This is a genomic window from Parerythrobacter jejuensis (assembly GCF_039536765.1).
GTDB lineage: Bacteria > Pseudomonadota > Alphaproteobacteria > Sphingomonadales > Sphingomonadaceae > Parerythrobacter > Parerythrobacter jejuensis.
On the sequence record NZ_BAAAZF010000001.1, the window covers coordinates 399,861 to 625,708 of the forward strand.

Sequence of the window (225,848 nt, forward strand, 5' to 3'; positions counted from 1 at the left end):
GCGTTGCAGGGATCGCTCGACGATCTCGTCCAGCTCACCTTTGCCCTCCGCCAGGCCGTGAATGCTGGGGCCATAGGCGATGTTGTCATAGATCGATTTGGGGAAGGGGTTGGGCTTCTGGAACACCATCCCGACCCGGGCCCTGAGCTGAACGACATCCATCTTGCTGGAATAGATATCCTCTCCCTCCAGCTCGATCGTACCTTCCACTCGCGCGGTCGGAATCGTATCGTTCATGCGGTTGAGGGTGCGCAGAAAAGTGGATTTGCCACAACCCGACGGGCCGATGAAGGCGGTCACAAACTCAGCCGGGATGTCGATCGACACATCGTCGATGGCCATCTTGTCACCGTAGAAGACAGACACGCCTTGCGTCCGCATCTTCGGATTGGTGGGGGTTTCCATTTCGTGGATGACTGTCACCAGCTTTTCTCGAATTTGTTGCGCAGGTAGATTGCGAGGCCGTTCATCAGCAGGAGGAACAGCAGTAGCACGATAATGGCGGCACTGGTCCGCTCTATAAAGCCGCGGTCGATCTCGTCGGACCACAGGAAGATTTGCACCGGCAGGACAGTCGCGGGGGATGTGAACCCGTCAGGCGGCGTCGCGACGAAAGCGCGCATCCCGATCATCAGCAATGGCGCTGTCTCGCCCAGAGCCCGGGCCATGCCGATAATTGTCCCAGTGAGAATGCCTGGCAAAGCCAATGGGAGAACGTGGTGAAACACGACCTGTACGGGGGATGCACCCACAGCGAGCGCACCGTCACGGATCGAGGGCGGAACCGCCTTGATCGCATTCCTGCCTGATATGACGATCACGGGCATTGTCATCAGGGCCAGCGTCATGCCGCCAATAATCGGTGCCGAGCGGAAATTGGGGAACATCCACAGGAACACTGCAAGGCCAAGCAAACCGAAAATGATCGAGGGAACCGCAGCCAAATTGTTGATCGAAACCTCGAGCACATCGGTCCAGCGGTTCTTGGGGGCGTATTCCTCAAGATACAGGGCCGCCAACACGCCGATCGGGAAAGCGAGGAGCAAGGTAACGATCATGGTCAGGATCGAGCCCTTGAGCGCGCCCCATATACCCACTTGTTGGGGGTCGGTGGCGTCAGAGCGGGTCAGGAACCCGAAGTCGAAATTGCTTTCGAGGTGGCCGTTGGCTTGCAACTGCTCGGCCAATTGCTGGATTTCGGGCGAACCCTCTCCGTTTACTCCTTGCGCAAGATCGCCGGACGCCGCGAGCCAGAAGGTCGTTTCTTCACTTAGGAGAGCGGGGTTCGCGATGACCCGGTCAGCGACTTCACGCCAGCCCTCGGCACTGATCTGTTGCGCCCCTTCCGCTCCCAAAGACTGCTCTGCCGCGAACGAGACAACGTCAGGCAGACCCTGAAGCTCCAGCGACTGGACGGCGTTGGGAAGGGCGAGGGTGTTGGAATCTCCGCTGATACCCGATTCAGCCAGGTTGACCGTAACGCGCAGCTCATCGCGCTGGAAACCCGCGACGCCATTGTAGAGCATGTTCCCGAGCAGGACGACGAGGACCATCACCGAGAAGGTGATTGCCGCGAGCCCCAGGAACTTGAACCGCTTCTCCGCAGAATAGCGTTCGGCCAGCCTTTTCTCGAAAGCCGCCTTGCGCTTTTCTGCATCGGGTGAGGGTGCAGTGTTATTCATAGGCTTCACGGAACCGCTTGACGACGCGCAGCGCGAAGAAATTCAGCGCGAGGGTCACCATGAAAAGGACAAGCCCGAGCGCGAAGGCACTTAGGGTGGCGGGGTGATCGAAACTGCCTTCGCCGGTCAGCTGGGCAACGATCTGGACGGTCACGGTTGTCATGGCCTCCAATGGATTGGCGGTCAGGTTTGCAGCGGTTGACGCTGCCATCACAACGATCATGGTTTCGCCAATCGCACGGCTGATGGCGAGCATGACGCCGGCAACAATTCCGGGCAGGGCGGCAGGAACCAGAACGCGCTTGATCGTCTCCGACTTGGTTGCGCCCATAGCCAGGCTGCCATCACGCATAGCCTGCGGTACGGCGGCAATACTGTCGTCAGCCATCGAAGAAACGAACGGAATGATCATTACGCCCATGACCAAACCTGCGGCCAGCGCGCTCTCGCTCGACGCGTTGGAAATCCCCAAAGATAGAGCAAGGTCACGAATGAAGGGGGCCACTGTCAGCGCGGCGAAATATCCATAGACGACCGTCGGGACACCGGCGAGAATTTCCAGGGCCGGTTTCAGCCACCGACGCCAGGTCGGGCTGGCATATTGGGTCAGGTAGATCGCGCTCATCAGGCCAAGCGGGATAGCCACGATCATCGCAATGATCGCACCGATGAAGATCGTGCCCCAAAACAGCGGGATCGCGCCATAGCGATCGCCTTGCGGTGCTTCGGGATTGGCCATCGGGTCCGGATTCCAGTGGGTTCCGAACAGAAAATCGATCGGCGAGACCATGCCGAAGAAGCGGATCGTTTCGAAGATCAGGCTGGCGAGGATGCCAAAAGTCGTCAGGATCGCGACAAGCGAAGCTAGCAGCAGGATCGCCATGACGGCCCGTTCCACCCTGACGCGCGCCGTAAATTGCGGATTGAGCCTTGTGTAAGACCAGATCCCCGTGATCAGCGACATCGCCAAAGCGAGGCCGCCGCCCATAATGTTGTAGCGCGTTATCGCATCGCGGAATGGCTCGACCAGTTCAGCCGCAGCCGGATTGAAGACGCTGGTGGCATTGCCCAGCGCGACCGCCTTGGCCTCGGCCAGAATAGCATCACGCTGGAAACCGAATTGCGGCAAGGCTTCGGCAGCACTGCTGGCGAGAACCGATTGGAGAATCAGAGCTGGCGAAAATGTCGCCCAGATGACCGCAAACAAAAGCAGGGGGATCCCCACCCACAAGGCAACATACCACGCGTGGTAAGTCGGGCGGGCCACAACGCGTTTCTCTTCCGAAGCACGCAGGAAGCTCCAAGCGCGTGCCCGGCCAGCCAGCCAGCCAGCCAGACCAAGGCCCAGCGCTAGCAGGATGAGGAAGACTGGCGACATGTCTTAGGTTCGATTCCGATTTGGCGTGTGTGCAGTCGGTGAAAGCCGGATCAGGCTTGCGGTTTTTTGCCCCGTAGCGTTGCTCTGGCGAGAGAACAAGGAACGGCACCGCGTTGCTGAAGATATATGGCAGATTGATGACATTGGCGGCCTATACCTCGCTCTCAATTTCAGGTGCCGAGCGAGGGTCGGTGCTGCGCGCCATATCGTCACGCCATTGCGGTATCCGGGCGGTCACAACTGTGCCGACTCCAGCCTTGCTCTCTATATCCAAGCGCCCGCGATGCCGCTGCACAATGTGTTTGACGATCGCCAGCCCCAACCCGGTGCCACCAGAGGCCCGGCTGCGCCCCGGATCGGTGCGGTAAAACCGCCGGGTCAGGTGGGGGATATGCTCGTCAGGAATGCCTTCACCCTGATCGGCGACTTCCAGTTTCGCGTCGCCATTGGCGGCTTCGCTCAGGCTGACTCGAACCGGCGTGTCGTGATGGCCGTATTTGAATGCGTTATCGACCAAGTTGCGGATCATTTGCTCAAGCTGCTGGACATCGCCCGCAATCTGGAAATCACGCGCAAGGTCGAACTCGAGGCGCCCTGCGCGATCCGGCGTCGAAGCCGCATCCTTGGCCGCCCTTTCCACAAGATTTCGCAGCTCGACCTTAACCGACGGGCTTTCATGCTTTTCGGCCTCAATGCGCGATAGCGACATCAAATCTCCGACCAGGCTCTGCAACCGACGCCCCTCACGGTGGATCGTGTCGAGAAACTTCGCAGCTATAGGTGTGTCGAGACTTGCCGGGTCCTCGCTCAGGGTCTCGACATAGCCGATAATTGATGCGAGCGGCGTGCGCAGCTCGTGACTAGCATTGGCGACAAAATCGGTGTGCGCGCGGCTGATATCCACCTCCGCAGTGCGGCTTACGAGCTCGATCACAGAGACATCGTCATTCATCCGGTACCGGCTCATCTTCCAGATGTCTTTCGGGCGCACCAGCCCGGTCACCGTCGCTTCGCCTGAGGCGGGTCGATCCATCAGGGCAATCGCCTCCGGATGACGCATCGCCACGCGCGAATCCTGCCCTATGATGTGCGCGCCGAGCAATTCGCGTGCGGCGCGATTGGCAATGATGATCCGTCCGCGCTCGCTAAGCATCAGGGGTATGCCCGAATGCTCGATCATATCGGCCATACCTTCGCGGGAAAAAGCGCTGGGAGCTTCTGCTTTTGCCAAGTCTGTCGGAGGAGGCTGGACCAGCCACAAAGAGCCGATCCAAACAATCAGCAGGAGCACAGCGTAAAAGAAACCGAGCCCCGCAATGGCAAGGATGACGGTTGTTCCGGCTGCCAGGATAATACCCGGCCAGGGAAATGTCTCGTCAGACGCCATGCGCGAGCGTGTAGAGCGTATCCGGAAGCGCTGCCAGCCCGATCCGGCAAGGATCGCGCAGAAATGCACAGCTCGCTGCATGACCGATCAATTGTAGTGAAGCGCCTCCGGGGTGGTGACCCCTACGGGAATCGAACCCGTGTTTCAGCCGTGAAAGGGCCGCGTCCTAACCGCTAGACGAAGGGGCCATAAATGGTCCATCCCGGAGGCGAGCCGCGCATCTAGTGGCGGTAATCGTGACGGTCAAGCCCAAGTTTGCAGATGGGCATGATCTTTCCGGGTCAATCGGCCCAGGCCGCATCTTCCAGGTGAAGCTCGGCAGCAGGGCGGGCTCCCCAGTCGTCGATCTTGGCCCGACCAGCGAGCCAGAGTTTCCTGCCGCGAGTAGAATGGAGCAGGGCCTGGCCCCACTCGGTCGACGCAGCGCGAAACGCAATTGCCTTTAGCGAGCCACCGTCGGGCGAACCGGCAATTAACCGCAGGTGATCGTTCCCGACTATATCGGCTTTGACAATATGGACCGGCCCCACAGCCACCCGCGGGCCAGGCCAGCCTACGCCATATGGACCTGCTCGCTCCAGCGACTCGACGAGAGCCGGGGTAAGACCGGAAGGCCCGACTGCGAGATCCAGCGTCAACATTTGTTCGGCCATTGCCCGGCTTACCGGACCCTCCAGGCGGGTATCGAGCCAGTCTCCGAATTTCTCCAGCATGTCGCCTTCGATAGTCAGTCCCGCTGCCATCGCGTGGCCGCCACCGGCGACGAGCAAGCCTTCTTCGCGCGCGGCAATAATCGCAGCGCCCAAGTCCACGCCAGCTATGGATCGCCCCGAGCCCTTGCCTTGGCCCGTTGCAGGATCGAGAGCGATAACGATAGTCGGCTTGCCGCTCTTCTCCTTGATCCTCCCCGCGACGATACCGATCACTCCCGGGTGCCAGCCTTCGCCGGCAATCAGGTGAATGGCGCGATTGTGCTGGGCGGCCAGTTGCTCTTCAGCAGCCTCTTGTACTGCTGCTTCGATGGCACGGCGTTCCTCGTTTAAGGCGGAAAGCTGTGCCGAGATGTCGCGCGCTTCGTCTGGATCGTGTGTCGTGAGCAAACGCACGCCCAAGGTCGATTCCCCCACTCTTCCTCCGGCATTGATCCGGGGGCCGAGCGCAAAGCCCAGATCACCGCAAGCCGGGGCACGCTTGAGCCGGCTCGCATCGATCAAAGCGCTCATGCCGGTATTGTCGCGCTTGGCCATCACCTTCAGGCCCTGCGCGACAAACGCCCGGTTGAGGCCATGAAGCGCCGCGACATCGGCCACCGTTCCCAACGCGACCAGATCGAGCAAGCCGCGAATATCGGGTTCGGGCCGATCGTTGAAATGTCCGCGCTCACGCAGTGTTCGCACGACGGCAATGGCTAGAAGGAAAGCGACCCCCACAGCCGCCAGATGGCCATGGGCGGCCGCTGCATCGCTCTCGTCGAGCCGGTTGGGATTTACCAATGCTACAGCGGGGGGCAGGTCAGGCGGGCATTTGTGGTGATCGACCACGATCACATCGACGCCCGCATCGCGTGCCATCGCTAGGGCTTCCTGTGCCATCGCGCCGCAGTCAACGGTGACGATCAGGCTCGAGCCCTGTTGTCCCAGTTTGACAAGCGCCTCTCCGCTCGGGCCGTAACCTTCCAGCAACCGGTCCGGAATGTAATAGTGCGCTTTGTGGCCGAGCATTTCCAGAAGGCGGATCAGCAGGGCAGCGCTGGTCGCCCCGTCAACATCGTAATCGCCATAAACCGTGACGGTCTCTTTCGTGAGAATGGCCTGGACGATCCGCTCCGCAGCATTGTCCATGTCCTGAAAGCTGGACGGATCAGGCAGGAAGCCACGCAAGGTCGGGTTACGGTGCCGGTCAAGATCGTCGCGCTCTACGCCGCGTGCCAGCAGAAGCTGGGTAACGATGTCATCTTCCAGCCCGATGGCGCCGCCCTGGATATCCATGTTGCCGCCACGCCATTTCCAGGCGCGACCGGATAGCGATTGCGAAACGCCATGAACGTAGCTGAGTGCCTGTGATGCCATGGCCTCATCATTAGGGCACAGTTACGCAGGAGCAAATGCCCCGGTGTTGACTTTCGACAGGGCTGGGCGAACGTATCAGTTCGATGAGTGAAGAAGCGCCTCTCTTGATTGCATGGCACAGCCGTACTGGAGCCAGCGAAGCCATGGCGGACGCTGTTGCCAGTGGCGCGCAAGGGGAAGGGTTCTTGTTGCGCGCAGACCAGGTAGAGCCGGATCATATCCTCGCCGCGTCGGGTTATGTCTTCGTTTGTCCGGAAAACCTCGCGACCATGAGCGGGTTGATGAAAGAGATGTTTGACCGCTGCTACTACCCGGTTCTGGGTCGCATCGAGGGACGTCCTTTTGCCACAGCTATTGCGGCAGGCTCTGATGGCGAGGGCGCACAGCGGCAGATCGACCGGATTGCGAAAGGCTGGCGATTGCGGCGTGTAGCCGATCCGATAATTGTGCCCACATTCGCCCAGACACCCGAAGAAATACTCGCGCCCAAAGCTCTGTCGCACGAAGAGTTGCGCAAGTGCCGAATGTTGGGTCAGGCGTTCGCGGAAGGACTGTCGATGGGTGTCTTTTGAACAATTACCTCCATTATTGAGGCAATTGACTGTCTCTGACTCGACTGTGAGAGTGTTTCACGCCAGATGTTCGAGCGAAAGGGTAGGGGGCTCGCAATCGCCGACATAAAATCACGGTCGCAAGATCGCAGTCCAGAACCGGAAATTCTGTTCCTCTTTCCGGAAGGCAAGGGGCCTGATGCGCGCGAGATAGCTGGCGCAATCGAGGCGGTCGAAGGTGCTTCGATCAGCCTGGATTCGCTTCCAGCCCAAGCCGGCTTTGAATCCTGGTTCGAGGTCCAGCGCAATGGCCTGACATATGAACTTGCCGGTCCGGAAACCGGTGCCGCATCGTACAATCTTCAACCTGACCGGTTGATTGGTCTGGACGCGACTGATGCGCATGCTCCGATGCATACTATCGAACTGGCGTTGGGGCCTCATATTGCCAGCGGTCGGGCGAGCCTGCCAATCGTCCAGGAGTATCTTAATCTTGGTCGGCATATTGCCGAAGGTCTGGACGGTTTGTCCGCCGTGTTCTGGAGGCCGTCGCGCGTAGCCATGGACGTTTCCAGTTTTCACACAACGATCGGGCAGTGGGTGGATGGTGGCCAACTGCCGCTGACCATTTTCATCACGTTCCGCGATGTGTTGGGCGAAGGTTTGCAGAGCCGGGGCCTGTCCCACTTCACCGGTCAGGAATTGCGGATGGAAGCGGGTTTGATGCCGGAGCCGGAACAGTCCGAACAATTGGGGCAACGGCTCGCCGCGCAGCTTATCCATCAGGGCACGATCAGCGAACCACAAGAGATTGCTGGCCCGGACGGGCGACCGCTGCGCCTTGAGCCTTCCCGCAATGGCCGCTTCGTCCGCGTCTGGATGGGATAGCGCGCTTTCTGCGGCAGACGGGTTCAGTCCCCGTAGCCGGCGATATCCTCCATCATGGCATTTTTGGCCGCGACATATTCCGCTTCGAAGCGAGCCACCATTTCGTCGACCGTTCCGACCGACTTGATCGCCCCCACGCCCTGTCCAGAGCCCCAGATGTCTTTCCAGGCTTTGGCTTTTGTGTTGCCACCGCTGCCGAAGTTCATCTTGCTCGGATCGCTAACCGGCAGGTTCTCGGGATCGAGGCCAGCGTTTTCGATGGAGCTGCGCAGGTAGTTGCCGTGAACCCCCGTGAACAGATTGGTGTAGACAATCCCTTCTGCGCTGCCTTCGACAATACCCTGCTTATAGCCCTGATCGGCATTGGCTTCCTCGGTCGCGATGAAGGCGCTGCCGATATAGGCGAAGTCTGCAGACAGAGCCTGTGCGGCCAGGATCGAGCGGCCATGGGCAATCGAACCGGACAGCGCGATCAGGCCATCGAACCATTCGCGGATTTCCTGCATCAATGCGAAAGGCGAAGTGGCGCCTGCATGTCCACCGGCACCTGCCGCCACCGGGATGAGGCCGGTCGCACCTTTCTCGATGGCCTTGTGGGCAAAGCGGTTATTGATCACATCGTGCATCGTGATGCCGCCCCAATTGTCGACCGCTTGGAAAATTTCCTCGCGGGCGCCGAGCGATGTTATCACCATCGGGACCTGCCATTTCTCGCAAGTCGCCATATCGGCCATCACACGGTCGTTCGATTTGTGCACGATCTGGTTGACGGCATAGGGGGCTGCCGGGCGGTCCGGATTTTCGCGATTATGCTTGGCGAGTTCCTCGGTGATCTGGTGCAGCCACTCGTCAAGCAAAGATTGCGGACGTGCATTGAGGGCAGGAAACGATCCGACGATTCCGGCCTTGCACTGGGCAATGACAAGTTCCGGACCTGATACGATGAACAGGGGTGACCCGATGACGGGCAGGCGCATTTTGTCGAACGGGGCGGGAAGAGGCATCCAGAAACTCCGGTTTTGTTTTGCTATTGATCGGGGCGCTTATGCGGAGAATTCGGCTGTGTCGAGTGGCCCGAAGTACTAGGTCGTCCAATCAGACCAGAACATCCTCGATCCCGTAGACCTTCGCAGCGGTGCCCGCGAAGAGCGCACGTTTCTCGTCGTCAGAATGGCCTTGGGCGAGCCGTTTGAAGGTGTTCCACAGCACGTCATAGCTCGCGCCCCAGCGATCGACGGGATAGTTGCTTTCGAACATACCGCGATCCGGCCCGAAGGCCTCGATGCAGGTTTCGATATACGGCCGCCACAGTGCGGCCAGATGCTCGGAGCCATAGCCGGCTGCGGGGCCATCCTCTGGCAAACCACAAAACGCCATCGCCAATCCGCCCAGTTTCACACTGACATTCTCGCATTCTGCCAGAGCATGGATGGAGGTCCGCCAGCGATCAAAATTCTCGTGCAGCTTGCCCTTGTAGGAAGCGATGCCGAGCGGCGTGCCACAATGGTCGAGCACGATGGGTTGGTTGGGGAAGGCCCTGGCCAGATCGAGCACATCGCCCAATTGCGGTTCGAGCAACCAGGCATCGAAGGTTAGGCCCAATTCGCCGACATGCTTGAACCCTTCACGGAACGTCGCATCGCGATAAAGGCCTTCAGGCGCATGGAAAGGAGGGCCGAGAACTTCCGGATCGGCATCCCATGCGGCGGCGTGGCGAATGCCCTTGAAACGCGGGCTCGCCGCCATCAGGGCTTCGAGCACCTCGCGGGCGCCATCGCCGTGGGTCAGGTCGGCATGGCCCAGGATCGCATGGCACGGGCGATATGCGCCGTAGAGCCCGCTAGCGCCCTGGGCTGCGACGCCATTGACCATCTCGACTTCGCCGACGACCTTCTTCGCCTCGCCATAGGCCGGATTGTAATAGGCGCCACATTCCATGAAGCAGGTTGCAACGATGTTGTGGCCACCCTCAAGCCCGCCCTTTGTATCGGCCTGCAAGGCATCAAACCCGTAATAGGCGGCACCAGCGATAGCGGCGATGAAATCGTGCTGTGGTTCGGGGAAAGCCGGCACCATCGGGCGCAAATCCCACAGATGGTGATGCGGATCGATGATCGGCAGATCGGGCTCGAGAATGGCTTCAGTCATTGTTGGGTTCCCCTCCGGCAAGTCCTACACGATGGAACACATGGAACAGTGTCCTGACAAGGGAAAAGGAGAGCGGCAGGAAGTCGGGCACTAGAGTTGATAGAGAAGTGGCCAGGGTTCATCACCCCGTCGCTAGCATTCGTGATTGAGGTAGGAAAACGCCGAGTCAGCCAGACGGGATAAGCGTAATCTCGGTTTGGCGTCCATCGAGGAATCGTACATTATCTCCGTCAAACAGTGCATCTTCCTCGGTCCTGAAATCGACTTGCTGACCATCCCATTCGGGCACGTCGTTGTACGTCGTCAATTCGATTGACCATGTGGTGTTCGCGCGAAGGCGATACTCACTGCGCGGATCACCATCCTGATTGTCCCAGAAGCCAATGGCCGTTCCTGCACCATGCCCATGAAAGCCAATGGGATGGCTGTAGATCGAAGGTCGATAGCCTGCCGCCAGCGCCTTCGCACGTGCGTCGGCAAGAATCTCGTTGCCCGCTAATCCGGCCTTGAAACTGGACCGGAGGATGTCTGTGACAGCATTTGTATTGCGAAGGCCCTGGGCCAGTCCGGCAGGCACCCTGGTCTCACTAGGCTTCAAAACGTAGGCGAGATGTTGGGTGTCGGTATTGAGGCGCAAATAGGTGATGCCGAAATCAGTCCAGAGCAGATCACCTGGTTCGATCACAGTGTCGCCGCGCAACATGCCGTCTGCGCCTTTGCGCTGAATGCCGATTGAGGGATGGAACCAGACTTTGAGGCCGAGTTCGGATACCTTCTCGCGCATCCACCACTGCACATCAGCCGCTGTCGTCTTGCCCGGTGTAATGACATCGGGGGAGAAGGCCTGAGCGATAATGGCGTGGGCAGTCCGCACAACTGATGGATAGATCTCGAGCTCTGCCGCAGACCGGCTCTCAAGCCAACGCAGCGCGAGGGTCTCCCCGGATACGATCCGGTCTTCATAGGCATCCGGAAGCGCAGCCATCATCAAGCGATACTGGCTCAATGTCATCCCGTCTCCGAACGCCTTGAGATCGGAATAGTTGATCGCAATTTTCGATGGATCTCGCTCCGCTATAATGTTGGCAACGGCTTTCCACTGGTCAGGCTCGACCGCCGGGTCCCATGCAGGCTCGAACAGTCCGGCAAGGCCATAGCGGCTGACGGTAAGGCGTTCGAACGGCTGACCGCCACCGGGATCGTGGAAGATCAAAATAGTGCGGCGTCGCGCGGCCATGCTCTTGCCATCAAGCATGGTCGCAATCACCGGATCCTCAAAATACTCCCGCGCCATGAGCAGCCACGTGGAAACACCTTGTTCGCGCATGATTACAGGAACGATGGTCTCGAGCCGGTGTTCGAGATTTCGATCAATCCACTCGGCCTGCTGGCGCAGGGAAAGCAGTTCCGGAACGGCCGGTCTGACTTCCTCCTGATCGCTCAACGGGATCGACAATTGCGCTGCCGCAGGGTGTGCGACAAAGCTGGTCAGCAACAAGGCCATCAACATGCGCATCGCGCGGGCGGTCAGCAGGTCTAGATGAATCATCGCGGCACGATAGACATGCCCCGCGAAAGCGCAATTTGTGCCTATGTATGCAGTGCCCCATTCGCTGCACTCAACACCGCCCTAACACTCGCCGTTGCGACGTCTTCATCGATTCCGCAGCCCCAGACGGTGCGCCCGTCCGGCGTGCGGCAATCGAGATAGGCAGCGGCATTGGCATCGGTGCCGGTGCCCAATGCGTGTTCGGTATAGTCGACCACTTCTAGCTCTACCCCGAACGCTTCGCGCAAGGTGGCCATCACGCTTGAGATAAGGCCGTTTCCGCGCCCGCTCACGCTCTGCTCTTTGCCCTCGACAGCTATAGTGCCGGCGAACAGGCGGGTGCCGTCTGCGGCGCGGCTTTCTTCGTAGCTAACAAGCTGGAAACGCTTGTTCGGCGTCTGCACGTGATAGGCCGTGCGGAAAGTTTGCCAGATATCCTCGGCATTAAGCTCGCGGCCAAGCTTGTCTGCCATATCCTGCACATAGGGCGAAAAATCGGCCTGCATCTTCTTGGGCAGTTTGAGGCCCTGATCCTGCTCCAGCACCCAGGCGAAGCCGCCTTTCCCGCTTTGCGAATTGACGCGGATGACCGCTTCATAATTGCGCCCGATGTCCGCCGGGTCAATCGGCAGATAGGGCACGCGCCAGCGCTCGTCATTCTGGCCTTCACGCGCGCCGAAGCCTTTCTTGATCGCGTCCTGGTGGCTGCCCGAAAAGGCGGTGTAGACCAGTTCGCCGCCATAGGGGTGGCGTTGGTGCACGGGCAGCTGGTTGCAGTATTCAACCGTCTCGATCACGCGATCGATGTCGGAGAAGTCGAGCCCCGGATGGACGCCCTGCGTGTACATGTTCAGCGCCATGGTCACGAGACAGCAATTGCCGGTCCGTTCGCCATTGCCGAACAGGCACCCCTCCACCCGGTCGGCCCCGGCCATTAGTCCCAGTTCCGCCGCAGCCACACCGGTGCCCCGGTCGTTATGGGTGTGCAGGCTGATCACCGCGCTTTCGCGATTGGGCAGATGGCGGCAGAAATACTCGATCTGGTCGGCATAGATATTCGGCGTCGCGGCCTCGACCGTGGCAGGCAGGTTGAGGATGATCGGCTTGTCCGGTGTGGGCTGGAGAACTTCCATCACCGCTGCGCAAACCTCGATGCTGAAATCGATTTCAGCGGTCGAGAAGGTTTCGGGCGAGTATTGAAAATGCCAGTCGGTGGCGGGACGTTTGCCAGCCTCGTCGCGCAACACTTTGGCGCCATCGACTGCCACCTGGATCACTTGCTGCGGAGTCATCCCGAACACAATCTCGCGCCAGGCCGGGCTGACGGCGTTGTAGAGATGGACGATGGCGGAATGTGCGCCGTCAAGGCTCTCGAAACTTGTCCGGATCAATTCTTCGCGGCTCTGGGTCAGCACCTGGACGGTAACATCCTCGGGAATCCGGCCAGACCGGACGAGGCCGTTGATGAAATCGAACTCGGTCGCGCCCGCACTGGGGAAGCCGATCTCGATTTCTTTCACACCCACTTCTACCAGCAGATCGAAGAAACGGTTCTTCTTCACACCATCCATCGGATCAATGATCGATTGGTTGCCGTCGCGCAAATCGGTCGACAGCCAGCGTGGCGGAGCGGTGATTGTCCGGCTCGGCCACTGGCGATCAGGCAGATCGATCTGCGGAAACGCCTGATACTTGGCGGAAGGGTCGCGCAGCATATTTCGCTGTTGGGTCATGGGCTGGATAGTCTCGGTAAGGGTAGAAAGGCTGGCGGCGGGTCCCTTGGGCGCTGAGGCGCGCCGGTCAGGCCACGCCAAACGTCACGCCCAAGGGCGCGTAAGTCGTAGGATCAGGGCCAGTTTCGTTACCATGCAGCCTGTATGCTGCTTCGCAGCAGGCTTGTAAAGGCAATGTATGGCGGGCATCGGGGGACATTATCTTTCGCAATGTCGAGGTTTTCCATGTCCGATCATACACCGCCCATCCACCCGCTATACGAAACGATGGGATTGGTCCGGATCGTCGATCTTGATCCGGCGGGCAAGGCGACCATCGAGTATGAGGCGAAGCCGGGCATGTGTCACTCTGGCGGCGTGGTGCAGGGCGGTTTCATCTCGGGCTGGATCGACGCGGCCATGGCCCATGCTGCGATTGCCAAGAACGGGGAGGGTATCACGCCGATGTCGCTGGAGCTGAAAGTCAGCTTCTTCGCCCCGGCGCGCCCCGGCCTGGTCATCGCGGAAGGCTGGGTAGAGCGGCATGGCAAGCGCACCAGCTTCTATGAAGGGCATCTCAAATCGCCGGACGGTACGATCTTGGCCAAGGCCACCAGCACGATTCTGCTGGCGGACCGAAGCCGGGTCGAGAAGTCAGCGAGGGATGCGCAGTCATGAGCGATATCCGCGATTTCCATCTTGCCGTTCCCGAACCGGATCTGGCCGATCTCCATCTTCGCCTTGATATCGCGCGCTGGCCCGAGAAAGAGCCGGTGGAGGACTGGTCGCAAGGGACCCCGCTGGCGGCGCTGCAGGAGCTGTGCCGATATTGGCGCGAGGAGTATGACTGGCGCGCTTGCGAGGCCAAGCTCAACGCTTTCGGCCAGCATGTGACCACCATCGACGGGCTCGACATCCACTTCCTGCATGTCCGGTCTTCGCACGCAGATGCCTTGCCGATGGTCCTGACGCACGGGTGGCCAGGCTCCGTGCGCGAATTCTTCGAAGTGATACCCTTGCTCACCGAACCCGAGGACGGCGCGCAGGCCTTCCATCTGGTCATTCCTTCGCTGCCTGGCTTTGGGTTCTCGGGCAAGCCGACGCAGACAGGATGGACGACCGGCAAGACCGGCGAGGCATGGGGCACACTGATGCAACGTCTCGGATATGATCGGTGGGTCGCACAGGGCGGCGACTGGGGTTCTGTGGTGACGACGGAGATCGGCAAGCAGGCACCGGAAGGGTGTGTGGGCATTCACGTCAATATGCCGTTGGGCCAACCGACCGAGGAAGATTTGGCCAATCCGAGCCAGGCCGAGCTCGAAGCGTTGGGCCGCCTGGCACATTATCGTGATTGGGACTCCGGCTATTCGAAGCAGCAAAGCACGCGGCCGCAAACGATCGGGTATTCCCTAGTCGATTCGCCAGTCGGCCTTGCAGGGTGGATCTATGAGAAGATGTATGCCTGGACCGACAATGACGGTTCGCCTCTCGATGCGCTATCGAAAGATGCGATCCTCGACAACATCATGATCTACTGGCTTACTGCGAGTGGAGCCTCGGCCGCACGGCTCTATTGGGAAAGCTTCAGCAGGCCATCGCCGGGCGTTGTCAGCTTGCCTGCCGGCGTCAGCGCCTTTCCCAAAGAGATCATTCCCGCCCCGCGCAAATGGGCCGAGCGAGTCCTGACCAATATCACGCACTGGAACGACCTTCCCAAGGGCGGTCACTTCGCTGCGTGGGAGCAGCCGGAAATCTTCGCGCAAGAGCTTCGAGCCTGCTTCGCTCCCCTCCGGTAGCTGGAGCTCGATCAGGAATTTTCACAAGCGGCCGTAACCAACTGTAGGGCCTGCACGAAACGACCATCAGGTAGCAAACTTGCCTTGCCGCCTGTTGTGAAAGGTCGTGACGATGCACCCCCTTACTCCTGCAAACCACGCACCTTCCGATCCCGTCCTTGTTGCTCTGGGAGGCAGCCTGGGACGCGTCGCGCATTTCCTTGCGCGTCATCACGATGATGCATTGCCGGGCGAAGCCCCCTTTCATTCGGCAGCATCGCTAGCCCGATCCACAACCTGAAAGGACCTCCCGATGTCAAAGACCAATACCCTGCGTGCCATGATGATTGTTGCCGGTGGCCTAGCCACTGCCACTACCGGTCCGGCTGCTCTCGCAACTGCTCCGTGCGGCCCCTCCAACTCTTCTTACTCCAGCCGAATTGACCGCAGCAGCGTGGAAGATCGCAAAGCCAAGCGTGCCGAGCGCAAGGCTGCCCGGGCAGCCAAGAAGGCGGCCAAGGCCAATCAGTGCGCAGCGGCACAAGCGGCACCATGTGGAGCGAATCCGTGTGGCGCAGCCCCGTGTGGCCCTGCGAAATGCGGCGCTGCCAAGTCCAAAGCTGAAAACTGCGGAGCTGCACCAGAATAGGGCGATGTAACGGGACAAATCTGGCCGGATCTAACCCGTCCGGCAGGGCGAGTGGGGCCTCCCCATCCATGCCCGCTCGTCAGGGGCAGTCGGTCCACCCACCGGCTGCCCCGAACCGTCTCCGATAGTGCTAGGTCAACGCCAGCGTAGGCAATCCGATGTCAGTTGATCAACCGAAGTGACCCCCATCAGGCGCATTCCCCGCTCGATTTCATCTTTCAGAATGCCGATCGCACGTTCGACACCGTCTTGGCCTGCGGCAGCAAGTGCATACAGGTAGAGCCTGCCTCCCGAGGCAGCGGTTGCTCCCGCGGACACCGATTTGAGCGCATGGGTGCCGCGGCGGACACCGCCATCGCAAATGATCTCTATTTCGCTGCCGACGGCATCGACAATCTCGCGCAATTGATCGAACGGTGCGCGGCTGCCATCCAGCTGGCGCCCGCCATGGTTGGAAATCATGATCGCATCCGCGCCGATCTCTACCGCACGACGTGCATCACCGGCGCTCATCACGCCCTTTAGGCAGAACGTGCCACCCCAGTCCTGGCGTATCTGCGCGGCCGTGTCCCAATCCATCGACGTGTCGAGCATCGTGTTGAAATATTCGGCGATGCTCACGGCCTCGCTCGATCCTTCGGCCACATGCGTATCGAGATTGGGAAGGCTGAATTTCTCGCGCAACAGATAGTCGAGCGTCCATTTTGGCCGGGTGGCGTAGCTCCACACAGCGCTTGGGGAGAAGCGGGGCGGAGTAGTGAAGCCGCTGCGCAGGCAGCGCTCCCGCTTGCCCGACACAATCGTGTCCACGGTCAGGGCAAGCGCGTCGAATTGCGATGCCTGGCACCGCTCGATCATGGACCGGTTCAGGCCCTTGTCCTTGTGGACATAGAGTTGGAACAATTTGGGCCCGCTGGTCAGCGCTGCGATGTCTTCAATACTGCGGGTCGCCAGGCTGGATATGCCGAACCACAATCCGAATTTCTCCGCCGCTTTGGCCACCGCAGTCTCACCCTGCCAGTGAAAAGCCCGCTGAACCGCCGTGGGGCTGAGCATCAAGGGAAGCGCGCTGGTGCGACCCATGATGGTGCAGGATGTATCGATTTCGGCAACGCCGGCCAACACATCAGGCACGAGATCAGCGTCGTCGAAGGCGCTAGTATTGCGGGCCTTGGTCAGCTCGTCATCGGCGGCGCCGTCAATGTAGTCGAACACGGGCCAGGGCAGGCGAGCTTTGGCGAGCCTGCGGAAGTCGTCGATGTTGTGGCAATCGGACAGGCGCACGGCTTAGGCTTGATCCAGCCGAGTGCGTTCTTCTGCGGTAACACGTCTGGCTTCGGTGATAGGTTTCCTGGTTTCCATATCGAACAGGGGAGAAAGCTTCCAATCACCGCTCCAGGTGTCGCGAAATATTCGACGCATAACCCGGCTTAACATCCTGAAGTTCGAGACCGGTTTGGCGGATTGCAAAGGCGGCATAGCCTCTTGCGCCGAGACGTCACCTCTCGATGGGCCGAGTACGGAGTCGCGGCGCTCGGCATCGCAACACTCGGTGATCACGCTCAGGAAGGGAGGTTTTGCCTTGTTGATGGTATTGAAAAAGGGCGTGTTGCAGCATGCGGCGTACCAACGTGTCGTAGGTTTTTGCGTCAGACGCACCGTCGCCAACTTGTCGATGCCAGTATTCAGCTCCAGCTTAGCCACCCGGGTCTGATAGACAGCGGTGCCGCCATGGGCGTCCAGAACGTCATCCTGGCGCCCCAGCAAGTGGATGAAATCCCGGCAATCGCTGCAATAGCACACATAGCGGTCACCCTTGTCGGGGCCGACATCGTGCAAGGTTCCGGTCACTTCCCCGCACTTGCATGAAATCGCCAGGCTATCGCTCATGCCAACAGCCTAGCTGATCTCACGCAACGGGGACAAGGTGCGGGCCTAGTTCTTCTCTTTGTCGACCAACTTGTTGGCGCTGATCCATGGCATCATCGCGCGCAATTCTGCGCCGGTCTTCTCGATGGGATGTGCTTCTGCAGCCTTGCGTGAGGCCTTCAATTCGGGCTGGCCAGCACGATTATCGAGCACGAAGTCCTTCACGAAACGACCGGCCTGGATGTCGGCCAATACGCGCTTCATTTCCGCCTTGGTTTCATCGGTAATGATCCGCGGGCCGGTCTTGATATCGCCATATTCCGCCGTGTTGCTGATCGAATAACGCATATTGGCGATGCCGCCTTCATACAGCAGGTCGACGATCAGCTTGGTTTCGTGGAGGCACTCGAAATAGGCCATTTCCGGAGCGTAACCGGCTTCGGTCAGTGTCTCGAAACCTGCCTGGATCAGGTGGGTGATACCACCGCACAGAACAGCCTGCTCGCCGAACAGGTCGGTTTCGCATTCTTCCTTGAAATTGGTCTCGATAATCCCGCTGCGACCGCCGCCGACGCCGCTGGCATAGGCGAGGGCAACGTCATGGGCATTCCCGCTGGCATCCTGGTGCACCGCGATCAGGCACGGCACGCCGCCGCCCTTCTGGTATTCGCTGCGCACGGTGTGGCCAGGGCCCTTGGGAGCGATCATGATCACGTCGATGTTGTCCGGTGCTTCGATCAGGCCGAAATGGATGTTGAGGCCATGGGCGAAGGCGAGGGCGCTACCCGGCTTCATGTGGCCGGCAAGGTCATTCTCCCAGATCGCCGCCTGATGCTCGTCCGGGGCCAGGATCATGACGATGTCGGCCCATTTCGCCGCCTCAGTGTTGGTCAGCACCTTGAAGCCCGCGCTTTCAGCCTTTTTGGCCGTGGCGGAGCCTTCGCGCAGGGCGATGGCGACATCCTTCACACCGCTGTCACGCAGGTTTTGTGCATGGGCGTGACCCTGGCTACCATAGCCCACAACAGCGATTTTCTTGTCGGTGACGAGGCCCAGATCGGCGTCGGCGTCGTAGTAAACTTTCATGGATATCCCTCTGTATCTAAACGGCTTCGGCGCCGCGCATCATGCCCACAATGCCGGTGCGACCGACTTCCACCAACCCCAGCTCGCGCATCAGGGCAATGAAACTGTCGACCTTGTCCGGTGGGCCGGTGATCTCGAAAATGAAGCTCTCGGTCGTGGTGTCGACCGGGCGAGCACGGAAAATATCGGCCAGGCGCAAGGCTTCGACCCGCTTCTCTCCGGTGCCGGAGACTTTGACCAGTGCCAGCTCGCGTTCGACATGCGGACCCTCTTCGGTCAAGTCGATCACACGGTGGACGGGCACAAGCCGTTCCAGCTGGGCCTGAATTTGGTCGATCACCTCGGGCGGACCATTGGTGACAATCGTAATCCGGCTGATCGCGTGATCTTCCGAGATGTCGGCCACGGTCAGACTGTCAATATTATATCCGCGTGCCGTGAAAAGACCGGTGATCTTGGCCAGGATACCCGGCTCATTGTCGACAGTGACAGCGAGCACATGACGCTCGGCGGCTTCTTGGGTGATTTTCATTGCGGGCGTCCCTTACACCAAAGCCTTCGCTTCGTCGTCCATCGTGCCTTCGACCTGGTCCCCATACAGCAGCATGTCGGTATGCGCCGCGCCGCTGGGGATCATCGGGAAACAGTTGGCTTCTTTGGACACCTGGCAATCGACGATGACCGGCCCATCGGCATCCAGCATAGCCTGGATCCCTGCATCCAGCCCGGCTTCGTCTTCAATCCGGATGCCGGTCCAGCCGTAGCTTTCGGCCAGCTTCACAAAATCGGGCAGACTGTCGGAATAGCTGTTCGAATAGCGGCTTTCATAGGTCAGTTCCTGCCACTGGCGGACCATCCCCATATATTCATTGTTGAGGATGAATATCTTGACCGGCAGGCGATACTGGCTCGCCGTACCCAGTTCCTGGATGTTCATCTGGATCGAGGCTTCTCCAGCAATATCGATCACGAGGCTCTCGGGATTGCCCAATTGCGCACCGATGGCGGCCGGCAGGCCATAGCCCATCGTGCCCAGACCGCCGCTGGTGAGCCATTTGTTCGGGCCGAAGAAATGGAAATACTGCGCAGCCCACATCTGGTGCTGGCCCACCTCGGTGGTGATGATGGGGTCATGGGCCTTGGTCAGCGCAAACAGTCGCTCGACTGCCTTTTGCGGCATGATCGCTTCGCCGCGATCGGGATAGGCCAGACATTCCCGCGCGCGCCACCCGGCGATCCGGGCTTTCCATTCGCCCATGTCATGGGGCTTGCGCGCGCCCCACGCGGCAACAAGCTGTTCCAGCACCGTGGCGCAATCGCCGACAATACCGAGGTCGACCGGAACGATCTTGTTGATGCTGGCCCGATCGATATCGATGTGGATTTTCTTGGCATTTGGCGCAAAGGCATCGAGTCGACCGGTCACGCGATCATCGAACCGCGCACCGATGGCCACGATCAAATCCGCCTTGTTCATCGCCATATTGGCCTCGAATGTGCCATGCATGCCCAGCATGCCCAGCCAATCAGGATGATCGGCGGGAAACGCACCAAGGCCCATCAAGGTCGATGTCAGCGGTGCACTGGTAAGCTCTTGCAGCGTGCGCAGATGCGCGCTGGCCTCCGGGCCGGAATTGATCACACCACCGCCGGTGTAGAAGACGGGCCGCTCTGCATTGGCGAGCATTGCGATGGCCTCGGCGATTTCCTCTGCCGGTGCGACCATGCGCGGCTGATAGCGTGACGAGGCGAGAGGTGCGCGATCGCCCGCACCATTCGATGCCATCGCGATCTGTACGTCTTTGGGGATATCGACCAGGACGGGGCCGGGCCTGCCAGTCGTGGCAATGCGGAATGCTTCGGTAAGGATGGGGCCGAGTTCTTCGGGGTCCTTCACCAGGTAATTGTGCTTGGTACAATGGCGGGTAATGCCAACGGTGTCAGCTTCCTGGAAGGCGTCGGTTCCGATCAGCGGGGTCGGGACCTGGCCGGTAATCACCACCAACGGGATCGAATCCATGTAAGCGTCGGCAATGCCGGTAACCGCGTTGGTTGCGCCCGGGCCGCTTGTCACGAGGACAACACCGGGCTTGCCGGTGCTGCGGGCATATCCTTCTGCCGCATGGGCTGCGCCAGCTTCATGGCGGACGAGGATATGACGGATACGCTCATTGTCGAACAACTCGTCATAGATCGGCAAGACAGCGCCGCCGGGATAACCGAAGACGAACTCCACGCCCTCGCGCACCAGACAGTCGACGAGGATCGCCGCTCCGCTGCGTTCGGTAGGGGTGGTCATTGTTGTTCTCCCGTCAAAAGCAGGGCCCGGCGCTCTGATGAGAACGTCGGGCCCAAGGGGTTTGTCCAAGGGCTGGTTACGAGTCTCAATATGTCTTGTCAAACGCTAAGATTGAAATAATCGTGCCCAAACATCATCCGAATTGTAATTCATATCATCCACCCGCCGCCATTCCTCGGGCGGCTGACGGCGGAACCAAGTATATTGCCGCTTGGCATAGTTGCGTGTCGACTGCTGGCCAGATGCGATCATTTGGTCACGGTCAATCTTGCCTTTCAACCACGCCGTGATCTCGGGCACCCCTATCGCGCGCATAACAGGCAGGTCTGGCGACAGGTCACGCGCCAATAGCGCTTCAACCTCGGCAATCGCGCCCTGTTTCAGCATTTGCTCGAAGCGCATGTCACAACGTGCATAAAGGCGCTGGCGTTCAGGCAGCAGGAGGAGAGGATGCAGGGAAACTTCGTCTCCAATGCCGCCAGCCTTGCTATTTTGCCACTGGCCCATTGTTACGCCAGTCGATCGCACCACCTCGAGGGCACGAGCAATGCGCTGGCTATCGCCAGCATCGAGTTTGGCATGCCGGTCGGGATCTTCGGTCGCGAGAGCGGCGTACGCCTCTTCGCGTGGTAGCGCCCGTACTGTCTCACGAATGGCCGGATCAATCGGGGGGATGTCTGCAATTCCTTCCAGCAAGGTCTTGATATACATGCCCGTTCCTCCGACCAGGATCGGTATCTCGCCCGCCGTATGGGCCCGTGCAATTTCCCGTTTCGCGTGCGCCGACCAGTCCGCAGCGGAGCAGGGCGTGGCTCCATCCCACGTGCCGAACAGGCAGTGAGGAATGCCTTGCATCTCGGTCTCAGTCGGGCGGGCGCTCAAGACCGATAGTTCAGCGTAAACTTGCGCGCTATCCGCATTGATGACGACGGCCGACTTGCCGGCTTTGCCAAGGGCAAGCGCCAGCTTTACTGCCACATCGCTCTTGCCGCTCGCGGTTGGCCCTGCAATGAGCGCCAACGGTGGCCGCGTGCCCAGATCTGTTGGAGAATCCCACATGCTCATCGCCCGCGTGATAGCAGACCCTGAGGGGTTGCAAACACGCATAGATGCCTTGCTGGCCGTGTTGGCGGAGACCGGCATGGTGCCCACCGCATCGCATGCGCTGGAGAGCAATACCGCAGTGTGGGAATTGCGCTTCGCCAAGGGTGACGCTGGTAAACTGCGCGAGCTGATCGATCAGCATCTCGGGCCGAGCGATGGCATGGTGACGGAGCGCGAGATCGCGCTGCCCAAACTGTTCATTTCCGACATGGATTCCACCATGATAGGTCAGGAATGTATCGACGAGCTGGCGGATTTCGCCGGACTGAAGGAGCGGATTTCAGACATCACCGAAAGAGCCATGCAGGGTGAGCTCGATTTCGAGGCAGCACTGCGCGAACGGGTCGGCTTGCTCGCAGGGCTTGAGGAAGGAGCAATCCAGCGTTGCCTCGATGAGCGCATCCGCCCCAATCCTGGCGCGCGCACCCTGGTTCAAACATTGAAGGCGCATGGCAGCGACACGGTGCTGGTCACCGGCGGGTTCCACCATTTCGCAGACCCGGTCGCCGAACAGATCGGATTTGTTGACGCGGTCGGCAACCGGCTCGAAGTCAATGATGGTGTGCTGACAGGAGGCCTTGCTGGCCCGGTCGTTGATAGCAGCGTCAAGAAAGCTGTCTTGAACGAGCGCATGGCGGGCCATGAAGCAGATGCTGCCAGTGTGGCGGCAGGAGACGGGGCGAACGATATTCCCATGCTCGAGTCAGCCACATTGGGAGTGGCCTATTTTGCCAAGCCCAAAGCACGCGCAGCGGCAAACTGCTGGATTGATCGCGGCGACCTGACATCTGTGCTAGCGTTGTTGGGCATTCCGGAAGGTGAATGGGTGAGGGATCGTCAGTGATGGCGTGTTCATCCTATGTTGACATAGGTGTCAGTAGTAACAGGGCTAACGTCCCTCTAACGATGTCGCCGAACCATGAACCAAGAAAGCTCCCGCACTGCGCAAATGCACCCGATTGAAGCGGGGCGCGACGGCACCATTTTCCGGCATCCGGATCGACCTGTTCCCAAACGCAATCTTGGCGCAGCGCTCAGGCACTTTCAGGAATTGCTGAAAGACAAGGAAGACACCACCCATGTCTTCAAGATCTTCGAAGCGCTTCCGTCCAGAAACTTCCTGCCCGATGCCAAGCGTTTCTCGCTGAGCGCGCAAGGTGAAAGTGTCCGCTCGACAGAGCCCTATTTGCCACCGATCCTGGATGATCATGACGCGCTGCGGGACATGCCTGCCGGGAGCGTGGCGCAGGCCTATTGCGATTTCATGGAAAGCGAAGGTCTCACCGCTGCCGGCCTCGTAGAAGAGGCTGACAGGACTTGGCCCGATCGCCCGAAATATGGCGACCTTGTAGAATGGTATGCCCACCGTCGGCGCGACACCCATGATCTGTTGCACGTACTGACCGGGTACGGCCGTGACGCACTGGGCGAACAATGCGTTTTGGCCTTTACCCACGGCCAGAATGGTGGGTTTGCGCACCTCTTCATCGCCTATCTTGGCGCGATCAATGTGAAGAAAGGGATCAAGAGCAGCGCCCCGGTATTGCGTGCCGTGCGTCAGGCACACCGCGCAGGTCAGGGTGCCCCGCGGATTTGCGAAATGCCGGTGCGTCACTTGCTCAAGATGCCGCTTAGCGAGGCGCGTGAACTTCTTCGCGTGGGTGAGCCGACACACTATGAGCGATGCCATCAAATCTGGCGTGCCCGCGGTGTTGACCCTTACGATCTTCTCGGAAACGCTGGCGAAGTTGCGTCTGCCTAGAACCTGCTGGCTTAGCCCCGCAATCTAGATCCAGCTGGCGATCTGCTCGATCGGTTTTTTACGAATGGCATGGGTGGGCACGGTCGCCCCTTCGGCCGGTTGGCCTACCACCACGATCATCAAGGGTTTTTCATGCTCGGGCCGGCCGCATAACTCGCGCAGGAAGCCCATCGGCGAGGGCGTGTGGGTCAAGGTTGCCAGGCCTGCCTCGTGCAGGGTGGCGATCATCATGCCGCAGGCGATGCCGACGCTTTCGTTGACATAGTAGTTTTGCGTCTTGCCGTCCTCCTCGATCCCGCCCTTGCGCTGGGCAAAGACCACGATCAGCCACGGTGCTGTTTCGAGGAAAGGCTTGTCCTGGTCTGTCCCGATGGGCGCGAGTGCATCCAGCCATTCTTCGCTCGCCTTCGGTTTGCCACCGTCGGCGCCATAGAACCGGCGTTCTTCTTCCTCGGCTGCTTCGCGAACTGCCCGCTTGTTCTCTGGCGAGCCGATAACGGTGAAATGCCAGGGTTGGTGGTTCGCACCATTGGGGGCGCTTCCGGCGGCCAATATGGCCTGCTCAATCACTTCACGCGGAACGGCCGCATCGGAGAAATAGCGACAGGTGCGGCGCTGCGAGAGCTTTTCGCGCATCGCAGTCGCGCGTTGAACACGTTCAGCGTCATCCATCGGGGGAAGCGAGTACGGTACGGAATCGTGATGTTTCATGGCGCGCCCTATCGGCGGTCTTGGCGCGAATGGAAAGCCCGCAGCGTTGTTGACATGCGTGTCAGTAGGGCGCAAATTACGCGCGGATAGAGGAACAGCGTCCATGGCATTGATTGATCGTCCCGTCGTGCACCCCGATCGCAAGGTGGTAGGATTTCGGCCCGTGAAGGCCTTGCGCCATTTCGGCAAGCTGGTGGCCGACAAAGAAGACACCGAGCAGGTATTCCACATCATCGACGCGCTCAAGGGCAAGAAGAGCCTGCGCCAGATGGAGGGTTTCGTAGCTACGTCCGAGGCGCAGACCTTGCTCGAACGGAACGAAGAATTGCCCGCGATTCTGGATGATCATGCCCGATGGACTGAGTGCGCGCCCAATTCGCTGGCCCGCAATTATGTGCGCTTTATGGAGCGCGAAGGCCTGACGGCTGCCGGGCTGGTCGAAGAAAGCCGGAAGTTCAAACCCGAGAGCGAGCTCTTTCACGACCTCTATGAATGGTATGTCGAACGGCTGCGAGATACGCATGATCTGTTCCACGTTTTGACCGGATACGGGCGGGACCCGCTGGGGGAAGTGTCCCTACTGGGGTTCAGTTACGAACAGAACCATTCACCGGGCGTGCTGTTCATCGCCTATATGGGCACGCGGCAGGTGAGGAAAGAAAGCGGGACCAATGCCCCCGTTTTCGAAGCTTTGCGCGAGGGCCGCAAACTCGGGCGCGAGGCCAAGAAACTGGCCCATCAGGATCTGATGGCATTGATGCCGCGCGACATTGACGAAGTGCGTGCCGAACTGAACCTTGGCGAGCCACGGATCTACAAGGAATGCCTGCGCCAGCTGGAGGCCGAAAACTACGAAGGTCTTGTGGTCGAAGGCGTAGGCGAAAAAGCCGCCGCCTGATCAGCGATCTTCCTTGGGGATCACGAATTTCAGGCCAGACCATATCTCGTCTACCGCGCATTTCTTGGTGTCGATGAACCCGCTGGCGATCCCGATACTCTGGACCTCGGCCTGGTCGAGCGCCGTTTCTTGGCCTGAACCCTTCTTGGGCCAGCTCACCCAGACTTGTCCGTCCTTCGCGATGTGCTGACGCAAGCTGGCAAGCTTATTCGCCAGATCATCGGCACCCGTGACGAAGATATGCGCGGCATCGATGCCTTCATCGGGCGTGCCTACAAAGATCAGCTCAAGCGCATATTCGTCGATCTCGTCCGCGATATTCTCCGGCATGGCATCGAACCAGACCCGCTGCTCATCACGCAGTGACAGCTTCTTGGCGAGCGGCGTATCGGAATAGCCAGCCGTCAAGCGCTAGGCCTCCATCCAGTCACGTAAGAAGCTTGCATGGGCTTCGCGCAGGTCATCGAGAGAAACTGCGAAGCCTTCACCAGAGAGGGCGCCTCCGCCTACCGTTCCGATGGCGGCAACAAATACGCCAGCGTCTTTGCAGGCATCGAGAACAGCCTTGGCGTTGTCGGTCGTGACGATATAGCGCCCCTGATCTTCGCCAAAGTAGATCGCAGCGGGGTTGGGGACATCCGGGAGTGTCAATTGCGCGCCCAGACCCGAAGCGAGGCTCATTTCGGTGATGGCGACCAGAGCGCCCCCGTCCGAGCAGTCATGTACGCTGGAGACATCGCGCCGTTTGACCAGTCCCTGGACAAGTTCTCCATGCCGGCGCTCGACCTCGAGATCGACTGGCGGTGGTGCCCCTGCTTCCTCGCCAGACTTCATCTTGTGCCACAGGCTTTGCCCAATATGACCTGAAGTGAAGCCGATCAGGAAGATTTGATCACCGTCTTTCGCTGCGCCGGGTGTGGCCATCGCCGTGTAGTCGTCAATAATCCCGACCCCGCCAATGGCAGGCGTCGGCAGAATGGCCGATCCGCCGCCGGTCGCCTTACTTTCGTTATAGAGACTGACATTGCCGCTCACGATCGGGAAATCCAGCGCGATGCAGGCTTCGCCCATGCCTTCAAGGCAACCGATGAACTGGGTCATGATTTCGGGCCGCTGCGGGTTACCGAAATTGAGGCAATTGGTGACAGCCAAGGGGCGGGCACCAACAGCACATAGATTGCGATAGGCCTCTGCGACGGCTTGCTTGCCGCCTTCATACGGGTCAGCATAGCAATAGCGCGGGGTGCAGTCGGTGCTGAGCGCAAGTGCCTTCTGCGTGCCATGCACACGCACGACGCCTGCATCTCCGCCGGTCTGGAGCGTATCAGCACCGACCTGGCTATCATATTGCTGCGCGATCCACGCGCGACTGGCCAGGGCAGGGCTCGCCATCAGGGTGAGCAGGTCTGCACCGATATCGCTGCTCTCCGGGACATCCCCGAGCGGCTTGACCTTGGCCCAGGCCTTGTACTGTTCCTTCGAGATCGTCGGGCGATCATAGAGCGGCGCACTGTCTGCCAGCGGGCCAAGCGGAATATCACACACTACTTCGCCACCGAATTCCAAGACCATGCGCTGGGTATCGGTGACCTCGCCAATGACCGCGAAATCAAGCTCCCACTTTTCGAAGATTTCGGCCGCCATGGCCTCCTTGCCGGGCTGGAGCACCATGAGCATCCGCTCCTGGCTTTCGCTCAGCATCATCTCGTAAGGCGTCATCCCGTCTTCGCGGCACGGCACCATGTCCATGTCGAGCCGGATGCCGGTCTTGCCATTGGTCGCCATCTCGACGCTGGACGAAGTCAGGCCCGCTGCGCCCATATCCTGAATGGCCACGATGGCATCGGTTGCCATCAATTCCAGACACGCTTCGATCAGCAGCTTTTCGGTGAAGGGATCACCCACTTGCACGGTGGGGCGCTTGGCATCGCTGTCCTCCTCGAAATCGGTCGAGGCCATGGTCGCGCCGTGAATTCCGTCACGCCCGGTCTTGGAGCCAACATAGACAATCGGATTGCCGATGCCGGTTGCCGCAGAATAGAAGATCTTGTCCTGATCGGCGACGCCGACCGTCATCGCGTTGACGAGGATATTTCCGTCATAGGCAGGGTGAAAATTGGTCTCGCCGCACACAGTCGGCACGCCAACGCAATTGCCATAGCCGCCAATGCCGGCGACCACGCCCTGGACCAGATGCTTCATCTTGGGGTGTTCCGGCCGTCCGAAACGCAAGGCATTGGCATTTGCTACCGGGCGGGCACCCATGGTGAAGACATCGCGCAAAATCCCGCCAACGCCCGTGGCAGCGCCCTGATAGGGCTCGATGTAAGACGGGTGGTTGTGGCTCTCCATCTTGAAGATCGCTGCCTGACCATCGCCAATGTCGATCACACCGGCATTCTCACCGGGACCGCAGATTACCCAAGGTGCTTCGGTTGGAAGCTTTTTCAGATGCAGGCGGGAACTCTTGTAGGAACAATGCTCGCTCCACATGACCGAAAAGATACCGAGCTCGACCAGGTTTGGCTCCCGGCCCAGCGCCTCGAGCAGGGTGCTATATTCTTCGGGCGACAAGCCGTGTGTTTCGACGACTTCTGGTGTGATCGGGCTGGGATTCTCTGACATGGCCAGCGCCTTTAACGGTGTGCGCTGGGGACTGCTAGCCCGACCTCCCGTTTATGCCAACGTGTTGATGCCACCCACGCTGCGAGCAGGGCGGCCAGCAGGAAGGAAACCAACGCAGTGACATACATTTCCAGCCCCGCTTCGGTGGGTTGCGGACCAAACCAGTTTATCGCCTGGATCAGCAACAGGAATCCAAGCAGGATGTAGGGCGGGGCAATCGGACCCTTGGTGCTGCGCATATATAGCGCAAAGGCGCCGACCAGCAGCAATAGCTCGAGCGGCATGGCAATCGCCGGGTTATTCCACAGCCCAAACCCGTAGGAAGGCGGCCGGCCATCGATGGTCAGATCGGGTCGATGGACCAAGAGGTCGATAAACCAGTGGGATATCACCACCACTCCGCCGATGGCGGCGGTCACCAGATCGCGCCGCCACAGGAAAAGGATGGCCGCAAAGGCCAAGGCCCACACCGCTCCGCCCAACAGGCTGTGGGTGTAGGGCATGTCATACAGGTCCATCGGGTTCATAACCGTGGCACCAGGCTCGATCCGCATGTTCTCGACGCCGACAATGGCAAAGGCGAAGAAGCCCCAATCCACCAGTTGCCCGGCGATAAACAACGTCCCCAGCTTGGGAGCGCGCGGAGTAGCGGCAGCAGCGAGGAAAGCCGGAGCCCAGTGGCCAATGAACATTAAGTGAGACGTCCTGTGATCCAGGTTGCAGCAGCGGCGGCCGATCCGGTTGCGAAGGCCCCCCAGGCGATATCGGTCATTGATAGATGAGTTGGCCAGACTTTCAACGTTGCCTGGTTGGTCAATGCCCATGTTCCGTAACACAGTGCACCCAGGATCGCGCCATTGAGCGCTGCGGTGCCTACGCCGCTCGACAGACCAGGCTTGATCGCGAAATAGACCATTCCGCCGACGTAGAAGATATAGAAAACGACCGCGGGCATGATGCGAAAATCGTCCGCCATCAATTCACCGATATTGGGACGGTAAAAATTGTTGCCCGCCCAACCCAGCCAGATGGCATCGAGGATGCCAAAGACAATGGCAGCGGCAACATATGCAATAATCCACGTCATAATCGGTCCTTCACTGTGTCTCGCTGCTTGACCATCGCTGGGGCCGTGGTCAAAGCTGCAACCTATGGATGAGGGACAAACCGCCGACGCGGCGAAAATATCCGAGATGAGTTTCGAAGAGGCCCTGCGCGGCTTGGAACAGGTAGTGCGCCAGCTGGAAAGCGGCGAAGTTGCACTGGACCAGTCGATCACGCTGTATGAGCGTGGCGAAGAGCTGCGCAAGCATTGCCAGGCGCGGCTCGATGCAGCGCAAGCGCGGATTGAAGCTATCGTGCAGGATGGCGATGGCAATGCCAGTGGCACCAAACCGTTTGACAGCGATGGGTGATATGCAGCTCGTCGGAAGTGACAGTGCCAAACTGGCATCGGCTCTGACCCGCATCGAACGCGATGTAGATGCCGTGTTCGATGCTCTGCTACCGGTTCCCGAAGATACGCGATCGTCCCTGGTCGAGGCGATGCGCTATTCCGCCATGGACGGCGGGAAGCGGGTACGCCCCTTGCTGCTGGTTGCAACAGCTGAGATGCTGGGTGTCAGCCGCGACCCTGCCTTGCGGGCGGCGTGTGCAGTGGAATCGATCCATGTCTATTCACTGATCCATGATGATTTGCCCTGTATGGACGATGACGACATGCGCCGGGGCAAGCCGACGCTGCACAAGAAATTCGATGAGGCGACAGCCGTGTTGGCGGGCGATTCCCTCCATGCACTGGCGTTCGAAATCCTGACCGATCCCGCCACCACCACCGATCCTTTCACGCAGGCCGAACTCGTCCGTACCCTGGCCATGGCCAGCGGGATGAACGGCATGGCGGGCGGGCAGGTGATGGATATGGCCGCCGAAAGCGCGGATTATGATCTGCACACTATTACGAGGCTGCAACAGCTCAAAACTGGGGCATTGTTGGCCGCATCGGTAGAAATGGGCGCGATCCTGGGCAAATTGCCGCCCGAGGGACGCAGTCATTTGCGGGCCTATTCCCGCGACATCGGCCTTGCCTTCCAGATCGCGGATGATCTGCTGGACGCAGAGGGCGACGAGGAGAAAGCGGGCAAGGCGCTGCGCAAGGATGATGCTCAGGGCAAGCAGACCTTTGTGAGCCTGATGGGAGCCGATGCCGCGCGAGCGCAGGCCCATGCCTTGGTCGATCAAGCCGCCGGACATCTGGTGCAATATGGTGAAGACGCAGCAATCTTGCGAGCGCTTGCCGGCTACATCGTCGAGAGGGACAGGTAATGGGCGAGCGTATCGGCGTTTATCCGGGGACTTTCGATCCCATCACCCGCGGCCATCGCGACATTATCCGGCGCGGAGCCAAGCTGGTCGACAAGCTTATTATCGGTGTCACCACCAACCCTTCCAAGAACCCTATGTTCACGCCGGACGAGCGAATGGAAATGGTCACCAAAGAGCTGGCCGAAATGGGCATCGACAACACCGAGGTCGTTGGCTTCGATGCTCTGCTGATGAAATTCGCCCGCAAGCAGAATGCCAATGTGATCGTTCGCGGCCTGCGCGCGGTGGCAGATTTCGAATACGAGTACCAGATGGCCGGCATGAACCAGCAACTGGATGCGGAAATCGAAACCGTATTCCTGATGGCAGATGTCTCACTGCAGCCGATTGCGTCCAAACTGGTCAAGGAAATCGCTCTTTATGGCGGAGATATCACGCCCTTTGTCAGCCCGGCTGTGCGTGAGCAGGTTAATGCAAGGGTGGAGGAAATCGGCCGCCGGGGTGACTACTAGGGCCGATCCGCTAGATTGCCGCTTATTCATTGAACCGACAGCGACGGACCGCTAACTGACCGGCCAACGCAGACATGCACAAATTCGGAAACACCATGACAAAACGTATTCTCGCCGCCGGAGCGCTTGCCGCGCTTGTTACCAGCCCGACCTATGCGCAGGACGAAGGCGATGTAGCTGTCGAAGACGCGATGGCAGCACCTGCCGAGCGGGCCCCACTGCAATATGCCAAGATCAATTATGATGTGCAGGAAGACCGCGACAATATCCTGCTGCTCGATCTTTCCAATGGTGAGCGGATTGCCATCCGGCTGATGCCGGACTGGGCGCCGGGTCATGTGGACCGGGTCAAGACGCTTACGCGCCAGGGCTTTTACGACGGTATCGTGTTTCACCGCGTAATCGAGGGTTTTATGGCGCAGACCGGTGATCCCACCGGCACCGGTCAGGGCGGATCGAGCCTTCCCGACCTGCAAGCCGAATTCAATCCTATGCCGCACGTGCGTGGCTCGGTTTCGATGGCCCGTTCCAATTCAGAAGACAGCGCCAACAGCCAGTTTTTCCTGGTCTTTTACCCGCGCTTCAATCTCGACAAGCGTTATACCAATTTTGGCCGAGTGATTTCGAACATGGCGGCGGTGGACGCGATCCAGCGTGGCGAGCCGCCCGCGAATCCGACACGGATCGTGCAGGCGTCCATCGCATCGGACAACAAGCCGCAGGCCATGCCGCAACCGGCCGCGCCGGAGCGTGAGATCACTCTGGATGACCTGACTGCCCCGATCGAGGGGTGACGAGGGCACATTGCCCCGCTAGGCGCGCCTTCCATGCGCGTTGACCTGTTCGATTTCGACCTTCCGCAAGACCTGATCGCTCTGCGACCGGCGAGCCCGCGGGACTCGTCGCGATTGCTCGTGGCTAAAGGCGGCACCGCGCTGGAAGATCACGTCACGCGTGACCTCCCCGAGTTTCTCGATGCAGGCGATATCCTGGTCTTCAACGACACCCGGGTCATTCCCGCGCAACTGACTGGCAAACGCGGCGAAGCTACCATCGGCGCAACCTTGCACAAACGGATCGATTTGCGCCGCTGGCAAGCTTTCATCCGCAATGCCAAGCGGCTGCGTCCCGGCGATTTCATCGAATTCGGCAACGGAGTGACTGCCATTGCGGAAGAGCGCCATGATGACGGTAGTTTCACCCTGATGTTCGAAGGGGACGAGCCAGTCGAAGTCCTGCTGGAACGCGCCGGTACGATGCCGCTCCCGCCCTATATCGCGGGCAAGCGCCCGACTGATGAGCGTGATCGTGAGGACTACCAAACGATTTTTGCCCGGGAAGACGGAGCAGTCGCCGCCCCCACCGCGGCACTCCACTTCACGCCAGAGCTGCTTGCGGCGCTGGTTCAGAAGGGAGTCGGACGCGAAACGCTCACCCTCCACGTTGGCGCAGGTACCTTTCTGCCCGTCAAAGCCTACGATACAGATGATCATCAGATGCATTCGGAGTGGGGCCGGATTGAACCCGATGTCGCAGAACGTCTGAATGCGGCGCGGGCCAGAGGCAATCGGGTCATTGCTGTCGGAACGACGAGCCTGCGCTTGCTCGAAAGCGCTGCGACGAGGGACGGGCAGGTCCGCGCCTTCGCGGGCGATACCGACATCTTCATCACCCCGGGATACCGCTTTCGCGTCGTCGATGGTTTGATGACCAATTTCCACCTCCCCAAATCGACCCTGATGATGCTCGTCAGCGCTCTGATGGGGCGCGAGCGGATGATGGAGGTCTACGACCACGCCATTGCTGCGAAGTATCGCTTCTACTCCTACGGCGATTCCTCGCTGTTGATTCCCTAGCAGCGTGGTAGGTCTGCAATCGCAACCAAACGGGCGGGGCGAATGAGCGACACGATTCTGGACATTTCCGGGCTGACGAAGGTCTATCCCGGCGGGCTCAAGGCGCTCGACGATGTATCCCTGCAGATTCGCCAGGGCGAGATTTTTGCCCTGCTGGGCCCCAATGGTGCTGGCAAGACGACGCTGATCGGCGCGGTCTGCGGATTGGTGCGCCCAACCGCCGGCAGCATTTCTGCCTTTGGCTTCGACATGGCAAAGGATTGGCGTCAGGGGCGCAGTCGCATCGGCCTGGTGCCGCAGGAACTTTCCACCGACATGTTCGAGCCTGTGATCCGGGCGGTCAGCTACTCGCGCGGGCTATTCGGCCTGGCACCCGACAAGGCCAGGATCGAGGAGATACTGCGAGCTCTCAGCCTGTGGGACAAGCGCAATGATCGGATCATGACGCTGTCGGGCGGGATGAAGCGCAGGGTGCTGATCGCGAAAGCGCTGGCCCACGATCCTGACCTGCTGTTCCTCGACGAGCCGACCGCCGGTGTGGATGTAGAGCTGCGCAAAGGCATGTGGCAGCTGATCGGCGATATGCGCGCACGCGGGGTGACGGTGATCCTGACGACGCATTACATCGAAGAGGCCGAGGAAATGGCTGACCGTGTGGGCATCATCAACCAGGGCAAGCTGCTTATGGTTGATGACAAGCACGCGATGATGAACCGGCTCGGCCGGACAGAGGCTCACATCACTTTGGCGCAGGCTCTGCCCGCCCTGCCGGAAAGCCTCGCCCACTTCCCGGTAGAGATCGAGGATGGTGGTCTCTCGCTTTGCTATCGCGGAGGAGACGGGACGGGCAAGGGCAAGGCCGAAGTCGCCGAACTGACCAAAGCGCTGATTGGTGCCGGCATTGACTTCACCGGGATCGATACGCGTGAGAGCAGCCTGGAGGATATTTTCGTTTCGCTCCTCGATGCCAAGGAGGATGCGGCATGATCAATCTGCGTTCGACCTGGGCGATCTACACCCGCGAGCTGATGCGCTTCCTGCGCACTGCCTTTCAATCGGTGCTGGCGCCGGTCCTCACCACCTCGCTCTATTTCATTGTGTTTGGCGCCGCGATTGGCAGTCGCATGCCCGATTTGGGCGGCGTGGAGTATGGTGCGTTTATCATCCCGGGCTTGCTGATGCTGACCCTGCTGGGGGAAACCACCAGCAATTCCAGTTTTGGCATCTACATGCCGCGCTTCACAGGCACGATCTACGAATTGCTAACGGCGCCCGTCGGTGTGGCGGAGACTCTGGTGGGGTTTGTCGGAGCGGCGGCGACCAAGAGCCTGATCCTTGCCGCCATCATCCTGCTGACCGCAGCACTGTTTGTCGATTACTCGATCGCACACCCGGTGTGGGCCTTCATCTATATCGTATTGGTCGCGTCCAGCTTCAGCCTGTTCGGCTTTATCCTCGGCATCTGGGCCGACAATTTCGAAAAGCTCGGGATTATCCCGTTGCTGTTTCTGACCCCGCTGACCTTTCTGGGCGGTACCTTTTATTCGATCGATATGCTGCCCAAGCCGTGGGACACGATCGCGCTTGCCAATCCGATCGTCTACCTGGTCAGTGGGCTTCGCTGGACCTTCTATGGCAGTGCGGATGTCGATTTCCGGATTTCTCTCGGCATCACGCTCGCTTTCCTTGCGGTTTGTGTCACGATCATCGCTTATATCTTCAAGACCGGTTGGCGCCTTAGGGACTAGTGCCATGGCGAGCGACGCGCTAGGCGCGGGCGCGATTATGACCAAGCGCTTCCAGTTCTCCATTCACGCGACCGACGGCAAGGCCCGGACGGGTACAATCGCGATGCAGCGCGGGGATATCCGCACGCCTGCCTTCATGCCGGTCGGCACTGCTGCGACGGTCAAGGCGATGAAACCGGAAAGCGTCCGCGAGACTGGCGCCGACATCATCCTGGGCAATACCTACCACCTGATGCTGCGCCCTGGCGCAGAGCGGATGGCGCGGCTTGGTGGCTTGCACCAGTTCATGAACTGGCAGCGCCCGATCCTGACAGACAGCGGCGGCTACCAGGTGATGAGCCTGTCCGAATTGCGCAAGCTGACCGAAGAAGGCGTGGAGTTCCGGAGCCATCTCGACGGCTCCAAACACATGTTGACCCCCGAACGATCGATGGAGATCCAGCGCTTGCTCGGCTCCGACATCGTGATGGCCTTTGACGAGTGCCCCCGCGCGGACCAGCCCCGCGATGTGATTGCGCAAAGCATGGAAATGTCGATGCGCTGGGCGCAGCGCAGCCGCGACGGCTTTGACAGCGGCGAAGAACATGCAGCACGCTCCGCGCTGTTCGGTATCCAACAGGGCGCCTTGGATGAGGAGCTGCGCAAGCGTTCTGCCGACGCTCTGATCGATATCGGTTTCGATGGCTATGCGATTGGCGGATTGGCCGTGGGGGAAGGGCAGGAGGCGATGTTCGCCACCCTCGAATTCGCTCCGGCGCAACTCCCTGAGGATCGCCCGCGCTACCTGATGGGGGTCGGCAAGCCCGATGATCTGGTCGGCGCGGTAGAACGCGGTGTCGATATGTTCGATTGCGTGCTCCCCAGTCGCTCGGGCCGGAATGGTCAGGCCTTCACCTGGAACGGCCCGATCAATATGCGCAATGCGCGCTTTGCAGAGGATCAGGGGCCGCTCGACGAGCGCTGCACCTGCCCGACATGCGCGACCTATAGCCGGGCCTATCTACATCACCTCGTCAAATCGCAGGAGATCCTCGGCGCAATGCTGATGACCGAACACAATATCGGGTTCTACCAGCAGCTGATGCAGGCCATGCGCGATGCAATTGGCGCGGGCCAATTCGCCGGTTTCGCAAAGCAGTTCCGGGCAGATTACTTGAACAAGTAACCGTTCCGCCTCGGCCCTTTTCAAACCTGCCTGTTGCGCTATTCTGATGGGCGTTACTTTGGGGAAATAGGGGTTTTTCAATGCGTTTGACGACGACGCTCACTGCGTTGGCTGCGGTACTCGCGGCGACACCAGCCATGGCTCAAACCTTGGCGGAGGATGCTGCGGTCTTTGGAGCGCGGCAGTCGGTCGAAGACGTTTCTATCTCCCCGTCCGGAGACCAGCTGCTCTACATCCAGCCCGGCGCGCAGGCGGATGAGACGATCTACGTTGTCAACTTGAAGACCGGCGGCGAGCCCACGCCAGTCATCACGATGAACGAAGCGAGGGCACGGCTCCAATGGTGCGCGTGGGCGACCGAGCAACGGATCGTGTGCAGCCTGTTTGGCATGCAGGACATTGGCGGCACTCTGCTTGGCTTCACCCGCATCCTGTCCATCGCTTCAGATGGTTCGGACACCGAAATGCTGACGTCCACCAGCAATCGTGCTCGCGGTACACTCCAGGACGGAGGCTCTTTGCTAGCACTGGATATTGCAGGGGAAGAAGACAAGGTCCTGATGACCAAGCGCTATATCAAGGAAGATGGCGCGAACACGCGGCTTTTCAACGATAAGGAGGGGCTTGGCGTCGACAAGGTTGATGTCGACAACGGTCGGGGCAGGCCGGTTGAAGATGCCAACAGGATGGCGGCAGACTACATCGCGGACGAGAATGGCAGAGTCCGCATCATGATGGCCCAGGATACCACCGCCAGCGGCTATGACGGCAGCGACTTCCGCTTTCTCTATCGCACGGCGGACTCCGACGAATGGCAGCCCTTGTCGGTGGTCGATTCTACCGGAAACCTCGATCGTGGCTTTGTTCCTGTTGCCGTCGATAGTTCCAAGAACGTCGCCTATGGCTTTGATATCGTGAATGGTTTCAAGGCGCTCTTCAGCGTCAAGCTCGACGGTAGCAACGCTCGCGAACTGGTGATGGCGCGGGATGATGTCGACGTGGATGGTTTGATCAGGATTGGTCGCAAACGCCGGGTGGTCGGTGCGAGCTACGCAACCGAGAAACGCTTTGTAGAATATTTCGATGCCGAACTGGATAAGCTGGCAGGCGCCTTGGCCAAGGCTTTGCCGGGCAAGCCACTCGTCTCGATTGTCGATGCAAGTGAGGATGAGAACGAGATTGTGCTGATCGCGTCGAGCGACACCGATCCCGGCACTGTCTATCTGTTCGAAAAGGATAGCCGATCCCTAAGCGAACTGCTGGCCCTGCGTACCCCGCTCGCCGGTCGCGCGATGGGTACCATGAAGCCGGTGACCTATCCGGCCTCGGATGGCACGCAGATCCCGGGCTATCTCACGCTTCCCCCCGGTAGCGACGGCAAGGATCTGCCCGCTGTTGTTTTGCCGCACGGAGGCCCGGGCGCGCGCGATGAATGGGGTTTTGACTGGTTGGTCCAGTTCTTCACCGCGCGAGGTTACGCCGTGATGCAACCCAATTTCCGCGGATCCGCAGGATATGGGTCGGCTTGGTTCGGGAAGAACGGCTTCCAGGCATGGGAGACAGCCGTTTCAGACGTGAATGATGCCGGGCGCTGGCTCATATCACAGGGAATTGCAAATCCGGCCAAACTGGCGGGGGTGGGCTGGTCCTACGGAGGCTACGCCACTTTGCAGTCGCAGGTCCTCGACCCTGACCTGTTCAAAGCGGTGGTGGCGATTGCGCCTGTCACAGATCTCGAATTGCTGCGTGAAGAGAACAGGCGTTACACAAACTTCCTCGCCTACGACAAATTCATCGGCAAGGGCCCGCATGTCGAGGCTGGCTCTCCAGCCCGGCATGCCGATCGATTCAGCGCCCCTGTCCTGCTGGTGCATGGCAGCATGGACCAGAACACCACGATTGCGCAGTCGAAACTGATGGAGGATCGCCTGGCAGGTGCCGGCAAATCGGTCGATTTGCTCGAGTTCGAAGGTCTGGATCACTATATCAAGCACAGCCAGGCACGCGGCATCATGCTCAACCGTATTGGTGAATTTCTGGAGGCCTCGCTCGGCAGCTAGGCGAGGCCAGTTATTGCCATACGAATCCATGGCATTTGGCAGGGCCACAAACGAAAAGGGCGGCCCCGCAGGACCGCCCTTGAACTTCGTAGAACCGATGGATCAGCGCGAATAGAATTCGACGACCAGGTTCGGTTCCATGGTGACCGGGTAGGGCACTTCGTCGAGCTTCGGCACGCGGGTGAAGCTCACCTTGTCGTTGCCGTCAGGCGCGACATAATCAGGGATTTCACGCTCGGGCAGGCTCTGCGCTTCAATGACGAGAGCCATTTCCTTGGCCTTGTCACCCAGCGAGATGACATCGCCAACGTCGCAGCGACGGCTTGCAATGTTGCACTTCACGCCGTTGACGCGGATGTGGCCGTGCGAGACGATTTGGCGCGCTGCAAAGATCGTCGGGGCGAACTTGGCGCGGTACACGATCATGTCGAGGCGACGCTCGAGCAGGCCGATCAGGTTCTGACCGGTATCGCCCTTCATCTTCGTGGCATCCTTGTAGGTGCTGCGGAACTGCTTTTCGGTCACGTCGCCGTAATAGCCCTTGAGCTTCTGCTTGGCGCGGAGCTGGAGGCCGAAATCCGACATCTTGCTCTTGCGACGCTGGCCGTGCTGGCCGGGGCCGTAGGAACGCTTGTTGACCGGGGAATTCGGACGGCCCCAGATATTCTCGCCCATACGACGGTCGAGCTTATGCTTGGCGCGGGTGCGCTTCGACATGGTATTTCCTTCAATTTGCTCGGGATCACCCATTGCGATCCCATCCAATCCGGTTTCGCACCGCCAGGCCGATTTTGCCTGACGCGGCCACCGCTTCACCGGAATGCGGGGCCAATCGGGCGCGCGACTTAATTACGCGCGTTGCCGAAGTGAAGCGCGCCAGATAGCGATCCGGCGCGCCAAGTCAAGGACAAGCGTCAGTAGCGCGAGGCGTTGCTGCCAATGCCGTATTTCTTGGCAGAACCAAAGCTGCTGTGACTGTGGTTGTAGATCTGGCTGGAGTTGCGCAACTTGGGTGCCGCCTCGGCCATTGTAACGGCTTTCTTCCATTCCGACCGGACAAGACAAATGCTCTTGTGACGCGTACCCGGCAGCATATCGAGGCACAAAACCTCGGCGTCGCTTTCGCCAGCCAGAGCCGTCTCTGCCTTGCCGGAAACGAAGGTCCGCTTTTCATCGAAGCGAGTGTCCGTAGCGTCCACCTGAACGAGCGGCAGGGCGCTGGCGAGTAGAAATGTCGTGAGCATCGAATTCTCCCCTTCTTTGGTCCTCTGGTGGAATAAGCGCCTCAAAACATGAGCAGTTCCTGAATATGCCGCTATGTGCCCTCGACAATTGGTGTCGGGCAGGCCACAGGGCGCGCCATGAGTGAAATCAAGCTGCCTGAAGCCTGCGACGATATGACCGATGTGCGTGCGGGCGTGGATGCCACCGATCGTGAACTGGTCGCTCTGCTGGACCGGCGTTTTGGCTATATGCGGGCTGCCGCACGCATCAAGCAAAGCCGTGACACAGTGCGCGACGAACGGCGCAAAAAAGCGGTAATCGATGCGGTCGCGGCTGATGCTGCTGCACGGGGATTGCCAGCGGAAGACCTGGCCAGGATCTGGGACAGCCTCGTGGAAGCGTCGATCGCCTATGAACTGGTGGAATGGGACGCGCGACGCAGCTGATAGCCGCCTAGCGTTTGGTCGTTTTGCGCGGTGGTTTGCTCAGGAATGACAGCACCCCGCGCAAAGTCCTCACCTCCAGATGGTTCCAGCCCGGTTTGGTCAGTACATTGCGCAGCGTCAGCCGCGTGGCTTCTGCGCGATCCTCGGGGAAGAAATAGCCCTTCGGCTCCAGCATGCCTTCAAGATGGCTGACGAGCCCTTCCAGTTCCTCCTGCGGGGCAGGGGGCAGCATGTCTTCCTTTGTAGGTTGCTTCAGGTCCGTACCCTTAGACCATTCATAGGCACACAGGATCACCGCCTGAGCGAGATTGAGGGAGCCAAACTCTGGATCGATCGGGACCGTCAAGATCGCCCGGGCCAGCGCCACATCCGCTGTCTCCAAGCCGGAACGCTCCGGTCCAAACAGGATCGCAGAGCGTCCGGCATCTGTCCGGATCGATTGTGCGGCCTGCTCCGGTGTCACCACCGGCTTGGTTACGCCGCGTTTGCGAACCGTGGTGGCATAGATATGCGCGCAGTCTGCTACCGCCTCAGCGGTGGTATCGTAGACCTCGGCCGCTTGCAGAACATCATCCGCCCCGGAGGCAGACGGGCCAGCATCGGGATTAGGCCAGCCATCGCGCGGGGCGACCAGACGCATCTCGGTCAGCCCGAAATTGCGCATCGCGCGCGCCGCCTTGCCGATATTCTCCCCTAGCTGCGGGCGCACCAGTACGACAATCGGACGTTGTGAGGGTGCCTCAGCCATCGGAAGTGGTCGTCGCCGCTTCCTGCACGGTGCTGGCGAATTCTTCGAAATCGCGGGCTTCGCTGAAATCGCGATACACGCTGGCGAACCGGATATAGGCCACGCTGTCGATCTGGCGTAGACCATCCATCACCAACTCGCCGATGCGGGTGGAGGCCACTTCGCTTTCGCCCGCAGTTTCGACTTGGCGCTGGATTCCGGACACCAACTGGTCAATCTGTTCCTGCGTTACACCGCGCTTACGACAAGCGAGGCTGACGGATTGTTCCAGTTTGGCCCGCTCAAACGGCTCCCGCTTGTCGCCTGACTTCACCACACTCACTTCACGCAGCTGCACGCGCTCAAAAGTCGTGAAGCGGGCGCCACAGCTTGAACACTGCCTGCGTCGCCGGATCGCAGCATTGTCTTCTGCCGGGCGACTGTCTTTCACCTGGCTGTCATCATGGGCGCAAAACGGGCACCGCATCGGCTACTTCTTGATCCTGTTGTGGAGGGCGTAGATCGCCCCCGCGGCCAGACCAACCGGCCAGGTGACGATCGGCAGCAAGCCACCGGCAAGTGCTCCGATGGCTGCACCGGCCAAAACCGGTTTGGTCGATGGATGGGCCATGCCCTCCTTGGCGATACCGGTCATTTCGTCCTTGGCATCGCCGATCCAGCTGCCGTCATCTTGGGGGTTGGGTTTGTCCATAATCCTACCTTCCGGGGTACACCGGGAAATCGGCGCACAGGGCCGCCACGCGGCCGCGCACGCTTTCCTCGATCTGGGCGTCACCTTCCGGACCATTCTTGGCCAGACCGTCGACAACCTCTGCGATCAGCACACCGATCTTGCGGAATTCCGCCGGGCCAAAGCCGCGGGTGGTCCCTGCCGGAGTACCGAGCCGCACGCCACTGGTCACGAACGGGCTGCGCGTGTCGTAAGGGATACCGTTCTTGTTGCAAGTGAGCCATGCGCGATCGAGGCCGGCCTCCGCCGATTTGCCGGTTACCTCCTTGGCGGTCAGGTCGACCAGCATGGAATGGTTGTCCGTGCCGCCAGACACAATTCGCAGGCCGTTTTCTTCCAGACTGGCAGCCAGCGCGCGGGCATTTTCAACGATGCTGGCAGCGTAGGCCTTGAATTCGGGCCGCAGCGCTTCGCGGAAGGCAACGGCTTTGGCGGCGACCACATGCATCAACGGCCCGCCCTGCAGGCCCGGGAAGACCGCCATGTTGAGCGGTTTGGTAAGCTCTTCATCATTCCACAGGATGATGCCGGAGCGTGGGCCGCGCAGGCTTTTATGGGTCGTGCTGGTAACGACATGGGCGTGGGGAAACGGGCTCGGGTGCGCACCGCCAGCCACCAGGCCGGAGATGTGGCTCATATCACACAAGAGATATGCGCCCACCTCATCTGCAATCTCGCGAAAGCGCGGGAAGTCCCATGTCCGGGAATAGGCCGTGCCCCCGCAGATGATCAGCTTCGGCTTGTGCTCGCGTGCAGTCGCAGCCACTTCGTCCATGTCGATCAGCTCGTCATCCTTGCGGACGCCATAGCTGACAGGATTGAACCACTTGCCGCTCATATTCACAGGCGATCCGTGGGTCAGGTGCCCGCCTGAATTGAGGTCGAGACCCATGAAAGTGTCGCCGGGCTGCAGCAGCGCCAGGAACACGGCCTGGTTCATCTGGCTACCCGAATTGGGTTGCACATTGGCAAAGTTGCAGCCGAACAACTCCTTGGCGCGGTCGATCGCGAGCGTTTCGACGACATCGGCATAGTCGCACCCGCCATAATAGCGCTTGCCGGGATAGCCCTCGGCATATTTGTTGGTGAACACGCTGCCGGTCGCTTCGAGTACCGCCGTCGAGGCAATGTTCTCGGAGGCGATCAGCTCGATCTTGTCTTGCTGGCGCTTCAGCTCGTGACCAACCGCAGCCGCGATCTCTGGGTCGGCGGTGGCAAGATCATCATGCCAAAAGCGGTGCATAATATCGGTTTCAGAAGCAGGTGCGGAGCTCATCGGAGGGTCTTTCAGCAGCTGGGATTGGATAGCTTGTCGACACGGCGCTGGTGGCGCCCGGTTCCATCAGGAAGAGAGTCGGCAAATTCGGTGGTGAGGAAGGCAGTTACGCAGGCTTTGGCCATTTCGATCCCCGTCAGGCGTGCGCCCATGGCCAGGCAATTGGCATCGTTGTGCTCCCGCGACAAGGTGGCGGAGAGAGGCTCTGATACCAGAGCGCAGCGCACAGCGGGATTGCGATTGACGCTCATCGAAATGCCGATGCCACTGCCACACAGGGCTATTCCCTTGTCAGCAGTGCCATCAGCGACGACAGCGGCCAGTTTGTACCCGTAGTCAGGATAGTCGACGCTATCACCGTCGTCAGGGCCCAGATCGGCAACTTCGTGACCTTCCTCGATCAACCACTCACGCAGCTCTGCTTTCAGATCGAGGGCGGCATGGTCGGAGGCTATGGCAATGCGCATCGGATTGTCCTGCTGTGAAGGAATCGCGGTTTGCGCTCCATACGGTGTCCCGGCGCGCCTTGCTACCACCACCTATTGTCCGTCCCCATGGAAATGCCACGTTTGACGCACGCCCGCCTGCCGTGCATTCCGGTCAGGAATACGAGGGGATCCGGGAATGAAGAAATACGGCGCACTGCTCGCTGCGATTGTTGGTGGCCTGCTGCTGGCCATCTGGGCCACGACGCCGCCTTCGGCACGCCCCGCCGATGCGCCGGAGACACTCTTTTCGGCGTCTCGCGCGATGGAAGATGTGCGCACGATTGCGGCCGAGCCTCACCCGACCGGCTCGGCTCAAAATGCAGAGGTACGGGCTTACATCATTGCCCGGCTCCAGTCACTGGGGATGGAAGTGACCACGACCACCGGGCTCGTGCCGGAACGCGGGCTCGACAAGTTCGGCCATTGGAGCGGAACGCGACCCGACTCGCTGACATTCACCAACATCATTGGCGTGTTGCCAGGCAAGGATCGCACCCTGCCGGCTGTCGCGATCATGTCGCATCATGACACTGTCTGGGCTTCACCGGGCGCGCCAGACGATACTGCGGGTGTTGCAGCAACAATGGAGACGATCCGCGCCATCAACGCCCAGGGCGGGGCAGAGCGCGATATCGTCGCCATTATCACCGATGCCGAAGAACTGGGCCTCAACGGCGCGCGACAATTCTTTGCCGAGAACCCGCTGCGCGAGCGGATCGGGGCCGTCATCAATCTCGAAGCGCGCGGTGGCGGGGGCCGGACCACGCTGTTTCAGACTTCGTCCGACAATGGCGAGGCCGTGGCCGCCTATGCCGCGGCCGTGGATCGCCCGGCAGGGTCATCCTTGTCGGCCTTCGTCTATGAAGTCCTGCCCAACGATACCGACCTGACCCCCGCACTGGAGGGGCCATATACGGCCTACAATCTGGCCTTTATCGGGCGCTCGGGCCTTTACCATTCACCCAAGGCGACACCGGACAATCTCGATCAGGGCGCTTTGCAGGATATGGGGGACCAGACACTGCAATTGACGCGAGCCTTGGCGAGTTCTGATGCCCATCCCGGCAAAACCCCCAATGCGACTTTCTTCGACGTTTTCGGGTTGTTTACGATGGCCTATGGCGCAATCGCGGGTTGGGTCTTGCTCATCGCCACCATGGCGCTGCACGCCGGGGCGTATCTACGCCGGGAGAAGGGCGACAATCCTCTCAAGGCACTCGGAGCTAGTTTGGGGGTCATCGTGGGGGGAGGTATTCTGCTGTACGTCTTCAACCTCGTTTCGGGGGCGGGCGGAGAAGCGAACTATTATGACCGTCTGGCTGCGATTCCCCGGCTTGAGGTTCAAGCCCTGTTGCTCAGCATTGCGGTATTGGCAGCGACATCACCCTGGTGGGCCGGGCGCAACTATAGCGTGGTTGGGCTGGTGCTCGCCTTGGCCGCTCATTTCTTCGCACCGACAACCTCATACCTGATTGTCTGGCCTCTGCTGATCGCCGGGCTGGCTGGGGTTGCTGTATCCCGGGTAAGTGATGCAGTGGCGACCCCGATCAAGATTGTCGCCGGAGCCGTAATCATAGGGTTCCTGCTGCAATACGGGCATCAGCTGATGCAGGGCGTGGGTCCGGACTATCCGTCGCTGGTCGCGTTGATCGCAGCGCTGGCGTTGCCGGTCCTTGGCCTGCTGGTGCCGGAGGCGAAGGCGAGGCCCGCCTTGGGCCTTGCCGGGATCTGTCTGCTTACCGCCTTTGTTATCGCACTGTGGGTCAGACTGGACCCGGTCGCCGATACCGTGGCGGCCTATGCTTCGCTGAAATAGAAAGGGCGGCGCCTTACTGCGAAGGGCCGCCCTTTCAAAAAGCAATCATTGCCTGGCTTACTGATCCAGGAAGCTGCGCATCTTGCGGCTGCGGCTTGGGTGCTTGAGCTTGCGCAGTGCCTTGGCCTCGATCTGCCGGATACGTTCGCGGGTAACACTGAACTGCTGCCCGACTTCTTCCAGCGTGTGATCGGTGTTCATGCCGATGCCGAAGCGCATACGCAGCACGCGCTCTTCGCGCGGAGTGAGGGATGCCAGTACGCGGGTGACGGTTTCCTTGAGGTTCGCCTGGATCGCGGCGTCCACGGGAATAATCGCGTTCTTGTCCTCGATGAAATCGCCCAAATGCGAATCTTCCTCGTCGCCGATCGGCGTTTCGAGGCTAATCGGTTCCTTGGCGATCTTCATCACCTTGCGTACCTTCTCCAGCGGCATGGAGAGACGCTCTGCCATCTCTTCCGGGGTCGGTTCGCGGCCCTGCTCGTGCAGGAATTGGCGGCTCGTGCGGACCAGCTTGTTGATCGTCTCGATCATGTGGACCGGAATACGGATGGTTCGGGCCTGGTCAGCAATCGAACGGGTGATTGCCTGACGGATCCACCACGTTGCATAGGTGCTGAACTTGTAGCCACGCCGGTATTCGAACTTGTCGACCGCCTTCATCAGGCCGATATTGCCTTCCTGAATGAGATCAAGGAATTGCAGGCCACGGTTGGTATATTTTTTGGCAATGGAAATCACCAGGCGCAGGTTCGCCTCGACCATTTCCTTCTTCGCGATCCGTGCTTCGCGCTCGCCCTTTTGCACCATGTTCACGATGCGGCGGAATTCGGGCAGGCTCATGCCGGTGGCGGCAGCAATATCGGCGATTTCGGACCGGATGCGATCAACGGCATCGCCTTCCTTGTCGGCGAAGGCAGCCCATTTTTTGTCCTTCTTCACGCGGTCCTGCATCCACGCATCGTCCAGCTCGTTGCCGATATAGGCATCGAGGAAGTCGCGGCGCTTGACCTTGTGCCGTTCGGCAAGGCGCAACATCTGGCCGCCCAGGGCGGTCAGGCGGCGGTTGAAGGCATAGAGATTGTCGACCAGGAATTCGATCTTGGTCGCGTGGAACTGCATGCTTTCCACTTCGGCGGTCAGTTCCTCGCCGAGCTTCTCGTATTTGTTTTCCTTGGCTTTGGGCAGAACTTCGCCGCGCGCCATGGTTTCGACACGCTCGTTCTGGAGCTTCTCGAACTTCTTGAACAGGCTTGTGATCCGGGCAAAGCGTTCGATGGCGTCCGGCTTCAGCGCGGCCTCCATCTGGGCGAGGGACATGGTGTTGTCCTCTTCCTCTTCTTCCTCGCGCTTGGAAGAACCCTCTTCGCCGTCTTCGCCTTCGGTATCCTCGTCGTCCTCGGAAACGTCGTCCTCATCATCGTCACGGATGCTCGGGCCGGCCGAATCTTCAGTGATTTCGCCGTCGTCATCATCCTCGGCGCCTTCGGCAAGCTTGTCCGCCGGTGGTTCTTTCGACAGCATTGCATCAAGATCGAGGATCTCGCGCAGCTGCATTTCTTCGTTGTTGAGCGCTTCGGACCACTGGATAATGGCGTGGAACGTGATCGGGCTTTGGCACAGGCCGATAATCATCGTGTCACGGCCGGATTCGATCCGCTTCGCAATCGCGATTTCGCCTTCACGGCTAAGCAGTTCCACCGCGCCCATTTCACGCAGATACATGCGCACCGGATCATCGGTGCGATCGCCCGTGGTGGTCTTTTTTGCGGCAGCAGCCGGTGCCTTCTTGGCGTCTTTCTTGGCATCGCCACCAACGGCGATTTCCTCGACTTCGGCTTCCTGCTGGGCTTCGGCCTCGGCCTCTTCGTCGTTCTCGACGATGTTGACGCCCATTTCGCTGATCGCGGACATCACATCCTCGATCTGCTCTGAATTCATCTGATCCTGCGGCAGAGCATCATTAAGCTCGTCCACCGTCAGGTAGCCCCGACGCTTGGCCTTGGTCATCAGCTTCTTGATCGACGCCTCGTTGAGGTCGATCAGGGGTGCATCTTCGGTTTGTTTGGTTTTAGCTTCGGACGCCATAGGTCTGATTTAGTCCGTTTCCTGTTCGCCCGCCGTTTCCGGTTCGGGCGTTGTCCCCAGTTCCGGCTGCGTTTCCGCAGCCCGTATACTCGCCATTTGGCCGAGTCGCGCGTCAAATTCCAGCTTTCGTTTCAACAGCCGCTGCTGTTCCGCGAAAGCGCCTTCCGGATCGGTCTCGAACCGCGCAGTTGCCGCAGCAAGCGCAGCCTTCAACGCAGGTCTTTCGACCAGCAACGATACGGCTTCGGCCAGATCTTTACGCGCGTCCTGCGGATCTATTCCTTCGCGGAGGAAGGCAAAATGACTCTTATCCGGGGGCACAAAGTGGCCAATGTCATCCGATATGGGCGAATTCTCGCCGTCTTCAAGCATTTCCGCCATGTCGAGCAAAGGATTTACCGCATTTGCGACTTTGGGGTCACGCTCTGCCGCCTCTGCCAACACATCGGCATGGCGATCGATTTGATCCGGAAACTTGAGGAAGCCGGAAACGACTGCAGCGGTCAGCCGGTCGAGCGAGCCGCCCTCGGCACTGGCTCGCAGCCGCCTTATCTCTGCCGGGTCAGAGCGCCGCGGAGCCGGCTTGCCCTGTTTGAAGCCGCCGGGTTGCCACGGTTTGCGCTCGCGCGGCGGGAAGGCAAAGGCCGAAAACCGCTCAAGCAGTTCCCGCTTGTACAAGGCCTTGATATCCTGATCGGCAATCGTGTCCACATGCGCCAGCAACCGTGCTTTCAATCCGGCCTTGTCTTCTGGCGAATTGAGCGGTTGGGCATCGCGTTCATATTGCCATAGCGTGTCGAGCAGGCTGTCTGCGCTGTCGAGCAATTGGTCGAGAGCGCCGCGCCCTTTTTGCTGCAACAGGTCATCGGGATCGAGCCCTGGCGGCATGCGTACGATCGCCAGGGAATGGGCGGGGCGGAGCAAGGGCAAAGCGCGCGACACCGCCCGCATGGCGGCCCGTTGGCCGGCCGCATCGCCATCGAAGCACAGCACCGGCCGTTCAACGATCCGCCACAGCATTTCGATCTGTTGCTCTGTCAGCGCCGTACCCAGAGGCGCCACCGCATCCGCGATCCCCGCATTGGCGAGGGCGATCACGTCCATATAGCCTTCGACAACCACGATGCGCCCGCTCTGGCGCGAGGCGGGGCTGGCACGGTGGAGGTTGTAGAGTGTGCGGCCCTTATCGAATAAAGGCGTGTCGGGCGAATTGAGATATTTCGCGACGCCATCGCGCTTGTCCAGAATGCGGCCGCCAAAGGCGATCACGCGCCCGCGTTGGTCCTGGATAGGCAGCATCAGCCGGTCGCGAAACCGGTCGTAAGGCGCCTTGTCCTCAACCGAAATCTGCATTCCGGATTCAACCAGCATCGGGGTTTCGAAACGGGAAAGCGCGTTGGCAAGAGCCTGCTTGCTATCGGGCGCATAGCCGAAGCCGAATTCGCGGATGACTTTGTCGGAGAAGCCACGCGTGGCCAGATATCGCTGCGCCTTGGTGCCATCATCGCTGTGCAGGACATCGACGAACCACTGCTGCGCGGCTTCGGTCACATCAACCAACTCCGCCCGTTTCTCGGCACGTTTGGCGGCCTGGGGATCGGGGGCAGGGACTTCCATCCCGGCCTGCGCAGCCAGTTCTTTCACCGCGTCCATGAATTGCAGGCCGCGCTGGTCAGTCATCCAGCGGATCACATCGCCATGCGCACCGCAGCCAAAGCAGTGGTAAAACCCCTTCTCGTCAGAGACGGTGAAGCTGGGCGACTTCTCGTTATGGAAAGGACAGCACGCCTTCCATTCCCGGCCTGCCTTCTGCAGCTTGGTCGTGCGCTGGATAACGCTCGAAAGCGTTACCCGTGCGCGCAGTTCATCAAGCCATTGCGGTGAAAGCATGGTGGCAGCGTATTAGGAAAGCGCAGCCTTCACCAGTCCGCTGGCCTTGCTCATGTCGAGTTCTGCCCCGTGGCGTGCCTTCAATTCACCCATAACGCGGCCCATATCCTTCATGCCCTCGGCATTCAGCTCGGCCTTGATCGCGTCAATCGCTGCACGCGTTTCATCCTCACCCATCTGCTGGGGCAGGAATTCCTCGATCACGGCCAGCTCTGCCTCTTCCTTGGCGGCCAGTTCCGTGCGGCCACCATCGGTATACATCTGGATCGATTCGCGGCGCTGCTTGCCCATTTTCTGGAGCACGTCGATCACCATGGCATCGTCCTCCACTTCTTTGCTGGAGGTGCGCATTTCGATGTCGCGATCCTTGATCTTGGCGCCGATCAGGCGGAGCGCGGCGGTACGATCCTTGTCTTTGGCCTTCATGGCGGTGACGGTGGCAGTCTTGATGGCGTCGCGCAGAGTGGTGTCTGACATGGTCGGTTCCTGTGGATGATTGCCGGGCTATCAACACCCAAAGCAAAATAGATGCGAATTACCCCCTAACTGGCGCGCCGAACCGCTTGACGCAAGGGGAGGGCATCCGTAGCCCGTGGGTCTTAGCGACATCGCCGGAAACCCTGACTCGGAGCAGCCCAAATGGCCACCGCCGACATTACCCCTGCGCAACCCAAAGGCGCGACAGGAGTCCTCTTGCTGGCCGACGGCACGGCCCTGTGGGGCTACGGCTTCGGCGCGGCGGGCTCTGCGGTTGGCGAAGTATGCTTCAACACCTCCATGACCGGCTATCAGGAGGTGATGACCGATCCCAGCTATGCGGCGCAGATCGTAACCTTCACCTTCCCCCATATCGGCAATGTCGGCGCGAATGCGGAGGATATCGAGGGCCAAGTGGAAAGCGCGGTGGGCTGCGTGGTGCGCGAGGAAGTGACCCCGCACAGCAATTTCCGCAGCCAGCAGCAATTTACCGACTGGATGGAGGCACACGGAAAGATCGGCCTGTCCGGAATCGATACACGCGCGCTGACCCGCTTCATCCGCCTCAGCGGCGCGCCCAATGCAGTGATCGCCCATGCGCCGGACGGCAATTTCGACTTGCCCGAACTGCTCGCCCGCGCGCAGGATTGGGCGGGCCTGGAAGGCATGGACCTCGCCCAGCGCGTAACGCGGGAGGCGCAGCAGGATTGGGAAGGCGGCGCGTGGACGCTGGAGAAGGGCTATGGCCGTGCTCCTCGTGATGCGCAGCCGCATGTCGTCGCAATAGATTACGGCGCGAAGGACAATATCTTCCGCAACCTGGTGAAGGCCGGAGCGCGAGTGACGGTGGTGCCGGCCAAGGCCAGCCTTGAGGAGGTGCTGGCGCACAAGCCCGATGGCGTGTTCCTTTCCAACGGGCCGGGCGACCCTGCGGCGACGGGCGAATATGCGGTGCCGGTGATCAAGGCGTTGCTGGAGCGGGACATCCCGCTGTTCGGCATCTGCCTCGGCCACCAGATGCTGGCGCTGGCAGCGGGCGCGAAAACCACCAAGATGCACCAGGGCCACCGTGGCGCGAACCACCCTGTGCAGCGTGTGGCGTTTGGTGAGGATGGGGGCTGGGGCGAGACCACCGGCCTCGTCGAGATCACCAGCATGAACCACGGCTTCGCCGTCGATGGCGAAACTTTGCCGGCGGGCGTCGAGCAGACCCATGTCAGCCTGTTCGACGGCAGCAATTGCGGCATCAGTATCACCGGCAAGAAGGCTTTCGGCGTGCAGTACCACCCGGAAGCCAGCCCCGGTCCGCAGGACAGCTTTTACCTGTTCGAGAAGTTTGTGGGGATGTTGGGATGAGATACTGCCTTATCCCATTGATAGGAACTGCTGCTCTTGCTTCCTGCAGCAATCAAGGGACGCTGGAAAAGGATGAGATACCGGCTACGCAGCTTGCCCTAGCCTCCCAATACAAAACCAGTATCGAAGAAGCAGCTCAGGGCTGCCTCGATGATCCTCGCTCAATCAACCTAAAACTGTTTCCATCGTCGGAAAGCCGTTGGCAGCACATAACCGGAGATCAATCTCGGTCTAGTTTTGTTTGGGATGCTTGGATCGACACTAAACGGCAACATTTCGAGATATTTACCGCAGTGGGCGATCTCAAAGGGACGTCGGCCGCCTCCCCGGAGGTGATCTACTGTATCGCCGAAAGTCTGGATCTGCCGGTGGAGCGCGAGGTTGTCAGTCGCGCATGGAACCCCGTCTCGTTGAGGATGGTTGTGCGTGACTTTCCCTCATCTGACGATCCGGCATCGGGTGTTTCATTCAAATTGACTATGAGCGGAGACGAGGCCGAATTCCAATCTCAACGCGACCTCGGCCGCGAGAGCTGATTGTACAATGAAAGAATTTCATGCCCAAACGCACTGACATCTCCTCGATCCTCGTTATCGGCGCCGGACCGATCATCATCGGCCAGGCGTGCGAGTTCGATTACTCCGGCACGCAGGCGATCAAGGCGCTGCGCGAGGAGGGGTATCGGGTCATTCTCGTCAACTCCAACCCGGCCACGATCATGACCGATCCGGAAATGGCGGACGCGACCTATATCGAGCCGATCACACCCGAGATCGTCGCCAAGATCATTGCCAAGGAGAAACCCGACGCTTTGTTGCCCACCATGGGCGGGCAGACCGCGCTCAATTGCGCACTGGCGCTGGACGAAATGGGCGTGCTGGCCGAACATGGCGTGGAGATGATCGGGGCCAAGGCTGATGCCATCGACAAGGCCGAAAACCGCCAGCGGTTCCGCGATGCGATGGATTCCATCGGGCTGGAAAGCGCCCGCAGCGGCGTCGCTAATACGGTCGAGGAGGCGCACAAGATCCTTGAGCGGACCGGCTTGCCCTCCATCATTCGCCCCAGCTTTACATTGGGCGGTACGGGCGGCGGGATCGCCTATAACAAAACCGAGTTCGAACGCATTGTGCGCGAAGGGCTGGATGCCAGCCCCACCACCGAAGTTTTGATCGAGGAATCGCTGCTCGGGTGGAAAGAGTTCGAGATGGAAGTCGTGCGCGATCGCGCCGACAATTGCATCATCATCTGCTCGATTGAAAATGTCGATCCGATGGGTGTGCACACCGGCGATTCCATCACCGTCGCCCCCGCGCTGACGCTGACCGACAAGGAATACCAGATCATGCGCAATGCCAGCATCGCTGTGCTGCGCGAAATTGGAGTCGAAACAGGCGGTTCGAACGTACAGTTCGCAGTCAATCCCGCCGATGGCCGGTTGATCGTGATCGAGATGAACCCGCGGGTTTCGCGCTCCTCCGCGCTTGCGTCCAAGGCCACCGGGTTCCCCATCGCCCGCGTCGCGGCGAAGCTGGCCGTTGGCTATACGCTGGACGAGATCGAGAACGAGATCACCGGCGCGACGCCGGCCAGTTTCGAGCCGACCATCGACTATGTCGTGACCAAAATCCCGCGCTTCGCCTTCGAGAAATTCAAGGGCACACAGCCCAATCTTGCCACTGCCATGAAATCGGTCGGCGAAGTGATGGCCATCGGGCGTAATTTCCAGGAATCGATGCAGAAGGCGCTGCGGGGCCTCGAAACCGGGCTCGACGGGTTCAACCGTGTGGTCGAGCTGGAGGGTGTGAGCCGCGAAGTGGTGACCGCCGCGATCAGCAAGCGCACGCCCGACCGGCTGCTCAAGGTCGCACAAGCCTTCCGCGAGGGCATGGATGTCGAGACGGTCAATTCGATCACCGGTTACGATCCTTGGTTCCTGCGCCAGATCGAGGCAATTATCGCGGCGGAAGCGGAGATCGGCGAGAACGGTCTGCCCAATGATGCAGCCGGCCTGCGCAAGCTGAAAAGCATGGGCTTCTCCGACAAACGCCTTGCCACGCTGGCGGTGCGCTCTGTCCATGTCGCCGGCGGATTGGGCGAGACTCAGGCGCGCGGTTCCGGCCTGCTACACGATGCGATGCAGGCGATGGCCGGTGCCACCAGCGAAGAAGAGGTTCGCCAGCTGCGTCAGAAGCTTGGCGTGCTGCCTGTGTTCAAACGGATCGACAGCTGTGCCGCCGAGTTCGAGGCGATCACGCCCTATATGTACTCGACCTATGAAGCGCCAAGCTTCGGCGAAGCCGAAAACGAGGCGATGCCGAGTGATCGGCGCAAGATCGTGATCCTGGGTGGTGGGCCCAACCGGATCGGGCAGGGCATCGAGTTCGACTATTGCTGCGTCCATGCCTGTTTCGCGCTCAGCGAAGCCGGTTTCGAGACCATCATGGTCAACTGCAACCCCGAAACCGTGTCGACCGATTATGACACGTCAGACCGGCTCTATTTCGAGCCATTGACCGCCGAAGACGTGCTGGAGATTCTCCGCGTCGAACAACAATCGGGCGAGTTGGTGGGCGTCATCGTCCAGTTTGGCGGGCAGACCCCGCTTAAGCTCGCACAGGCGCTGGAAGATGCCGGTACCCCGATTCTGGGTACATCGCCCGATGCCATCGACCTGGCCGAAGACCGCGAGCGTTTTGCCAAGCTGGTCCATCAGCTCAAGCTTAAGCAGCCAGAAAACGGCATTGCAAAGAGCCGCGACGAAGCCGCCGCCAGCGCCGCGCATATCGGCTATCCCGTGCTGCTGCGCCCAAGCTACGTATTGGGTGGCCGCGCGATGGAGATCGTCGATTCCGAGGCACAGCTGGACGATTACATTGCCACGGCGGTGAATGTCTCAGGTGACAGCCCGGTGCTGGTCGACCAATATCTGCGCGATGCCATCGAATGCGATGTCGACGTGATTTGCGACGGCGTCGAGGTCCGTATCGCCGGCGTCATGCAGCATATCGAGGAAGCCGGGGTCCATTCGGGCGACAGTGCCTGCACCTTGCCACCTTACAGCCTGCCAGACGACATCATCGCCGAGATGGAGCGCCAGGCGGAGGCGCTTGCGGTCGCGCTCAAGGTCAAAGGCCTGATGAACGTCCAGTTTGCGGTAAAAGATGGTGAGGTATACCTGATTGAGGTCAATCCGCGCGCGAGCCGGACGGTGCCTTTCGTGGCCAAAGCGATTGGCGAGCCCGTGGCCAAGATCGCAAGCCGAGTGATGGCAGGCGAACCGTTGTCCAGCTTCGCCCCATTCAACCTGCGGCCCGACCACATGGCGGTGAAAGAGGCTGTCTTCCCGTTCAGCCGCTTCCCCGGTGCCGACCCTGTCTTGTCGCCTGAAATGAAGTCGACCGGCGAAGTCATGGGCATCGATGCCCGATTCCCGGAGGCGTTCCTCAAATCGCAGATCGGGGCAGGGATGGCTTTGCCCGAAAGCGGTACCCTGTTCGTTTCGGTCAAGAATTCGGACAAGCCCGTCATCGTTCCGGCAATCAAGACCCTGATCGACAAGGGCTTCCGGGTGATCGCCACAGGCGGCACCCAGTCCTACCTCGCCGAGCAGGGCCTCCCTGTCGAACGCGTCAACAAGGTCGCCGAAGGGCAGCCGCATATCGTCGATGCGATTATCGATGGCGATGTCGATCTGATCTTCAACACCACTGAGGGGTGGCAAAGCCTTTTGGACAGCAAGAGCATCCGTGCTTCGGCACTGGAGGCCAAACTGCCATACTACACAACGGCCGCTGCCAGCCTGGCTGTGGCGGAGGCAATTGCCACCGTTGATGCAAGCGACCTTGAAGTGCGCTCTTTGCAAGACTATTATAGCTGAAACTTAGATTGCTTCTCCCCACAGTTCGATCAGGCTGATCCGCCCAATTCCGGCGCGGCAGAGGATTGAATTGACGGTTCGGCCAGGGGGCGAACGAAACAGAATTGTTAGATTGGGGGTTCCGATGGACAAGGTTCCAATGCTCGCAGAGGGTTATGAGCAGCTCACAAACGAGTTGAAGGCCCTGCGCGCGGAACGGCCGAAGATTGTCGACGCGATCGAAGAAGCGCGTGCCCATGGCGATCTTTCGGAGAATGCAGAATACCACGCTGCCAAGGAACGGCAGGGTCAGGTCGAAGCCCAGATCGCAGATCTGGAAGACAAGACAAGTCGCGCCCAAATCATTGATCCATCTACCCTTTCGGGTGACAAGATCGTGTTTGGCGCCACTGTGACCTTGCTCGATGAAAACGACAAACCGGTGAAATACCAGATTGTCGGGCAGACCGAGGCTGACGCGAACAATGGCCGGATCTCCTACAATTCCCCGATCGCACGTGCGCTGATCGGCAAGACTGTCGGGGAAGAGGTCGAGGTTACGGTGCCGTCGGGCGACAAGTTCTACCTCGTCGACAAGATCGATTTCATCTGAGCTAAAGCCGGGAAGTGACTCAATCGAGTCGCTTTTCCATCGCGTAATTGTGAATCGCGACCGATTGTCCGTAGTGTTCGATATCGAAATCGCGGCGATGCTGCACTGAATAGCCTGCGCGTTCGAATGCGGGGCGGGCCAGTTCGCTCGCCTCGGTATAAAGGCGCGCTATGCCCATACGGATTGCGTGATCCTCGGCCGCTTGCAACACTTGCCCGGCTAGCCCGCGCCTGGTGTGATCGGGGTGGTTGTAGAGATGGTCGAGATGACCGTCCGCCTCCAGCAAAGAATAGGCGACCGGCACATCGTCGCTACTGGCTGCAACAAAGATCAGGGCTCCGCCCTCGACACGCGCGCGATAGCGGTCTGCCGACGGGTGCCGTGCGGACCATGCCGCGACCTGCGCATCGCTATAGGCGTGCGGTCCAATCGCAGCGATCGCAGCCTGGCAAATCGCCGCCAAATGCTCTGCATCACCATCCCGATAAGGTCGAATGGCGTAGAACACCGCTATCAGGTATCTGGCGTCAGCAGCTTGTGCAGGTGGACGATAACATACTTCATTTCGGCATCATCAACCGTGCGCTGTGCCTGGCCGCGCCAAGCCTCTTCCGCCGATTCATAGTCACTGAATACGCCAACGACGTGCACGCTTTCCGGATCCTGAAACTCGATTGAACGCGGATCGGAAACACGGCCACCCATCACGAGGTGGAGTTTCTGCTTCGGAGTTGTTTCTTCCATGGTCTTTCTTCCTTGGGGAGGATTCTTGCCGCGCCCATAAACCAAGCGGCGCAGCAGGCAAACCCACTACGCCGCGTGATTGTGTCGGTTGTTGGTGATCAGTGGGCGATGCGGGACTTCGTATCACGGAATGTGCGGCCTGCCTTGCGCCCGGCGCGGCGGCCCAGATCATGGGCGGCATCGCGGGCGGTGGTCGCAAAATGAGATCCTTCGCGCTTCGCTTTGCGGGCCGTGCGATCCAGTGTGTCACTGATGTCCTCCAGCTTGTCGCCGCCAGCTTGCTTGACGTCGTCCGCGATGTCTCCCGCACTGTCGATCACGCCCATGGCGTAGGCGATCCCCGCTTCGGTCGCGTAGGATGCAAGGCCGGCTGCGCGGTTGCCCAAACGCCTGCCGGGTCGTGTCATCGCGCCGATCATGATGCCCAGGATGGCAACACCAGCCACGCTGGCCACCGGGTGGGCTTTCACAAATTCGGTGGCAACAGTGCCTGCCTCTTTGGCTGCGGCGACAAAGTCCCGCTCTGCCAGGCGGCGTTCGCCTTCTTCGATACGCGCGCGCAAGGCATCACGTTTCTCTTCAGTGGTCATTCTTCGTCTCCACTCGTTTCTGGATCGAGCGCGTCAGGGGAGGCGGGCTCTTCCGGTTGGTCAAAATCGGCCAGCTCTTCCTCGTCGAAGAACAGGGCCAGGATGGGATTGCGCGCGAACCAGAGAATGATGGCCCCAATCAGCAGGGCAAGAATGCCCTTGTTGCTGTCGGCGCTGCTGCTGGCTTTGTCGAATACCTCCGCCGCACCGTCCTTGGCTCGATCAAGCGCGCGTGCTCCTACGCCGCGATTGTCCAAATCGCTTTTCAAGCGAGCGATATCGGCCTTTACCAGGGCCCGGGCGGCGTTGCGCAAGGCCCGGTCTTCAATCAATTGTCGGTCAAGCCTGCTCATCGGTTTCACTCTTGAACGCTTCTGACACGGCTTTGAACCGGCTAACGGCGATGCCGCCAAAAATGGCGACACCGAGCAAAAGGACCCCTACCACTGTGGCGACTGCGCCAAAGGCGGTCAGATAGGGCTCCAGCGCAATGATAAGGCCGACAACCAGGCCGATCAGGGCAAGATGCAGGAAAGCAAATGCACCAAGAACGGCTATGACGCCGCCCTTGGTTTTCTTACCGGCAAATCCAGCCCGGGACTTCTGGAACGCGATTTCGGCATCGACATAGGTCTTGCCGTCTTCGATCAGCGCACTGACATCATCTGCCAGGGAGCCGAAAGGCGGATCGCTCGCAGCGTCTCGCGGCGTGCTCACCGGTTCCAGAGTATCAGGCTGCGCATCACGCGCGGCATCATCCAGCATTCGCGCAGCCCCTCACTCTTGGTTGCTTAACGACGGAACAGTCGCGCCAGGATGTAGCCGCCAATTGCCGCAAGGCCAATCGCCGTTCCGGGGCTTTTGCGCACGAATTCGCGAGCATCATCGCCGATTTCCTCGACGCTCTTGGCCTCCAGCTTCGCAGCGTTTTCTTGCAAGCTGCGCGAGGCATTCCGTGCATAGTCACCGTATTTCGGGCCGAACTGGTCGTCGATGGCTGCCGCATTGTCGGCCACCATCTTGCCCAAAGCGGAAAGGGCATCGCTTGCCTTGGCTTTGCCTTCTACAGCAAGCTCACCAGCGCGAACCTTGGTTTCTTCGGCCAGCTCGGAAGCGCGCACCTTGGCCTCTTCGCCGTAGGCCTTGGCATCTGCCGTCAGATCGGTGCTCTTGCCCTTGGCCTGTTCGCGATAGGTACCGACCACTTCGCCAGCTTCAGCCTTTAGCGCAGCGGCACCGGCCTTCGCTTCGTCAAGTGCCGCATTGAAACGGGACTTGGCTTCCTCGCGGTGGGCCTGTGCTTCCAGCACTTCCGGTTCTGCCTTCGCGGGCGATGCCTTGGCCTTGGTGGCGCGTTTGGTTTTCGGTTTTGCGGAGCTTCCGCTGGTCGGACTCTTGGCCATTGTTTGATCCCTCAAAATTCGTTTCGTTTCAGCGCAGTCGGGGGACTTTGCCTGCTCAATAGTACAACGCGTCTTGCGCCGAATTGTTCCGCCGCATAGAGCGCTGCCAACCCCGATATGGGGGTGTCTTAGAAATATACAACACCAAGCGCCCGGAGCCAAGCCTCATGACCGCGATCATTGATCTGCACGCCCGCGAAATCCTCGACAGTCGGGGCAATCCGACAGTAGAGGTCGACGTCTTGCTGGAAGATGGGAGTTTTGGCCGTGCAGCGGTTCCCTCAGGCGCCTCGACCGGAGCGCATGAGGCCGTCGAGCTGCGGGATAACGATAAGAGCCGTTATCTTGGCAAGGGCGTGACCAAGGCCGTTGCAGCAGTAAATGGCACGATATCCGACACCTTGCTGGGCCTGGATGCAGAAGATCAGCGCGATATCGATGGCGTTCTGATCGATCTGGACGGGACACCCAACAAGGCGACGTTGGGCGCCAATGCTATCCTGGGCACCAGCATGGCCGTGGCCAAGGCGGCCGCTGCTGCGCGTGGCCTGCCACTGTGGGCCTATGTCGGCGGGGTTTCCTCTCATGTGTTGCCAGTGCCGATGATGAATATCGTCAATGGCGGCGAACATGCCGACAATCCGATCGATATCCAGGAATTCATGGTCATGCCGCTGGGCGCCGATTCGCTCACCGAAAGCGTGCGTTGGGGCGCGGAGATATTCCATACCCTGAAGAAAGGCCTATCGGAGAAGGGCCTTTCCACCGCAGTGGGCGACGAGGGTGGCTTCGCTCCGGACCTTAGCAGCAGCCGGGCGGCGCTCGATTTCATCATGGAATCGATCGAGAAAGCCGGTTTCAAGCCCGGCGAAGAAGTCGCGCTTGCCCTCGATTGTGCGTCGACCGAGTTCTATGCCGATGGCCGCTATGATCTTGCCGGAGAGGAAATCTCGCTCTCCCCGCAGGAAATGGCCGATTACCTCGCCAAACTGTGTGCCGACTATCCGATCCGTTCCATCGAGGATGGCATGGCCGAGGATGACTTCGAAGGGTGGAAAGCCCTGACCGATGCCATCGGCAACAAAGTCCAGCTGGTCGGCGATGACTTGTTCGTAACCAATCCCGAGCGCCTGGGCATGGGGATCGAGCAAGGCCTAGCCAACTCACTGTTGGTGAAGGTCAACCAGATCGGGACCCTCAGCGAGACGCTGGAAGCTGTCGATATGGCGCACCGAGCCGGTTACACTTGCGTGATGAGCCATCGCTCCGGCGAAACTGAAGATGCGACCATCGCCGACCTCGCGGTGGCGACCAATTGCGGGCAGATCAAAACCGGCTCGCTCGCCCGTTCGGACCGGCTCGCGAAATACAACCAGCTGATCCGTATCGAAGAAGAGCTTGGTGCCAGCGCCCACTATGCAGGTGCCGCCTGTTTCGGACGCCTGGCCTAAGGTCAACCCAAGACGAGCGGTTCAGCTCCGCGCAGCGAAGCGAAGGCGGGCAATGGCGCTGTCGATATCGGCAGCCGCCAGATGCACCCCCATAGCATCGACCTCGGCCAGCTTCCGCTCCAACTCCGCTGCCATTTGCAGCAAAGCATCGCTTCGTTGTCCACCAGCGGGCGGTGCAGGTTGCATCATTGTCCTATCCGTGTCCCAAAGCCTTGCGATCGACCCATGCTCATGACTGGCGCATAAGTCCTTGCGGTGCCACCCGAACTTGATCGCATTCGGAGCAACCCGACTGATCGTGCTTGTATTGGCAAGTGCCCGGCCATGCCGCATAAGCCCTGCAAACGAGGGGAGGGAGAATGAGCGAATTTCCTACACATCCGGCACAGATTTCTGCCGGATGGCTGTCAGAAGTGCTGGGGCAGGACGTCTTGGCCGTCCGATGGGAAGCGATCGGCACCGGGCAGGTCGGTGACAGTGTTCGGCTTCATCTCGAATTGCCCGAAGGCAGCCCGCTTGCTCCCACGCTCGCCGCCAAACTCCCCGCAGCAGACCAGACGAGCAGGGCCACTGCGGGCACCTTCGGCCTTTATGCCAAGGAAGTGGGTTTCTACCGCGAGATAGCGCCGCATCTGGCGGTTCGCGTGCCGGAGGTCTATTTCAGTGCGATCGACGATACCGGCGTCGACTTCGTCCTCCTGTTCGAGGATCTGGGGCCGGCAAGGGGCGGTAACCAGATTGCCGGTTGCAGCCTGCCGGATGCCGAAGCTGCGATGCGCCAGGCTGCGGCCATCCATGCGCCCAGCTGGAGAAACGCCGAAGTGCTCGACACGGGATGGCTCCACTCGACAGCCCAGCTGCGCGAACAGATCCGCGCACTCTATCCGCAAGCCCAGTCGGTATGGCGCGAACGCTATGCCGATGCGCTTGAACCGGAATACATGGAGCTTTGCGAAGGTGTAGCTGCCGCGGGCGATGCGCTGTTCTCGCGTGAACCCGAGGTCGTTTCCCTCGTCCATGGTGACTTCCGCCTCGACAACATGCTGTTCGACATAAAGGGCGGCACAGAGCCGCTTGCGATCCTCGACTGGCAAACCGTGACCGTTGGTCATGCGATGACCGATATCGGCTATTTCATGGGCTGCGGCATCGGCGAATTACGCGCTGGAAACGAGGATCACCTTTTCGATCTCTATGTCGAAGAGATGGAAGCGAGAGGCGTGACCCTCCAGCGCGAGGATGTCTGGCGGGACTACCGCATCGGCGCGTTGCACGGCATAACTACGGCCGTTTTCAGCGCTGCCTTTGTCGAACGCACCGAACGTGGTGACGCCAATTTCCTGTCTATGGCCCGGGGGGCTTGCTCGCTCGCGCTGGAGCATGACAGCCTCGATGCCCTCAAAGGAGACGCGTGATGACACTGAGCAAGGGTGACGAGTATCCTATCCACCAGACTCCGGAGCCGGTGGCATATTCAGGCACGGACCGGAATTTCTACGATCGCTATTTCTTCAATGGTTACGGCCCCGACGGAGAGGACTTCTTCGCACTCGCTTTCGGGGTCTACCCCCACCTTGACGTCGCCGATGCACATTTCTGTGTGATCCGGGACGAAACGCAGCACTGCATCCATGCAAGCCGAGCCTTGGGCATGGAACGGATGGATATGGAAGCGGGCCCGATCAGGATCGAAGTGATCGAACCGCTGCAATCCTTGCGCCTGATCGTTGAAGAGCAAGACGGGATTTCGGCCGACATTACCTTCGTCGGTCGCGCCTTCCCAATTGAAGAACCACGCTTCATCCACCGGATCGGACCGCGCGCCTTTATGGACTATACGCGAATGACCCAGAACGGGAGCTATTCGGGCTGGATCGAAGTCGATGGCGAGCGGCGCGAACTGGTCGACGGCGTCCTCGGCACGCGCGATCGCAGCTGGGGCGTACGGCCGGTTGGTGCACGCGATCCACAGCCGATGCCCGGTGCCCCTGATATGCCGCAATTCTTCTGGCAATGGACCCCGATTAACCTGCCCGGCGGCTCGCTGTTCTTCCACATTAATGCAGACCAGCAAGGGGCAGCGTGGAACACACGCGCGGCTTGGGCCCCCAATGGCGCGAGTGCTGACGGGATAACGGAAGGGGGAGGGACCCTTGCCGCAGAGCTGGTCAAGGGGTCACGCTGGCCAGAAAAGGGGACCATCACACTCGATGTTCCCGGCGCGCCACAGCAACTGACCCTGTCTCCCGTCAAACGCTTCCAGATGCGCGGGCTGGGCTATACCCACCCTGAGTGGGGGCATGGCTTGTTCCATGGCCAGTCACGGGTGGCCCGCGAAGATATCGACCTCGCCACTACCGATCCGCTGGCGCTGGAAAACGTCCATGTCCAGATTGTCAGCAAGGTCGAAACCGACACCGGGGAAAGCGGCGTCGGTGTATTCGAACAGCTGATCATGGGGCCCTATGACCCACTTGGGCTGTCGGGCTTCCTCGACGCAGCGTCCTAGCGTTCGAAACGGTCGCGAAGCTCCAGCAGGGCCATTGCGGCCTTGGCAGCTTCACCACCCTTGTTCTTCTGCCCGGGATCGGCGCGGACCAGCGTCTGCGCTTCATTTTCTGTCGTCAGGATGCCATTGCCGATGGCGATGCCATCCATTGTCAGCGCCAGGATCCCGCGCGCACTTTCACCGGCCACGATTTCGAAGTGATAGGTTTCCCCGCGAATAACCACGCCAATCGCAACAAAGCCATCATAGCCACCGCTTTCGGCTGCCATCGCGATGGCGCCGGGAATCTCCAGCGCGCCTGGCACGGTCAAGACTTCGACCTCGTGCCCTGCCGCCTCAAGCGATTGCCTCGCGCCGGCGATGAGCATGTCATTATAGCTGTCGTAGAAACGGGCTTCGACAATCAGGAACTTGGCCATGGGTGTTACTCCGGAATGGGATGATGATCGACGATGTTGAGGCCATAGCCTTCGATCGCGACCACATTGGGCTGTGAATTGCTGAGCAGAATCATGTCGTTCACTTCCAGGTCGGCCAGAATCTGAGACCCGATCCCGACATTGCGAACCTCATCGTCTGCACTGTAGCTGCCGGTTGCCTGACGGCCCGTTATGATCACAATCACACCTGATCCATGATCGCCGATGGCCTGCATCGCGCGCTGCAAGGTGCGCTTGCGTTCCCCAGGTTGCCCCAGAACATCATCGAAAATAGAGATCGGGTGCACACGGGTGAGGGTGGCCTCACCGGCAACCACATGCCCCTTTTGCAAGACATAATGCTCTCTGCCGTCGATCGAATTGCGATAGATGGCCATCCGCCATTGGCCGCCATAGTCTGACTGGAACTCACGTTCCTCGACGCGCTCGACCAGATGATCGTGTCGCATACGGTATTCGATCAGATCACGGATCGTCCCGATCTTCAGGTCATGCTTGCGCGCAAAGGTCACCAGATCGTCAAGCCGGGCCATGGTCCCGTCTTCATTGAGGATCTCGCAGATTACTCCGGCCGGATTGAGCCCGGCAAGGCGCGAGATGTCGACAGCGGCTTCGGTGTGGCCGGCGCGGACCAACACGCCGCCATCACGAGCGGTCAGCGGGAACACATGACCAGGCGCCACGATATCATCCGGTCCCTTGGTGGCATCGATGGCAACGGCGACAGTCCGCGCACGATCTGCCGCAGAAATGCCGGTGGTGACCCCTTCTTTGGCCTCGATCGAGATCGTGAAGGCGGTCTGCATGCTCTCGCGATTGTTGCGGGTCATCGGCTCAAGCCCGAGCGCATCGACACGGGCGCGATCCAGCGCCAGGCAGATCAGGCCGCGCCCATGGGTCGCCATGAAGTTGATCGCGGTTGGGGTGGCCATCTGCCCCGGAATGATCAAGTCGCCTTCATTCTCGCGGTCCTCGTCATCGACCAGAATATACATCCGGCCGTTGCGGGCTTCCTCGATAATTTCCTCGATCGGAACCAGTACCGGTGTGTCATCCTGCGTATCGAGAAAGCGCTCAAGTTTAGCGAGCGTGTCGGCCGTCGGGTTCCAGCCCTCCTCGGCGCATTCCCTCAATGTGTTGGCATGAAGGCCCGCAGCACGGGCAAGGCCGGCGCGGGTCATGGCTCCGTCGGTGACGATAGTCCGGACTCGCTCGATGATAGTGTCTGTCATGCGGCCGTGTTAGCACATTATAATGTGATGTCCAGCCTGCAGCATCACATTATGGGTAGTCACGTGGGCCATTGCATATATCTCCGTTGGCGACGCCGCCGGTCGATAGCACTGGGTGGAGAAGGTGGTGGACGCACTAGGGTTCGAACCTAGGACCCGCTGATTAAGAGTCAGCTGCTCTACCAACTGAGCTATGCGTCCACACTTTCGGGCAACTGACCCGTGGGGTCAAAGCCTGCCGAATCAGGCGAGGCGCTGCATTTAGCGATTGTTGCCAGCGTGACAAGAGGAACCGCACGGGAAAGTTTATCCGGGAACTGGCGGCCCCTCCAACCACGGCTCGCGATGGGGCTTTAGACATATCGCTGGCGCCATGATGCGACCCGCGCTGCCTAGCGTTTAGCACTCAGCTGGTGCGGAGACCTCCGGGTCGCGATTCCCGTGTCCAGCGGTGCACCATCAGCAGGCTGCCGATACAGATCATGTTGGTCATCATCGACGATCCGCCATGGCTCATAAAGGGCAGGGGAATGCCCACAACCGGAGCAAAGCCCATCACCATCAGCAGGTTGATCGCGATATAGAAGAAGATGGTCGCCACCATCCCGGATGCCAGCAGTCGATCGAAACGGCTCTGCGCTTTGCGCGCAACGCGAATGCCCCATCCAAGGATCAGGCCAAACATCGCGAGTGTGAACATGCCCCCAAGCAGTCCCCATTCCTCTGCCATTGTCGAGAAGACGAAATCCGTGTGCGGTTCGGGCAGATAATTCAAATGACTCTGAGAGCCCTCATTGAAGCCCTTGCCGGTCCATCCCCCGGAGCCAATGGCAATCTTGGATTGGGTAATGTGATAGCCGCTACCAAGGGGATCACTTTCGGGATCGAGGAAAGTGGTGACGCGGCGTTGCTGGTAGGGCTTGAGGGCAAAGAAATAGGCGAGTGGTACTGCGGCAGTGCCCAACACACCTGCACCAACGAACCAGCGCATCGGCAATCCGGCCAGGAACATCACAACCCCGCCACCGAAGACAATGGCGAGGGAAGTACCGAGATCAGGCTGCATCAGGACCAGGCCCATGGGCATACCCATCAGCACGACCGCGGGAACCAGAGCTCGCCAAGTCCCGATCATGCCCACCGGAAGCCCGTCATAAAACTTGGCCAACGCCAGAACGAGGGCAGGTTTCATCAGCTCGGATGGCTGCAGTCGCATAAAGCCAAGGTCGAGCCAACGCTGACTGCCGCCGCCCATACCGCCAATGGCCTCCACCGCGACCAGCATGATCAGGATGATCACGTAGACAGGGAAAGCCGCGAACTTGGCCAGTTCACGGGGAAAGACGGCCAGAATGCTGGCCATGACGAGGAAAACGGAAAAGCGGACAAGGTGCGAAAAGGCGAAAGGCTGCATATTTCCGCCCCCCGCAGAATAGAGCACCACAGCGCCGAAAGCGACAAGCAGGAGCAGCGGGATCAGCATGCCCCATGGCTGACGCGCGATAGGGGCCGGAATGACGGAGTTCATGGTGGGCCTCCGCCAAGCACTTCGTCCGATCGGGTTTCCCTGCGACCTCCGCTGATATCTTGCGCCAGCGCTTCGGCTTGTTGGGCAGCCATTCTAGCTTCGGCATCAACCCGATCAAAAATCTCTTCATCGCGTCGCGGAACGGGTTCGACAAATTCGCCGGCCTCTGCGGCATAACGCGCATATTTCTGCGCCAAACGCTCTTGCGCAGTGCCGCCCCATTGCTGCTCGTAGCGGCGCAAGGCATCCATCCCTTTAACGGGATCGAACATAAAGGTCATGACATCGCGTGCAATGGGGTAAGCCGCACCCGAGCCTCCGCCATGCTCTATCACTACCGCACCCGCATAACGTGGCTTGTCGAAAGGAGCGAAGAAGACGAACAATCCATGATCGCGATATTTCCAAGGCCCTGAACGACCATCGGACACGCTGAGACTGACGACCTGGGCAGTCCCTGTCTTGCCCGCCATCTTGATTCCTTCGAGCGGCAGGCGGGCACGGCCAGCAGTACCAGGGCCGTTGACGACATCGCTCATCGCCTTGCGGACATAATCAATATGATCCTGAGAAAAGCCGAGACTGGCGGGCGCACCCAGCTGCGTATCCAGCCTGATCCGGGGCATGAGGTTCTTGCCCGTCGCAAGGCGCGCCGACATGACGGCGAGCTGAAGCGGGTTCGCGAGATAATAGCCCTGGCCGATACTGGCATTGACCGTGTCGAAGGCTCGCCACGGTTCCCCGAACTTTTCTTCTTTCCAAGCCGGATTGGGCACCGTGCCATAGAACTGACTGGTGACGGGCAGAGGGAATTCCTGCCCAAGGCCAAGCCGTTCAGCAAAAGCGGCAATCTTGGCAAAACCGATCTGCTGGGCGAAGTGATAGAAGTAGCTGTCGCAACTCTGATATATTGCTTTGGCCATGTCGACCCGGCCGTGATTGCTCCAGCAATTGAAGAACCGGTTGCCGATCCGGCGACCACCACCGCAAATGATGGTTTCGTTTGGATCGATGCCTTCCTGTAGGAACTCCATGCAGTGCATCGGCTTGATCGTGGAGCCGGGCGGGTAGAGCCCCTTCAGAACCTTGTTGCGCAATGGCACGCGCTCGTCCTCGCGCAGCATCGCATATTCAACGCTGCCGATACCGTCGGAAAAGCTGTTCGGATCGAAACTGGGCATGGATGACATGCACAGGATGTCACCAGAATCGCAGTCCATCACCACGACCGACCCACTTTCGAGCCCGATGCGGCGGGCGGCATAGTCTTGCAACGGGCCATCGATGGTCAATTGCACTGGCTTGCCCTGAGTATCGGGCCGCGTATCGAGATCACGAACAATCCGGCCGGTGGCGGTCACTTCGACCCGGCGCGCTCCGGGTTCGCCGCGCAGCGATTGCTCGAACTGCTTCTCCATCCCGTCTTTGCCAATTTTGTATCCGGGTGTGATCAACAGTGGATTGCGATCCTGCTCATACTCCTCGGCCGAAGCCGGGCCGACATAGCCGATCAGATGTCCGACCGAAGGTCCCGTGGGATAGAGACGAGAGAAGCCGCGTTGCGGCACCACGCCGGGCATTTCCGGCAAGCGCAGGGAAACGGCGGCAAACTGTTCGTATTCAAGCCCATTGGCCACTTCGATCGGCGCAAAGCCTCTGGAGTCCTCCACCCGCTTGCGAAGGTCGCGCATCCGGTTGTCATCAAGGGACAGCAACTCGCCCAGTCGGGCCAGCGTCTTTTCCTTGTCGGCTACACGCTCGGGAATGAGATCGACCCGGAAGTCCGCCCGGTTGGACGCCAGTGGCGCGCCATTGCGGTCCAATATCCAGCCCCGGCGTGGCGGGATCAGGGTCAGGTTGACACGATTGCTCTCGCTTTCGGTGCGGTATTTCTCGTTCTCGGCAATCGCCAGATAGGCCATCCTGCCGGCCAGCAGCATGCCAACGCCAGCGCCAACGCTACCAATCGCAAAGCTACGCCTGTCGAACCGGTTTTGCAGCGTGGTCGCGTTGACCGGAAGTCCTGATTTATCGAGTGCCATCAACCGACAACCCGGATTCTCACCAGTCGGAAGCGATCAAGGCCGGCTACCAGACGAGCGATGGGAGGGAAGGCCAAGATGGAAAGCAGGAGCTGCGGGCCAAGCGCAATTAGCGCAATAAAGGTCACTTCACCGCCCGAGAAAGCCATGCCCACCACCAAGAATACTGCGATCACCAATCCGGCCGTGATCCAGTTCTCACGGAAACTGCGCCACGGAAACCTCGCCTCGACAGCCTCGATCGCCAACAAGGCCACGGAGAACAGCAGGATAGAGCACCCGAATGGCTGACCGCTGAACAGGTCGTTCCAAAGGCCTAGCGGGAAGCCAGCCCAAACAGGCATCAGACCAGGTCGCACAAGACGCCACGCCAGCAGGAATAGCAGACCCAGAGGAGGGAGGATCGGGATGGCCGAGGTTAGAGGCAGGAAAGGGAGAAGGCAGGCCAGGAGGATGGAGCCCCACGGTACGATATACAACAACAATGGCGAATGATCGCGATTAATCCGGCTGCCATAGGCATCACTGCGCGAGCGTGGATTAAGCTGTTCCATCAGGGCGCGCCTTCACCGGCGTTATCCCCGTCGCCAAGACTTTCTTCAATCGGGGTAGCGGCGCTTTCGACGGCTTCTGGTTGGAAAATCGGCTCCACCGCGACGAAATCTGTCGCTGCCGGATCGCTGATAATCCGGGCAATTGCACCATCATCTGTAACTTCGCTGACGATGGCGACGGCGATGCCAGGGCGATAGAAGCCTCCGGCCCCGCTGGTCACGAAAACATCGCCTTGTTCCAGCGGATTAATACCCAGATTGATGAGCCGGATATCGATCCTGCCGTCACCACGACCTTCGGCAAAGGCCACGACCTCATCCTGGGCGCGGCGAACCGGCAAGACGCTTTCGCTGTCTGTCAGCAATAGAACTCGGGAGGTATTCGCCGCCACTTCCAGAACGCGGCCGACAACCCCGCGCGGGGACCGTACCGGCATGCCGGCTTGGACCCCGTCATTGCGCCCTGCGGCAAGATAGGCAAACCGGCGCGAACTTGCCGCGCTCGACCCCACAAGCCGCGCCACGGCGACCGGCTGCACCTCATCATCACGAATTTCGAGCAATGTCTTGAGCCGCGCATTCTCCTGCGCCAGCGCTTTTGCTTCTTCGAGCCTGATCCGTGCCAGCTCGACCTCTTCCTTCAGGGCAGCGTTCTGGCTGCCTGCCTGCAGATAGCCTTGGATGCTCTCGATCAGGCCCTGGCTTTCGCTGCGTGCGACGGCGCTAGCTTCTCCCGCCGGGCTGGCGACATCGGTTGCTGCGCCGCGAAGGCTTGAAAACGCATTCGGACTGAACAGCGAGATTCCCAGCAGGACAGCACCGATCAACGCGCCAATTGCCGCGATCACATACCCCGTGAATTGCCCATATTGCGCCCTGCGAGAATGCCCGGAGCGCCGTTTGGAAGGCGGCGCCATGTCCTGCCCCTCCTTGGCTTAGGCCGTCATCAAGACGCCGCGGTAAATCGGATCTTCCATTGCCCGGCCGGTGCCGACAGCAACGCAGGACAGCGGATCTTCAGCAATGCTGACCGGCAGACCGGTTTCTTCGCGCAGATGATCATCGAGCCCAGCGATCAAAGCACCACCACCGGTGAGCACGATGCCCTGGTCGACAATATCGGCCGCCAGTTCAGGCGCAGTATTTTCCAGAGCGATCCGCACACCTTCGACGATGGCGCCGATCGGCTCGTTCAATGCCTCGGCGAGATGCGCCTGGTTGATGGTGATTTCCTTGGGAACACCGTTGACCAGATCACGTCCCTTGAGCGTGATGGTTTCGCCAATACCGTCGGCAGGCGCAACAGCGACGCCATAGTCTTTCTTGATCCGCTCTGCGGTGGACTCGCCGATCAGCAAATTGTGATGGCGGCGGACATAAGAGACGATTGCCTCATCCATCTTGTCACCGCCGGTCCGCACCGAAGTCGTGTAGGCGAGGCCACGCAAGGATAGAACGGCAACTTCTGTTGTGCCGCCACCAATATCGACCACCATGGAACCGACGGGCTCTGTCACCGGCATGTCTGCGCCGATTGCTGCGGCCATCGGTTCCAGGATCAGGTAGACCTGGCTGGCACCCGCATTGCTGGCGGCGTCGCGGATTGCGCGGCGCTCTACCGAAGTCGAGCCGGACGGTACGCAAATCGTGATTTCCGGATAGCGCAGCAGGCTCTTTTTGCCATGCACCTTACGGATGAAGTGTTTGATCATTTCTTCCGCGATTTCGATATCGGCAATCACGCCGTCACGCAGCGGGCGGATCGCCTCGATGCTGTCCGGCGTTTTGCCCATCATCATCTTCGCATCATCACCCACGGCCTTGACGCGTTTGATCCCGTTGATCGTTTCGATGGCAACCACAGAAGGCTCATCAAGGATGATGCCCTGATCCTGCACATAGACCAGTGTGTTGGCGGTCCCCAGGTCGATGGCCATGTTCTGGGTGCCGAATTTGAGAAGTTTGGAAAGGAAACTCATTGCGATCGGAAATCCGTAGCGTTTAGTGGGGAATGCTCCGCAAACTTGCGAAAAAAGCAATCCCGTGGGTGTGGGAAAGGGTTCCCTTACCGAGTCGCGCGCAAAAAGGCCAAAAATTTATCCCCAAATATGGTGCAAAATTTGCGGGTCGGCTCGAATTTCCTGCCGCTCATCGCTAGGCTCGGAAAATGCCGACAATTCGCCGCCTGCCAGAAGCTCTTGTGAACCGCATTGCGGCGGGCGAAGTGGTGGAACGACCTTCGGCGGCGCTGAAGGAATTGGTCGAGAACGCAATTGATGCCGGAGCATCCAATATTGCGGTTTCGCTGATTGATGGCGGGCTGACGCGGATCGAAGTATCTGACGATGGCTGCGGCATGGCACCCGAGGCGATGGAGCTGGCGCTGGAACGTCATGCGACATCGAAACTGCCCGACACCCTGATCGGTGAAGCCCAGGCAATCGAGCGGGTCGCAACACTGGGCTTCCGGGGAGAGGCGCTCCCTTCCATTGCCAGCGTATCCCGATTCACTCTCGAAAGCAGACCACACGGGGCCGAGCAGGGGTGGCGGCGCGTGGTAGATCACGGAGCTTTGGTAGAGGAAGGACCCGCAGCCTTGCCACCCGGCACACGCGCGCGGATCGAGCAAGTATTTGCCAAGGTGCCTGCTCGCCGAAAATTCCTCCGCACGCCGCGTAGCGAATATGGTGCCTGTCTGGATGTGGTTCGGCGCTTGGCGATGGCGCGCCCCGATATTGGCTTCACCCTTGATCATGCCGAGCGCAGGGCGCTGGCTTTGCAGCCGGACGACAGTTTGCCGGACCGGGTGGCGCAGATCGTTGCGCGCGAGCTCAAGTCCAATGGTGTCCTGCTGGATATGCAGCGCGGCGACATGACGCTAACCGGTATTGCCGGCCTGCCGACTTACAACCGCGGTGTAGCAGATCACCAATATCTGTTCGTCAACGGGCGCCCGGTGAAAGATCGCCTGCTGGTTGGCGCGGTGAGGGGGGCATATTCAGACATGCTGGCCCGGGATCGTCATGCCGTGCTGGCTCTGTTCCTCGACTTGCCGAGCGAGGATGTGGACGTGAACGTGCATCCTGCCAAAACCGAAGTACGCTTTCGCGATGCCCAGGCGGTCCGCGGCTTCATCGTGTCGGGTCTGCGCCAAGCGCTGGCGACCGGTGATCGCAGGAGCGCGCAAACGCCCGATGCTGGTGCCATGGGCAAGTGGCAGCAAGAGCCGCTCGCCTCAAAGAGTGAAGCCTTAGGGCAGCAAAGACGCGACGAGCCATCTCCGGCCTTGCGTTCGATATTTGATGGGCGCGACTGGTCTGCCGCTTCTCCCAATGTGCGCGACAACAGCCAGTCTTGGCATCGCCAGGAAACTGACGTCATGGCGTTACCTCAGGGCAGGGCCGAAGAGGCCGAGCCGGTCTCAGCTGAACAGGATTTTCCCCTAGGCGTTGCCAGGGGACAGGTCGCCAACACCTATATTGTGGCCGAGGCCAATGATGGCTTGGTCCTGGTTGACCAGCATGCCGCGCATGAACGTCTGGTGCTGGAGCGGCTCAAGGCTGCAGGGGCTGGTGAAGCCGTGGCGCGCAGCCAGGCTCTGCTGATGCCCGATGTGGTCGAGTTGGACGAACCAGCGTGCGACCGTCTCGAGCAAGCGATCGACAAGCTGGACTCGCTGGGCCTGTCGATCGAACGATTTGGCCCCGGCGCCATGCTGGTCCGCTCGCTCCCCCATGCGCTGGCTGGCGGAGACCCGCACAAATTACTGCAAGACATCGCCGACGATCTGGCCAAACACGGCGAGGCACTGTGGCTGGAGGAGAAGCTTGATCTCGTCCTGGGCACCATGGCCTGCCACGGATCGGTCAGGGCAGGGCGGACTTTGCGCGTTGACGAGATGAATGCGCTGCTGCGTGAAATGGAGCGCACGCCGCGCTCAGGCCAATGTAACCACGGCCGCCCGACCTGGGTAAAGCTGAGCATGGATGATGTGGAGAAGCTGTTCGGGCGGCATTGAGGGAGGCTGTATTGGTTTGGATCAAAAGATTCGCGACCGGATTTGGCTGCTGACAGACGATATCTCCAACACGCGCCAAAGCTTGATCGGAAACAAGCCGAAGGGGGTGCTCTACAGTTACCTGATGGTTCCGGAGGACGAGGAAAGGCTCTCCCGGCTTCGTGTGTTGCTGACAGCCTTCGACACTGATCCCAACATTACCGCAATCGTCTCGCACGATGCCGAGGCGATTGCTTCAAGCGGGATGGAATTGTGGAATCCTGACGCTGTGGCGCGGCCAAACAACTGACTGCGAGCCTATCCAACCCGCTTCAACCTTGGCTCACACGTTGAACTTGAAGTTCAACACATCCCCGTCTTTGACGAGGTAGTCCTTGCCTTCCTGGCGCAGCTTGCCTGCATCGCGCGCGCCACTCTCGCCATTACAAGCAATGAAGTCATCGTAGGAAATGGTCTCAGCCTTGATGAAGCCGCGTTCGAAATCGGTGTGGATCTCTCCCGCAGCTTGCGGAGCCTTCGCGCCTTTGGGGAAGGTCCAGGCGCGTGATTCCTTGGGGCCTGCGGTGAAATAGGTTTGCAAGTCGAGCAATTCGTATCCGGCGCGGATCACCCGGGCGAGGCCGCTCTCTTCCAGGCCTAGTTCCGCAAGATACTCGGCGCGATCTTCTTCCGGCATCTCGACCAGTTCAGCCTCGATCGCCGCAGAAACCACGACCGATTGCGCCCCCTCCGCAGCTGCCTTGGCCGCCACCGCTTCTGACAAGGCGTTGCCCTTCGCCGCTTCTTCCTCTGCGACATTGCAGACATACAGCACAGGCTTGGCCGTAAGCAATTGCGCTTGCTCGAACACGCGCTCTTCTTCGACATCCTTCGGCTCGGTCAGCCGGGCAGGTTTGCCATCGCGCAGCAATTCCAGTGCCTGACCCAATACACTGGCCAACACCTTGGCGTCCTTATCGCCTGCCTTGGCCTTCTTCTCCGCATTAGGCACGCGCTTCTCCAGGCTTTCCAGGTCAGCCAGCATCAGCTCGGTCTCAACCACTTCGGCATCGGCCAATGGGTCAACCTTGTTGCTGACATGCTGGATGTCGTCATCCTCGAAGCAGCGCAGCACATGGACGACTGCGTCCACCTCCCGGATATTGCCAAGGAACTGGTTGCCCAGGCCTTCGCCCTGGCTCGCACCTTTGACCAAGCCAGCGATATCAACAAAAGCCAGCTGGGTCGGGATGATCTTGGCGGAGGATGCGATGGCTGCGATTTTGTCGAGCCGCTCGTCCGGCACCGAGACCTGGCCGACATTGGGCTCGATCGTGCAGAACGGATAGTTCGCAGCCTGCGCGGCCTGCGTCTCGGTCAATGCATTGAATAGGGTGGACTTGCCGACATTCGGCAGACCAACGATCCCGCAACGGAAACCCATGGAAAACTCCGGAAAAACTGATTGGCGCGCGCCTTAGCGGGGCGGGCACACAATGGCCAGCCTTGCCAATCAGCCCGATCACACGTTGTGAACGTCGTTCACCCATGGCCCGTAAGGGGAGTTCCCCAGCCAAGCGACCTGGGTCTTGGCAGTCACGTCGTTGATCGCGATCTGCGGCTTCGTGCCGGGATGAACCGGCTTACGCAGCGGGCGGGTGCCCGGCGGCATGGCGATGATCCGGGCAATGGCCTTGGGCACATCCATCGGATCGGTCGACCCGCCTCCGCCGGTGCGCTTGCCCAGGGGCTCGACCATGGCCGGATAGCCGGATGTGTGGGTGTCATCCTCACGCTCGAGCAATTCCAGCGCGAGCGTATTGGCATTCTTCCAGATCATCGTCGGATAGCCGCCCGGCTCGATTATCGTCACATCCACGCCGTGGGGCACCAGCTCGTATGCCATTTGCTCACTGAGGGCTTCCAACGCAAACTTGGTGCCGGAATACTGGCCAAAACCCGGGGCGATGACCCGACCCAGTTGCGACGTGACATTGAATATCTGGCCCGACTTCGCCGCGCGCATCTTAGGTAGCACGGCCCGCGCCATCCGATGCGGGCCAAAGACATTGGTATCAAACACCAATTGCGTGGCAGTCATGTCATGGATCTCGACGGGCCCGCCGATTGATACACCTGCATTGTTGACCAACACGTCCAGCGCGCCGCCGGCAATGCGCTCTGCCTCGGCCACGCCAGCAACAACCTGCGCGTCATCCAGCACGTCGATTTCCAGGACATGCAGATCAAGGTTGTCGGCGGCGGCCAGTGCGGTCAGCTCAGTGGCTTCGGTGCGGGGCAGGTTCCGCATCGAGGCAAAGACCTTTGCCCCCTTGCGCGCAAAGTCTTCTGCCATCAGTCGCCCAAAGCCTGTCGAACAGCCCGTTATCAGGATCGACTTGCCTGACAGGTCCGCAGCAGCTTCCACCTGGTCATCCTGGGCGAGGGCGGCAGTGGCCGCCATCGCGCCGGTCGCGGCAGCGCTGCCAAGAAGAGTGCGGCGTGTGAGTTGGGTCATGTCTCGTTCTCCAGTTTGCCAAGCCAACGCTCCAGCTCTGTAGGGTTTCCGAAGCGGAGTACTTTTGTCTCATGGCCTTGCAACAAGGCTTCTGTTCTGACGCGCGGCCCGGTGTTCCAATTGAAGATATAGCGGAAGAACTCGTAGTCAAAACGCTCAGGGCAACCCTCGGTCATATCGGGCCGCGAGCGCCCCCGATATTCGAATACGCGCCGGGCGGCACGCCACAGGCATAGCAGCGTGGGGTAGTCCAGATAAATCACCGCATCAGCCCGCGCGAGCCGCGCTTCCATCGTGCTGCCGTAATTGCCATCGATCAACCAGCGATCCGCGGCGAGAATAGGTGCAAGTGCCGCACGCAGCTCGTCCTGACTGCCTTCGATCCAACCGGCTTCCCAATGCAGGCGATCAAGATGGTGGAGCGGCAATTCCAGCAATTTTGCCAGACGCCGCGACACGGTGGATTTTCCGGCACCGCATGGACCGATGACCATCACGCGCTCCAAGGCGGATCAATCCTGCTGCCGCAATGCGATTTCACTCATGAAACGCGGATCATTGCCATCCGCTAGCCATTGCGCTTCTGCCCCAATGGCGCCCAGCATCTGGATCAGATCGTCTTGTTCGGCCTTGGTGTAATTGCCCAGCACATGCCCATGGACACGGTCCTTGTGGCCCGGGTGCCCGATACCAATTCGGACGCGGCGGAAATCGGGGCCAAGGTGGCTGTCAATCGAGCGCAGGCCATTGTGGCCGGCATGGCCGCCGCCCTGCTTTACCTTCACCTTGAACGGGGCGAGGTCCAGCTCGTCATGGAACACGGTCAACGCGGATAGATCGAGTTTGTAGAAGCGCATCGCTTCCCCCACGCTCCGTCCACTTTCGTTCATGAAGGTCGCAGGCTTCAGCAGAATTACCTTTTCGGTTCCGATGCGCCCTTCCTGGACCCAGCCCTGGAACTTCTTTTGCACCGGCCCGAAGCCATGCATCTCAGCAATCACATCACACGCCATGAAGCCGACATTGTGCCGGTGCATCACATAACGCGGTCCAGGATTTCCGAGGCCAGCCCAAATCTGCATCGCGGTTCCCTAGCGATCCCGTTGCCAAAAGCAAAACGCCGGCCCATTTCTGAGCCGGCGCCTTGGTGATAGGTTGAAAGTGAAGCGAGGACTTACTCGTCGCCGCCTTCTTCGCCTGCGTCGTCATCGCCGCTCTGAGCGGTGGCTTCGACTTCATCTGCTGCGACTTCTTCCTCGTCTTCGCCATCAGCGCCTTCGGCCTTCTTGAGGGCGGACGGAGCCACAACTGTTGCGATGGTGAAGTCACGATCGGTAATCGCGCTCTCGCTGCCTTCGGGCAGGGTGAGCTCGCTGATGTGGATCGAATCGCCAACTTCCTTGCCGGTGACGTCGATTTCGATCTCGCTCGGGATCTTGTCGTTTTCGCAGACCAGTTCCAGCTCGTGCCGGACCACGTTGAGAACGCCGCCCTTCTTGAGGCCGGGAGAATCTTCTTCGTTGGTGAAGACAACCGGTACGCTCACGTCGATCTTGCCACCCTTTGCCAGGCGCAGGAAATCGGCGTGGGTCGGGCGGTCAGTGACCGGGTGAAGAGCAACGTCTTTGGGAAGCGTCCGCACCTTTTTCCCGTCGATTTCAATCTCGACGATGGAGTTCATGAAGTGGCCGGTCATCAGCTGGCGCACCAGCTCCTTGGCCTCGACATGGATCGGGGTGGGTTCTTCTTTGCCGCCATAAATCACAGCGGGGACCCGGCCTTCGCGACGCAGTGCACGGGAGGCTCCCTTGCCTGCCCGTTCGCGCGTCTCGGCCGGTAGGGTCAGAGCGTCGCTCATGTCACGTACCTTTCAAAATGCTATATTGATCATATCGGATCCGCCACGCCTCCAGGGATGACCATGACGTCCGAAGGGCGCGCAACTAGAGGCAAAGCGCCCAGGTTGCAAGCGATTTACCGGAGGCGGGTGAGGGTATAGCCCTGCGCTTCCAGCAGGGTCACCAGCCCGTCCTGTCCCACAAGATGCGCGGCACCTACTGCCACCAATGGACGTGGGATGCTTTCGAACATGGGGATGATGCGGTCAATCCAGTCTGTGTTCCGGTCTACCAGCAAAGCGCTATAGATGTCCGGGTCCGCCAGAATACCCCGGCGCGTTTCGGCAGCAAGCTGCTCTTCATCACCGGCCAGCCACAGATCGACGGGCGTGATTTGCCCTGCAGACTGGTTTTCGACCTCCTCCAGTACGGAGGAAAGCATCGCCCGCTGATCTTGCTCGGCGAGGCCATCGAAGATCGCGAATTGCTTCGCAGCGCCCTCGAGCTCGACAATCTCGCGACCGGAGAAGTCACGGATTAAAGCCTTGTCGACGCCATTGGCACTGTCGGCATCCCCGCGCGAGACTTGCGCCAGGATCAGCGCGGCAGCCCAGCTTTCGATGCTGCGGAAATCACGCGCGCTGTAAGGCGTCTTTTCGACCAGTTCCGCCACTTCATCGCGCAGGCTGGGACGGACCCGTTCTGCCAAAGCGGGTAATCCAGGCGTCCGCGCCGCCGTAGCAAATTGACGCGAAATCGCCGCCCCGTCTTCCAGGGCGGCGACTTCTACGACCAGCAAGTCGGCATCGGCGATGGCTGTTTCGATCGGAGTGCTTCGCCAACGCACACCGCCAGGCAATGCGTGGATCGTACCGTAGAGCCATCCCTCCACTTCACCATCCGCCGACGCAACTTCCCACAACAGAGGCGGGGGTGCAGACGCTTCAGAGTCTTCAGGCGTATCCCCGCAGGCCGACAGCGCCAGCGCTGCCAGACCTGCAAAGAGAAACCGCCCGATCACTGGACCCGCGTGATCGTGAAGCCGCGTGCTTCGAGCAAGTCCTGCACGCTCTTTTCGCCAGCCAGATGGCCTGCACCGACAGCGATGAAGACCGTGCCAGGCTGGTCCATGCGATCATCGATCCACACGGCCCAGTTGGCATTGCGGTCATAGAGCAGGGCCTCCATCAAAGCGGGGCTCTCTTCCATGCCGGTGTTCATCATTTCAGCGAGGGCGTCGGCATCACCTTCAATCCACTCGGCGACCATCTTGTCGATCATCGGCTTGAGATCGTCGATCCCTTCGGCAGCTTCGATCAGATATTTGACCTGGGCTTCCTGCGGCAGGCTGTCGAACACGCCCATCTGGAATTCGATGGTTTCCAATGCGGCACGCTGCAGGCCTTCTTCGGCTTCTGCTTCCAGCACCTTTTCGACGCCCTCTTCAGGCGAATAGCCTTCTTTCATCAAAGGCAGGATCGAGAGGTTGATGGCACCGAACCACGGTTCGAAGCGATCAAACGCGCCGACTGGCATGCCAAGCTTGGTCATTGCGGTCTCATAGGTCGTTTTCTGCTCTTCCGACATCAGGCTGCGAACGGTTGTCCCGGCCGGCAACATGCCTTTCTCCATGATGATCTGCTGGGTTTTTGCACCCAGATCAGGTGTCATCAGGATTTCGGTGACGAGGACGTCCGAACTGTCGAGCGCCTTGTCGATGGTCGGGCTGAGCCAATTCGTGTCCTTGGGCAGAACGTGGATCGTGCCGAAGAGGTAGATTGTCGTATCTTCATCGGCCAGCTTCCAAAGCGCCGGACCGCCCATTTCGACATCGGCAGCAGGCGCCGTTGCAGAGGCGACCGGTGTCGGCGTGGACTGTTCCTGCGCATGCGCGCCGGTCGAGAAGAGCAGCGCGATGCCCGAGGCAGCGGCAGCAAGAGTGTTTTTGAAATGGGTCATGGGAGGTCCTTTCGGGGGTGGGGATTACAGTGTGATGAATAGATGGTGGATTGGCACGGATTAGCGCCAACCGAGTTTGCGGAAGCCATATGCAACGAAGGTACCCAGTATCATCGCCAGCATGACTGCGACGGCAGTGGGATAAGTGGTCAGGCCGAGTTCGCCGAGGAAATACCATCCCAGGAACACCGTGAGAGCAATGTACTGACCAATCAAATGTGCCCACAGATTGTCCATCAAATCGAGCTCGTCGATACGTTTGAAGAAGTCCCAGGTGAACCAGGCCAGCGCAATCAGTGTGATCAAGCCAACGCCGATGGGTACGAGCAAAGGAACGTCGCCTTTGCCAAATGCGGCGCCGAAATAGCCGCCGAAGAAGCCAAGAACAGCAAAGGCAGCAAAAGCTAAGGCGAGATATTTCCAGAATGCGCGCCTGCGTTCCTTCAATCGCGATTCGCCGGAATTGATCGTTTCAAACTCCGTCATCGAATATCTCCTCTATTGGCATTGAGAACAATCGCGCGATGCGAAAGGCCAGGGGCAAGGACGGGTCATGCTTGCCGGTCTCGATTGCATTCACGGCTTGCCGCGATACCTCGAGCCTCCCGGCAAGCTCCGCCTGGCTCCAGTCGCGTTCCGCGCGCAGAACTTTGAGGCGATTGTTCACGACCGGGTGTCCTGTCTGTCACGTAGCCATGCGAACCCAAAACCCAAGTGAAATGCCAGTGACAAAACAATTGTCGCGGTTACACTGCTCCCGAGAGCCAATGTAACAGATGACGCCTTGTTCTGGCTCTCTCCGCTTGCGAGCCAGAAGCCGAGGTTGTTGGCGACGTCGCCTGTCGCAAGCAAGAACAGGGCCATCAGATAAATCCCTAGCACTGCGCTCATCCAGCGAAATCCGACCAAAGTCAGACTGTAAAGGTATTCGTCAGCGTTCCGGCTGAAGGCTATGCTGAGGGGCCCGCCGGCCATGGCTCCGTAGGCCATTGCGATCAACATATTGTCCAATCCGAGAAACTGGTTCGCAGCGGAGATCAGGCTCCCGAAAAGACCGATCCACATCGCCTTGTAGTGAAAATGCCGGTCGCTTTCCGTGGGCATATTGGGTTCGTAGGGCATATCGTCTCCGTCAGGTCAGCGCGACAATGTGTCAGGTACACGCGACGTATTGTCGTGATTCGCTGACTATGTCAATACTACCTGACATTTTGTTGGGATAAGCTGACATTCGTCCTCAGTGGCGCAGGCGCTAGCGCTCTGCTAACCAGCCCCCAGAGGAGACCCTGCCATGACCACCATACACCACCGCACCTGCCACATTTGCGAAGCCAATTGCGGAGTGCTGGTGGAAATGGATGGCCGCGAGGTCGTATCGATCAAGGGTAATCCGGATCATGTGCTGAGCCGGGGCCATATCTGCCCCAAGGCAACGGCAATTGCCGACCTGCAGGATGATCCCGACCGGTTGCGGCGCCCGATGAAACGCACCGCTGAGGGCTGGCAGGAACTGGATTGGGACACGGCATTCCGCGAAATCGCGGCCAAGGTCGCAGAACTCGAAGGCCAGCAGGCCCGCTCTGCGTTTTATCGCGGGAACCCCGGCGCGCATGATTATGCATTGTCGACCCAGTCTGGATATCTACAGCGTGCAGTTGGCGCGCGTGGCACTTTCTCTGCATCCACGCTCGACCAGATCCCGCATCACTACGCGCAGTTCCAGATGTACGGCCATGTCAGCCTTGCAGCGGTACCGGATATAGACCGGTCACAACTGATCGTGATTGTTGGCGGCAACCCCGTTGCGTCCAATGGCAGCCTGTGGACCGTTCCCGATTTCCGCAAGCGCGTGAAGGAGATGCAGGCACGCGGAGGCAGGTTGGTCGTGGTCGATCCGCGCAAAACCGAAACTGCCAGGATTGCCGATGCCTGGCACCCCGTCCGCCCGGGCACCGATACGGCACTTTTTATCGGCATCCTGCAATGTGTGTTGGCACAAGGCGACACTTTGCGTCCCGGCCTTGCCGAACTGGTCGACGGGAGCTGGGCGAAGGTCAAGCCGATGGTCGATACATTCGATCTGGACGACCTGGCGCAGCATTGCGGAATGCCTGCCGATACCATCCGCGCTCTCGCCGCAGAATTGGCCAGTGGAAAGTCCTCAGCGATTTATGGTCGCATGGGTGTGTCTGTTTGTGAATTCGGCGCCGTCAACCAATGGCTGATCCAGCTGATCAATCTGGCAACTGGCAATCTGGACCGGGAAGGGGGCACCATGTTCCCTCAGCCACTGCTCGATCTGGTTGGCCAGGTCGGCCGCGGCAGCCTGCGAACGGTCGAGACGGCGCGCGGAACGCTGCCTTCGGTGATGAGCGAAATCCCTACCGTGGCATTCGCCGATGAGCTAACCCGCGATGACGAACAGCGCATCCGCACCCTGTTCGTGATTGCCGGTAATCCGGTGCTGTCGGCACCCGATGGCCGCCGGACGGAAGACGCGCTGGCGGGGCTCGATCTGATGGTCAGCATGGATATGCACATCACCGAGACGAGCCGTCATGCGCATTACATCCTGCCGCCGTGCGGACCGCTGGAGAAAGATCATTTCACTTTCTTCTTCGGCCCGCTCGCGGTGCGCGATTTTGGGGCCTATTCGCCAGCAACGCTGGAAATGGAGGAGGGCGCGAAAGCAGACTGGGAAATCGCCAGCGAGCTCGCCCAGGCTATCCTGTCTGCCAAAGGCAAGCAGGTGCCCAACCTGCCGACCCCGCGTGAACAGCTCGATGCCATGCTGCAGGCATCACCCGCTGGCATGACCCTGGCCGAGGTGGAGGCACAACCCAACGGAGTCGATCTTGGCCCGCTTAAGCCTTGCCTTGCCGAGCGCTTGCTGACCGAAGATAAGAAAATCCACGCCGCGCCGGATCCCCTGCTGGAGGATTGCGCGCGCTTTGCCGAAACACTGGATACAACGCCGGCTGGATCACTCAGTCTTATTGGCCGCCGCCATGTCCGCTCCAACAATAGCTGGCTGCACAATTCGAAACGGCTGGTGAAGGGTCCGGATCGCTGCACCCTGATGATCCATCCGATAGACGCGAAAGAACGCGGCTTGCAAGATGGCGATCTGGCGAGCGTGGTCAGCCGGATCGGCGCCGTGGAAATCGCGATCGAGATCACAGAGGACATTATGCCGGGCGTCGTCTCCATTCCGCACGGATGGGGCCACCATCGCGAAGGCGTCAGCTGGCAGACGGCCGCCGATCATGCAGGCGTGTCGCTCAACGATCTCACCGACCCGGAACGCTTTGATCGGCTGACGGGCAATGCCGTGCTCAACGGAACACCGGTAACGGTTGAACCGGCACAGGAAATTGTCGCTGCAGAGTGAATATGCTGCCCATAATGCTGCAACGCGGCATTGACGGGTTTTGCCCTGCGCGCCATGGCCCGATCCATGGACCGTAATCCAGCCAACTCTTTCCAGGACATGATCCTGGCGCTGCACGACTTCTGGAGCCAGCATGGCTGCCTGATCCTGCAACCTTATGACATGCGAATGGGGGCAGGGACCTTTCACACGGCCACCACTCTGCGCGCGCTAGGGCCAGAGCCGTGGAATGCTGCTTTCGTGCAGCCGTGCCGCCGCCCGACCGATGGCCGCTATGGCGAGAACCCCAACCGGCTGCAGCATTACTACCAGTATCAGGTGATCCTCAAGCCGAGCCCGCCGGACATCCAGGATATGTATCTGGAAAGCTTGCGCGTGATCGGGATCGATCCGCTCAAACACGATATCCGCTTTGTCGAGGATGACTGGGAAAGCCCGACCTTGGGCGCATGGGGCCTGGGCTGGGAGGTCTGGTGTGACGGGATGGAAGTGACCCAGTTCACCTATTTCCAGCAAATGGGCGGCTTTGACTGCAAGCCTGTTGCGGGTGAACTGACCTACGGGCTGGAGCGCCTCGCCATGTACATACAGGGCGTCGACAACGTCTATGATCTGGACTTCAACGGGCAGGGCGTGAGCTATGGCGAGGTGTTTCTCGAGAACGAGAAGCAGATGTCCAAATGGAACTTCGAAGTCGCCGACACCGAGGCACTCTTCGACCTGTTCAACAAGGCCGAGGCCGAGTGCAAGAATGCGCTTGCCAATGAAGTGCCGATTGCAGCCTATGAACAGGCCGTGGAGGCCAGCCATATCTTCAACCTCCTTCAGGCTCGCGGCGTGATCAGCGTGCAGGAGCGCGCCAGCTATATGGGCCGAGTACGCGATCTGGCGCGCGGTTCCTGCGAAGCGCATATGGCGAAGGAAAAGGCTGGCTGGGCGGAGAAGTATCCGGAGTGGTCGGCATGAGCGATTTCCTGCTCGAAATCCGCTCCGAAGAAATCCCCGCGCGGATGCAAAAGGGCGCGCGCGCCGAGCTCGAAAAACTCTTCCGCCGCGAAATGGACGCTGCGGGCGTTGCTGTGGGTGACCTTACCGTCTGGTCGACCCCTCGCCGGCTGGCCCTGATCGTGCGCGATATGCCGGAAGCGACAGAGGCTGTGCGTGAAGAGGCAAAGGGCCCGCCGGAAGGCGCTCCCGATCAGGCTGTCGACGGATTTTGTCGCAAGAACGGTGTGACCCGTGACCAACTGGAACTGCGCGAAGTCAAAGGCCGCAACACCTACTTCGCCGTGATCGAAAAGCCGGGGCAAGCCGTCAAACACCTGCTGGCCGGGGCAATTCCGGCTATCATCCGAGATTTCAGCTGGCCCAAGAGCCAGCGCTGGGGCGCAGCCTCCATCAGCACCGAATCCTTACGCTGGGTGCGCCCGCTGTCCGGCATTGTTGCGTTGCTGGGTGACGATCTGATCGAATGCGAAGTCCACGGCGTGACCAGCGGCACGGTCACACTCGGTCACCGCTTCCACCATTCTGGCGATATCACGATCGGCAACGCGGGTGACTACGCCATGAAGCTGCGCGCCGGTCATGTGATCGTGGACCATGAGGAACGGCAGGATCTGATCCGCTCTGGCGCTGCCAAGGCGGCCAGCGTTGCGGGCCTCACGCTGGTCGAAGACGAGGGGCTGGTGATCGAGAATGCCGGCCTCACCGAATGGCCGGTGCCTCTGCTTGGCCAGTTCGAGCCTGAATTCCTCGAGGTGCCGCCAGAAACCATCCAGCTCACCGCACGGGTGAACCAGAAATATTTCGTATGTGAGGACGCCGACGGCAACCTTGCCAACGCCTTCATCTGCACCGCGAATATCGATGCGGAGGATCCCGCCGTTGTGGTCGACGGCAACCGCAAAGTCCTCGCCGCGCGCCTATCGGATGCAAAGTTTTTCTGGGATGTGGACCGCAAGAAGACATTGGCGGAACACGCCCAGGGGCTGGAGCGGATTACCTTCCATGAGAAGCTGGGCACGGTGGCCGACAAGGTTAACCGGGTTGCGAAGCTGGCCCAGTGGCTCGCTTCCGAAGGAATTGTGCCAGATTGCGATCCGAAACTGGCTCGACAGGCTGCCGAGCTGTGTAAGGCCGACCTCGTCACCGAAATGGTCGGTGAATTCCCGGAATTACAGGGGCTTATGGGCGGCTACTACGCCCGCGCCGAAGGCTTGCCAGATGCCGTCGCAGACGCGATCCGCGACCATTACAAGCCGGTCGGGCAGGGCGACGATGTGCCCACTGCGCCGGTAACGGTAGCGGTAAGTCTCGCGGACAAGCTGGATACGCTGGTTGGCTTCTTCCAGGTCGATGAGAAGCCAACAGGGTCAAAAGACCCGTTTGCGTTGCGGCGCGCAGCGATCGGCATTCTCAGCCTGATCCTGACAAACCAGATCCGCGTCACGACACGAGCACTTATCACCGCTGCAGCGCATGAAGGTCGCTCGGCAGATGCAGGACGCGATATAGCCTCATTTCTGATCGAACGGCTCAAAGTGCAGCAGCGTGACGCCGGTGTGCGACACGACATGATAGATGCTGTGGTCGCGGTGGAGGTAGATGGCGACAATGTGCGCATGATCGACACGGTCACCGCCCTCCAATCCTTCGTCGAAACCGAGGACGGAACCAACCTTCTCGCCGGATACAAGCGCGCGGCGAATATCCTCAAGAAGGAAGAGTGGGATTCGAAACCGCTGTCCTACACGCCCGAACCATCCGAAAAGGCGCTGATCGGTGCCCTGGATGCAGCTGAACCACAGGCGGCTGCCGCAATCGAGGCGGAAGATTTTGCTGCGGCGATGTCTGCGTTGGCCTCGCTGCGTGCGCCGATCGACAGGTTCTTTGAAGATGTGATTGTGAACGCCGAAGATAAAGACGTCCGCGCGGCGCGGCTCGACCTGCTAGCGCGCTTCCGTGATGCGGTGCACCGCGTGGCAGATTTCAGCCGCATCGAAGGTTAGAATTTTGGCCTAGGACACTGTTCCATGTGTTCCATCGGTTCAGGCAAACAGGATTGAACATGAACGACACAGTCTACAACTTTGGCGGAAACGCAAAGTCGAGCGATCCGCGCGCCAAGGACAAGACTGTCGTCGGGGGCAAGGGCGCCAACCTCAATGAAATGGCCGAGATCGGTCTGCCAGTGCCTCCTGGCTTCACCATCACCACCGAGGAATGCCTCGCCTACCTCGAAAAAGGTGCCGATTTCAGCGAGAAGCTGCGTCATGACGTCACTTCTGCACTGGACCACATCGAAACAACGGTCGGTAAGCGTCTGGGAGACAAGGCCGATCCGCTTCTCGTCTCGGTAAGGTCAGGCGCGGCAATCTCCATGCCCGGCATGATGGACACCGTCCTCAATCTGGGATTGAACGACGAGACTGTGGAAGGCTTGACCAAGGTCAGCGGCGACGAACGCTTCGCTTGGGACAGCTATCGCCGGTTCATCCAGATGTATTCCGATGTGGTGTTGGGCCTTGATCACGGCCTGTTCGAAGAGGCCCTGGAAATCGCTAAGGAAGACAAGGGCTTCTACGCCGATACAGAGATGGCGGCTGAGGACTGGAAAGAGCTGGTCGCCGAATTCAAACAGATCGCAGAAGACGAACGTGGCGGGGAGCCGTTCCCGCAAGAGGTGACCGAACAGTTATGGGGTGCGATCCGCGCCGTGTTTGACAGCTGGGACAGCGAGCGGGCCAAAGTCTACCGCCGTCTCAATGACATACCGCACGATATGGGCACAGCGGTGAACGTCCAGGCAATGGTATTCGGCAATATGGGCGACACATCGGCCACTGGCGTCGCTTTCACCCGCGACCCGGCGACCGGTGAGAAAGCCTATTACGGTGAGTTCCTGATTAACGCCCAGGGTGAGGACGTGGTGGCGGGAATCCGCACGCCGCAATATCTCACCAAGGCGGCGCGCGAGAATGCAGGGGCGGATAAAGCGAGCATGGAAGAGGCCATGCCCGAAGCCTATGCCGAGCTGGCCGATGTGTTCGACCTGCTCGAAAAGCACTATCGCGACATGCAGGATATCGAGTTTACCGTGGAACGCGGCAAGCTGTGGATGCTGCAGACGCGCAGCGGGAAGCGCACTGCCAAGGCGGCATTGAAACTGGCCGTCGATATGGCAGGCGAGGGCTTGATCGAGGAGAAGGAAGCTATCCTGCGTGTCGATCCGATGGCGCTCGACCAATTGCTGCATCCGACCCTCGATCCCGAAGCCCCGCGCGACATCCTGACGACTGGTCTGCCCGCGTCCCCCGGGGCCGCAGCTGGGAAGATTGTGCTCGACGCCGACACTGCAGAGCTGTGGGCCAATCGCGGAGACAAGGTTATCCTTGTACGCGTCGAAACCAGCCCGGAAGACATCCATGGAATGCATGCTGCACAGGGTATTCTGACGGCGCGTGGCGGCATGACGTCACATGCGGCCGTCGTCGCCCGAGGGATGGGAAGGCCTTGTGTTTCAGGGGCTTCCGCTGTCGCGATTGATCGCGACGCGCGCACTTTGACGATTGGCACACGCGAATTGCGCGAAGGTGACGTCATCACGATCGACGGGGCCAAGGGTCAGGTGATGGCGGGCGAAGTACCCACCGTGAAGCCCGAATTGGCGGGCGATTTTGCCACCTTGATGGAGTGGGCCGACAAACATCGCCGGATGCGCGTGCGTACCAATGCCGAGACGCCCGACGATTGCCGCATGGCTCGCCAGTTCGGAGCCGAGGGGATCGGCCTGTGCCGGACCGAGCACATGTTCTTCGAAGCCGGTCGCATCAGCGCGGTGCGCGAGATGATCCTGGCCGAAGACGAAGCGGGCCGCCGTGCCGCATTGGCCAAACTGCTGCCGGAACAGCGCAGCGACTTCCAGTCGATCTTCGAAGTGATGGTGGGCCTGCCATGCACCATTCGCCTGCTCGACCCGCCCTTGCACGAATTCCTGCCTCACGGTGAGGCAGAGTTCGAAGAGTTGGCCAAGGCGACAGGCCATCCGGTGGAGCACTTGAAGCGTCGCGCGGACGAACTGCACGAATTCAACCCTATGCTGGGCCATCGTGGCTGCCGCTTGGGCATCACCTATCCCGAGATCTACGAAATGCAGGCGCGCGCGCTGTTCGAGGCGGCTTGCGATGTCGCGGCGCAGAGTGGCGAAGCACCCGTGCCCGAGGTCATGATCCCTCTGGTCGCAACCCGTCGCGAGCTTGAGCTGTTGCGTGCCCTGGTCGATCGCGTTGCCGAGGACGTGTTCGGCGAGAAGGGGACCCGCGTCGATTATCTGGTCGGCACCATGATCGAATTGCCGCGAGCCGCTTTGATGGCCGGTGAGATCGCGCAGGAAGCACGCTTTTTCTCGTTTGGTACCAACGACCTGACGCAGACGACTCTGGGCGTTTCGAGGGATGATTCAGCGCGTTTCCTGGCCCCCTATGTGGACAAGGGCATTTTTGCCCGCGACCCGTTTGTCAGCCTCGATGTCGATGGTGTGGGTCAATTGGTCGAACTGGCAGTCGAGCGCGGCCGCGTATCTCGACCCGATATTAAACTGGGCATTTGTGGCGAGCATGGCGGCGATCCGGCCAGTATCGCGTTCTGCGAACAGGCGGGGCTCGATTATGTCAGCGCCTCGCCTTACCGCGTGCCGATTGCGCGATTGGCCGCCGCGCAAGCGTCACTCCGCTAATCCCGCCAACCGGTTAGGACGAGTATCTCGAACGTCTCGGTCACCTTGCCCTGATCGTCTCGGAGGGCATCAAAGGCCTCCTCGGCCCGCAAAAGAGAGGCGCGGGTCAGGGGAGGAACAGTGCTCGTCAAAGACCGTGTCAGCCCCTGGTCGCGCAGATCGGATATCATCCGGGTGATCGAGGGATACCGGACCTTGATCGGGAAGCTGTCGACCACCTGGCGTGCAAATCCCGCCCTTTGCAAAAGTCCGGTCGCCGCCTGACTGTCAACGAGAGGATGCATCCTTGCCGCCGGCCTGTCGCCATCCGCCTCAAGCATGATGGCCCGCAGCGTCGCGAGGCTTCCAGCACCGGGAAAGGCGGCAACAAATAGGCCGCCTTTCGTCAGAGCATTGCGCGCATGCACCAACGCACCCGGCAAATCATTGACATGCCCCAGGCCTAGCAGATGCACGATCAGGTCGAACATTTCCCGCGGTCCGGGCTGCTCCTCCTCAAACTCACCCAGTAATCCAACATGGCCCGCACTTCCTTTTGACCGAAGCCAATCGGGTAGGGTGCCGCTTGAATCCCCCACAACGAGAGAGTTCTTCGGCTCAAACCTCATGAAGTCGAGCCGCTCGATTAGATCGCCAGCAATCGTCTCAACAATATAGTCGGCCGCATCCGGTTGCCGTTGCCGCGAGCGGGACCGGGCCCACTTGGCCGTCGCTTGATGACGCGAGAAAATATTGGGCGGGGCACGATCCATCGCATCGTCGTGCCTCGCTTGCACTGCCAGCGCAACCCGTGTCAGACATGCTGGGATGCGGCGCAATTCATATCTGGCTGAGGGCATCAGGCCGCTGGTGGACTTCGTATATCCGCCACGTTGCCCACTATGCGGAGACGCTATCGCGAGCCAGAGCGGGCTCTGCGCGAGTTGCTGGCCCCAGCTGACGATCCCCGGGGAACCATCCTGCGATGCCTGCAAACGCCCGTTCGGGGATAAGCCAGCTGGTGACGGAAGTCTTTGCGCGACATGTTTGAAGGAGCCTCCACGGCATGCGGGTATTCACGCCGCCACTCTCTATACTGCCGCATCGCGCCGCTTGGTGCTGACCTACAAACACGGGCGCAGATTGTCATTGGCTCGCATGATGGCCCGACTGATAGCAGCAAGGCTTCCGTCGGACCTGGAACAAGCTCTGCTTGTACCGGTACCACTCCATCGTTGGAGACTATGGAAGCGTGGCTTCAACCAGGCCGCACTTCTGGCCAAGGAGCTCAGCATGATCACAGGTCAGGAACTATGTGTCGATGCGCTGCAGCGGACAAGAGCTACGCCCTCGCTTGGCGGACTAGGCAAAGCCGAACGGGCCAAGGCAATGCAGGGAGCCATTCGGGTGAACAGAAAACGGGCTGACGTCATGCGCGGGAGGAACGTTGTCTTGGTCGATGACGTCTTGACGAGCGGCGCAACTAGCGACGCTTGCGTGAGCAGATTGGCCAGCGCAGGCGCGACTTGCGTTCACATAGCCTGCTTTGCGCGTGTGCTCGATGGAGACGTTCGCGGCCTGCCGAAAAACGAAACGCCCGAGATCGCGAAGATCCCGGGCGCCGCGTGACGAAATTTCTCGGACCCGGCGGCCGTCCCCCGATGGCCGCACGAGGGTCCAGTCCCTCATCGTCTCCGATCCAAACATCACCCCCATGATGCAGCAGGACCGGCTTACCCCCTTGAACCTGGCCGAAGCCAAGATATCTGGTGGGCGACGTCGCTACGCCGCGGGACGTTTTGTTCCATTCATCGCGCGGTCAGCATAGTGGGATTGCGCAGGTCGTCCGATTTTGGCACCGGTCTGTTGTCTGATTGCAACAATTCTGTCGCAATGATCCAACTGCCACGAGAAAGCACGCGCGAATGCCCACACCCCATGAGAACGACGCGCGCGAGCAGGGCACCCAGCTCATGCCGAAATTTGATAGCAACGGGCTTCTTACTGCGGTCGTTCAGCACGAGGATTCGCAAGATATCCTGATGGTTGCATTCATGGATCAGGCAGCTCTCGATCTTACTTTGTCGTCAGGGGTAGCCCACTTTTACTCGCGGTCGCGCGCTCGGCTTTGGAAGAAGGGCGAGACGTCAGGGAACACGTTGGCAGTGGCCGAAGTGTTGGTGGATTGCGATCAGGATGCGTTGGTGCTGAAAGTTACCCCGGGTGGCCCGACCTGTCATACCGGAGCTAGCAGCTGTTTCTATCGCGCGGTTTCGGGGGATACTCTCGTGCCCGTCAAGCCTTGACCTTTACGTAAAGGGCATCTAAGCAAGCCTGCATGGCTCAAGCAGTTCAAGAAAAGACCTCCGCACACGCTGGCGCCCACATTGACCGGCCCGACGCCCAGTCGCGGGAGCAGTTCAGCATCTCGGATCTCACCAGCGAATTCGACTGCACCGCGCGTGCACTCAGATTTTACGAGGACGAGGGGCTGATTCACCCTGCGCGGATAGGCCTCACACGCGTCTATTCAAAAGCGGATCGCGCCAGGCTGGCCTGGATCATGAGGGCCAAGAACGTCGGATTCAGTCTTTCCGAGATCAAGGAAATGATCGACCTATACGATCTTGGTGACGGCCGTTCCGAGCAGCGACGTGTCACGATCGAGAAGTGTCGCGCGCATATCGGGAAGCTCAAGAGCCAGCGCGACGATATCGACTCCTCGATCAACGAACTGACCGAATTTGTCGCTCATATCGAAACTCTCGATCTGGGCTGACCCCAACCCCCGTTCCATAATCCACTTTCGCCAAGGATACATCCATGCCCACCTATACCGCGCCAACCCGCGACACGCGTTTCATCATTAACGAGATGCTCGATCTTGCTAGCTACGGAAACCTTCCAGGCTTCGAAAGCGCCACGCCCGACATGATCGACACGGTTATCAATGAGGCCGGCAAGTTCTGTTCGGAAGTTCTCGCTCCGCTCAACCAGATTGGCGACGAGCAAGGCTGCACGCGCCACGACGACGGATCGGTGACTACGCCTGATGGCTTCAAGGAAGCGTTCGACCAGTATGTCGAAAGTGGCTGGGGGACGATTTCAGCACCGGAGGAATTTGGCGGGCAGGGCATGCCGCACACACTGGGCTTCGTTATTGAAGAATTCGTCGCGACATCGAACATGGCGTTCGGCATGTATCCCGGCCTTACCACCGGCGCGGTCGCAGCCCTGATCGCCGCGGGTTCGGATGAGCAGAAGGCAACCTATGTTCCGAACATGATTTCCGGCAAGTGGCTCGGCACCATGAACCTGACCGAGCCGCATTGTGGAACGGACCTGGGCATGATCCGGACCAAAGCAGAGCCGCAGGGCGATGGGTCCTACGACATTACCGGAACCAAGATTTTCATCTCGGCTGGCGAGCACGATCTGACCGAGAACATCATCCACCTTGTCTTGGCCAAGACGCCCGGCGCTCCGGACAGTTCGAAGGGTATCTCGCTGTTCGTGGTTCCGAAATTCCTGGTGAACGACGATGGCAGCCTGGGCGAGCGCAACGCCGTCTCTTGCGGGTCGATCGAACACAAGATGGGCATCAATGGCAACGCAACCTGCCTGCTCAATTATGACGGTGCCAAGGGCTGGATGGTCGGCGAAGAGAACAAGGGCCTGGCTGCAATGTTCGTCATGATGAACGCGGCACGCTTGGGTGTTGGTATCCAGGGCTTGGCGCAATCCGAAGTCGCCTACCAGAATGCGGTGACTTATGCCCTTGATCGCCGTCAGGGTCGTGCCCTGACAGGCCCGGCAGAGCCCGAGGCCAAGGCCGATCCGATCTTCGTACATCCCGACGTCCGCCGGATGTTGATGGATGCCAAGGCGTTCAACGAAGGCATGCGCGCAATGTGTCTGTGGGGTGCCTTGATGGTCGACCTGACGCACAATGCCGCCACGGAAGAGGAGCGCGCCGAAGCTGACGCTATGATCGGCCTGCTGACCCCGGTCATCAAAGGATATGGCACGGATAAGGGATTCGATTTCGCGACCAACATGCAGCAGGTCTATGGCGGCCACGGCTACGTCAAGGAATGGGGCATGGAGCAGTTCGTGCGTGATGCCCGCATCGCCATGATTTACGAAGGGACCAACGGCGTACAGGCCATGGACCTTTGCGGACGCAAGCTTGCAAGCAAGGGGGGAGCGGCGATCCAGGCATTCTTCAAGCTGGTGGGCGAGGAAATCGCTTCGGCAAAGCAGGATGATGGCTTGAAAGATATCGCAGAGCGGCTTGAAAAGGCTCTTGATGAGCAACAGGCGGCGACCATGTGGTTCATGAACAACGCGATGCAGAACCCGAACCATCTTGGCGCGGGCGCACATCACTACATGCACATCATGGGCATCGTGACGCTTGGATATATGTGGCTGCGGATGGCCAAAGTTGCGCAGGAGCGTCTTGCTGGTGAGCCTGAAGACAAGGCGTTCTACGAAGCGAAACTGACAACGGCGCGGTACTACGCCGAGCGCTTCCTTCCCGACGCAGGATCGCTGCGCCGCAAGCTGGAAGCCGGAAGCGAAAGCATGATGGAACTTGGCGAAGAAGCGTTTGCGACCGCTGCCTGATTCCAACTTTCATCAGGCAATAAAGAAAGGGCTCGCATCGACTGCGAGCCCTTTTTGCTTTGGCGCTGCCGAGCGAGACGCCAGTACGCTAACGCGACAGAAACGTCGTTCCCTATTCCGGAAGGAATTCGGGCACCGAAAGGTACCGTTCACCGGTATCGTAATTGAAGCCGAGGATGCGCGCACCGCTGTCCAATTCTGGAAGCTTCTTGGCGATCGCCGCTAGCGTGGCGCCGGAGGAGATTCCCACAAGCATGCCTTCTTCCGCAGCAGCCCGTCGCGCCATCTCCTTGGCATCTTCGGCATCCACCTGGATTGCACCATCAATTGATTGCGTGTGCAAATTTCCCGGAATGAAGCCTGCGCCAATGCCCTGGATCGGGTGAGGGCCAGGTTGGCCACCATTGATGACAGGGGAGAGGGCAGGCTCAACACCATAGGCTTTCATCCCGTTCCAATGCCGCTTCAGCTCTTCAGCGCAGCCGGTCAGGTGGCCACCTGTCCCGACACCGGTGATCATCACATCGATGGGCGCATCACGGAAGTCGGCGAGGATTTCCTGCGACGTCGTCCGGACATGGACCTGGAAATTGGATTCATTGTCGAATTGGCTGGGCATCCAGGCACCGTCGGTTTGCTCCACCAGTTCGGTCGCGCGCTCGATGGCACCCTTCATGCCTTTGGCCTTGTCGGTCAAATCGAAACTCGCTCCGTAGGCCAGCATCAAGCGCCGCCGCTCAAGGCTCATGCTTTCCGGCATCACCAGCACCAGTTTGTAGCCCTTGACCGCTGCCACCATGGCGAGGCCGATGCCGGTATTTCCGCTGGTCGGTTCAATGATTGTCCCGCCCGGCTTGAGCGCACCGGAGGCTTCAGCATCTTCGATCATGGCCAATGCAATTCGGTCTTTGATCGAGCCGCCGGGATTGGCCCGTTCGGATTTGATCCAGACCTCGTGATCGGGAAACAATTTGCTTACGCGGATATGGGGCGTGCCACCAATCGTGGCGAGAATGTTATCGGCTTTCATCGTGTCTCTCCCGGGGGGAATTGGATTCTATGACTCGCTCTTAGACAATTCTGGCGGCGGATCGAAGGTCTTCGTGGTCCTGAGAACAGGAAACAGGCGACTCCACATTGCGACAGTCACGATAGCGCCGATGCCACCGGCAACCACAGCACCAACCGGCCCGACAATGCTGGCAAGTGTACCTGAGAACGCATCACCCCCTTCGTTGGACGCCCCAATGGTCAGCAACGACACGCTAGAGACCCGCCCGCGCTTGTCATCAGGGGTGTGCAACTGGATCAGGGACTGGCGGATATAAACACTGAACATGTCCGCTGCCCCAACGATGAACAGCATCGCCAGGCTCAATGGCATGGAAGTCGAAAGCCCAAAGACAATCGTCGCGATGCCGAAAACGAAAACGGCCCACAGCATCTTTGGCCCGACATTCGTTTCGAGTGGGCGAAAGCTGAAGAACAGCGCCGTAAGAGCGGCGCCCACTGCCGGAGCCATTGCCAGCTGGCTAAGCCCCGTTGCACCGACCTCGAGAATATCGCGCGCATAGACCGGAAACAGCGCTGTGGCCCCGGCCAGAAACACGGCGAACAGATCGAGCGTGATCGCTCCGAGGACCATCTTGTTCTGGCCAACATAGCGCAGACCATCGACGATCTGCCCGATGGGTCGTTGATCCTTACGAACGGCAGGCTGCGCAACCGTGCCGATGAAGCCCAACGAGATAACCGAAAGGGCAAACAGTCCCGTCGCCACGCTGTACGGCAATGCGGGATCAATCACATAGAAATAGCCACCCAGCGCAGGTCCGACGATCATGCCGACCTGCCACGCGATACTCGAAAGGGCGATCGCATTGGGGAGGATCGCCTTGGGCACAAGATTGGGTGCAAGCGCAGAAAGCGCCGGGCCCGCGAAGGCACGCGCGATACCCAGAAAGACCGCCACAGAGAACAGCCACGGAAGCGAGATTGCATCTTGCATCGTCAGCCATGCCAGGATGGCCGCGCAAGCGAGCTGCATGGCCACGGTGACCCTGCCGATATTACGTCGGTCGAACCGGTCTGCGGCAAGCCCGACGAACGGAGTAAGAATGAAAAGGGGAAGAAACTGGAGCAGGCCGATCAGAGCCAGCTGGCCCGAGGATTCAGCAACACTCATGCCACTGTCGCGTGCGAGGTTGTACGTTTGCCAACCGATGATCAACAGCATCGCATATTGCGCCAGCGTCATCGCCAGGCGCGATATCCAGTAAGCCCTGAAATTGGCTACCTGAAAGGGATGGCCGGGTTGGCTGTTCTCGTCAGTCACCCGAAGCCCATGGCAGGGCGCAGTCGCTTATGAAAGAGAGTTGTGTTTGGAGCAGGCTTAGCGCGAGCGGCGCAGGCGCGGGTTGGGCTGCAGCGTATCGATCATCTGCATGAAGTCATCAAAGCGGATAATCCGTTCGAACTGGAACCCGGCGCGATTCTCGCGGCACCAGATCACATAGGCTTCAATGCGCCCGATCACTGGCAGGCGGATGATTACGCGTTCGCCGCGATCAAGACCCTCCGCGTCGTCGATCATGAAACCATGAGCGGAAATGTTGCTGATGTGCAGCTTCACATCGCCACGAGCGAAGTGTTCGGCGATAACCGGAAAATCTACCGGATGGCGCGCAGCACGACGCTGGTCCGTTACGGTGAGCGATGCTCCAACTGACATAGTTCCACGACCCTCCCATTTTTGGTGTGGGAAGAACCGTATGATCGAAATTGGCTGATATTAAGTTAAGCCCGGATGTCCCGATATGGCACAAAACCGCGCTTTTCTGAGGGTTTAGCGGCCTTAGTGCACAAGCAGGCCGTGTTTCTTCTTACCCAGACTCAGCTTCATCTCGGCGTCTGCGCCCAGTTCAATCACCCAAGTGGGATCCGTTACCGATTCGCCATCCAGTTTCACTGCACCCTCGGCAATCTTGCGTTTTGCTTCGCCATTGGATTTGGTGAAACCAATCGCAGTCAGCGCGGCGGGCACAGTCAAGCCTTCACTACCTACCGACAATGTCGGAAGGTCTTCACCAGCACCACCACCGGCAAAAGTTTCGCTGGCCGTCTTCTCGGACGAGCGCGCGGCGTTTTCACCTCGGACCAGTTTTGTTACTTCATTTGCCAGCACAGTCTTGGCCGCGTTGATCTCGCTACCCTCGAGAGCTTCCAGACGCGCGATTTCGTCCAACGGCACATCGGTAAACAAGCGCAGGAATCGGCCTACGTCGCGATCATCAGTGTTCCGCCAATATTGCCAGAAATCATAGGCGGGCAATTGCTCTTCGTTCAGCCAAACCGCACCGTCGACTGACTTGCCCATCTTGGCGCCATCAGCCCGCGTAATTAGGGGAGCCGTCAACCCATACAGCTCGCGCTGGTCGATCCGCCGTCCAAGTTCGATACCGTTGACGATATTGCCCCACTGGTCGCTTCCGCCCAGTTGCAGCCGACAATCATAGTCCCGCGAGAGCTTGAGGAAATCATAGGCCTGCAAGATCATGTAATTGAATTCGAGGAAGGTCAGCGGCTGCTCGCGATCGAGCCGCAGCTTCACCGAATCGAAGGTCAGCATCCGGTTGATTGTGAAATGCTTGCCGACGTCACGCAGCAATTCGATGTAGCCAAGTTCGCTCAGCCAATCGTCATTGTTGATCAAAACGGCGCCGGTCGGGCCGTCATCAAAGGTGAGTATGCGTTCGAAGCTACCTTTGATCGATGCGATATTGCTCGCCAGCTTTTCATCGGTGAGCATCTGGCGGGTATCATCGCGCCCTGACGGATCGCCGATCTTTGCCGTGCCGCCGCCCATAATCACAATCGGGCGATGGCCTGCCTGCTGGATGCGCCGCAGCAGCATGATCGAGGCGAGATTGCCGACATGGAGCGAAGGCGCGGTCGGATCGAAACCGACATAGGCTGTCACCACTCCCTTGCTCGCCAGGGAATCAAGTGCACCAGCATCGGTAATCTGGTGGATATGCCCGCGTTCATTCAGCAGGTTCAGCAAGTCGGATGTGTATTCGCTCATAGTCGGCGGCCCCTAGCATCGGTGGGCGAACTGCCCAAGTGGCTTGCAGCGCATTTTTCCCTGCGCGATAGGCGATGGCGATGCACGAACTTGTTCTCCACCCGTCATGCGAGCCCGGGCCGATCACTTCGGTCTCCGCTTCGATCCAGGCGACGCCGCATGGCTGCCGCGCCAAATTCCGTTTCTCGGGCGATGTCGGGAGGATCAAGGTCCCGATGCCTGCGCAGTCGGAGCGGATGGACAATCTCTGGAAAACGACCTGCTTCGAGATTTTCTGGCAACCGCAGGGCGGAACCTATTACCGTGAATTCAATCTCAGCCCTTCGTCACGCTGGGCCTGCTATGATTTCGACGATTTCCGCCTTAACAGCCGCGATGCGCCAGTGGATGCCATTGCCATTGCATGCTCACAGCACGATGCGAAACTGGAATTGGAAGCCAGTATCGCAAGTGCATTGCCACTACCCGCCCAAGTCGCTCTCAACGCTATCGTCGAGGATATGGAGGGTAACATCCAGTTCTGGGCCTTGGCTTTCGCAGACGGGAAACCGGAATTCCACAGTACGACCTGTCGCGCACTCACGCTGGAGCCCATCACATGAAGTTCGGAATTGATCGCCTGTTAGCCGAACCGGAATTGCGCAACCCGCTGGAAGGGAAACGCGTGGCACTCGTCGCCCATCCAGCCTCCGTAACGGAAGACCTGACGCATAGCTTGGATGCTCTGATCGCAGCCGGTGTGAACGTGACCAGTGCTTTCGGTCCGCAGCACGGCCTGAAAGGCGACAAGCAAGATAATATGGTCGAGACTGCGGACGAGACCGACCCCGTCTACGGCATTCCAATATTCTCGCTTTATGGCGAAGTGCGACGGCCGAGCGGACAGATGATGTCGAGCGCGGATGTGTTCCTGTTCGATCTACAGGACCTGGGCTGCCGGATTTATACGTTTGTCACGACGCTGCTCTATCTGCTCGAAGAAGCCGCAAAGACTGGCAAGAGCGTATGGGTTCTGGACCGTCCAAACCCCGCCGGACGCCCCGTCGAAGGGACCACGCTGATCGCGGGCCAGGAGAGCTTTGTTGGGGCAGGGCCGATGCCGATGCGCCACGGCCTTACCCTGGGCGAAATGGGTCTGTGGTTCGTCAAGCATTTCAATCTGGACGTCGATTATCGCGTGATCGACATGCATCACTGGTTGCCAGAGGCGGCACCCGGTTATGGCTGGCCCGATTCTCGCATCTGGATCAATCCGAGCCCCAATGCCGCCAGTATCAATATGGCGCGCGCCTATGCCGGTACCGTGATGATCGAGGGTGCGACAGTGAGCGAGGGCAGGGGGACCACACGCCCGCTGGAACTCTTGTTTGGCGCACCCGACGTAGATGCGAAGGCCGTCCATGCAGAAATGAACCGCTTGGCTCCTGACTGGCTTACCGGTTGCGCTCTACGCGAATGCTGGTTCGAACCGACTTTTCACAAGCATCAGGGACAGTTGTGCAATGGCCTGATGGTCCATGCAGAGGGTCGTTTCTACGACCATCAGGCGTTCCGCCCGTGGCGACTGCAAGCGCTTGCCTTCAAAGCGATCCGTCACCTGTATCCGGACTATGAACTCTGGCGGGATTTCCCTTACGAATACGAGCTCGACCGGTTGGCTATCGACGTGATCAATGGCGGGCCCGCGTTTCGCGAATGGGTTGATGATCACGCCTCCACCGCTGGTGATCTGGAAGCGCTTGCAACACGCGACGAGCAAGCGTGGCGGGACGAGATCGCTCCACTCCTTCTCTATTGAGGAAAGTGCAGCCCAGACATGGATGATATCGATGATCTGATCGCCAAAGCCGATGCATTGCTCGCCGCAATGGATCGTCGCGGTGCTCTGGCCTTCTACCAGGCAGCCTTGGGCGCCGGTGAAGAACATGCAGACTCAAAACGCGCGGCCCTGGATCATGCGCAGGCCATGATGATCGACATCCAGCGAGGTATGCCACACCATATTGTTGAAAGCCTCGACCACGCCGGTATGCCCGCAGATAGCTGGCATCCTCGATTTCGCGAATCCCTCGCCATCATGATGGGGCAGCGGCAGCGCAGCGGAGTGACCGAGGCCTATCCCCAGCTGCCGACCGCCTATTTCTATCCGGGCCTGCCGCATATCGAGTTTTTCGACCCGACCCAGTTCGATTGGCCCGAACATGTGCAAAATGCGACCGAGGCGATTCGGGAAGAAGCAACCCAACTGTCGTCTGAGAAGGATCTGGGCGCATATGTCAAAACTGCGGAAGACAGACCGCAGGGCGATGTACACGGCATGCTCGAAAACGACGACTGGAGCACGTTCGACCTGACCCGAAAAGGGCAACCTGATCCGGAGCGTGTGGGGCGGTACCCCGCGACCTATTCTGCCATCACCGATAATGCTCCGATATGTGACATTCCGGGAAAATCCCCATCGGTAATGTTTTCAAAACTGAAGGCCGGATCACGCATCCCCCCTCATACCGGGATGATAAACACCCGCTTTATCTGCCATCTGCCTCTGGTCGTGCCGGGCGAGGGTGCCTTGCGCGTTGGTACGCAAACGCGGCCATGGCTTGAGGGCGAGCTGTTCATATTCGACGACACGGTTGAGCATGAGGCCTGGAACAATGCAGGTAAAGACCGGCTCGTCTTGATCTTCGACATCTGGCGGCCCGAAATCTCGGCAGAGGAACGGGCCCAGATTCGCGGACTGTTCGCAGCAGTCGATAGCTACTGAGCTGCCCTTTCCAACTGGGCAACCCTGTCGCGCAGGCGCTTGTTCTCCTCAATCAGATATCCTGAGCGACTGCCGGATTGTGACAGAAGGAACACGTCACGCTGGCTTGGGATAATCAGCCCGGAATCGAGCAACCTGCGGCCGCCTTCACGGCCGACTATTCTGCTCTTCAAGCTGGGCGGGGCAGTTTCTGCCTGACCCATCCACGCCCCTAGCGCCCGGGCAAAACGACTATTCTTGAAACCGCGACGAAGGCCTTTGTTCAATCGGGCAAAGAGCACCGAGGGGTGGCCGGGATGATATAGTGCGATAGCTGTGGAGCCGGCCATCCCTGCGTACCGGTCCTTGTCATGCTTCACCTCCGGCACCGGCTCGGTTTCCCATGGCACGTCCGCGCGCCCGGTTCCGGCTTGAGTGTTCTCTGCAGCGTTAGACATCGGTTTCCCCTCCCAACTTGCAGATGGGAGGGAGACGAAGAATGCACCACACCGCAAGCTCGCGAAGCATCCGATATCGAGGCTTTACGAGGCCGCTAGTCGAGTTTTCTGACCGGATTGATAATCGCCACGAGGACAAAGCTGATCAGCATAAGCAAGTACCAGCTGCCATATTTTGCGAGGCTAACCATCTGCCAACCATCCTCCTGCCCGGGGTAATTCCAGGCATTGGCGAAGGTCGCGATATTCTCGGCGAACCAGATGAACAAGGCGACGAGTCCAAAGCCGAGCAGCAGTGGCATCCAGCGGTGCGTCTTCCAGTTTTTAAAATGTACTTTCGTTCGCCAGAACAACAGAGCTGTGATGGCGAACAGCACCCACCGGAAATCCCAGATCCAGTGATGGGCAAAGAAATTCACATAGATCGCTGCCGCCAGCAGCCACGTGGCCGAAGGGGATGGATAGTGAGTGAAGCGGAAATCGAAAATGCGCCACACACGGGCGATGTAGCTACCCACTGCTGCGTACATGAAGCCGGAGAACAGGGGCACTGCGCCGATATGCAGCACGCTCGCTTCGGGGTATGTCCACGATCCCGCGGACGTCTTGAATAACTCCATAATGGTGCCGACCACGTGGAATATCAGGATAACCCGGGCCTCGCTCCATGTTTCGAGGCGGAATGCAATGAGTGCGCCCTGTATCGAAATGGCGGCGAGTGTGAGAAAATCATAGCGATGGAGCCACTCCTCATCCGGATAGAAAAGGTGCGTGGCTAGAAGCAGGAAAAGCAACAACCCGCCGAAGAGGCAGGCCCACGCCTGTTTGAAACCGAACAGCAGGAATTCGTAAAGCCAGAGGCGCCAACCCGTCCCCGGGTCGTAGGCCTCGAGGCGCAGGCGAACCTTCTCGAAGCGTGAATGGCGCATGGGATTACTCGCCAATGCGACTCACGCTCCGTGCTTGCGGCTGAGCTCTCTCATCGCATCGTCAAGTCCGTCCAGCGTCAAGCCATACATCCGGTCGTTGACCAGTTCCTTGAGCATCTTGGTGCTTTGCGAATAGCCCCACTGCTTCTCGGGCACCGGGTTGAGCCAAACGGTTGCCGGGTAAGTATTGGTAACCCGCTGCATCCAGGTTGAGCCGGCTTCCTCGTTCATATGCTCGACACTGCCGCCAGCATGGGTGATCTCATAGGGGCTCATCGCTGCATCACCAACGAAGACCACCTTATAGTCATGACCATATTTGTGCAGGATGTCCCAGGTCTTGGTCCGCTCCTGCCAGCGCCGGCGATTGTCCTTCCACACGCCTTCATAAAGGCAGTTGTGGAAATAAAAGAACTCAAGATTCTTGAACTCGCTTGTCGCCGCGCTGAACAGCTCTTCACACAGCTTGATGAATGGGTCCATCGAACCACCAACATCGAGGAAAAGCAGCAGTTTGACTGCATTGCGCCGCTCGGCCCGCATATGGATGTCGAGCCAGCCCTGCTTGGCCGTGCCATCGATCGTTGCATCCAGATCAAGCTGGTCCTGCGCGCCTTCACGCGCAAACCGGCGCAGTCGCCGCAACGCCATCTTGATATTGCGAGTGCCAAGTTCCTTGGTGCTGTCGAGGTTTTTGAACTCGCGCTTTTCCCACACCTTGACCGCTTTGCCGTGCTTGCCCTTACCGCCGATCCGGACACCTTCGGGATTGTACCCCGAATTGCCGAAGGGGGATGTGCCGCCGGTGCCGATCCACTTGTTCCCGCCTTCGTGGCGCTTTTCCTGCTCCTCGATCCGCTCCTTGAGCGTTTCCATGATGTCTTCCCAGGAACCGAGTTTTTCGATCTCGGCCATTTCCTCTTCAGTCAGGAACTTCTCGGCGACGGCTTTCAACCAATCCTCGGGCACATCGACCGGATTCTGGCCATAGTCGGACATGATGCCCTTGAAGACCTTGTGGAAGACCTGGTCGAACCGGTCGAGCATGCCTTCATCCTTCACGAAGGTGGCACGCGAAAGGTAATAGAAGGCCTCCGGCGTCTGCTCGATCACATCCTTGTCGAGCGCTTCCAACAGAGTCAGATGCTCCTTAAACGATGCCCCAATTCCGGCTTCACGCAATTCGTCGACAAAATTGAAAAACATTTTTTAGCTCCCGGTCACGCCATGGGGCGCAACCTGCATACCCGGACTGTCGTCAGAGCCTGGAATAAAGTGCCGTTTCGCAAACATGCGAAAGGCAATGATATCGAGAAGGACCTGTCCGATCGTCCGTTTCACTTCAGGGTCATTTTCGGCCGCAAGCTTCGCTTGCAACGCGTCTTCCACCGCTTCGAAATTGCGGGTCACGGAGACCGAATGCGTGCCAAGTGCCTGCCGGACAGCCCGATCCATCTGCACCGCAGTACCAATCAGCTCCATGGCTTGCTCCTGCTCCATCCGACCTGACATGTAAGCCAAGACAAGCGCGCAATTAAACCCGCTGCAAACCCTCGGACGACCTTCACCATAAATCCGGCAGTGGGCACCTTCGAGATGGTGGCACCCCAATCGGAAGAAGGGCTTTCCGTCATGTTCAACAGTGTCGAACCCACTTTCCAGCCTTTCGTCATCATTACCCGGATCAATTTGGGCCATGGGGAAGAGCGAGCCACTGCAGCACAGGCCGCAGGCGAGGCACAAGGTGCTGGCATCGCGCTCCACCGGCTGCCCGGATCAGGTTTGACGACGGGCCATGAAGGCGAGGCGTTCAAACAGCATCACGTCCTGCTCGTTCTTCAGCAGTGCACCGTGCAATGGCGGGATCGCGCTGTTGGGATTGGCATCCTGCAGCACTTCGAGCGGCATATCTTCGTTCAGAAGAAGCTTGAGCCAGTCGAGCAATTCACTGGTGCTTGGTTTCTTCTTCAACCCGGGCACTTCGCGAATCTCGTAAAAGACATCCATGGCTTTGGTCACCAGGGTCTTCTGGATTTCGGGGAAGTGGACTTCGATGATATCGCGCATCGTGTCGCGATCCGGGAACTTGATATAGTGGAAGAAGCACCGGCGTAGGAAGGCGTCCGGCAATTCCTTCTCGTTGTTGGAAGTGATCACGACGATCGGACGCTCTTTTGCCGTGATCGTTTCGTGCGTTTCGTAAACGTCGAACGACATCCGATCGAGTTCCTGCAACAGATCGTTCGGGAATTCGATATCGGCCTTATCGATCTCGTCGATTAGAAGGACAGGTAGCTGGTCCGCGGTAAATGCTTCCCACAATTTGCCCTTCTTGATGTAGTTGGAAATGTCGTGGACGCGTTCGTCGCCCAGCTGGCCATCTCGCAGGCGGGCCACGGCGTCGTACTCGTAAAGACCCTGCTGCGCTTTCGTCGTCGACTTAACATTCCACTCGATCAGCGGAGCGCCAATCGCCTTGGCAATTTCGTGCGCCAGAACCGTCTTACCGGTGCCGGGCTCACCCTTGACCAAAAGCGGGCGGCGCAGCGTTACAGCGGCATCCACTGCGACCTTCAGATCGTCGGTCGCGATATAATCGTTGGTGCCTTCAAAGCGTTTTGTATCAGTCATAGGTTTCCCTGTGCAACTTGGTTGGGCGATGCGTTAGGGAACGCTCCGCAGCGGGGCAAGCATGAAACTATTAGGCGAAGCTACTCAGCCAATGCGACGATCCGCTGGGCCAGCAATTCGAAAGTCGAATTGTCCAGTCCGGCTTCGGAATTGCTCCAGCTCATGGTCAGGACATGGGCGGCATTGTTCTTGTCGAAGAGCAGCCAAGAGAGGTTCAGAACACCTGGCTCCGAACCGCCCTTGTAGCCAATATAGGCCCAACGCTCCCGAATGGCCTTCGGCATGGACGGGTTGATCGCCATCACATCGCGAACGGTCTGATCCTCGTACCTGGCTAATGTGTCCATCAGCTTCGCGATGTCTCCCGTATTGGCGAACCATTCGAGGGTATCGATCATTGTTGGCTCGACGAAAGTCGGCCCGGAGATGTTATCGGTCGTCCACCCGGTAAGTGCTCTCAACTCATCCAGTACCGCACGCTGTTCCGCCTCGTCACCTTCGGCAAATCGGGTCCCAAGATCTTTGTCAGCCTTGAGTGCAAAAAGTTCCAGAGTAGTGAGGAACGGCATCAAACCCGCTGGGTCAGAGTGCCCGATCTGTGCCGCCTCTGCCTCTATAGCCTCACGACCCAACACCCTAATCAACTGATCGGTCGCCGTATTGTCGCTGACCGAGATCATCAGCGAGGCAAGGGATTGGAGCGTCAGAGGTGAGCCTTCCGGCCAACTTTGCAACCGACCACTCGGGAAGGATTTCACATTCAGCTCGACAACATCATTCCAGTTTCGCTCTCCGTTTTCTATGGACCGGGCGAGGGCGGAGAGAACATAGAGCTTGAACGTCGAACCAAGTGCCAGCTGCGCGTCGGGATTGATCGACATGATCGGTTCTGCACCATCAGCCAGCGGGCCGAATAGAACGCTAACTTCACCCGGCAAGGCAGCCAGGTCAGCCGCGATCTTGTCCGCATTGTCATCGATCGGCTCAAAGCTCTGCAACAACAACCCACCAACCATATTCGGCTCATCTGGCAGCAGGGCAAGGTTGCCTGAGCCAATCGCTTTCTCGAAGCGCAGGTAGATAGTGCCTTGGTAGCGACTACTGGCTTCAACCCTCTCGACTCCCACAAAGGCACCGAATTGCGCCGCCAATTGCTCTCCGATCGCAGACAGCTGAGTTGCGGGCACTGCAGCGAGAAAGGCGGGAGCGAAAACAGCCTCGGCCTGCTTCTCACCTCGCAAAACCGCAGCGACATCTTCAGCGCGCTCTTTCAGGATATCGGAAGCGGCCTCGGTCGGTGGCTTTGCCTCCTGTGCGGTTACACAAACGGGCGCCAGCAGGAACGCAAGAGCAGCGGCAATCGGGCGAATCATACAAGTCTCTCCGGGGTCTACGTGCACCCTACAGTGCGAGGTGATGCGGGCAAATTCGGGCGCGTCTGAAACTTTCTGGTCGATTGCGCGAATAGAAACAGGCACGATGCACGCACAAGAAGGGGAGTTCCTGCGATGCCAACCGAAAATCTGAAGATTACCACCGAGGCAGGCCATGAGCTTTCGGGCTCTCTAGAATTACCGACCGGCCTGGTCCGGGGCGCCGCGCTGTTTGCGCACTGCTTTACTTGCACCAAGCAATCCAAGGCAGCCATCGAAGTGACGCGGGCTCTGGCGCGTGAGGGAATCGCCACATTGCGGTTTGATTTTACCGGCCTGGGTGGAAGCGAAGGTGAATTCGGACGTGCCGGCTTTGCCAGTGACGTAGACGATCTCGTGGCATCGGCGGGTGCTCTGTGTGCCCGGTTCGGAGATGGCATTTTGCTGGTCGGCCATAGTTTGGGTGGAGCCGCCGTGCTGGCCGCCGCCGACCAGTTGCCGAAAAGCAAGGTTGCGGCGATTGCGACCATCGGCGCACCATCTGATGTCCCGCACGTCCTTCACAATGTGAAAGGCGATATCGCCGCCATCGAACGTGATGGGGAAGGCGACGTAACCATAGGCGGGCGGGCGTTCAAATTGAGCAAGGACTTCCTCGACAAGACGCGCAGCATCGACCTGCTTGATCGCGTAAGGGCAATGCGTGTCCCGCTGATGGTCTGTCACTCACCCACAGATGAGATTGTCAGCGTCGACCATGCGTCCAATCTTTTTAAGGCGGCCAAGCACCCGAAAAACTTCATTAGCCTCGCCGGGGGAGATCACTTGCTCACCAACGCAGCTGATGCCAGCTTTGCCGCTACTGTGATTGCCAGCTGGGCCAGTCGCTATCTACCGATGAAGGATGATTGGCCTATGCCGGAAGAGGGCGTGATTGTGTGCACTGGTCACGGGAAATTCGGTACCGAGGTACATACTTCCAGCCATCGTTTCGTCGCCGATGAACCGCGCAGCTATGGCGGCGACGATACCGGCCCAACGCCGTATGACTTGCTCAATGCCGCGCTGGGAACTTGCACGGCTATGACAATGAAGATGTATGCTGATCGCAAGGAACTTCCGCTGGAGGGTGTGTCCATTCACGTGACGCATGAGCGGAACCACGAGGAGGATTGCGGCCATGTAGAGGCCATGGAGTCAGGCAGGCCAATTCAGGCCCTCAATCGCGCCATCACAATCCGCGGCGATGATCTGACCGAAGAGGACCGCGCGAGGCTGATCGAGATCGCTGACAAATGCCCGGTTCACAAAACGCTGGAAGGGCATTTGCATATCCATACGGATGACCAGTCATGATCATTATCACGGGATCGGCCTCGATCGCGGAAGAGAGCATGGCCGAAGCTCTACGCATCGGCTGCGAGCACTCGGCACGTTCCCGGTCAGAGCCCGGGTGCATCTCGCACAATTGCTACATCGACGCGGAGGATCGAAACGTGATCCGGTTCTACGAGCAATGGCAGGACATGGCTGCAGTTCAGGGGCACTTTGCGGTTCCTGAATCGCAGCAATTCGTCGGACAGATAAACGCGCTGGCCGATAGTCCGCCCAAGATCGAATTGTTCAGAGCCGAGGCTCTCGACGCGCCTTTCTAGGCGTCGATCATATCCCGGTCGACTTCACCGGCGCGGTTCTGGATGAAGTTGAAACGATGTTCGGGATTGCGGCCCATCAAACGGTCCACCAACTCTTTCACAGCCGCTCGATCTTCGAATTCCGGGGGTAGGGTGATCCGGATCAGGCTGCGGGTCGCCGGGTCCATGGTCGTTTCACGCAGCTGTTGGGGGTTCATCTCGCCCAGGCCCTTAAAGCGCCCCACTTCGACCTTTTTGCCCTTGAATATGGTTGCTTCCAACTCCGCACGATGCTCGTCGTCACGGGCATAGCGGCTCTCTTTGCCAGCTGTCAGCTTGTAGAGCGGCGGCTGGGCGAGGAACAAATGCCCACGCTTCACGATTTCCGTCATTTCCTGGAAGAAGAACGTCATCAATAGCGTAGCGATATGCGCGCCATCGACATCGGCGTCTGTCATGATGATGATACGATCGTAACGCAGATTTTCGGGATCGCAGTCCTGTCGTGTGCCACAGCCCATCGCGAGCGAAAGATCGGCGATTTCCTGGTTCGCGCGAATTTTGTCAGCAGTCGCCGATGCGACGTTCAGGATTTTCCCCCGGATTGGCAGAATCGCCTGCGTTTTGCGGTTACGAGCCTGTTTCGCACTGCCACCTGCTGAATCGCCTTCGACGATGAACAATTCGGTCTCGCCATCGCCTTCACCACTGCAATCCGTCAGTTTCCCGGGAAGGCGCAGCTTCTTGGCGCTCGTTGCCGTCTTGCGCTTGATCTCGCGTTCCTGCTTGCGGCGCAGGCGTTCATCCATCCGTTCCATCACCTGGCCGAGCAACGCCTTGCCGCGATCCATATTGTCGGAAAGGAAATGGTCAAAATGATCGCGGATTGCGTTCTCTACCAGGCGGGAGGCTTCTGGAGAGGTCAGGCGATCCTTGGTCTGGCTCTGGAACTGGGGATCCCGGATGAAGACGCTCAACATCACTTCGCCGCCCGTCATGACATCATCGGCGGTAAGGTCTTTCGCCTTCTTTGTGCCCGTCAGCTCGCCAAATGCGCGTAGGCCCTTGGTCAGCGCAGCACGAAGGCCCTGCTCATGAGTTCCACCGTCGGGGGTCGGAACAGTGTTACAATACCAGCTGGTCGTGCCATCGGAATAGAGCGGCCAGGCCATTGCCCATTCCACGCGGCCTTGCTCGTCGGGGAAGTCCTGACTTCCGGTGAAGGGCTCGGCAGTCACGCATTCGCGGCCGTCGATTTGCTCCTTCAAATGATCTGCCAGTCCGCCCGGAAATTTGAACACAGCTTCCGCCGGAACGTCTTCAGACGCGAGGCTCTCCGAGCATTTCCATCGAATTTCTACGCCCGCAAACAGATACGCCTTGGAACGTGCCAGCTTGTAAAGACGCCCGGGCTTGAACTGGCGATCGCCGAAGATTTCCGTGTCAGGCGTGAAGGTCACCGTGGTGCCACGTCGATTAGGAGCAGCCCCCAGTTCCTCAATCTTGCCGAGCGCCTGTCCTTTGGAAAACTCTTGGGCGAACAACGTCTTGTCGCGGGCCACTTCGACCCGGGTATGGCTGGACAACGCGTTGACCACGCTGACGCCGACGCCGTGCAGGCCACCCGATGTCGCGTAGGCTTTGCCCGAGAACTTGCCGCCCGAGTGAAGCGTGGAGAGGATCACCTCGAGCGTCGACTTGCCCGGAAACTTGGGATGCTCGTCTACCGGGATGCCACGGCCATTATCGGCGATCGAAACAGTATTGCCTTCTTCGATCCGGATTTCGATCCGGCTGGCGTGGCCGGCGACAGCCTCGTCCATCGCATTATCGAGGACTTCCGCGACGAGGTGATGCAGGGCGCGATCATCGGTCCCGCCGATATACATGCCCGGCCGACGGCGAACCGGCTCAAGACCCTCAAGGACCTCGATGGAAGAGCTATCATAATCGCCGCTGGAAGAAGGCGTGTTCTCAAACAGATCGTCAGACATGGGCAGGGCTATACAAGGCCGGTTCGCACCGTAACAAGCAGCCTCGCAGGGTTTTGCGCCGAACTGTTGGCCTCAAGGCCTAGTCGTCGAAACGGGCGGGGGCCGGATCAACAATGACAACCTGTCCATTGCGCACCTGGCGCACTTCCATTGCGCGATCGACTACGCCTTGACGGGTGAAACGGAAGGCCCCGTCGAGCCCGAGAAAGCCGCCAGAATCGTAGAGCTTGGCAGTCGGGAAGCTGCGGCCAACGCGCCAATCGCGCGACACCCGCAATGCCAGCAAGACGCTGTCATAACCAAGCGTTGCGATCCGGAAGGGCTGGCTGCCAAAGCGCGTGTTGTAACTGTCCGAAAACCGTTTGAAGCGCGAATCCGAGACAGATGCGAACCATGCACCGCGCAGCGCGCTCGCCCGCGTTACGGAGGATTCTCCGCTCCACAACTCCGTGCCAATCAGATTGGTGTTTCCCGCGCCGCGAGGTTTGAACACGCCAGCTGCCTGGATCGCAAGGCGGGCTCCATCGGCAATCAGGACGGTGTCATAGCCCCCGCGTGCCTTCAGTCGCTCGGCTGCACTGACAACCGATGTGTTTCCCCGCGCATAACGTTCAACGCCAACCAGTGTGCCTCCGCCACTTTGCAGGGCGATTGCCAGAGAATTCTCGGCCCGGCGGCCGTACTCGCCATCGGGTACAATGGCGCTGAAGCGTGTTGCCCCGCGGCTGCGGGCATAGTCGACCGAACGACGGATCGACTGGCCTGGCAAATGGCCCATGACGAATGAGTCAGGTCCGGCAACGCTTGCATCGTTGGAGTAGGAAATAAGTGGCACGCGGGCAGGGCGGGCCTCTGCCAGAACCTGGGCAACATTGGTCGACATGAGTGGACCAAGAATCAGCTTGTTGCCATCTGCGATCGCCTTGCGGGCCGCGGCACGCGCTCCGGCAGACGTATCATAGGTCGTAATGCGAAGGTTCTCCGCACCTGTATCGAGGATTGCCATTGTCGTCGCATTCGCAATCGACTGGCCGACGCGTGCATTATTGCCAGACATCGGCACCAGCAGAGCAACCCGGTGGCGGGTTTCATCGGTGGGCAATGCGGTCGCGCTAGGCTCGGGCGTTGGTCCGGTTTCAATCGGACCGGTCGACGTCGTTGGCCCCTTGGGAACCAGCTGACACCCGGCCAACAGAGCTGCCGTTCCCGCTACGACCAGCGCCTTGCGCGCCAGTTTGATGCCCATCATGCTTGCGACTCCCTTAAACTCTGTCCATGTCCGCAGGCGTGCAAACCGATCAACCCGCAGAGCCCCTGTCTCCAGGCCTCTATATAGTCGCCACGCCTATTGGCAATCTTGGCGATATCACGTTGCGGGCAATCGAAACCCTCTCGCGATGCGGCGCGGTAGCGTGCGAAGACACCCGCGTCACCGGCAAATTAATGAAGCATCTGGGCATCTCGAAACCGCTGCGGCGCTATGACGACCATGCCGACGAAAATGCGCGGGAGCGGATTCTGGCGACATTGGCAGATCAAGCCGTAGTCTTGGTCAGCGATGCGGGGACGCCCCTCATCTCCGACCCCGGTTATCGCCTTGTGCGCGAGGCCAAGGATCTAGGCTATCCCGTCACGGCCTTGCCCGGCCCTTGTGCCGCCATCGCCGGACTGGCGATGTCTGGCCTCCCCAGCGACAAGTTTCTGTTTGCCGGCTTCCTGCCGGTCAAAGACAAGGCCCGGCGTGACATGCTGGCTGAAGTGGCGAATACAAATGCTTGCCTGGTCTTTTACGAGACTGGTCCGCGCCTAACGAAAAGTCTGGCGGTCTTGCTCGACATGATGCCCGACCGCGAAGTGGCTGTGGCTCGAGAGATCACCAAGCTGCACGAGGAATGCAGGCGGGGTCTACCTGCGGGCCTTCTGGCATATTATGAAGCCCACCCGCCCAAAGGCGAGATCGTACTGATGATCGGCCCACCTGATGGCGAGGCGTTATCCACCGAAGACCCCGACACATTGCTGCGCGAGGCTTTGCTGACGATGAAGACCTCTCAAGCCGCTGCACAGGTTGCCAAGGCAACAGGGCTTGATCGTAAGGCGCTTTACGCCAGGGCAATGGAACTGAAAGAATGAAGCGCCAGCTGGCCGAGCAGCGAGGCCGTGATGGCGAGAGACGCGCTGCGTTATGGCTCCGCGCCAAGGGGTGGTCGATCCTTGCCCAGCGGGTTCGGACTCCGCGCGGAGAAATTGATCTGGTCGCCAAGCGAGGCCGTCTGATAGCCTTTGTCGAAGTCAAGTGGCGCAAGGCCAAGGCAGACCTTGATACAGCGATTGACGAGTATCGACTCCACCGGGTCGCCGCTGCAGTCGAATGCGTGGCGCATGAATATGCTACCGCCGGGGAGGATATCAGGATCGACGTAATGTTGCTTGCGCCCGGAAGCTTACCCCGCCACATCGCCAACGCATACCAGCCTTAAGGAGCAAACATGTCCCTGCGCGTCGCGGTCCAGATGGATCCCATGGAAAGCATCAATATTGACGGGGATTCGAGCTTTGCCCTGATGCTCTCTGCCCAGGCACGTGGTCACGAATTGTGGCACTACGACGTGGGAACGGTGGCCTATGAGCAAGGCCGGCTGACCGCGCATGCTGCGCCCGTTTCTGTGCAGGCCGTGAAGGGCAATCACTTCACCATGGGTAATCGCCGGATCGTCGATCTTGCCACAGATCTGGACGTGATCCTGATGCGGCAGGATCCGCCGTTTGATCTGGGCTACATCACGGCCGCCTTGCTGCTCGATCGACTGAAAGGCACTACGTTGGTTGCGAACGATCCGCGCGAAGTGGTCAACGCGCCGGAAAAGATGTTTGTTCTCGACTACGCCCAGTTCATGCCGCCGACCCTGATTGCGCGCGAAATGGACGATGTGCGCCGATTTCAGGAAAGACACGGTTCTGTGGTGGTAAAGCCGCTTCATGGGAATGGCGGCAAGGCGATCTTCAAGATTGATGAAAGCGGCACCAATCTCTCTGCCTTGATGGAAATCTTCAATCAGACCTGGCCCGAGCCACATATGGTTCAGCCCTTCCTGCCCGACGTGGCCAAGGGAGATAAGCGCATCGTGTTGGTCGATGGGGAATTCACCGGCGCAATTAATCGCAAACCGGGGGAAGGGGAGTTCCGCTCCAACCTGGCGCAAGGTGGCTATGCCGAAGCAGCAAGCCTGACTGCGCGTGAAGAGGAAATTTGTGCCGCCATGGGCCCCGAACTGAAACGGCGTGGGCTTGTCTTCGTCGGCATAGATGTGATCGGGGGGGAGTGGCTCACGGAAATCAACGTGACCAGCCCAACGGGCATCGTCGCGATCGACAAATTCAACGGCACCGATACGGCTGCAAAAATCTGGGATGCGCTCGAGGCGCGCCACGCCGCGATGTGATCAATCCCGTTCACGCGGATGAGCATCGCGGTACGTATCGAGCAACGTCGCGGCATCGACCTTCGTATAAATCTGGGTCGAACCGAGGCTGGCATGTCCCAGCAATTCCTGCAGACTCCTCAGATCAGCGCCTGCTCCCAAAAGGTGGGTTGCAAAACTGTGCCGCAGCGCATGCGGCGTCGCCGTCGCGGGTAGACCGAGGACTCTACGGGCTCGCGCTGTCGCTTTTTGCACCATGCCCTGTGACAACAATGCGCCCCTGGCACCCAGGAAAAGCGGCCCGTCCTGCTTGATCGGCCAGGGGCAGGCCTCGACATAGTCCGCCACGGTCGCGCGAATGATTGGCAGCAGCGGCACAATCCTCTCCTTGCCCCCTTTGCCGGTGACTTCGAGCCGTTCCCCAAGCGGAACATCGCTACCTTGGAGTGACAAGGCTTCAGCAATCCGCAGACCGGCTCCGTAGAGCAACAAAAGGACAGCGCGGTCTCGCTTTCCGATCCAGTCCTCGGCAGCACTACTCTCCACGACATCGGCGAGGTTTACCGCATCATCGGGTGTCACCGGTCGCGGGAGGCCTTTCTTGATCCGCGGACCACGCAGGCGAGGTGCGGACGCCTCGTCCAACCCTTCTTCGGAGCGGGCATAGGCAATGAAAGCCTTCAACGCTGACAATTCTCGCGCCGCAGACGCATTGGAAAGGCCGCTGGCTCTGCGCTGCGCCAGGTGCCTTCGCAGTTTGCCTGCATCGATGGCTGCGACGTCACGCCAGCTCGCCAGGGAGTGCCCCGAAACAAGCCGTTCTGCTGCCTTGTGATAAGCCCTGACAGTGTGCGGCGATCTGCGGCGTTCATCTGCCAAATGGGTGTGCCACTGGCCGAGGATGGATTGCGCGCTCATGCCAGTGCCAATTCGTCTGCAACCAATTCAGCCAGCAATGCATCGAGCAACGGCTTGCCTTTGTCCGTCACGCGAAGCCGCCCATTTTCCTGCTCCAGCATGCCGAGGCGCGTGTAGAATTCCACGCGGTCCGACCTCAGCATCGTGTCGGGTGCCAGAGCGAACCGGTTTCCTAGGGCCGATGGATCGATCCCTTCCGCAAGGCGCAGGCCCATCAAAAGCGCTTCCGACGCTTGCTCCTTTTCGCCAAGCTGGCGCTCGTCCCGAGTACCATGGGCGCATTGATCGACCGCACCCAGCCAGTTTTCCGGCTTGCGGTGGCGCGTTGTCGCCATGCCACCCCGGCGTCCGTGCGCGCCCGGGCCGATCCCGCAATAATCTTGGTATCGCCAGTACGTCAGGTTGTGGCGGCTTTCCTCGCCCGGACGGGCGTGATTGCTGGTCTCGTAAGCGGGCAATCCGGCGGCACCGGTCATATCTGCAGTTAAAGCGAACAGGTCTGCGGCAGGATCATCGTCGAGGGGGGCGAACCGGCCAAGTCGCACATCCGTTTCGAACCGCGTCCCAGGCTCGATTGTCAATTGATAGAGCGAGAGATGATCGGTTCCGTATGCCAGCGCCTGTTTCAATTCGGCTTGCCACTGCGCGAGCGATTGGCCCGGACGAGCATAGATCAAATCGAAGCTGACGCGCCGGAATTCCTTCTGCGCCACTGCCAAGGCCCGCAACGCCTCTTCCACCCCGTGAAGGCGGCCAAGGAACGTCAAGGTTTCGTCATCAAGCGCTTGAATACCGAGCGAAACACGGTTCACTCCAGCGACAGCCAAACCCGAAAAATTTGCCGCTTCAACGGAAGAAGGATTGGCTTCCAAGGTGATTTCGATGTCAGAATCGAAACCCCAGAGTTGCTCCGCCTCGGCGAGCAGGCGCCCGACTAGCGCAGGCGGCATCAGAGAAGGCGTGCCACCACCAAAGAAGATGGAGGTCAGCGTTTCGCCACCAGCCCGTTCCGCTTCCCAGCGCATATCGGCGAGCATACTGCGCTCCCACAACGCAAAATCCACGCCTTCGCGGACATGGCTGTTGAAGTCGCAATAGGGGCATTTCTTCGCGCAGAAAGGCCAGTGGATATAGAGCGCACGCGCCATGCCCCTATCCTAGCTGCCGAATTGCTCCGCGACCAGTTTTGCAAAGGCATCGGCGCGATGGCTTATCGCGTGCTTTTCCTCGGGCGCAATCTCGGCGAAGGTTTGCTCGTGGCCTGCGGGGACGAAAACGGGATCATACCCGAACCCCATTTCACCTCTGGGTGGCCATGTCAGCGAGCCGGGTGCAAGACCTTCATAGATGGCATGTTCGCCGTCGGGCCAGGCAATCGCGAGCACGCAGTGGAACGCGGCGCTGCGATCAATATCATCACCCAATTGGCGCAGCATCCCCTCAACCTTGCCCATCGCCATATACCAGTCACGGCCCGGCTCGCCTTCGAACCATTGCCGCTCGGCCCAGTCAGCGGTGTAAACACCGGGTCGACCGTCAAGCGCAGCAACGGACAGCCCGCTATCATCGGCCAGAGCAACAATACCCGATGCCTCCGCTGCCGCACGCGCCTTGATCAGCGCATTTTCAACGAAAGTTTTCCCGGTCTCGGCAGGCTCCGGTAGGCCTAGCGAACCGGCACTCAGGCATTTGAGGCCGTGTGGTTCGAGCAGCGCACCGATTTCCTTGAGCTTGCCTGCATTATGCGTGGCAATGACGAGGGAGCCGGAACCGAGACGACGGGTCATTAGTGCGAGGCCTCGTCCTGTGCCGTGAAGATCTGGTCGCAACCCATATTGGCAAGACGCAGAAGTCGCAGCAGGCCTTCCTCGTCGTATGTCGCGCCCTCAGCGGTCGCCTGAACCTCTGCAATCTGGCCGCCTTCGATCAGAACAAAGTTTGCATCCGCATCGGCATTGCTATCCTCCTCATAATCGAGATCCAGAACCGGTGTACCCTGGAATATGCCGCAACTGATGGCTGCGATCTTGCCAGTGATCGGATCATTCTTGATCAACCCCTGCTTCATCAAACCATTGACCGCGAGGCGCAATGCGATCCATGCGCCGGAAATAGAGGCTGTCCGCGTGCCCCCGTCGGCCTGGATCACGTCGCAATCGAGCGTAATCTGGCGCTCGCCCAGCTTTTCCATATCCACAACCGCCCGCAAGGAACGACCGATCAGGCGCTGGATTTCCTGGGTCCGCCCTGATTGCTTGCCCCGTGCTGCCTCGCGGCTTCCGCGCGTGTGGGTTGCGCGTGGCAACATCGAATATTCGCCTGTGACCCAACCCTGGCCCTTCCCACGCAGCCACGGGGGAAGACGTTCTTCAACACTGGCGGTGCACAACACCTTGGTATCGCCAAAACCGATCAGGCAGGAGCCTTCGGCATGCTTGGTGTAACCGGTCTCGATGGTGATAGCGCGCATCTCGTCGGGCGCACGGCCGGAAGGTCGCATAATAGTCCTTTCAGTGAGTCGTTGCGGCGTGCGTTAGGCGGTCCGCCCTTGAGGCTGCAAGACCAAGCGCTAGATAAGGGTGCATGGCTACACCTCCCGTCACCGAAATGAGCGAGCGCGCACGCGAGATTTTCCGTCTTGTCGTCGAAGGCTATCTCGAATCCGGACAGCCGGTCGGATCCAAGGCTCTGGCCCAGGATGATGCGGTCAATCTGTCGCCTGCATCAATACGCTCGGTTTTGGCCGACCTCGAAGCAACCGGCGTACTTGCCGCTCCCCATACCAGTGCAGGGCGCATGCCCACTGAAATCGGCCTGCGCCTGTTTGTAGACGGGATGATGCAGATGGCCGAGCCATCACAGGCGGAGCGCAACGCGATCGAACGCCGTCTGAATGAGCCGGGGCCAATCGAGCAGGCGTTGGAAGCGACCAGTGCCATGCTGTCCGACCTCTCGGGCGCTGCAGGCATGGTGATGGTGCCAAGCCGGGAGCCGCGTTTGGCACAAATCTCCCTCGTCCCGTTGGGCCAGGGGCGTGCACTTGCGGTGCTGGTCGGCGAGGATGGCGCGATTGAAAACCGCGTGCTCGAGGTCGGAAACACTCCGGCCAATATTCTCGAGCAGGTCAGCAATTACATTTCCGCGCGCCTGCCGGGGCGGACTTTGGCAGATGCGTCTGCACTGATGCGACAGGAGATTGCAGACGGAAAATCGGCTCTGGATTCGGCAAGCCAGGATCTCGTGGAGCGGGGCCTGGCCGTGTGGACCGAAGACGCTTCCAAGCGGCCAGTTTTGATTGTTCGTGGCCAAGCCAACTTGCTGGATGAAAGCGCAATCGGTGATCTCGACCGGGTTCGTTCACTGCTCGATGACCTGGAAAACAAGCAGTCCGTCGCCGATTTGCTGGAGAATGCGCGTGAAGCAGAGGCAACCCGCATCTTTATCGGGGCGGAGAACCGCCTGTTTGCCCTCAGCGGCTCTTCCGTTATCGCCAGTCCCTATCGAGATCGCGAAGGAAAAGTGGTGGGTGTGCTGGGCGTGATTGGCCCCACGCGGTTGAATTACGCCCGAGTCGTCCCCATGGTCGATTTCACAGCCCGTTCTCTGGGCAAACTCATCGGATAATTAGCAAAGATTCTCACATGATTGACGAACCAAAGAAGCAGGACACTGCCACCGACGCCGAAGTTGAAAAAGAACTGGAGGGCGTTCCTGAAGAGTTCCTCGACGATGGCGGGGAAGACGAAGAGAATGATCTGGGAGAGGCCATTGCCGCTCTGAAAGCTGATCTGGAAACTGCCAAGCAGGAAACTCTCTACGCCAAAGCAGAGACACAAAATGTCCGGCGGCGCATGGAGAAAGACGTGCAGGATGCCCGCGCTTATGCGGCAACCGGCTTTGCCCGGGACATTCTGTCGGTATCGGACAATCTCGCCCGCGCAATCGAGTCGATCCCGCAGGATTTGCGTGAAGACGAAAAATTCAAAGGGCTGGTCGCCGGTATTGAGGCGACACAGCGCGAAATTGACAAGGTCTTTGGCCAGCATGGCGTTAGCCGTATTGCGGCCATGGGTCTCCCGCTCGATCCGAACCAGCATCAGGCGATGATGGAAGTTCCGACGAACGAGGCAGAGCCGGGAACAATCGTGCAGGAAATGCAGGCCGGTTACATGATCCGGGATCGTCTGTTGCGGCCCGCCATGGTCGGCGTTGCGAAGAAACCCGACTGATTGACGAGGCAAGGGTGCAGCACACACGCTGCACCCTCGCTCTCCTAGACTGTTTGCGCCGCATTCTCGTCGCGGTGCTTCTTCAGATATTTCATGAACGGCGTCCCTCCCGTTCCGACATCGGGATCGTTCCCGGCGATCGATCCGGCCTGTTTGTTGATGTAACTGGCCGCATATTCCAGATGCCGGGTCCGGAACCGCGCAGATTGGTTCAGACAAGCATTAAACGCATCCTTCAGGCTCTCCGAGCCAGACGCCTCGACAAAGCCCCGCAGAGTGGACCGGGCCGCCAGATCCTCGATAAAGCGACGATGCTGGACAGGCCGATAGTGATGCAGCTCATCGAGAAAACTTCTCAGTGGATCATCGCTGTGACCGACCTGAAACAGGGCGTCCATTGCAGGAACGATGCTCGATTGTGATCCTGTCTGGCCGCGAAAGGCCTGCGGCTTGCCCGCGAACTTCTCGACGCCCTCATAGACCAGGCCGCCATCCAGCGCAGGATTGTTGGCCCATCCATGGATGTAGGGGCGGACCCGGTGGAAGTAGATATACGGGTCGCAGCGTTCCGGCATCCGGCCAAAATGCTCGTAAATACGTTCCCAGGCGGCATCCATTTCGACCAGCAGGCGCTCCGCTTCGGCCTCGTCTCCGTTGCGCGCAACAGCCACCAACTTGGCAGCGTTGTCGAGCAAGACGCCAGCCTCGGCTTCAATGGCAACATGAATCATCACGAACCAGTTCTCGTCATCTCCGCCAACAAAATTCTGGTGCATGTAGATGTTGTCGAGAGTGATAGGACCCGATTTGTCGAGACGCGCCCAATTGTCGAGCACATACCCCGAATATGGTAGAAGAGGTGCCTGACCCAGCTGGTCGGATATTGCGACCATCGGGCGAGCAATATTTGCCGGAAGGGAAGCGGGCGCTTCGTCCTCTCCCCAAACATAGGCCTGAACGAGGAAAGAGTAGCGGACCATGGCGGTTCGGACCTGCTCGTCTGGCGCAGATTCTATCCAATCCTCGATCCCAGGGTCCGGTAGCTGATCGAGCCAGTGCCTGACCCTGCCGGTTGAAAGCAGACCGGAGAGGTTACCGGCCGCATCGTCGATAGCCCCAAATTGCGGGGGGAGGGAGACGGTGTCTATTTCGTAATGCGAAAGGAAGCCGCGATCACGCGACATGCCGTAGTCTTTGAGCTCCATTGTTGTGACTCTTTCGCCGGGCGCGGGTTTGGCCGCCCGAACGGCAAAGTGGTATCAATTGAAACCGCTTCACTCAAGAGCGATACCGACTAAAGCAGGTATTAGCACGACACGCGCCCGATCAAGGTGCACGCTTGTGTTCCTGCTTGCGGAATTTAAACGGTGGCACCCGGAAACCGCACGAGGAGATCATACGCTGCCGGGTCGCCAATCCCGGCGATCGTCACGCCTGTCCGCAGCCAATAGGCGTGTTTCACAATCTCGGCCTGCTGCTCAATGCCATAGCGTTCCAGCGACCAACCCGGCTTCAGGCTGTAGTCGTATCGGCAGAAGGGATGTCGGTGCAGCGGCAGGTACCATTCCCCTCTTTGCTGGGTCTGCCAGACATGCGCCATTTCATGGATGAATAGGCCACGCGCCTTGAAATCACCTGCGGCAAAGTCCTCGCAATAGGCCGTACCGCGCGGATGAAAATGCAGATGCCCGCGCGGTGCCATCGTCACGTGACGCGGCTGGAACGGGAACCACTTTTTGCGGCGGATGGTCACCTTGCGGTAGTCTATGGCGTCGCCAAAAACTGTGCGAGCCACAGCGATTTCACCATCGGTCAAATGGCGTTCACCCCCTACCGGGCACGCTTGCAAGTCGTCGCTCTCGAGCGGGGAAACGTCCGTTTCGCCCAATCCTAGCGATCCTCACCCGCCGCGCGGACATCTGCCAGAAAACTGAATTCCTTACCTCCAGCAACAGTCAGCGTGACATTGACCTTGTCGCCGGGCGCCAGGTCTTCCTGCACATCCATCGCCATGACATGGCGGCTGTTCGGCTCGAACTTCACGGTGTCACCACTATTGATCACCAGCGGCAGCATTTCCATCATCTGCACCTTGAAATCATACTCGCCGAATTCGTGCATCATGGTCTCACCTGCCTGTTCGACATTCGCCTTACGCAGCGCGAGGGCTTTGTCGCCGGTATAGGTCAGGTCGAAATAGACGGCCGCGGGATTGCCGGCCACCGGCGCAAGGACCATCCGCGCGTTTTCGACGCTCATACCCGGTATGCCGGTATCCTCTGCAACAGTAGTGTCGGCTTCGCCGCCACAGGCGCTCAGCGAGAGGCCTCCAAGACCCAGAGCCACTGCAGCAATTACCTGTTTCACGACGAATTCTCCCTGTTTCGGTTCAATTGCGAGACTAGTCGAGCCAATCCCTTGTGCCAAGAAGAAGCGCACCTATATCCGCCACATAGAACGAGCTGCAAAAGAGGCCCGCCTTGGACTGGGGGCCACACACGCAGTGTCCAACACCTTGATAAGGATGGGGAAGTAATGAGTAAAGTTATCGGGATCGACCTCGGAACCACCAACAGCTGTGTTTCTGTCATGGATGGCGGCAAGCCGAAGGTCATCGAGAATTCCGAAGGCGCGCGCACGACGCCGTCGATTGTCGCCTTCACAAAGGAAAGCGAACGCCTGATCGGTCAGCCGGCAAAGCGCCAGGCTGTGACCAATCCGGACAATACGCTGTTCGCGATCAAGCGCCTGATCGGTCGCCGGTTCGACGATCCGCTGACCAAGAAAGACATGGACCTGGTTCCCTATGACATCGTCAAAGGCAAGAATGGCGATGCGTGGGTCGAAGCCGGTGGCGAGGAATATAGCCCGTCACAGATTTCTGCCTTCATTCTTCAGAAGATGAAGGAAACAGCCGAGAGCTATCTTGGTGAAACCGTAACGCAGGCCGTAATTACGGTCCCCGCTTACTTCAACGATGCCCAGCGCCAGGCGACCAAGGATGCCGGCCAGATTGCCGGCCTTGAAGTTTTGCGCATCATCAACGAGCCGACCGCTGCTGCGCTGGCATACGGAATGGACAAAGACGATGGTAAGACCATCGCTGTCTATGACCTTGGCGGCGGTACGTTCGACGTTTCCGTTCTCGAAATCGGTGACGGTGTGTTCGAAGTGAAGTCGACCAATGGCGATACCTTCCTGGGCGGCGAAGACTTCGACAACGCAATCGTCGAGTATCTTGCCGACGCCTTCAAGTCGAAGGAGAACATGGATCTCCGGACCGACAAGCTGGCTCTGCAGCGCCTCAAGGAAGCTGCCGAGAAGGCCAAGATCGAGCTTTCCAGCTCGCAGACCACCGAAGTGAACCTGCCGTTTATTACAGCGCGCATGGAGGGTGGTGCCTCGACTCCGCTTCACCTCGTCGAAACGATCAGCCGGTCGGACCTTGAGAAGATGGTTGGCGATCTGATCAAGCGTACGCTGGAGCCGTGCAAGAAGGCTCTGGCCGATGCCGGTATCGAAAAGAGCGGCATCGATGAAGTGATCCTGGTCGGCGGTATGACCCGCATGCCCAAGGTGCGCGAAACCGTAGAAGAGTTCTTCGGCAAGAAGCCGCACACCGGCGTCAACCCGGACGAAGTCGTCGCTATGGGCGCAGCGATCCAGGCAGGCGTGTTGCAGGGTGACGTGAAAGACGTGCTGCTGCTTGACGTGACGCCGCTTTCGCTCGGTATCGAAACACTCGGCGGGGTGTTCACCCGGATGATCGATCGCAACACGACCATCCCGAGCAAGAAAACGCAGACCTACTCGACTGCGGAAGACAACCAGAACGCTGTGACGATCCGCGTCTTCCAGGGCGAGCGCGAGATGGCGTCCGACAACAAACTGCTCGGCCAGTTCGATCTTGTCGGGATCCCGGCCGCTCCGCGCGGTGTACCGCAGATCGAAGTGACTTTCGACATCGACGCCAACGGGATCGTCAATGTCAGTGCCAAGGATAAGGGCACCGGCAAGGAACAGACGATCAAGATTCAGGCTTCGGGCGGTCTCAACGAGAGCGACATTGAACAGATGGTCCAGGATGCGGAGAAATTCGCCGAGGAAGACAAGAAGCGCAAGGAGCAGGCCGAGGCCCGCAACCAGGCCGACAGTCTCGTCCATGCGACCGAAAAGCAGCTGGAAGAGCATGGCGACAAGATTGACGCTTCGCTCAAGTCCGATGTGGAGGCCGCGCTGGCCGAAGCCAAGACTGCGCTGGAAGGCGACGATGTCGACGCCATCAATGCCAAGTCGCAGGCTCTGACCGAAGTGGCCATGAAGATGGGTCAGTCGATCTACGAGCAGGAGCAGGCCAATGCTTCCACCGAAGGCGGAAGCGATGGCGATGCCGGCGGTGATGAAAAGGCCGACGAGGAAGTCGTCGACGCGGAATTCTCCGAAGTCGACGAAGGTAACAGCGACAGCGCTGACGCCGACAACAAGAACTGATGTTCTGATGGAAACCTGGGCCGCCGCTGATGCAACAGCATCGGTGGCGGCCTAAGTTTGGGCGGATTGCGAAATGTCAGCTACCGAAACCGATCTTTACGAACTGCTGGGCGTAGACCGCGGGGCAGAGGCTGCCGCGATCAAGTCTGCCTATCGCAAGCTCGCGATGAAATATCACCCGGATCGCAATCCCGGCGATGCCGATGCAGAAGCGCACTTCAAGGCTGTGGGCGCGGCCTACGAGGTTCTGAAGGACCCTCAGAAGCGCGCCGCCTATGATCGCTTCGGCCACGCCGCATTCCAGAATGGCGGCCCGGGTGGAGGTCAAGGCGGAGCCGACTTCAGCGATATCGGCGATATATTCGAGACCATTTTCGGCAGCGCCTTTGGCGGCGGTGGCGGACGCCAACGCCAACAGCGCGGGGCGGACCTGCGCTATGACATGGAAATCACCCTCGACGAGGCGTTCCATGGCAAGGAAACCGAAATCGAAATCGAGGTCTCGCAGGCCTGCGATACGTGCAATGGATCAGGTGCAGAGCCCGGCACAGGAACGCGCGGATGCAATCTGTGTAAGGGCCACGGGAAAGTTCGCGCAAACCAGGGCTTCTTCGTGGTCGAACGGCCATGCCCGAATTGTCATGGCCGCGGCGAAGTCCTGGAAGAGGAATGCCATTCCTGCCGTGGCGAGGGCCGCGTCGACCAGGCCCAGGCCTTGGCGGTAGAGATCCCCCCTGGTGTCGACACAGGAACGCGTATTCGCTTGACGGGCAAGGGCGAAGCCGGACCTCGAGGCGCGCCTCCGGGCGACCTCTACATCTTCCTTCATGTGAAACGGCACAATGTCTTTGAACGTGACGGCACGTCGCTGGTGACCCGCGTTCCAATCAGCTTCACCACCGCTGCACTGGGTGGCTGCGTCGATATTCCCGATCTCGACGGGTCCACCAATTCGATCGATATCCCGGCTGGCATCCAGTCAGGCAAGCAGCTGCGAAAACGCGGTGCGGGTATGCCCGTGCTGCAGGGTCGGGGCCGAGGTGATCTTGTTGTAGAAATTGCGGTCGAAACGCCGACCAAGCTCAACAAGGAGCAGAAGGCGATTCTCGAACAATTCCGCGAGACGGAAACCGGCGATGAATGCCCGCAAAGCCGGGGCTTCTTCGACAAGCTCAAAGACGCCTTCGGCAGCTAAGCCCTTGATGTAACTTCGCGATGCGTCCATTCGAATGCATCGCGAACCCCTCCCGATACCGGAGCGGGACGAGAGGGGATTGTCATGAGTAGTTTCAAAACCGTGCTGGGCCTGTCGCTTCTGGCATTGGCCACATCTGCCAGCGCACAGCGCAATTTCGACAATGTCGAGGTCACTTCGCAAGAAGTCGCGCCGGGCATCGCTGTCTTGTTCGGGGCGGGTGGCAATATCGGTGTGAGCCATGGGCCCGATGGCACCATCCTGATTGACGACCAATTCGCGCCCCTGACCGAGAAGATCGAATCTGCAGTGGCAGACCTTGGTGCGACACCGGTCAAGTTCCTGATCAACACGCATTATCACGGCGACCATACCGGGGGTAACGAGAATTTCGGCAAGAAGGGCGCGCTGATCTTTGCCCACACCAACGTCCGCGTGCGACTGAAAGAGGGGCGGGGCGAGCCACGCCCGATCGCCCCTGCCGGCAAAGACGCCTTACCGGTCGTGACATTCGACCAGGGGCTAACGCTGAATGTGAACGGAGACACGGTCGACGTACTGTTCCTTGGCGGTGGCCACACCGATGGTGACAGCGTGATACGCTGGCGCGAGGACAATGTCGTCCATATGGGCGATCTCTATTTCAAGATTCCCGGATATCCCTTCATCGACACTCGCTCTGGCGGCAATGTCCTCAACGCGATGAATTCCATCGACGCGGTCATCCGCATGATCGACGACAAGACCAAGGTGATCCCGGGTCATGGCCCGATGTCGAACAAGGCGGAACTGGTGGCTTATCGCCAGATGATCGGCGAAGCGGTGGGTCTCGTCAAAGCCTTGAAGAACGAAGGCAAATCAGCCGAGGAAGTCGTGGCAGCGAAGCCCTTGGCCGACTTCAATCGCGGGGAAGGTTTCATCGGCCCGGACCAGTTTGTGCAGGCGATCTACACCAGCCTCGAAAGCCAGTGAGCGAGAGTGGCAAGCCGGGCTAGCCGAGCCTGTCTGCCACTTCCTGCCTTAGCTTTTCAATCAAGCCCCGCGCGCACCGACCTGCCTCCTGTTCTTCATCCAGGATGGCAATGAACGCATCGCGCTTGAACGATTGGCAGCGCGACTCGGCCAATGGTTCGTCAAGCGTAGAGCAAACCAGGTCAATCATTCGCTCGGCGCCGTGCAGACGCCCCCAGAGATAATCATTCTCACGATAGGCGCGGCTGAAGAACGCGCCGAAATTGAAGAATTCCGTGCCTCGCAAAGTATCCTGCGTACCGCCCTCGCGGATCGAGGTGGCATCATGGGGACTGATACGATCGACCTTCACCGGGTCGAATTCAGTCAGGCCCTCATGCCCCAGCAAGGGCAGGGTCGCGACGTCGTAGAAGGGAAATCCGAGATAGGTCAGCAGCATCCTGCGCCGCAGGTTCTTGGGCATCTTCTCCATCGCTGCAGCGAGCATCTCCTCTGCCTGCTCATCTACCGAAGGCAAAAGATAGCGATCGGCAAAGGCATCGATGACGGAGCCCGGATCTTCGAGCACCCTCGCTGCAATGGCTCCGAAATCGTCACCCAGATGCTCCAACCCCTCGCGGTCGAAATAGAGGGACAGAATCGCGTAGATCGATTCCCGCGCTTCATCCAACGCGACATCGTCCAGATCGGGATCGGCATCCCAATCGCGCGACAGCCTGCGTGCAAGAAGGCGCAGACGCCGCGTCCTGAAGCCCAGGTCATGGGCGCGGAAAAAGGCAATGGCTTCGTTACTAGCACCGGCCCCGCTTTCGGACGCCAGAGAGGTCAATCCGCGCCGCTCAAGCTCACCGCGCAGCACTTCGACAATCGTACGTGCATCGGGCTGCATCAGTTCTGGCGCCGCCTCCAGAACAAGCTCTCCCAACCGTTCGACAATGCCGTTGAACTTGGCCTGGGCATAGGCCTGGAACGCGTAGCCAGCCCGCTCGGCCGCAGCCTGTTGGGCCTTGTTGCGCCACGCCACCAGACGCTTTGGCGTCGGGCTGTCGAGGAAAAAGGTGCGACCGAAAAGGCGCTCGACAGCCGCTTCAATCTCCGGTCTCAGGCCCGTCACGATCCGGCGAAGCCGCTCTGCTTCGCGTGACTGGGCCTCCAACGCCTCAAGATTGTCCCGGATAGGCTGCTCGCGCGGGATGGTCGAAAGCGAACCAAAGATCGCCGCGAAGAACCCAACCGGCTGGGTGTCCTGCTCCTTGAGCGATCCGAACCGGTCGGGCCGTGGATCGACATAGACAAAGCGCCGGTCAACTTCGCGATGGGCAGGGCGACCGCGCAAACCTTCGATAGCGCCTTCGAAGGGGGCATTCACCAATACCGAGCCGTCAATCAGTGAAACGCTACTGGTCGAACCGTAAGTGACGTGGACAGGCATGACCCGCTGCAGGAAGTCCTCCCGATTGTCCCATATGCGGCCGTCATGCTCGGCCAGTTCATCAATCTCTTCCAGTTTCAGCGGCGGAAAAGCTCCGGGAAAACTTGCGGTTGCCCTTGCGGCCAAAGTCAGTTCGAGCGGATCTGCCAGTGGCACGCCCCCCTGCCGCTGCGCATGCCCGCGAAACGCGATCGGCATCCTGTGTTCGCTCTCCTCGACGACAGGCGGACTGTTAAGTCGCAGCATCTCCAGATAGCCGCGGAAATCGGTCGCCGTGACATAAAGATCGATCGGATGTCCGGGCGGCAACAACGGTCCTTCCGCCGGTTTGTCCCGCATCGCTGCGAAAGCATTGTAGAGCAATTTGGACATGCCAAGACCTGAGAATGGCGGCTGGAACCAGCGCCCGCGCACAAGCCGGGATACTTTTTGCCGTACTTCAGACCGTGTTTCCGGTGCGACACTCTCGCTAACGGCATTGCCCGGGCGCCGCAGGACCCATTCGGCAATTGGCTGGGCCCAAAACTTGGCATAGCGCCACATCGGCCGCGCATCCGGATCAACCAGGCGATCGATGTCGGCATTGTCGAGCCACAAGTCTGTCAGCGGTTCCAGCGAACAGCCGGAATGCAGAGCCTGTGCCAGGAACACCGCATTGATACCGCCAGCGCTGGCACCGCTAAGAATGTCTGGCAAAACCCGCAGGCGCAGGCCGCGGTCGGACTCTATCTGGCCCAACAGACTGTGATAGACGGCGGCACTGCCCAAGGGCGGGACATCACCCGTGTGATATGCCCGGCTTGCCCGTGCGAGATTCCAGATCTCCTTGGTGACCCCGTGCATATAAACCGCAAGGCTGACGCCGCCGTAGCAGACCAATGCAATCCGGAGTTCCTTTTGCCGCATATGGGGATAGTGCCCATTGCTCGACAGAAAGGCAATTGCGTTCCTGTAATGTTCTGTTTATCAAATCGTCATGGCAAAGACCAAACGCAAATATGTGTGCCAGGCGTGTGGCGCTGTGGCACATCGGTGGCAGGGACAATGCGCTGATTGCGCCGAATGGAACACTTTGGTGGAAGATGCTCCCGCAACGGTGTTCTCACAAAAGCACGATCTTTCGAGTGGCGGCAGGGCAATCGATTTCGTCGATCTGAACCAGCCCGGAGACGAGCTTGTACGCCGCGGCACCGGTCTAGCCGAATTTGACCGCGCGCTTGGAGGAGGACTGGTTCCTGGCTCGGCCATCCTGATGGGAGGCGATCCCGGCATCGGCAAGTCCACTCTTTTGCTCCAGGCAGCCGCGAGCATCGCCAAATCTGGCCAGCACGTCGTCTATGTCAGCGGCGAAGAGGCCTCCGGTCAGGTCCGGATGAGAGCGTCACGTTTGGGGGTCTCAGATGCTCCACTCAAGCTCGCATCTTCCACCTCCGTGCGCGACATCCTGACGACATTGGGCGGAATGGACCCGCCTGCATTGCTGGTCATCGATTCAATCCAGACCATGCATTCAGACACGATCGAAGGTGCCCCGGGCACGGTAAGCCAGGTGCGTGGCTGTGCCTTCGAACTGATCCGTTATGCCAAGGAAAGCGGCACAGCTCTGGTGTTGGTCGGGCACGTGACCAAGGACGGCAATATTGCCGGCCCGCGGGTGCTCGAACACATGGTTGATGTGGTGATGAGCTTCGAAGGTGAGCGCAGTCACCAATATCGTATTCTGCGCGCGCTAAAGAATCGGTTCGGGGCAGTCGACGAGATCGGCGTTTTCGCGATGGCGGGGAAGGGGCTGGAAGAGGTCTCCAATCCATCGATGCTGTTCCTGTCTGGCCGCGACCAACCCTTGGCGGGCAGCTCGGTCTTCCCGGCTTTGGAAGGGACGCGACCAGTGCTGATCGAAGTCCAGGCTCTCATCGTGCGCTTGCAATCGGGCGCCACGCCCCGCCGTGCCGTGTTGGGCTGGGACAATGGGCGATTGGCGATGCTTCTCGCGGTGCTGGAATCGCGTTGCGGGCTGAATTTCAGTTCGGCGGAAGTCTATTTGAATGTCGCTGGCGGCTATCGCCTGTCCGACCCTGCTGCAGACCTTGCCGTTGCTGCTGCGCTGGTTTCAGCCTTGTCGGACAAGCCATTGCCGGAACAATCGGTCTGGTTTGGCGAAGTCTCGCTTGCCGGCGAAGTGCGCCCGGTGGCGCATGCCGGATTGCGACTGCGCGAAGCGGCCAAGCTCGGTTTTACGACCGGGTGCGGCCCGCAAAACGGCGGCGATCCGATCAAGGGCATCAGGTTTTCGCCTGTCGATCAGTTAACGAAGCTCGTTGACCGGGTGATGGCCACGGCATAATCAGGCGCGGTAATGACGGGATTTGACATCATTGTTCTGATCATCGTCGGCGTTGCTGCCGTCGGTGGATTTATGCGCGGCTTCGTCCAAGAGGTCTTGTCCGTTGCGGCATGGGTATTGGCGATCTTCGCGATCCGTTATCTCCATACGCCGCTTTTCGAGGCGCTGGAGCCGCGTATCGGCACGCCAACAGCTGCTTCGATCCTGGCGTTCGCGATACTGCTGTTAATCCCGTACGCAGCAATGAAGCTGATTGCGGGCAGGGCAGGGGACGGTGCGCGCAATTCGATCCTGGGGCCGATCGACAGAGTGCTCGGCTTTGGCTTTGGCGCCATCAAAGGTGGGATCATTATTGTCCTTGCCTTTTCGCTGCTTGTGCTCGGCTATGACACCGTCTGGGGCTATCAGGGGCGTCCTGTCTGGATCACCACGGCGCGGACCTATCCTGTGGTGAATGCCAGCACCGAAGCACTCGTCCAGTATATCTCCGAGCGTCGCGCCACCCTGCGCGGCGAAGCCGGTCCTGAATGACCACGCGCAGCCCGGCGCAGCGCCTCTACACACCTGAAATTCTCGGCCTTGCGGTTGAACTGGCCGGTTTTCCACTCGATGAAGGGCTGGACCTGCGCGGCGAAGCCCGCTCCCAGAGCTGTGGAAGCACTCTGGCGCTCGGCTTTGAGCTTGGCCCCGACGGCCTGACAAAACGGCTTGGATTGCAAGTCACAGCATGTGCGATCGGGCAGGCCAGTGCGGCGATCTTCGCTCGCCATGCGAATGGGCTCGACGCGCAAGCGATCGACCATTCCCTAGAGGACGTGGATGCCTGGCTCGGTGGCGGGACAGCGCCAAACTGGCCGGACATAGAAGCAATCTCCAATGCACGAGATTATTCCGCCCGCCACGGAGCCATCCTGTTGCCGTGGAGAGCCGCGCAGCAGGCGCTTTCCAAGGCGGGTGCCGAACGCTAGGGGTTGCCGCCTGACTTCAGGGGAGAGAGCGTAGCATCATGAGCGACGCAGCAGCACTCAAGGACCGCGAACCGAGCGAGAACGAGATCAAACTCGTCATCGGGGCATCATCGGCCGGCACCGTTTTCGAATGGTATGATTTTTTCATCTACGGCACGCTTGCCTACATCCTGAAGGATGCTTTCTACAACGTCGACAACGAGACGCTGGGCCTGTTGCTGGTCTGGTCGACCTTCGCAGTCGGCTTCGCATTCCGCCCGATCGGGGCGATCCTATTTGGCTTCCTGGGCGACAAGCTGGGGCGTAAATATACCTTCTTGGTAACCGTCACCCTCATGGGAATCGCGACTGCAGGGGTCGGTTTGATTCCGACAATCGCGACAATCGGCGTTGCAGCACCCATCATCGTGATCCTGTTGCGCGTCATCCAAGGGTTGGCTTTGGGCGGCGAGTATGGCGGTGCGGCAATCTACGTTGCCGAGCATGCGCCACCTGAAAAGCGCGGTTTCTACACCAGTTTCATCCAGGCCAGTGTAGCCGGCGGCTTCGTCTTGTCGATCGCAGTTGTGCTTGCGTGCCGGTTCCTGATCCCGGAAGATGATTTCATCGCATGGGGCTGGCGGATCCCATTCCTGCTTTCGATTATACTGCTCGGCATTTCCTTGTGGATGCGCCTGAAGCTTTCCGAGAGCCCTGTGTTTCAGGCGATGAAAGCAGAGGGCAAAATCGCGGGGAATCCCTTTGTCGAGAGCTTTACCTATCCGGGCAACAAGAAGCGGATTTTCGTCGCCCTGTTCGGTGTGACCGGCATTCTGACAACGATCTGGTACACGGCGTTCTTCTCGGGAATGAGCTTCCTGCGCGGGCCGATGCATGTTGATGATCTGACCGTTGAATTGATCCTGTTCTTCTCCGGCCTGATCGCGATGACATTCTACATCATGATCGGCAAATGGTCGGACACAATCGGGCGCAAGAAACCGATCCTGATTGGTGCTGTGCTCACCCTGTTCCTGCTGTTCCCGGCATTTTGGGGGCTGGGTAGCCTGGCCAATCCAGGCCTTGAGAGGGCGGCAGAGGCTACGCCGATCCAAGTTAGCGGTCCGGAATGCGTAACCGATCCCTTCGCGGATCTATTTGATCGCGAACAGACCCAGTGCGGCAAAGTGCTAGAGACACTGACGGCTTCGGGCGTTCCCTACACACTGGTCGCGGGTGACAAACTGGCGGTCACTGCAGGCGGCGAAGCAGTCGCTATCGATCCCGCGTGGTTCGATGACGGTGCGGCACGACGTGAGGGCATTCATTCTGCCCTGGGCGCCTACGGTTTTGACTTTTCAAAGCAGCAGCCAGGTGCGGCAAATGTCCTCGGCATTGTTGCGATCTTGCTCGGGCTTGGGATGCTGTCGGCGCTGACCTATGGGTCAGTTGCGGCGCTTTTGTCAGAGATGTTTCCACCCCGTATCCGCTATAGTTCAATGTCGATCCCGTATCATATTGGTGCCGGGTATCTGGGGGGCTTCCTGCCGCTGATTGCCGGCGTGATCGTGGCCAGCACGGGCAATATCTATTCCGGCCTGTGGTATACGTGGGGCGTCGTAGCCTTCGGCGTCGTCGTCTTGTGGTGGGGTATCCCTGACGGCCCACCACGCGATTTCGAAGACGATACCTGACCAGATGCTCCCGACACCGCCCCCGCCGACATTGCGGCTTGATATTGATCGGGATGCGCTAGCGGCGAATTGGCGCACATTGAATGATCTATCGGGCACTGCGAGGGCCGGGGCGGCGGTCAAGGCCGACTGTTATGGCCTGGGGGTGGCCCGATGCGTACCGACGCTGCGCGATGCCGGAGCACGCGATTTCTTCGTTGCCCATTGGAGCGAAGTCGGCGCTATGCTCGACCATGTGCCGGCCAGTCAGGTGGCCGTGTTGCACGGTGCAAACTCGGCTGACGAAGTTTCCTACGCTCTCGCGACCGGCGCGCTACCCGTCATAAATTCGCTGCATCAGGCGCGCCTGTGGACGGCCGCGGGTGGCAAGGCGTGTCACGTCATGATCGATAGCGGTATCCATCGCCTCGGCATCGATCCGAGCGAGCTAGATGATCCGGCACTAGCCGGGCTCGACATACAGGTTTTGATGTCACATCTGGCCTGCGCGGATGAAAACAGTGCAATGAATGCCGCTCAGCTGACTGTGTTCAAGGACATGCAGAACGCTCTTGGCGCGCAATCGCTCAGCCTGGCCAACAGTGCAGGCATTGCCCTGGGGACAGACTACGCTTTCGATCTGACCAGGCCGGGCCTCGCTCTTTACGGCGGGATTCCTCGCGCGGAGCTGGCCGGGCGCATTCGTCAGGTTGCCTTCCCGCGCGCAGCCCTGATCCAAGTGCGGGACTTAAAGGAGGGCGACACAGTCGGCTACAATGGCGAATTCACAGCGTCCGGTCCGATGCGGGTCGGCACTGTCTCCCTCGGTTATGCAGATGGTTTCCTCCGTAGTTGGGGTGGGAAGGGTAACGCTCTCAATTCTGAGGGGAGGGCACTGCCCCTCTTGGGCAAGGTCTCCATGGATATGGTCGTTGTCGACCTTGCCAATGCGCCGGACTTGAAGACCGGAGACTGGGTCGATGTGCCCTATGACTTGCCCAAGGCCTCGAAACGCAGCGGCCTTTCGCAATACGAACTGCTGACCATATTGGGACAACGCTTCGCGCGTTGAGCGACTCACGTTGCACTGCACATATTGCAGGTGCTAACGCCTCGGACACGAATTTGGCTCGAACGATAGTGAGCACTATGGCTTCTAAGAAGACTGAGACTGGCGGCACCGTCGTCATCAAGAAATACGCCAACCGGCGGCTCTACAATACGCAAAGTTCCAGCTACATCACGCTGGATGATCTGGCCGCTATGACGCGCGAAGGGATCGATTTTCAGGTCGTCGACGCCAAGTCTGGCGATGACATTACCCATTCGATCCTGACCCAGATCATCATGGAGGAAGAAGCCAGCGGCAAGCAGATGCTGCCGGTCAGTTTCCTGCGCGACCTTATCTCGATGTACGGCAATTCGATGCAGGCCATGATGCCCAGCTATCTCGAAGCCAGCATGACCAATTTCCGCAACAACCGCGAGAAGCTCCAAGAGGCGTTGCGCGACAATATGTCCAACAATCCGATTGCCAAGATCGCGGAAACGAACATGGCCGTGATGAAAGCGATGGGGGAGGCCCTGATACCGGGTTCCAAGCCGTCGAAGCCGACCACTACGTCATCCAAGGACGATGAACTCGCCACGCTGAAGAAGCAGATGGCGGATATGCAGAAGAAGCTGGACGAACTGGGCAAGTAGGGCAAACGCGCCTCGCCCATTCCCTTAGACAAGACAGGATCCAAGCCCGTGTCGAACATCCGCCACGCCCTCAACATCAAGCGCGAGGACGATTTCGCGCAATGGTACCAGACTGTGATTTCCGAAGCTGAATTGGCCGAGGAATCCGGTGTCCGTGGTTGCATGGTGATCAAGCCATGGGGCTATGGCATCTGGGAGCGGATCCAGCGCCTGCTCGATGATCGAATCAAAGCAGCGGGTCACGAGAATGTCTATTTCCCGATCTTCATCCCGCTTTCGAACTTCGAACGCGAAGCAGACCATGTCGACGGTTTCGCCAAGGAAATGGCAGTCGTTACCCATCACCGGCTGATTGCCGATGGGGAGGGCGGCCTGAAGCCTGATCCTGAAGCCAAGCTGGAGGAGCCGCTGATTGTGCGGCCGACATCCGAAACGATCTTCGGCGACGCGATGGCACGCTGGATCCAGAGCTGGCGCGATCTGCCCTTGCTGACCAACCAGTGGGCAAATGTGGTGCGGTGGGAAATGCGCACACGGATGTTCCTTCGCACGAGCGAGTTCCTGTGGCAGGAAGGGCATACGGCCCACGCCACGGATGCCGAGGCCAAAGAGCACACGCTTACAATGCTAGAAGTGTATCGCGCTTGCGCCGAGGAAGACCTCGCTTTGCCAGTCATTGCGGGCGAAAAGCCGGAGAACGAACGCTTCCCGGGCGCCGTAGAAACATGGTCGATCGAAGCGATGATGCAGGATGGCAAGGCCTTGCAGGCCGGCACCAGCCATTATCTCGGCACCAATTTCTCCGAGGCGGCGGGGATCAAATTCCAGGATCGTGAAGGCGGTGAAAAGTTCTGCCACACGACGAGCTGGGGCGTTTCCACCCGTATGATCGGCGGTGTCATTATGACCCATGGCGATGATGACGGACTGCGCGTGCCGCCACGCATCGCCCCCTATCAGGTCGTAATCCTGCCGATGTTGCGCGACAAACCCGAAGACGACGCTTTGCTCGAGTATTGCGAGGTGCTGCGTGCGAAACTTGCCGGGCAGCAGACGCTGGGCGAACCGGTCCGGGTCTTGCTCGACAAGAAACCGGGCAAAGCAGCGGCCAAACGGTGGGACTGGGTCCGCAAAGGTGCGCCAATCATCATCGAAGTTGGCGGACGCGACATGGACAACGGCGTGGTCAGCCTGATCCGCCGTGACCAGCTGTGGAACATGGAAAGTGGCAAGGCCAACTTCCAGACGCCCTCGCGCGACGAAGCAGGCGAAACGATCCCGGCAATGCTCGGCGAAATTCAGCAGGCGATCTTCGACGAAGCAGCCGCGCGGCGCGATGCGAACATTGTGCGGGATATCGACACGATGGACGGGCTGCGTGCCTATTATGCCGAGGGGCAGAAGGCACCGGGCTGGGTCGAAGTCCAATGGTCAAAACCGACCGGGCCTGCGCTGGAGAAAGTCGTCGAACAGCTCAAGGAATTGAAGCTGACAGTGCGCAACGTCCCGATGGATCGCCCTGACGCTGACGGCACTTGTATCTTTACTGGCGAACCAGCGGTGGAACGGATTTACGTCGCCAAGGCGTATTGACGCTGCGCGTTCCAGCGGGTGAAAGGGGGCATGCGCAAACTTGTCCTCGTCGCCGCCCTCCTTGCCAGCCCGTTGGTTGCCCAGGATCACCCAGCAAGCAACGTGTCGGCCGAAAGGCTTGAAGCCGATGTCGAGAAGCTCGTTTCTTTCGGAACCCGGCATACGCTTTCGGAACAAGACAACCCGACCCGGGGCATTGGCGCAGCGGTAGACTGGGGTGCGGACGAATTTCGAAGAATTTCAAAAGATTGTAACGACTGTCTCGAAGTCATGCTGCCGGAAACAACGGTCCAAGGGCGTCGTATTCCTGTGCCGACACGGCTGCGAAATGCAGTTGCGATCCAGCGTGGCAGTGAACGACCGAATGAGGTCATCATCGTCCAGGGCCATATCGACAGCCGTGTCACCGATCCGCTTGATTGGAAGAGCGATGCGCCCGGTGCAAATGACGATGCTTCGGGCACCGCTCTGGTGATAGAGGCGGCCAGGGTTCTTTCGCGAAAACAGTATCCTACTACGATCATCTATGCCTTGCTCTCGGGCGAGGAACAGGGGCTGTATGGCGGGCGCCTGATGGCCGATTGGGTCACCGAGCAGGGCTTTACTGTCAAGGCGGTGCTCAACAATGATGTCGTCGGTAACAGCTGCGGTTCGGACGGGTATTGCGATGCAGACAATGTCCGCGTTTTCTCCGAAGGCCCACGAGCAGATTTGACCGACGTTATCCGTGCTGCTCAGCGTCGGTCGGGAGGCGAGAATGACAGCCCCGGGCGCAATTTGTCCCGCTGGCTGGACCTGCTGGCCGATGAAACAAGCGACGGCATCAATGTCCGCCAGATCTGGCGCGTCGACCGGATGGGGCGGGGCGGTGACCAGATCCCGTTCCTCGAAGCGGGTTATCCGGCAGTCCGCATCACCGTGGCGGTGGAAGACTACGAGCACCAGCATCAGGACCTGCGGGTTGAAGACGGCGTGACCTATGGCGACACCACCGACGAGATGGACTTCGCCTATCTGGCCCGTGTCACGCAATTGAACGTGCGCGCACTTGACCGGCTTGCCCGCACCCCGCTGCCACCAGCTCCGATTGCACGGGCTGCCGTGCGCACCTTTACCGAACTCGAATGGGCACCGGTCGCGGGAGCGGATTCCTACCACTTGTACCGCCGACGGACTGACGAACCCTATTGGTCGTCCAAGCCGATCGCCAGGATCGATGGTGATCTGCCGGCGGATGCAGCGGGCGAGGACCTGTTCAAAATGGAACTCGAGGGTATCCGCGGGGATGACTGGTTCTTCGGCGTCAGCGCCTGTGCAGCAGACACATGCAGCCCGGTAGCTAGTGCGGTCCCGGCGGGCGCATTTGAGCCGGTGGCCAAGGAAGGTGATGACACGAACTAGTCGGGTCCCCATATGAGGGACACATGACAGATAAACAGAACAAGAAACGCGGGAAGCCAAGGCCCCATGGGCTACCTTCCCGCGAGAAAATCCTAGAATTCATTCAATCCAGCGAAACACCTGCCGGCAAGCGTGAGATTGCCAAGGCCTTTGGGCTCAAAGGCCAGGAGAAGATCGCTCTCAAGAAACGCCTCAAGGATATGGCCGAAGAGGGGCTGATCGACGGCAAACGTGCGGCCTATCACCGGATGGGCGGTGTGCCGAAAGTGACAGTCCTGAAGGTGGTCGAAATTGACGATGGCGAGCCGATCGGCATTCCCGAGAATTGGTCGCCCGATGCGCCTGAGAAGCCGCCACGCCTGACCTTGATCGAAGGAAAGCGAGGGCGTGGGGGCAGCAGAGCCATGCCGGCTCTGAAACGCGGCGATCGCGTGCTGGCCCGTACAGAAGAAACCGAGCACGGCTGGCGTGCTCATCCGATGAAGAAATTGCCCGCGCGCAGTGAAGGCTTGATGGGCGTTGTCGAGTTCGATGGCGCAGGCAAACCATGGCTAGCGCCCGTCGACAAACGGATCCGCAATTCCACCCACATCACCGATCTGGGTAACGCCGAAGAAGGTCAGTTGGTGCTGGCCGAACCGGCTGGCAGATCTGCCCGTGCCGGCGCAAAGGTGGTCGAAGTGCTGGGCGATCCCCTGGCGCCAAAAAGTTTCAGCCTGATCGCGATTGCCAAGCATGGGATCCCGGATGTCTTTCCGGAGGAAACGCTTGCCGAGGCGGAGCTCGCCGCCAAGTTGCCGCTGAGTGCCGATAAGCGCGAAGACCTTCGCGACGTCCCGATCCTCGCAATCGACCCCGCCGATGCACGCGATCATGACGACGCTATCTGGGCTGAGCCCGATGGAAATGGCGGATTTCGCGCAATTGTCGCAATCGCCGATGTCAGCTTCTTCGTCCGGCCCGGTGGCGCGTTGGACCGCGAGGCGCGCAAACGCGGCAATTCGGTCTATTTTCCTGACCGTGTTGTTCCCATGCTACCCGAAGTCCTCAGCGCAAATGTCTGCTCGCTGAAGCAGGGCGAAGATCGCGCGGCGATGGCATGCCATTTGAACATTTCTGCCGAGGGGAAAGTGACGTCATGGCGTTTCACGCGCGCCATTGTACGCCTGACCCACAATATCGCCTATGAAGACGCCCAGGCCGCTATCGATGCTGGGTCCGCTTCAAAGGAACTGACTGACCTGTGGGCCTGCTGGAAAGTGTTGGCCGCAGCACGTGCTGGCCGCGATCCCTTGGAGCTTGAGCTGCCGGAGCGCCGCGTAGTTCTCGATGACCAGGGCAAGATCGCAGATATCGCCGTGCGCGAACGGCTCGATGCCCACCGCGTGGTCGAGGATTTCATGATCGCCGCCAATGTCGCAGCGGCCAAGGCGCTGGAATCAAAAGCCTCTCCGGTTGTTTACCGGATCCATGAGCCGCCGAGTCGGGAAAAGCTTATTGCCTTGCGGGACTATCTGGGCACGCAGGGCAAGAAGCTGGCTCTGGGGCAAGTTGTCACACCGACGCTTTTTAACAGGTTTCTCAAAGACGTATCCGATGAAGCTGAGCGCGCATTGTTGATGGAGGCGGTGCTGCGCAGCCAGATGCAAGCCTATTACGGGCCGAACAATGCTGGGCATTTCGGTCTGGCCTTGGGGTCCTATGCCCATTTTACATCGCCGATCCGGCGCTATGCGGACTTGCTGGTCCATCGGGCCCTGGTGGACAGTTTCAAGCTGGAACAGCCAAAGCCCAAACAGGATTTGCCCGAGTATTCAGGCCTTTCCGAGCGGGATCGGGACAATCTCCAGCAAATCACGGATGCTATCAGCACCACCGAGCGCCGTGCCATGGAGGCGGAGCGGGACACGATTGACCGCTATGTCGCCGCGTGGCTGTCAGAACATGTCGGCAAGACCTTCGAAACGCGCATCACCGGGGTTCAGAGCTTCGGCTTCTTCGCCACGATCCTCGAATTCGGCGGCGACGGGCTAGTGCCGGTCTCAACCCTTGGTCGGGAGCATTTCCGCTATGACGAGGCGGCACAGGCGCTTGTGGGTGAGGAAAGCGGTACCCGATACGAATCCGGGCAACGGCTTAAGCTGAAACTGGCGGAATCCAATGCGCTCACCGGCGCGCTCAAGTTCGAACCGCTGGACGCCGATGGCAACCCGATCGAACCACGCGGCAACCGGCAGCCGGATCGCAAGCGACCGGGAAAAGGCAAATTTCTCAAAGGAAAACGCGGCCGCCCGGGCAATATCCGCCATCAGGGAAAGCGCCGGAAATAGATTACGTCAGCCGGTCAATATCCTCGGTAGTAAAGGTGCCGGGGATGACATAGAGCGGGCAGGGCAGGTTGCCTGCATTGGCGCTGAAATGAGCGACTAGCGGCCCGGGATTGCTCTCGGCTGCGGCGAGCACCAGGGCAGCGACCTCTTTGTGGTCGGTGAGGTATGCCTTGATCACGGCCTGGCCTTCGCCAACGCGTACAGCGATGGTCGGCATCTTGCCGCTTTCGCTGAACAGATTTCCGGCTGCGCTGGTGGCGATCGCCTCTGCCCGGTCGTGCGCTTCCTGTTCGATCGTGGCCTGCACTCCGCCAAATGCGTTGAAGTTCTGCGGCTGCACCAGCGCCAGGATATGCACCGATCCCCCTGTCGCGGCGGCCCTGCGCGAGGCGAACCGCAACGCTTTGCGGGCCTCTTCCGTCTCGTCCATGATCACCAGATAGACGCGCATGCAGTTGTTTCCCGTTGCCCCCGATCACCTGTCCGATCGTATGTGCGGTATCCGCTGAAATCGTATGCATATCAAGTTCGCGGCAAGATTGGGCCAAGAACCTTGCCGCAAGCGCCCAAATTGGCCAAAGCGTAGCGGAAACAAGGCCTCCCCAGCGAAGGATGACAAGAGCAGCCCATGCCGACACAGATCAAGATGCCCGCACTTTCGCCCACGATGGAGGAAGGGACGCTTGCCAAATGGCTGGTCAAGGTCGGGGATACGGTCAATTCCGGCGACATCATGGCCGAGATCGAGACCGATAAGGCAACCATGGAATTCGAAGCTGTGGACGAGGGCACAGTGGCCCAGATCCTGATCGAAGAGGGCAGCGAGAATGTGAAGGTCGGCGAAGTGATCGCCGTGCTGGCGGAAGAGGGCGAAGACCTCGACGCCGCCAAGAACGCCAGCGCGGAGCCAGCGCAAGCACCGGTTCCGCAACCCGCGCCATCCTCTGCACCGGCACCGTCGCCCGATGGTATTGCTGCGACACCCTCGGCCAAGAAGCTGGCGGCCGAAACCGGCGTGGATCTGGCCAGCATTGCGGGCACTGGCCCCAATGGTCGGATCACTAAAGGCGATGTCGAAGAAGCGGCAGGCGGCGCCACCGCGTCGGCACCTGCTGCGTCGCCCGAACCTGCCCCGGCACCGTCACCCGCCGCAACGACATCAAGCGATCGAATCATTGCATCGCCTCTTGCAAAGCGGATTGCAGAACAAAAGGGCGTGGACCTGGCGACGGTTTCAGGCAGCGGCCCGAATGGACGGATCGTGAAAGCCGATGTCGAAAACGCGACGCCTGGCGCTGCCGCTCCAGCAAAGGCGGCGGCGACCGCAACGGCTCCATCCGCCCCTGCCACCGCGCCGGAATTCGGCGCGCCATACGAGGAAGAAAAACTCTCCAATGTGCGCAAAGTCATCGCGCGCCGCCTGACGGAGAGCAAGCAGACCGTCCCGCATTATTACCTGACGATGGACATCAATCTCGATCCGTTGCTGGCGCTGCGCAAGCAGCTGAACGCTTCGCTGGAGGCAGACGGGATCAAGCTTTCGGTGAACGATTTGCTGATCAAGGCACTGGCGCGTGCGCTCATCCGCGTGCCGCAATGCAATGTCAGCTTCCAGGGCGACACGCTGCACAAATACACCCGCGCCGATGTCTCCGTGGCCGTTGCCGCGCCGAGTGGCCTTATCACGCCCATCATCACCGAAGCGGATACCAAGGGCCTCGGCCAAATCAGTACCCAGATGAAGGAACTCGCCGGGAAGGCCCGCGACGGTAAGTTGCAGCCGCACGAATATCAGGGCGGCACGGCCAGCCTGTCCAATCTCGGCATGTTCGGGATCAAGCAGTTCGACGCGGTCATCAACCCGCCCCAGGGGATGATCTTGGCTGTCGGCGCAGGCGAGCAACGTCCGCATGTGGTGGATGGTGCGCTGCAAGTCGCCACCGTGATGAGCGCCAGCGGCAGCTTCGACCACCGCGCGATCGACGGCGCGGACGGCGCACAATTGATGGAAGCCTTCAAGCAGCTGTGTGAGAACCCGATGGGGCTGGTGGTTTAGGCTTGTGACCCGTGGCGAACTTACAATCCGCGCCACTGCCATGCCTGCCGACACAAACCCTTATGGCGGGGTCTTCGGAGGCTGGTTGATGGCGCAGATGGCACTCGGAGCGGGTTCGCTTGCGTCCCGCGTAGGTCAAGGGAAGGCAGTGGTAGTTTCGGCCACCGACTTTGCGTTTCCCGGTGCCATGGCAGTGGGTGACGAGCTTTCGGTCTATTGCGACATTGCGGCCACCGGCACCACGTCACTTACTATCAGTGCCGAGGCTATCGCCCGCGAGCGCAACGGCGAAGCGACCACCAAAGTCGCGCAGGGCACTTTCAAATTCGTCGTTCTTGACGACAACAACACGCCGCGCGCCGTCGCGGCCAAGCCTCTCCCCAAGGAAAATGACAATGGCTGACACCTCCTATGACGTGATCGTTCTCGGCTCCGGCCCTGGCGGATATGTCTCTGCCATCCGCTGTGCGCAGCTCGGTTTGACAACCGCCATTGTGGAGCGCGAGAATCTGGGCGGTATCTGCCTCAATTGGGGCTGCATCCCGACCAAGGCCCTGCTGCGTTCGGCCGAGATATTCCACTATATGCAAAACGCCGGCGATTACGGCCTGAAAGCGCAGAAGATCGAGGCTGATCTGGAAGCAGTGGTGAAGCGTAGCCGCGGCGTGGCCAAGCAGCTCAACCAGGGCGTCACCCACCTGATGAAGAAGAACAAGATCACGGTGCATATGGGGGAGGGCACGCTGACCGGCCCGACCTCGCTGACTGTGAAAGGCGACAAGGGCGAAGAAAAGCTCACCGCCAAGCATGTGATCGTGGCAACCGGTGCACGGGCCCGCGACCTGCCGTTTGCTCCTGCTGACGGCAAGCGCATCTGGACCTATCGCACGGCGATGACTCCACCGGAAATGCCCAAAAAGCTGCTCGTTATCGGCAGCGGCGCTATCGGGATCGAATTCGCCAGCTTCTACAATGATATGGGCGCCGATGTGACCGTAGTCGAAATGCTCGACCGCGTGGTGCCGGTGGAAGATGCGGAAGTCTCTGCTTTCCTTGAAAAATCGCTCACCAAACAAGGCATGACGATCATGACCGGGGCTGGGGTCGAGGATCTAAAAGTCGGCGCGAATGGCGTGAAGGCGAAGATCAAGGGCAAGGATGGCAAGGTCAGCGAAACCGAGTTCAGCCATGTGATCTCCGCCATCGGTATTGTGCCCAACACTGAGAATATCGGGATTGAGAAGCTGGCCGAGATGGATCGCGGCTTTATCCAGATCGATCCATATGGCCGCACCAAGTCCAAGGGCCTGTGGGCGATCGGTGATTGCACCCCGGGGCCATGGCTAGCGCACAAGGCGAGCCACGAGGGGGTCACCGCAGCCGAGGCGATTGCGCAGGAATTGGGCAACAAAGAAGTCCACCCCCATGCGCTCGATCGGAATAACATCCCGGGCTGCACCTATTGCCACCCGCAAATCGCCAGCGTCGGCATGACCGAGGCAAAAGCCAAGGAAGCCGGCTATGATCTCAAAGTCGGCAACTTCCCTTTCATCGGCAATGGCAAGGCGATTGCGCTGGGCGAGGCCGAGGGGTTCATCAAGACCATTTTTGATGCCAAGACCGGCGAATTGCTGGGGGCACACATGATTGGTGCAGAGGTGACCGAGCTGATCCAGGGCTATACCGTCGGCAAGCAGCTGGAGACGACCGAGGCCGAACTGATGCAGACCGTCTTCCCGCATCCCACGCTCTCCGAAATGATGCATGAAAGCGTGCTGGGCGCGTACGGGCGCACGCTACATATGTGATTGCCCGCCTTCCCAATTTTCCTGGAGTATCTGCCATGATGAAACGTGCTATTCTCGGCCTTGCGGCACTGACCGCTCCATTCGCGGCAGCACAGGCTGAAACGACTTATGTCGTGGCCGACCGGATGCTGGAGGTCGAGACAGGGCGCTATATCGCAGACCCGGTCATCGCGGTTGAAGATGGCAGGGTAACAGCCATCACGACGGGTACGGCGCCCGAAGGTGCCGCAGTGGTCGACTTATCGGGGCACACGATCCTTCCTGGCCTGATCGATATGCATGTCCATCTGGATGGTAGGCCTGAATATGGCGGCTATTCCGGTCTGCAGTTTACCGACCGGTTCTGGACCGTGATCGGCGTCGCCAACGCCAAGAAGATGCTCGATGCGGGTTTCACTACGGTCCGCAATGTCGGGGCCAGCGACTACAATGTGGTCGGCCTGGACCAGGCAATCGAAGAGGGGTGGGTACCGGGCCCGCGGATAGTCGGTGCCGGTAATTCGCTCGGCGCAACCGGAGGCCATTGCGACAGCACGTTTCTGCCGCCCAGTTTCAACCAGACGAGCCCCGCAGTCGGCGACAGCCCCGATGAGCTGCGCAAGCGCGTGCGCGAACAGCGCAAATATGGCGCTGAAGTGATCAAGGCGTGCGCCACAGGTGGTGTGTTCAGCCGCAATACGGCTCCGGGTATCCAGCAGCTTACCCTCGAAGAGCTGACAGCAATTGCCAATGAAGCACATTTCTGGGGCTTGAAGGCGGCCGCCCACGCCCATGGCGCAGCAGGCATCAAAGCGGCTATTCGCGCAGGCTTCGATACGATCGAGCATGCCAGTTTCATCGATGACGAAGGCATCCGGCTGGCAAAAGAACGCGGCACGTACCTGTCGATGGATATCTTCAACACCGATTATACGCTCAGCCAAGGCGAGGCGAATGGTGTGCTGGAGGAAAACCTTGCCAAGGAGCGGCTCGTTTCCAAGGCCCAGCGCGACAATTTCACCAAGGCCCACCGCGCCGGGGTAAAATTGGTATTTGGCAGCGATGCAGGCGTGATGCCTCATGAGACGGTCGGCGGCCAGTTTGCGGTGATGGTCCGGCTGGGCATGAGCCCGCTCGAAGCGATCCAGGCTGCGACGATCAATGCAGCGGAGGCCCTCGGGCAATCTGGTGAAGTCGGCACAATCAAGGTGGGTGCATGGGCCGATATTATCGCAGTCGATGGCGATCCCCTTGCCGATCCTGCCGAACTGGCCGATGTGGATGCGGTGGTGAAGGGCGGCAAACTGGTCGACTAGGTACGCCGCAAAAGGGGCAACGGGCCAATGGGTAATTTCCTACTTCTTGCGTTCATCCTGCTTGTCGCAGGGGTGGTGGCGGTGCCTCTGGCGATCCGTTTCGGCCTTGGCACAGTCTTGGGCTACTTGCTGGCGGGGATGGCGCTCAGCCCGCTGCTTGGCTTGCTGGGCGTAAATGTCGAGCAGCTGCAACAGTTCGCCGAATTCGGGGTGGTGATGATGCTGTTCATCATCGGTCTGGAACTGGAGCCAAAGCGACTGTGGGAAATGCGCAACCGCCTGATGGGGTTAGGCGGCGGCCAGGTTATCCTCACCACACTGATCATCGCAGGTATTTCCCTCGCTTCCGGGAGTGTCTGGCAAACTGCTCTCGCGACAGGCATGATCCTCGCGCTTTCCTCGACCGCGATCGTCTTGCAGACTTTGGAGGAGAAGAACCTTCTCAAGACCCAAGGCGGCGAGTCGGCGTTCTCGGTCCTGCTGGTGCAGGATGTCGCTGTCATCCCCATGCTGGCTCTGCTGCCTTTGCTTGCCCTTCCGGAGTTAGCCGGAGTTTCAGGAGGAGAAGAGGCCGGCGCCCACGGCCATGGCGGGATGAGTATTGTGGACGGCCTTCCGGCGTGGTTGGCAGGTCTGATCACGCTTGGCTCGGTCGGATTGGTAGTGCTGATCGGTACCTATCTGACGCGCCCTGTCTTTCGCTTCATCGCAGCCGCGAAGCTGCGCGAGATGTTTACCGCGACAGCCTTGCTGTTCGTCATCGGTATCGCCTTGCTGATGGTACTGGTCGGTCTTTCGCCGGCACTGGGTGCTTTCGTCGCCGGAGTCGTGCTGGCCAATAGCGAGTACCGTCATGAACTTGAGGCCGACATCAATCCCTTCAAAAGCCTGTTGCTCGGCCTGTTCTTCATCACTGTCGGTGCGGGCATCAACTTTGCGTTGGCCTTCGAACAATTCGGCAGTGTGATCTTCTGGACGGCTGTTCTGCTCGCCAGCAAGATGCTGGTGTTGTTCGGCATCGGTAAGGCATTCCATCTTAGCGGTCAGGATCGCTGGCTCTTCACCCTCAGCCTCGCGCAAGCGGGCGAATTCGGCTTCGTGCTGATCGCTTTTGCCTTGGGCAACGCCGTCTTGCCCCAGGCCCAGGCTGACTTGCTGCTGCTGGTCGTTGCCTTCTCCATGTTGGTCACGCCCCTGCTGTTCATTCTTTACGACAAGCTGATCGCACCGATGTTCACCAAGACGGAAGAGCGTGAGGCGGATGCCATCGAGGAATCGAACGACATTATCATCGCCGGACGTGGCCGGGTGGGCGGTATCGTCGATCGGATGCTCAACGGGGCGGGCTACTCCGCGACCGTCATCGACTACGATTCTCGCCATATCGCCAATATGGAGAAGTTCGGAACCAAGGCCTATTTCGGGGATGCAACACGGGCGGATTTGCTGATGAGCGCCGGCATAGCCAACGCCAAGCTGCTGGTTGTCGCGCTCGACGAGAAGGACCAGATCGACAAGCTGGTGGCCTATGTCATCCAGAATTATCCGCACGTACATGTCACCGCGCGCGCTATCGATCGTGACCATGTTTTCAAACTTTGGGCGCTCGGCTGCCGCGATATCATCCGCGAGACCTATGATGGCGCAGTCCGCATGGGGCGTTCTGCATTCGAGGCCCTCGGGCAAGACCGCCAGGCCGCTCAGGCGATGGCTGATGCGTTCGAAGAAATGGACCGGAGCTCGATGATCCAGGTCGCCGATGTCTACAAGATCGACGTCCCGGCTTGGGAGAACGAGGAACTCGTCGCCAAAGTCCGTGAAATGCGTACCGAGTGGGATCCCAAGCTGCGTGACATGATGGACGCAATCATCAAGCGCGGGAAATAGCGGCTTCGGCAAGGCTGGCGGACAGGGTGGGATTCGAACCCACGAAGGGCTTGCACCCTTGCTGGTTTTCAAGACCAGTGCATTCAACCGCTCTGCCACCTGTCCGCAGCGCAACGCTCGCTAGCTTGCAGCTTGGCTATTGTCACTAGCAATCATCGCCTTAGAAAGCCTCATGGCCCAAGGTACACATGATTTCGCGCCCGACCCGCGTAACGAAAACGTCCTCATCAATATCAATGGTGATCTTATCCCGCGTCCCGAAGCGACGATCTCGGTATTCGACAGTGGATTTATGCTGGGAGACGGGGTTTGGGAGGGTTTGCGGGTCCACAAGGGGCGCATCGCCTTTCTGAACGCACACCTCGACCGGCTGTTCGAGGGTGCCAAGGCGATCGCAATGGATGCCGGGCTTACCCGCGACGAGCTGACTGCGCGTCTGGATGCCACCATCGACGCGAATGGAATGCGTGATGCCGAAGGGGTCCATATCCGCCTGATGGTGACGCGAGGTATCCGCTCGACCCCGTATCAGGATCCGCGGGTGGTGATTTCCCCGGCCACCATCGTCATTATTCCGGAATACAAGGCGCCTTTGCCCGCGACCATCGAAACGGGCATTCGGCTATTCACCGTCCATGTCCGGCGCGGCGATCCTGCGGTGCAGGACCAGAAGCTTAATTCACATTCCAAACTGAATTGCATTACGGCCTGCATCCAGGCGACACAGGCCGGGGCCGACGAGGCACTGATGCTCGACCCGCATGGGTTTGTTGCGACTTGCAATTCGACCCATTTCTTCATCGTACGCAAGGGAGAGGTGTGGACCTCGAGCGGCGACTATTGCCTCGGTGGGATCACCCGCTCGAACGTGATCCAGGTGTGCAAGGAAGAAGGCATCCCGGTATTCGAAAAGAACTTCTCGCTCACCGATGTCTATGGTGCTGACGAGGCATTCGTGACCGGCACCTTTGCCGGAGTCGTCCCGGTGACAGAGGTAGATGGCCGGTTCCTGACCGAGGGCAGGGGGCCAATGGTCGAGCGCCTACAGGGCCTGTACAAGGCTCTGGTGGAGCGCGATGTTGCATGACGATCCGCATTGCCATGTGGAGCGGGCCGCGCAATCTGAGCACGGCCATGATGCGAAGCTTCTCGAGCCGATCCGACACATTCGTCAGCGATGAGCCATTCTACGGTGCCTATCTGAAGGAAACCGGTGATCCGCAGCCGATGGCGCAAGCCATTATCGATGACATGGATTGTGACTGGCACAGCGTCGCGCGAACACTGGGAGGCACAGCCCCTGAGGCCAGCCCTGTCTGGTACCAGAAGCATATGCCCCACCATATGGAAGGGCCGATCGACATTCTCGACCTGCCAGACATGCGCCACGCGTTTCTGATCCGCGATCCGGTGCGCGTCGCGGCCAGCTATGCGAACAAGCGAACAGCCATCAATGCAGACCACCTCGGCACAGTCCGTCAACGCCGCTATTTTGAACAGATTTGCGATCGCGACGGAGCCGCACCTCCGGTCGTCGACAGCGCCGCGATCCTCGCTGACCCCGCAACAATACTGGGGCGTCTGTGCGAAGCACTTGGAATTGCGTGGGATAGCGCGATGCTGGGCTGGGCCAAGGGGCCACATCCGCAAGACGGAATCTGGCAATCGCATTGGTACGATAAGGTGAACGCATCGACCGGCTTCGGCAGCCCGCCCGGGCCACTTCCTGTACTAAGCGAGCAATACCAGAAGGTCGCCGATGCATGCCGCGAAGACTACGAAGCGTTGCGCGTTCACGCCATCACGGCGTAGCGGCGACTCGTTCTGCCACGCGCAGCATTCTGTTCGTCGATAAACCTGCGCCGGTCATTGGCGTTTCATCTTCGCGGTGACAGAAAGCCGGGATGATCATGAAACGCTTCGCACTTGCAATTGCCGCGCTCGCACTTGCCACGCCCACCGCGCCTGCCATCGCGCAGGACATGCCCTTCGACGCCTATGTCCAACTGCTGATCGCCAAGGCAAGGGCCCAGGGCGTAAGCGAGGGTACAATCCGTCGAATGACCGAGGGGCTGACGCCGAACCAGCGCGTGATCAGTCTTGATCGCGGGCAACCCGGCCGGCCAACGCGAACCGGCTATCCTGCCATGCGCCCCTATCTCAATACCCATGTGAACCCGATCCGGATCCGGCGAGGGCAAGAGATGTATCGCGCCACTCGTGGGCTGCACGCCCGGATTTCGCGCGACTACGGCGTTCCGGCAGAGATCCTGATGGCGATCTGGGGGCATGAAACCAATTACGGCACAATCAAGGGCAATTTCGACCTGTCCCGCTCGCTTGCCACATTGGCTTGGGAAGGACGCAGGCGTGACCTGTTCGAAGGCGAATTCCTGGCCCTGCTCAAAGTGGCCGACAAAGGTTACTCGCGCTCGGAACTGGTGGGTAGCTGGGCCGGTGCCTTCGGCAATCCGCAATTTCTGCCGAGCGTCTATCTGAGGCTGGCGACGGATGGTGATGGCGATGGGCGTGCCGACATTTTCAACAATCGTGCCGACACGCTCGCCTCGATCGCGCGCTATTTCCAGGATTCGGGATGGCGTAGTGGCCAGCCATGGGGTGTTCGCGCCCGTATTCCCAGCGGATTCAACGTCGATGCCTACAAAACCAAGCTGAAGGCGCCCGTCTGCTCGCGCGTGCATGAGCGGCACAGCGAATGGAAAACCGTGCGCGAATGGCGCGAATTGGGCGTTCAACCCCAGCGTTTCCTGGCCGATGATGTGCTGGTTTCGCTGTTCCAACCGGACGGGCCGGGCACTTCTGCGTGGCTCTTAACCTCAAATTATCGAGTTATCCTCGAATATAACTGCTCGAATTACTACGCGATGAGTGTGGGGTTACTAGCAGATGAGATTGCCCAGTGATGTTCGCAAGGTTGGCCTTGCCCTTGGCCTGAGTGCCGTTCTTTCCGCCTGTGTGGGCGGTGGCGGCGGCGACGCGCGTGATCTGGCCAGCACCGATTCGATAGACCGGTTGACCGCGGTAAACGGCCCGGAAGCGGACTATCCGCAGATCCTTGGCGAACCTTTCTCCGTCGATGGCCAGCTGTTCACACCAGCAGACACGCTGAGCTACGATGCGGTTGGCTATGCCGCCGCTGACAGCGATGGCGGCACCAAAATCAGTGTGGCGCACAAGACTCTGCCAGTCCCGAGCTATGTCGAAATAACGTCACTTGATTCGGGCAAGACAGTCCTGGCCCGTGTTGAACGTCGCGGCCCGATGACAGCGTCGCGTCTGGTTTCTCTTTCGCCGGGCGCGCAAGCGCAGCTGGGCGTACGTGACGGAACCCCCGTTCGCGTCCGCCGGGTTAATCCCCCTGAGTTCGAACGCGCCGAACTGCGGGCAGGGCGCGCAGGGCCACAACGACTGGAAACGCCGTCGTCGCTCCTTGCTGTGCTGAAGAAGAAACTTCCAGCCATGGGTTCTGCGAGCCTGGCGGATCCCAAAGCGAGCCAGATCGCACGTACGGCGGCGCTTCCGTCAACCCGTGTCGCGCCTTCCACCGCTGCCCGGGCACCTGAACTTCCTGCTGTGGCGGCCAGAACGCCGGCATCGGTGGAGAAGAGCTTTGATCGCACCTTTCCTGCGGCTCGCAAGGTCAATGGGGCCTATCCGCTTCCGCCGATGAACACAGGTGCTCGCGCCGCCGCGCCTGTGCCGCCCGTATCGCGCCCCAAGCCACCGGTCAGCAAACCGCCAGTCGTTGTTGCCCGCGCTCCGGAAGCGACCAGCTATTCCATGCCTGGCGTACGCACCGCTGCTGCCAGGCCCGCAGCACCGGTGGCAAGGCCTGAGCCGGCCGTGGCTAGAGCGCCAGCTCGGCCTGCGCCAGTGCGCGCTACCGCAGACGGCAGATTTGTCGTCCAGGCAGCAGCCCTGTCGAACAAAGCCAGGGCGGAGAACCTCGCGAGCAAGATCGACGGTTTCGTGACCTCCTCGGGTCGCTATTACCGCGTCCGAACCGGCCCCTATGCAACCCGTGGACAGGCCGAAGCAGCGCTCGCCAAGGTGCGTGCTGCCGGTTATAGCGACGCACGCGTCTTTTCAGCAGGGTAGTCTTGCCGGTTCTCCTGCCGGCAGGCAGGAGCAAGGGTGAGAGTTTCGACAGCGATATTGGCCGCTTGTGCGGCGGTGGCACTGCTCGCAGCGCCTGTTGGCGCTCAGGGCCAGAACCTGCCGCAGCAAGGGCCGCCTGCACAAGACATCCCGATTGTGCTGCTGGTTGACATGTCGAGTGGGCAAACGCTGTTCGCCCGCGAGGAGAACCGCAGGTTCGTGCCTGCCTCGATCACCAAGGTGATGACGGCTTTTACCGCCTTTGAACTGATGGAAGAGGGCGTTCTTACACCCGATCAGGTCTTCACTTTCAACGAAGCTGCTGCGGAAGAATGGTATCGCACGGGCTCGACAATGTTTCTGGAGGCAGGGCAAGAAGTCAGTGTTTCAGATCTGCTGATGGCGATCACCACAGTGTCGGCGAATGACGGCTCGATTGTTCTGGCAGAAGGAGCCCTCGGGTCGGTGCCGGAATGGGTTGCACGCATGAACGCGAATGCGCGTAGTCTCAATCTGCAAAACTCCTTTTTCGGAACTCCCAATGGCTGGCCTGACGCCGGGCGGACATTTACCACTGCGCGCGATCTGGTGACGCTGGGCCAAGCCCTTGTATTGCGGCATCCGGATCGGTTTGCCCGGTATTTCGGGCATCGCGGGCTGCGCACAAATGGATATGCGCAAGACAATCACGATCCGATCTCGGGAATTGTCGAGGGTGCCGACGGTATCAAGACCGGCTTTACCAATCAGGCAGGTTTCGGCTTTCTCGGGACTGCCAAGAGGGGTGATCGCCGCCTGATGATGGTTCTGGCCGGGGCCGGAGAGGAACCGGAGCGCGATGCCGCCGCGCGCGCGCTTGTCGAATGGGGTTTCTCCGCTTTCGACAGCACCCAGCTCTTTGCCGGTGGTGCCCGCGTGGGGTCTGTGCGCGTCCAGGACGGTTCGTCGAGCACGGTGCCCGTGCTCGCTTCTGCGCCGATATTGTTCGCAGTTCCGAAGGGAGAGCAGGCCTCATTGTCGCTCGCCATTACCTATGACGGGCCCTTGCAAGCACCCATAGCCGCCGGAGAGACCGTGGCCCGGCTGGAAATCTCGGTCGAAGGCATGGCGTCCAGCTCTGTCCCCCTGGTCGCTGCGCAGGATGTTCCGCAGGCCGGATTTCTTGACCGCATCGGCAATGCCTTTGGGCGGTTGTTGCCATGAGCGCGGGACGCTTCATTGCGCTGGAGGGAGGAGAAGGGACGGGCAAGTCGACCCAGGCCAGACTGCTGGGCGAAGCTCTTCGCCAACGCGGCCTTGAAGCTGTTGTAACGCGCGAACCTGGCGGCACCGAAGGTGCGGAGGCCATTCGCCAGCTTTTGCTCCAACCTCCGGGGGAAGGGTGGGGCCCGCGTGCCGAAGCCCTGCTTTTCGCCGCTGCGCGCTCCGATCATGTTGAAAAACTCATTCGTCCCGCGCTCAAGCGTGGTGCCTGGGTGATCTGCGATCGCTTCGTGGATTCCAGTCGCGCGTATCAGGGCGGGGCGGGCGCGTTGGGTGATGACGCCATCGTTGCGCTCCATTCTGTTGGCAGCGAGGGGCTGCGTCCGGATCTGACTGTGCTGATCGAGGTAGTCCCCGAAACAGTGGCGTCGCGATTGACCGCACGCGACGGAGGCGAATCCGACGCGATTGGCGGACGCAGTGCAGACTATCACGCCTCGGTGGCACGATCATTCCGGCATTTGGCCGAGCGTGATCCGGCCGGTTTTGTGCAGATCGACGGCAACGGATCGGCAGAGCAAGTTCACCAGCGGATTCTGTCTGCCATCGACACTTTGACAGAGAAAGGCACAGACTGATGCTGCCGGGTCATGAGAATGCCTGGCGCGAATGGGATACGGCCCTGGCCGGACCACGTATGCATCACGGCTGGATCCTGGCCGGACGATCCGGGTTGGGAAAGCACGACTTAGCCTTGGCCGCTGCGCGTAAACTGGTTGCCGAAGACGGCGTCGACCAGCCAGAAGGCGATCACCCCGACATTATCGTTCTCTCGCGCGCACCCAAGGATGACAAAGAGGAACGCAAGCGGGCAGACGGTAAGCCGTTCGAGCGTAAGCGCAACATTTCGGTCGACCAAATCCGCGCGATGCAGCGCCGGCTGACAACTCGCCCGACATTGGGCAGCAAGCGCGCGATCATTATCGATCCGGCCGACGACCTGGAGAAAGGTGCGTCCAATGCGCTGCTCAAGAGCCTGGAAGAACCACCGGTCGGGACCTTCTTCCTGCTCGTCACCCATCGTCCGGCCAGATTGCTGCCGACCATCAGGTCGCGTTGCCGCATCGTCCGGTTTCCGACGCTCGACTCAGAGGAAATCAGCCGCTACCTCGCACAACACGCACCGGAATCCGCAAATGACAGCAGGCTTGCAGCAATCGCCGCTGCAGGAGGCTCTCCTGGCGCGGCATTGGCTTTCATCGAACAGGAACTGGCTCCCTTGGCCGCATTGATGCGGCAAATTCTGGGTGAGGGGGATGCCGATTTCGCGCTCAGAGGGCAGCTTGCCGGGGCTATTGGTGCCCGTCCGACACGCGAACGCATCCAGGCCATTTTCGACCTTGCGCGCGCGATCCTTGCCGAGCAGATGGAGACCACTCCGATCGCCCAAATCGACAAATTGGCCGATGCCCATGCCGACATGGCGGCGCTGGCTGGCCAGGCGCCGACCTACAATTTCGACCCTGGATTTCTCGCGATGGAAATAGGCAGCTTGCTAGCCTCGGCTGCGCCGCATAGGGAGCGCGCCAATGTCTGAACCATATTATATCACCACCGCGATCAGCTACCCCAATGGTCGCCCGCATATCGGCCACGCCTATGAAGCGATTGCGGCGGATGTAATCGCCCGCTTTCAGCGCCTTCAGGGGCGTGATGTTCGATTCCAGACCGGCACTGACGAACACGGGCTGAAGATGGCCCGCAAGGCCGAAGAGCAAGGCAAGACGCCGCGCGAACTGGCCGACGAGATGTCGGGATACTTTCAGGCAATGTGCGACGGGCTGGACGTGTCCTATGACCGTTTCATCCGGACGGTCGACGCCGATCACCATGTTGCGAGCCAGGCAATCTGGAAAGCGATGGAGGCCAAGGGTGATCTCTATCTCGATCGCTACGAAGGCTGGTACTCGGTTCGCGACGAAGCCTATTATGACGAGAGCGAACTGACCGCAGGTGAGGGCGAGGAAAAGCTCTCTCCCCAAGGCACGCCGGTTGAATGGACAGTTGAAGAAAGCTGGTTCTTTCGCTTGTCGAAATATCAGGAGCCCCTGCTTGAATTGCTCAAGTCGCCCGGTTTCCTGGAGCCAGAAAGCCGCCGCAATGAAATGATCGCCTTCGTCGAAAGCGGGCTGCGCGATCTCTCTGTCAGCCGCACCAGTTTCGACTGGGGCGTTAAGGTGCCGGATAGCGATGGGCATGTGATGTATGTCTGGGTCGACGCACTCACCAATTACATCACCGGCCTTGGCTATCCTGATGATACAGAGATGTGGCGCAAATTCTGGCCCGCGAGCCTGCATCTGATCGGTAAGGATATCGTCCGCTTTCATACGATTTACTGGCCAGCTTTTCTGATGAGCGCCGGCATCGCACTGCCCAAGCAAGTCTTTGGCCATGGCTTCCTGCTGAACCGGGGCCAGAAGGAATCAAAATCGCTCGGCAATGTGACTGACCCGATGGAGCTGGCGGAGAGCTTCGGGGTCGATACGCTGCGCTATTTCCTGATGCGCGAAGTCGCATTCGGGCAGGATGGCAGCTATTCGCCCGAGGCAATTGTGACCCGCACCAATGCGGAATTGGCCAATAGCTTCGGCAATCTGGCGCAGCGTACGCTCTCCATGATCCACAAGAACATGGACGGCAGATTAGAAGCGTTCGAAACCACTGAAGCTGACGAGGCGTTGCTCGCAACCGTGCGGTCGGCCTGTCACGAGGGGCTGCCACGCGAATTCGAGAAGCTCGCTTTCTCGATCGGCATCGATGAGTGGATGAAAGCTGTCTATGCCTGCAACCAATACGTCGATGACCAGGCACCTTGGGGCCTCAAGAAAACCGATCCTGAGCGTATGAAGGCCGTTCTCCAGACGCTTTACCTCGCAATTCGTGACCTCGCGCTGGCAATCCAGCCTGTCACACCGACCAAGGCAGCTGCGGTACTGGATATGCTCGGCATCCCCGCTGGCGAACGTCTGTATGCCGACTTGCCAGACAGGGGCTGGTTCGATGCGCTCGTGGCGAAGGGCCACGTCGTCGAGAAGCCAATGCCTGCCTTTCCGCGCTTGGAACTGCCGGAGGAAAGCAGCGACTGATGCTGATCGATAGCCATTGCCACTTGCAATATAAGGGCCTGGTCGAAGACCAGCAGGCCGTGCTGGAACGGGCGAGGGCCGCCGGCGTGCAGGGCTTCCTCAACATTTCCACCCGCGAAAGCGAATGGGGCGATGTGGTCGCCACGGCGCAGCGGGAACCGGACGTATGGGCAAGTGTGGGAATCCATCCCCACGAGGCTGATGCGCACGAAGATCTGGGCCGGGAAATCCTGCTGGAAGCTACCCGGCAGGACAAAGTCATCGCCATCGGCGAGACCGGGCTCGACTATTACTACGACAAGTCGGATCGCGAGGTGCAAAAGGCGCTCTTCCGCATGCATATCGGCGTTGCGCGCGAAACCGGCCTGCCGATCATCATTCACACCCGAGATGCCGAAGATGACACAGCGCAAATTCTTGCCGAAGAGATGGAGAAGGGTGCTTTCCCGGCATTGATCCACTGCTTTACGGCATCAGCCGAATTCGGGCGCAAGGTGCTCGATTTGGGACTGACCATATCGTTATCGGGCATTGTGACCTTCAAGAATGCCAAGGAATTGCAAGAGGTTGCCAAGACAGTCCCGGCAGACAAGCTGCTTGTCGAGACGGATAGTCCGTTCCTGGCACCCGTCCCGCATCGCGGAAAATCGTGCGAGCCCGCCTTTGTGCGCAACACCGCCGAATTTGTGGCCGATTTGCGCGGCGAGACCATCGAGCAGCTTGCTGCCAATACGACCCGCAATTTCCACGCATTGTTCACCCGGGCAAAAGCATGAAAGTCATCATGCTCGGAACGGGCACCTCTACAGGCGTTCCAAGGCTGAACGGGGATTGGGGCGATTGCGACCCGAATGAACCACGCAACCGCCGATCAAGGGTCTCGGTCGTTATAGAAAGCAAGGCAGGTCAACGGGTTCTCGTCGATACTTCGACAGATTTACGGGCGCAGTTCCTGGCTAACGGAATCACCAGCGTTGACGGTGTATTCTGGACGCACGACCACGCCGACCATTGCCATGGCATCGATGATTTACGCTCGCTGCGCTATGGACGTGGCGGCCCGATTGCCGGCTTTGCCAGCGACGAGACGGTGCGCAAATTGCGGCAACGATTCAGCTACGTTTTTGCCGGTGAGTACGGCTATCCCACGATTGTAGAGCTCAGCAATCTCGACCGCTTGAGAATGCATGCCGGCTTCGGCGTCGAGTGGCTACAGATGCCTCACGGACCCACCGAAAGCACGGCATTCGTCTTCGATTGTGACGGAAAAACAATCGGATATGCTACCGACTTCAGCGAAGTGACTGACGATATGCTGGAACTCTTCACCGGCCTCGACGTGCTCGTCTGCGACTGTTTGCGGCGCGAACCGCATCCGACACATGCACATCTGGGCATGGCGCTGGACCTGAAAAAGGATGCTCGCATCAAAACGATGGTGCTGAGTCATCTCGATAAGAGCATGGACTACCGGTCATTGTGCGACGAAGTTCCACAAGACGTCATCGTTGGCTATGATGGCTTGGAGGTAGCGGCATGAACGAATTCGACACAGTACAGCTTGTGGCTTTGGTCGGTTGGCTAATCCTGGCCGTCGGCGCGTTGGCATCATATCGCCTGAACTGGCAGAGCGGGATCAAGCTGGTTCTGATCTGGGCCTGTATCTTCACAGCAGTCGCACTGTTTATCTCTGTCGTTCAGTAGCGAGAGGGCCACGAGCGACCTGATCCGCTCTCCGCCATGATTTAACATAATATATATTATCATTCTAATAGCAGGAGGATTGGCTGCGGAAGCGGGCTTCCCCTCTCTCGCTTTGACGTCCAGAAAGGCGACATGCCCGCAGCGCTCCCATATCGTCCTATCCTCGATCAATTGATCGCATTCGACACAACATCACGCAACAGCAACCTGGAACTGATCGCGTGGGTCGGGAGCTTTCTCGCTGATCGCGGAGTTTCGGCACGGCGCGTTGCCAATGATGATGGCTCCAAAGCCAATCTTTATGCAACAATCGGGCCCGCAGTTTCGGGCGGCATCATCCTGTCAGGACATAGCGATGTTGTGCCAGTCGATGGCCAACCCTGGACAAGCGACCCATGGACGGTCGTTGAAACCGATCGCACGTTGGTCGGTCGCGGCGTGGCCGACATGAAAGGGTTCATCGCCCTCGCATTGGCACATGTTCCGCTGTTCAAGGGCTGCACCATGCCGGTCCATCTCGCGCTGAGTTATGACGAAGAGGTCGGATGCCTTGGCGCGCCGTCAATGATCGATGCGATGCGCGCCGAACTGCCTGAGCCACGCATGGCTATCATCGGTGAACCCACGAGCATGCGGCCCATTGTCGGGCACAAGGGAATCTCGGTCTATTCGGTAACAGTGACCGGTCATGAAGCGCATAGCTCGCTGGTTGATCACGGGGTATCGGCCAATGGTGTAGCAGTTCAGCTGATGGCGCAATTGCTGGAACTGGCCGAGCAACTGAAAGCGCGGGCCGATGCCAATAACGGCTTTGACCCGCCGCAAGCGACGCTCACCATTGGTGTAATGCAAGGCGGAACGGCGGCCAATATCCTTGCCCGCCACGCCCGATTCACTTTCGACTTGCGCTGCCCACCGGGAGAAGATCCCGACGCGATCATAGCTCCGTTCAGAGAAACATGCTCGCGAATAGATCAAGAGCTTGTTGCGCGTTTCCCAGAGTGTGGTGTGCAATTCGAGCAGCTCAGCAATGCCCCTCCCCTGACGCCTGACGGGAGCGAGGACGCCGTGCAGTTCATTCGCAAGCTGACCGGCGATAATGGACCCGAGGCGAAGGTGGCCTATGCGGCCGAGGCCGGCCAGTTCCAGCGCGCCGGCTTCACCTCCATCATCTGCGGGCCAGGCTCAATCGAGCAAGCGCATCAGCCTGATGAATGGATCGCGATCGAACAATTGGAACGCGGCGCGCGCTTTATGGCAAATCTCGCACGCGAACTGGCCTAAGGTGTGCCCGCGATACGGATGCACTGACCTGTCAGCCAGCCCGATGCAGGAGCGACTAGGAAGAGCGCCAACGCCCCGATATCTTCGGGAGTCCCTAAACGACCAGCTGGCAGGTTGAGCTGCTTCTCAAGCTCGGGAAAGTCCTCATCCTTCATATCCAGCGCGATCTTGACCGTCTCGGTCGGCACGAACCCTGGCAGAATAGCGTTTACCCGCGTCTTCGGCCCCATCTCGTGCGCCAGCGTCTTGGTCAGCATGTTCACACCGGCCTTGGCGGCGCTGTAATGGCCGCTGCCCGGGAACGGATCCTGGCCCGCAAGGGATGATGTGTTCACGATGGCGCTGCCCTCACCCATATGTTTGGCGGCGGCGCGCACACCATAGAAGATCGAGGTCAAGTTGACCGATAGCGTGCGGTGCCATTCTTCCTCGTCAAGGTCGACCAGCGGCGCGGAAACCGGAGAGCCGCCGGCATTGTTGATCCAGTAGTCAAGCCGCCCGAATTCATCGACGGCGCGCTGGGCCAAGGCCTCCATATCCGTCTCGCTCGTTACGTCGGTGCGCTGGGCAATCGCACGCCCGCCCGTGTTCGAAGCATTGATCAGCGATGCTGTTTCTTCGATTTCGTTCTCTCGGCGTGCGGCGCAAACCACATCGGCCCCGGCTTCTGCCAGTGTTTGCGCAATGCCACGCCCGATCCCGCGCCCTGCCCCCGTCACGACGGCAACCTTACCGGATAAATCGAACAACTCAGGCATCGTCATCTCCTCAACAATTTGGATGCGCCTGCGCTTGACCCGCACGGATGATGTGCGTCAGTCGGGAGGCATCGCAACATGACGGGCACCTATATGACCAATCAGCTTGACCGGCTCCTGACAATAATGGCGACGCTGCGCGATCCGGAACGCGGGTGTGAGTGGGATCTGGCGCAAGATTTCAGCACCATAGCCCCGTACACGATTGAAGAAGCCTACGAAGTCGCCGATGCAATCGAACGCGAAGCTATGGACGAGCTGCGTCAGGAACTGGGTGATCTGCTGCTTCAGGTCGTATTCCACGCGCGCATGGCAGAAGAACAAAATCTGTTTTCTTTTAATGATGTTGCACGCGCAATCTCTGACAAGATGGAATCCCGCCATCCGCATATTTTCGGCGACGGATCAGGCACAATGGATGAGCGTCGCTGGGAGGAACTTAAAGCGAAGGAGCGAGAGGCAAAGGGGGAGCAGAGTGCGATGGACGGCGTGGCGCGCGCCCTCCCTGCCCTGCTGCGTGCGGACAAGCTGCAAAAGCGCGCTGCGCGCACCGGCTTTGACTGGCCTGATACTAATGGTCCTGCTGAAAAGCTACGCGAAGAAATGCAGGAGTTGGCTGAAGCTGCCCAGGAAGAGCGCGAGGAAGAAGCTGGAGATCTGCTGTTCGCAGCAGTCAATCTGGTGCGGGCCTACGGCATCGCGCCCGAAAACGCTTTGAGAGCAGCCAACGACAAGTTTGAAAGACGTTTCAAAGGGATGGAGGCCAAAGCTGGCGAGAAATTTCGCTCGCTATCCTTGGCCGAGCAGGAACAATTGTGGCAGGATGTAAAGGCTGACGAGAAGTCTGCTTAGAGCGTTTCGAACTGCCCCAGCTCCTTGGGATTGAGCCGCACCAGTAAGCGGCGCAGAGGGCCGTCCGGTCCTTCACCTGCGTCCTCGTCTTCCAGCACCTCGCCATGAGCGTGGAGCCATGCGATCTTGCGCCCCTCTGCCGCTTTGACGAAAAACTCCTCTGTCTTGGCAAGCGCCGTCAGTTCGCGACCCAACTGCTGTTCGAGCGCGTCGACTCCGTTCCCAGACAGGGCCGACACCATCGCGACACTGTCATCATGTGCGGCAATTTCCTGCAATTCAGCTTGGCGCTCGGGGCCTAGCAGGTCCCCTTTGTTCCAGACCTCCAGAATCGGAATATTGCTTTCCCCGTTCTCGCCCTCGATCACGCCGAGGTCTCGGAGGACATCCAACACCTGCGATTTCTGCGCCGCTGTGGAGGGGTTCGCGATGTCGCGGACATGCAAGATCAAGTCTGCTCCGGTGACCTCCTCCAATGTAGCGCGGAAGGCGGCCACCAATTGCGTCGGCAGGTCAGAGATAAAGCCGACCGTATCGGACAGAATAGCCTTTTCGACCCCCGGCAAGGATATGGCGCGCATCGTCGGGTCCAGCGTTGCAAAAAGCAAGTCTTCCGCCATGACGTCAGATCCCGTCAAGCGGTTGAAAAGCGTTGATTTTCCGGCGTTGGTGTAGCCTACCAACGCGATCACAGGCCACGGTGCCCTGCCCCGCCTTTCACGGTGCAGTCCCCGTGTCTTGCGGACCTGCTCAAGCTCGCGACGCAAGCGCCCCATGCGTTGACGGATCATCCGTCTGTCCGCCTCGATTTGCGTCTCACCAGGGCCACCCAGGAAACCGAACCCGCCGCGTTGCCGCTCAAGGTGAGTCCAACTGCGCACAAGCCGGCTCTGCTGGTAATCGAGATGCGCCAGTTCCACCTGCAGGCGCCCCTCCGCCGTTGCCGCACGCTCGCCGAAAATCTCGAGGATCAGTCCGGTTCGATCAATCACCTTGCGTTTCAGCCGGTCTTCGAGGTTGCGTTGCTGGATCGGGCTCAGTGCCCCGTCGATGACGACCAGTTCCGCCTCATGCAGCTCGCAGTCTGCGGCCATGCGTTCCACCTGGCCCGCACCGAACAGCGTGTTCGGCTTCACATCGCGCACGGGCAGGACGTAACTTTCGGCAATGACAACGGAGATTGCGAGCGCCAGGCCGCATATCTCGTCAAGCCGGGCGTCCGGATCGAGATCGTAGGTCTGCCCGCGCAGATCCGGGCACACAACAAGGGCTCGCGCGCCGCGCGAGACCTCGCCCATCAAGTCATCATCGAAGCTCAGTCTTCGTCCTCTTCCCAGTCGGTCAGATCGACCGCTGTTGCGGGCTGGACGGTCGAGACCGCGTGTTTGTAAGCCAGCTGGACATATCCGTCGCGCTCCAACAGCACGCAGAACAGATCATAGGCCGCGATCCGGCCTTGCAGCATGACACCATTGATCAGGAACATTGTGACCTGGACGCCAGCATCACGCACCTTGCCAAGGAACACGTCTTGCAAGAGGCGCTGACGCTTGTTGCCATCCTGGCTGGTAAACTGGCTCGAATCCATCGGCTGACCCGGCATGATCGTGCTGATCGCGTGTTTGTAGACCAGCTGGGACTGACCATCGCGGCGCAACAGCATCGAGAAATTATCAAACCAGGTAACGATCCCCTGCAGCTTCACACCTTTGACAAGAAAGACCGTTACCGGCGTCTTGTTCCGGCGTAGCTGATTGAGGAAGGCATCCTGCAGATTGGCAGGCTTACCATTGCCCTGATCTGCACCCTGAGATTCAGAGCGCGGGCGCGTCGAGAGTGTTTTCCCGGCGGACATTTATGTCTCCTGTTTTTGGCGCACCCGAAGGCACACAATCTGGCAGGCGACATGCGGGGGACTCGCACCTACCGATGAACAGGTCTGAATATGTGGGCAATCGTCCGGAGTTTCAATCCGATACTTTGCGCATCATCAATTGAGCGGGCTTAATTCTCACCTTTACGCTCGGTCATACCCAAAATCTTCAGCTTCCGATGAAGGGCCGAGCGTTCCATTCCGATAAAGCTGGCAGTCTTTGAAATATTACCAGAAAACCGCCTGATCTGGATGCTCAGATACTCGCGCTCGAAGCTCTCCCGCGCTTCTCGTAGCGGCACACCCATCAGGGTAGAGATGCCGGTTCCACCACCGATTTTTCCGCTCGTGACCTCGCTTGGGAGCATATCGGGCTGGACTTCTTCCATCCGGTCCCGTGGCGAAAGGATGACAGTCCGTTCCACAACATTGCGCAATTGGCGGACATTGCCCGGCCAGTCATAGGCCTGCAAGGCAGCAAGCGCTTCTTCGCTGATCTCGGGTGGCTGGATGCCTTGTTCGGCGGAATACCGCGTGAAGAAATGTTCTGCCAGCGCGGGAATATCGTCACGCCGTTCGGCCAGCGAGGGGATCGAGACGGGCACGACGTTGAGACGGTAGAAAAGATCCTCCCGGAAGCTCTTCTCTTCAATTGCCTGCTGCAAGTCGCGCGCCGTCGACGAGACCACGCGCACATCCACGCCGATCTGCCGGTTTCCGCCCACCCGGACGAAGCTCTGGTCAGTCAGCACCCGCAAGATGCGGGCCTGTGTCGAAAGCGGCATGTCTGCAATTTCGTCGAGATAAAGCGTACCGCCATCGGCGACCTCAAGCAGGCCCGGACGCACAAGCTTGCCATCCGATTCCTCGCCGAACAGCTCCTGTTCGAAGCGTTCCGGCGTAATCCTGGCCGAATTGACGATCACGAAAGGATGGTTGCCACGCGGGCTCCAGCTGTGAAGCAACCGTGCTGCTACTTCCTTGCCGGCCCCGGCAGGGCCTGAAATCAGTACGCGGCTACCGGTATTGGCAACGCGTTTGAGCGTGGCGCGGACCTGATTGATCGCCGAGCTATTGCCCGTAAACTCTTCTCCGCCTGTAAAGCCCTGACGCAGCCGTACGTTCTCACGACGGAGACGCTCGGTCTCGGTTGCGCGCGCCACAAGGTGCAACAAGCGCTCTGCTTCGAACGGTTTCTCGATAAAGTCCATCGCACCACGGCTTACCGCCGAAACAGCGGTGTCGATGTTGCCGTGTCCTGAGAAGATGATGACCGGCAATTCCGGCTCGCGTTGCTTGATCGCATCGAGCACTTCGAGGCCGTCCATCGGGCTGCCATGCAGCCACACATCCAGCAGCACCAGGCTGGGACGGCGTTCGTCGATCATCTGCAACGCAGTCGTGCTGTCACCTGCTGCGCGGCATTCATAGCCCTCGTCATCCAGCACACCGGACACAAGATCGCGGATGTCACGTTCGTCATCGACTACCAGAATATCCAACGTCACGGGCGGCTCTCCCCAAATTGAAGGATCATCATTCGGCTGCCTCACTTTCGTGGATTACAGGGCTGCGCGCAAAGCGGAGAGTCACGCAGGTACCGCCGGGATCGGCGGCAGAGAAAGTCATGTCGCCGCCATGTTCTTCGACAATCTTGTTGACGATCGCGAGGCCCAGGCCAGTGCCCTTTTCGCGGGTGGTCATATATGGCTCCATAATCCGTTCGCGCTCGAGCGGCAGGCCAACGCCGTTATCCTCGACCCGGATGGTGACCATCTCGTCATCTGCCGCCATCGTTACGGCAATGCGGCCGCGGTAATCTATCTCCGCGTCTCGCGCCCGCCCCTCGACCGCTTCGACTGCATTCTTGAGCACATTGGTCAGGGCTTGGCCAAATTGGTGTCGGTCACACGCAATCGTCAGCGGCCCTTCTTGTTCGACCGACAATGCAAAGTCGACATCCTGATGTGCGACCTCTTGCAGGAACAGCGCCTGACGCAGGAGGTCGAGAGCGTCTTCCTGGCGAAATACCGGCTTGGGCAGTCGGGCGAAAGAGGAGAACTCATCGACCATGGTGCGCAAGGCACCGACCTGCCGGACGATGGTGGAAGTCAATTCGTCAAACAGGTCACCGTCGGTTTCGATCTGCTTGCGGTAGCGGCGCTTGAGACGCTCGGTCGCGAGCTGGATCGGGGTCAGCGGGTTCTTGATCTCATGAGCGATCCGGCGCGCCACGTCAGACCAGGCAGCTTGCCGTTGATCGAGCAATTGCCGGGTAATGTCCTCAAACGTGATCACAAAGCCTTGTGAGGCCGGTGCAAGTTTGACAGCCAAGGTCAGCAATTCCCCGCTCTTCGTGTAATTGACGACACCGCTTGAAAGGCCGGATTGGGCAAGTGCATCAATCTGAGGCGCGATTTCGTTCAGCGATAGGCCGCGATGGGTTTTGTCCGGCTGTTCCATCAGCAGCGACTTCGCGCTCGAATTCATCAGCAGGATCCGCCCGTCACCATCGGTCGAAATGATACCGGCGGTCATGGATTCCAGCACGGTTTCGATGAAGGCCCGGCGGTCATCAAGCTGCTGGTTTGCGGACACCAGCGCGTCCGTCTGGACCTCCAGCTGCGCCGTCATCCGGTTGAAAGCACGGTTTAGGAGCCCGATTTCGTCGCCGCCGGTCCGCCCGTCGACACGCAAGGCAAAATTGCCCGCCCCGACCTTGCGCGCGGCGGCGACAAGATCCGTCAGAGGCTCCACCTGTCGGTCCGCAAAGCGCAGGGCAAACCATACCGCCAGTCCGACCAGGGCCAGGCTGACAAAGAACAGGGCAAGATTGAAGCGTAGCTGCAGCGCCCGCGCCCGGGTGGTCAGTTCCTGGTAGGATGTGACGACCTGGCTGGCCTGTTCCCACTGGCTGAACGACAACGCCTCTGCATTGCGCGCGTTGTAGAGGAATATCCCGGCATCACGGTCAATAGGCGCAACCGCTTCGATCCGTGTGGCATCGGCAAAGACAGCGTCGGTCTCGCCGCGACGGAATTGCTGGATCGCTTCGGCACCGACGATTTCCGGTTGATTGCCCTCGACCAGTCCAATCGCAAGGGCTGTGTTGACGGTCCCGTTTGGAAAGGCCTGCAGAATAGCCGATTCATTTATCTGCCGACCCTGCATCTGGTAATTATAGTCTTCGAGAAATTCCTGATTGGTCAGGTCGGCCAGCTCCCTCCCCTGCAGCAGGAACAGCATGTCGCTGGCCATCGCGCGAGTTTCATTGGCAACTTCCAACTGGTTTTGCTCGTAATAGCCGCGCGCCAGATTGTTGGCGCTTTCCATCACGCCACGCGATTGGCCGGAGAACCAGAAATCGACACCGGACTGGAACAGGAACGCCGCGAACCCCGCTACCAGCAAGGTCGGCACGGCCGAAATCAGCGAGAACAGGAAAACAAGGCGGACATGAAGCCGTGCGGTGCTGCCAGCAGCCCGCCGTAGGGCCAGGCGGCGGCCCAGCAGAACGAGCAGGCCCATGGCGGGGATCAAGGTCCCGATCAGGAGGCCGGTCACCTGCCGGGTCGGCAAGAGCTGGCCGTCAGGCGGGGCGCTGGTGAACGCCACCCAAGTCGCCACGATCATGCCGATGAATGCTGCCAGGCACGCAATCTCTAGGTAGCGGAATACATTAGCGCGTCGCGACGCAATGACTGTCTGACGCCACCAGCGCGGACTTTGTCGCGAGATATTGCTGGATGTGCCCTGCATCGTTGCGCAATTACAACGATAGTGTTGCACACTTGCAAGCGCTTTCTGCGCGTCCTGCTCGCCTAGCCCCGAATGGAGAACGCTTCGGCGACGATGCCCAGTTCGGCGAGCCGCTTGCGCAGTGTGTTGCGATTGATGCCGAGCAATTCCGCGGCGCGAAGCTGGTTGCCCCCTGTCACGCGCAACGCATGCTCAAACAAGGGCTTTTCAAAGGCCGCCGATGCTGCGCGATATAAGGCGCCGGGCGCGGGGCTTTCCCGCTCAATCCAGTCCATCATCGCCTGCTCTACACTGCCCGATCCCGCTGCAACCGTTCCGTCGCGCTCGCGCCCGATTATCTCGCTGGCCAACGCCAGATCGATTACGTCATCACGTGCCATCAACGCCAAGCGGTAGATCAGATTGCGAAGCTCGCGCACATTGCCACGCCACGGCTGTTGTTCCAGCAATTTGATCGCGTCTTCGGCAATCCTGCGGCGCGGCAAACCGTCTTCCTCGGCTTGAGCCAGGAAATGGTTCGTCAGGGATCCAATATCATCCCGCCGTGCACGCAAGGGGGGCAACTCGATCGGCACAACATTGAGGCGATAGAACAGGTCTTCGCGGAACTGTCCGCTGGCAATCAGAGGAGACAGATCACGATTGGTCGCCGCAACGATGCGTACATCGACAGCTACATCCTGCCGCCCACCAATGCGCCGAATGCGCCCGGATTGCAGGGCGCGCAGCAGCCGGGTCTGAGCTTCGATGGGCATGTCCCCGATTTCGTCCAGGAACAACGTTCCGCCATTGGCTTGTTCGAACTTGCCGATGGCCTGACCGACCGCGCCGGTGAATGCACCTTTTTCGTGGCCGAACAATTCGCTTTCGATCAGGTCGCGCGGGATGGCGGCGGCGTTCACGGCCACGAACGGGCCCGTCTTGCGCGAACCGAGCTGGTGGATGGCCTCGGCGACCAATTCCTTGCCCGTCCCCGATTCGCCGAGAACCAAGACTGTCAGGTCATTCCGCAGGACCCGCGTGATCATCCGGAAAACGCCCTGCATGGCCTGGCTGCGCCCGACCAGGGGCAAGGTGCTGTCCGCCTCGCCCGCTCCGGTCTCGTCGCTCGGCGACGAGCCGGCCGCCTGGCGCACGGCGCGGATTAGATCATCCAGGTCAAATGGCTTGGGAAAGTACTCGAATGCCTCATTCTCACTCGCCCTGACGGCGGTATCGAGAGTATTTTGCGCGGAGAGCACAATGATCGGCATGTTCGGATGCGCTTCACGCACCCTGCCGAGCGAGGCGATGCCGTCGCCGTCCTCCAGGATGACATCGGTCAGCATCGCGGCATAGGTATTTGCTGCGAGAAGAGTGTCGCGCTCAGCAATCGCGGGGCAGCGGTCGACGCTATACCCTTCCCCTTCGAGCGCGGTCACGATCACTGTCGCGATTGCATCATCATCTTCAACCAGCAGAATCGGATCGTTCATCGGGCAGCCTTTGGTGCAGTCGCCAGGTTAATGCGAAAACGGGTTTGTTGCGCACGATCATCGCGCTCATGTGCAATCCTGCCCTCCATATCGCGCACAAGCTTACGAACGAGCGCGAGGCCAAGACCCTGCCCGCCTTTCTTGGAGGTGACGAAGGGCTCGAACACACGGTCCCGCAAGGCCGGATCGATGCCGGGCCCATTATCAATGATGGTCACTTCAATCGGCAGTCTGACCGAACGCCCAGGACGCAAGGCGTTCATCACCAGCCCGCTGACAAAGCGGGTCTGCACGATGACAGTCCCGCCACCATCAACATCATGGCAAGCATCCCGAGCATTCCCGAGAAGATTGATCAGCACCTGCTGCAAGGCATCCCGGCTGGCCCATACTCCGGGCAAGGAAGGATCGAATTCCTCTTCAAAGGTAACGCCTCGATCATCTGCCGACTGGATGACTGTCAAAGCAGAGCGGATGATCTCGTGAAGGTTGATCTCTTCCAGCGGATCGGTGTTCTTGCTGCCGAGCCGCTGCATCCGGTCAATCAATCGCGCAATCCGGTCGACCTCGCCCGCAATCAGACGGGCAAAGGGACGGTCAGCCTCGGGCAATTTCTTGACCAGCAATTGGCCTGCCCCGCGGATTGCCGCGAGCGGATTCTTGATTTCATGGGCCAAGACGGCAGGCGCGGCGAGCATCGCATCCTCTGGCGCTTCGTCCATGTCGGTTTGGCCAATGTCGGAAAGAGTCACGACGCGCCAACCTTCATGCCCTGCCACCGGCGACAAGGTCAGATTGACCTGCCGGGAGCCGCCCGGAACGCCGATCGGCAAGCCTCGTGCAGTTAGCCGCGCTTCGCCATCCGCGAACCGCTCAAACACGCGCGGGTCGGTGATCTCCACCTTGTCGAGGAACCTGTTTCCCAACAGCCTGCTGGCACTGCTTCCCAACAGATCTTCCGCCGCAGGATTTGTTTCTTCAATAATCCCGTCCGGATCGAGCAGGATCATCGCAAACACCAGTCCGGCGATCTGGCTTTGCGGGTCGGGCCTCACGGCCACATCGCTCACGCAGCGCGCCGCCGCAGGAACGGCTCGTAGAAACGCTCGATCTCCCCCAGCACCTGGTCCGGGTCATCGATGAAGTTCACATGGTTCCGGAATTCGGCGGAGCCGTGCATGCCCTTGGTGTACCAACCCAGATGCTTGCGTGCCACCTTGGTCCCGACATCGCGCCCATACAGATCGAGCATGCCGCGATAATGCTCCACGAGCGTGGTGTACTGCTCGTCAAAAGTCGGGCTCTCGAGCAGTTCGCCGGTGTGCCACCAATGCATAACCTGCCCGAGCAGCCATGGCTTGCCGTAAGCACCGCGTCCGATCATCACGCCATCTGCGCCCGACTGGTCGAGCGCCTTGGCCGCATCATCAACACCGCAAATATCGCCGTTCACAACCACCGGGATCGAGACTGCATCCTTCACCTTGCGGATGAAGGCCCAGTCAGCGCTGCCTTTGTACATCTGGTTTCGCGTACGCCCGTGGACTGTGATCATCTTGACGCCGATATCTTCGGCAATGCGCGCCAGTTCCGGGGCGTTGAGGCTTGCATGGTCCCATCCCATCCGCATCTTCACGGTAACGGGGACATCCACGGCCTTCACTGTCGCTTCCATCAGCTTTGTCGCCAGAGGCACTTCGCGCATAAGCGCGCTGCCGGCGAGGCCGTTGGTGACCTTGCGCACCGGGCAACCGAAATTGATGTCGATAATGTCGGCACCGCGATCCTGGTTCAGCTTCGCTGCCTCGCCCATGGACTCTGGATCGCACCCGACCAGCTGCATCGAAACCGGTTCTTCGATCGGATCCCAGGCGGCCTTCTGGATGCTCTGCCGGGTCTCACGAATGGCGGCTTGGCTCGCAATCATTTCCGTCACATTCAGGCCCGACCCATAGCGGCGGACCAGCGTCCGGAACGGCATGTCGGTAACGCCCGTCATCGGCGCGAGGACCACGGGCGTGTCAATCGTGACAGAGCCGATCTGGATCGGCTTAACCGGGGGAGGAGTGGGAAGCGATGTCATATTGCGGTGCGATATGCTTAAAATTTGAGCAGCACCTAGTGGATTGCAGGCGGCGGCGCAAGCGCGTAGCGGGCGCAGGCCATGACTGAGACAGGCCCCCTCCCCCCCTTCTGCGTGGTTATCGTCGCTGCCGGCAAAGGTATGCGTGCCGGGCAACCCGTGCCCAAGCAATTCGCCATGTGGCGCGGCAAGCCGGTCCTGCGTCATTCGGCAGAGGCTTTGCTGAATGCCGGAGCCTCCTCGATCGTTGTCGCTATCCCCGCCGGCGGAGATGCGGCAGCACAAGAGGCTCTCAGGGGCTTGGAAGAGTGCCAGCTCGTGACCGGCGGCGCTTCGCGGCAGCATTCGGTCAGACTTGCCCTTGAGGCGCTTGAGCAAGACAGCCCTGCCCGCGTGCTTATCCATGATGCGGCCCGCCCAATCCTGCCCCGCGAAGTCATCGCTCGGGTTCTGACGGCGCTGGATACTCATACCGGTGCAATTCCCGTGCTTCCTGTTGTCGACAGCCTGGCGCGCGAGACCGATGGCGTCATGAGCGGCGCAGCAGACCGCTCTGCACTCAGGCGGGTGCAAACCCCGCAGGGATTCCGCTTCAACGAGATACTCGCAGCCCACCGTGCTTGGGTGGGCGATGCCACGGCTGGAGACGACGCGCAGGTCCTCCAGTCCCATGCGGGAAGCATTGCCATGGTGCCGGGTGACGAAGCGCTCAAGAAGCTAACATATGCGGAGGACTTCATGGGCAATTTACCACCGATGCGAGTCGGGACCGGTTATGACGTCCACAAGCTCGCCATGGGTGAGGAATTGTGGCTCGGCGGTATCAGGATCGAACACGACAAGGGCCTGGCTGGCCATAGCGACGCAGATGTCGCCTTGCATGCCATCATCGATGCCTTGCTTGGTGCGATCGGCAATGGCGATATCGGCAGCCACTTTCCGCCAAGCGATGACCGCTGGAAGGGCGCTGCTTCTTCCGCATTCCTCGAACATGCGGTCTCACTGGTGGCATCAGCTGGCTACCGCGTCGGCAATATTGATCTCACCATCATCTGCGAGGCCCCGAAGATCGGCCCCCATCGCGAAGCAATGCGCGCGACCATTGCCGCGCTCTGCAGCTGCAATATCGATCAGATCAGCGTGAAGGCCACCACCACCGAACGGCTCGGCTTTACCGGCCGCGGCGAAGGCATTGCCGCACAAGCGGTTGCGACCGTGATGCGAGAGGCGTAACGCGGCGAAATGGCTGATATCCTGCTCCCCCCGGACATTGACGACCTTGCCAAACAGGTTGTCGAACTGAACACGTCCGCTGGTCGAACGGTGACCCTCGCCGAGAGTTGCACAGGCGGGCTGGTTGCCGGAGCGATTACCGAGATTCCCGGCTCATCCGCTGTGCTCGATCGCGGTTTCGTCACCTATTCCAACGAAGCGAAGATGGAGATGCTCGGTGTGCCGAGCGACATCATCGAAACCTTTGGCGCCGTTTCGATCGCCTGCGTCTGGGCCATGGCCAAAGGGGCGCTGGAGAACAGCAAGGCCGATGTTGCGGTCGCCATCAGCGGGGTTGCAGGGCCCGGCGGCGGAACCCCCACAAAACCCGTTGGCACAGTTGTCTTCGCGCGGGTCGTCCGCGGAGAGAACGGAGAGCCCGAGGGCGAATTGAAAAGCTTCGGAGATATCGGCCGCGCCGAAATCAGGCGTCAGGCAACGCTTTGCGCGCTGGATCTGCTGCTACCGTAAAGTGTGTTGGCGCGGGCCTCGAAAGCTTCCACCATGCGCCGGAACGCGCGATCGAAATACTGACCAGCAAGTGCTTCGAACACCCTGTTCTTGAACGTAAAGTCAACGCAGAAATCGACTTGGCACCCGCCATCGCCCCGCGGCTTGAACCACCATTGATTGTCCAGATCGCGCAACGGTCCATCGACGTAGTGAACCCGGATATGGCCCGGCCGTTCTTTCTCCACACGGGAGGTGAATCGTTCCCTCAGGGATTTGAAACCGACCACCATGTCGGCGACCATTTCGGTTTCGCTGTCGCTCCGCACCCGGGTTGCCACGACCCATGGCAGAAACTCGGCATATCGGCCCACATCGGCAACCAGATCGTACATCTGCTCGCAGCTATAGGGCAGCTCGCGCTGTTCCCGGATGCCCGGCATCAGGCGTGCTCCTTCGCGAGCTTCGCCTCCCGCGCAGCTTTCATCTCGGCGAAATCATCCCCGGCATGATAGCTGGAACGTGTCAGCGGTGAGGCGGCGACTTGCAGGAAACCCTTGGCACGGGCGATGGCGCCGTACGCATCAAATGCTTTCGGCGTCACGAAGTCCTCGACCTTAGCGTGTTTCGGCGTGGGCTGCAGATATTGGCCCATCGTAATGAAATCGATATCCGCGCTGCGCATGTCATCCATCACCTGGTGCACTTCCAAACGTTGCTCACCCAACCCCAGCATGATGCCCGACTTGGTGAAGATCATCGGATCATGGCTCTTCACTTCTTCCAACAGGCGGATCGAAGCGTAGTAGCGCGCGCCCGGACGGATGGTCGGGTAAAGGCGCGGAACCGTCTCTAGGTTATGATTGTAAACATCTGGCCCGGCTTCACAAATCGCCTCGACGGCCGGGCGCATCTTGCCGCGGAAATCCGGGGTAAGAATTTCGATCGTGGTGTCAGGTGTCTCGCGCCGCAGGGCCTTGATCACTTTGACGAACTGACCTGCGCCACCATCGGGCAGATCATCCCGGTCCACGCTGGTAATAACAATATGCTTGAGGCCCATCTGGCCCGCAGCAATCGCTACGTTTTCCGGTTCCATCGGATCGACCATGCGTGGCATGCCGGTTTTGACATTGCAGAACGCACAGGCACGCGTGCATACATCTCCCAAGATCATCACAGTGGCGTGTTTTTTGTCCCAACATTCGCCGATATTCGGGCACGCTGCTTCTTCGCAAACCGTGTTCAGGCTCAGATCGCGCATCAGCTTGCGCGTCTCGTGATACCCCTTGCTGACTGGCGCCTTTACGCGGATCCAGTCAGGCTTGCGCTGGCGAGCGGGGCGTCCATCATTGGCTGGCGGGGTCGAAGAGAGGTCGTTCATGGCGCTCATTTAGGCGCGCGAACCCGGTGAAGCAATGGCTGTGCGTGACATCTGCGGCGACCTTGCCCACCGCCGACCACGCCGCTAGCACGTCGCCATGGACACGAGCATGATCCAGACGTTCACGAGCCCTGTGGTGCTGTTCTTTGTGCTGGGCTTGCTGGCTGCATTTGCACGCTCTGATCTCGCCATACCCGAAGCCATCGCGAAGGGCATGTCGCTTTACCTGATGGCTGCCATCGGCCTGAAGGGCGGTGTTGCCGTGTCCAAGTCCGGCCTCGACGGGACAGTGGCGGCAGCGCTGGCGGCGGGCATCGCTTTCAGTTTCCTGGTTCCGTTCATCGCCAATTTTGTGCTGCGATCCTTCGGCAAGCTGGACCAGCTCAATGCAGGCGCGGTCGCTGCCCATTATGGTTCGGTCAGCGTCGTAACCTATGTTACCGCGACGGAAATCCTCGCCTTGCAAGGCACTCCTCCGGAAGGCTTCATGGTCGCCGTGATGGCCGCAATGGAAACGCCGGCCATCCTGACCGGCCTGTTGCTGGCTCACGGGATGGGCTCTTCAGGACCGGATAGTCGTCCGAAGGGAGAATTGCTGCACGAGGTCCTGCTGAATGCGTCGGTTGTTTTATTGCTGGGCGCCTTTGCCATCGGCATGATCGGCGGTGAAAGCGGCTTTGCCGATGTCAGCCCGTTTTTCGAAGCAGGCTTCAAGGGTGTCTTGTGTATCTTCTTGCTCGACATGGGCTTGATTGCAGCGCGTAGGATCATGGATGCGAAGGCCGTGACGTGGAGGCTGACCGTCATTGCAATCGCTCTACCTCTTCTCAACGGGGTCCTGGGCACATTCGCAGCCAGTTTCATTGGGATGGGAGTAGGCTCGGTCGCCGCCTTTGGCGTTCTTTGTGCCAGCGCAAGCTACATCGCGGTGCCCGCAGCCATGCGGCTCGCGGTGCCGCAGGCTGACCCCGGGATTTACCTGACGATGTCGCTCAGCATCACATTCCCCTTCAACATCCTGATCAATATCGGCCTTATCGCCGCATTGGCGAATATGCTGATGGGCACGGGAGGGATTGCTCCATGATCGAAATGGTTGTTCGCAAACGGATCGAGATCCTGGCCGATGCGGCGTTGGTGCGGCGGGTCACTGAGGCCATCGACAAGGTCGAAATTACCGGTTGGACCGTTTTGCCAGTCTCCTCAGGAAAGGGGCGCGACGGCCATTGGCGCGAGGAACGTGTGACCGGTGCCGACAAGGTCTTGGTTCTTACCGTCGCCTCGAAAGACAAGGCGGCCGCGCTGGCAGAGGAACTGGCACCAATCCTGACCAGCCACGGGCTGTTGCTGACGATGTGGGACGTTGAGGTCATTCGCGGGGAGCGTTTCTGAATGCCTGAGTTTGCCGAATTACTGGAAGGCTATCGCCGCTTTCGCAAGGACGGGTATCCGCGCCAGCGGGCCCGCTATGACCAATTGGTCAGCGAAGGCCAGCATCCCAAGCTGATGATCATTGGCTGTTCCGACAGCCGGGTAGATCCAGCGCAGATATTCGACGTCGATCCGGGCGAAATCTTCGTCGTCCGCAATGTCGCGGCGCTTGTCCCGCCGTTCGAGACCAGTCCGGGCCATCATGGTGTTTCCGCGGCGATAGAATTCGCGGTCCAGATGCTGGAAGTGAAGCAGATTGTGGTAATGGGGCACGGTATGTGCGGCGGTTGCCAAGCTGCACTGACCAAAGGCTTCCACGGAAATGCACCGGGCGCTGGCGGCTTTGTGGCGGACTGGATATCGCTGCTGGAGGAAACCCGCGACGAAGTTGCCGCGTCCCACGGCACCGAAGGGCGTGCGGCCGAACGGGAGATGGAGCTTGCCGCGGTCAGGCTCAGCCTGCGCAATCTGATGAGCTTCCCCTGGGTCCGCGAAAAAGTCGAGGGCGGGAGTTTGAAGCTGCGCGGCGCGTTCTTCGCGATTTCGGAAGGCGTCTTGTATCACCTCGACCAGGAACAGGATGAGTTTGCTCCGGTAGAGTGAAATGCGGTGCCTGATGCTGCCTGAATTGGAGTGAACATGTCGGAAATGGACGCCAAGAATATTGCCCTGCTGATCGATGCGGACAATGTGAATCCGGGCGGGATCGATTCCGTCCTCACCGTCCTTGCCGAGCTGGGCCAGGTCAATATCCGGCGGGCCTATGGCAACTGGGCCAAGGACGCGCTCAAGCGCTGGGGCGACATCACCAACCGTTATGGCATTCGTCCGCATCAGCAATTTGATCTGACCCGCGGCAAGAATGCGACCGACATGGCAATGTCTATCGATGCGGTCGATCTGCTTTATCAGGGCAAGGTCGACGGTTTCGGCATCATGAGCTCGGACAGCGACTTTACACCGCTGGTGACGCGCCTGCGGCAAGATGGACTGCCGGTCTATTGCTTTGGCGACAAGCGCACACCGATGGCTCTCAAGACAGCCTGCACCCGGTTCCTCGATGTCGACCGGCTGATGAAAGGCGAGAATCCGATCGCGAGCGATAACGGAGCCTCCACAGACGATGTGCCCGACACAGTCGATGAAGAGCTGATCACCTTGCTTGGCGATGCCTGGAAGGCCTCGAGTCGCGATGAAGACGGCTTCGCTCGCCTCCATGAAGTCGGGCAGATTGCCGGCAACCGATCCAGTTTTGATGTGCGCAATTACGGTTTCAAGCGCCTGTCCGAACTGGTCCGCTCGCTTGACCGGTTCGAGATCAAGCGCGGCACTGACGAACAGCTCTACGTCAAGCGGTTGCGCTAACTGGCTTCAAAAATAGAAAAAGGGGCGCAAACCAAAGTCCACACCCCCTTCCCTAAACGGAAATGTTACCAGTTAGCCGCCCGTGGCTTCTTCCGCTGCAGGGGCCGCTGCGGCTGCCGGTGCACCTTGCTGGCCGGCATAGAGCGCCCAAAGCCGGGCAATAGCCTGCCGTGCTCCTTGAACCTTTTCGAAGGTCGCAGCTGCTTCGGCCGTCTTGCCCTGATCCAGCTGGGCGATTCCCAAGCGGGTCATGATACGAGGAGTGTCGACGCCCGGAAGCGTAAGCGCCTTGGCATAAAATTCCTCGGCCTTGGCAGCTTGGCCGTAGCTGAGGAAAGCATCGCCAGCCGCCATGACGGTCGGAAGCGACGAGCCATTGCGGGCATCGCGTTCCAATGAAGGCAATTCAGCCTGGTCGGCCTGGATCCGGGAATTGGCGCCACTGCGCGCTTCGTTCACGAAGACATCGCTTGATTGCAGCAGGCCCTTCGCAAGACCGGCATCAGCCACAGCCTTCACTTCACCCGGCAAGCGGCGGAAGTCAGCAGCATCGATGTAATCGACATAGTCACGCTCGGTCCGCAGGGCCTCGGCGCGACGCGCAAGGCGCAGGATGTCGAGCGTTGCCTGCTGATCATAGTCGTAGAAGTTGCGCTGGATCGCGATCGCATCGCCCCAACTATCAGTCGACGGATACATGGACGCATACATGCCAGCGAAACCGATCGCCTGCTCAGCCAGATCATTCTGGTAGGCGACCGTGATGCCGCGACGCAGCCACGATTCGTCAACGGCCAGGCCAGCACCTGCCCGAGCGTCGATGATACCCTTGAGATAGGCCAGACCTTCAGCATTGCTGCCTTCGTTGAAATAGGTCTCCGCGACGATCGCTTGCGGGTCATTGTCCGTATAGCCAGCCGCAATCGCCTCTTGGACGCGCTTGCGGGCTTCGGCCCAATCCTGCTCCTGGTAGGCCAGCTGTCCCGCAAGGAAACTGTACTGGCCCAAATTCGCTTCGGGCGTTTTGCCACTATCCAGCATGCGGCCAACACCAGCGCGCTGCAGGCCGATATCCTGCGAATTGCGGCCAACGATGTAGGTCATGTTACCGAGGACAAAATTGTCGTCCGGTGTCTTCGCCAGCGCGGTCGCCTCGTCGAGCTTGACCTTGATCGCGGCGTAGTCCGGAGTTTCGGCCTTCACCAGCTCATCAGCGGCCTGATAGGCTTCAATAAAGTCCTTGGAGTAGTCAGGCTTGTCCGCCTTTTTCTTCTTGTCCTTCTTCTGCGCGTAGGCAGGCGCTTCAAAAGCGGTTGCACCGATGGCGGTGCCGCACATCAAGGCGATGGCAAGAGCGAGCGAGCGACCCGGACGGGCATTATGGCGAGCGTTAGAACGCATGGGTTGTTCTCCCCTAGGATGAAACATCAAAAACTGTCTGTTGGCAGCGGCTGCACGAGTTAAAACCGTCAGGCAAGCCCTTGGCACCGCCGAATGCTATCCCTTGTAGGATATCTGCGGTGAACGGCGATTGAATAGGTTTTTCAGCCTCCATGAAGCCAGCGATCACCTGCAAGATAGGGAAATGTGGAAAACAGCGCAACAAACACCCATCTGGGCGGTGTTCGAGTGGCTAGAATGCCCTCATTCCCCTAGTCTCCAGACTGTAATTTCCTCCCGCAGCTTAACAGCGGAACGAGAATCCTTTGAGCGACGATACAGACACCCTGACCCCACCTGTTCCGATGGACGAATACGAACGTATCGACATCGTGGACGAAATGAAGACGAGCTATCTCGATTACGCGATGAGCGTGATCGTCAGCCGCGCTCTTCCCGATGTTCGTGATGGCCTGAAACCGGTGCATCGCCGGATACTTTACGCCAGCCAGGAAGGCGGCTTTGTCGCAGGCCGGCCCTATCGCAAGAGCGCCAAGATCGTCGGCGACGTGATGGGCAATTACCACCCGCATGGTGACAGCGCGATTTATGATGCGCTGGCCCGGATGACGCAGGATTGGTCGCTCCGCGTCCCCTTGATCGATGGCCAGGGCAATTTCGGCTCGATGGATCCGGATCCACCGGCATCGATGCGTTACACCGAAGCGCGCCTGAACAAAGTCGCCAATGCCCTGCTCGACGATCTCGACAAGGATACGGTCGACTTTGCCGACAACTATGACGGCTCTCTCAAGGAGCCGACTGTCCTGCCGGCGCGGTTTCCCAATCTGCTGGTCAATGGCGCTGGCGGGATTGCCGTCGGCATGGCGACCAATGTGCCGCCGCACAATCTGGGCGAGGTCATCGATGGTTGCCTGGCCTTTATCGACAACCCTGCGATCACCAGCGAAGAGCTGATCGAATTCATCCCCGGCCCGGATTTCCCCACCGCGCCGCTCATCCTTGGCCAATCGGGCGCCCGTGCAGCCTATACCACAGGCCGCGGCTCGATCCTGATGCGCGCCCGGCATGAAGTAGAGACGAAGAAAGGTGACCGCGAGTCGATCGTGCTCACCAGCATTCCCTTCCAGGTCGGCAAATCAGGGCTGGTCGAGAAAATTGCCGAGGCCGCCAAGGACAAGCGGATCGAGGGTATTTCGGACATTCGTGATGAATCATCGCGCGAAGGCGTGCGGGTCGTTGTCGACCTCAAACGCGATGCCTCTGCCGATGTCGTGCTCAACCAGATCTGGCGCTACACCCCGGCCCAGTCGAGCTTCCCGGCCAATATGCTTGCCATTCGTGGCGGTCGCCCGGAAACGCTCGCGCTTCGTGATATCATCCAGTCTTTCATCACCTTCCGTGAAGAGGTCATTACCCGCCGCACCAAGTTCGAGCTGAACAAGGCCCGCGAACGCGCGCATATCTTGCTCGGCCTGGTCGTTGCCGTGTCCAATCTGGACGAAGTGGTGGCGATGATCCGTGGATCGTCCAATCCACAGATCGCCCGCGAGAAATTGCGCACCAAGGAATGGCCGATTGGCGATATCGCGCAATATATCCGCCTTGTCGAAGCCATCGAGCCTGATGCCGAGCAGGAAGGCGGGACCTATCGCCTGTCCGAACGGCAAGTGAAGGCGATCCTGGATCTGCGCCTGCACCGTTTGACTGCGCTCGGGCGGGACGAGATCGGTGACGAGCTCAAAGAGCTGTCCGAGGCTATTGCCGAATACCTTTCCATCTTGGCGGACCGCGTGAAGCTTTACGCTATTTTGCGCGATGAGTTGCTGGACATCCGCGAGCAATACGCCACTCCGCGCGTGTCCGAGATCGCTCCGGCCTGGGATGGTCTCGACGACGAGGATCTGATCGAGCGCGACGAAATGGTCGTGACGGTCACTCTCGACGGCTACATCAAGCGCACCCCGCTTTCGACGTTCCGTGCCCAGCATCGCGGCGGCAAGGGCCGTGCCGGCATGGCGACCAAGGATGCCGATGCGGTGAGCGAGATGTTCGTCACCAGCACTCACAATCCGGTGCTGTTCTTCTCCACCCATGGCAAGGTCTACCGCCTAAAGGTCTGGAAACTGCCCGAAGGCGGGCCCACGACACGAGGGCGGCCGATCATCAACATGCTGCCTTCGCTTGACGAAGGTGAGACGATTGCCGCGGTGCTGCCGTTGCCCGAAGACGAAGACAGTTGGGGAGCGCTGAGCGTCGTATTCTCGACGGCAAAGGGCAATGTACGCCGCAACAGCATGGATGCCTTCACCAACATCCCGTCCAACGGGAAGTTTGCGATGAAGTTCGAAGAAGGCAGCGAAGATCGCCTGATTGGCGTCGCGCTGCTGGAAGCGACGGACGACGTGTTGCTTGCCACCCGCATGGGCAAGGCAATCCGCTTTGCAGGCGAGGATGTGCGCGAATTCACCTCTCGCACCTCTACCGGTGTGCGCGGCATGAAATTCAAGGAGAAAGGCGACGAGGTTGTGTCGCTCTCGATCCTTACGGGCGGTTCCGCCACTCCCGACGAACGCGATGCCTATTTGAAAGCTGCGCCGTGGAAAGCAGACGAAGGTGCACCTGCGCTTTCCGAGGAACACGCTGCGATGGCTGAGGAAGAGCAGTTTATTCTGACCGTATGTGCCAATGGCTATGGCAAGATGTCGTCCGCCTATGAATATCGCCGCGCGGGCCGTGGCGGCATGGGCATTACCAATATCGACAATATCAAGCGCAACGGTCCTGTCGTGGCGAGCTTCACCGCGACGAAGGCCGACCAATTGATGCTTGTAACAGACCAGGCCAAGCTGATCCGCATCGGTCTCGACAGTATGCGTGTGATTGGCCGCGGTTCTGCCGGTGTCCGCTTGTTCGATGTGGCCAAGGGCGAAACCATCGTCAGTGCCGTACGTATTGACGAGCAGGAAGAGCCGGAGAACGAGGCCGAAGAAGCGATCGTCGAAGAAATGATCGGCCGCGATGCGGATGACACCACGCCGCAGACCACGATGGACCGGGATAGCAACGAGGGCGAAACGCCGGAGGACTAAATGCTGACAGTCGAGCCGAGTGGCCAAGCCTGCGGTGCCATGGCGACGGGCATCGATTTGTCCGCTCCGCTCGATGCCAGCGCGGTTCGCGAAATCCGGGCCGCGTGGCTAGAACATCGCGTGCTGGCTTTCCCCGGTCAGGCGATGGATGATGATGCGTTAGAACGGTTTACACTGGCCATGGGCGGCTTTGGTGAAGATCCGTTCTTCGACCCTATCCCGGGGCGCCAAAACATCGCGGCGATCCTGCGCGAGCCTGACGAAACCAGTCCCCTGTTTGCGGAGAACTGGCATAGCGACTGGAGCTTTCTGGAGGCACCGCCTGCGGGCACGTGTCTGCTTTCAATCGAGATTCCGCCTCAGGGCGGCGACACTCTGTTCGCAAACCAGATCGCCGCATTCGCCGCCCTCCCCGATACTCGCAAGGACGAGCTTCGGCAGCTGACCGCGATCCACAGTGCGCGCGGGGCCTATGCTCTCGATGGCGCTTATGGCGAGGACGACGAAGGGCGCAGCATGGCAATCCGGCCCAGCGACAAGGCCATGGAAACCTGCACTCATCCCCTCATCCAACGCCATCCCGAGACGGGTGAAGAGGCCATCTTCTCCGCACTCGGCTATATCATCGGGATCGAGGGTATGGAGCAAGACAAGGCAGTCTCGTTGTTGCGCGAGCTCTATGCATGGCAATCAGACGATCGCTTCGTCTACCGCCACCAATGGGAGCCCGGTATGCTGGTGTTGTGGGATAATCGCAGCGTGCTGCATCGCGCCACGGGTGGTTACGAAGGGTATCGCCGCGAACTGCACCGCACCACTATCGCTGCCAGGCCGTAGCCAGCCGCTCCGCACGCAAAGTCTGCACAACCCCGGTCGCGATCAGGAACTGGCCGAGGAAATAGATCGGCCAGACCAGCAGATCGGGGATCGCCTGCATATCCAGAGGCCCCATGCGGCTGAAAATCAGCAAGTCGGAAATCACGAACAATACCGCGCCGACACCGACCCGGTAACGCGGGAAGCGGCTCAGCCACGCTGCCGCTGCCATACCTCCAAGAGCAAGGGCATAGAGACCGACCTGCAAATCGCCCGACAGCAGCCAGCTGACCACCGGCGTGAGGAGTAGCAGTGCCACACCCGCTGCCTTCTGGCTTCCGGTCGGCGTGCCGCGGGGATTGCGCAGATAGAGGGCAATCGCTGCGACGTGAGAAAGGAAGAAAGCCGTTCCGCCATACAGAAATTCGATCTCGATCAGCATGTCACCACACGCGGACAGACCAAGAGCCAGGGCCAGCAAGTTCCCGTCCTTCCCTCCGGCCCGGCGCAAGGCATAGACCGCCAGCAGGGCAACGCCGGTACCCTTGAGCATCATCAACCAGATGCCCCCGATGGGATTGTCGCTGAGGAAGTAATATGCCCCTGCAGCGATGATCGCCGCCATCAGCCAAGGGCGATGTTCGATCAGTGCACGTTTTGGCATAGTTCCCCCGAAAATTCTTACATCGTTGCAGCGCTTGCATCATTCATGCTGCGAAATGCACACACATTCCTCTCGCCCGATGCTATTAAGAAAGCACAAATACAGGGGATTGCCCATGGCCCAAGTGCTTGATCCCGCCCGCCTGCGTCAGGCTGCCAGACAGCTCCGCTGGCGCGACCTGGCCTCTATGCGCCCACGCGACGGGTTGGTGGAGTGCCTGCACCCGCTTCCCTGGCTGTCTGCCTCGTTGGCCTTCTTCGCCCTCGACTTGTGGCCACTGGGTCTGTTGTGCGAATTCATGTTCTTCCTCACCGCGCTGCGGCTGAACCATGAAGCGATTCATCACAATCTCGGCTTCAGCCCGCAAGGCCACAGGATGGTCTTGCATGGTTTGAGCCTCATGATGCTCGGCAGCAATCATAGCGTCGCTTTTAATCACATGCGCCATCACGCCCATATCAACACCGAGCGCGATCTGGAGGGCAAGGCCGGCAAAATGAGCCTGATCCGGGTCCTCGCTTATGGGCCGCTCTTCCCAATCGAGTGCCACCTGGCTGCATTGCGAGAAGGCGGCCCGGTGTGGCGTCGCAAGGTGGGCATCGACTTGCTTCTCAACATGGTCTTGCCGGCGGTCGCGATAGTGTGGAGCGTGGACGCGATCGCGTGGCACTTCGGCACGATGCTGGTGGCGCAATGCTTTACCGCCCTGTTCGCGGTGTGGATCACCCATCGCGGCTGCCAAGACAGTGCTCTGGTTGCGCGGTCACAACGGAACCGGCTGGTCAATGCTGTCAGCTACAACATGTTTTTTCATCTGGAGCATCACCTGTTCCCGGCTGTGCCTGTCCGTCGCCTGCCGGAACTCGCACGTCGGCTGGACCGGGTCCTGCCGGAATTGAAGCAACATCTGAAGCCTGTGGTCGGTCGCTAGGCCCTCGGTCCATCATTGCGCTGGCCGTGCGCAGCACCTAGTTGCGGGGCCATGACACATCAGGTCCATATCATCGGCGGCGGTCTCGCCGGGAGCGAGGCTGCCTGGCAGCTCGCGAAGCGCGGAATCAAGGTCCGCCTGTCGGAAATGCGCGGCAGCGGCGAGATGACCCCGGCCCACCAGACCGACGGGCTGGCGGAATTGGTATGCTCCAATTCTTTCCGCTCCGACGATGACGACAAGAACGCTGTCGGCCTGCTCCACCACGAAATGCGTCGACTGGATTCGCTCGTCATGCGGGCTGGCGAGACGGCCCGTGTTCCTGCCGGTTCGGCGATGGCCGTGGATCGCGATGTCTTCTCCGCCGAAGTCCAGCGAACGCTCGAAGAACATCCCAATGTGGAGGTCGTGCGTGAACGTATCGACACTCTGCCTACCGATGGATTGACCATCGTTTCCACTGGCCCCCTCACCGCTCAATCTCTGGCCGAGAGTATTGTTACGGCCACGGGCCAGGAACGCTTGGCGTTCTTCGATGCGATCGCGCCCATCGTGCACCGCGACAGCATCGATATGGACATATGCTGGATCCAGTCGCGCTGGAACAAACGGACCGAAGCCTCCAACGAGGAAGGCGACTATATCAACTGCCCGATGACGCAGGAGCAGTATCTCGCCTTTCATCAGGGCCTGATGGACGGTGAGAAGACCGAGTTCCGCGAATGGGAAAAGGACACACCCTATTTCGACGGCTGCATGCCGATCGAGGTCATGGCAAGTCGCGGTATCGACACGCTCCGCTATGGCCCGATGAAGCCGGTTGGCCTCGACAATCCCCGCGATACCTCGCCCGAATTCCCGCAAGGTCGCTGGCCTTACGCCGTGGTGCAGCTGCGGCAGGACAACAAGCTGGGCACCTTGTGGAATATGGTCGGCTTCCAGACGAAGCTGAAATATGGTGCGCAAGTGGAGCTATTCCGGACCATCCCGGGATTGGAAAACGCCGAATTCGCGCGCTTGGGCGGGTTGCATCGCAACACCTTCCTCAATTCGCCAATGGTGCTGGATCGCCAGCTCCGGCTTAAGGGCGCGGAGCATATCCGTTTTGCAGGGCAGGTTACCGGATGCGAGGGCTATGTAGAAAGTTCCGCTGTGGGGCTGGTTGCGGGGATGATGGCTGCGGCCGAGCTGGCTGGCGAAACATGGCAGGGGCCACCGCGCACCACCGCCCTTGGCGCGTTGCTATCCCACATTACCGGCGATGCAGAGGCCGACACTTATCAGCCGATGAATATCAATTTTGGCCTGTTCCCGCCCCTGCACGAGGTCAAGAAGAAGCAGCGGAAGGAAGCCTATACCTCGCGCGGCAAGGAAGACATGGGCGCGTGGCTGGCGCAGCTGGAAGCGGTCCCCGCCTAGGCAGCGATCAGCAGCGGCAATTGTTGCGCCGCGGCCGGCGCTTGGGCGCGGTGGTGGCAAATTCGTCCGGACTCAATTCTCGGTCGCCATTGGCATCGGCTCCGTCAAATCGCTCGACAGTGCGCACTGCCCATTCCTCGAATGTCAGCAGATTGTTGCCGTCCTTGTCGAGCTTACGGAAGGCATCGGTCCGGCTGGAGAGCATCTCGTTGCGGGTGATGGTGAGATCGCGGTTCCGATCATAGCGGAAGAAACGGCGCTGCTCGCGGCTCAGCTCGGTCGCTTCGGGCGGTTCCGGTCCCTCTGCATCGGCGACATCGGCCACAGGGAGTTCCGGCTCGGCCGGCTGCGCTTCGGTCGGCTCGGCTATCGGAGGTGGCGCGCCTTCCTCCACCTGTGCCCTGCCCTGCCACCAGAACAGGCCCACTCCGGCCAATAACAATGCTCCAACAGCACCCAGTACCAGGCGGTCCATAGCGCTCCCCTTCTCTGCGACGAGGGCAGACTATCCTATCGTCCGAGAATGCCAACCCGCATTGCATTGAACAAAGCCCGGCCGCCATCCATCATCGGTCGTTCCCGTTTCAGCGATCGCCGGCCCATCGCAGCCAGAACCGCCATCGGGCGAAGGGCGCGGGGCATCACGACAGGATCGAGCGACAGGTCTCGTATTGACCGGATCGCTTCGGCTTTCTCGCTTGCGTCATGCAAATTGCCAGCCAGGTCCGCGACGGCCCATTGCCGCGCAGCCTGCTGGACTTTCGAGGACTCGGTCCCTGCCCCTATGGCCTCGCTTGCCAAAGCCCATACTTGGGCACGCCCTTCGACAAATTCGGTCACAACCGGCGCTGCAAGCGGATCTTCGGAAAGGAGCCCTTCCCATCCGTCGACCGTTCTGCCCAAGTGCGACACATCGGCATCCCAGGTGGCGAGGCTGGCCAGCAAGGGCTCGCCTACGGGCCATTGGCACCGATCCTCTGCAAACCTGTCGCGCCACCAGGCCAGTTTGAGCTGGGCGACAATCGGTTCGCTACCGCGCCCCACAACCTGCGCCAGCCGGGTGTCGAGTGCGAACAACGCCAGATGCACATTACGCGCTGTTCGCGGCGCGTAGGCCAGCGCCAATTGCATCGCAGGCGGCAATTCGGTGGGATCGAGATCGGTCACGGCGTTGCCTGTCGGATGAGTGGGTGCGACAAGTCAAGCGCCGCCGTCAAACCCGCAATATCTTAAGGGTATTCCGGCCCGCGATTGCCCGCATTGCGCCTCTCTGGTTGCAAAGCATTAACCACTTCCCTTCGCGATACGCTTACGGGCGGCTCGTAAGGCGATGGCGTGGAAATGCGCCATTACCCCTCTTCCCGCGCCATGCGGGGCTTTTTGACCAGGCTGGCCAAAGACAGTTCGGGCAACACGCTCGCGCTGATTGCAGCGGCCTTGCTGCCGCTGTTGGCGATGGCGGGCAGCGGCGTCGATATGAGCCGCGCCTATCTGGCGGAAAGCCGCCTGCAACAGGCCTGTGACGCCGGTACGCTTGCCGCGCGCAAGGCCTTGGGCACCAAGATTTCCACCCTTACCGATATTCCTGTCGACGCCGGCAAGCGCGGGCAGCAATTTTTCAACGTCAACTTCCAGAATGGTGCCTACGGAACGGAAAACCGGACCTTCAACATGGTGCTGGAAAGCGACTATTCGGTTTCCGGGACTGCCACGGTCAATGTCCCTACCTCGGTGATGACGGTTTTCGGCTTCCAGACCATCCCGGTGCAGGTCGAATGCCAGGCGCGGCTCAGCTTCTCCGATGTTGATGTGATGATGGTGCTCGATGTGACCGGTTCGATGCGGATAACAAACACGGGTGACACGCTGCCGCGGATCGACTCGCTGAAACAGGTGATCAAGAATTTCCACGGGCAAATGGCAGGTAACGCGGCGCCCGGCACACGCATCCGCTACGGCTTTGTGCCCTATTCGACCAACGTCAATGTCGGACACCTGCTGAAAGACGAATGGGTGGTCGACAATTGGGCCTACCAATCGCGTGAGGATGCCGGAAAAACCACCGTCGCCAAAGGCCGCACCTACACCCGCAATTGGGCCTATGTCTCCGGATCGCGCACCGACTGGATTGTAGACTCACGGTATGAGGCGACAGAGGTTCCCGGATCTGGTGACGAAGAAGAATACTCCTGCGACCAGGCCTTGCCCGCCTCGACCTATTCCTGGTCCTCGTCTGACGATGGCAAAGAGCGAACCGAAGTCCAAACAGAGCCGATCAAGGCTGTCCTGAAAATCCAGCCCAAGCGCTCGCTCGAAAACGGAACGGCCTATCGGGTCTATCTGGATGATGAAGAGTGCATCGTAGAACGGCGCGAGAATACCGATTATGTCCAGACCTTCGAAGAAGTGAACGAGGTTCCTTCGTTCAATACGGCCTGGAATTATCTGCCAATCTCCCGCGATGTCACCAACTGGCGGGCAGAAACCGCAGGATGCATCGAAGAACGCAAATCCACTGTCCTGACCGATTTTTCCAGCGTCGACCTCGCCACCAATATGGATCTCGACATCAACACGGTGCCGACCGCCGGCAACACGGACACCCAGTGGCGGCCGCGCTATCCTGATGCCATCTATGTCCGCTCCATGACTGGAGAGGGCGTCGGAAGCTTCTCCACCGCTCCGGTGCTGAAAAGCGACCAGGAATTTATCGCGACCGGAAACTGGTGGATGTCGGCCTGCCCGCCCCAGGCACGCAAGATGGCGCCGATTACCGATGCGGAACTGGACACCTACCTCGCCACCCTGACCCCCTATGGCGCGACCTATCACGATATCGGGATGATCTGGGGTGGCCGCCTGATGTCGCAGAAGGGGCTGTTCGCGGCTGAGAACCAGCCCGTCAGCGCTTCGCGCTCGCTGTCGCGCCATTTGATCTTCCTGACTGACGGCCAGACCGAACCGTATGACATCGCCTATGGTGCCTATGGTGTCGATCCGATCGACGAGCGGCGCTGGTCTACCAGCTCCAGCATGTCGCTGACCGAAACGATCGAACAGCGTTTCCTGTTCGCCTGTAACGAGGTGAAGAAGAACAGCACCACTGTGTGGGTGGTCGCCTTCGGCACAAGCGTGAACCAGAAGATGAAGGATTGCGCCGGCGAAGGGCGCTATTTCGAAGCGGCCAACTCGACCCAGCTCAACGATGCCTTCAACACCATCGCCAAATCGACCGGCGATTTGCGGATTTCACGATGATCCGGCGGCTTGTCTCGACACTCCGGCAGGATCGCAGCGGCGCGACCATTGTCGAATTCGGAATGATCTCTCCGGCGATCATTGTGATGATGCTCGGCGTGTTCGACATCACCTACAACATGTATTCCAGCAGCTTGTTGACTGGCGCCGTGCAGCAGGCCGCGCGTGCTTCAGCTTTGGAAGGCGCAAATGCGTCCACGCAGAACGCGGCTGTCGAGGCAGCAGTGCAACGGGTCGCCCCGCATGCGACATTCACGCACAAGCGGGTTGCGTACACCACCTTCACCGAAGTCGGCAGCGCGGAAAGCTATGACGATCTGAACGGCGATAGCGTGTGCAATGATGGCGAACCGTTCGAAGATGCCAATGGCAACGGATTCTGGGATGATGACCGGGGTGTCGTCGGCCTGGGCGGTGCGCGCGATGCTGTCGTCTACACCGTAAGCATCGATTATCCGCGCGTCGTGCCAATCGCCAGCTTCATCGGCGTTCCCAATCATTACAAGCACGACGTTCAGACCGTATTGCGGAACCAGCCCTGGGCCTTGCAGTCTGGGACAAGCAGTGCGGGGAATTGCCCGTGATCCGCAGACTGCGAAACCTGCTGAGCGACACAAGCGGTGTTGCCATGACAGAGCTGGCTCTCTCCACGCCGCTGGTCCTGATGGCCGGGCTGTGGGGAATGGAAACGGCCAATTATGCGATTGTGCAGATGAAGGTGAGCCAGACGGCATTGCACGTTGCAGACAATATGGCCCGGGTCGGGGAGTCCACCGTCCTGACCAACCGCAAGCTGTACGAAAACGATATCAACGATGTGCTGGCGGGCGCCTTTTTGCAGACCGGGCAAGACTTGGACGTCTTCAACCATGGCCGGATTATCGTCAGCAGCGTCGAAGTCTTCGACACCGATGTGCACTGCCTGAAGAGCGGGTGCCCGGTCACGTCAGCGACTGACGGAGATTACTTCGTGGCCTGGCAACGCTGCCGCGGCAGCAAGAACCACGTGTCGAGCTACGGGCTGGAAAACGGCAAGCTGGATGGCGGCATGGGACCGATGGGGGCGAAAGTCGTTTCGAACGATGACGATGCGACCATTTTCGTCGAGATTTCGTATACCTATCAACCTGTCTTCACAGACGAATTTCTCGCCACGAACGAGATTTCAGCCATTGCCAGCTACACCGTCAGGCACGAGCGAGACCGGACCGAGCTCTACACCCGAACCGACTTTGGCTCACCGACAAAATCTGACTGCAGCGTCTTCAATCCCTAGGTGCGCAATAGCGCACCGACGGACCTAGTCCACGTAGCAAACCTTCTTCGCCGCAGCGACAATCCGGTCCACATCGACGATTGCCAGTTTCTCCAGATTGGCCGCATAGGGCAGCGGCACGTCCTCGTTCGTCACCCGCAGCACCGGTGCGTCAAGATCGTCGAAGCCTTCTTCCATGCAGATCGTGGTGATCTCCGATGCGATGGAACAGGTCGGCCAACCTTCCTCAACCACGATCACGCGGTTTGTCTTGGCCAGGCTGGTCAGGACGGCATCCTTGTCGAGCGGACGCAGCGTGCGCAGGTCGATAACTTCGGCATCAATGCCCTCTTCCGCCAGCTTTTCGGCCGCCTCCAGCGACCAGCCAACCGCGATGGAATAGCTGACGATAGTAATGTCTGCGCCTTCGCGCATTACACGGGCCTTGCCGATGGGCAGGACGTGATCGTCCAGTTCCGGCAGTTCGAAGCTGCGACCATAGACAAGCTCGTTCTCGAGGAACACAACCGGGTCCTCACAGCGGATTGCCGCCTTCATAAGGCCCTTGGCGTCAGCTGAATAATAAGGGGCAATGACGATCAGACCGGGGACGCTGGCATACCACGGGCCATAGTTCTGGCTGTGCTGCGCGCCGACGCGGCTAGCCGCGCCGTTGGGCCCACGGAATACGACCGGACAGCGCATCTGGCCGCCAGACATGTAATTGGTCTTCGCCGCCGAGTTCACGATGTGGTCGATCGCCTGCATCGCGAAGTTAAAGGTCATGAATTCCACGATTGGTCGCAAGCCACCCATCGCCGCGCCCGTACCGATCCCGGCGAAACCGTATTCGGTAATCGGCGTATCGATCACACGTTTCGGCCCGAATTCGTCGAGCAGACCCTGGGTCACTTTGTAAGCGCCCTGATATTCCGCAACTTCCTCGCCCATTACGAACACACGTTCGTCACGGCGCATTTCTTCGGCCATCGCATCGCGCAAGGCCTCGCGGACGGAGACGGTGGCCATATTGGTCCCGGCGGGGATTTCCGGGTCCCGCTGCGGCTCACGCGCCGGCTTGTCGGGCGCGCTTACGCCGCCTGGCTCATCCTTGCCGACGTCCTTGCCCTCACCTGGCACATCCTCGACGGCAGCAGGCGTTGCATCGGACACATCCTCTCCATCTGCCGCCAGCATTGCGATCACGGTGCCAACCGCCACGTTCTCGCTGCCTTCGGCGACCAGGATTTTGCCCAGCGTGCCTTCGTCAACCGCTTCGAATTCCATCGTCGCCTTGTCGGTTTCGATCTCGGCAATGATGTCGCCGGAAACGATCTCGTCGCCTTCCTGCTTGAGCCATTTGGCAAGCGTGCCCTCTTCCATCGTGGGGCTAAGCGCCGGCATTTTGAGTTCAATCGCCATCGTTCAATACTCCCCCACCAGCACATCGGTGTAGAGTTCAGCCGGTGCAGGCTCTGGCGAATTCTCGGCGAAATCGGCGGACTCGGCGACCTGCGCACGGATACGCTTGTCGATCGCCTTCAGATCCTCTTCCTTCTGGCCGTTCTCGACCAAAATCTTCTTGAGACCTTCGATCGGGTCATGATGATCGCGCTGGTCCTGCACTTCCTCACGGGTCCGGTACTTGGCCGGATCCGACATCGAGTGCCCGCGGTAGCGATAGGTGTTGCATTCCATCAGTACCGGTCCGTTGCCTTCACGCACATGTTTGAAGGCAACTTCGGCGGCCTGGCGCACCTCGAGCACGTCCATCCCGTTTACTTCCATACCCGGAATGCGGAAGCCGGTGCCACGCCGATGAAAACGCGTTTCCGCGCTCGACCGCTTCGAGGCAGTGCCCATGGCATATTGATTGTCTTCCACCACGAAAACGATCGGTAGGTTCCAAAGGGCCGCCATGTTGAACGTCTCGTAGACCTGGCCCTGGTTGGCCGCGCCATCACCGAAATAGGCGAGACAGATGCCGCCATCTTCGTTGTATTTGTGGGCGAAGGCGAGCCCGCCGCCCAGCGCGACCTGCGCGCCGACGATGCCGTGGCCACCGTAAAACTTATGCTCGGTGCTGAACATGTGCATCGAGCCGCCCTTCCCCTTGGAAATGCCAGCCTCGCGCCCGGTCAGTTCCGCCATGATTACCTTGGGATCGATACCGTAGGCGAGCATGTGGCCATGATCGCGATAGCCGGTAATCACGCTGTCCTTGTCGCCGTCCAGCGCAGACTGCAGGCCAATCGCCACCGCTTCCTGCCCGATATAGAGATGGCAGAAGCCGCCAATCAGGCCGAGACCATACAGCTGGCCAGCACGTTCTTCGAACCGCCGGATGAGGAGCATCTGCTCGTAAAAGTCGAGCATCTCCTTTTCGCTCGCCTTGTAGCTGCGCTGCTTGTCATAGGCTTCCTGCAAGCTGTGCAGGATGAAATCCTCGTCCTGCACCTCAACAGCCTTCTTGGCTGGAGCTTTCTTCTTCGCAGGTGTCTTTCGCGTGCTGGCTTTGGCCAAGAGTGCAATCCTCCGGTTGTGCGGCCTTCCTGGGGAGGTGGAGACCGGCGCCGCCTATAGAGGCAAGCACAGGGGACGCGCAACGCCTGCGAAGCGCAGACGCTACGGAAATACCTATGCAGAATGGATTTTGGAGCGCTCAGCCTTCGGGGGCGATGGGCAGAACGACCTCGTCCGGGTGGACTACATTGAGGTTCTTGCGCAGCAATTCACCCACCATGTCAGGGTCCGCACGATCAGGATGCAGCGCCTCGACACCGTTGCGTAGCTCGTTGCGCTCTTCGGTCAGCATCGCAATCTGGGCCTGTCGCTGTTCGAGCAATTGCTCGTTCTCGCTCCACGCCAGAAGTCCGCTCGGGCCGAACAGGGCCAGCCCCGCCATCAGCAGCAACGCAACCAGCGCCATGCCATGGGTCAGCTGCTCTCTCGGCAGTGTGATCTTGTGCCCCTCTTTCGTCATGTAGACGACAGAATCATAGCTGATTCGCAGCATCAAGCTGTCTTCCACCTTTTGAGACGAAACGATTCTGGCATGAGTCGAACCGTGCATGACATCGCTGCGATTCGCCAGAAGTAGTTGCTGATCCACGAGATCAGTCGACAGATGCGTCGGGTGAAACGGATGGAAACCAAATTCGCAATCAGTCGCTTGACCCAAAGACGGCAAATCCGATATAGTTTCTGCTGAAACTAGTTTGACAGGAATGTGACATGGCTGACCTCTTTGAAAACCCCGCCGGCCTCGACGGTTTCGAGTTCGTGGAATTCTGTGCCCCGGAAAAGGGCCAACTCGAACCTGTGTTTGAAGCGATGGGCTTCACCCATGTTGCCACGCACCGTTCCAAGGATGTCCATTTGTGGCGCCAGGGCGGCATCAATCTGATCGCCAATTACGAGCCGCGTAGCGCGGCCTGGTACTTCGCCCGCGAACACGGCCCCAGCGCCTGCGGCATGGCCTTCCGTGTCCGCGATGCGCAGAAGGCATGGGACCATCTCATGGCCAACGGCGCAGAGCCGGTTGCGAATGAGCCTGGCCCGATGGAACTGCGTATCCCCGCGATCCGCGGTATCGGCGGGGCGATCCTCTATTTGGTCGATCGCTATGCCGATGAAAGCGGTGAAGGCTTGTCGGTCTACGATATCGATTTTGAATACCTGCCGGGCGTCGAGCAGCATCCCGAAGGGGCCGGATTCCAGCTGATCGATCACCTCACCCACAACGTTTACACCGGACGGATGAAATACTGGGCCGACTATTATGAGTCGCTTTTCAACTTCCGCGAAATCCGCTTCTTCGACATCAAGGGCGAGTATACTGGCCTGACGTCCAAGGCGCTGACGGCACCTGATGGCAAAATCCGCATCCCTCTCAATGAAGAGGGTGAAGGCGGCAAAGGCCAGATCGAAGAGTTCCTGCGCGAATTCAACGGCGAAGGGATCCAGCACATTGCGTTGATCTGTGATGATCTTGTCGCCTGCTGGGATCGCCTGAAGAAACTGGGCGTGCCTTTCATGACCGCCCCGCCCCAGACGTATTACGAGATGCTGGACGAGCGCCTGCCCGGCCATGGTGAAAACGCCAAGGAACTGCAGATGCGCGGCATCCTGCTTGATGGCACGACCGAGGGCGGCCAACCGCGCTTGCTGTTGCAGATCTTTGCCGAAGCGCAAGTTGGCCCCGTCTTCTTCGAATTCATCCAGCGCAAGGGTGATGAAGGCTTCGGTGAAGGGAATTTCAAAGCGCTGTTCGAAAGCATGGAGCGTGACCAGATCAATCGCGGCGCGCTGAAAGTCGAGGAACCGGCCGAATGAGCGCGCACCCGATCAAGCTCGGCGGAGTCCACCACGCAGCCTATCGCTGCAAGGACGCCAAAGAGACGGTTGAATGGTACGAGAAGGTGATGGGGATGGAATACACCTCTGCCTTTTCAGAAGACCATGTGCCCTCAACCGGTGAGTATGACCCCTACATGCACGTGTTCCTGGATGCCGGGAACAACAACATCCTGGCCTTCTTCGAACTGCCCAACCAAAAGGAAATGGGCCGCGACGAGAACACGCCAGCATGGGTGCAACACCTCGCTTTCCGGGTCGGTTCGGAAGAAGAATTGCTCGCCGCGAAAGACCATGTCGAGAGCCTCGGCATCGACGTCTTGGGCCCGACCCATCATGGCATTTTCAAGTCGATCTACTTCTTCGACCCGAACGGACACCGCGTTGAATTGGCGGCTGATATCGGCACCGATGACCAATATGCGGAGTTGAAGCGCGTCGCGATGCCGATGCTCGATGAATGGAGCGAAACAAAGAAGGCTCCACAGCATGCAGCCTGGCTGCACGAGATTGCCCGCCAGGAACACGGCGTCGACTAGCCCCAATCGACTACTCCTCACCACTCTGCCTCCCAGACTTGAGATTGAGGACGCAATGATGTTAACGTTCCCATGTTCTGGCTAGGAGGGGACAGTGGGGACTATATCGAGAATTGTGGAAGTGGGACTGCCCGTTTGGACTTTTTCATCGAGCAAGCGTGCAATTCTTGCGGCATTTGCCGTGATTGTATTTGGCACTCTGGTGCCAACCACCCAGCTTTCTGCACAAAGCCTTCCGGCAAACCTCAGGGCCCTGGACGAGGCGTTGCCAGGTGATTTGGTCAATGATCCCTCGCGGATCGATTGGGAAAGCTATGGGCGGGATTTCTCTTCAGAAGTTATCGTGGATGAAACGATCCCCGGAGGCGGTGCAGCGCGGCGCTTCAACGTGAACGCGCCGACAGAATTCATCTACACCGCAGGAACCAGCATTCCCCTGATCCGCAAGATCAAGCGCGGAGAGCAGATCACTATCGGCTTCTATGCCCGGACCATTTCAGCCCGCAGCGATAGCGGCAAAGGCATTCTACGCGTACGCTTCCAGCAAAATGCGGAGCCTTTTCCCGGTTTTGGGGAAGAGACGCTGGAAATCGGCACAAGCTGGAATTGGTACGAAGTGACTGCCGAAGCCGAGCGCGCGCTGCGCCGGAAAGATGGCATCGTTGCCATCCAGTTCGGGCGTACCAAACAGGTTTTGGAAATCGGACAGGTCATCGTTGTGAAAGGTGCATCATCCATCGCCGGCCCGGGCTCGACTAACTAGGCAGGCTACAGCTAACCTTGGAACCCATCGGCCCTGCAGCACGTTGGGTTGCCAAAGGGGAAATTATGCAATCCGATACCGTTACTGCTGCGGGCGAGAGTTTTGACCGCACCGTAAACACATTCTCTACCTTGCAAGACCAGCTGGTCGAAATGGCAGAGGGCATTATCCGTGCCCTTCCCAATCTGGCCATCGGGCTGGTCGTACTACTGATCACCTGGTTGGTAGCGAAATTTGCAGTCCGCATCGCCGATTCCATGACCGGCAAGACAGAGATGCGGCCCAGCCTGAAAACGCTGGTCGACACACTTGTTCGCCTCGCCATCTGGCTGGTTGGCCTGATGCTGGCTCTCGTGGTGGTGATGCCGGGCTTTACGCCGTCCAGCATCATTGCCGGTCTGGGAATCGGGGCGGTGGCGATCGGTTTTGCGTTCCAGGATATCTTCGAGAATTTCCTCGCCGGCGTGCTGATCATGCTGCGCGAGAAAATGCGGATAGGAGATGTGATCGAGTGCGACGGGATTACCGGCAAGGTGGAGCATATCACCTTGCGCGAAACATATGTTCGCAAGCTATCGGGCGAAGTAACGCTCGTGCCCAATTCGATACTGTTCAAGAACCCGGTCGAGATCCTGACCGACGAAGTCCAGCGCCGCCACGAGGTGACCGCAGGTGTCTCCTATGACACAGATCTCGATCAGGCATCCGAAGTTATCCGTAAGGCGGTCGAGTCTGTCGACGCAGTGAATACCGACAAGGGCATCGACGTGTTTGCGTGCGAGTTCAATTCCAGCTCGGTCGATTTCAAAGTGCGCTGGTGGGCCGGTTCAAAACCGCGCGATATGCACGAAAGCCGCGACGCCGTGATCCGATCAATCAAGCGTGCGCTGGATGATGCAGGGATCGAAATTCCGTTCCCGTACGTTACCCATACTTTCAAGGAGCCGGTTCCGCTTGGGGGACAGAGCGAAAGCTGATAGCCGCGACCAGTGGCAGATCAGGACCCGATGCAGAAACCAGCCGCCGGTTTGAGCCGTGCCGACCAGTTGGGGTTGGCAATGCTCACCGGCGTCACGGTGGCCAACGCCTATTACATCCACCCGATTATCGCGGATATCGGCCGTCATTTCGACGTGTCGCCTGCGCAGATCGGGTTGGTACCGGCATTCAACCAGATCGCGCTGGCGCTTGGCATTTTCCTTCTGCTGCCGCTTGGTGACCGGATCAGCAACCGCACGCTCTCGATCATCCTTGCAGCCTGCCAAACGCTAACGCTGGTAGTGATGGCACTCGCGGAAAACTTTGCGCTGTTCGTGGCGGCATCGACCCTACTCGGTTTCGTCACCATCGTGCCCTACTTGCTGCCCGCTTACGCCTCCAAACGTGTGCCGCAGGAGAATCTGGGCAAGGTGACAGCGCTTCTGACTGCGGGGATCATCGTTGCGATCCTGGTGGCGCGGGTTGGTGCCGGGCTAGTGGCAGAATGGGTTGATTGGCGGATCGTATACTGGATTGCGGCGGCCATGATGGGGGCCATCACCTGCGCTATCCCGTTCCTGATGGAAGGGCGAGCCAAGCGGGCGACACCCGAACCGGCGCAAAGCTATTTCGCTCTGGTCGGATCAACCATTTCGCTCCTGTTCCAGTACCCCCGCGTCGCGCTGTCAGGTGCGATCCAAGCACTTAACTTCGGTATTTTTCTGGTGATCTGGCTGGGATTGGCATTCCATCTTACCAGCCCTGAAATGGGCTATGGCACCGATACGGTCGGCTATCTCGCTGCGGTCGCCATTGTCAGCATTTACGCTACGCCGCGGTTGGGGGCCTGGGCGGACAAGGTCGGCCCCTACCGTGCTCGCTTGCTGCTCAGCCTCCTGCAAGCCGCCGGTGTCCTGCTGTTCTGGCCAACGGGATCCAGCCTGTGGTTGCTACTTGTCCCGCTGATCATCACCAACATCGTGGGGCCCACTATCGATGTGTCGGGACGCATGACGTTTCTCACCCTCGCCCCTGCCATCCGGACGCGGCTGATGACCGGCTACATCATCATGATGTTCACCGGCGCAGGAATCGCCAGCTGGGCTGCACCGGTCGCCTATGCCTATATCGGCTGGTCAGGCATCGCCATATTGTGCGGAGCAATGTCGCTCCTGATCGTGCTGTTGTCCTGGCTGGGCGCGCGTAATCAGCCCGCCTGAAGCGCAGCGAGGAAACCCTCGATCCGCTTCGCATTCTCACCCAGATCGCTGACCCCGACCCTACTGACAGAACGCATGTCGACACGCGTCTTGCCATCTTCGGTCGGGACAGCGCGCAGCACGACGATATCTTCAAACTTGATATAGGAGGCGTAGGATACGGCCTCGAACCGGCCAGTGGCTGCGTCACTTGCCGCCACGTCCCAGCCCTTGTCTTCGGCGATTTCTGCGGCCCGGGTGATGACCTGCTCAACTGTCTGATCGACAGTGATGCCGTCCAGATCAGGGTATCCTTCGCGGTGCTGGGCTTTCCAGTCCTCCACCCCGTCGACACCGCGCATATTGTCTGCCGGTATCGACAGCTCGGCGAATTCGGGCGGGGTGTCGAGATCGGTTGTGATGTCGTGGATGGCCGGAACTTCGGTGGCGGCACTCATCGCGACGGTGGCAGCCCCGAACGCGCCCGCACCAATAATCAGCCCGAGCACGGCCTTGCGCACCGCAGGCCAACCTGCCCGCCAGTTCATGATCAAGGCGACAACCGCGATCAGCGCTGCGATCCCGGCGATCGGTACCATGTAGAGGAACATGGAGAACCCTTGCAGCTTGCCGACAATGTCGAACCGGGCCAGCGTCATCCCTGCAAAGGCGACAAGCACGGCTGCAAGCGCCAGCCAGAATGCAAGGCCGCTGATGCGACGGGTCCAGGGGTGCTCGGTCATGCGGTATTCTCCCAGTGCTCTATCATGGTGCGCCCGACAGGATTCGAACCTGTGGCCCCCAGATTAGGAATCTGGTGCTCTATCCGACTGAGCTACGGGCGCTCCGGCTGCGGCAATAGTGTCGCTGCCTGACGGATGCAATCAGTTGAGTTCGTCGGGCGGCGCAACCGGGATCAGCAGTGGTGAAACAGTGATACCCTCTTCCAGCAGCTCCTTGGCCTCATCAGAGGTAGCTTTGCCGTGGATCAGTTTCTCGTCGCGATCACCGTAGTGCATTTCGCGTGACTGTTTGGCGAAGTCCTCGCCGACCCAAGTGCTGTCCTTGATCGTCTCGGCCTGGACTTTGGCCAGGGCCTTCATCGCTTCGACCAGTTTCGGGGGCAGGCTTTCCTCCCCTCCTCCGCTAACCGGATCAGTGTCTGCCACCGCAGTCTCTTCCGCAGCTGATGGCAGAGCAGCCGGCGTCTTCGCATTGGATTTTGCTGGCACCGCAGGCGCCATCGGGGCCTTGCCCACTTGGTCGCACCCACATTCCGGGCAGGTCAGCAAGCCGCGCTCACGCTGGCCTTCGTAGTCGTTGGTCGAGCCGAACCACCCCTCAAACCGGTGGGATTGCGAACAGGAAAGGTCGAAGACGATCATGACGCGCCGGATGTAGAGATCGGGCGGCGATTGGCAAGGCTGGGCACCTGGGAGCGAACCTCCGCGATCCGCGCCAGATCCATATCGGCGAATCCCAGCCCGGGCTGTTCGCCTTCCATATCGAGCAATACCTCCCCCCAAGGGTCAACTACCAGGCTGTGGCCGTAAGTTGTGCGGCCATCTTCGTGGTGCCCGACCTGGGCGGCAGCGACCACGAAGGCACTCGCCTCAATAGCGCGGGCGCGTTGCAGAACGTGCCAATGGGCTTTCCCGGTCGGTACGGTAAATGCTGCGGGGATCGCGATCGCATCGCATTGCGCCCGGCCCAATGCCTCGAACAGCGCGGGAAATCGCAAGTCGTAACACACCGTGAGCCCCAACCGGCCCAACGGTGTCTCGGCTGTGACCACCTGATCGCCCGCCGCATAGGCGTTGGATTCACGCCAGCTTTCCCCGGTCGACAGATCGACATCGAACATATGCATCTTGTCGTAACGCGCAGCGATCTCGCCCTGCGCGTTGATCACAAAGGAGCGATTGGCCGATTTGCCATCACCTGCGTCCACTGCGAGCGAGCCAAGGCCGACCCATATGCCATGGTGCCTGGCCGCTTGCTGGGTTCGTTCGAGGACGACATCGTCAGCCTCGGGACGGATCGATGCTGTCCCCCGCTTGCGGTCACGATCCAGCAGCCCCGACATTTCCGGCGTGAACAACATCGCCGCGCCGCCATCGGCAGCCTCGGCAATCAAACGCTCGATCGTGGCAGCATTAACCGCAGGATCGATGCCCGACTGCATCTGGGCGACGGCAATACGGGTCATCAACCGGCCAGCAACGCATCGAGTTTTCCGGCTCGTTCAAGCGCCGCCAGCTCGTCCGAACCGCCGACATGGACATCGCCGATAAATATCTGCGGCACTGTGCGCGCCTGGGGTGCCCGTTCCAGCATCTGGTCTTTCTTGAGGCCGCCCAGCGTCACATCGTATTCGGTGAAATCGACGCCTTTTTCGTCGAGCAAACGCTTTGCCCGCACGCAAAATCCGCATCCGAACTTGGTGTAGATGTCCACTTGTGGTTCCGCCATTGCATTCCCTCGCTTTTGCCGGCTGGCAAAGGGCTTGAACGCCGCCCAAGCCGTACTAAATTACCTGTGTGATCAGGCGCCATATCGGGCCTGCGTCACTCAACCAACGGGATGCCGCATCAGCGGGTTCCGCACAACCGAATTGCTCATTGGAGAATTTGATATGTCACGTCTTGATTTCACCCCCTACCGTCGCAGCACCGTCGGCTTTGACCGGCTTTTCGATATGCTGGAAAGCAATGTCCGACAGGGCGGCAGCGACAATTATCCCCCTTTCAATATCGAGAAGCGCGGCGACGATGATTATCGCATCACGCTTGCCATCGCCGGCTTCCGGCCGGGCGACCTCGATATCACTGCGCAGCAGAACCTGCTGACTGTCACCGGCAAGAAGCGCGACGAAGCGACCGATGGCGAAATGCTGCATGTCGGCATCGCCAATCGCGGGTTCGAGCGCCGTTTCGAATTGGCAGACTATGTCCGGGTCGAGAACGCCGACCTGTCCGATGGCCTGCTGATTATCGACCTGGTACGCGAAGTGCCGGACGCCATGAAGCCGAAAAAGATTGCGGTGAACGGGCAACAGGCCACTTTGGAAGTTGTCGATGGCGACAAGGACAAGGAAGCCGACGCAGCCTGATTTCGCTAGCGCCAAGAATTGAAGAGGGCCTGCCCGGCAACGGGTGGGCCCCTTTTTTTAAGATCGGCCTTCGTGCGTGACTGTTTTAAATCAAAGGGGCGGACCCGCTTGAAGATCCGCCCCGCGACGCAAACGCCGCCTCGTCCGACTCTAACCGTCCGGGTCGCAGAAGACGATAAAAGCCGGGACAAGCCCGTGATTTCGAAATGCCCCATCAGGACACCCGCGAAGGAATGTCCGGCAACCCTAGTGCTCCTCTACCGCCAAAAGATAAACAGCTGATCGGCGGTATTGGTAACTAACACCCTACTTTAGGCATAGGTGATTGGCAAAACTTGTCGATTCGCGACAGTTTTCGCAGTGAATCACGTTGGTTAACCTCCCGAAGCGGGATCAGACCAAGCGCGACTGGGCCAGCGCTGCCTTGATGAAGCCCGAAAAGAGCGGGTGCGGATCAAACGGTCGGGATTTCAGCTCGGGGTGAAACTGCACGCCGACGAACCACGGGTGATCCGGTCGCTCCACGATTTCAGGCAGCAACCCGTCGGGTGACATGCCGGAGAATACCAGCCCGCTTTCCTCCAACGCATCACGATAGGCCGCATTCACCTCATAACGATGGCGGTGCCGTTCGGATATTTCAGTCGCTCCGCCATAGATCGCGCTGACATGGCTGTTCCTGGTCAGTTTCGCATCATAGGCGCCCAAGCGCATGGTGCCGCCCAGATCACCGCCAGATTCGCGGGTCTCCAAGCCTTCTTCGGTCATCCATTCGGTGATGATCCCGACGACCGGCTCTGCCGTATCGCCGAACTCGGTCGAGGATGCGGCTTCATGCCCGGCGGTACGAGCCCCTTCGATACAGGCCATCTGCATGCCCAGACAGATCCCGAAGAACGGTACGTTGCGCTCCTTGGCGAAGCGAACGCTGGCAATTTTCCCCTCGCTGCCGCGTTCGCCAAAGCCGCCCGGCACCAGTATGCCATGGAGCGGCTCCAGCTTGGCCGCGATATCCGCATCGTCGCCTTCGAACACCTCCGCATCGATCCAGCGGATATTGACCTTGGTCCGGTTGGCCATCCCGCCGTGAACGAGTGCTTCATTGAGCGATTTGTAGGCGTCTTGCAGGCCGACATATTTGCCCACCACGCCGATTGTCACTTCCCCCTCCGGGTGGAAATAGCGATCGGTCACGTCATGCCAGGCGGCAAGATCCGGCTCGGGTGCGTCGGTGATGCCGAAACCGCGCAAGACCTCTGCGTCGAGACCAACCTCGTGATATTGCAAAGGCACGGAGTAGATCGACGGCGCATCGAGAGCAGGAATGACAGCCTCTTTGCGGACGTTGCAGAAATTGGCGATTTTCTGCCGCTCGCCATCGGGCAAAGGATGCTCTGCCCGGCACAGCAGCACATCCGGTTTGATCCCGAGACTGGCCAATTCACGCACCGAGTGCTGGGTCGGTTTGGTTTTCAGCTCTCCGGCAGCGGCAATGTAAGGCACCAGCGTCACGTGAACGCTGAGCGTCTGCATCGGCTCGAGCTCGTTTCGCAGCTGGCGAATAGCCTCCATAAACGGCAGCGATTCGATATCGCCGACCGTGCCACCGATCTCGCACAGGATGAAATCATGCCCGTCCTGATCCGCAAGGGCGAACTCTTTGATAGCATCGGTGACATGCGGGATGACCTGGACAGTCGCCCCCAGATAGTCTCCGCGCCGCTCCTTGGCGATAATGTCCTGGTAGACCCGGCCCGAGGTGATGTTGTCGCTCTGCCGCGCAGATACGCCCGTAAACCGTTCGTAATGCCCTAGGTCGAGGTCGGTTTCGGCCCCGTCATCCGTCACATAGACCTCGCCATGCTGATACGGGCTCATCGTGCCCGGATCGACATTGAGATAAGGATCGAACTTGCGAATCCGGACCGTGTAGCCACGCGCCTGCAGCAGAGCACCGAGGCTTGCTGCCATGAGACCTTTGCCGAGCGAGGAGACCACGCCGCCGGTGATGAAAATATACCGCGCCATGGGAGTTGGGCCTTAAGCTTATTGTCGGATTCGGCGCAAGCGGATTGGGCAGGCAATCACCCGCAATCCACATATTGCAGCATTGGTAAGGTTATTCGGTCGCGCCGGAGAGCGGATCGTCGGACGGTGTCGACTGGGTTGCAGGCGCCGTTTCGCCTGCAATGCCCGCTGCCGGAGCCAACGGATCGCTTTCCGTATTGCTCACATTCCGGTCGAGCGTCGATTCGATATCGTCACCGCTTGTCGCGTCCACCGCGACCGCAGCGAGCGCAATCGACAGCACCACGAATGTCACGGCCAACCACTTCGTCGACCGGGTCAGGAAATCTGCCGCTCCGCGCGCGCTCATCATCCCGCTGGGCGAGCCGCCAATGCCCAGCCCGCCCCCTTCGGAGCGTTGCATGAGGATGACGCCGACCAATGCGGCTGCGACAATCGCCTGGACGACAGTCAGGAAGAGAAAAAGCGACATGGATGATCCCGGTTCGAACTGTGTTGCGCTGCGCATCTAGGCGCGCTGGGGGCGCGAAACAAGGGCGCGGATATGCGCGCCTTACTGGTCTTCGGCTTCACCGGCGGCCAGAGCGATGTTCATGAAGCTATCCGCCGTCAGGCTGGCACCGCCAACCAGAGCACCGCCGACATCCCCGACAGCGAGGATTTCGCGCGCATTTTCCGGCTTTACCGAACCGCCATAGAGGATGCGCATTTCGGAACCCTCTTCAGCGCCATAGCGATCTACCAGGAAGCCGCGGATGGCAGCATGCATTTCGCCAATGTCATCCAGAGTCGGGGTCTTGCCCGTCCCGATCGCCCATATCGGTTCATACGCCACGGTCAGACGTTCGGAGGCCGATTCCAGTGCTTCCGGCAGGGACTGCCGCAACTGGTCGAGCACATATTTCTCTGCATCACCGGATTCGCGCACTTCCAGAGGTTCGCCGCAGCACAGGATCACATTGATCCCGGCCTCGAGCGCAGCGCCTGTCTTGGCCAATACGAGCGCGTCTGATTCGCCGTGATCCTGTCGGCGCTCGCTATGGCCGAGAATTACGAATTTCGCGCCCGCATCGGCAGCCATGGTGGCCGAGATATCGCCGGTATGGGCGCCATCCTGGTTGGCATGGCAGTCTTGCGCCCCGACGCCGATCTGCTCGGCCTCCCGGTGTACAGCATGCAGCAGGGTGAAAGGAGGTGCGACGGCAACCTCCACCTTCATGTAACGTTGCGCCGCGCGATCGATCGCGCGCGCTTCGGACAGCATCGCACGTGTGCCGTTCATCTTCCAATTGCCGACGATGTAAGGTCGGAGGGTCATGCAATATTCCTGAATCAGTTTGTTGCGCCGCTCACTAGCGCGATGGGGGACGGGTCCGCTAGCCGAGCAAAGCAATCCAGTCAAAACCCTTTGCCACCTGTTGCGGGAGGGTCGCAGGCTCTCTAAAGCGAGCCGGACAGAATGTGCAGCCCCTTGTGCACAGAACTCTACGCATAATTCGGACATCGCCTTTTCATGATCAATTCGTTTCGCAAGTTCTTCCAGTCGAAAATCGGCATCGGCCTGTTTGTCGGCTTCCTGGCCTTGATCGCATTTGCCTTCGCTGGCGCTGACGTTTCCAGCACCGGCACATTCGGCGGTGTTTCGGGCGGTGATCGTGTGGCCGTAGTCGGCGATGAAAAGATCGGCACTGCTGAATTGAGCCGTGCCGCCACCAATGCGCTGGACCAGGTCCGTCAGGGTAACCCGACGCTCTCCATGCCTGCCTTTATCGAACAGGGCGGCCTTGAGCGAGTTCTCGACACGTTGCTGGATCGCGTCGCCATTGCAGAGTTCGGCAAGAAATACGGGCTCAGGGCGGGCGACAATCTGGTGAATAGCGAAATCCGGATGATTCCCGCTTTCCGCGGAGCCGATGGCAATTTCGACGAAGAAATGTATCGCGCTGCCATCGCCCAACAGGGCCTGACCGACGCAGTCGTACGGGATGATCTGGGTGACGGCCTGATTGCGGAGCAGGTCCTGGTGCCTGGCAGCTTCGGCGCTGTCCTCCCGAACAAGCTGGCAGCCCGATATGGTGCCCTGTTCAAGGAACGCCGCCGTGGCTCGATCGGCCTGCTGCCCAGCCTCGCTTATGCGCCAGAGGGTGACCCGACAGATGCGCAGGTACAGGCTTATTACGAGAGCAATCGCGCCGACTACATCCGACCCGAGCGCCGCATCATCCGTTATGCCACCTTCGGCGAATCTTCGGTTGGCACGATTGCCGCGCCGACAGAGGCCGAGATCGCCAGTCGATATGAGCAGAACGCTTCGCAATATGCAGCCAGCGAAGAGCGCACGCTCTCGCAGCTGATCGTTCCGACCCAGCAGGGCGCGCAGGCTATCCGCAACCGTATTCAACAGGGCGCGTCGCTCGAAGCAGTGGCCCAGGAAGCGGGATTCAGCGTAGCAAAGCTCGGCCCGATTTCCCAAAGCGCTTACGGCCAGCAAGCTTCCTCCAATGTTGCCAGAGCCGTGTTCGGCACAGCACGAGGCCAGATCGCCGAAGTGGCCCGTAGCGGCCTTGGATTCCACGTCGTGCGGGTCGACGCGATCAACCGCATTGCCGGTCGCTCGCTCGATCAGGCGCGCGGTGAAATCATCGAGACACTCCAGCTTGAGAAGCGTCGCCGCGCTTTCAACGAACTCGCCGGCAGCATCGAGGATCGCCTCGCCGACGGTGAATCGCTAACCGATGTCGCGGCCGAACTCGACGCAGAACTCACCTCTACCAAACCGCTGACCGCAGCCGGCATCGTTTACGGCACGCAAGACGAGCGCGCCCCCGCTATCCTCGGCCGGGCGCTGGCCACGGCTTTCCAGATGGAAGAAGGCGAACCGCAACTGGCCGAAGCCGTTCCCGGCGAAACCTTCCTGCTGTTCGAAGCGGCTGATATCACCTCCTCGGCTGCTGCACCGCTGGCAGATATCCGCGATGCCGTGGTCGCCGACTGGCGCCGAGCTGAAGGCTCCAAGCTGGCCAAAGAAGCAGCAGACCGCGTTCTGAAACTGTTGGACGGTGGCCAGAGCCTCGCTGCCGCGTTGCGGACCGAGGAAAAGCGGCTGCCGCCCGTCGATACGCTCAACATCACGCGCGAAGAATTGTTGCAACAAGGGCAGCGTGTACCGGCCCCTCTCGCCCTCTTCTTCAGCATGGCGCAAGGCACTGCCAAGCGCCTCGAAGGGCCACAGAATATCGGCTGGTATCTGGTCGACCTCGATGACATCGAAGCTGGCGTGATTGCGGAAGATGATCCGCTCTTCGCTCAGGCCAAGGCCCAGTTCGGTCAGGCCATCGGGCAGGAATATGGCGAGCAATTGCGCACCGCGATCCGCAATGATGTGACAGCCGAAACCAACGACACAGCCGTCGACGCAGTGCGCCGTCAGCTGACCGGCACGAGCCAGTAAGGGGGTCCCCTGTCTGGCGCGGGCCTTCATAATTGCGACGCCGCGCGTGAACAGCTCGAAGCGGGCCAGCCGGCGCTGGTCTGGCGCGAAGTGGTGGCTGACACGGAAACTCCGGTCGGCGCCGCGCTCAAACTGATCGAGCCAGAGCGGGGAGACTTCCTGCTCGAATCCGTGGAAGGTGGTGAAGTTCGCGGGCGCTACAGCCTGTTGGGGCTGGACCCGGATTTGCTGTTTCGCGCACAAGGCGAAGCTGGCGAAGTCAATCGCCTATGGCAGCACCGGAAAGACGCGTTCGAAGCTATCGAGGGCAAGAGCCTGGACGCTTTGCGCCGTCTGATCGACGAGTGCCGGATCGACGTGCCGCAAGGTTTGCCCCCTGCCCTGGCCTGCCTTGTCGGCTATTTCGCCTATGAAACCATTGGCCAGGTCGAGGTCCTGCCCCGCGCCCCACAAAGCGAGTTGAACCTGCCCGACATGGTGTTTTCGCGGCCAACGCTTTTGCTGGTTTTCGATTCTCTCAGCGACAAGCTGTTCGTGATCGCGCCTCTGTGGCCATCCACAAGCAATGCCGCGCAGGCTATCGAGCGCGCTGGCGAGAGGATTGACGAGACTCTGCGCAAGCTAGCCTCCGGCTTGCCTGCGGACGCGCCGGTCGAAGACCTGCCGGATATGGCCCTGTCTCCCATGCTTCCCGAGGGCGATTATGGCGCCATGGTCCGCAAGGCGAAGGAATACATCACCGCCGGGGACATCTTCCAGGTCGTGCTGGCCCAGCGCTTCACCTGCCCCTTCCCGCTCCCTCCGATCGCGCTCTATCGCGCCTTGCGGCGCGTAAACCCGTCGCCCTTCCTCTATTTCCTCGACTTGCCTGGATTCTCGGTGGTCGGATCAAGCCCCGAAATCCTCGTCCGGCTGCGCGATGGTGAAGTCACGATCCGGCCCATCGCCGGCACCCGGCCACGCGGAGGCACGCCCGAGGAGGATCAGGCCGCCGAAGACAGCCTGCTGGCCGATCCCAAAGAACGCGCCGAGCATCTCATGCTGCTCGATCTCGGGCGCAACGATGTTGGCCGTGTGGCCGCGCAGAACACGGTCGAGGTGACCGGCAGTTATACCGTCGAACGCTACAGCCATGTGATGCATATCGTCAGCAATGTTGTCGGGCAGCTCGATCCCTCGAAAGATGCGCTCGATGCCTTGTTTGCGGGATTCCCGGCCGGAACCGTCAGCGGCGCGCCCAAGATCCGGGCCTGCGAAATCATCGCCGAGCTGGAGCCGGAGACACGCGGCCCCTATGCTGGCGGGGTTGGCTATTTTGCCCCGGACGGCAGCTTTGATAGCTGCATCGTTTTGCGGACAGCGGTTGTCAAAGACGGCACCATGCACGTCCAGGCAGGCGCAGGGATCGTTGCCGATAGCGATCCTGCCTATGAACAGCGCGAATGCGAGGCCAAAGCAGGCGCACTCATCGCAGCAGCGCGCGAGGCGGCACGGGTCGCCAGTGAACCAGGATTCGGCCAATGAAACTGCGCTACCTTTGTCTACCGTTGATACTGGCTGCGTGCGGGCAGCAGCCCGAAGGCGATCCCGTCACCCGTATCAATCTGGAAGATGGCACTGCGCAGGTGGCAGAGGCTGATCCGGTGCCTATCGCAACGCCCACAGTGGCCCCGGTTGCAAGTGCGTGCGAAAGTACGAAATTCCAGGATGTGCCGCTAACCCATTGTATTGCCGACCCTGCCAAGCACCGCATTACCACTGCGCTGGGCCCACCATACCGCAGTATGGCACGTCTGGCGGAGGCACGGGGCAGCGATCTTCCGGCCTTTGCCGTCAATGGCGGCATGTATGATGGCGATGGCAAGCCGATCGGGTATTATGTGGAAAAGGGCGACCGCCAGAAGCAGCTCAACCGCAATGACGGGCCGGGCAACTTCCACCTCAAACCCAACGGCGTGTTTTACGGCTCCGGCAGCACATGGCGCGTCCGGACCAGCGATGATTTCTACGCCAGCGTCGCCGACCGCCCGCAATTCGGTACCCAGAGCGGCCCGATGCTGCTGATCGATGGCAAGTTGCATCCGGAGTTTTCCGAAGACGGTCCCTCGCGCCAGATTCGCAACGGAGTTGGCGTTGACCGGCAAGGTCGCGCCCATTTCGTGATCAGCGAAGCTCCGATCAGCTTTGGCAAATTCGCCCGTTTCTTCCGCGATGTCGCCGACACGCCCAACGCGCTGTTTCTGGATGGCAATGTCTCTGCTTTGTGGGATCCCGCCAGCGACCGGATCGACAGTGGGGCCGCCCTCGGCCCGCTGATCGTCGTCGAAAGCAAGGAGTAGACCGATGCAGTACGACCGCACTCTCTATCCCGAAATTGAGCCCTACGAGACCGGTATGCTCGACGTCGGCGAGGGTCACTCGCTCTACTACGAACGCGCGGGAACGCCGGATGCAAAGCCGGCGGTGTTCCTGCATGGTGGCCCGGGCGGCGGAATGAGCCCATCACACCGGCGCCAGTGGGACCCGGCACTTTACGATGTGCTGCTGTTCGACCAGCGCGGCTGCGGCAAATCGCTGCCCTTCGCCGAGATCGAGAACAACGACACGTGGCGCATCGTCGAGGACATCGAGCGCCTGCGCGAAATGTGCGGGCATGAAAAATGGCAGGTTTTCGGCGGCAGTTGGGGGGCCACCCTCGCCCTCGCCTATGCGCAGAAATACCCCGAACGCACCAGTGAACTGGTATTGCGCGGCGTTTTCCTCGCCCGCCAGCAGGAGCGCAAATGGCTCTACAGTTACGGGGCAAGCGAGATCATGGCCGAGCAATGGGACCAGTTCACCGGCCTGATCCCCGAGGGTGAGCGCGATGACTTCGTCAAGGCGTATTACACCCGCCTGACCAGCGATGACGAAGCCACGCGGCTCGCGGCAGCCAAGGAATGGTCTTTGTGGGAAGGAACCGTGGCGACCCTGCTGCCCAATGAAGGCCTGCTTGAAGAATTCGCCGATCCGTCAAAAGCCGTCCCGTTTGCACGGATTTGTGCGAAGTTCTTCCTGGAAGATTTCTTCCTCGAAGAATCGCAATTGGTCCTCAATGCCGGGAAGCTGAAAGGCATCCCCGGCATCATCGTGCAAGGTCGCCACGATATCTGCACGCCGCCCGGTGCCGCATGGGCGCTGAAGAAAGCATGGCCCGAAGCCGACCTCAGGATTGTTCACGACGCGGGCCATAGCGCTGGCGAACCTGGCATCATCGACGGCCTCGTCCGCGCGACTGATGAATTGGCGGGCAAGTCACCATGAGCGCTTCGCCCGACATTTTGGTGATCGACAATTACGACAGCTTCACCTTCAACCTCGTTCATTACCTGATGGAACTGGGCGCTGACGTGCAGGTCGAACGCAACGATGCTCTGACCGCTGCCGAGGCCGTAGCGAGCGGGGCCCAGGGCATCCTGATTTCGCCCGGCCCATGCACACCCAACGAGGCCGGGATCAGCCTCGAACTTGTTGGCGCTTGTGCTGATGCCGGACTGCCGTTGCTCGGCGTATGCCTGGGCCATCAGTCGATAGGCCAGTATTTCGGTGGCAAGGTCGTCCAAGGCGGATTGATGCATGGCAAGACCAGCCCAGTGATCCACGAGGGCAGCGGCATGTTCGAAGGCTTGCCCTCCCCTTATGTCGCCACCCGCTATCATTCGCTTGTGGTCGAGGATATTCCCGATGTGCTCGAGGTCAACGCGACCAGCGAGACACCGGGCATCGACGGCACAATGGTGATGGGTTTCCGGCATCGCACGCTGCCAATCCATGGCGTGCAATTTCATCCCGAAAGCATAGCAACCGAACACGGCCATGCCTTGCTTGCCAATTTCCTGCGCCTGTGCGGCATCGACGCCAAGGTGCCTGACCGAGTGAAAGCCCCCGCATGAAAACTCTTCCCTCCGCGCATGACCATCTGGATGAAGCCGAGGCTGAGGAAGTCTTCGGCTGGATTCTCGACGGCGAAACCAGCGAGGAGGAGATCGCCCGCTTCCTTGTCGAGATGACCGAACGCAGTGAAACTTCCGACGAGATCGCCGGAGCCGCCCGGGCCTTGCGAGCACGCTTGATCCCGATTGATGCGCCCGCAAACGCCATCGATGTCTGCGGCACGGGCGGTGACGGGCACCATACGCTGAACGTCTCGACAGCCGTCAGCCTGGTGGTCGCAGCAGCAGGCGTGCCGGTGGCAAAACATGGCAACCGTGCAGCCAGCAGCAAGTCCGGCGCGGCAGACACGCTGGAGGCGCTCGGGCTGGATATGGAGGCCGCCGGACGCACAGCCGAAAAGACACTGGCAGAGCTGGGCATCTGCTTCCTCTTCGCAAAAAATCACCATCCGGCCATGGGCCGCATCCAGCCTATTCGCCTGCGGATTGGAAAACGCACCATCTTCAACCTGATGGGCCCCCTGTCCAATCCGGCGGGCGTTACGCGCCAACTAATCGGCATTGCGCGCCCGGGCTATGTACCAATTTACGCCGGAGCCAAGGCACGTCTGGGCACCGAGCGCACGATGATTGTTTCGGGTGACGAAGGCTTGGACGAATTGAGCCTGGCGGGCGGCAACGAAGTCGCGATCGTCTCGGGCAACGAATTCGAAATGCAGCGTATCGATGCATCTAAGGTTTCGCTGCCGCATGCGCCGGTGGAGGCCATTCGCGGCGGCGAGGCAGAACACAATGCCAAGGCGCTCCGTGCCCTGCTTGATGGCACGCCCGGCCCCTATCGCGATGCTGTGATTTTCAATGCCGCCGGATCCTTGCTTGTCGCAGGCGCGGTGGAGGACTGGCAGGTCGGTGCCGACATGGCGGCAGAATCGCTCGATTCCGGTGCGGCGGGCAAATTGCTCGCCAACTGGATCGCAATGGCGCAATAGGCCGGCCGATGAACAAGCTTGAGGAAATTTGCGCAACAAAGCGCCGCGAGGTTGCGACCCGCAAGGCAGCCAAATCGATTGCCGACCTGGAGGCTGCTGCGGCGGCGCAAAGCGAGGTTCGCGGCTTCGAATGGGAATTGCGCAAAGCCAGCAAATCCGGGTTTGGCCTGATCGCCGAAATCAAGAAGGCCAGTCCGTCGAAAGGTCTGATCAGGGAAGATTTTCGGCCCGCCGAGCATGCCGCTGCATATCAGGCGGGAGGTGCTACTTGCCTGTCAGTCCTGACAGACGAGCCCTACTTCCATGGGCATGAGGATTATCTGATTGCCGCTCGCGCCGCCTGCGACCTGCCTGTCTTGCGCAAAGACTTTATGGTCGATCCCTGGCAATGTCTGGAAGCGCGCGCGATGGGCGCGGATGCGATCCTGATCATCGTTGCCGCTCTAGACGATACCACAATGCGCGAAATTGATCGCGCGGCGGGTGAGTTGGCAATGGATGTTCTGGTCGAGGTGCATGACGAGGTGGAGCTGGAGCGCGCCCTGACCCGGTTGAGTTCGCAATTGATCGGGGTGAACAATCGCGACCTCAAAACCTTCCAGACTTCGCTCTCAACGACCGAACGCCTCGCTCCGCTGGTCCCCGACGATATTCTGTTGGTCGGCGAAAGCGGGATTGCGACCCATGCCGATTGCGATCGCCTTGCGAAAAGAGGGGTGCGCACCTTCCTGGTAGGCGAGAGCCTGATGCGGCAAGACGATATTGCTTCGGCAACGCGATCGCTGCTTGAGGGCTGAGCCGATCGGTCTGCGGGGGCTGTCCTACCCATCCGGTTTATGGCATCGCGCCGCTGATGGTTTACGCAGGCACGACTTCGGACACCGAATTCGCAAGGCGGCTCTGCGGGGCGGGGTTCTTGCCCCAGGACAGTGTTCCATGTGTTCCATCGCGTAGGATTTGCGCAAGCGAAGGGGCCGATTGAATGAGCAAGCTGACCCATCTCGATGACAAAGGCGATGCCCGCATGGTCGATGTCGGCGCCAAGGCCGAATCGCGACGCGAAGCGGTTGCGAGCGGGCATATCGCCATGTCGGATACGGTCTTGGCGGCTATCCGTGATGGGGCCGTGCCAAAGGGTGATGTGCTGGCCGCCGCGCGGATCGCCGGGATCATGGCAGCAAAGAAAACGGGCGAGCTGATCCCGCTATGCCACCCGCTTGCGCTCGATAGTGTGCAGGTCGAATGCGTTCCTGATGACAGCGGGATCGCCGTTACCGCCACAGCCTCGCTGACCGGTAAGACCGGGGTCGAAATGGAGGCCCTGACCGCTGTTTCGGTCGCGCTCCTGACCATCTATGACATGGCAAAGGCGCTCGACAAAGGCATGGTGATTGGCGGCGTGAAACTGACCAAGAAAACTGGCGGCAAGTCGGGCACTTGGACCGCTCCATGAGCCAACCGGCGCTATCGTTGGAAGATGCGCTGGCACGCATGCTCGCCAAGCTCGAGCCTGTTGCGGCTCTGGATGTGCCGGTTGACGAAGCGCTGGGGCACTATCTCGCCCAGCCTCTAACCGCGGCCCGCACCCAACCACCGGCGGATTTGTCCGCGATGGATGGCTATGCGATCTGTGGTGTTGGTCCTTGGGAATTGATCGGGGAAAGCCGCTGCGGGCAAGCATTTGATGGCGCGCTGGTAACGGGCCAAACCGTTCGCATCTCGACCGGGGCCATCCTCCCTGCCGGTGCCGACCGGATCCTGATCCAGGAGAACGCCACGGTCGATGGCAAACAGGTTGCGGCCGAAGAGATACCGCCGGAAGGGCGACACATCCGGAGCAAGGCCTTCGAATTTTCCGACGGTGACAGCCTGCTAGAAGGAGGTGTTCGGATCGGTGCGGCCCAATTGGCGTTGGCACGGTCTGCCGGGCGCGGCTCGCTATCAGTCACCGGCAGGCCGAAGGTCACAATCCTTGATACCGGGGACGAACTCGTTGCCGACCCGACCCAATGCGCGACCCACCAGATACCCGCCAGCAATGCAGCCATGCTCTCTGCGCTGGCCGGTCAGGAGCCCACAACCATCGTACGCAATGCGCCATTGCCCGATCATCTCGATACCATTGTCGAGGCATTGCAGGCGAACCGCGATGCGGACCTGATCGTGATCACCGGCGGCGCATCTGTAGGCGATCACGATTTGGCCAAACCTGCCCTGGAGAAAGCCGGGGCCGAACTGGATTTCTGGAAAGTCGCGATGAAGCCGGGGAAGCCGCTGATGGTGGCAACGCGCGGCCAGCAATTGATCCTGGGCTTGCCAGGCAATCCGGTCTCCAGCTTCGTGACCGGTTATCTCTTCATGCTGCCCGCCATTCGCCGCCTCGCGGGCGCTTCCGCATGCCTTTCCCGCACGATCGACTTGCCGCTCGCCAAAGATTGTCCGGCTGGCGGCGTACGACGGGAGTTCCTACGCGCGGCATGGACTCAGGACGGGCTTGTTCCACTGGTCGAACAAGACAGCAGCGCTTTGCTCGCCCTCTCACGGGCAGAAGCGCTGATTGACCGCGCAGCCCATGCCGACGGGACGAAAGCGGGAACATATGTTCCGGCCTATTGGCTCGGAAATGGCGCGATTGCTTGACTTAGCGAAATTGGTTGCCTAATTGTTCTTCATTCGTTCGCATCGACGCGCACGAGACCGGAACAGGCCATCAGGGAGCCATCGTCCATGCTGACCGCAAAGCAGCACGAATTGATCCAGTTTATCCAGCGCAGGCTGGAAGAGACAGGAATTTCCCCTTCTTTCGAGGAAATGAAGGAAGCGCTCGACCTTAAGAGCAAGTCGGGCGTCCATCGCCTGATTTCCGCATTGGAAGAACGCGGTTTCATCCGCCGCCTGCCCAATCGCGCTCGCGCTCTCGAAGTGTTGAAGCAGCCAGAAGACGTTGTCGGCGCCACGCCTGCGGCCAAGCCGGCCAATGATCTCGTTTCGGCACGAACTGCACCGCCCAAGGCGCAACCGGAACCGGCCAATGATGTGATCGATATTCCGTTGCACGGCCGGATCGCCGCCGGTGCCCCGATTGAGGCGCTGGAAGATCATCAGTCTTTGCCTGTTCCGGCGGCCCTATTGGGCCCGGGCGAACATTACGCGCTTGAAGTGTCTGGCGACTCGATGGTCGATGCTGGCATTTTCGATGGTGACTTCGCGTTGATCCGTCGCACAGACAGCGCGCGTGATGGCGAGATTGTCGTGGCACTGGTCAACAACGAGGAAGCGACACTCAAATATCTCCATCGCGACAGCGGGATGGTGCGTCTCGATCCGGCCAATGCGGCCTATGATGCTCAGGTCTACCAACCTGCGCAGGTTCAGGTCCAAGGCAAATTGGCGGGCCTGCTCCGTCGTTATCACTGATCACCATGCGGGAAGCGGAGTTGGCGAAGGTCAGCGCCGCTCCCTGCGATCATTGCCGCGCCACCACCCATGTTCACCTTCCCCTTGGGCGACTGATGTGAAGCTCTCGTCCTCCAGGAAGAGCGCCAATCCACCCGACTTATCGAGAAAGCGCCGATCTGCTTTGAGCCATTGCGGCTGGCACGATCGCGGCAAATACCGGTCGGCCACCACGATATCCGCACGATCGCACGCTGCCGCCAAGGCGCGCTCTTCGACAATGTCGCGGCTGCGAGCGATCAGCAAATGCCAGTCTCGGCCAGAACGTTGCAAAGTGATGACACAGAAATCCCGACTGCACTTGGCACCCGGCCAATCTGCGAGCGTGACGGTTTCACCCGTCATGCCCGAGAGCTCGAGCAAATTCTCGCGCGCATAGTCCGACCGGCTTTCGCGTAGCATGATCAACCGCTCACCCTCGCCCGCAATACCGACATGCCGGCCATCTCCTGAAATCAGCACATCCGGCGCTGGTGTCAGCAACAGCATGACCGTTGCTACGGCCGATGGCACCAACCCGAGCAATCGCCATCGCCCGCGCCACAGGGCCAGCCACAAGCCTCCGATCACGAACAGAGCCAGAGTGCCCAGGCCCATCTGTGGCATCAATTTGACCGCGCCAGGCTGGCTGGCAGTGAAATGCGCAATGCCGAGGAGCAAATCGAGCGATTGCCCCACCAACCACCAGACCGGCCCGCCCAATCCAACCAGATCAAGGGCCAAGGCCACAGCGATCAGCGGCATGGATATGAAGGTCACCAGCGGGATTGCGATGACATTGGCGAACGCGCCGTAAACACCCGCGCGGTGAAAATGGAACAGGACAATCGGCATCAGCGCGATCTCGATCACGAAGCCAGTGACGAGCAGCATGATTGTGCGCCGCCCGACATGGGCAAACCAGCTTTCCTCACGGGGCGCAAGGAAACGCTTGACCGGCTCTGCGTTGTGCAAAGCGACAATCGCGATCACGGCCGAAAAACTCATCTGAAAACTCGGCCCGATCAGCGATTCCGGCCAAAGGAACATCACAAATGCCGCCGCAACCGATACCATCCGAAGCGACAAGGCGTCCCTCCCCAACGCAATCGCGATGAGCACGAGGACGGCCGCTGCGCAGCTCCGCACCGTCGGCACCTCGGCACCGGTCAGGAGTGTATAGCCGATGCCCGCCAGTGCACCGACTGCCGCTGCCGCAACCGGCAATCGGATCCGCAAGGCCAGCCACGGCCACAGCGCGAGCAGTTTCAGGGCCACAAAGAAGGCTGCGGCGATGATCGCGCTAACATGCAAGCCGCTGATGGAAAGAAGGTGGGTCAGGCCCGCATCCCGCATCGCCTCCTCATCCGCCTCGGTGATGGCGCCGCGATCCCCGCTGGCGAAGGCCGCCGCGATTGTGCCGGCCGATCCGCCGAGATTCTGCCGCACATGGCCGGACAGCAGTCGCTGAATCGCGGCCAGCCCTGTGGCTTCGGGAGCCGGTTCTATAATGTCAATCGGGCCAAGAACTGACCCAGTCGCGGCATACCCGTCAAACCATGCGCGCCGGGCAAAATTGTAAGCACCCGGCACCATCGGCGGAGCGGGTGGCATCAGCCGCGCCCGGAAGCGGATCACCGCCCCCTCGCCCAATGCATCATATGCTTGCTCACCGGGAACGTTGACCCTGATCTTTCGTGCCGTGCCTTGCTCTGCGTCACGTACGGCCAGGATCAACCTGATGCGTTGCTGGGCCGGTTGCTCCTCGCGCTCCAGTATTTTGCCTGCGAACACTTTCACTTGCGGTGCAGGATACGCCTCTGCCCCGATCATGGTTGATCGCGCCCAGATCAAGACCAGTCCGAAAGCCAACGCAGCTGCAACTGCGACAATCGCCGATCCGAGATGGAACCGGGCCACCCGGGTGCCAATCACCCATCCCGCGAAGCCAGCACCCATCGCAATCATCAGTGCGATGACCCATTCCCATGGCGTGTCGAGGACAAACCAGAGCGCTATTCCTGCTGCGAGTGAAACGGCGATCCAGGGGGCACGATCAAAGCCGGCATCGGCCAGCGCGCGATCAAGCAGAGCTGCCACGCTGGACAAGCGCCAGCGTGAATGCCAAGGGCGTTGCTGCAATGCAGCATGATCGGGCGCATGCTCGCCAGCCAGGGGCACGCCTGGCGGCATATCGGGCGCGCTGTTGGTCGCCATGGAACTGATTGGAAAGGAAGCCACACAAGATGGCAAGTAATAGTGGCGCAAAATCGGGGACTGTTGTTACGCGTTTTGCCCCTTCACCGACTGGATTTCTTCATTTGGGCGGGGCACGTACCGCTTTGTTCAATTGGCTATTTGCCCGTCATCATGGCGGCACTGCGCTGCTTCGGATCGAAGACACGGACAAGAAGCGCTCCACACAAGACGCTATCGACAAGATCCTCGAAGGTCTCGAATGGCTCGGCCTCGATTACGATGAAGATCCGGTGTTCCAGTCCGAACGCGGGTCGCGCCATGTCGAAGTCGCCGAGAAGCTCCTCGAAGCAGGCTACGCCTACAAATGCTACGCCACGACTGAGGAACTGGAAGAAATGCGCGCCGCACAACGCGCGGCCAAGCAGCCACAGCGTTATGATGGCCGGTGGCGTCACCGTGATGCGTCCGAAGCGCCTCTGGGGTCGCCTTTCGTTGTCCGGCTAAAGACACCTGAAGAGGGCGAGACGACGATCGAGGACGCGGTCCAGGGCAGTGTCACCGTCCGCAATGAAGAGTTGGACGACTACGTCCTTTTGCGGGCCGATGGCTCGCCCACCTATATGCTCGCTGTAGTGGTCGATGACCACGATATGGGAGTCACGCATATTATCCGCGGCGACGACCACCTCAACAATGCGTTTCGCCAGCTGCCGATCATCCACGCCATGGACGCCATCGAGGGCGGCTGGCCGCAGCCGGTTTACGCCCATGTGCCGCTGATCCACGGTGCCGATGGAGCCAAACTGTCCAAACGCCATGGCGCAGTGGGTGTCGAGGCCTATCGCGACGAAATGGGCGTGCTCCCCGAAGCCTTGTTCAACTACCTCCTCCGGCTTGGTTGGGGTCATGGGGACAAGGAAGAGTTCACCAAGGTCGAAGCCATCGAGCTGTTTTCGCTGGAGGGTGTGGGCAAAAGCGCCTCGCGCTTCGACACCAAGAAACTGCTGAACCTCAACGGGCACCATATCCGCGAGGCTGACAATGCCCATTTGGCAGGTTTGGTGGCGGCAAAAATTGGCCCGCAGGCAGACGCCGGGCTGCTGACCAAGGCAATGGATGTGCTCAAGGTCCGCGCGAAGGATATCAACGAGTTGGCCGAGGGAGCGCAATTCCTGTTCAGCAAACGGCCGCTGGAGATGACCGAAAAGGCCGCGAAGCTGCTCGACAGCGATGGTCGCGCAAGATTGGCCAAGATTTCCGAGGCTCTCCATGCGGAAAATGACTGGACAATCGAGGCCCTCGAAGCCACTACGAAGGCGCTCGCCGAACAGCTCGAACTGGGCCTCGGCAAACTCGCGCAACCCATGCGTGCAGCTTTAACGGGTACGACAACGTCGCCCGGTATTTTCGATGTGCTCGTCCTGCTCGGCAGGGAGGAGTCCCTCGCGCGGATTGACGCGCAGGCGGCCCCGGCCAGCTAAGGCACGAGCAATAAGCAGGTGGTAGGAGAACAAGAATGGCAGACACGGCAAAACTAGAGCTGGCAGGCCAGTCCCACGAATTCCCGGTGCTGCAAGGCACCACCGGCCCGGACGTGGTCGATATTCGCAAGCTGTATGGCGCCACGGGCGCTTTCACCTTCGATCCCGGTTACAAGTCGACCGCCTCTTGCGAGAGCGCGCTGACTTATATCGACGGCAATGAAGGCATCCTGCTGCACCGCGGCTATCCCATTGGACAGCTGGCAGAGCATTCCAGCTTCATGGAAGTCAGCTACCTGCTGCTGAATGGTGAGCTCCCCACAGAAGATGAGCTGTCGACCTTCGACAATACCATCACCCGCCATACGATGCTGCATGACCAGCTACGCCAGTTCTATCAGGGCTTCCGCCGCGATGCCCACCCGATGGCTATCATGTGCGGAGTGGTTGGCGCACTGTCTGCATTCTACCACGACAGCACCGACATTTCGGATCCGGAACACCGCAAGATCAGCAGCCACCGCCTGATTGCGAAGATGCCGACGATTGCCGCTGCAGCGTACAAGTACTCCGTCGGACAACCGATGATGCAGCCGGACAATTCGCTCAGCTACACCGGCAATTTCCTGCGCATGACCTTCGGTGTGCCGGCTGAAGAATATGAAATCCACCCGGCAATTGAACGCGCCATGGACCGGATCTTCATCCTCCATGCCGATCACGAACAGAACGCGTCGACTTCCACCGTCCGCTTGGCCGGTTCGTCGGGTGCCAACCCGTTTGCCTGTATCGCTGCGGGCATCGCCTGCCTGTGGGGCCCTGCGCATGGCGGTGCCAACGAAGCAGCGCTCAACATGCTCCAGGAAATCGGCACGCCGGACAAGATCCCGCACTATATCGAGCGTGCCAAAGACAAGAACGATCCGTTCCGCCTGATGGGCTTCGGCCACCGGGTGTACAAAAACTACGATCCACGTGCGACGGTCATGCAGAAGACACTTCGCGAAGTGTTCGAAGCTCTGAACGTCAACGACCCAGTCTTCGAAACCGCATTGCGCCTGGAAGAACTCGCCTTGAACGATGACTATTTCAAGGAAAAGAAGCTGTTCCCGAATGTCGATTTCTATTCCGGAATCATCCTGAATTCGATCGGATTCCCGACCACCATGTTCACCGCATTGTTCGCCCTCGCCCGCACCGTCGGCTGGGTCGCACAATGGAACGAAATGATCTCCGATCCAGGCCAGGTCATCGGCCGTCCGCGCCAGCTCTACACTGGCCCGACCGAGCGCGATTACGTTCCTATCGGAAACCGCTGACCAGAGGCCCCGATGAAGCTTCCGGGGTATCTCTTGCAGATTGCAGGGCTCACCATGCTCCTGACCGGGGCATGGTGGATCTTGCAGGGGTTGGGATGGATTGGTGATCCCGAGAGTAGCTATATCGCCGGCCAGCGTGACTGGGCCTATATCGGTGCCACAGTGCTCGCTATCGGTGGGTTTCTCGTAACTCTGGCTCGGAAATTCCAGCGAAAAGACTAGTTGGCCTCTGCTGCTGACGGGATCATCAGGGTAAAGGTTGCCCCTTCCCCTTCAACGCTGTCGACCGTCAGTTCGCCGCCCATCGCCCGCGCAAGTCGGCGCGAGATATAGAGGCCCAGGCCCGAGCCACCATCGCCGCTTCGGCCAAGTCGCTCGAACTTTTCGAAAATGACTGCCTGTTGCTCGGCAGACATGCCTTCGCCCTCGTCTATCACGCGTGCACCGGCCATCTTGTCATTATGCGCCAATTCGATCCGTATCCGTGACCCTTCGGGCGCATAGCGGATCGCATTGCCGATCAGATTGAGCAAGACCTGCAACACGCGCCGGAATTCGCCTGTAGCAGGACAAATCTGGTCTTTGGGTGGCGCCACGATTTCGATGCTCTTTTCCTGGGCCGATACGCCCAGAATACCAGCGGCCTGACGGGCCACGTCACCCAGGTCGATCCTGTCAGGCGCTGTGGTGAAACCCTCTGCCTCGATCACTTCGAGATCGGAAAGATCATCGATCAGCGAGAGCAAGTGCTGCCCAGCCGAGGCAATGTCGGCAGCATAGTCGCTATATTCGTCAGTCAGCGGCCCGGCCAATTTGGTCCGGATTGTCTCGGCATTGGCGATGATGCGCGAAATGGGTTGCCGCAGCACAGGGGACAAATCGCGGCCAAGCTGTGCCTGCACAGTATCGTTCTCGGCGCGTCGGCGTGATGTGCGGGTAACCCACGCCCGGTCTGCCACAAGGTAAAGTTCGAAGCCGTCACTGCCCGGTTCGGGAGCACCCACCGGGATCAAGCGTGCGGTCCATTGGCGCGGGCTGCCGTCGATTTCGCAGCGCGACTGGTCGAGCAATCTCCAATGGAGAGGCTGGGCGTGATGGTTGCCCGCAACCGTCACGAAATCCGTCCACGGCTTACCGGGATTGGCCAGCATCTCATTGACCAGGTCCTGCAGGTCTTCCGCGTCGGAATCCACGGTCAGGATGCCCTGCTCGGGATCCAGCCTGGCGTGAAGTTCCGCCAGTGCATTGTCGATAGCATCGCGGCGCGCAGCAGCATCATCTTCGGTTTCGCGGGTCGGCTTGCTGGTCTGCCAGGTGGCAACAGAGATCGCGCAGCCGGATTCGCTCGCCCCTTCATATGGCGTTACCTCGACCCAGGCCGTGATGCGTTCTTCGCCGTCGAATGCCCGGATGGTCCGCGCGAGGCGCAAATCCATTTCGCGAGCCTTCTTCACCAGTTTGCGCAGTTCGTGAATGGCAATCGCGCCGGGGATCTCGCCCCCGCATCGATGTTGCAAACCAGCAATCAGGTCATCCGCCTCAACAAGATGATCCGATCCGTCAGTCCTTGCGCGCGCAAGGGTCGTGTCCGGTGCAACCGTCATGGATCAGCCGATCTGCCAGCCAGTGGCTGAGGACAGAAGCTGGGAAGCGCGATCGACGCGCAATTCGGAAAAACCATGCGGCAGTGAAATCTCGGGGTGAAGATACAGGAACTGTTCCTCAACCTCCTTGGGATTGAGGCCGGCAGCCCGCAGCGCCAGCGCAAGGCGTGCCAGTTGCCTGTCATTAGTGGAAAGCGCGACGATGTCACGATCCTGGCCCGATGCAGCCGCCAGCCCGGACAGGAATAGACCAACACCCGAATGGGAAACCGACAGCGAAGCACGCGCTCCGGCGCCCATACCGCTCACCAAACGGGAAAACAGGCCAAGCCGTCCACGACTTTCATCAAACGTCTTGCGCAGCCGCGTTTCGATTTCCGCCGCCTTGGTGGCGTCGATCTCGCCAGCATGCTCGCGCCAAGCCAGCATTGCTGAGTGGAACAGATCCGCGGGCAATTCCGCCATGGGCATTTGCATACGCTTTTGCTGCTGAGCGAAGCGGGCCTGCGCGGCGAGCGCAGCCATGGCAGAGCTCGCCACGGCCGGATCCTCCGATGCAATCAATGACTGAAGCAAGGGAGACAGGACCGGATCGATGGAATTGCGCCTTTGCAGTCTCAGCGCCAGCTGGCTCTCGATCGCCATCGCATGGCAATGGGTCAGCAAGGCTGTATTGCTAGCTAGCAATGTCGCGAGGCTATCCTGGTTTTCGAGCGCGAAATCATGCGGCTCTTCCACCCCGATAACTTCCCCCTCGGCCTCGAGAAGTTGTGAAGCCAGATTGGCCAGCATGCCGCGTACGCGTGCGATGATTTCGTCGCTAAACAGCGAATGATCGTGATTGGCGAGCAGATGCCCCAAGATCGGGCCGATCGTTCCAAGAACGACATCCCCATGCGCAAGCTCGTCGCGCATCACGGCCTCAACGGGGGCCTCTCCGGATTGTGATTGCTTAGATTGCGTCATCATGGCCTCGATCATCGGCATGCCATAGCGCAGCATGGTTAAGCCCGCGTTATTGCTGAACCCTTCCGCAATGTCGCGGCAATTCCTGCCAATCCAGCCAGTGTTGCAAGCGCGCTACCGGCCAACCAGAAGCCTGCTAGGCCTGTTGCCCCCACCAACAACCAGAAGCTCTCCCGGTCCCGGAAAAGATAGCCATGAGAGAACTGACAGGCCAACGTCCAGCAAAAATGGGGCACAAATGCCAAATATACTGCTGTTTTTACATCGAAAATAGTCAGCAATCCCACGAGCAACGCGGCAACTCCAATCCCATCCGTCAGTCGAACAGCCACCTGCCCGACCCAATCGCGCGGTCTGGATGAAAAGTGCCGGGCATCGACAAAGCTACGCGCCGCAACCCAGCTGCGCAGACCCAGAAGGGCCGGTACAAGACACAAAGCAGCGATCGCGGGCCAAGAATTGGCCACCAACCCAACCGCACCGAGAGAAAAAACGCCGCCAACGGCCAGTGCCACCCCGGCCAAACGCGGCTTGCGCACTATCACCCTTGCGATGGGACCCACTGCCACGCGCGCCAGCACAGACTCATGCTCATCATGTCCAACACTCGAAAATGAGGTCGGCTCTTCCGGAGTTTCTGTGGTGACGAGTGACCATAGGCGTTTCTTCAGAAGATCGGGCGGTAACGCCTTCTCGCCAACACCTGCTGACCGGCCCGCACGAAGAAGCGCGGCTACCGGCTCGATATCATCGGGCAATGCGTCAAGCTGTTCGAGGACCCTGCCTGGCAAGACCATCGCGCCGGCCCAAGCCTTGTCGCGATCCAGACGCTCGTAACCTTCAGATGCTCCAGTCTCGGCAGGAACGGTAAGAATGACCGGCCCGTCGCGAAGCAGGTCGAGCGCGCTGGAATCTGTCAGCAACAACCCTTCGGTCAAGACAAGCAGCTCGTCCTGCTGGGTCAATGATCCCAGAATGCTGCGCCCTTGCCGGACCACTCGGAACTGCACATCGGCCTGTTCTGCAAGATGTTGCGCAGCGACTGCAACGGAATCTTGCTGAGGGGTGCTGAGCAGGATCCGCTCGCATCCCAAAGCCAATGCGACATCGACCTGGCGTTCGAGCAAGGACGGACCGGCAATGCGAACGGCGTTCGACGGGCCCGTTCCGGACGTCGTATCTAGCGACAACAAGGCTACACGCACCGCATGGCTCCCGCCCACTGCTTCCAGCGGTGGAATAGGCGGAGCGTGAAAAGCTGCCAAGCTGGCAGCCTCTCCCAATCCCAAACTTAGATTGCGGGATCGGCGTCGAAGTCTGTGAGGAAAGTGTCGATCTGACGCAGAACCACCGGATCACCCGGCGCCGCCTCGATTGCTTCGTCTGCCAGTAACATCAGCGGTTCGACATGAAAGCTTGCGGCAAGGCCCTTTATCCGCTGGGCGGCAACCACCCAGTTACCGTCGCAACGGGCACGGCGGAGCAGGTCGAGTTGCTGTTCCAGGCTCTCTCGAAATGCCAGGCGCAGCTCCGCATGCAGGGCTGCATCGTCCCCCGCAGCAGCGGCCAAAGTGGCCGAAAATGCACCATTCTCGAATGCCATTTGGCCACACCTAGGATCATCAAGGTTAAAGGAGGGTTTAAATACGGTTGGAAACTGATAGATTCCGCGCCATGAGCGGGGGTCATCATATTCGAGCCGTCGGTGCCACTGGCACTGGTGAGACGCCGAGCGGAGACGTGACTGAAGGTGCAGAAGTACCTGATTCACCTTATGAAACAAGCATAGACGAAGAATGGGATGACGACTGGTCGCAAGACTGGGATGACGCCCATTCTGCGCGAAACACACGCTGGATACTCCCGACCGTGGCTGCAACTGTCGCCTTGGCCTGGACCGGCTTTTTCGGCTGGGCCAATCGTGATGCCATGCTCGCCGGGGCGACTTCGCTGCAATGGATTGACTGGGTTGTCAGCTGGTCGGTGCCGGTATTGCTGATCGTTGCCCTCTGGCTCCTCGCCATGCGCAACAGCTCTCGCGAAGCGGCGCGGTTTGCTGATGCCGCAAGTGCGCTATCGACCGAAAGTGAGCGGCTTGAGTCACGATTGACCACGGTGAATCGCGAACTCAGCCTCGCCCGCGAGTTTCTGAGTTCGCAGGGTCTCGAACTGGAATCCTTCGGCAGGATCACGGGTGAACGTCTTTCGGAGCATGCGGTGACATTGCAATCGCTGGTTCAGACCAATGGCGCGCAGGTGGATCGGATCGCCGATGTCAGCGAGATTGCGCTCGAGAATATGGATCGCCTGCGCAATGACCTGCCGGTCATCGCCAATTCTGCGCGCGATGTCTCCAACCAGATCGGCAATGCGGGTGGCACCGCGCAGGAACAGCTCGACACGCTCGTCTCCGGGTTTGAGCGGCTCAACACGTTTGGCGAGGCGAGCGAGCGACAAGTCACGGCCCTGAGCGAGAAGGTTGACGCCACGCTGGCAGCTTTCGAAGCGCAAGCGACGCAAATGGAAGAAATTGCTGCGGCCCGCTTTACCGCATTGCGTGCAACGAGCGAGGACTTCCGCGCCGATCTCGACAGCCGCGAGGTCGATGTCCTTGCGGCTCTGCGGCGCCGGGCTGATCAACTGGCGCAAGAACTGGAAACATCGCGCGGTTCACTGGAAGATCAGGAAGAAGAGGCGCTCAAGTCGATGCGTGCCCGCCTGACGGGGCTCCGGACAGAGAGCGAAACCATTGCACGCTCGATCCGCGACGGGGAAGAAGAGGCCAAATCGCTCTGGATTGCCCAGATTGATAGCATGAAGACCCGTCTCGAAGAGGCTGTTGAACATATCCGCACGGTCGATGACCATGCATTGCAAACGGCCAACAAGAAACTGGCCGCCCTGCGCGACGAAGCCACACAGGTTGATGCGAAGCTGGCCCAGCGCGACAAGCTGTTCAACGAGCAGTTGGACAACCGCCGTTCCGAGATAGAGCAGCATCAGGCGGATGCACTGTCGGCCCTTGATGACCAGCTCGCAGCGATTGACGAGGCGATTGCCCGCCGGCGTGAGCATCAGGTCGAGCATTCAGAAGCTTTGCGCGCCAGCAGTGAGGATGTCGCTGCCAAAGTCGGCGAGTTGACCGGTCAGATCACCGCCCTGGCCAGCGAGAGCGAAGAAGCACAGCAACGCCTGCTGGAAACCTCCGCTGCCGCCGCCGAACGATTGGCAGGCGGACGTGAAGATCTGATAGCTTCCCAATCGGCTATTGAAGAATTGACCGAAGCCTCTGTGCGCTTGCTCGAACTGATCCAGGCCAGCGCTCAGCACAGCAAGGAAGATTTGCCCGCAGCGCTGGCCGAGGCGGAGCAACATCTCGTCTCTGCACGCGAGACGACAGAGGCTCTCAAGCTGATGCTGGAAGACGGGGCCGGTACGTCCGAAACGATCTCGAACTATGTCATCACCGCCCAGGAAAACGGCGCTGCGATGAATGCACGCGCTGATGAATTGCGAGAAAAACTGGCCCAGATCAACGTCGCCTATGGCGAGGAAGTCGAGACTCTGCGCAGCACACTCGCCGCTCTCGAAGAAGATGGCGAGCGAGTTTCTGGTACCGCTACTGTCGCCTTGCGCGAAGCGATCGCGGCGCTTGAGGAAAGAACCCGCGAAGCTCTGGCAACTGCCGCCGACCATAGCAGCGGAGAGATCGACAAGATCGCCGACGGCATTGCCGAACGCTCTGCGTCCGCGATTGACCGTGCTGTTCGTGAACAATCAGACAGCGCCATCGCTGAATTGGACGAGGCGGCGACCAGGTCTGCTGGCGCCGCACGAGAGGCTGCGGTGCAACTGCGCGATCAGCTCGCTCTGGTGAACGAACTCGCCGGAAACCTGGAAAACCGCGTGGCCTTGGCGCGCGAGCGGGCTGAGGAGCAAGTCGACAATGATTTCGCCCGGCGGGTCGCGTTGATCACCGAAGCGCTCAATTCCAACGCGATCGATATTGCAAAATCGCTCTCTACCGATGTGACGGACACCGCCTGGGCCAGCTATCTACGCGGTGACCGCGGCATCTTTACCCGCCGGGCTGTCGCCTTGCTCGACAGCACCGAAGCGCGAGAGATTGCCGAGCTGTACGACGCCGACAGCGATTTCCGCGACCATGTAAGCCGCTACATCCACGATTTCGAGGCGATGCTGCGCACTATGCTTTCCACTCGAGACGGCAACGCCATCGGCGTCACTCTGCTGAGTTCGGAAATGGGCAAGCTTTACGTCGCTCTGGCGCAGGCTATCGAACGGCTGCGCACCGAATAAACCCGCGCTTTAGCGTTTGAGATGCTCTGGCTTCTCGAAGATGTTGATCGCGTCCACCCCGATCCAACCATAGGTGTAATTGAGCACCCACAGCGTGGTTAGAACGACCGCAATGATCGTCGCCCGGATCAGCACGCGGCCAGGCCGGAAATTGGCAGGCGCGCTATCCGCCTGGCCCGGCACCTTGGGCAGGCCTGCTTCGTCATGGGTCTTGATGCCAAAGGGCAGCAGCACGAACGCGCTCATCACCCAGAACAGCGCATAGATTGCGATTATCGATGTCAGCGCCATGATCGCTTCACTTTCCTGCCAGCATCACTTTGACCTGCGGCTTCTTGCCAGACCAGCGCGTTGCGGCACGGCGGGCGGCCAAGCGGGCTGCCTCGACCACGGCTTCGCGATCGTTTGCGGCTTTGCCTTTCAATCTGCTCAACGCTTTCACCACGTCATTCTGCGCTTCGTCGACGAAATCGGAATAATCCTCATCTAGCGGCAGGCCGATGCCCTCGACTCGCGGATTACCCTTGGCATCGAGCACGACAATAACCAGCCCGTTATGGGCGAGACGGCGGCGCATCACGATGGAATCGCCATTGGCCGGCACGATGATGTCGCCATCAAGAATCAGTCGACCCGTTTCGACCTGAGCAATCCGACCTGGTTTCCCAGGCGCAAGCCGCACGATGTCACCATTGGACTGGAAGATCGTGTGTTCGATGCCCTCCGAACTGCCGAATCGCGCCTGTTCTTGCATGTGGCGAATTTCGCCATGCACCGGCACCAGGACATCAGGCCGGAGCCATTCATACAGCGCGGCCAGTTCCGGACGGCCCGGATGGCCGGAGACATGGATCATGCTCTGCCGGTCCGTGACCATTACGATGCCGCGCTCTGACAATCGGTTCTGGACTTTGCCGATACTGATCTCGTTACCGGGAATGTTTCGGCTGGAGAACAGCACCACATCGCCTTTGGTCAGTGCGAGCGGGTGGTTTTCCTCCGCGATCCGCGACAGGGCTGCGCGGGGCTCCCCCTGCCCTCCAGTGGCAACGATCATCACCTTGCCACGGGGCAGGCCCATGGCCGTGTCCCAATCGATTACGCCCGGGAAATCGGCCAGATAACCATTGGCCTGTGCCACTTCGATCATGCGATCCAGCGAGCGTCCGGCCACGCACAGCTCGCGCCCGGTTTCCTTGGCGACTTCGCCCAATGTCTGTAAACGGGCAACGTTGGAGGCAAAAGTGGTGACCAGAACGCGACGCCCGTCCCACTTCTTCACTTCTTCCAGCAGTCCCTGATAGACTGCGCCTTCCGATCCGCTCGCCTCTGGATTGAAGACATTGGTGGAATCGCAGACCAGCGCGAGGACACCCTCATCGCCAATCTCTCGCAGCTCTTCCTCAGTGGTCGGCTCTCCGATGATCGGGTCTTCATCCAGCTTCCAGTCGCCGGTATGGAATACTCGGCCGTAGGGCGTGTCGATCTGGAGCGCGTTCCCCTCGGCAATCGAGTGCGCCAGTGGCAGATAGGTGACGGAGAACGGCCCCAGCTGGATTTCGCCGTGATCTTCTTCGATGATGCGGACTTCCACTTCGCCCGCGATCCCCGCCTCTTCCAGCTTGCGCCGAACCAGTTCGGCAGTGAACGGGGTGGCATAGAGCGGCACACCCAGATCGGCGGCGAAATAGGGCACGGCGCCGATGTGATCCTCGTGCGCGTGGGTCAGAACAATGCCCAAAAGGTCGTCTGCACGTTCTTCGATAAAATCGAGATCGGCGAAGACCAATTCGGTGCCGGGATACTCGTTGGCGCCGAATGTCATGCCCAGATCGACCATCATCCACTTGCCATCGCAGCCGTAGAGATTGACGTTCATGCCAATCTCTGCCGAGCCGCCAAGGGCAAGGAACAGCAGTTCGTTTTCGGGCTTGTAGTTCTTTTTCACTTCGAGGCGTGCTCCGCGAGGATGGCGAGACCGTCGATCGTCAGATCGGCATCGACATGGTCAAAAATTTCGGTCTTTTCGTCGAACAAGATGGCCAGACCCCCGGTCGCGACGACTTTCGCCGGTCGACCAATCTCTGCGCGCATTCGCTCGATCAGCCCCTCCATCATGGCGACATGGGCCCAGAAAATACCGATTAGCATCTGGTCTTCCGTGTTGCGCCCGATCACGCTGGAACTGTCAGGAGCCCGAATGGCGATACGCGGCAACTTGGCCGTCTTGCCCACCAATGCATCGAGCGAGAGATTGATCCCGGGCGCGATGACACCGCCCTTGTAAGTCCCGTTGAAATCGATGGCCTCGAGCTTGGTCGCGGTGCCGAAATCAACCACGATCAGGTCACCGCCATACTTCTCGTGCGCCGCCAGAATGTTGAGCGCCCTGTCTGCGCCAAGTGAGCTGGGCTGGTCGACATCGATCGAAAACGGCCAAGCGGCCTTACCCTGCCCCGCCACGATCGGCGTGAGGTTGAAATACTTCTCACAAAGCACAGTAAGGTTGTGGTTCGCACGAGGGACAACCGAAGCAAAAATCACCTGAGTGATCTGTTCGCGCGGGACGCCTTCGATCTCGAGCAATTGTAGTAACCAGACAGCGTATTCATCACCGGTCCGGCGCGGATCGGTCGCAATCCGCCAACGCGCGCGGATTTCGCGGCTCCCAGAATCCAAATCGAATAGTGCGAATACAACGTTGGTGTTTCCGACATCTGCGGCAAGTAGCATTCTTCGTAGCTCCTTCAGGCGAGCATCACATCGCCAGCGTGGATGGCACGGACCGATCCATCCGCCAAGCGCAGCTGCATTGAACCTTCGCTATCTAGCCCGGCAAACTGACCGCTGATTGTTGCGCCATCGGGCTCATGAACGGAAAGCGGGGTGCCGATAGGGGTCCCTACGGCTTGCCAACGGCGGATTATCGGTTCGAGGCCATAGGTTCGCCACCGCTCCAGTTCCGTTGCGAGGGAAGAGGCCAAGCTGGTGGCGAAAGCATCCCGATCCGGGGCCGGCCCTCCCGAGGACAAGGCAATCGTTTCGCGATCCGGCAGGTCCGGCGCCGCCGCAAGGTTCACGCCAATGCCGATCACGACCGTGTCCCCTTCCCGTTCCAGCAGGATCCCGCACAATTTCGCGTCGCCCAGCAAAACGTCATTGGGCCATTTGAGCATCAATGCCGCTGGGTTGGGGCAATAGGGTTGGACCGCTTCATACACAGCCAGGCCGGTCACAAGGGCAAGAGTATGGGCCGCCGGGTCCGAAGCATGGGCGTGAACTACAGTCGAGCCCATGAAATTTCCGGTTCCATCGAACCAAGTCCGCCCTTGCCGCCCTCGCCCCGCAACTTGCCGGTCAGCGACCAGCCAGGCCCCTTCGGGCACACGTTCGCCAGCGCGAAGGCGCGCAATCAGATCGGCATTGGTGGAGCCGGTTTCGGCGACCGTATGGATCAAGAGGCAACGAACAGCGCGGCAGCCGCGCTATCGGTCAGGGTGCCGAGCCAGCGGGTCAGCAAATAGCCCAGCGGCGAAATGATCACCGCTGCGCCGCCAAGGAGCGCCCAGTGCGCCACATCCGCTTCGCCCGTAGCCCGGTCAACCGGTTCATCGAAGAACATCACTTTGACGAATTTGATGTAGTAAAACGCGCCGATCACGCTGGCTGCAATACCCAGGGCAGCAAGGATGATCATGTCAGCCTCGACAGCGGCCTGGAACACCACGAATTTGCCCCAGAAGCCCAGCAGCGGCGGAATGCCCGCGAGGCTGAACATCAGCAGCAACAGGCACCAGGCGAGCACAGGGCGCGTCGTAGAGAGGCCCGAAATGTCTTCGAACGTCTCCAGCGGCGTGCCTTCGCCGTCACGCAGCATGAGCAAGGCCACAAAGCTGCCCAGCGACATCACCACATAGATCGCGAGATAAGTCAGCATGGCGCTGAGACCTGCGACCGTCCCGGCAGCAAGACCGATCAGGATGAAGCCGACATTGTTGATCGACGAATAGGCAAGCAGGCGCTTGAGGTTGTTCTGTCCGATCGCACCAAGCGCGCCGAGAATGATCGAAGCGAGCGCCGCGAAAATGACGATCTGCTGCCACGCGTCGGTCTGTGCGCCGAAGGGATCGAGCGCCACGCGGGCTGTCAACGCAACCGCTGCCACTTTGGGTGCGGTGGCGAAGAAGGTAGTGACAGGTGTCGGCGCGCCTTCGTAGACGTCTGGCGTCCACATATGGAACGGCACCGCTGCAATCTTGAAGGCTAGGCCTGCCAGAACAAAGATCACCCCGAACAGCGCGCCGGTCGACATCTCACCGGTAAGTGCGCCACGGATGCCTTCGAAATCGGTGGTGCCGGTGAAGCCGTAGACCAGGCTCATGCCGTAAAGCAGGATGCCTGATGCCAGCGCACCCAGCACGAAGTACTTCAGCCCCGCCTCTGCAGAACGGGTGTCGTTCCGCAGGAAGCTGGCGAGAACGTAAGCCGCAAGGCTGTTGAGCTCGAGACCGATATAGAGCGTGATCAGATCTCCAGCAGAGACCATGATGCTCATACCCAAGGTCGCGAGAAGGACCAGCACCGGATATTCCGGTTTCATCGCCTTCAATCGGTCAAAAAACGCAGGCGCGATCATCAGGCAGCCAATCGCTGCGAGATAGATCAGGATCTTGGCGAAGCTGGCATAGGAATCCGCGATGAACTGCCCGCCAAAGGCAACCGTGTCTGGTCCGCTCGCGCCGCTGACCAGGGCCGGGGCGACCATGACGGCCGCTGCGCCCAGTGTCGTGGCTGCGAGGATGCTTACAAGCCGCGCTGTCTTGTCGCCGACATAAGCGGTGACAAGCACAAGGACCATGGCCGCGATCGCGATTACGATTTCGGGCAGGATCAGGTTCAGGGAAGCGCTCAATTCCATCAGTGCTCTCCCTCACCAGAATCATGGAACTCGATTGCGTTGGCGGCCTCTGCGCGAGGTTCGCCGGCCGCCAGCTTGGCATCACCTTCCGGCGCGGCACGGGCCACACGGGCTTCGAGAGCTGCAATGTCAGCACGCATCGGGGCGAGGAAACTTTCCGGATAGACGCCCATCCACAGCACAGCGGCTGCGATCGGCGCGAGCATAGCCCATTCACGGGCATTGAGGTCCTTCATCGCGGCAGCATCCTCATTGACCTGCGCACCAAATACGACCCGGCGATAGAGATAGAGCATGTAAGCTGCGCCCAGGATAATGCCCGTGGTCAAGAACAGCGTCACCGTGCTGGAGACCTG

Annotated in this window: 220 protein-coding genes and 4 tRNA genes (2 of these 224 cut by a window edge); 109 read left to right on the forward strand and 115 right to left on the reverse strand. The window is 59.8% G+C overall.

The annotated features are described in order from the left end of the window. From pstB to recJ, 6 genes are all read right to left on the reverse strand, one after another. A protein-coding gene (gene pstB, locus ABD653_RS01890) for a phosphate ABC transporter ATP-binding protein PstB (RefSeq protein WP_160780453.1) crosses the window boundary here: on the reverse strand, window positions 1-405 show its 5' portion. Its footprint begins 366 nt before the window's first position; the window shows 405 of its 771 coding nt (coding positions 1-405); it begins with the start codon at window positions 403-405; its stop codon lies off the left edge, out of view. A gap of 14 nt (window positions 406-419) precedes the next feature. Continuing rightward, entirely contained in the window at window positions 420-1,682 is a 1,263-nt protein-coding gene (gene pstA / locus ABD653_RS01895) for a phosphate ABC transporter permease PstA (RefSeq protein ID WP_160779589.1), read from the reverse strand. Next, window positions 1,675-3,060, reverse strand: a complete 1,386-nt coding sequence (pstC, locus tag ABD653_RS01900) for a phosphate ABC transporter permease subunit PstC (RefSeq protein ID WP_160779590.1) — start codon at window positions 3,058-3,060, stop codon at window positions 1,675-1,677. The genes pstA and pstC overlap by 8 nt, the downstream gene beginning before the upstream one ends. Before the next feature lie 151 nt (window positions 3,061-3,211). Further along, window positions 3,212-4,528: a sensor histidine kinase gene (locus ABD653_RS01905; RefSeq protein ID WP_234032187.1), complete on the reverse strand. Its 1,317-nt coding sequence runs from the start codon at window positions 4,526-4,528 to the stop codon at window positions 3,212-3,214. Window positions 4,529-4,560: 32 nt separating this feature from the next. Beyond that, window positions 4,561-4,635, reverse strand: a tRNA-Glu gene (locus tag ABD653_RS01910). A gap of 93 nt (window positions 4,636-4,728) precedes the next feature. Continuing rightward, entirely contained in the window at window positions 4,729-6,516 is a 1,788-nt protein-coding gene (gene recJ, locus ABD653_RS01915) for a single-stranded-DNA-specific exonuclease RecJ (RefSeq protein ID WP_160779591.1), read from the reverse strand. An 83-nt stretch (window positions 6,517-6,599) separates the two neighbouring features. Between recJ and ABD653_RS01920 the strand changes: the two genes are divergently transcribed. After that, a complete protein-coding gene (locus ABD653_RS01920; protein WP_160779592.1) occupies window positions 6,600-7,088 on the forward strand; it encodes a flavodoxin family protein in 489 nt (162 codons plus the stop codon). A 66-nt stretch (window positions 7,089-7,154) separates the two neighbouring features. After that, on the forward strand, window positions 7,155-7,955 hold the full coding sequence (locus ABD653_RS01925; RefSeq protein ID WP_160779593.1) for a hypothetical protein: 801 nt from the start codon (window positions 7,155-7,157) through the stop codon (window positions 7,953-7,955). Window positions 7,956-7,978: 23 nt separating this feature from the next. On the opposite strand, the gene ABD653_RS01930 is transcribed toward ABD653_RS01925, so the two are convergent. The 4 genes from ABD653_RS01930 to leuA form a co-directional block, all read right to left on the reverse strand. Continuing rightward, window positions 7,979-8,959, reverse strand: coding sequence for an NAD(P)H-dependent flavin oxidoreductase (locus tag ABD653_RS01930; protein WP_160779594.1), 981 nt, complete (start codon window positions 8,957-8,959; stop codon window positions 7,979-7,981). A 91-nt stretch (window positions 8,960-9,050) separates the two neighbouring features. Then, the gene (locus ABD653_RS01935; RefSeq protein WP_160779595.1) at window positions 9,051-10,103 is read right to left on the reverse strand and encodes an amidohydrolase family protein; all 1,053 of its coding nucleotides are present in this window, start codon (window positions 10,101-10,103) and stop codon (window positions 9,051-9,053) included. Window positions 10,104-10,269: 166 nt separating this feature from the next. Then, window positions 10,270-11,652, reverse strand: a complete 1,383-nt coding sequence (locus tag ABD653_RS01940; RefSeq protein WP_234032188.1) for a M24 family metallopeptidase — start codon at window positions 11,650-11,652, stop codon at window positions 10,270-10,272. Between the two features lie 41 nt (window positions 11,653-11,693). After that, window positions 11,694-13,367, reverse strand: coding sequence for a 2-isopropylmalate synthase (leuA, locus tag ABD653_RS01945; protein WP_160779596.1), 1,674 nt, complete (start codon window positions 13,365-13,367; stop codon window positions 11,694-11,696). A 243-nt stretch (window positions 13,368-13,610) separates the two neighbouring features. On the opposite strand from leuA, the gene ABD653_RS01950 reads away from it, so the two are divergent. The 3 genes from ABD653_RS01950 (at window position 13,611) to ABD653_RS01960 (ending at window position 15,791) form a co-directional block, all read left to right on the forward strand. Continuing rightward, window positions 13,611-14,042: a PaaI family thioesterase gene (locus ABD653_RS01950; RefSeq protein ID WP_160779597.1), complete on the forward strand. Its 432-nt coding sequence runs from the start codon at window positions 13,611-13,613 to the stop codon at window positions 14,040-14,042. Continuing rightward, window positions 14,039-15,163 (forward strand): epoxide hydrolase family protein, encoded by a 1,125-nt coding sequence (locus ABD653_RS01955; protein ID WP_199801130.1) that lies wholly within the window; start codon window positions 14,039-14,041, stop codon window positions 15,161-15,163. The genes ABD653_RS01950 and ABD653_RS01955 overlap by 4 nt, the downstream gene beginning before the upstream one ends. Before the next feature lie 292 nt (window positions 15,164-15,455). After that, window positions 15,456-15,791, forward strand: a complete 336-nt coding sequence (locus ABD653_RS01960) for a hypothetical protein (protein WP_160779598.1) — start codon at window positions 15,456-15,458, stop codon at window positions 15,789-15,791. Between the two features lie 135 nt (window positions 15,792-15,926). Here ABD653_RS01960 and ABD653_RS01965 read toward each other — a convergent pair whose 3' ends face one another. The 6 genes from ABD653_RS01965 to miaA form a co-directional block, all read right to left on the reverse strand. Beyond that, window positions 15,927-17,075, reverse strand: coding sequence for an alpha-hydroxy acid oxidase (locus ABD653_RS01965; RefSeq protein ID WP_160779599.1), 1,149 nt, complete (start codon window positions 17,073-17,075; stop codon window positions 15,927-15,929). Between the two features lie 3 nt (window positions 17,076-17,078). Continuing rightward, a complete protein-coding gene (locus ABD653_RS01970) occupies window positions 17,079-17,681 on the reverse strand; it encodes a DUF6151 family protein (protein WP_160779600.1) in 603 nt (200 codons plus the stop codon). A gap of 45 nt (window positions 17,682-17,726) precedes the next feature. Further along, on the reverse strand, window positions 17,727-18,746 hold the full coding sequence (gene ilvC / locus ABD653_RS01975) for a ketol-acid reductoisomerase (RefSeq protein WP_160779601.1): 1,020 nt from the start codon (window positions 18,744-18,746) through the stop codon (window positions 17,727-17,729). A 16-nt stretch (window positions 18,747-18,762) separates the two neighbouring features. Then, window positions 18,763-19,278 carry an acetolactate synthase small subunit gene (gene ilvN / locus ABD653_RS01980; RefSeq protein WP_160779602.1) on the reverse strand — a complete coding sequence of 172 codons (516 nt, stop codon included), beginning with the start codon at window positions 19,276-19,278 and terminating at the stop codon, window positions 18,763-18,765. A 12-nt stretch (window positions 19,279-19,290) separates the two neighbouring features. Then, on the reverse strand, window positions 19,291-21,045 hold the full coding sequence (ilvB, locus tag ABD653_RS01985) for a biosynthetic-type acetolactate synthase large subunit (RefSeq protein ID WP_160779603.1): 1,755 nt from the start codon (window positions 21,043-21,045) through the stop codon (window positions 19,291-19,293). 105 nt (window positions 21,046-21,150) lie between these two features. Continuing rightward, window positions 21,151-22,104, reverse strand: a complete 954-nt coding sequence (miaA, locus tag ABD653_RS01990; RefSeq protein WP_160779604.1) for a tRNA (adenosine(37)-N6)-dimethylallyltransferase MiaA — start codon at window positions 22,102-22,104, stop codon at window positions 21,151-21,153. Between miaA and serB the strand changes: the two genes are divergently transcribed. Further along, a complete protein-coding gene (gene serB, locus ABD653_RS01995; RefSeq protein ID WP_160779605.1) occupies window positions 22,103-22,993 on the forward strand; it encodes a phosphoserine phosphatase SerB in 891 nt (296 codons plus the stop codon). The genes miaA and serB overlap by 2 nt on opposite strands. A gap of 75 nt (window positions 22,994-23,068) precedes the next feature. Beyond that, entirely contained in the window at window positions 23,069-23,911 is an 843-nt protein-coding gene (locus tag ABD653_RS02000) for a Coq4 family protein (RefSeq protein ID WP_160779606.1), read from the forward strand. Window positions 23,912-23,935: 24 nt separating this feature from the next. On the opposite strand, the gene ABD653_RS02005 is transcribed toward ABD653_RS02000, so the two are convergent. After that, entirely contained in the window at window positions 23,936-24,622 is a 687-nt protein-coding gene (locus ABD653_RS02005) for a nitroreductase family protein (RefSeq protein ID WP_160779607.1), read from the reverse strand. Between the two features lie 103 nt (window positions 24,623-24,725). On the opposite strand from ABD653_RS02005, the gene ABD653_RS02010 reads away from it, so the two are divergent. Then, complete coding sequence (locus ABD653_RS02010) at window positions 24,726-25,520, forward strand: Coq4 family protein (RefSeq protein WP_160779608.1); 795 nt, start codon at window positions 24,726-24,728, stop codon at window positions 25,518-25,520. Here the strand turns inward: ABD653_RS02010 and ABD653_RS02015 are convergent, their stop codons facing one another. Genes ABD653_RS02015 through ABD653_RS02030 form a run of 4 tightly spaced genes read right to left on the reverse strand, consistent with a single transcriptional unit; the run spans window position 25,521 to window position 29,232 of the window. Then, window positions 25,521-25,928, reverse strand: a complete 408-nt coding sequence (locus ABD653_RS02015) for a DUF3052 family protein (protein WP_160779609.1) — start codon at window positions 25,926-25,928, stop codon at window positions 25,521-25,523. A 3-nt stretch (window positions 25,929-25,931) separates the two neighbouring features. After that, window positions 25,932-28,145, reverse strand: a complete 2,214-nt coding sequence (gene purL, locus ABD653_RS02020) for a phosphoribosylformylglycinamidine synthase subunit PurL (RefSeq protein WP_160779610.1) — start codon at window positions 28,143-28,145, stop codon at window positions 25,932-25,934. Between the two features lie 11 nt (window positions 28,146-28,156). Continuing rightward, the gene (locus tag ABD653_RS02025; protein ID WP_160779611.1) at window positions 28,157-28,837 is read right to left on the reverse strand and encodes a hypothetical protein; all 681 of its coding nucleotides are present in this window, start codon (window positions 28,835-28,837) and stop codon (window positions 28,157-28,159) included. Next, window positions 28,837-29,232 (reverse strand): DUF2177 family protein, encoded by a 396-nt coding sequence (locus ABD653_RS02030; protein WP_160779612.1) that lies wholly within the window; start codon window positions 29,230-29,232, stop codon window positions 28,837-28,839. Before ABD653_RS02030 ends, ABD653_RS02025 begins: the two co-directional genes overlap by 1 nt. A gap of 64 nt (window positions 29,233-29,296) precedes the next feature. Here ABD653_RS02030 and ABD653_RS02035 point away from each other — a divergent pair, with 64 nt between their 5' ends. The 9 genes from ABD653_RS02035 (at window position 29,297) to ABD653_RS02075 (ending at window position 37,811) form a co-directional block, all read left to right on the forward strand. Continuing rightward, window positions 29,297-29,560, forward strand: a complete 264-nt coding sequence (locus tag ABD653_RS02035; protein ID WP_160779613.1) for an exodeoxyribonuclease VII small subunit — start codon at window positions 29,297-29,299, stop codon at window positions 29,558-29,560. Then, window positions 29,553-30,470: a polyprenyl synthetase family protein gene (locus ABD653_RS02040; protein ID WP_160780457.1), complete on the forward strand. Its 918-nt coding sequence runs from the start codon at window positions 29,553-29,555 to the stop codon at window positions 30,468-30,470. Before ABD653_RS02035 ends, ABD653_RS02040 begins: the two co-directional genes overlap by 8 nt. After that, window positions 30,470-30,982: a pantetheine-phosphate adenylyltransferase gene (coaD, locus tag ABD653_RS02045; RefSeq protein WP_160779614.1), complete on the forward strand. Its 513-nt coding sequence runs from the start codon at window positions 30,470-30,472 to the stop codon at window positions 30,980-30,982. The genes ABD653_RS02040 and coaD overlap by 1 nt, the downstream gene beginning before the upstream one ends. Window positions 30,983-31,077: 95 nt before the next feature. Beyond that, window positions 31,078-31,776 carry a peptidylprolyl isomerase gene (locus tag ABD653_RS02050; RefSeq protein ID WP_160779615.1) on the forward strand — a complete coding sequence of 233 codons (699 nt, stop codon included), beginning with the start codon at window positions 31,078-31,080 and terminating at the stop codon, window positions 31,774-31,776. Window positions 31,777-31,809: 33 nt separating this feature from the next. Next, entirely contained in the window at window positions 31,810-32,838 is a 1,029-nt protein-coding gene (gene queA / locus ABD653_RS02055) for a tRNA preQ1(34) S-adenosylmethionine ribosyltransferase-isomerase QueA (RefSeq protein ID WP_160779616.1), read from the forward strand. A 42-nt stretch (window positions 32,839-32,880) separates the two neighbouring features. Further along, window positions 32,881-33,825, forward strand: a complete 945-nt coding sequence (locus ABD653_RS02060) for an ABC transporter ATP-binding protein (protein ID WP_160779617.1) — start codon at window positions 32,881-32,883, stop codon at window positions 33,823-33,825. Then, window positions 33,822-34,586: an ABC transporter permease gene (locus tag ABD653_RS02065; RefSeq protein ID WP_160779618.1), complete on the forward strand. Its 765-nt coding sequence runs from the start codon at window positions 33,822-33,824 to the stop codon at window positions 34,584-34,586. The genes ABD653_RS02060 and ABD653_RS02065 overlap by 4 nt, the downstream gene beginning before the upstream one ends. 37 nt (window positions 34,587-34,623) lie before the next feature. Then, the gene (tgt, locus tag ABD653_RS02070; RefSeq protein WP_160780458.1) at window positions 34,624-35,751 is read left to right on the forward strand and encodes a tRNA guanosine(34) transglycosylase Tgt; all 1,128 of its coding nucleotides are present in this window, start codon (window positions 34,624-34,626) and stop codon (window positions 35,749-35,751) included. 80 nt (window positions 35,752-35,831) lie between these two features. Then, on the forward strand, window positions 35,832-37,811 hold the full coding sequence (locus ABD653_RS02075) for an alpha/beta hydrolase family protein (protein ID WP_160779619.1): 1,980 nt from the start codon (window positions 35,832-35,834) through the stop codon (window positions 37,809-37,811). A gap of 102 nt (window positions 37,812-37,913) precedes the next feature. Here the strand turns inward: ABD653_RS02075 and rpsD are convergent, their stop codons facing one another. After that, entirely contained in the window at window positions 37,914-38,528 is a 615-nt protein-coding gene (gene rpsD / locus ABD653_RS02080) for a 30S ribosomal protein S4 (RefSeq protein WP_160779620.1), read from the reverse strand. 197 nt (window positions 38,529-38,725) lie between these two features. After that, on the reverse strand, window positions 38,726-39,055 hold the full coding sequence (locus tag ABD653_RS02085) for a hypothetical protein (RefSeq protein ID WP_160779621.1): 330 nt from the start codon (window positions 39,053-39,055) through the stop codon (window positions 38,726-38,728). 117 nt (window positions 39,056-39,172) lie between these two features. Between ABD653_RS02085 and ABD653_RS02090 the strand changes: the two genes are divergently transcribed. Next, complete coding sequence (locus ABD653_RS02090; RefSeq protein WP_160779622.1) at window positions 39,173-39,481, forward strand: chorismate mutase; 309 nt, start codon at window positions 39,173-39,175, stop codon at window positions 39,479-39,481. Between the two features lie 7 nt (window positions 39,482-39,488). Here the strand turns inward: ABD653_RS02090 and ABD653_RS02095 are convergent, their stop codons facing one another. Genes ABD653_RS02095 through rpiB form a run of 5 tightly spaced genes read right to left on the reverse strand, consistent with a single transcriptional unit; the run spans window position 39,489 to window position 42,702 of the window. Next, entirely contained in the window at window positions 39,489-40,229 is a 741-nt protein-coding gene (locus tag ABD653_RS02095) for an RNA methyltransferase (protein ID WP_160779623.1), read from the reverse strand. Further along, window positions 40,222-40,695 carry a transcriptional regulator NrdR gene (gene nrdR / locus ABD653_RS02100; protein WP_160779624.1) on the reverse strand — a complete coding sequence of 158 codons (474 nt, stop codon included), beginning with the start codon at window positions 40,693-40,695 and terminating at the stop codon, window positions 40,222-40,224. The genes ABD653_RS02095 and nrdR overlap by 8 nt, the downstream gene beginning before the upstream one ends. Before the next feature lie 3 nt (window positions 40,696-40,698). Beyond that, on the reverse strand, window positions 40,699-40,920 hold the full coding sequence (locus ABD653_RS02105; RefSeq protein ID WP_160779625.1) for a hypothetical protein: 222 nt from the start codon (window positions 40,918-40,920) through the stop codon (window positions 40,699-40,701). A gap of 4 nt (window positions 40,921-40,924) precedes the next feature. After that, the gene (gene glyA / locus ABD653_RS02110) at window positions 40,925-42,235 is read right to left on the reverse strand and encodes a serine hydroxymethyltransferase (protein WP_160779626.1); all 1,311 of its coding nucleotides are present in this window, start codon (window positions 42,233-42,235) and stop codon (window positions 40,925-40,927) included. Between the two features lie 11 nt (window positions 42,236-42,246). Next, window positions 42,247-42,702 (reverse strand): ribose 5-phosphate isomerase B, encoded by a 456-nt coding sequence (gene rpiB / locus ABD653_RS02115; RefSeq protein WP_160779627.1) that lies wholly within the window; start codon window positions 42,700-42,702, stop codon window positions 42,247-42,249. A gap of 157 nt (window positions 42,703-42,859) precedes the next feature. Between rpiB and ABD653_RS02120 the strand changes: the two genes are divergently transcribed. Continuing rightward, a complete protein-coding gene (locus ABD653_RS02120; protein ID WP_160779628.1) occupies window positions 42,860-44,539 on the forward strand; it encodes a M20/M25/M40 family metallo-hydrolase in 1,680 nt (559 codons plus the stop codon). Window positions 44,540-44,596: 57 nt separating this feature from the next. On the opposite strand, the gene rpoD is transcribed toward ABD653_RS02120, so the two are convergent. The 3 genes from rpoD to ABD653_RS02135 are packed head-to-tail and all read right to left on the reverse strand — an operon-like array spanning window position 44,597 to window position 48,994. Then, window positions 44,597-46,627 carry an RNA polymerase sigma factor RpoD gene (gene rpoD / locus ABD653_RS02125; protein ID WP_160779629.1) on the reverse strand — a complete coding sequence of 677 codons (2,031 nt, stop codon included), beginning with the start codon at window positions 46,625-46,627 and terminating at the stop codon, window positions 44,597-44,599. A 9-nt stretch (window positions 46,628-46,636) separates the two neighbouring features. Continuing rightward, window positions 46,637-48,517, reverse strand: coding sequence for a DNA primase (dnaG, locus tag ABD653_RS02130; protein ID WP_160779630.1), 1,881 nt, complete (start codon window positions 48,515-48,517; stop codon window positions 46,637-46,639). Between the two features lie 12 nt (window positions 48,518-48,529). Beyond that, on the reverse strand, window positions 48,530-48,994 hold the full coding sequence (locus ABD653_RS02135) for a GatB/YqeY domain-containing protein (protein ID WP_160779631.1): 465 nt from the start codon (window positions 48,992-48,994) through the stop codon (window positions 48,530-48,532). Window positions 48,995-49,156: 162 nt separating this feature from the next. Between ABD653_RS02135 and carA the strand changes: the two genes are divergently transcribed. From carA to greA, 4 genes are all read left to right on the forward strand, one after another. Continuing rightward, entirely contained in the window at window positions 49,157-50,350 is a 1,194-nt protein-coding gene (carA, locus tag ABD653_RS02140; RefSeq protein ID WP_160779632.1) for a glutamine-hydrolyzing carbamoyl-phosphate synthase small subunit, read from the forward strand. Beyond that, on the forward strand, window positions 50,347-50,886 hold the full coding sequence (locus ABD653_RS02145) for a hypothetical protein (protein ID WP_160779633.1): 540 nt from the start codon (window positions 50,347-50,349) through the stop codon (window positions 50,884-50,886). Before carA ends, ABD653_RS02145 begins: the two co-directional genes overlap by 4 nt. Window positions 50,887-50,906: 20 nt before the next feature. Then, a complete protein-coding gene (gene carB / locus ABD653_RS02150) occupies window positions 50,907-54,230 on the forward strand; it encodes a carbamoyl-phosphate synthase large subunit (RefSeq protein WP_160779634.1) in 3,324 nt (1,107 codons plus the stop codon). A 124-nt stretch (window positions 54,231-54,354) separates the two neighbouring features. Further along, complete coding sequence (greA, locus tag ABD653_RS02155) at window positions 54,355-54,822, forward strand: transcription elongation factor GreA (protein WP_160779635.1); 468 nt, start codon at window positions 54,355-54,357, stop codon at window positions 54,820-54,822. Between the two features lie 19 nt (window positions 54,823-54,841). On the opposite strand, the gene ABD653_RS02160 is transcribed toward greA, so the two are convergent. The 6 genes from ABD653_RS02160 to ABD653_RS02185 all read right to left on the reverse strand — a co-directional run bounded on the left by ABD653_RS02160 (window position 54,842) and on the right by ABD653_RS02185 (window position 57,559). Then, on the reverse strand, window positions 54,842-55,330 hold the full coding sequence (locus ABD653_RS02160) for a GNAT family N-acetyltransferase (RefSeq protein ID WP_160779636.1): 489 nt from the start codon (window positions 55,328-55,330) through the stop codon (window positions 54,842-54,844). A gap of 5 nt (window positions 55,331-55,335) precedes the next feature. Beyond that, entirely contained in the window at window positions 55,336-55,566 is a 231-nt protein-coding gene (locus tag ABD653_RS02165; protein WP_160779637.1) for a DUF4170 domain-containing protein, read from the reverse strand. A 98-nt stretch (window positions 55,567-55,664) separates the two neighbouring features. After that, window positions 55,665-56,156, reverse strand: a complete 492-nt coding sequence (locus tag ABD653_RS02170; protein WP_160779638.1) for a hypothetical protein — start codon at window positions 56,154-56,156, stop codon at window positions 55,665-55,667. Then, a complete protein-coding gene (locus tag ABD653_RS02175; protein WP_160779639.1) occupies window positions 56,153-56,509 on the reverse strand; it encodes a hypothetical protein in 357 nt (118 codons plus the stop codon). The genes ABD653_RS02170 and ABD653_RS02175 overlap by 4 nt, the downstream gene beginning before the upstream one ends. Then, window positions 56,496-56,921: a phage holin family protein gene (locus ABD653_RS02180; protein ID WP_160779640.1), complete on the reverse strand. Its 426-nt coding sequence runs from the start codon at window positions 56,919-56,921 to the stop codon at window positions 56,496-56,498. Before ABD653_RS02180 ends, ABD653_RS02175 begins: the two co-directional genes overlap by 14 nt. Before the next feature lie 26 nt (window positions 56,922-56,947). Continuing rightward, complete coding sequence (locus ABD653_RS02185; RefSeq protein ID WP_160779641.1) at window positions 56,948-57,559, reverse strand: hypothetical protein; 612 nt, start codon at window positions 57,557-57,559, stop codon at window positions 56,948-56,950. A 167-nt stretch (window positions 57,560-57,726) separates the two neighbouring features. On the opposite strand from ABD653_RS02185, the gene eno reads away from it, so the two are divergent. Beyond that, window positions 57,727-59,010, forward strand: a complete 1,284-nt coding sequence (gene eno / locus ABD653_RS02190) for a phosphopyruvate hydratase (RefSeq protein WP_160779642.1) — start codon at window positions 57,727-57,729, stop codon at window positions 59,008-59,010. 21 nt (window positions 59,011-59,031) lie between these two features. Here the strand turns inward: eno and ABD653_RS02195 are convergent, their stop codons facing one another. Beyond that, window positions 59,032-59,199: a hypothetical protein gene (locus ABD653_RS02195; RefSeq protein ID WP_160779643.1), complete on the reverse strand. Its 168-nt coding sequence runs from the start codon at window positions 59,197-59,199 to the stop codon at window positions 59,032-59,034. Between the two features lie 170 nt (window positions 59,200-59,369). On the opposite strand from ABD653_RS02195, the gene ABD653_RS02200 reads away from it, so the two are divergent. Together ABD653_RS02200 and ABD653_RS02205 are read left to right on the forward strand one after the other, a co-directional pair. Beyond that, window positions 59,370-60,425 carry a phosphotransferase family protein gene (locus tag ABD653_RS02200; RefSeq protein WP_160779644.1) on the forward strand — a complete coding sequence of 352 codons (1,056 nt, stop codon included), beginning with the start codon at window positions 59,370-59,372 and terminating at the stop codon, window positions 60,423-60,425. Continuing rightward, complete coding sequence (locus tag ABD653_RS02205; RefSeq protein ID WP_160779645.1) at window positions 60,425-61,519, forward strand: Rv3169 family protein; 1,095 nt, start codon at window positions 60,425-60,427, stop codon at window positions 61,517-61,519. Before ABD653_RS02200 ends, ABD653_RS02205 begins: the two co-directional genes overlap by 1 nt. Here the strand turns inward: ABD653_RS02205 and ribH are convergent. The 8 genes from ribH to ABD653_RS02245 form a co-directional block, all read right to left on the reverse strand. After that, complete coding sequence (ribH, locus tag ABD653_RS02210; RefSeq protein WP_160779646.1) at window positions 61,516-61,938, reverse strand: 6,7-dimethyl-8-ribityllumazine synthase; 423 nt, start codon at window positions 61,936-61,938, stop codon at window positions 61,516-61,518. The genes ABD653_RS02205 and ribH overlap by 4 nt on opposite strands. A gap of 5 nt (window positions 61,939-61,943) precedes the next feature. Beyond that, window positions 61,944-63,191 (reverse strand): 3,4-dihydroxy-2-butanone-4-phosphate synthase, encoded by a 1,248-nt coding sequence (ribB, locus tag ABD653_RS02215; RefSeq protein ID WP_160779647.1) that lies wholly within the window; start codon window positions 63,189-63,191, stop codon window positions 61,944-61,946. A gap of 125 nt (window positions 63,192-63,316) precedes the next feature. Further along, window positions 63,317-63,392, reverse strand: a tRNA-Lys gene (locus ABD653_RS02220). A 205-nt stretch (window positions 63,393-63,597) separates the two neighbouring features. Continuing rightward, window positions 63,598-64,719 (reverse strand): rod shape-determining protein RodA, encoded by a 1,122-nt coding sequence (rodA, locus tag ABD653_RS02225; protein ID WP_160779648.1) that lies wholly within the window; start codon window positions 64,717-64,719, stop codon window positions 63,598-63,600. Next, window positions 64,716-66,761 carry a penicillin-binding protein 2 gene (gene mrdA / locus ABD653_RS02230; protein ID WP_160779649.1) on the reverse strand — a complete coding sequence of 682 codons (2,046 nt, stop codon included), beginning with the start codon at window positions 66,759-66,761 and terminating at the stop codon, window positions 64,716-64,718. Before mrdA ends, rodA begins: the two co-directional genes overlap by 4 nt. Then, window positions 66,761-67,315, reverse strand: a complete 555-nt coding sequence (mreD, locus tag ABD653_RS02235) for a rod shape-determining protein MreD (protein ID WP_160779650.1) — start codon at window positions 67,313-67,315, stop codon at window positions 66,761-66,763. The genes mrdA and mreD overlap by 1 nt, the downstream gene beginning before the upstream one ends. Further along, window positions 67,315-68,232, reverse strand: coding sequence for a rod shape-determining protein MreC (mreC, locus tag ABD653_RS02240; RefSeq protein WP_160779651.1), 918 nt, complete (start codon window positions 68,230-68,232; stop codon window positions 67,315-67,317). Before mreC ends, mreD begins: the two co-directional genes overlap by 1 nt. Before the next feature lie 18 nt (window positions 68,233-68,250). Then, window positions 68,251-69,294: a rod shape-determining protein gene (locus ABD653_RS02245; protein ID WP_160779652.1), complete on the reverse strand. Its 1,044-nt coding sequence runs from the start codon at window positions 69,292-69,294 to the stop codon at window positions 68,251-68,253. A gap of 188 nt (window positions 69,295-69,482) precedes the next feature. Here ABD653_RS02245 and mutL point away from each other — a divergent pair, with 188 nt between their 5' ends. Both mutL and ABD653_RS02255 read left to right on the forward strand, forming a co-directional pair. Then, window positions 69,483-71,333 (forward strand): DNA mismatch repair endonuclease MutL, encoded by a 1,851-nt coding sequence (mutL, locus tag ABD653_RS02250; RefSeq protein ID WP_160779653.1) that lies wholly within the window; start codon window positions 69,483-69,485, stop codon window positions 71,331-71,333. A gap of 16 nt (window positions 71,334-71,349) precedes the next feature. Then, window positions 71,350-71,622 carry a hypothetical protein gene (locus ABD653_RS02255; protein WP_160779654.1) on the forward strand — a complete coding sequence of 91 codons (273 nt, stop codon included), beginning with the start codon at window positions 71,350-71,352 and terminating at the stop codon, window positions 71,620-71,622. Window positions 71,623-71,655: 33 nt separating this feature from the next. On the opposite strand, the gene ychF is transcribed toward ABD653_RS02255, so the two are convergent. The 10 genes from ychF to ABD653_RS02305 form a co-directional block, all read right to left on the reverse strand. Further along, window positions 71,656-72,756, reverse strand: coding sequence for a redox-regulated ATPase YchF (ychF, locus tag ABD653_RS02260; protein WP_160779655.1), 1,101 nt, complete (start codon window positions 72,754-72,756; stop codon window positions 71,656-71,658). Between the two features lie 78 nt (window positions 72,757-72,834). Beyond that, a complete protein-coding gene (locus ABD653_RS02265) occupies window positions 72,835-73,830 on the reverse strand; it encodes an SDR family oxidoreductase (protein ID WP_160779656.1) in 996 nt (331 codons plus the stop codon). Continuing rightward, on the reverse strand, window positions 73,827-74,324 hold the full coding sequence (locus ABD653_RS02270; RefSeq protein ID WP_160779657.1) for a P-loop NTPase family protein: 498 nt from the start codon (window positions 74,322-74,324) through the stop codon (window positions 73,827-73,829). The genes ABD653_RS02265 and ABD653_RS02270 overlap by 4 nt, the downstream gene beginning before the upstream one ends. An 18-nt stretch (window positions 74,325-74,342) precedes the next feature. After that, window positions 74,343-74,912 carry an aminoacyl-tRNA hydrolase gene (gene pth / locus ABD653_RS02275; protein WP_160779658.1) on the reverse strand — a complete coding sequence of 190 codons (570 nt, stop codon included), beginning with the start codon at window positions 74,910-74,912 and terminating at the stop codon, window positions 74,343-74,345. Window positions 74,913-75,004: 92 nt separating this feature from the next. Beyond that, complete coding sequence (locus ABD653_RS02280) at window positions 75,005-75,688, reverse strand: 50S ribosomal protein L25/general stress protein Ctc (protein ID WP_160779659.1); 684 nt, start codon at window positions 75,686-75,688, stop codon at window positions 75,005-75,007. 116 nt (window positions 75,689-75,804) lie between these two features. Next, window positions 75,805-76,689, reverse strand: coding sequence for a TraB/GumN family protein (locus ABD653_RS02285; protein ID WP_160779660.1), 885 nt, complete (start codon window positions 76,687-76,689; stop codon window positions 75,805-75,807). Beyond that, complete coding sequence (locus ABD653_RS02290; protein ID WP_160779661.1) at window positions 76,686-77,627, reverse strand: TraB/GumN family protein; 942 nt, start codon at window positions 77,625-77,627, stop codon at window positions 76,686-76,688. The genes ABD653_RS02285 and ABD653_RS02290 overlap by 4 nt, the downstream gene beginning before the upstream one ends. 60 nt (window positions 77,628-77,687) lie before the next feature. Further along, entirely contained in the window at window positions 77,688-78,113 is a 426-nt protein-coding gene (locus ABD653_RS02295; protein WP_160779662.1) for a hypothetical protein, read from the reverse strand. Then, window positions 78,100-78,294 carry a helix-turn-helix transcriptional regulator gene (locus ABD653_RS02300; protein ID WP_160779663.1) on the reverse strand — a complete coding sequence of 65 codons (195 nt, stop codon included), beginning with the start codon at window positions 78,292-78,294 and terminating at the stop codon, window positions 78,100-78,102. Before ABD653_RS02300 ends, ABD653_RS02295 begins: the two co-directional genes overlap by 14 nt. Next, entirely contained in the window at window positions 78,291-78,749 is a 459-nt protein-coding gene (locus ABD653_RS02305; protein WP_160779664.1) for a hypothetical protein, read from the reverse strand. The genes ABD653_RS02300 and ABD653_RS02305 overlap by 4 nt, the downstream gene beginning before the upstream one ends. Before the next feature lie 169 nt (window positions 78,750-78,918). Between ABD653_RS02305 and ABD653_RS02310 the strand changes: the two genes are divergently transcribed. The 4 genes from ABD653_RS02310 to ppdK all read left to right on the forward strand — a co-directional run bounded on the left by ABD653_RS02310 (window position 78,919) and on the right by ppdK (window position 86,755). After that, complete coding sequence (locus ABD653_RS02310; protein ID WP_160779665.1) at window positions 78,919-81,018, forward strand: molybdopterin oxidoreductase family protein; 2,100 nt, start codon at window positions 78,919-78,921, stop codon at window positions 81,016-81,018. Between the two features lie 66 nt (window positions 81,019-81,084). Beyond that, window positions 81,085-81,984, forward strand: coding sequence for a glycine--tRNA ligase subunit alpha (locus tag ABD653_RS02315; RefSeq protein ID WP_160779666.1), 900 nt, complete (start codon window positions 81,085-81,087; stop codon window positions 81,982-81,984). After that, entirely contained in the window at window positions 81,981-84,029 is a 2,049-nt protein-coding gene (gene glyS / locus ABD653_RS02320; protein ID WP_160779667.1) for a glycine--tRNA ligase subunit beta, read from the forward strand. Before ABD653_RS02315 ends, glyS begins: the two co-directional genes overlap by 4 nt. Before the next feature lie 59 nt (window positions 84,030-84,088). Beyond that, window positions 84,089-86,755, forward strand: a complete 2,667-nt coding sequence (gene ppdK / locus ABD653_RS02325) for a pyruvate, phosphate dikinase (protein ID WP_160779668.1) — start codon at window positions 84,089-84,091, stop codon at window positions 86,753-86,755. Here the strand turns inward: ppdK and ABD653_RS02330 are convergent. Further along, window positions 86,752-87,225, reverse strand: a complete 474-nt coding sequence (locus ABD653_RS02330) for a class I SAM-dependent methyltransferase (RefSeq protein WP_234032190.1) — start codon at window positions 87,223-87,225, stop codon at window positions 86,752-86,754. The genes ppdK and ABD653_RS02330 overlap by 4 nt on opposite strands. Before the next feature lie 337 nt (window positions 87,226-87,562). Between ABD653_RS02330 and ABD653_RS02335 the strand changes: the two genes are divergently transcribed. From ABD653_RS02335 to ABD653_RS02350, 4 genes are all read left to right on the forward strand, one after another. Beyond that, window positions 87,563-88,363, forward strand: a complete 801-nt coding sequence (locus ABD653_RS02335; RefSeq protein ID WP_160779670.1) for a ComF family protein — start codon at window positions 87,563-87,565, stop codon at window positions 88,361-88,363. Window positions 88,364-88,659: 296 nt separating this feature from the next. Beyond that, window positions 88,660-89,040 (forward strand): phosphoribosyl-AMP cyclohydrolase, encoded by a 381-nt coding sequence (gene hisI, locus ABD653_RS02340; protein WP_160779671.1) that lies wholly within the window; start codon window positions 88,660-88,662, stop codon window positions 89,038-89,040. A 32-nt stretch (window positions 89,041-89,072) separates the two neighbouring features. Further along, the gene (locus tag ABD653_RS02345; protein WP_160779672.1) at window positions 89,073-89,513 is read left to right on the forward strand and encodes a MerR family transcriptional regulator; all 441 of its coding nucleotides are present in this window, start codon (window positions 89,073-89,075) and stop codon (window positions 89,511-89,513) included. A 44-nt stretch (window positions 89,514-89,557) separates the two neighbouring features. Further along, window positions 89,558-91,363, forward strand: a complete 1,806-nt coding sequence (locus ABD653_RS02350; RefSeq protein ID WP_160779673.1) for an acyl-CoA dehydrogenase C-terminal domain-containing protein — start codon at window positions 89,558-89,560, stop codon at window positions 91,361-91,363. A 112-nt stretch (window positions 91,364-91,475) separates the two neighbouring features. On the opposite strand, the gene cysK is transcribed toward ABD653_RS02350, so the two are convergent. The 4 genes from cysK to tyrS form a co-directional block, all read right to left on the reverse strand. After that, window positions 91,476-92,393, reverse strand: a complete 918-nt coding sequence (gene cysK / locus ABD653_RS02355) for a cysteine synthase A (protein ID WP_160779674.1) — start codon at window positions 92,391-92,393, stop codon at window positions 91,476-91,478. Window positions 92,394-92,420: 27 nt separating this feature from the next. Further along, a complete protein-coding gene (locus ABD653_RS02360; protein WP_234032307.1) occupies window positions 92,421-93,620 on the reverse strand; it encodes an MFS transporter in 1,200 nt (399 codons plus the stop codon). A 135-nt stretch (window positions 93,621-93,755) separates the two neighbouring features. Beyond that, window positions 93,756-94,094, reverse strand: coding sequence for a PilZ domain-containing protein (locus tag ABD653_RS02365; protein ID WP_160779676.1), 339 nt, complete (start codon window positions 94,092-94,094; stop codon window positions 93,756-93,758). 123 nt (window positions 94,095-94,217) lie between these two features. Next, window positions 94,218-95,447 (reverse strand): tyrosine--tRNA ligase, encoded by a 1,230-nt coding sequence (tyrS, locus tag ABD653_RS02370; RefSeq protein ID WP_160779677.1) that lies wholly within the window; start codon window positions 95,445-95,447, stop codon window positions 94,218-94,220. A gap of 80 nt (window positions 95,448-95,527) precedes the next feature. Between tyrS and ABD653_RS02375 the strand changes: the two genes are divergently transcribed. Genes ABD653_RS02375 through ABD653_RS02385 form a run of 3 tightly spaced genes read left to right on the forward strand, consistent with a single transcriptional unit; the run spans window position 95,528 to window position 98,211 of the window. Continuing rightward, window positions 95,528-96,049, forward strand: coding sequence for a DOMON domain-containing protein (locus ABD653_RS02375; RefSeq protein ID WP_160779678.1), 522 nt, complete (start codon window positions 95,528-95,530; stop codon window positions 96,047-96,049). Then, entirely contained in the window at window positions 96,046-97,245 is a 1,200-nt protein-coding gene (locus ABD653_RS02380; protein WP_160779679.1) for an exo-beta-N-acetylmuramidase NamZ family protein, read from the forward strand. The genes ABD653_RS02375 and ABD653_RS02380 overlap by 4 nt, the downstream gene beginning before the upstream one ends. Window positions 97,246-97,263: 18 nt before the next feature. Beyond that, window positions 97,264-98,211, forward strand: coding sequence for an aspartyl/asparaginyl beta-hydroxylase domain-containing protein (locus tag ABD653_RS02385; protein ID WP_160779680.1), 948 nt, complete (start codon window positions 97,264-97,266; stop codon window positions 98,209-98,211). Here the strand turns inward: ABD653_RS02385 and ABD653_RS02390 are convergent. From ABD653_RS02390 to ABD653_RS02415, 6 genes are all read right to left on the reverse strand, one after another. Continuing rightward, on the reverse strand, window positions 98,205-98,648 hold the full coding sequence (locus tag ABD653_RS02390) for a hypothetical protein (RefSeq protein ID WP_160779681.1): 444 nt from the start codon (window positions 98,646-98,648) through the stop codon (window positions 98,205-98,207). The genes ABD653_RS02385 and ABD653_RS02390 overlap by 7 nt on opposite strands. Window positions 98,649-98,743: 95 nt before the next feature. Beyond that, window positions 98,744-99,577 carry a DUF817 domain-containing protein gene (locus ABD653_RS02395; protein ID WP_160779682.1) on the reverse strand — a complete coding sequence of 278 codons (834 nt, stop codon included), beginning with the start codon at window positions 99,575-99,577 and terminating at the stop codon, window positions 98,744-98,746. A gap of 21 nt (window positions 99,578-99,598) precedes the next feature. Continuing rightward, a complete protein-coding gene (locus tag ABD653_RS02400; protein ID WP_160779683.1) occupies window positions 99,599-100,783 on the reverse strand; it encodes a vWA domain-containing protein in 1,185 nt (394 codons plus the stop codon). A gap of 3 nt (window positions 100,784-100,786) precedes the next feature. Beyond that, a complete protein-coding gene (locus ABD653_RS02405) occupies window positions 100,787-101,341 on the reverse strand; it encodes a YkgJ family cysteine cluster protein (RefSeq protein ID WP_160779684.1) in 555 nt (184 codons plus the stop codon). Window positions 101,342-101,353: 12 nt separating this feature from the next. Further along, on the reverse strand, window positions 101,354-102,208 hold the full coding sequence (locus ABD653_RS02410; RefSeq protein ID WP_160779685.1) for an AAA family ATPase: 855 nt from the start codon (window positions 102,206-102,208) through the stop codon (window positions 101,354-101,356). Window positions 102,209-102,288: 80 nt separating this feature from the next. Further along, a complete protein-coding gene (locus tag ABD653_RS02415; protein ID WP_160779686.1) occupies window positions 102,289-103,581 on the reverse strand; it encodes a serine hydrolase in 1,293 nt (430 codons plus the stop codon). Between the two features lie 135 nt (window positions 103,582-103,716). On the opposite strand from ABD653_RS02415, the gene ABD653_RS02420 reads away from it, so the two are divergent. Both ABD653_RS02420 and ABD653_RS02425 read left to right on the forward strand, forming a co-directional pair. After that, window positions 103,717-104,937, forward strand: a complete 1,221-nt coding sequence (locus tag ABD653_RS02420; protein ID WP_160779687.1) for a bifunctional alpha/beta hydrolase/OsmC family protein — start codon at window positions 103,717-103,719, stop codon at window positions 104,935-104,937. After that, window positions 104,934-105,236 carry a putative quinol monooxygenase gene (locus tag ABD653_RS02425; RefSeq protein ID WP_160779688.1) on the forward strand — a complete coding sequence of 101 codons (303 nt, stop codon included), beginning with the start codon at window positions 104,934-104,936 and terminating at the stop codon, window positions 105,234-105,236. The genes ABD653_RS02420 and ABD653_RS02425 overlap by 4 nt, the downstream gene beginning before the upstream one ends. On the opposite strand, the gene parE is transcribed toward ABD653_RS02425, so the two are convergent. Both parE and ABD653_RS02435 read right to left on the reverse strand, forming a co-directional pair. After that, on the reverse strand, window positions 105,233-107,209 hold the full coding sequence (parE, locus tag ABD653_RS02430; RefSeq protein WP_160779689.1) for a DNA topoisomerase IV subunit B: 1,977 nt from the start codon (window positions 107,207-107,209) through the stop codon (window positions 105,233-105,235). The two genes, ABD653_RS02425 and parE, sit on opposite strands and share 4 nt — an antisense overlap. Before the next feature lie 79 nt (window positions 107,210-107,288). Further along, window positions 107,289-108,458, reverse strand: coding sequence for a penicillin-binding protein activator (locus tag ABD653_RS02435; RefSeq protein ID WP_199801131.1), 1,170 nt, complete (start codon window positions 108,456-108,458; stop codon window positions 107,289-107,291). A gap of 26 nt (window positions 108,459-108,484) precedes the next feature. Here ABD653_RS02435 and rsmI point away from each other — a divergent pair, with 26 nt between their 5' ends. From rsmI to gshB, 3 genes are read left to right on the forward strand one after another with little or no spacing between them, the layout of a single operon-like run. After that, window positions 108,485-109,342, forward strand: a complete 858-nt coding sequence (gene rsmI, locus ABD653_RS02440) for a 16S rRNA (cytidine(1402)-2'-O)-methyltransferase (RefSeq protein WP_160779690.1) — start codon at window positions 108,485-108,487, stop codon at window positions 109,340-109,342. Beyond that, entirely contained in the window at window positions 109,339-109,689 is a 351-nt protein-coding gene (locus tag ABD653_RS02445) for a YraN family protein (protein WP_160779691.1), read from the forward strand. The genes rsmI and ABD653_RS02445 overlap by 4 nt, the downstream gene beginning before the upstream one ends. A gap of 9 nt (window positions 109,690-109,698) precedes the next feature. Next, a complete protein-coding gene (gene gshB, locus ABD653_RS02450) occupies window positions 109,699-110,652 on the forward strand; it encodes a glutathione synthase (protein WP_160779692.1) in 954 nt (317 codons plus the stop codon). On the opposite strand, the gene ABD653_RS02455 is transcribed toward gshB, so the two are convergent. The 4 genes from ABD653_RS02455 to rph are packed head-to-tail and all read right to left on the reverse strand — an operon-like array spanning window position 110,653 to window position 114,049. After that, a complete protein-coding gene (locus ABD653_RS02455) occupies window positions 110,653-111,549 on the reverse strand; it encodes a tyrosine recombinase XerC (RefSeq protein ID WP_160779693.1) in 897 nt (298 codons plus the stop codon). It abuts the gene before it with no gap. Then, the gene (gene hemW, locus ABD653_RS02460; RefSeq protein WP_160779694.1) at window positions 111,546-112,697 is read right to left on the reverse strand and encodes a radical SAM family heme chaperone HemW; all 1,152 of its coding nucleotides are present in this window, start codon (window positions 112,695-112,697) and stop codon (window positions 111,546-111,548) included. The genes ABD653_RS02455 and hemW overlap by 4 nt, the downstream gene beginning before the upstream one ends. A gap of 9 nt (window positions 112,698-112,706) precedes the next feature. Further along, window positions 112,707-113,336 carry an RdgB/HAM1 family non-canonical purine NTP pyrophosphatase gene (gene rdgB / locus ABD653_RS02465; protein ID WP_160779695.1) on the reverse strand — a complete coding sequence of 210 codons (630 nt, stop codon included), beginning with the start codon at window positions 113,334-113,336 and terminating at the stop codon, window positions 112,707-112,709. Next, window positions 113,336-114,049 (reverse strand): ribonuclease PH, encoded by a 714-nt coding sequence (gene rph, locus ABD653_RS02470; protein WP_160779696.1) that lies wholly within the window; start codon window positions 114,047-114,049, stop codon window positions 113,336-113,338. The genes rdgB and rph overlap by 1 nt, the downstream gene beginning before the upstream one ends. 83 nt (window positions 114,050-114,132) lie before the next feature. On the opposite strand from rph, the gene hrcA reads away from it, so the two are divergent. After that, window positions 114,133-115,173: a heat-inducible transcriptional repressor HrcA gene (gene hrcA / locus ABD653_RS02475; RefSeq protein ID WP_160779697.1), complete on the forward strand. Its 1,041-nt coding sequence runs from the start codon at window positions 114,133-114,135 to the stop codon at window positions 115,171-115,173. A 17-nt stretch (window positions 115,174-115,190) separates the two neighbouring features. Continuing rightward, window positions 115,191-115,778: a nucleotide exchange factor GrpE gene (grpE, locus tag ABD653_RS02480; RefSeq protein ID WP_160779698.1), complete on the forward strand. Its 588-nt coding sequence runs from the start codon at window positions 115,191-115,193 to the stop codon at window positions 115,776-115,778. Between the two features lie 44 nt (window positions 115,779-115,822). On the opposite strand, the gene ABD653_RS02485 is transcribed toward grpE, so the two are convergent. From ABD653_RS02485 to ABD653_RS02495, 3 genes are all read right to left on the reverse strand, one after another. Further along, window positions 115,823-116,983 carry a PrnB family protein gene (locus ABD653_RS02485; RefSeq protein WP_160779699.1) on the reverse strand — a complete coding sequence of 387 codons (1,161 nt, stop codon included), beginning with the start codon at window positions 116,981-116,983 and terminating at the stop codon, window positions 115,823-115,825. Between the two features lie 155 nt (window positions 116,984-117,138). Further along, window positions 117,139-117,666 (reverse strand): vgr related protein, encoded by a 528-nt coding sequence (locus tag ABD653_RS02490; protein ID WP_234032192.1) that lies wholly within the window; start codon window positions 117,664-117,666, stop codon window positions 117,139-117,141. Between the two features lie 2 nt (window positions 117,667-117,668). Next, window positions 117,669-118,145 (reverse strand): copper chaperone PCu(A)C, encoded by a 477-nt coding sequence (locus ABD653_RS02495; RefSeq protein ID WP_160779700.1) that lies wholly within the window; start codon window positions 118,143-118,145, stop codon window positions 117,669-117,671. A gap of 168 nt (window positions 118,146-118,313) precedes the next feature. Between ABD653_RS02495 and dnaK the strand changes: the two genes are divergently transcribed. The 3 genes from dnaK (at window position 118,314) to ABD653_RS02510 (ending at window position 122,436) form a co-directional block, all read left to right on the forward strand. Further along, complete coding sequence (gene dnaK, locus ABD653_RS02500) at window positions 118,314-120,269, forward strand: molecular chaperone DnaK (protein ID WP_160779701.1); 1,956 nt, start codon at window positions 118,314-118,316, stop codon at window positions 120,267-120,269. Window positions 120,270-120,342: 73 nt separating this feature from the next. Next, window positions 120,343-121,464: a molecular chaperone DnaJ gene (dnaJ, locus tag ABD653_RS02505; RefSeq protein WP_160779702.1), complete on the forward strand. Its 1,122-nt coding sequence runs from the start codon at window positions 120,343-120,345 to the stop codon at window positions 121,462-121,464. An 84-nt stretch (window positions 121,465-121,548) separates the two neighbouring features. Then, window positions 121,549-122,436 carry an MBL fold metallo-hydrolase gene (locus ABD653_RS02510; RefSeq protein ID WP_160779703.1) on the forward strand — a complete coding sequence of 296 codons (888 nt, stop codon included), beginning with the start codon at window positions 121,549-121,551 and terminating at the stop codon, window positions 122,434-122,436. Window positions 122,437-122,455: 19 nt separating this feature from the next. On the opposite strand, the gene ABD653_RS02515 is transcribed toward ABD653_RS02510, so the two are convergent. Continuing rightward, complete coding sequence (locus ABD653_RS02515) at window positions 122,456-124,774, reverse strand: patatin-like protein (protein WP_160779704.1); 2,319 nt, start codon at window positions 124,772-124,774, stop codon at window positions 122,456-122,458. A gap of 70 nt (window positions 124,775-124,844) precedes the next feature. Here ABD653_RS02515 and radA point away from each other — a divergent pair, with 70 nt between their 5' ends. From radA to rnr, 9 genes are all read left to right on the forward strand, one after another. Then, entirely contained in the window at window positions 124,845-126,212 is a 1,368-nt protein-coding gene (gene radA, locus ABD653_RS02520; RefSeq protein ID WP_160779705.1) for a DNA repair protein RadA, read from the forward strand. Between the two features lie 12 nt (window positions 126,213-126,224). Next, the gene (locus ABD653_RS02525) at window positions 126,225-126,743 is read left to right on the forward strand and encodes a CvpA family protein (protein ID WP_160779706.1); all 519 of its coding nucleotides are present in this window, start codon (window positions 126,225-126,227) and stop codon (window positions 126,741-126,743) included. Continuing rightward, the gene (locus tag ABD653_RS02530) at window positions 126,740-127,180 is read left to right on the forward strand and encodes an iron-sulfur cluster assembly scaffold protein (protein ID WP_199801132.1); all 441 of its coding nucleotides are present in this window, start codon (window positions 126,740-126,742) and stop codon (window positions 127,178-127,180) included. Before ABD653_RS02525 ends, ABD653_RS02530 begins: the two co-directional genes overlap by 4 nt. A gap of 38 nt (window positions 127,181-127,218) precedes the next feature. Next, window positions 127,219-128,853 carry an MFS transporter gene (locus tag ABD653_RS02535; RefSeq protein WP_160779707.1) on the forward strand — a complete coding sequence of 545 codons (1,635 nt, stop codon included), beginning with the start codon at window positions 127,219-127,221 and terminating at the stop codon, window positions 128,851-128,853. Window positions 128,854-128,857: 4 nt separating this feature from the next. After that, window positions 128,858-129,904, forward strand: coding sequence for an alanine racemase (gene alr, locus ABD653_RS02540; RefSeq protein ID WP_160779708.1), 1,047 nt, complete (start codon window positions 128,858-128,860; stop codon window positions 129,902-129,904). A 77-nt stretch (window positions 129,905-129,981) separates the two neighbouring features. Further along, on the forward strand, window positions 129,982-130,536 hold the full coding sequence (phaR, locus tag ABD653_RS02545; RefSeq protein ID WP_160779709.1) for a polyhydroxyalkanoate synthesis repressor PhaR: 555 nt from the start codon (window positions 129,982-129,984) through the stop codon (window positions 130,534-130,536). A gap of 48 nt (window positions 130,537-130,584) precedes the next feature. Then, entirely contained in the window at window positions 130,585-132,129 is a 1,545-nt protein-coding gene (gene proS / locus ABD653_RS02550; RefSeq protein WP_160779710.1) for a proline--tRNA ligase, read from the forward strand. Window positions 132,130-132,159: 30 nt separating this feature from the next. Beyond that, window positions 132,160-133,530 (forward strand): M20/M25/M40 family metallo-hydrolase, encoded by a 1,371-nt coding sequence (locus ABD653_RS02555; RefSeq protein WP_160779711.1) that lies wholly within the window; start codon window positions 132,160-132,162, stop codon window positions 133,528-133,530. A 23-nt stretch (window positions 133,531-133,553) separates the two neighbouring features. Continuing rightward, window positions 133,554-135,860: a ribonuclease R gene (gene rnr, locus ABD653_RS02560; RefSeq protein WP_160779712.1), complete on the forward strand. Its 2,307-nt coding sequence runs from the start codon at window positions 133,554-133,556 to the stop codon at window positions 135,858-135,860. Window position 135,861: 1 nt separating this feature from the next. On the opposite strand, the gene ABD653_RS02565 is transcribed toward rnr, so the two are convergent. Next, window positions 135,862-136,311, reverse strand: a complete 450-nt coding sequence (locus ABD653_RS02565; protein WP_160779713.1) for a universal stress protein — start codon at window positions 136,309-136,311, stop codon at window positions 135,862-135,864. Between the two features lie 177 nt (window positions 136,312-136,488). On the opposite strand from ABD653_RS02565, the gene ABD653_RS02570 reads away from it, so the two are divergent. From ABD653_RS02570 to ABD653_RS02590, 5 genes are read left to right on the forward strand one after another with little or no spacing between them, the layout of a single operon-like run. Beyond that, the gene (locus ABD653_RS02570) at window positions 136,489-137,916 is read left to right on the forward strand and encodes a 2-oxo acid dehydrogenase subunit E2 (protein WP_160779714.1); all 1,428 of its coding nucleotides are present in this window, start codon (window positions 136,489-136,491) and stop codon (window positions 137,914-137,916) included. A gap of 40 nt (window positions 137,917-137,956) precedes the next feature. Continuing rightward, window positions 137,957-138,319, forward strand: coding sequence for an acyl-CoA thioesterase (locus tag ABD653_RS02575; RefSeq protein ID WP_160779715.1), 363 nt, complete (start codon window positions 137,957-137,959; stop codon window positions 138,317-138,319). Next, window positions 138,312-139,724: a dihydrolipoyl dehydrogenase gene (gene lpdA / locus ABD653_RS02580; RefSeq protein WP_160779716.1), complete on the forward strand. Its 1,413-nt coding sequence runs from the start codon at window positions 138,312-138,314 to the stop codon at window positions 139,722-139,724. Before ABD653_RS02575 ends, lpdA begins: the two co-directional genes overlap by 8 nt. A gap of 35 nt (window positions 139,725-139,759) precedes the next feature. Next, on the forward strand, window positions 139,760-141,019 hold the full coding sequence (locus ABD653_RS02585; protein ID WP_160779717.1) for a Xaa-Pro dipeptidase: 1,260 nt from the start codon (window positions 139,760-139,762) through the stop codon (window positions 141,017-141,019). Between the two features lie 27 nt (window positions 141,020-141,046). Then, window positions 141,047-142,906: a cation:proton antiporter domain-containing protein gene (locus ABD653_RS02590; protein ID WP_160779718.1), complete on the forward strand. Its 1,860-nt coding sequence runs from the start codon at window positions 141,047-141,049 to the stop codon at window positions 142,904-142,906. A 15-nt stretch (window positions 142,907-142,921) separates the two neighbouring features. Here ABD653_RS02590 and ABD653_RS02595 read toward each other — a convergent pair. Next, window positions 142,922-143,011: transfer RNA gene (locus ABD653_RS02595), tRNA-Ser, on the reverse strand. Between the two features lie 67 nt (window positions 143,012-143,078). On the opposite strand from ABD653_RS02595, the gene ABD653_RS02600 reads away from it, so the two are divergent. From ABD653_RS02600 to argE, 12 genes are all read left to right on the forward strand, one after another. Then, entirely contained in the window at window positions 143,079-143,993 is a 915-nt protein-coding gene (locus ABD653_RS02600; RefSeq protein ID WP_160779719.1) for an aminotransferase class IV, read from the forward strand. Continuing rightward, window positions 143,990-144,718: a sulfotransferase-like domain-containing protein gene (locus ABD653_RS02605; RefSeq protein WP_160779720.1), complete on the forward strand. Its 729-nt coding sequence runs from the start codon at window positions 143,990-143,992 to the stop codon at window positions 144,716-144,718. The genes ABD653_RS02600 and ABD653_RS02605 overlap by 4 nt, the downstream gene beginning before the upstream one ends. A 92-nt stretch (window positions 144,719-144,810) precedes the next feature. Beyond that, a complete protein-coding gene (locus ABD653_RS02610) occupies window positions 144,811-145,830 on the forward strand; it encodes a lytic murein transglycosylase (RefSeq protein ID WP_160779721.1) in 1,020 nt (339 codons plus the stop codon). Then, window positions 145,814-147,025: an SPOR domain-containing protein gene (locus ABD653_RS02615; protein WP_160779722.1), complete on the forward strand. Its 1,212-nt coding sequence runs from the start codon at window positions 145,814-145,816 to the stop codon at window positions 147,023-147,025. The genes ABD653_RS02610 and ABD653_RS02615 overlap by 17 nt, the downstream gene beginning before the upstream one ends. A gap of 36 nt (window positions 147,026-147,061) precedes the next feature. After that, complete coding sequence (locus tag ABD653_RS02620) at window positions 147,062-148,228, forward strand: D-alanyl-D-alanine carboxypeptidase family protein (protein ID WP_325065402.1); 1,167 nt, start codon at window positions 147,062-147,064, stop codon at window positions 148,226-148,228. Continuing rightward, entirely contained in the window at window positions 148,225-148,866 is a 642-nt protein-coding gene (gene tmk / locus ABD653_RS02625; protein ID WP_160779723.1) for a dTMP kinase, read from the forward strand. Before ABD653_RS02620 ends, tmk begins: the two co-directional genes overlap by 4 nt. Then, window positions 148,866-149,825 (forward strand): DNA polymerase III subunit delta', encoded by a 960-nt coding sequence (locus ABD653_RS02630; RefSeq protein ID WP_160779724.1) that lies wholly within the window; start codon window positions 148,866-148,868, stop codon window positions 149,823-149,825. The genes tmk and ABD653_RS02630 overlap by 1 nt, the downstream gene beginning before the upstream one ends. After that, window positions 149,818-151,377, forward strand: a complete 1,560-nt coding sequence (gene metG / locus ABD653_RS02635; RefSeq protein ID WP_160779725.1) for a methionine--tRNA ligase — start codon at window positions 149,818-149,820, stop codon at window positions 151,375-151,377. The genes ABD653_RS02630 and metG overlap by 8 nt, the downstream gene beginning before the upstream one ends. Then, on the forward strand, window positions 151,377-152,153 hold the full coding sequence (locus ABD653_RS02640; protein ID WP_160779726.1) for a TatD family hydrolase: 777 nt from the start codon (window positions 151,377-151,379) through the stop codon (window positions 152,151-152,153). Before metG ends, ABD653_RS02640 begins: the two co-directional genes overlap by 1 nt. After that, on the forward strand, window positions 152,150-152,917 hold the full coding sequence (locus ABD653_RS02645; RefSeq protein WP_160779727.1) for an MBL fold metallo-hydrolase: 768 nt from the start codon (window positions 152,150-152,152) through the stop codon (window positions 152,915-152,917). The genes ABD653_RS02640 and ABD653_RS02645 overlap by 4 nt, the downstream gene beginning before the upstream one ends. Next, on the forward strand, window positions 152,914-153,081 hold the full coding sequence (locus ABD653_RS02650) for a hypothetical protein (protein ID WP_199801133.1): 168 nt from the start codon (window positions 152,914-152,916) through the stop codon (window positions 153,079-153,081). The genes ABD653_RS02645 and ABD653_RS02650 overlap by 4 nt, the downstream gene beginning before the upstream one ends. A gap of 132 nt (window positions 153,082-153,213) precedes the next feature. Next, the gene (argE, locus tag ABD653_RS02655; RefSeq protein ID WP_160779728.1) at window positions 153,214-154,365 is read left to right on the forward strand and encodes an acetylornithine deacetylase; all 1,152 of its coding nucleotides are present in this window, start codon (window positions 153,214-153,216) and stop codon (window positions 154,363-154,365) included. On the opposite strand, the gene ABD653_RS02660 is transcribed toward argE, so the two are convergent. Beyond that, the gene (locus ABD653_RS02660) at window positions 154,362-155,123 is read right to left on the reverse strand and encodes an SDR family NAD(P)-dependent oxidoreductase (RefSeq protein ID WP_199801134.1); all 762 of its coding nucleotides are present in this window, start codon (window positions 155,121-155,123) and stop codon (window positions 154,362-154,364) included. The genes argE and ABD653_RS02660 overlap by 4 nt on opposite strands. A gap of 78 nt (window positions 155,124-155,201) precedes the next feature. Here ABD653_RS02660 and mazG point away from each other — a divergent pair, with 78 nt between their 5' ends. Next, window positions 155,202-155,975: a nucleoside triphosphate pyrophosphohydrolase gene (gene mazG / locus ABD653_RS02665; RefSeq protein WP_234032193.1), complete on the forward strand. Its 774-nt coding sequence runs from the start codon at window positions 155,202-155,204 to the stop codon at window positions 155,973-155,975. Here the strand turns inward: mazG and hflX are convergent. The 7 genes from hflX to dusB form a co-directional block, all read right to left on the reverse strand. Beyond that, window positions 155,972-157,273, reverse strand: a complete 1,302-nt coding sequence (gene hflX / locus ABD653_RS02670; protein ID WP_160779730.1) for a GTPase HflX — start codon at window positions 157,271-157,273, stop codon at window positions 155,972-155,974. The genes mazG and hflX overlap by 4 nt on opposite strands. Window positions 157,274-157,290: 17 nt before the next feature. Continuing rightward, entirely contained in the window at window positions 157,291-157,830 is a 540-nt protein-coding gene (hfq, locus tag ABD653_RS02675) for an RNA chaperone Hfq (protein WP_160779731.1), read from the reverse strand. A 149-nt stretch (window positions 157,831-157,979) separates the two neighbouring features. Further along, window positions 157,980-159,356 carry a nitrogen assimilation response regulator NtrX gene (gene ntrX, locus ABD653_RS02680; protein ID WP_160779732.1) on the reverse strand — a complete coding sequence of 459 codons (1,377 nt, stop codon included), beginning with the start codon at window positions 159,354-159,356 and terminating at the stop codon, window positions 157,980-157,982. A 28-nt stretch (window positions 159,357-159,384) separates the two neighbouring features. Next, window positions 159,385-161,607 carry a sensor histidine kinase gene (locus ABD653_RS02685; protein ID WP_160779733.1) on the reverse strand — a complete coding sequence of 741 codons (2,223 nt, stop codon included), beginning with the start codon at window positions 161,605-161,607 and terminating at the stop codon, window positions 159,385-159,387. Between the two features lie 62 nt (window positions 161,608-161,669). Beyond that, window positions 161,670-163,082 (reverse strand): sigma-54-dependent transcriptional regulator, encoded by a 1,413-nt coding sequence (locus ABD653_RS02690; protein WP_160779734.1) that lies wholly within the window; start codon window positions 163,080-163,082, stop codon window positions 161,670-161,672. Beyond that, window positions 163,079-164,152, reverse strand: a complete 1,074-nt coding sequence (locus ABD653_RS02695) for a two-component system sensor histidine kinase NtrB (protein WP_160779735.1) — start codon at window positions 164,150-164,152, stop codon at window positions 163,079-163,081. Before ABD653_RS02695 ends, ABD653_RS02690 begins: the two co-directional genes overlap by 4 nt. Further along, window positions 164,149-165,165 (reverse strand): tRNA dihydrouridine synthase DusB, encoded by a 1,017-nt coding sequence (gene dusB / locus ABD653_RS02700; protein ID WP_160779736.1) that lies wholly within the window; start codon window positions 165,163-165,165, stop codon window positions 164,149-164,151. The genes ABD653_RS02695 and dusB overlap by 4 nt, the downstream gene beginning before the upstream one ends. Window positions 165,166-165,246: 81 nt before the next feature. Between dusB and ABD653_RS02705 the strand changes: the two genes are divergently transcribed. Beyond that, complete coding sequence (locus tag ABD653_RS02705; RefSeq protein ID WP_160779737.1) at window positions 165,247-166,398, forward strand: bifunctional 2-C-methyl-D-erythritol 4-phosphate cytidylyltransferase/2-C-methyl-D-erythritol 2,4-cyclodiphosphate synthase; 1,152 nt, start codon at window positions 165,247-165,249, stop codon at window positions 166,396-166,398. A gap of 9 nt (window positions 166,399-166,407) precedes the next feature. After that, window positions 166,408-166,908, forward strand: a complete 501-nt coding sequence (locus tag ABD653_RS02710; RefSeq protein WP_160779738.1) for a CinA family protein — start codon at window positions 166,408-166,410, stop codon at window positions 166,906-166,908. On the opposite strand, the gene ABD653_RS02715 is transcribed toward ABD653_RS02710, so the two are convergent. Together ABD653_RS02715 and lipA are read right to left on the reverse strand one after the other, a co-directional pair. Further along, a complete protein-coding gene (locus ABD653_RS02715) occupies window positions 166,869-167,330 on the reverse strand; it encodes a type II toxin-antitoxin system RatA family toxin (protein WP_160779739.1) in 462 nt (153 codons plus the stop codon). The two genes, ABD653_RS02710 and ABD653_RS02715, sit on opposite strands and share 40 nt — an antisense overlap. Further along, complete coding sequence (lipA, locus tag ABD653_RS02720) at window positions 167,330-168,271, reverse strand: lipoyl synthase (protein ID WP_160779740.1); 942 nt, start codon at window positions 168,269-168,271, stop codon at window positions 167,330-167,332. Before lipA ends, ABD653_RS02715 begins: the two co-directional genes overlap by 1 nt. 97 nt (window positions 168,272-168,368) lie before the next feature. On the opposite strand from lipA, the gene ABD653_RS02725 reads away from it, so the two are divergent. The 4 genes from ABD653_RS02725 to ABD653_RS02740 are packed head-to-tail and all read left to right on the forward strand — an operon-like array spanning window position 168,369 to window position 171,067. Continuing rightward, window positions 168,369-169,358, forward strand: a complete 990-nt coding sequence (locus ABD653_RS02725; RefSeq protein WP_160779741.1) for a sodium-dependent bicarbonate transport family permease — start codon at window positions 168,369-168,371, stop codon at window positions 169,356-169,358. Then, entirely contained in the window at window positions 169,355-169,663 is a 309-nt protein-coding gene (locus ABD653_RS02730) for a P-II family nitrogen regulator (RefSeq protein WP_160779742.1), read from the forward strand. Before ABD653_RS02725 ends, ABD653_RS02730 begins: the two co-directional genes overlap by 4 nt. Beyond that, entirely contained in the window at window positions 169,664-170,305 is a 642-nt protein-coding gene (locus ABD653_RS02735) for a carbonic anhydrase (RefSeq protein ID WP_160779743.1), read from the forward strand. It begins immediately after the preceding gene. A 36-nt stretch (window positions 170,306-170,341) separates the two neighbouring features. Next, window positions 170,342-171,067, forward strand: a complete 726-nt coding sequence (locus tag ABD653_RS02740; RefSeq protein WP_160779744.1) for an NYN domain-containing protein — start codon at window positions 170,342-170,344, stop codon at window positions 171,065-171,067. A 72-nt stretch (window positions 171,068-171,139) separates the two neighbouring features. Here the strand turns inward: ABD653_RS02740 and ABD653_RS02745 are convergent, their stop codons facing one another. Continuing rightward, window positions 171,140-172,468 (reverse strand): hypothetical protein, encoded by a 1,329-nt coding sequence (locus ABD653_RS02745; protein WP_160779745.1) that lies wholly within the window; start codon window positions 172,466-172,468, stop codon window positions 171,140-171,142. 305 nt (window positions 172,469-172,773) lie between these two features. Here ABD653_RS02745 and gyrA point away from each other — a divergent pair, with 305 nt between their 5' ends. Both gyrA and ABD653_RS02755 read left to right on the forward strand, forming a co-directional pair. Further along, window positions 172,774-175,560, forward strand: a complete 2,787-nt coding sequence (gene gyrA / locus ABD653_RS02750) for a DNA gyrase subunit A (protein ID WP_160779746.1) — start codon at window positions 172,774-172,776, stop codon at window positions 175,558-175,560. After that, window positions 175,561-176,397, forward strand: coding sequence for a TauD/TfdA dioxygenase family protein (locus ABD653_RS02755; protein WP_160779747.1), 837 nt, complete (start codon window positions 175,561-175,563; stop codon window positions 176,395-176,397). Here ABD653_RS02755 and ABD653_RS02760 read toward each other — a convergent pair. After that, a complete protein-coding gene (locus ABD653_RS02760) occupies window positions 176,378-177,040 on the reverse strand; it encodes a lysoplasmalogenase family protein (protein ID WP_160779748.1) in 663 nt (220 codons plus the stop codon). The two genes, ABD653_RS02755 and ABD653_RS02760, sit on opposite strands and share 20 nt — an antisense overlap. 115 nt (window positions 177,041-177,155) lie before the next feature. Here ABD653_RS02760 and ABD653_RS02765 point away from each other — a divergent pair, with 115 nt between their 5' ends. Continuing rightward, window positions 177,156-177,971: a fatty acid desaturase family protein gene (locus tag ABD653_RS02765; protein WP_160779749.1), complete on the forward strand. Its 816-nt coding sequence runs from the start codon at window positions 177,156-177,158 to the stop codon at window positions 177,969-177,971. Window positions 177,972-178,022: 51 nt separating this feature from the next. After that, a complete protein-coding gene (gene trmFO / locus ABD653_RS02770) occupies window positions 178,023-179,390 on the forward strand; it encodes a methylenetetrahydrofolate--tRNA-(uracil(54)-C(5))-methyltransferase (FADH(2)-oxidizing) TrmFO (RefSeq protein WP_160779750.1) in 1,368 nt (455 codons plus the stop codon). 7 nt (window positions 179,391-179,397) lie between these two features. Here trmFO and ABD653_RS02775 read toward each other — a convergent pair whose 3' ends face one another. Next, window positions 179,398-179,865, reverse strand: a complete 468-nt coding sequence (locus tag ABD653_RS02775; protein WP_160779751.1) for an EF-hand domain-containing protein — start codon at window positions 179,863-179,865, stop codon at window positions 179,398-179,400. A gap of 35 nt (window positions 179,866-179,900) precedes the next feature. After that, entirely contained in the window at window positions 179,901-180,557 is a 657-nt protein-coding gene (locus tag ABD653_RS02780) for a hypothetical protein (protein WP_325065403.1), read from the reverse strand. A gap of 201 nt (window positions 180,558-180,758) precedes the next feature. Here ABD653_RS02780 and ABD653_RS02785 point away from each other — a divergent pair, with 201 nt between their 5' ends. From ABD653_RS02785 to ABD653_RS02795, 3 genes are read left to right on the forward strand one after another with little or no spacing between them, the layout of a single operon-like run. Next, the gene (locus ABD653_RS02785; protein ID WP_344705260.1) at window positions 180,759-182,648 is read left to right on the forward strand and encodes a pilus assembly protein TadG-related protein; all 1,890 of its coding nucleotides are present in this window, start codon (window positions 180,759-180,761) and stop codon (window positions 182,646-182,648) included. Then, entirely contained in the window at window positions 182,645-183,232 is a 588-nt protein-coding gene (locus ABD653_RS02790) for a TadE/TadG family type IV pilus assembly protein (protein WP_160779753.1), read from the forward strand. The genes ABD653_RS02785 and ABD653_RS02790 overlap by 4 nt, the downstream gene beginning before the upstream one ends. Then, window positions 183,229-183,924: a TadE/TadG family type IV pilus assembly protein gene (locus ABD653_RS02795; protein WP_160779754.1), complete on the forward strand. Its 696-nt coding sequence runs from the start codon at window positions 183,229-183,231 to the stop codon at window positions 183,922-183,924. Before ABD653_RS02790 ends, ABD653_RS02795 begins: the two co-directional genes overlap by 4 nt. Before the next feature lie 24 nt (window positions 183,925-183,948). On the opposite strand, the gene ABD653_RS02800 is transcribed toward ABD653_RS02795, so the two are convergent. The 3 genes from ABD653_RS02800 to ABD653_RS02810 form a co-directional block, all read right to left on the reverse strand. Beyond that, entirely contained in the window at window positions 183,949-185,325 is a 1,377-nt protein-coding gene (locus ABD653_RS02800) for a pyruvate dehydrogenase complex E1 component subunit beta (protein ID WP_160779755.1), read from the reverse strand. A gap of 3 nt (window positions 185,326-185,328) precedes the next feature. Next, window positions 185,329-186,426 carry a pyruvate dehydrogenase (acetyl-transferring) E1 component subunit alpha gene (pdhA, locus tag ABD653_RS02805; RefSeq protein WP_199801135.1) on the reverse strand — a complete coding sequence of 366 codons (1,098 nt, stop codon included), beginning with the start codon at window positions 186,424-186,426 and terminating at the stop codon, window positions 185,329-185,331. Between the two features lie 139 nt (window positions 186,427-186,565). Next, on the reverse strand, window positions 186,566-186,976 hold the full coding sequence (locus tag ABD653_RS02810) for an FtsB family cell division protein (RefSeq protein WP_344705261.1): 411 nt from the start codon (window positions 186,974-186,976) through the stop codon (window positions 186,566-186,568). Window positions 186,977-187,137: 161 nt separating this feature from the next. Between ABD653_RS02810 and hppD the strand changes: the two genes are divergently transcribed. The 5 genes from hppD to ABD653_RS02835 all read left to right on the forward strand — a co-directional run bounded on the left by hppD (window position 187,138) and on the right by ABD653_RS02835 (window position 191,759). After that, on the forward strand, window positions 187,138-188,238 hold the full coding sequence (hppD, locus tag ABD653_RS02815) for a 4-hydroxyphenylpyruvate dioxygenase (protein WP_160779756.1): 1,101 nt from the start codon (window positions 187,138-187,140) through the stop codon (window positions 188,236-188,238). Continuing rightward, window positions 188,235-188,798, forward strand: coding sequence for a VOC family protein (locus ABD653_RS02820; protein ID WP_160779757.1), 564 nt, complete (start codon window positions 188,235-188,237; stop codon window positions 188,796-188,798). Before hppD ends, ABD653_RS02820 begins: the two co-directional genes overlap by 4 nt. A gap of 202 nt (window positions 188,799-189,000) precedes the next feature. Next, window positions 189,001-189,561 (forward strand): hypothetical protein, encoded by a 561-nt coding sequence (locus tag ABD653_RS02825; RefSeq protein ID WP_344705262.1) that lies wholly within the window; start codon window positions 189,001-189,003, stop codon window positions 189,559-189,561. Window positions 189,562-189,626: 65 nt separating this feature from the next. Beyond that, entirely contained in the window at window positions 189,627-190,538 is a 912-nt protein-coding gene (locus ABD653_RS02830) for a mechanosensitive ion channel family protein (RefSeq protein ID WP_160779759.1), read from the forward strand. Between the two features lie 12 nt (window positions 190,539-190,550). Continuing rightward, window positions 190,551-191,759: an MFS transporter gene (locus ABD653_RS02835; protein ID WP_344705263.1), complete on the forward strand. Its 1,209-nt coding sequence runs from the start codon at window positions 190,551-190,553 to the stop codon at window positions 191,757-191,759. Here ABD653_RS02835 and ABD653_RS02840 read toward each other — a convergent pair. From ABD653_RS02840 to grxC, 5 genes are all read right to left on the reverse strand, one after another. Further along, entirely contained in the window at window positions 191,747-192,481 is a 735-nt protein-coding gene (locus ABD653_RS02840) for a DUF1499 domain-containing protein (protein WP_160779761.1), read from the reverse strand. The two genes, ABD653_RS02835 and ABD653_RS02840, sit on opposite strands and share 13 nt — an antisense overlap. A 25-nt stretch (window positions 192,482-192,506) precedes the next feature. Then, window positions 192,507-192,583, reverse strand: a tRNA-Arg gene (locus ABD653_RS02845). A 39-nt stretch (window positions 192,584-192,622) separates the two neighbouring features. After that, window positions 192,623-193,123, reverse strand: coding sequence for a DUF1178 family protein (locus ABD653_RS02850; RefSeq protein ID WP_160779762.1), 501 nt, complete (start codon window positions 193,121-193,123; stop codon window positions 192,623-192,625). After that, window positions 193,120-193,947: a carbon-nitrogen hydrolase family protein gene (locus tag ABD653_RS02855; protein WP_160779763.1), complete on the reverse strand. Its 828-nt coding sequence runs from the start codon at window positions 193,945-193,947 to the stop codon at window positions 193,120-193,122. Before ABD653_RS02855 ends, ABD653_RS02850 begins: the two co-directional genes overlap by 4 nt. Beyond that, window positions 193,947-194,210, reverse strand: coding sequence for a glutaredoxin 3 (grxC, locus tag ABD653_RS02860; protein WP_160779764.1), 264 nt, complete (start codon window positions 194,208-194,210; stop codon window positions 193,947-193,949). The genes ABD653_RS02855 and grxC overlap by 1 nt, the downstream gene beginning before the upstream one ends. Window positions 194,211-194,373: 163 nt before the next feature. On the opposite strand from grxC, the gene ABD653_RS02865 reads away from it, so the two are divergent. Next, window positions 194,374-194,850 (forward strand): Hsp20 family protein, encoded by a 477-nt coding sequence (locus ABD653_RS02865; RefSeq protein ID WP_160779765.1) that lies wholly within the window; start codon window positions 194,374-194,376, stop codon window positions 194,848-194,850. A 393-nt stretch (window positions 194,851-195,243) separates the two neighbouring features. On the opposite strand, the gene pyrG is transcribed toward ABD653_RS02865, so the two are convergent. The 3 genes from pyrG to tpiA all read right to left on the reverse strand — a co-directional run bounded on the left by pyrG (window position 195,244) and on the right by tpiA (window position 198,196). Next, a complete protein-coding gene (gene pyrG, locus ABD653_RS02870) occupies window positions 195,244-196,878 on the reverse strand; it encodes a CTP synthase (protein ID WP_160779766.1) in 1,635 nt (544 codons plus the stop codon). Between the two features lie 91 nt (window positions 196,879-196,969). Beyond that, on the reverse strand, window positions 196,970-197,350 hold the full coding sequence (gene secG, locus ABD653_RS02875) for a preprotein translocase subunit SecG (protein WP_160779767.1): 381 nt from the start codon (window positions 197,348-197,350) through the stop codon (window positions 196,970-196,972). A gap of 81 nt (window positions 197,351-197,431) precedes the next feature. Next, a complete protein-coding gene (gene tpiA / locus ABD653_RS02880) occupies window positions 197,432-198,196 on the reverse strand; it encodes a triose-phosphate isomerase (protein ID WP_160779768.1) in 765 nt (254 codons plus the stop codon). A 195-nt stretch (window positions 198,197-198,391) separates the two neighbouring features. On the opposite strand from tpiA, the gene ABD653_RS02885 reads away from it, so the two are divergent. From ABD653_RS02885 to lexA, 10 genes are all read left to right on the forward strand, one after another. Continuing rightward, window positions 198,392-200,329 (forward strand): peptidylprolyl isomerase, encoded by a 1,938-nt coding sequence (locus ABD653_RS02885; protein ID WP_160779769.1) that lies wholly within the window; start codon window positions 198,392-198,394, stop codon window positions 200,327-200,329. Window positions 200,330-200,338: 9 nt separating this feature from the next. After that, entirely contained in the window at window positions 200,339-201,853 is a 1,515-nt protein-coding gene (gene trpE, locus ABD653_RS02890) for an anthranilate synthase component I (protein WP_160780467.1), read from the forward strand. Then, a complete protein-coding gene (locus tag ABD653_RS02895; protein ID WP_160779770.1) occupies window positions 201,850-202,668 on the forward strand; it encodes a phosphodiester glycosidase family protein in 819 nt (272 codons plus the stop codon). Before trpE ends, ABD653_RS02895 begins: the two co-directional genes overlap by 4 nt. 4 nt (window positions 202,669-202,672) lie before the next feature. Next, entirely contained in the window at window positions 202,673-203,632 is a 960-nt protein-coding gene (gene pip, locus ABD653_RS02900; protein WP_160779771.1) for a prolyl aminopeptidase, read from the forward strand. Continuing rightward, window positions 203,629-204,261: an anthranilate synthase component II gene (locus ABD653_RS02905; protein WP_160779772.1), complete on the forward strand. Its 633-nt coding sequence runs from the start codon at window positions 203,629-203,631 to the stop codon at window positions 204,259-204,261. Before pip ends, ABD653_RS02905 begins: the two co-directional genes overlap by 4 nt. After that, window positions 204,258-205,250 (forward strand): anthranilate phosphoribosyltransferase, encoded by a 993-nt coding sequence (gene trpD, locus ABD653_RS02910; protein ID WP_160779773.1) that lies wholly within the window; start codon window positions 204,258-204,260, stop codon window positions 205,248-205,250. The genes ABD653_RS02905 and trpD overlap by 4 nt, the downstream gene beginning before the upstream one ends. Before the next feature lie 8 nt (window positions 205,251-205,258). Further along, entirely contained in the window at window positions 205,259-206,047 is a 789-nt protein-coding gene (trpC, locus tag ABD653_RS02915) for an indole-3-glycerol phosphate synthase TrpC (protein ID WP_160779774.1), read from the forward strand. Between the two features lie 185 nt (window positions 206,048-206,232). After that, window positions 206,233-206,703, forward strand: a complete 471-nt coding sequence (gene moaC, locus ABD653_RS02920) for a cyclic pyranopterin monophosphate synthase MoaC (protein WP_160779775.1) — start codon at window positions 206,233-206,235, stop codon at window positions 206,701-206,703. After that, a complete protein-coding gene (locus ABD653_RS02925) occupies window positions 206,700-207,890 on the forward strand; it encodes a molybdopterin molybdotransferase MoeA (protein WP_160779776.1) in 1,191 nt (396 codons plus the stop codon). Before moaC ends, ABD653_RS02925 begins: the two co-directional genes overlap by 4 nt. Window positions 207,891-207,977: 87 nt before the next feature. Next, window positions 207,978-208,667 (forward strand): transcriptional repressor LexA, encoded by a 690-nt coding sequence (gene lexA, locus ABD653_RS02930; RefSeq protein ID WP_160779777.1) that lies wholly within the window; start codon window positions 207,978-207,980, stop codon window positions 208,665-208,667. A gap of 30 nt (window positions 208,668-208,697) precedes the next feature. Here the strand turns inward: lexA and ABD653_RS02935 are convergent, their stop codons facing one another. Continuing rightward, window positions 208,698-210,902: a ComEC/Rec2 family competence protein gene (locus tag ABD653_RS02935; RefSeq protein WP_234032195.1), complete on the reverse strand. Its 2,205-nt coding sequence runs from the start codon at window positions 210,900-210,902 to the stop codon at window positions 208,698-208,700. Between the two features lie 29 nt (window positions 210,903-210,931). On the opposite strand from ABD653_RS02935, the gene gltX reads away from it, so the two are divergent. From gltX to ABD653_RS02950, 3 genes are read left to right on the forward strand one after another with little or no spacing between them, the layout of a single operon-like run. Then, window positions 210,932-212,365, forward strand: a complete 1,434-nt coding sequence (gene gltX / locus ABD653_RS02940; RefSeq protein ID WP_160779778.1) for a glutamate--tRNA ligase — start codon at window positions 210,932-210,934, stop codon at window positions 212,363-212,365. 35 nt (window positions 212,366-212,400) lie between these two features. Continuing rightward, a complete protein-coding gene (locus ABD653_RS02945) occupies window positions 212,401-213,684 on the forward strand; it encodes a citrate synthase (protein WP_160779779.1) in 1,284 nt (427 codons plus the stop codon). Between the two features lie 12 nt (window positions 213,685-213,696). Next, the gene (locus ABD653_RS02950) at window positions 213,697-213,906 is read left to right on the forward strand and encodes a hypothetical protein (RefSeq protein WP_160779780.1); all 210 of its coding nucleotides are present in this window, start codon (window positions 213,697-213,699) and stop codon (window positions 213,904-213,906) included. Here the strand turns inward: ABD653_RS02950 and ABD653_RS02955 are convergent. The 4 genes from ABD653_RS02955 to ABD653_RS02970 are packed head-to-tail and all read right to left on the reverse strand — an operon-like array spanning window position 213,903 to window position 217,857. After that, a complete protein-coding gene (locus tag ABD653_RS02955) occupies window positions 213,903-215,288 on the reverse strand; it encodes a sensor histidine kinase (RefSeq protein ID WP_160779781.1) in 1,386 nt (461 codons plus the stop codon). The genes ABD653_RS02950 and ABD653_RS02955 overlap by 4 nt on opposite strands. Window positions 215,289-215,291: 3 nt before the next feature. After that, window positions 215,292-216,290, reverse strand: a complete 999-nt coding sequence (locus ABD653_RS02960) for a hypothetical protein (RefSeq protein WP_344705264.1) — start codon at window positions 216,288-216,290, stop codon at window positions 215,292-215,294. Between the two features lie 2 nt (window positions 216,291-216,292). After that, entirely contained in the window at window positions 216,293-217,519 is a 1,227-nt protein-coding gene (locus ABD653_RS02965; protein ID WP_160779783.1) for a hypothetical protein, read from the reverse strand. Window positions 217,520-217,545: 26 nt separating this feature from the next. Next, entirely contained in the window at window positions 217,546-217,857 is a 312-nt protein-coding gene (locus ABD653_RS02970; protein ID WP_160779784.1) for an Hpt domain-containing protein, read from the reverse strand. Window positions 217,858-217,928: 71 nt separating this feature from the next. On the opposite strand from ABD653_RS02970, the gene ABD653_RS02975 reads away from it, so the two are divergent. After that, a complete protein-coding gene (locus tag ABD653_RS02975) occupies window positions 217,929-220,574 on the forward strand; it encodes a coiled-coil domain-containing protein (protein ID WP_160779785.1) in 2,646 nt (881 codons plus the stop codon). Between the two features lie 9 nt (window positions 220,575-220,583). Here ABD653_RS02975 and ABD653_RS02980 read toward each other — a convergent pair whose 3' ends face one another. The 6 genes in view from ABD653_RS02980 to ABD653_RS03005 are tightly spaced (at most 14 nt apart) and all read right to left on the reverse strand, a layout consistent with a single transcriptional unit that may run on beyond the window. Continuing rightward, window positions 220,584-220,865: a DUF1467 family protein gene (locus tag ABD653_RS02980; RefSeq protein WP_160779786.1), complete on the reverse strand. Its 282-nt coding sequence runs from the start codon at window positions 220,863-220,865 to the stop codon at window positions 220,584-220,586. 7 nt (window positions 220,866-220,872) lie between these two features. Next, complete coding sequence (locus ABD653_RS02985) at window positions 220,873-222,522, reverse strand: ribonuclease J (RefSeq protein ID WP_325065405.1); 1,650 nt, start codon at window positions 222,520-222,522, stop codon at window positions 220,873-220,875. Then, entirely contained in the window at window positions 222,519-223,307 is a 789-nt protein-coding gene (locus ABD653_RS02990) for a type III pantothenate kinase (protein WP_160779787.1), read from the reverse strand. Before ABD653_RS02990 ends, ABD653_RS02985 begins: the two co-directional genes overlap by 4 nt. Window positions 223,308-223,321: 14 nt before the next feature. Next, window positions 223,322-224,032 carry a biotin--[acetyl-CoA-carboxylase] ligase gene (locus tag ABD653_RS02995; protein ID WP_160779788.1) on the reverse strand — a complete coding sequence of 237 codons (711 nt, stop codon included), beginning with the start codon at window positions 224,030-224,032 and terminating at the stop codon, window positions 223,322-223,324. Then, window positions 224,029-225,492 carry an NADH-quinone oxidoreductase subunit NuoN gene (nuoN, locus tag ABD653_RS03000; protein WP_160779789.1) on the reverse strand — a complete coding sequence of 488 codons (1,464 nt, stop codon included), beginning with the start codon at window positions 225,490-225,492 and terminating at the stop codon, window positions 224,029-224,031. The genes ABD653_RS02995 and nuoN overlap by 4 nt, the downstream gene beginning before the upstream one ends. Then, a protein-coding gene (locus ABD653_RS03005) for an NADH-quinone oxidoreductase subunit M (RefSeq protein WP_160780470.1) crosses the window boundary here: on the reverse strand, window positions 225,492-225,848 show its 3' end. 1,191 nt of this gene lie beyond the right edge of the window; the window shows 357 of its 1,548 coding nt (coding positions 1,192-1,548); the start codon falls outside the window, past its right edge; its stop codon occupies window positions 225,492-225,494. The genes nuoN and ABD653_RS03005 overlap by 1 nt, the downstream gene beginning before the upstream one ends.

What these genes read in the sequence shown, in the direction of transcription:
- ABD653_RS02375 (WP_160779678.1), top strand. Translation starts at nt 95,528, where the DNA reads ATGCACGAACTTGTTCTCCACCCGTCATGCGAGCCCGGGCCGATCACT.
- ilvB (WP_160779603.1), bottom strand. Translation starts at nt 21,045, where the DNA reads ATGACCACCCCTACCGAACGCAGCGGAGCGGCGATCCTCGTCGACTGT.
- ABD653_RS02585 (WP_160779717.1), top strand. Translation starts at nt 139,760, where the DNA reads ATGATGAAACGTGCTATTCTCGGCCTTGCGGCACTGACCGCTCCATTC.
- rdgB (WP_160779695.1), bottom strand. Translation starts at nt 113,336, where the DNA reads ATGACCCGTCGTCTCGGTTCCGGCTCCCTCGTCATTGCCACGCATAAT.
- ABD653_RS02895 (WP_160779770.1), top strand. Translation starts at nt 201,850, where the DNA reads ATGAAACTGCGCTACCTTTGTCTACCGTTGATACTGGCTGCGTGCGGG.
- gltX (WP_160779778.1), top strand. Translation starts at nt 210,932, where the DNA reads ATGGCAAGTAATAGTGGCGCAAAATCGGGGACTGTTGTTACGCGTTTT.
- ABD653_RS02120 (WP_160779628.1), top strand. Translation starts at nt 42,860, where the DNA reads ATGAAGAAATACGGCGCACTGCTCGCTGCGATTGTTGGTGGCCTGCTG.
- ABD653_RS02330 (WP_234032190.1), bottom strand. Translation starts at nt 87,225, where the DNA reads ATGTTCGACCTGATCGTGCATCTGCTAGGCCTGGGGCATGTCAATGAT.
- ABD653_RS02925 (WP_160779776.1), top strand. Translation starts at nt 206,700, where the DNA reads ATGAGCCAACCGGCGCTATCGTTGGAAGATGCGCTGGCACGCATGCTC.
- ABD653_RS01925 (WP_160779593.1), top strand. Translation starts at nt 7,155, where the DNA reads ATGTTCGAGCGAAAGGGTAGGGGGCTCGCAATCGCCGACATAAAATCA.
- ilvC (WP_160779601.1), bottom strand. Translation starts at nt 18,746, where the DNA reads ATGAAAGTTTACTACGACGCCGACGCCGATCTGGGCCTCGTCACCGAC.
- coaD (WP_160779614.1), top strand. Translation starts at nt 30,470, where the DNA reads ATGGGCGAGCGTATCGGCGTTTATCCGGGGACTTTCGATCCCATCACC.
- tmk (WP_160779723.1), top strand. Translation starts at nt 148,225, where the DNA reads ATGAGCGCGGGACGCTTCATTGCGCTGGAGGGAGGAGAAGGGACGGGC.
- trpC (WP_160779774.1), top strand. Translation starts at nt 205,259, where the DNA reads ATGAACAAGCTTGAGGAAATTTGCGCAACAAAGCGCCGCGAGGTTGCG.
- ABD653_RS02650 (WP_199801133.1), top strand. Translation starts at nt 152,914, where the DNA reads ATGAACGAATTCGACACAGTACAGCTTGTGGCTTTGGTCGGTTGGCTA.
- nuoN (WP_160779789.1), bottom strand. Translation starts at nt 225,492, where the DNA reads ATGGAATTGAGCGCTTCCCTGAACCTGATCCTGCCCGAAATCGTAATC.
- ABD653_RS02960 (WP_344705264.1), bottom strand. Translation starts at nt 216,290, where the DNA reads ATGCTGCGCTATGGCATGCCGATGATCGAGGCCATGATGACGCAATCT.
- grpE (WP_160779698.1), top strand. Translation starts at nt 115,191, where the DNA reads ATGATTGACGAACCAAAGAAGCAGGACACTGCCACCGACGCCGAAGTT.
- ABD653_RS02180 (WP_160779640.1), bottom strand. Translation starts at nt 56,921, where the DNA reads ATGCTGGATGATGCCGCGCGTGATGCGCAGCCTGATACTCTGGAACCG.
- lexA (WP_160779777.1), top strand. Translation starts at nt 207,978, where the DNA reads ATGCTGACCGCAAAGCAGCACGAATTGATCCAGTTTATCCAGCGCAGG.
- rodA (WP_160779648.1), bottom strand. Translation starts at nt 64,719, where the DNA reads ATGAACTCCGTCATTCCGGCCCCTATCGCGCGTCAGCCATGGGGCATG.
- ABD653_RS02510 (WP_160779703.1), top strand. Translation starts at nt 121,549, where the DNA reads ATGAGTAGTTTCAAAACCGTGCTGGGCCTGTCGCTTCTGGCATTGGCC.
- glyA (WP_160779626.1), bottom strand. Translation starts at nt 42,235, where the DNA reads ATGAGCTCCGCACCTGCTTCTGAAACCGATATTATGCACCGCTTTTGG.
- moaC (WP_160779775.1), top strand. Translation starts at nt 206,233, where the DNA reads ATGAGCAAGCTGACCCATCTCGATGACAAAGGCGATGCCCGCATGGTC.
- ABD653_RS02060 (WP_160779617.1), top strand. Translation starts at nt 32,881, where the DNA reads ATGAGCGACACGATTCTGGACATTTCCGGGCTGACGAAGGTCTATCCC.
- ribB (WP_160779647.1), bottom strand. Translation starts at nt 63,191, where the DNA reads ATGACAGACACTATCATCGAGCGAGTCCGGACTATCGTCACCGACGGA.
- ABD653_RS02630 (WP_160779724.1), top strand. Translation starts at nt 148,866, where the DNA reads ATGCTGCCGGGTCATGAGAATGCCTGGCGCGAATGGGATACGGCCCTG.
- miaA (WP_160779604.1), bottom strand. Translation starts at nt 22,104, where the DNA reads ATGTGGGATTCTCCAACAGATCTGGGCACGCGGCCACCGTTGGCGCTC.
- ABD653_RS02730 (WP_160779742.1), top strand. Translation starts at nt 169,355, where the DNA reads ATGATCGAAATGGTTGTTCGCAAACGGATCGAGATCCTGGCCGATGCG.
- cysK (WP_160779674.1), bottom strand. Translation starts at nt 92,393, where the DNA reads ATGAAAGCCGATAACATTCTCGCCACGATTGGTGGCACGCCCCATATC.
- ABD653_RS02195 (WP_160779643.1), bottom strand. Translation starts at nt 59,199, where the DNA reads ATGATGCAACCTGCACCGCCCGCTGGTGGACAACGAAGCGATGCTTTG.
- ABD653_RS02380 (WP_160779679.1), top strand. Translation starts at nt 96,046, where the DNA reads ATGAAGTTCGGAATTGATCGCCTGTTAGCCGAACCGGAATTGCGCAAC.
- ABD653_RS01955 (WP_199801130.1), top strand. Translation starts at nt 14,039, where the DNA reads ATGAGCGATATCCGCGATTTCCATCTTGCCGTTCCCGAACCGGATCTG.
- carB (WP_160779634.1), top strand. Translation starts at nt 50,907, where the DNA reads ATGCCCAAACGCACTGACATCTCCTCGATCCTCGTTATCGGCGCCGGA.
- greA (WP_160779635.1), top strand. Translation starts at nt 54,355, where the DNA reads ATGGACAAGGTTCCAATGCTCGCAGAGGGTTATGAGCAGCTCACAAAC.
- ABD653_RS02830 (WP_160779759.1), top strand. Translation starts at nt 189,627, where the DNA reads ATGCAATCCGATACCGTTACTGCTGCGGGCGAGAGTTTTGACCGCACC.
- dnaG (WP_160779630.1), bottom strand. Translation starts at nt 48,517, where the DNA reads ATGCTTTCACCGCAATGGCTTGATGAACTGCGCGCACGGGTAACGCTT.
- ABD653_RS02745 (WP_160779745.1), bottom strand. Translation starts at nt 172,468, where the DNA reads ATGCGTTCTAACGCTCGCCATAATGCCCGTCCGGGTCGCTCGCTCGCT.
- ABD653_RS02000 (WP_160779606.1), top strand. Translation starts at nt 23,069, where the DNA reads ATGAACCAAGAAAGCTCCCGCACTGCGCAAATGCACCCGATTGAAGCG.
- mrdA (WP_160779649.1), bottom strand. Translation starts at nt 66,761, where the DNA reads ATGGCACTCGATAAATCAGGACTTCCGGTCAACGCGACCACGCTGCAA.
- rsmI (WP_160779690.1), top strand. Translation starts at nt 108,485, where the DNA reads ATGTCCGCAGGCGTGCAAACCGATCAACCCGCAGAGCCCCTGTCTCCA.
- leuA (WP_160779596.1), bottom strand. Translation starts at nt 13,367, where the DNA reads ATGCTGCGCGACCCTTCCGCCAAGTATCAGGCGTTTCCGCAGATCGAT.
- hisI (WP_160779671.1), top strand. Translation starts at nt 88,660, where the DNA reads ATGCCCACACCCCATGAGAACGACGCGCGCGAGCAGGGCACCCAGCTC.
- ABD653_RS02410 (WP_160779685.1), bottom strand. Translation starts at nt 102,208, where the DNA reads ATGACTGATACAAAACGCTTTGAAGGCACCAACGATTATATCGCGACC.
- trmFO (WP_160779750.1), top strand. Translation starts at nt 178,023, where the DNA reads ATGACACATCAGGTCCATATCATCGGCGGCGGTCTCGCCGGGAGCGAG.
- gshB (WP_160779692.1), top strand. Translation starts at nt 109,699, where the DNA reads ATGTCCCTGCGCGTCGCGGTCCAGATGGATCCCATGGAAAGCATCAAT.
- pyrG (WP_160779766.1), bottom strand. Translation starts at nt 196,878, where the DNA reads ATGGCGCGGTATATTTTCATCACCGGCGGCGTGGTCTCCTCGCTCGGC.
- ABD653_RS02525 (WP_160779706.1), top strand. Translation starts at nt 126,225, where the DNA reads ATGACGGGATTTGACATCATTGTTCTGATCATCGTCGGCGTTGCTGCC.
- ABD653_RS02205 (WP_160779645.1), top strand. Translation starts at nt 60,425, where the DNA reads ATGACACTGAGCAAGGGTGACGAGTATCCTATCCACCAGACTCCGGAG.
- ABD653_RS02935 (WP_234032195.1), bottom strand. Translation starts at nt 210,902, where the DNA reads ATGGCGACCAACAGCGCGCCCGATATGCCGCCAGGCGTGCCCCTGGCT.
- ABD653_RS02090 (WP_160779622.1), top strand. Translation starts at nt 39,173, where the DNA reads ATGAGTGAAATCAAGCTGCCTGAAGCCTGCGACGATATGACCGATGTG.
- ABD653_RS02365 (WP_160779676.1), bottom strand. Translation starts at nt 94,094, where the DNA reads ATGTCAGTTGGAGCATCGCTCACCGTAACGGACCAGCGTCGTGCTGCG.
- ABD653_RS02065 (WP_160779618.1), top strand. Translation starts at nt 33,822, where the DNA reads ATGATCAATCTGCGTTCGACCTGGGCGATCTACACCCGCGAGCTGATG.
- mazG (WP_234032193.1), top strand. Translation starts at nt 155,202, where the DNA reads ATGACGGGCACCTATATGACCAATCAGCTTGACCGGCTCCTGACAATA.
- ABD653_RS02640 (WP_160779726.1), top strand. Translation starts at nt 151,377, where the DNA reads ATGCTGATCGATAGCCATTGCCACTTGCAATATAAGGGCCTGGTCGAA.
- ABD653_RS02310 (WP_160779665.1), top strand. Translation starts at nt 78,919, where the DNA reads ATGACCACCATACACCACCGCACCTGCCACATTTGCGAAGCCAATTGC.
- nrdR (WP_160779624.1), bottom strand. Translation starts at nt 40,695, where the DNA reads ATGCGGTGCCCGTTTTGCGCCCATGATGACAGCCAGGTGAAAGACAGT.
- tgt (WP_160780458.1), top strand. Translation starts at nt 34,624, where the DNA reads ATGACCAAGCGCTTCCAGTTCTCCATTCACGCGACCGACGGCAAGGCC.
- ABD653_RS02035 (WP_160779613.1), top strand. Translation starts at nt 29,297, where the DNA reads ATGGATGAGGGACAAACCGCCGACGCGGCGAAAATATCCGAGATGAGT.
- ABD653_RS02790 (WP_160779753.1), top strand. Translation starts at nt 182,645, where the DNA reads ATGATCCGGCGGCTTGTCTCGACACTCCGGCAGGATCGCAGCGGCGCG.
- ABD653_RS02755 (WP_160779747.1), top strand. Translation starts at nt 175,561, where the DNA reads ATGCTGACAGTCGAGCCGAGTGGCCAAGCCTGCGGTGCCATGGCGACG.
- pth (WP_160779658.1), bottom strand. Translation starts at nt 74,912, where the DNA reads ATGCAGATTTGGGCTGGCCTCGGAAATCCTGGACCGCGTTATGTGATG.
- mutL (WP_160779653.1), top strand. Translation starts at nt 69,483, where the DNA reads ATGCCGACAATTCGCCGCCTGCCAGAAGCTCTTGTGAACCGCATTGCG.
- ABD653_RS02435 (WP_199801131.1), bottom strand. Translation starts at nt 108,458, where the DNA reads ATGATGGGCATCAAACTGGCGCGCAAGGCGCTGGTCGTAGCGGGAACG.
- ABD653_RS02245 (WP_160779652.1), bottom strand. Translation starts at nt 69,294, where the DNA reads ATGAGTTTCCTTTCCAAACTTCTCAAATTCGGCACCCAGAACATGGCC.
- ABD653_RS02295 (WP_160779662.1), bottom strand. Translation starts at nt 78,113, where the DNA reads ATGACGGAGTTTGAAACGATCAATTCCGGCGAATCGCGATTGAAGGAA.
- rpiB (WP_160779627.1), bottom strand. Translation starts at nt 42,702, where the DNA reads ATGCGCATTGCCATAGCCTCCGACCATGCCGCCCTCGATCTGAAAGCA.
- ribH (WP_160779646.1), bottom strand. Translation starts at nt 61,938, where the DNA reads ATGGCCAAGTTCCTGATTGTCGAAGCCCGTTTCTACGACAGCTATAAT.
- ABD653_RS02615 (WP_160779722.1), top strand. Translation starts at nt 145,814, where the DNA reads ATGAGATTGCCCAGTGATGTTCGCAAGGTTGGCCTTGCCCTTGGCCTG.
- ABD653_RS02010 (WP_160779608.1), top strand. Translation starts at nt 24,726, where the DNA reads ATGGCATTGATTGATCGTCCCGTCGTGCACCCCGATCGCAAGGTGGTA.
- ABD653_RS02425 (WP_160779688.1), top strand. Translation starts at nt 104,934, where the DNA reads ATGATCATTATCACGGGATCGGCCTCGATCGCGGAAGAGAGCATGGCC.
- rpoD (WP_160779629.1), bottom strand. Translation starts at nt 46,627, where the DNA reads ATGGCGTCCGAAGCTAAAACCAAACAAACCGAAGATGCACCCCTGATC.
- ABD653_RS02885 (WP_160779769.1), top strand. Translation starts at nt 198,392, where the DNA reads ATGATCAATTCGTTTCGCAAGTTCTTCCAGTCGAAAATCGGCATCGGC.
- ABD653_RS02335 (WP_160779670.1), top strand. Translation starts at nt 87,563, where the DNA reads ATGCGGCGCAATTCATATCTGGCTGAGGGCATCAGGCCGCTGGTGGAC.
- lpdA (WP_160779716.1), top strand. Translation starts at nt 138,312, where the DNA reads ATGGCTGACACCTCCTATGACGTGATCGTTCTCGGCTCCGGCCCTGGC.
- hfq (WP_160779731.1), bottom strand. Translation starts at nt 157,830, where the DNA reads ATGTCCGCCGGGAAAACACTCTCGACGCGCCCGCGCTCTGAATCTCAG.
- ABD653_RS02345 (WP_160779672.1), top strand. Translation starts at nt 89,073, where the DNA reads ATGGCTCAAGCAGTTCAAGAAAAGACCTCCGCACACGCTGGCGCCCAC.
- ABD653_RS02645 (WP_160779727.1), top strand. Translation starts at nt 152,150, where the DNA reads ATGAAAGTCATCATGCTCGGAACGGGCACCTCTACAGGCGTTCCAAGG.
- ABD653_RS01950 (WP_160779597.1), top strand. Translation starts at nt 13,611, where the DNA reads ATGTCCGATCATACACCGCCCATCCACCCGCTATACGAAACGATGGGA.
- ABD653_RS02485 (WP_160779699.1), bottom strand. Translation starts at nt 116,983, where the DNA reads ATGGAGCTCAAAGACTACGGCATGTCGCGTGATCGCGGCTTCCTTTCG.
- ABD653_RS02165 (WP_160779637.1), bottom strand. Translation starts at nt 55,566, where the DNA reads ATGGAAGAAACAACTCCGAAGCAGAAACTCCACCTCGTGATGGGTGGC.
- ABD653_RS02685 (WP_160779733.1), bottom strand. Translation starts at nt 161,607, where the DNA reads ATGCAGGGCACATCCAGCAATATCTCGCGACAAAGTCCGCGCTGGTGG.
- metG (WP_160779725.1), top strand. Translation starts at nt 149,818, where the DNA reads ATGTCTGAACCATATTATATCACCACCGCGATCAGCTACCCCAATGGT.
- ABD653_RS02785 (WP_344705260.1), top strand. Translation starts at nt 180,759, where the DNA reads ATGCGGGGCTTTTTGACCAGGCTGGCCAAAGACAGTTCGGGCAACACG.
- glyS (WP_160779667.1), top strand. Translation starts at nt 81,981, where the DNA reads ATGAGCGATTTCCTGCTCGAAATCCGCTCCGAAGAAATCCCCGCGCGG.
- ychF (WP_160779655.1), bottom strand. Translation starts at nt 72,756, where the DNA reads ATGGGTTTCCGTTGCGGGATCGTTGGTCTGCCGAATGTCGGCAAGTCC.
- ABD653_RS02820 (WP_160779757.1), top strand. Translation starts at nt 188,235, where the DNA reads ATGAGCGCGCACCCGATCAAGCTCGGCGGAGTCCACCACGCAGCCTAT.
- ABD653_RS02840 (WP_160779761.1), bottom strand. Translation starts at nt 192,481, where the DNA reads ATGACCGAGCACCCCTGGACCCGTCGCATCAGCGGCCTTGCATTCTGG.
- ABD653_RS02315 (WP_160779666.1), top strand. Translation starts at nt 81,085, where the DNA reads ATGGACCGTAATCCAGCCAACTCTTTCCAGGACATGATCCTGGCGCTG.
- ABD653_RS02690 (WP_160779734.1), bottom strand. Translation starts at nt 163,082, where the DNA reads ATGAACGATCCGATTCTGCTGGTTGAAGATGATGATGCAATCGCGACA.
- secG (WP_160779767.1), bottom strand. Translation starts at nt 197,350, where the DNA reads ATGTCGCTTTTTCTCTTCCTGACTGTCGTCCAGGCGATTGTCGCAGCC.
- ABD653_RS01920 (WP_160779592.1), top strand. Translation starts at nt 6,600, where the DNA reads ATGAGTGAAGAAGCGCCTCTCTTGATTGCATGGCACAGCCGTACTGGA.
- ABD653_RS02305 (WP_160779664.1), bottom strand. Translation starts at nt 78,749, where the DNA reads ATGCCCTACGAACCCAATATGCCCACGGAAAGCGACCGGCATTTTCAC.
- ABD653_RS02760 (WP_160779748.1), bottom strand. Translation starts at nt 177,040, where the DNA reads ATGCCAAAACGTGCACTGATCGAACATCGCCCTTGGCTGATGGCGGCG.
- ABD653_RS02715 (WP_160779739.1), bottom strand. Translation starts at nt 167,330, where the DNA reads ATGCCGGGCATCCGGGAACAGCGCGAGCTGCCCTATAGCTGCGAGCAG.
- lipA (WP_160779740.1), bottom strand. Translation starts at nt 168,271, where the DNA reads ATGAACGACCTCTCTTCGACCCCGCCAGCCAATGATGGACGCCCCGCT.
- ABD653_RS02605 (WP_160779720.1), top strand. Translation starts at nt 143,990, where the DNA reads ATGACGATCCGCATTGCCATGTGGAGCGGGCCGCGCAATCTGAGCACG.
- ABD653_RS02600 (WP_160779719.1), top strand. Translation starts at nt 143,079, where the DNA reads ATGGCCCAAGGTACACATGATTTCGCGCCCGACCCGCGTAACGAAAAC.
- ABD653_RS02350 (WP_160779673.1), top strand. Translation starts at nt 89,558, where the DNA reads ATGCCCACCTATACCGCGCCAACCCGCGACACGCGTTTCATCATTAAC.
- ABD653_RS02575 (WP_160779715.1), top strand. Translation starts at nt 137,957, where the DNA reads ATGCCTGCCGACACAAACCCTTATGGCGGGGTCTTCGGAGGCTGGTTG.
- ABD653_RS02095 (WP_160779623.1), bottom strand. Translation starts at nt 40,229, where the DNA reads ATGGCTGAGGCACCCTCACAACGTCCGATTGTCGTACTGGTGCGCCCG.
- hrcA (WP_160779697.1), top strand. Translation starts at nt 114,133, where the DNA reads ATGGCTACACCTCCCGTCACCGAAATGAGCGAGCGCGCACGCGAGATT.
- recJ (WP_160779591.1), bottom strand. Translation starts at nt 6,516, where the DNA reads ATGGCATCACAGGCACTCAGCTACGTTCATGGCGTTTCGCAATCGCTA.
- ABD653_RS02085 (WP_160779621.1), bottom strand. Translation starts at nt 39,055, where the DNA reads ATGCTCACGACATTTCTACTCGCCAGCGCCCTGCCGCTCGTTCAGGTG.
- hppD (WP_160779756.1), top strand. Translation starts at nt 187,138, where the DNA reads ATGGCTGACCTCTTTGAAAACCCCGCCGGCCTCGACGGTTTCGAGTTC.
- ABD653_RS02005 (WP_160779607.1), bottom strand. Translation starts at nt 24,622, where the DNA reads ATGAAACATCACGATTCCGTACCGTACTCGCTTCCCCCGATGGATGAC.
- pstA (WP_160779589.1), bottom strand. Translation starts at nt 1,682, where the DNA reads ATGAATAACACTGCACCCTCACCCGATGCAGAAAAGCGCAAGGCGGCT.
- ABD653_RS02400 (WP_160779683.1), bottom strand. Translation starts at nt 100,783, where the DNA reads ATGTTTTTCAATTTTGTCGACGAATTGCGTGAAGCCGGAATTGGGGCA.
- ABD653_RS02445 (WP_160779691.1), top strand. Translation starts at nt 109,339, where the DNA reads ATGAAGCGCCAGCTGGCCGAGCAGCGAGGCCGTGATGGCGAGAGACGC.
- radA (WP_160779705.1), top strand. Translation starts at nt 124,845, where the DNA reads ATGGCAAAGACCAAACGCAAATATGTGTGCCAGGCGTGTGGCGCTGTG.
- ABD653_RS02740 (WP_160779744.1), top strand. Translation starts at nt 170,342, where the DNA reads ATGTCGGAAATGGACGCCAAGAATATTGCCCTGCTGATCGATGCGGAC.
- ABD653_RS01940 (WP_234032188.1), bottom strand. Translation starts at nt 11,652, where the DNA reads ATGATTCATCTAGACCTGCTGACCGCCCGCGCGATGCGCATGTTGATG.
- ABD653_RS02185 (WP_160779641.1), bottom strand. Translation starts at nt 57,559, where the DNA reads ATGGCCAAGAGTCCGACCAGCGGAAGCTCCGCAAAACCGAAAACCAAA.
- ABD653_RS02515 (WP_160779704.1), bottom strand. Translation starts at nt 124,774, where the DNA reads ATGCGGCAAAAGGAACTCCGGATTGCATTGGTCTGCTACGGCGGCGTC.
- alr (WP_160779708.1), top strand. Translation starts at nt 128,858, where the DNA reads ATGCTCCCGACACCGCCCCCGCCGACATTGCGGCTTGATATTGATCGG.
- ABD653_RS02415 (WP_160779686.1), bottom strand. Translation starts at nt 103,581, where the DNA reads ATGATTCGCCCGATTGCCGCTGCTCTTGCGTTCCTGCTGGCGCCCGTT.
- ABD653_RS02905 (WP_160779772.1), top strand. Translation starts at nt 203,629, where the DNA reads ATGAGCGCTTCGCCCGACATTTTGGTGATCGACAATTACGACAGCTTC.
- ABD653_RS02420 (WP_160779687.1), top strand. Translation starts at nt 103,717, where the DNA reads ATGCCAACCGAAAATCTGAAGATTACCACCGAGGCAGGCCATGAGCTT.
- ABD653_RS01935 (WP_160779595.1), bottom strand. Translation starts at nt 10,103, where the DNA reads ATGACTGAAGCCATTCTCGAGCCCGATCTGCCGATCATCGATCCGCAT.
- rnr (WP_160779712.1), top strand. Translation starts at nt 133,554, where the DNA reads ATGACAGATAAACAGAACAAGAAACGCGGGAAGCCAAGGCCCCATGGG.
- phaR (WP_160779709.1), top strand. Translation starts at nt 129,982, where the DNA reads ATGGCTTCTAAGAAGACTGAGACTGGCGGCACCGTCGTCATCAAGAAA.
- tyrS (WP_160779677.1), bottom strand. Translation starts at nt 95,447, where the DNA reads ATGAGCGAATACACATCCGACTTGCTGAACCTGCTGAATGAACGCGGG.
- ABD653_RS02975 (WP_160779785.1), top strand. Translation starts at nt 217,929, where the DNA reads ATGAGCGGGGGTCATCATATTCGAGCCGTCGGTGCCACTGGCACTGGT.
- ABD653_RS02175 (WP_160779639.1), bottom strand. Translation starts at nt 56,509, where the DNA reads ATGAGCAGGCTTGACCGACAATTGATTGAAGACCGGGCCTTGCGCAAC.
- ABD653_RS02025 (WP_160779611.1), bottom strand. Translation starts at nt 28,837, where the DNA reads ATGTTCATTGGCCACTGGGCTCCGGCTTTCCTCGCTGCTGCCGCTACT.
- rpsD (WP_160779620.1), bottom strand. Translation starts at nt 38,528, where the DNA reads ATGTCGAAGCGCACCCGCGCCAAGCATAAGCTCGACCGTCGTATGGGC.
- ABD653_RS02660 (WP_199801134.1), bottom strand. Translation starts at nt 155,123, where the DNA reads ATGCCTGAGTTGTTCGATTTATCCGGTAAGGTTGCCGTCGTGACGGGG.
- ABD653_RS02800 (WP_160779755.1), bottom strand. Translation starts at nt 185,325, where the DNA reads ATGGCGATTGAACTCAAAATGCCGGCGCTTAGCCCCACGATGGAAGAG.
- ABD653_RS01905 (WP_234032187.1), bottom strand. Translation starts at nt 4,528, where the DNA reads ATGCAGCGAGCTGTGCATTTCTGCGCGATCCTTGCCGGATCGGGCTGG.
- ABD653_RS02945 (WP_160779779.1), top strand. Translation starts at nt 212,401, where the DNA reads ATGGCAGACACGGCAAAACTAGAGCTGGCAGGCCAGTCCCACGAATTC.
- ABD653_RS02705 (WP_160779737.1), top strand. Translation starts at nt 165,247, where the DNA reads ATGACTGAGACAGGCCCCCTCCCCCCCTTCTGCGTGGTTATCGTCGCT.
- parE (WP_160779689.1), bottom strand. Translation starts at nt 107,209, where the DNA reads ATGTCTGACGATCTGTTTGAGAACACGCCTTCTTCCAGCGGCGATTAT.
- ABD653_RS02290 (WP_160779661.1), bottom strand. Translation starts at nt 77,627, where the DNA reads ATGACCCATTTCAAAAACACTCTTGCTGCCGCTGCCTCGGGCATCGCG.
- dusB (WP_160779736.1), bottom strand. Translation starts at nt 165,165, where the DNA reads ATGACATCGCTTCCCACTCCTCCCCCGGTTAAGCCGATCCAGATCGGC.
- ABD653_RS02710 (WP_160779738.1), top strand. Translation starts at nt 166,408, where the DNA reads ATGGCTGATATCCTGCTCCCCCCGGACATTGACGACCTTGCCAAACAG.
- ABD653_RS02170 (WP_160779638.1), bottom strand. Translation starts at nt 56,156, where the DNA reads ATGACCACTGAAGAGAAACGTGATGCCTTGCGCGCGCGTATCGAAGAA.
- ABD653_RS02990 (WP_160779787.1), bottom strand. Translation starts at nt 223,307, where the DNA reads ATGCTACTTGCCGCAGATGTCGGAAACACCAACGTTGTATTCGCACTA.
- ABD653_RS02360 (WP_234032307.1), bottom strand. Translation starts at nt 93,620, where the DNA reads ATGACGCTGGCGCAATATGCGATGCTGTTGATCATCGGTTGGCAAACG.
- ppdK (WP_160779668.1), top strand. Translation starts at nt 84,089, where the DNA reads ATGAACGACACAGTCTACAACTTTGGCGGAAACGCAAAGTCGAGCGAT.
- dnaK (WP_160779701.1), top strand. Translation starts at nt 118,314, where the DNA reads ATGAGTAAAGTTATCGGGATCGACCTCGGAACCACCAACAGCTGTGTT.
- rph (WP_160779696.1), bottom strand. Translation starts at nt 114,049, where the DNA reads ATGCGACCTTCCGGCCGTGCGCCCGACGAGATGCGCGCTATCACCATC.
- pstC (WP_160779590.1), bottom strand. Translation starts at nt 3,060, where the DNA reads ATGTCGCCAGTCTTCCTCATCCTGCTAGCGCTGGGCCTTGGTCTGGCT.
- ABD653_RS02105 (WP_160779625.1), bottom strand. Translation starts at nt 40,920, where the DNA reads ATGGACAAACCCAACCCCCAAGATGACGGCAGCTGGATCGGCGATGCC.
- purL (WP_160779610.1), bottom strand. Translation starts at nt 28,145, where the DNA reads ATGTCAGAGAATCCCAGCCCGATCACACCAGAAGTCGTCGAAACACAC.
- ABD653_RS02145 (WP_160779633.1), top strand. Translation starts at nt 50,347, where the DNA reads ATGAGATACTGCCTTATCCCATTGATAGGAACTGCTGCTCTTGCTTCC.
- ABD653_RS02970 (WP_160779784.1), bottom strand. Translation starts at nt 217,857, where the DNA reads ATGGCATTCGAGAATGGTGCATTTTCGGCCACTTTGGCCGCTGCTGCG.
- grxC (WP_160779764.1), bottom strand. Translation starts at nt 194,210, where the DNA reads ATGGCGGAACCACAAGTGGACATCTACACCAAGTTCGGATGCGGATTT.
- ilvN (WP_160779602.1), bottom strand. Translation starts at nt 19,278, where the DNA reads ATGAAAATCACCCAAGAAGCCGCCGAGCGTCATGTGCTCGCTGTCACT.
- hflX (WP_160779730.1), bottom strand. Translation starts at nt 157,273, where the DNA reads ATGGGCGAGGTCTCGCGCGGCGCGCGAGCCCTTGTTGTGTGCCCGGAT.
- ABD653_RS01970 (WP_160779600.1), bottom strand. Translation starts at nt 17,681, where the DNA reads ATGAGCGATAGCCTGGCGATTTCATGCAAGTGCGGGGAAGTGACCGGA.
- ABD653_RS02855 (WP_160779763.1), bottom strand. Translation starts at nt 193,947, where the DNA reads ATGACCCGTATTGCCGTCGCCCAGATGCAGTCGGGCATCGATCCTGCG.
- carA (WP_160779632.1), top strand. Translation starts at nt 49,157, where the DNA reads ATGGCCACCGCCGACATTACCCCTGCGCAACCCAAAGGCGCGACAGGA.
- ABD653_RS02455 (WP_160779693.1), bottom strand. Translation starts at nt 111,549, where the DNA reads ATGAGCGCGCAATCCATCCTCGGCCAGTGGCACACCCATTTGGCAGAT.
- ABD653_RS02570 (WP_160779714.1), top strand. Translation starts at nt 136,489, where the DNA reads ATGCCGACACAGATCAAGATGCCCGCACTTTCGCCCACGATGGAGGAA.
- ABD653_RS01960 (WP_160779598.1), top strand. Translation starts at nt 15,456, where the DNA reads ATGTCAAAGACCAATACCCTGCGTGCCATGATGATTGTTGCCGGTGGC.
- ABD653_RS02735 (WP_160779743.1), top strand. Translation starts at nt 169,664, where the DNA reads ATGCCTGAGTTTGCCGAATTACTGGAAGGCTATCGCCGCTTTCGCAAG.
- ABD653_RS02980 (WP_160779786.1), bottom strand. Translation starts at nt 220,865, where the DNA reads ATGGCGCTGACATCGATAATCGCAATCTATGCGCTGTTCTGGGTGATG.
- serB (WP_160779605.1), top strand. Translation starts at nt 22,103, where the DNA reads ATGCTCATCGCCCGCGTGATAGCAGACCCTGAGGGGTTGCAAACACGC.
- ABD653_RS02030 (WP_160779612.1), bottom strand. Translation starts at nt 29,232, where the DNA reads ATGACGTGGATTATTGCATATGTTGCCGCTGCCATTGTCTTTGGCATC.
- argE (WP_160779728.1), top strand. Translation starts at nt 153,214, where the DNA reads ATGCCCGCAGCGCTCCCATATCGTCCTATCCTCGATCAATTGATCGCA.
- ABD653_RS02385 (WP_160779680.1), top strand. Translation starts at nt 97,264, where the DNA reads ATGGATGATATCGATGATCTGATCGCCAAAGCCGATGCATTGCTCGCC.
- ABD653_RS02810 (WP_344705261.1), bottom strand. Translation starts at nt 186,976, where the DNA reads ATGCACGGTTCGACTCATGCCAGAATCGTTTCGTCTCAAAAGGTGGAA.
- ABD653_RS02590 (WP_160779718.1), top strand. Translation starts at nt 141,047, where the DNA reads ATGGGTAATTTCCTACTTCTTGCGTTCATCCTGCTTGTCGCAGGGGTG.
- ABD653_RS02280 (WP_160779659.1), bottom strand. Translation starts at nt 75,688, where the DNA reads ATGAGCGACGCTCTGACCCTACCGGCCGAGACGCGCGAACGGGCAGGC.
- mreC (WP_160779651.1), bottom strand. Translation starts at nt 68,232, where the DNA reads ATGGCGCCGCCTTCCAAACGGCGCTCCGGGCATTCTCGCAGGGCGCAA.
- ABD653_RS02865 (WP_160779765.1), top strand. Translation starts at nt 194,374, where the DNA reads ATGTCACGTCTTGATTTCACCCCCTACCGTCGCAGCACCGTCGGCTTT.
- tpiA (WP_160779768.1), bottom strand. Translation starts at nt 198,196, where the DNA reads ATGACCCTCCGACCTTACATCGTCGGCAATTGGAAGATGAACGGCACA.
- queA (WP_160779616.1), top strand. Translation starts at nt 31,810, where the DNA reads ATGCGCGTTGACCTGTTCGATTTCGACCTTCCGCAAGACCTGATCGCT.
- ABD653_RS01930 (WP_160779594.1), bottom strand. Translation starts at nt 8,959, where the DNA reads ATGCCTCTTCCCGCCCCGTTCGACAAAATGCGCCTGCCCGTCATCGGG.
- ABD653_RS02135 (WP_160779631.1), bottom strand. Translation starts at nt 48,994, where the DNA reads ATGTCAGACACCACTCTGCGCGACGCCATCAAGACTGCCACCGTCACC.
- ABD653_RS02950 (WP_160779780.1), top strand. Translation starts at nt 213,697, where the DNA reads ATGAAGCTTCCGGGGTATCTCTTGCAGATTGCAGGGCTCACCATGCTC.
- ABD653_RS02200 (WP_160779644.1), top strand. Translation starts at nt 59,370, where the DNA reads ATGAGCGAATTTCCTACACATCCGGCACAGATTTCTGCCGGATGGCTG.
- ABD653_RS02530 (WP_199801132.1), top strand. Translation starts at nt 126,740, where the DNA reads ATGACCACGCGCAGCCCGGCGCAGCGCCTCTACACACCTGAAATTCTC.
- ABD653_RS02040 (WP_160780457.1), top strand. Translation starts at nt 29,553, where the DNA reads ATGGGTGATATGCAGCTCGTCGGAAGTGACAGTGCCAAACTGGCATCG.
- mreD (WP_160779650.1), bottom strand. Translation starts at nt 67,315, where the DNA reads ATGGAACAGCTTAATCCACGCTCGCGCAGTGATGCCTATGGCAGCCGG.
- ABD653_RS02265 (WP_160779656.1), bottom strand. Translation starts at nt 73,830, where the DNA reads ATGACCCAACTCACACGCCGCACTCTTCTTGGCAGCGCTGCCGCGACC.
- ABD653_RS02610 (WP_160779721.1), top strand. Translation starts at nt 144,811, where the DNA reads ATGATCATGAAACGCTTCGCACTTGCAATTGCCGCGCTCGCACTTGCC.
- ABD653_RS02050 (WP_160779615.1), top strand. Translation starts at nt 31,078, where the DNA reads ATGACAAAACGTATTCTCGCCGCCGGAGCGCTTGCCGCGCTTGTTACC.
- ABD653_RS02955 (WP_160779781.1), bottom strand. Translation starts at nt 215,288, where the DNA reads ATGACGGTTGCACCGGACACGACCCTTGCGCGCGCAAGGACTGACGGA.
- ABD653_RS02075 (WP_160779619.1), top strand. Translation starts at nt 35,832, where the DNA reads ATGCGTTTGACGACGACGCTCACTGCGTTGGCTGCGGTACTCGCGGCG.
- ABD653_RS02565 (WP_160779713.1), bottom strand. Translation starts at nt 136,311, where the DNA reads ATGCGCGTCTATCTGGTGATCATGGACGAGACGGAAGAGGCCCGCAAA.
- pip (WP_160779771.1), top strand. Translation starts at nt 202,673, where the DNA reads ATGCAGTACGACCGCACTCTCTATCCCGAAATTGAGCCCTACGAGACC.
- ABD653_RS02555 (WP_160779711.1), top strand. Translation starts at nt 132,160, where the DNA reads ATGCGCAAACTTGTCCTCGTCGCCGCCCTCCTTGCCAGCCCGTTGGTT.
- ABD653_RS02390 (WP_160779681.1), bottom strand. Translation starts at nt 98,648, where the DNA reads ATGTCTAACGCTGCAGAGAACACTCAAGCCGGAACCGGGCGCGCGGAC.
- dnaJ (WP_160779702.1), top strand. Translation starts at nt 120,343, where the DNA reads ATGTCAGCTACCGAAACCGATCTTTACGAACTGCTGGGCGTAGACCGC.
- trpD (WP_160779773.1), top strand. Translation starts at nt 204,258, where the DNA reads ATGAAAACTCTTCCCTCCGCGCATGACCATCTGGATGAAGCCGAGGCT.
- ABD653_RS02765 (WP_160779749.1), top strand. Translation starts at nt 177,156, where the DNA reads ATGGCCCAAGTGCTTGATCCCGCCCGCCTGCGTCAGGCTGCCAGACAG.
- ABD653_RS02725 (WP_160779741.1), top strand. Translation starts at nt 168,369, where the DNA reads ATGGACACGAGCATGATCCAGACGTTCACGAGCCCTGTGGTGCTGTTC.
- ABD653_RS02535 (WP_160779707.1), top strand. Translation starts at nt 127,219, where the DNA reads ATGAGCGACGCAGCAGCACTCAAGGACCGCGAACCGAGCGAGAACGAG.
- ABD653_RS02270 (WP_160779657.1), bottom strand. Translation starts at nt 74,324, where the DNA reads ATGGTCATCGGTCCATGCGGTGCCGGAAAATCCACCGTGTCGCGGCGT.
- ABD653_RS02395 (WP_160779682.1), bottom strand. Translation starts at nt 99,577, where the DNA reads ATGCGCCATTCACGCTTCGAGAAGGTTCGCCTGCGCCTCGAGGCCTAC.
- eno (WP_160779642.1), top strand. Translation starts at nt 57,727, where the DNA reads ATGACCGCGATCATTGATCTGCACGCCCGCGAAATCCTCGACAGTCGG.
- hemW (WP_160779694.1), bottom strand. Translation starts at nt 112,697, where the DNA reads ATGGCGCGTGCGCTCTATATCCACTGGCCTTTCTGCGCGAAGAAATGC.
- ABD653_RS02775 (WP_160779751.1), bottom strand. Translation starts at nt 179,865, where the DNA reads ATGGACCGCCTGGTACTGGGTGCTGTTGGAGCATTGTTATTGGCCGGA.
- ABD653_RS02850 (WP_160779762.1), bottom strand. Translation starts at nt 193,123, where the DNA reads ATGATCGTCTTCGACCTTTCCTGTTCGCAATCCCACCGGTTTGAGGGG.